196 protein-coding genes, 2 tRNA genes and 1 pseudogene (1 of these 199 cut by a window edge) are annotated in these 230,686 nt (G+C 45.8%); 74 read left to right on the top strand and 125 right to left on the bottom strand.

Features of this window, described 5'->3' with window-relative positions; translation table 11 throughout:
- Window positions 1-100 carry the final stretch of a hypothetical protein gene (locus C1N53_RS21800; RefSeq protein ID WP_137761309.1) on the top strand. It extends 638 nt beyond the left edge of the window, so 100 of the gene's 738 nt are visible here — the last part of the coding sequence; its start codon lies beyond the left edge, outside the window; it ends in the stop codon at window positions 98-100.
- A gap of 220 nt (window positions 101-320) precedes the next feature.
- A complete protein-coding gene (locus C1N53_RS21795; RefSeq protein WP_137761308.1) occupies window positions 321-1,472 on the top strand; it encodes a PD40 domain-containing protein in 1,152 nt (383 codons plus the stop codon).
- A gap of 84 nt (window positions 1,473-1,556) precedes the next feature.
- Here C1N53_RS21795 and C1N53_RS21790 read toward each other — a convergent pair whose 3' ends face one another.
- Window positions 1,557-2,954 (bottom strand): DUF5723 family protein, encoded by a 1,398-nt coding sequence (locus C1N53_RS21790; protein WP_137761307.1) that lies wholly within the window; start codon window positions 2,952-2,954, stop codon window positions 1,557-1,559.
- 210 nt (window positions 2,955-3,164) lie between these two features.
- Between C1N53_RS21790 and meaB the strand changes: the two genes are divergently transcribed.
- Window positions 3,165-4,145, top strand: a complete 981-nt coding sequence (gene meaB / locus C1N53_RS21785; RefSeq protein WP_137761306.1) for a methylmalonyl Co-A mutase-associated GTPase MeaB — start codon at window positions 3,165-3,167, stop codon at window positions 4,143-4,145.
- Window positions 4,146-4,156: 11 nt separating this feature from the next.
- On the opposite strand, the gene C1N53_RS21780 is transcribed toward meaB, so the two are convergent.
- The 10 genes from C1N53_RS21780 to C1N53_RS21735 all read right to left on the bottom strand — a co-directional run bounded on the left by C1N53_RS21780 (window position 4,157) and on the right by C1N53_RS21735 (window position 15,577).
- Window positions 4,157-5,005 carry a ChaN family lipoprotein gene (locus tag C1N53_RS21780; protein ID WP_240773488.1) on the bottom strand — a complete coding sequence of 283 codons (849 nt, stop codon included), beginning with the start codon at window positions 5,003-5,005 and terminating at the stop codon, window positions 4,157-4,159.
- A gap of 159 nt (window positions 5,006-5,164) precedes the next feature.
- Window positions 5,165-6,505: an ABC transporter permease gene (locus C1N53_RS21775; protein WP_137761304.1), complete on the bottom strand. Its 1,341-nt coding sequence runs from the start codon at window positions 6,503-6,505 to the stop codon at window positions 5,165-5,167.
- Window positions 6,498-7,412 (bottom strand): ABC transporter ATP-binding protein, encoded by a 915-nt coding sequence (locus C1N53_RS21770; protein ID WP_137761303.1) that lies wholly within the window; start codon window positions 7,410-7,412, stop codon window positions 6,498-6,500. Before C1N53_RS21770 ends, C1N53_RS21775 begins: the two co-directional genes overlap by 8 nt.
- Window positions 7,413-7,599: 187 nt before the next feature.
- Window positions 7,600-8,754, bottom strand: coding sequence for a molecular chaperone DnaJ (gene dnaJ / locus C1N53_RS21765; protein ID WP_137761302.1), 1,155 nt, complete (start codon window positions 8,752-8,754; stop codon window positions 7,600-7,602).
- A gap of 3 nt (window positions 8,755-8,757) precedes the next feature.
- On the bottom strand, window positions 8,758-9,333 hold the full coding sequence (locus C1N53_RS21760) for a nucleotide exchange factor GrpE (RefSeq protein WP_137761301.1): 576 nt from the start codon (window positions 9,331-9,333) through the stop codon (window positions 8,758-8,760).
- A 189-nt stretch (window positions 9,334-9,522) separates the two neighbouring features.
- The gene (gene obgE, locus C1N53_RS21755; protein WP_137761300.1) at window positions 9,523-10,515 is read right to left on the bottom strand and encodes a GTPase ObgE; all 993 of its coding nucleotides are present in this window, start codon (window positions 10,513-10,515) and stop codon (window positions 9,523-9,525) included.
- A gap of 131 nt (window positions 10,516-10,646) precedes the next feature.
- On the bottom strand, window positions 10,647-11,237 hold the full coding sequence (locus C1N53_RS21750; RefSeq protein ID WP_137761299.1) for an adenylate kinase: 591 nt from the start codon (window positions 11,235-11,237) through the stop codon (window positions 10,647-10,649).
- Between the two features lie 203 nt (window positions 11,238-11,440).
- The gene (gene hpt, locus C1N53_RS21745; protein ID WP_137761298.1) at window positions 11,441-11,983 is read right to left on the bottom strand and encodes a hypoxanthine phosphoribosyltransferase; all 543 of its coding nucleotides are present in this window, start codon (window positions 11,981-11,983) and stop codon (window positions 11,441-11,443) included.
- Window positions 11,984-12,089: 106 nt separating this feature from the next.
- Window positions 12,090-14,345: a sodium-translocating pyrophosphatase gene (locus C1N53_RS21740; RefSeq protein ID WP_137761297.1), complete on the bottom strand. Its 2,256-nt coding sequence runs from the start codon at window positions 14,343-14,345 to the stop codon at window positions 12,090-12,092.
- A gap of 317 nt (window positions 14,346-14,662) precedes the next feature.
- Window positions 14,663-15,577: a M20/M25/M40 family metallo-hydrolase gene (locus tag C1N53_RS21735; protein ID WP_137761618.1), complete on the bottom strand. Its 915-nt coding sequence runs from the start codon at window positions 15,575-15,577 to the stop codon at window positions 14,663-14,665.
- A 112-nt stretch (window positions 15,578-15,689) separates the two neighbouring features.
- On the opposite strand from C1N53_RS21735, the gene C1N53_RS21730 reads away from it, so the two are divergent.
- Complete coding sequence (locus C1N53_RS21730) at window positions 15,690-16,937, top strand: M48 family metallopeptidase (protein ID WP_137761296.1); 1,248 nt, start codon at window positions 15,690-15,692, stop codon at window positions 16,935-16,937.
- 22 nt (window positions 16,938-16,959) lie between these two features.
- Here C1N53_RS21730 and C1N53_RS21725 read toward each other — a convergent pair whose 3' ends face one another.
- From C1N53_RS21725 to C1N53_RS21715, 3 genes are read right to left on the bottom strand one after another with little or no spacing between them, the layout of a single operon-like run.
- Complete coding sequence (locus tag C1N53_RS21725; RefSeq protein WP_137761295.1) at window positions 16,960-18,027, bottom strand: glycosyltransferase; 1,068 nt, start codon at window positions 18,025-18,027, stop codon at window positions 16,960-16,962.
- Window positions 18,024-19,226 (bottom strand): glycosyltransferase family 4 protein, encoded by a 1,203-nt coding sequence (locus C1N53_RS21720; RefSeq protein ID WP_137761294.1) that lies wholly within the window; start codon window positions 19,224-19,226, stop codon window positions 18,024-18,026. Before C1N53_RS21720 ends, C1N53_RS21725 begins: the two co-directional genes overlap by 4 nt.
- Before the next feature lie 6 nt (window positions 19,227-19,232).
- Window positions 19,233-20,402 carry a glycosyltransferase family 4 protein gene (locus tag C1N53_RS21715; RefSeq protein WP_137761293.1) on the bottom strand — a complete coding sequence of 390 codons (1,170 nt, stop codon included), beginning with the start codon at window positions 20,400-20,402 and terminating at the stop codon, window positions 19,233-19,235.
- A gap of 38 nt (window positions 20,403-20,440) precedes the next feature.
- Here C1N53_RS21715 and C1N53_RS21710 point away from each other — a divergent pair, with 38 nt between their 5' ends.
- Together C1N53_RS21710 and C1N53_RS21705 are read left to right on the top strand one after the other, a co-directional pair.
- Window positions 20,441-21,697, top strand: a complete 1,257-nt coding sequence (locus tag C1N53_RS21710) for a polysialyltransferase family glycosyltransferase (protein ID WP_137761292.1) — start codon at window positions 20,441-20,443, stop codon at window positions 21,695-21,697.
- A 3-nt stretch (window positions 21,698-21,700) separates the two neighbouring features.
- Complete coding sequence (locus C1N53_RS21705; protein ID WP_137761291.1) at window positions 21,701-22,906, top strand: polysialyltransferase family glycosyltransferase; 1,206 nt, start codon at window positions 21,701-21,703, stop codon at window positions 22,904-22,906.
- Between the two features lie 70 nt (window positions 22,907-22,976).
- On the opposite strand, the gene C1N53_RS21700 is transcribed toward C1N53_RS21705, so the two are convergent.
- The 3 genes from C1N53_RS21700 to asnB form a co-directional block, all read right to left on the bottom strand.
- A complete protein-coding gene (locus tag C1N53_RS21700) occupies window positions 22,977-23,933 on the bottom strand; it encodes a UDP-glucuronic acid decarboxylase family protein (RefSeq protein WP_137761290.1) in 957 nt (318 codons plus the stop codon).
- Window positions 23,934-23,939: 6 nt separating this feature from the next.
- Complete coding sequence (locus tag C1N53_RS21695) at window positions 23,940-25,286, bottom strand: UDP-glucose/GDP-mannose dehydrogenase family protein (protein ID WP_137761289.1); 1,347 nt, start codon at window positions 25,284-25,286, stop codon at window positions 23,940-23,942.
- A 129-nt stretch (window positions 25,287-25,415) separates the two neighbouring features.
- Window positions 25,416-27,320 carry an asparagine synthase (glutamine-hydrolyzing) gene (gene asnB / locus C1N53_RS21690; protein ID WP_137761288.1) on the bottom strand — a complete coding sequence of 635 codons (1,905 nt, stop codon included), beginning with the start codon at window positions 27,318-27,320 and terminating at the stop codon, window positions 25,416-25,418.
- Between the two features lie 261 nt (window positions 27,321-27,581).
- Here asnB and C1N53_RS21685 point away from each other — a divergent pair, with 261 nt between their 5' ends.
- From C1N53_RS21685 to C1N53_RS21675, 3 genes are all read left to right on the top strand, one after another.
- Window positions 27,582-28,247, top strand: a complete 666-nt coding sequence (locus C1N53_RS21685; protein ID WP_240773330.1) for a C40 family peptidase — start codon at window positions 27,582-27,584, stop codon at window positions 28,245-28,247.
- A 554-nt stretch (window positions 28,248-28,801) separates the two neighbouring features.
- Window positions 28,802-32,257 (top strand): carboxypeptidase regulatory-like domain-containing protein, encoded by a 3,456-nt coding sequence (locus C1N53_RS21680; protein ID WP_371415943.1) that lies wholly within the window; start codon window positions 28,802-28,804, stop codon window positions 32,255-32,257.
- Window positions 32,258-32,375: 118 nt separating this feature from the next.
- A tRNA-Ala gene (locus tag C1N53_RS21675) sits at window positions 32,376-32,449 on the top strand.
- 143 nt (window positions 32,450-32,592) lie between these two features.
- On the opposite strand, the gene C1N53_RS21670 is transcribed toward C1N53_RS21675, so the two are convergent.
- Genes C1N53_RS21670 through C1N53_RS21655 form a run of 4 tightly spaced genes read right to left on the bottom strand, consistent with a single transcriptional unit; the run spans window position 32,593 to window position 33,897 of the window.
- Window positions 32,593-32,868, bottom strand: coding sequence for a helix-turn-helix domain-containing protein (locus C1N53_RS21670; RefSeq protein WP_137761287.1), 276 nt, complete (start codon window positions 32,866-32,868; stop codon window positions 32,593-32,595).
- A 15-nt stretch (window positions 32,869-32,883) separates the two neighbouring features.
- The gene (locus C1N53_RS21665; RefSeq protein WP_137761286.1) at window positions 32,884-33,282 is read right to left on the bottom strand and encodes a hypothetical protein; all 399 of its coding nucleotides are present in this window, start codon (window positions 33,280-33,282) and stop codon (window positions 32,884-32,886) included.
- A 15-nt stretch (window positions 33,283-33,297) separates the two neighbouring features.
- Complete coding sequence (locus tag C1N53_RS21660; protein WP_137761285.1) at window positions 33,298-33,579, bottom strand: helix-turn-helix domain-containing protein; 282 nt, start codon at window positions 33,577-33,579, stop codon at window positions 33,298-33,300.
- A 39-nt stretch (window positions 33,580-33,618) separates the two neighbouring features.
- Window positions 33,619-33,897, bottom strand: a complete 279-nt coding sequence (locus C1N53_RS21655; RefSeq protein WP_137761284.1) for a hypothetical protein — start codon at window positions 33,895-33,897, stop codon at window positions 33,619-33,621.
- Window positions 33,898-34,083: 186 nt separating this feature from the next.
- On the opposite strand from C1N53_RS21655, the gene C1N53_RS22645 reads away from it, so the two are divergent.
- Complete coding sequence (locus tag C1N53_RS22645; protein ID WP_168194082.1) at window positions 34,084-34,242, top strand: hypothetical protein; 159 nt, start codon at window positions 34,084-34,086, stop codon at window positions 34,240-34,242.
- A 33-nt stretch (window positions 34,243-34,275) separates the two neighbouring features.
- Here C1N53_RS22645 and C1N53_RS21650 read toward each other — a convergent pair whose 3' ends face one another.
- The 17 genes from C1N53_RS21650 to C1N53_RS21570 form a co-directional block, all read right to left on the bottom strand.
- A complete protein-coding gene (locus tag C1N53_RS21650; protein ID WP_137761283.1) occupies window positions 34,276-36,255 on the bottom strand; it encodes a hypothetical protein in 1,980 nt (659 codons plus the stop codon).
- 24 nt (window positions 36,256-36,279) lie between these two features.
- Window positions 36,280-38,877, bottom strand: a complete 2,598-nt coding sequence (locus tag C1N53_RS21645) for a hypothetical protein (protein WP_137761282.1) — start codon at window positions 38,875-38,877, stop codon at window positions 36,280-36,282.
- A 45-nt stretch (window positions 38,878-38,922) separates the two neighbouring features.
- Window positions 38,923-39,603, bottom strand: a complete 681-nt coding sequence (locus tag C1N53_RS21640) for a hypothetical protein (RefSeq protein WP_137761281.1) — start codon at window positions 39,601-39,603, stop codon at window positions 38,923-38,925.
- A 36-nt stretch (window positions 39,604-39,639) separates the two neighbouring features.
- Complete coding sequence (locus C1N53_RS21635; RefSeq protein WP_137761280.1) at window positions 39,640-39,882, bottom strand: hypothetical protein; 243 nt, start codon at window positions 39,880-39,882, stop codon at window positions 39,640-39,642.
- Window positions 39,883-39,913: 31 nt separating this feature from the next.
- Window positions 39,914-40,873 carry a hypothetical protein gene (locus C1N53_RS21630; protein WP_137761279.1) on the bottom strand — a complete coding sequence of 320 codons (960 nt, stop codon included), beginning with the start codon at window positions 40,871-40,873 and terminating at the stop codon, window positions 39,914-39,916.
- Complete coding sequence (locus C1N53_RS21625; protein ID WP_137761278.1) at window positions 40,860-41,165, bottom strand: hypothetical protein; 306 nt, start codon at window positions 41,163-41,165, stop codon at window positions 40,860-40,862. Before C1N53_RS21625 ends, C1N53_RS21630 begins: the two co-directional genes overlap by 14 nt.
- Window positions 41,162-41,359, bottom strand: a complete 198-nt coding sequence (locus C1N53_RS21620) for a hypothetical protein (protein WP_137761277.1) — start codon at window positions 41,357-41,359, stop codon at window positions 41,162-41,164. The genes C1N53_RS21625 and C1N53_RS21620 overlap by 4 nt, the downstream gene beginning before the upstream one ends.
- Entirely contained in the window at window positions 41,356-41,865 is a 510-nt protein-coding gene (locus tag C1N53_RS21615; RefSeq protein WP_137761276.1) for a terminase small subunit, read from the bottom strand. Before C1N53_RS21615 ends, C1N53_RS21620 begins: the two co-directional genes overlap by 4 nt.
- 361 nt (window positions 41,866-42,226) lie before the next feature.
- Complete coding sequence (locus C1N53_RS21610; RefSeq protein ID WP_137761275.1) at window positions 42,227-42,427, bottom strand: hypothetical protein; 201 nt, start codon at window positions 42,425-42,427, stop codon at window positions 42,227-42,229.
- 32 nt (window positions 42,428-42,459) lie between these two features.
- On the bottom strand, window positions 42,460-43,797 hold the full coding sequence (dnaB, locus tag C1N53_RS21605; RefSeq protein ID WP_137761274.1) for a replicative DNA helicase: 1,338 nt from the start codon (window positions 43,795-43,797) through the stop codon (window positions 42,460-42,462).
- Entirely contained in the window at window positions 43,794-44,609 is an 816-nt protein-coding gene (locus C1N53_RS21600; protein ID WP_137761273.1) for a hypothetical protein, read from the bottom strand. Before C1N53_RS21600 ends, dnaB begins: the two co-directional genes overlap by 4 nt.
- A gap of 243 nt (window positions 44,610-44,852) precedes the next feature.
- Complete coding sequence (locus tag C1N53_RS21595; RefSeq protein ID WP_137761272.1) at window positions 44,853-45,215, bottom strand: helix-turn-helix domain-containing protein; 363 nt, start codon at window positions 45,213-45,215, stop codon at window positions 44,853-44,855.
- A gap of 55 nt (window positions 45,216-45,270) precedes the next feature.
- A complete protein-coding gene (locus C1N53_RS21590) occupies window positions 45,271-46,332 on the bottom strand; it encodes a hypothetical protein (protein WP_137761271.1) in 1,062 nt (353 codons plus the stop codon).
- Between the two features lie 5 nt (window positions 46,333-46,337).
- Window positions 46,338-47,627, bottom strand: a complete 1,290-nt coding sequence (locus tag C1N53_RS21585; protein ID WP_137761270.1) for a phage integrase SAM-like domain-containing protein — start codon at window positions 47,625-47,627, stop codon at window positions 46,338-46,340.
- A gap of 380 nt (window positions 47,628-48,007) precedes the next feature.
- The gene (gene cysK / locus C1N53_RS21580) at window positions 48,008-48,925 is read right to left on the bottom strand and encodes a cysteine synthase A (RefSeq protein ID WP_137761269.1); all 918 of its coding nucleotides are present in this window, start codon (window positions 48,923-48,925) and stop codon (window positions 48,008-48,010) included.
- 109 nt (window positions 48,926-49,034) lie between these two features.
- Window positions 49,035-49,868, bottom strand: a complete 834-nt coding sequence (epsC, locus tag C1N53_RS21575) for a serine O-acetyltransferase EpsC (RefSeq protein WP_137761268.1) — start codon at window positions 49,866-49,868, stop codon at window positions 49,035-49,037.
- A gap of 239 nt (window positions 49,869-50,107) precedes the next feature.
- Window positions 50,108-50,602, bottom strand: coding sequence for a hypothetical protein (locus tag C1N53_RS21570; protein ID WP_137761267.1), 495 nt, complete (start codon window positions 50,600-50,602; stop codon window positions 50,108-50,110).
- A 342-nt stretch (window positions 50,603-50,944) separates the two neighbouring features.
- On the opposite strand from C1N53_RS21570, the gene C1N53_RS21565 reads away from it, so the two are divergent.
- The 6 genes from C1N53_RS21565 to C1N53_RS21540 all read left to right on the top strand — a co-directional run bounded on the left by C1N53_RS21565 (window position 50,945) and on the right by C1N53_RS21540 (window position 57,005).
- Complete coding sequence (locus C1N53_RS21565) at window positions 50,945-52,888, top strand: peptidylprolyl isomerase (protein WP_137761266.1); 1,944 nt, start codon at window positions 50,945-50,947, stop codon at window positions 52,886-52,888.
- A 100-nt stretch (window positions 52,889-52,988) separates the two neighbouring features.
- Window positions 52,989-53,426 (top strand): Rrf2 family transcriptional regulator, encoded by a 438-nt coding sequence (locus C1N53_RS21560; RefSeq protein ID WP_137761265.1) that lies wholly within the window; start codon window positions 52,989-52,991, stop codon window positions 53,424-53,426.
- A 221-nt stretch (window positions 53,427-53,647) separates the two neighbouring features.
- The gene (locus tag C1N53_RS21555) at window positions 53,648-54,757 is read left to right on the top strand and encodes a S9 family peptidase (protein ID WP_137761264.1); all 1,110 of its coding nucleotides are present in this window, start codon (window positions 53,648-53,650) and stop codon (window positions 54,755-54,757) included.
- A gap of 108 nt (window positions 54,758-54,865) precedes the next feature.
- Window positions 54,866-55,585, top strand: a complete 720-nt coding sequence (locus tag C1N53_RS21550; protein ID WP_137761263.1) for a trans-aconitate 2-methyltransferase — start codon at window positions 54,866-54,868, stop codon at window positions 55,583-55,585.
- A 56-nt stretch (window positions 55,586-55,641) separates the two neighbouring features.
- Window positions 55,642-56,139, top strand: coding sequence for an NUDIX hydrolase (locus tag C1N53_RS21545; RefSeq protein ID WP_240773328.1), 498 nt, complete (start codon window positions 55,642-55,644; stop codon window positions 56,137-56,139).
- Window positions 56,136-57,005: an NAD(P)-dependent oxidoreductase gene (locus C1N53_RS21540; protein ID WP_137761262.1), complete on the top strand. Its 870-nt coding sequence runs from the start codon at window positions 56,136-56,138 to the stop codon at window positions 57,003-57,005. The genes C1N53_RS21545 and C1N53_RS21540 overlap by 4 nt, the downstream gene beginning before the upstream one ends.
- Window positions 57,006-57,040: 35 nt before the next feature.
- Here the strand turns inward: C1N53_RS21540 and C1N53_RS21535 are convergent, their stop codons facing one another.
- The 9 genes from C1N53_RS21535 to C1N53_RS21500 form a co-directional block, all read right to left on the bottom strand.
- On the bottom strand, window positions 57,041-57,985 hold the full coding sequence (locus C1N53_RS21535) for a helix-hairpin-helix domain-containing protein (protein ID WP_137761261.1): 945 nt from the start codon (window positions 57,983-57,985) through the stop codon (window positions 57,041-57,043).
- A 14-nt stretch (window positions 57,986-57,999) separates the two neighbouring features.
- Complete coding sequence (locus tag C1N53_RS22640) at window positions 58,000-58,155, bottom strand: hypothetical protein (RefSeq protein WP_168194081.1); 156 nt, start codon at window positions 58,153-58,155, stop codon at window positions 58,000-58,002.
- A 6-nt stretch (window positions 58,156-58,161) separates the two neighbouring features.
- Window positions 58,162-59,814, bottom strand: a complete 1,653-nt coding sequence (locus C1N53_RS21530; RefSeq protein WP_137761260.1) for a sodium-dependent transporter — start codon at window positions 59,812-59,814, stop codon at window positions 58,162-58,164.
- 159 nt (window positions 59,815-59,973) lie between these two features.
- Window positions 59,974-60,882 carry an SDR family oxidoreductase gene (locus C1N53_RS21525; protein ID WP_137761259.1) on the bottom strand — a complete coding sequence of 303 codons (909 nt, stop codon included), beginning with the start codon at window positions 60,880-60,882 and terminating at the stop codon, window positions 59,974-59,976.
- A gap of 73 nt (window positions 60,883-60,955) precedes the next feature.
- Window positions 60,956-61,597: a peptidylprolyl isomerase gene (locus C1N53_RS21520; protein ID WP_137761258.1), complete on the bottom strand. Its 642-nt coding sequence runs from the start codon at window positions 61,595-61,597 to the stop codon at window positions 60,956-60,958.
- A 166-nt stretch (window positions 61,598-61,763) separates the two neighbouring features.
- Window positions 61,764-62,705, bottom strand: a complete 942-nt coding sequence (gene hemC, locus C1N53_RS21515) for a hydroxymethylbilane synthase (RefSeq protein WP_137761257.1) — start codon at window positions 62,703-62,705, stop codon at window positions 61,764-61,766.
- 220 nt (window positions 62,706-62,925) lie between these two features.
- Window positions 62,926-64,053 (bottom strand): DNA polymerase III subunit delta, encoded by a 1,128-nt coding sequence (locus C1N53_RS21510; RefSeq protein ID WP_137761256.1) that lies wholly within the window; start codon window positions 64,051-64,053, stop codon window positions 62,926-62,928.
- A gap of 84 nt (window positions 64,054-64,137) precedes the next feature.
- Window positions 64,138-65,346 carry a GlmU family protein gene (locus tag C1N53_RS21505; RefSeq protein ID WP_137761255.1) on the bottom strand — a complete coding sequence of 403 codons (1,209 nt, stop codon included), beginning with the start codon at window positions 65,344-65,346 and terminating at the stop codon, window positions 64,138-64,140.
- A gap of 78 nt (window positions 65,347-65,424) precedes the next feature.
- Window positions 65,425-65,670, bottom strand: a complete 246-nt coding sequence (locus C1N53_RS21500; RefSeq protein WP_137761254.1) for a type B 50S ribosomal protein L31 — start codon at window positions 65,668-65,670, stop codon at window positions 65,425-65,427.
- Between the two features lie 188 nt (window positions 65,671-65,858).
- Here C1N53_RS21500 and C1N53_RS21495 point away from each other — a divergent pair, with 188 nt between their 5' ends.
- From C1N53_RS21495 to secDF (C1N53_RS21470), 6 genes are all read left to right on the top strand, one after another.
- On the top strand, window positions 65,859-66,368 hold the full coding sequence (locus tag C1N53_RS21495) for a phosphoribosyltransferase family protein (RefSeq protein WP_137761253.1): 510 nt from the start codon (window positions 65,859-65,861) through the stop codon (window positions 66,366-66,368).
- A gap of 378 nt (window positions 66,369-66,746) precedes the next feature.
- Window positions 66,747-67,328 carry a non-canonical purine NTP diphosphatase gene (locus C1N53_RS21490; RefSeq protein ID WP_137761252.1) on the top strand — a complete coding sequence of 194 codons (582 nt, stop codon included), beginning with the start codon at window positions 66,747-66,749 and terminating at the stop codon, window positions 67,326-67,328.
- Window positions 67,329-67,404: 76 nt separating this feature from the next.
- The gene (udk, locus tag C1N53_RS21485) at window positions 67,405-68,028 is read left to right on the top strand and encodes a uridine kinase (protein ID WP_137761251.1); all 624 of its coding nucleotides are present in this window, start codon (window positions 67,405-67,407) and stop codon (window positions 68,026-68,028) included.
- On the top strand, window positions 68,025-68,717 hold the full coding sequence (locus tag C1N53_RS21480) for a TrkA family potassium uptake protein (RefSeq protein ID WP_137761250.1): 693 nt from the start codon (window positions 68,025-68,027) through the stop codon (window positions 68,715-68,717). Before udk ends, C1N53_RS21480 begins: the two co-directional genes overlap by 4 nt.
- A gap of 43 nt (window positions 68,718-68,760) precedes the next feature.
- Window positions 68,761-69,132 (top strand): RNA methyltransferase, encoded by a 372-nt coding sequence (locus C1N53_RS21475; RefSeq protein WP_240773327.1) that lies wholly within the window; start codon window positions 68,761-68,763, stop codon window positions 69,130-69,132.
- Between the two features lie 226 nt (window positions 69,133-69,358).
- Window positions 69,359-72,376, top strand: coding sequence for a protein translocase subunit SecDF (secDF, locus tag C1N53_RS21470; protein ID WP_137761249.1), 3,018 nt, complete (start codon window positions 69,359-69,361; stop codon window positions 72,374-72,376).
- A 167-nt stretch (window positions 72,377-72,543) separates the two neighbouring features.
- On the opposite strand, the gene C1N53_RS21465 is transcribed toward secDF (C1N53_RS21470), so the two are convergent.
- Complete coding sequence (locus C1N53_RS21465) at window positions 72,544-73,164, bottom strand: NifU family protein (protein WP_137761248.1); 621 nt, start codon at window positions 73,162-73,164, stop codon at window positions 72,544-72,546.
- Between the two features lie 313 nt (window positions 73,165-73,477).
- Between C1N53_RS21465 and C1N53_RS21460 the strand changes: the two genes are divergently transcribed.
- Window positions 73,478-74,872 carry a sodium:proton antiporter gene (locus C1N53_RS21460; RefSeq protein WP_137761247.1) on the top strand — a complete coding sequence of 465 codons (1,395 nt, stop codon included), beginning with the start codon at window positions 73,478-73,480 and terminating at the stop codon, window positions 74,870-74,872.
- Window positions 74,873-75,039: 167 nt separating this feature from the next.
- Here the strand turns inward: C1N53_RS21460 and aroC are convergent, their stop codons facing one another.
- The 3 genes from aroC to C1N53_RS21445 form a co-directional block, all read right to left on the bottom strand.
- Window positions 75,040-76,122, bottom strand: a complete 1,083-nt coding sequence (gene aroC, locus C1N53_RS21455) for a chorismate synthase (RefSeq protein ID WP_137761246.1) — start codon at window positions 76,120-76,122, stop codon at window positions 75,040-75,042.
- Window positions 76,119-77,567: a BatD family protein gene (locus C1N53_RS21450; RefSeq protein WP_137761245.1), complete on the bottom strand. Its 1,449-nt coding sequence runs from the start codon at window positions 77,565-77,567 to the stop codon at window positions 76,119-76,121. Before C1N53_RS21450 ends, aroC begins: the two co-directional genes overlap by 4 nt.
- A 177-nt stretch (window positions 77,568-77,744) precedes the next feature.
- Window positions 77,745-78,359: a deoxynucleoside kinase gene (locus tag C1N53_RS21445; RefSeq protein WP_137761244.1), complete on the bottom strand. Its 615-nt coding sequence runs from the start codon at window positions 78,357-78,359 to the stop codon at window positions 77,745-77,747.
- Window positions 78,360-78,521: 162 nt separating this feature from the next.
- On the opposite strand from C1N53_RS21445, the gene C1N53_RS22635 reads away from it, so the two are divergent.
- On the top strand, window positions 78,522-78,698 hold the full coding sequence (locus C1N53_RS22635) for a hypothetical protein (RefSeq protein ID WP_168194080.1): 177 nt from the start codon (window positions 78,522-78,524) through the stop codon (window positions 78,696-78,698).
- Between the two features lie 70 nt (window positions 78,699-78,768).
- On the opposite strand, the gene C1N53_RS21440 is transcribed toward C1N53_RS22635, so the two are convergent.
- Window positions 78,769-79,395, bottom strand: a complete 627-nt coding sequence (locus C1N53_RS21440) for a DUF6565 domain-containing protein (RefSeq protein ID WP_137761243.1) — start codon at window positions 79,393-79,395, stop codon at window positions 78,769-78,771.
- A 333-nt stretch (window positions 79,396-79,728) separates the two neighbouring features.
- Here C1N53_RS21440 and C1N53_RS21435 point away from each other — a divergent pair, with 333 nt between their 5' ends.
- From C1N53_RS21435 to C1N53_RS21420, 4 genes are all read left to right on the top strand, one after another.
- Window positions 79,729-82,161, top strand: a complete 2,433-nt coding sequence (locus C1N53_RS21435) for a GAF domain-containing protein (RefSeq protein WP_137761242.1) — start codon at window positions 79,729-79,731, stop codon at window positions 82,159-82,161.
- Between the two features lie 277 nt (window positions 82,162-82,438).
- Entirely contained in the window at window positions 82,439-83,248 is an 810-nt protein-coding gene (locus tag C1N53_RS21430) for a hypothetical protein (protein WP_137761241.1), read from the top strand.
- A 138-nt stretch (window positions 83,249-83,386) separates the two neighbouring features.
- Entirely contained in the window at window positions 83,387-83,611 is a 225-nt protein-coding gene (locus tag C1N53_RS21425; RefSeq protein ID WP_137761240.1) for a CDGSH iron-sulfur domain-containing protein, read from the top strand.
- A gap of 22 nt (window positions 83,612-83,633) precedes the next feature.
- Window positions 83,634-84,080 carry a DUF2007 domain-containing protein gene (locus tag C1N53_RS21420; RefSeq protein WP_137761239.1) on the top strand — a complete coding sequence of 149 codons (447 nt, stop codon included), beginning with the start codon at window positions 83,634-83,636 and terminating at the stop codon, window positions 84,078-84,080.
- 101 nt (window positions 84,081-84,181) lie between these two features.
- On the opposite strand, the gene C1N53_RS21415 is transcribed toward C1N53_RS21420, so the two are convergent.
- The gene (locus tag C1N53_RS21415) at window positions 84,182-84,439 is read right to left on the bottom strand and encodes an acyl-CoA-binding protein (RefSeq protein ID WP_137761238.1); all 258 of its coding nucleotides are present in this window, start codon (window positions 84,437-84,439) and stop codon (window positions 84,182-84,184) included.
- A gap of 165 nt (window positions 84,440-84,604) precedes the next feature.
- On the opposite strand from C1N53_RS21415, the gene C1N53_RS21410 reads away from it, so the two are divergent.
- Complete coding sequence (locus tag C1N53_RS21410) at window positions 84,605-86,806, top strand: S9 family peptidase (RefSeq protein WP_137761237.1); 2,202 nt, start codon at window positions 84,605-84,607, stop codon at window positions 86,804-86,806.
- A 156-nt stretch (window positions 86,807-86,962) separates the two neighbouring features.
- Here C1N53_RS21410 and C1N53_RS21405 read toward each other — a convergent pair whose 3' ends face one another.
- Entirely contained in the window at window positions 86,963-87,958 is a 996-nt protein-coding gene (locus C1N53_RS21405) for a zinc-binding dehydrogenase (RefSeq protein WP_137761236.1), read from the bottom strand.
- A 125-nt stretch (window positions 87,959-88,083) separates the two neighbouring features.
- Between C1N53_RS21405 and C1N53_RS21400 the strand changes: the two genes are divergently transcribed.
- The gene (locus C1N53_RS21400) at window positions 88,084-88,587 is read left to right on the top strand and encodes a GNAT family N-acetyltransferase (protein ID WP_137761235.1); all 504 of its coding nucleotides are present in this window, start codon (window positions 88,084-88,086) and stop codon (window positions 88,585-88,587) included.
- A 116-nt stretch (window positions 88,588-88,703) separates the two neighbouring features.
- Window positions 88,704-89,468, top strand: coding sequence for a peptidylprolyl isomerase (locus tag C1N53_RS21395; protein WP_137761234.1), 765 nt, complete (start codon window positions 88,704-88,706; stop codon window positions 89,466-89,468).
- A 33-nt stretch (window positions 89,469-89,501) separates the two neighbouring features.
- On the opposite strand, the gene C1N53_RS21390 is transcribed toward C1N53_RS21395, so the two are convergent.
- Entirely contained in the window at window positions 89,502-90,197 is a 696-nt protein-coding gene (locus tag C1N53_RS21390; RefSeq protein WP_137761233.1) for a TIGR04283 family arsenosugar biosynthesis glycosyltransferase, read from the bottom strand.
- A gap of 212 nt (window positions 90,198-90,409) precedes the next feature.
- Window positions 90,410-92,872: a prolyl oligopeptidase family serine peptidase gene (locus tag C1N53_RS21385; RefSeq protein WP_137761232.1), complete on the bottom strand. Its 2,463-nt coding sequence runs from the start codon at window positions 92,870-92,872 to the stop codon at window positions 90,410-90,412.
- A gap of 244 nt (window positions 92,873-93,116) precedes the next feature.
- On the opposite strand from C1N53_RS21385, the gene C1N53_RS21380 reads away from it, so the two are divergent.
- Together C1N53_RS21380 and C1N53_RS21375 are read left to right on the top strand one after the other, a co-directional pair.
- Window positions 93,117-94,679, top strand: coding sequence for a M20/M25/M40 family metallo-hydrolase (locus C1N53_RS21380; RefSeq protein WP_137761231.1), 1,563 nt, complete (start codon window positions 93,117-93,119; stop codon window positions 94,677-94,679).
- Window positions 94,680-94,881: 202 nt separating this feature from the next.
- Complete coding sequence (locus C1N53_RS21375; RefSeq protein ID WP_137761230.1) at window positions 94,882-95,163, top strand: (2Fe-2S) ferredoxin domain-containing protein; 282 nt, start codon at window positions 94,882-94,884, stop codon at window positions 95,161-95,163.
- A gap of 63 nt (window positions 95,164-95,226) precedes the next feature.
- Here C1N53_RS21375 and C1N53_RS21370 read toward each other — a convergent pair whose 3' ends face one another.
- From C1N53_RS21370 to C1N53_RS21355, 4 genes are all read right to left on the bottom strand, one after another.
- The gene (locus C1N53_RS21370; protein ID WP_137761229.1) at window positions 95,227-95,763 is read right to left on the bottom strand and encodes a ferritin; all 537 of its coding nucleotides are present in this window, start codon (window positions 95,761-95,763) and stop codon (window positions 95,227-95,229) included.
- 263 nt (window positions 95,764-96,026) lie between these two features.
- The gene (locus tag C1N53_RS21365) at window positions 96,027-96,386 is read right to left on the bottom strand and encodes a hypothetical protein (RefSeq protein WP_240773326.1); all 360 of its coding nucleotides are present in this window, start codon (window positions 96,384-96,386) and stop codon (window positions 96,027-96,029) included.
- Window positions 96,387-96,481: 95 nt separating this feature from the next.
- On the bottom strand, window positions 96,482-97,225 hold the full coding sequence (locus C1N53_RS21360) for a LytTR family DNA-binding domain-containing protein (protein WP_137761227.1): 744 nt from the start codon (window positions 97,223-97,225) through the stop codon (window positions 96,482-96,484).
- A gap of 14 nt (window positions 97,226-97,239) precedes the next feature.
- Window positions 97,240-98,349 (bottom strand): sensor histidine kinase, encoded by a 1,110-nt coding sequence (locus C1N53_RS21355; protein ID WP_137761226.1) that lies wholly within the window; start codon window positions 98,347-98,349, stop codon window positions 97,240-97,242.
- A gap of 262 nt (window positions 98,350-98,611) precedes the next feature.
- On the opposite strand from C1N53_RS21355, the gene C1N53_RS21350 reads away from it, so the two are divergent.
- Window positions 98,612-99,190, top strand: coding sequence for a DUF1579 family protein (locus C1N53_RS21350; RefSeq protein WP_137761225.1), 579 nt, complete (start codon window positions 98,612-98,614; stop codon window positions 99,188-99,190).
- Window positions 99,191-99,269: 79 nt separating this feature from the next.
- On the opposite strand, the gene C1N53_RS21345 is transcribed toward C1N53_RS21350, so the two are convergent.
- The gene (locus tag C1N53_RS21345; RefSeq protein WP_137761224.1) at window positions 99,270-99,605 is read right to left on the bottom strand and encodes an MGMT family protein; all 336 of its coding nucleotides are present in this window, start codon (window positions 99,603-99,605) and stop codon (window positions 99,270-99,272) included.
- Window positions 99,606-99,845: 240 nt separating this feature from the next.
- On the opposite strand from C1N53_RS21345, the gene C1N53_RS21340 reads away from it, so the two are divergent.
- From C1N53_RS21340 to C1N53_RS21280, 13 genes are all read left to right on the top strand, one after another.
- The gene (locus C1N53_RS21340; protein ID WP_137761223.1) at window positions 99,846-100,922 is read left to right on the top strand and encodes an efflux RND transporter periplasmic adaptor subunit; all 1,077 of its coding nucleotides are present in this window, start codon (window positions 99,846-99,848) and stop codon (window positions 100,920-100,922) included.
- A 249-nt stretch (window positions 100,923-101,171) separates the two neighbouring features.
- Entirely contained in the window at window positions 101,172-104,267 is a 3,096-nt protein-coding gene (locus C1N53_RS21335; RefSeq protein WP_137761222.1) for an efflux RND transporter permease subunit, read from the top strand.
- A 51-nt stretch (window positions 104,268-104,318) separates the two neighbouring features.
- Window positions 104,319-105,665: a TolC family protein gene (locus C1N53_RS21330; protein WP_137761221.1), complete on the top strand. Its 1,347-nt coding sequence runs from the start codon at window positions 104,319-104,321 to the stop codon at window positions 105,663-105,665.
- A gap of 231 nt (window positions 105,666-105,896) precedes the next feature.
- A complete protein-coding gene (locus C1N53_RS21325; RefSeq protein ID WP_240773325.1) occupies window positions 105,897-106,610 on the top strand; it encodes a ferritin-like domain-containing protein in 714 nt (237 codons plus the stop codon).
- Between the two features lie 12 nt (window positions 106,611-106,622).
- The gene (locus C1N53_RS21320) at window positions 106,623-107,423 is read left to right on the top strand and encodes a ferritin-like domain-containing protein (protein WP_137761220.1); all 801 of its coding nucleotides are present in this window, start codon (window positions 106,623-106,625) and stop codon (window positions 107,421-107,423) included.
- Between the two features lie 267 nt (window positions 107,424-107,690).
- The gene (locus C1N53_RS21315; RefSeq protein ID WP_240773324.1) at window positions 107,691-108,245 is read left to right on the top strand and encodes a sigma-70 family RNA polymerase sigma factor; all 555 of its coding nucleotides are present in this window, start codon (window positions 107,691-107,693) and stop codon (window positions 108,243-108,245) included.
- Window positions 108,238-109,080, top strand: coding sequence for an anti-sigma factor domain-containing protein (locus C1N53_RS21310; protein WP_137761219.1), 843 nt, complete (start codon window positions 108,238-108,240; stop codon window positions 109,078-109,080). Before C1N53_RS21315 ends, C1N53_RS21310 begins: the two co-directional genes overlap by 8 nt.
- 21 nt (window positions 109,081-109,101) lie before the next feature.
- Window positions 109,102-111,534, top strand: coding sequence for an alpha-L-rhamnosidase C-terminal domain-containing protein (locus C1N53_RS21305; RefSeq protein ID WP_137761218.1), 2,433 nt, complete (start codon window positions 109,102-109,104; stop codon window positions 111,532-111,534).
- A gap of 124 nt (window positions 111,535-111,658) precedes the next feature.
- Complete coding sequence (locus tag C1N53_RS21300) at window positions 111,659-112,198, top strand: sigma-70 family RNA polymerase sigma factor (protein ID WP_137761217.1); 540 nt, start codon at window positions 111,659-111,661, stop codon at window positions 112,196-112,198.
- 102 nt (window positions 112,199-112,300) lie between these two features.
- Window positions 112,301-113,332 (top strand): FecR family protein, encoded by a 1,032-nt coding sequence (locus tag C1N53_RS21295; RefSeq protein ID WP_137761216.1) that lies wholly within the window; start codon window positions 112,301-112,303, stop codon window positions 113,330-113,332.
- Window positions 113,333-113,492: 160 nt separating this feature from the next.
- Window positions 113,493-116,933, top strand: coding sequence for a SusC/RagA family TonB-linked outer membrane protein (locus C1N53_RS21290; protein ID WP_206077594.1), 3,441 nt, complete (start codon window positions 113,493-113,495; stop codon window positions 116,931-116,933).
- Window positions 116,934-117,009: 76 nt separating this feature from the next.
- Window positions 117,010-118,452 carry a SusD/RagB family nutrient-binding outer membrane lipoprotein gene (locus tag C1N53_RS21285; RefSeq protein WP_137761215.1) on the top strand — a complete coding sequence of 481 codons (1,443 nt, stop codon included), beginning with the start codon at window positions 117,010-117,012 and terminating at the stop codon, window positions 118,450-118,452.
- 108 nt (window positions 118,453-118,560) lie between these two features.
- Window positions 118,561-120,063, top strand: coding sequence for a calcineurin-like phosphoesterase family protein (locus C1N53_RS21280; RefSeq protein WP_137761214.1), 1,503 nt, complete (start codon window positions 118,561-118,563; stop codon window positions 120,061-120,063).
- A 64-nt stretch (window positions 120,064-120,127) separates the two neighbouring features.
- Here C1N53_RS21280 and C1N53_RS21275 read toward each other — a convergent pair whose 3' ends face one another.
- Both C1N53_RS21275 and queC read right to left on the bottom strand, forming a co-directional pair.
- Window positions 120,128-120,853, bottom strand: a complete 726-nt coding sequence (locus C1N53_RS21275) for a 7-carboxy-7-deazaguanine synthase QueE (protein ID WP_240773323.1) — start codon at window positions 120,851-120,853, stop codon at window positions 120,128-120,130.
- Between the two features lie 22 nt (window positions 120,854-120,875).
- Complete coding sequence (gene queC, locus C1N53_RS21270) at window positions 120,876-121,559, bottom strand: 7-cyano-7-deazaguanine synthase QueC (protein ID WP_137761213.1); 684 nt, start codon at window positions 121,557-121,559, stop codon at window positions 120,876-120,878.
- A 13-nt stretch (window positions 121,560-121,572) separates the two neighbouring features.
- On the opposite strand from queC, the gene C1N53_RS21265 reads away from it, so the two are divergent.
- A complete protein-coding gene (locus C1N53_RS21265; protein ID WP_137761212.1) occupies window positions 121,573-121,758 on the top strand; it encodes a hypothetical protein in 186 nt (61 codons plus the stop codon).
- Window positions 121,759-121,797: 39 nt separating this feature from the next.
- Window positions 121,798-122,298, top strand: a complete 501-nt coding sequence (queF, locus tag C1N53_RS21260) for a preQ(1) synthase (RefSeq protein WP_137761211.1) — start codon at window positions 121,798-121,800, stop codon at window positions 122,296-122,298.
- A gap of 83 nt (window positions 122,299-122,381) precedes the next feature.
- Here queF and C1N53_RS21255 read toward each other — a convergent pair whose 3' ends face one another.
- The 6 genes from C1N53_RS21255 to C1N53_RS21230 all read right to left on the bottom strand — a co-directional run bounded on the left by C1N53_RS21255 (window position 122,382) and on the right by C1N53_RS21230 (window position 133,409).
- Complete coding sequence (locus C1N53_RS21255; protein ID WP_137761210.1) at window positions 122,382-124,580, bottom strand: GH92 family glycosyl hydrolase; 2,199 nt, start codon at window positions 124,578-124,580, stop codon at window positions 122,382-122,384.
- 83 nt (window positions 124,581-124,663) lie between these two features.
- Window positions 124,664-125,824 (bottom strand): glycoside hydrolase family 76 protein, encoded by a 1,161-nt coding sequence (locus C1N53_RS21250; protein WP_168194079.1) that lies wholly within the window; start codon window positions 125,822-125,824, stop codon window positions 124,664-124,666.
- Window positions 125,825-125,887: 63 nt separating this feature from the next.
- Entirely contained in the window at window positions 125,888-127,027 is a 1,140-nt protein-coding gene (locus C1N53_RS21245) for a SusE domain-containing protein (RefSeq protein WP_137761208.1), read from the bottom strand.
- Window positions 127,028-127,064: 37 nt separating this feature from the next.
- The gene (locus C1N53_RS21240) at window positions 127,065-128,696 is read right to left on the bottom strand and encodes a RagB/SusD family nutrient uptake outer membrane protein (protein ID WP_137761207.1); all 1,632 of its coding nucleotides are present in this window, start codon (window positions 128,694-128,696) and stop codon (window positions 127,065-127,067) included.
- Between the two features lie 12 nt (window positions 128,697-128,708).
- Window positions 128,709-131,891, bottom strand: a complete 3,183-nt coding sequence (locus C1N53_RS21235; protein ID WP_137761206.1) for a TonB-dependent receptor — start codon at window positions 131,889-131,891, stop codon at window positions 128,709-128,711.
- Window positions 131,892-131,993: 102 nt separating this feature from the next.
- Window positions 131,994-133,409: a glycoside hydrolase family 125 protein gene (locus C1N53_RS21230; RefSeq protein WP_137761205.1), complete on the bottom strand. Its 1,416-nt coding sequence runs from the start codon at window positions 133,407-133,409 to the stop codon at window positions 131,994-131,996.
- An 826-nt stretch (window positions 133,410-134,235) separates the two neighbouring features.
- Between C1N53_RS21230 and C1N53_RS21225 the strand changes: the two genes are divergently transcribed.
- From C1N53_RS21225 to C1N53_RS21215, 3 genes are read left to right on the top strand one after another with little or no spacing between them, the layout of a single operon-like run.
- Window positions 134,236-134,643: a two-component system response regulator gene (locus C1N53_RS21225; RefSeq protein WP_137761204.1), complete on the top strand. Its 408-nt coding sequence runs from the start codon at window positions 134,236-134,238 to the stop codon at window positions 134,641-134,643.
- A gap of 27 nt (window positions 134,644-134,670) precedes the next feature.
- Window positions 134,671-135,063, top strand: a complete 393-nt coding sequence (locus C1N53_RS21220) for a hypothetical protein (RefSeq protein ID WP_206077593.1) — start codon at window positions 134,671-134,673, stop codon at window positions 135,061-135,063.
- Window positions 135,063-136,076: a histidine kinase dimerization/phospho-acceptor domain-containing protein gene (locus C1N53_RS21215; RefSeq protein WP_137761203.1), complete on the top strand. Its 1,014-nt coding sequence runs from the start codon at window positions 135,063-135,065 to the stop codon at window positions 136,074-136,076. The genes C1N53_RS21220 and C1N53_RS21215 overlap by 1 nt, the downstream gene beginning before the upstream one ends.
- An 854-nt stretch (window positions 136,077-136,930) precedes the next feature.
- Here the strand turns inward: C1N53_RS21215 and C1N53_RS22835 are convergent.
- Window positions 136,931-137,111: pseudogene (locus C1N53_RS22835) on the bottom strand (transposase); the annotation flags it as partial.
- A 57-nt stretch (window positions 137,112-137,168) separates the two neighbouring features.
- Window positions 137,169-138,326 (bottom strand): AAA family ATPase, encoded by a 1,158-nt coding sequence (locus tag C1N53_RS21205; RefSeq protein WP_137761202.1) that lies wholly within the window; start codon window positions 138,324-138,326, stop codon window positions 137,169-137,171.
- Window positions 138,327-138,840: 514 nt separating this feature from the next.
- On the opposite strand from C1N53_RS21205, the gene C1N53_RS21200 reads away from it, so the two are divergent.
- Window positions 138,841-140,166 carry an ATP-binding protein gene (locus C1N53_RS21200; RefSeq protein ID WP_137761201.1) on the top strand — a complete coding sequence of 442 codons (1,326 nt, stop codon included), beginning with the start codon at window positions 138,841-138,843 and terminating at the stop codon, window positions 140,164-140,166.
- Window positions 140,167-140,493: 327 nt separating this feature from the next.
- On the opposite strand, the gene C1N53_RS21195 is transcribed toward C1N53_RS21200, so the two are convergent.
- The 4 genes from C1N53_RS21195 to C1N53_RS22630 form a co-directional block, all read right to left on the bottom strand.
- Window positions 140,494-140,856: a type II toxin-antitoxin system HigA family antitoxin gene (locus tag C1N53_RS21195; protein ID WP_137761200.1), complete on the bottom strand. Its 363-nt coding sequence runs from the start codon at window positions 140,854-140,856 to the stop codon at window positions 140,494-140,496.
- Between the two features lie 94 nt (window positions 140,857-140,950).
- Window positions 140,951-141,244, bottom strand: a complete 294-nt coding sequence (locus tag C1N53_RS21190) for a type II toxin-antitoxin system HigB family toxin (protein WP_137761199.1) — start codon at window positions 141,242-141,244, stop codon at window positions 140,951-140,953.
- Window positions 141,245-141,565: 321 nt separating this feature from the next.
- Window positions 141,566-141,964, bottom strand: coding sequence for a hypothetical protein (locus tag C1N53_RS21185; protein ID WP_137761198.1), 399 nt, complete (start codon window positions 141,962-141,964; stop codon window positions 141,566-141,568).
- 51 nt (window positions 141,965-142,015) lie between these two features.
- Entirely contained in the window at window positions 142,016-142,177 is a 162-nt protein-coding gene (locus C1N53_RS22630; protein WP_168194078.1) for a hypothetical protein, read from the bottom strand.
- Window positions 142,178-143,507: 1,330 nt separating this feature from the next.
- Here C1N53_RS22630 and C1N53_RS21180 point away from each other — a divergent pair.
- Both C1N53_RS21180 and C1N53_RS21175 read left to right on the top strand, forming a co-directional pair.
- A complete protein-coding gene (locus C1N53_RS21180; RefSeq protein ID WP_137761197.1) occupies window positions 143,508-144,641 on the top strand; it encodes a hypothetical protein in 1,134 nt (377 codons plus the stop codon).
- Window positions 144,642-144,772: 131 nt separating this feature from the next.
- Window positions 144,773-146,011, top strand: coding sequence for a sodium:proton antiporter (locus tag C1N53_RS21175; RefSeq protein ID WP_137761196.1), 1,239 nt, complete (start codon window positions 144,773-144,775; stop codon window positions 146,009-146,011).
- 265 nt (window positions 146,012-146,276) lie between these two features.
- Here C1N53_RS21175 and C1N53_RS21170 read toward each other — a convergent pair whose 3' ends face one another.
- The 13 genes from C1N53_RS21170 to C1N53_RS21110 all read right to left on the bottom strand — a co-directional run bounded on the left by C1N53_RS21170 (window position 146,277) and on the right by C1N53_RS21110 (window position 159,335).
- On the bottom strand, window positions 146,277-146,591 hold the full coding sequence (locus C1N53_RS21170; RefSeq protein WP_137761195.1) for an IS1 family transposase: 315 nt from the start codon (window positions 146,589-146,591) through the stop codon (window positions 146,277-146,279).
- Complete coding sequence (locus C1N53_RS21165) at window positions 146,491-146,910, bottom strand: hypothetical protein (protein ID WP_206077679.1); 420 nt, start codon at window positions 146,908-146,910, stop codon at window positions 146,491-146,493. Before C1N53_RS21165 ends, C1N53_RS21170 begins: the two co-directional genes overlap by 101 nt.
- Window positions 146,911-147,016: 106 nt before the next feature.
- Window positions 147,017-147,376, bottom strand: coding sequence for a hypothetical protein (locus tag C1N53_RS21160; RefSeq protein ID WP_137758894.1), 360 nt, complete (start codon window positions 147,374-147,376; stop codon window positions 147,017-147,019).
- A 286-nt stretch (window positions 147,377-147,662) separates the two neighbouring features.
- Window positions 147,663-147,908 carry a hypothetical protein gene (locus C1N53_RS21155; protein WP_137761194.1) on the bottom strand — a complete coding sequence of 82 codons (246 nt, stop codon included), beginning with the start codon at window positions 147,906-147,908 and terminating at the stop codon, window positions 147,663-147,665.
- Window positions 147,909-148,061: 153 nt separating this feature from the next.
- On the bottom strand, window positions 148,062-149,597 hold the full coding sequence (locus tag C1N53_RS21150; protein ID WP_240773322.1) for a dicarboxylate/amino acid:cation symporter: 1,536 nt from the start codon (window positions 149,595-149,597) through the stop codon (window positions 148,062-148,064).
- Window positions 149,572-150,309, bottom strand: coding sequence for a hypothetical protein (locus C1N53_RS21145; protein WP_137761193.1), 738 nt, complete (start codon window positions 150,307-150,309; stop codon window positions 149,572-149,574). The genes C1N53_RS21150 and C1N53_RS21145 overlap by 26 nt, the downstream gene beginning before the upstream one ends.
- A gap of 302 nt (window positions 150,310-150,611) precedes the next feature.
- Window positions 150,612-150,827 (bottom strand): twin-arginine translocase TatA/TatE family subunit, encoded by a 216-nt coding sequence (locus tag C1N53_RS21140; protein ID WP_137761192.1) that lies wholly within the window; start codon window positions 150,825-150,827, stop codon window positions 150,612-150,614.
- A gap of 134 nt (window positions 150,828-150,961) precedes the next feature.
- A complete protein-coding gene (secDF, locus tag C1N53_RS21135; RefSeq protein ID WP_137761191.1) occupies window positions 150,962-154,003 on the bottom strand; it encodes a protein translocase subunit SecDF in 3,042 nt (1,013 codons plus the stop codon).
- Between the two features lie 292 nt (window positions 154,004-154,295).
- Entirely contained in the window at window positions 154,296-154,655 is a 360-nt protein-coding gene (locus C1N53_RS21130) for a hypothetical protein (protein WP_137761190.1), read from the bottom strand.
- 182 nt (window positions 154,656-154,837) lie between these two features.
- Window positions 154,838-155,098 carry a hypothetical protein gene (locus C1N53_RS23030; protein ID WP_371415942.1) on the bottom strand — a complete coding sequence of 87 codons (261 nt, stop codon included), beginning with the start codon at window positions 155,096-155,098 and terminating at the stop codon, window positions 154,838-154,840.
- The gene (locus tag C1N53_RS21120) at window positions 155,062-155,589 is read right to left on the bottom strand and encodes a DUF4184 family protein (RefSeq protein ID WP_137761188.1); all 528 of its coding nucleotides are present in this window, start codon (window positions 155,587-155,589) and stop codon (window positions 155,062-155,064) included. Before C1N53_RS21120 ends, C1N53_RS23030 begins: the two co-directional genes overlap by 37 nt.
- 461 nt (window positions 155,590-156,050) lie before the next feature.
- Window positions 156,051-157,094, bottom strand: coding sequence for an AI-2E family transporter (locus tag C1N53_RS21115; RefSeq protein WP_137761187.1), 1,044 nt, complete (start codon window positions 157,092-157,094; stop codon window positions 156,051-156,053).
- Window positions 157,095-157,139: 45 nt separating this feature from the next.
- A complete protein-coding gene (locus C1N53_RS21110; RefSeq protein ID WP_137761186.1) occupies window positions 157,140-159,335 on the bottom strand; it encodes a PAS domain S-box protein in 2,196 nt (731 codons plus the stop codon).
- Window positions 159,336-159,594: 259 nt separating this feature from the next.
- Here C1N53_RS21110 and C1N53_RS21105 point away from each other — a divergent pair, with 259 nt between their 5' ends.
- Complete coding sequence (locus tag C1N53_RS21105) at window positions 159,595-159,900, top strand: hypothetical protein (protein ID WP_137761185.1); 306 nt, start codon at window positions 159,595-159,597, stop codon at window positions 159,898-159,900.
- Window positions 159,901-160,131: 231 nt separating this feature from the next.
- On the top strand, window positions 160,132-161,427 hold the full coding sequence (locus tag C1N53_RS21100; protein WP_137761184.1) for a hemolysin family protein: 1,296 nt from the start codon (window positions 160,132-160,134) through the stop codon (window positions 161,425-161,427).
- Window positions 161,428-161,540: 113 nt separating this feature from the next.
- Here C1N53_RS21100 and C1N53_RS21095 read toward each other — a convergent pair whose 3' ends face one another.
- The 24 genes from C1N53_RS21095 to C1N53_RS20985 form a co-directional block, all read right to left on the bottom strand.
- On the bottom strand, window positions 161,541-162,497 hold the full coding sequence (locus tag C1N53_RS21095) for a calcium/sodium antiporter (RefSeq protein WP_137761183.1): 957 nt from the start codon (window positions 162,495-162,497) through the stop codon (window positions 161,541-161,543).
- Window positions 162,498-163,270: 773 nt separating this feature from the next.
- On the bottom strand, window positions 163,271-163,540 hold the full coding sequence (locus tag C1N53_RS21090) for a hypothetical protein (protein WP_137761182.1): 270 nt from the start codon (window positions 163,538-163,540) through the stop codon (window positions 163,271-163,273).
- A gap of 698 nt (window positions 163,541-164,238) precedes the next feature.
- Complete coding sequence (locus C1N53_RS21085; RefSeq protein ID WP_137761181.1) at window positions 164,239-164,616, bottom strand: CZB domain-containing protein; 378 nt, start codon at window positions 164,614-164,616, stop codon at window positions 164,239-164,241.
- A gap of 44 nt (window positions 164,617-164,660) precedes the next feature.
- Window positions 164,661-165,914, bottom strand: a complete 1,254-nt coding sequence (locus C1N53_RS21080) for a PAS domain-containing protein (protein WP_137761180.1) — start codon at window positions 165,912-165,914, stop codon at window positions 164,661-164,663.
- A gap of 242 nt (window positions 165,915-166,156) precedes the next feature.
- Entirely contained in the window at window positions 166,157-168,952 is a 2,796-nt protein-coding gene (locus tag C1N53_RS21075; RefSeq protein WP_137761179.1) for an outer membrane beta-barrel protein, read from the bottom strand.
- A 660-nt stretch (window positions 168,953-169,612) separates the two neighbouring features.
- Window positions 169,613-170,044, bottom strand: coding sequence for a hypothetical protein (locus C1N53_RS21070; protein WP_137761178.1), 432 nt, complete (start codon window positions 170,042-170,044; stop codon window positions 169,613-169,615).
- A 250-nt stretch (window positions 170,045-170,294) separates the two neighbouring features.
- Window positions 170,295-170,420: a hypothetical protein gene (locus C1N53_RS22890; protein WP_256377482.1), complete on the bottom strand. Its 126-nt coding sequence runs from the start codon at window positions 170,418-170,420 to the stop codon at window positions 170,295-170,297.
- Window positions 170,421-170,627: 207 nt separating this feature from the next.
- A complete protein-coding gene (locus C1N53_RS21065; RefSeq protein WP_137761177.1) occupies window positions 170,628-170,822 on the bottom strand; it encodes a hypothetical protein in 195 nt (64 codons plus the stop codon).
- A gap of 131 nt (window positions 170,823-170,953) precedes the next feature.
- Window positions 170,954-172,273, bottom strand: coding sequence for a sulfatase-like hydrolase/transferase (locus tag C1N53_RS21060; RefSeq protein ID WP_240773321.1), 1,320 nt, complete (start codon window positions 172,271-172,273; stop codon window positions 170,954-170,956).
- Between the two features lie 384 nt (window positions 172,274-172,657).
- A complete protein-coding gene (locus C1N53_RS21055) occupies window positions 172,658-174,373 on the bottom strand; it encodes an arylsulfatase (RefSeq protein ID WP_137761175.1) in 1,716 nt (571 codons plus the stop codon).
- A 109-nt stretch (window positions 174,374-174,482) separates the two neighbouring features.
- Window positions 174,483-175,820: a sulfatase gene (locus C1N53_RS21050; protein ID WP_240773319.1), complete on the bottom strand. Its 1,338-nt coding sequence runs from the start codon at window positions 175,818-175,820 to the stop codon at window positions 174,483-174,485.
- A gap of 405 nt (window positions 175,821-176,225) precedes the next feature.
- On the bottom strand, window positions 176,226-177,365 hold the full coding sequence (locus tag C1N53_RS21045; RefSeq protein WP_371415941.1) for a formylglycine-generating enzyme family protein: 1,140 nt from the start codon (window positions 177,363-177,365) through the stop codon (window positions 176,226-176,228).
- 276 nt (window positions 177,366-177,641) lie between these two features.
- The gene (locus C1N53_RS21040; protein ID WP_137761173.1) at window positions 177,642-179,198 is read right to left on the bottom strand and encodes a sulfatase; all 1,557 of its coding nucleotides are present in this window, start codon (window positions 179,196-179,198) and stop codon (window positions 177,642-177,644) included.
- Between the two features lie 146 nt (window positions 179,199-179,344).
- Window positions 179,345-181,528 (bottom strand): alpha-glucuronidase family glycosyl hydrolase, encoded by a 2,184-nt coding sequence (locus tag C1N53_RS21035; protein WP_137761172.1) that lies wholly within the window; start codon window positions 181,526-181,528, stop codon window positions 179,345-179,347.
- Window positions 181,529-181,689: 161 nt separating this feature from the next.
- Window positions 181,690-183,276 (bottom strand): arylsulfatase, encoded by a 1,587-nt coding sequence (locus C1N53_RS21030; RefSeq protein WP_168194076.1) that lies wholly within the window; start codon window positions 183,274-183,276, stop codon window positions 181,690-181,692.
- 29 nt (window positions 183,277-183,305) lie between these two features.
- Window positions 183,306-185,375, bottom strand: a complete 2,070-nt coding sequence (locus tag C1N53_RS21025) for a glycosyl hydrolase 115 family protein (protein ID WP_137761170.1) — start codon at window positions 185,373-185,375, stop codon at window positions 183,306-183,308.
- Window positions 185,376-185,624: 249 nt separating this feature from the next.
- Complete coding sequence (locus C1N53_RS21020; protein WP_137761169.1) at window positions 185,625-187,304, bottom strand: RagB/SusD family nutrient uptake outer membrane protein; 1,680 nt, start codon at window positions 187,302-187,304, stop codon at window positions 185,625-185,627.
- Window positions 187,305-187,318: 14 nt separating this feature from the next.
- Window positions 187,319-190,672, bottom strand: a complete 3,354-nt coding sequence (locus tag C1N53_RS21015; protein WP_206077591.1) for a SusC/RagA family TonB-linked outer membrane protein — start codon at window positions 190,670-190,672, stop codon at window positions 187,319-187,321.
- 281 nt (window positions 190,673-190,953) lie between these two features.
- Window positions 190,954-191,982: a FecR family protein gene (locus C1N53_RS21010; RefSeq protein ID WP_137761168.1), complete on the bottom strand. Its 1,029-nt coding sequence runs from the start codon at window positions 191,980-191,982 to the stop codon at window positions 190,954-190,956.
- Between the two features lie 244 nt (window positions 191,983-192,226).
- Window positions 192,227-192,871, bottom strand: coding sequence for an RNA polymerase sigma-70 factor (locus tag C1N53_RS21005; protein WP_168194075.1), 645 nt, complete (start codon window positions 192,869-192,871; stop codon window positions 192,227-192,229).
- 831 nt (window positions 192,872-193,702) lie between these two features.
- Window positions 193,703-194,836: an ATP-binding protein gene (locus tag C1N53_RS21000; RefSeq protein ID WP_137761166.1), complete on the bottom strand. Its 1,134-nt coding sequence runs from the start codon at window positions 194,834-194,836 to the stop codon at window positions 193,703-193,705.
- A 361-nt stretch (window positions 194,837-195,197) separates the two neighbouring features.
- The gene (locus C1N53_RS20995) at window positions 195,198-195,440 is read right to left on the bottom strand and encodes a hypothetical protein (protein WP_137761165.1); all 243 of its coding nucleotides are present in this window, start codon (window positions 195,438-195,440) and stop codon (window positions 195,198-195,200) included.
- 236 nt (window positions 195,441-195,676) lie between these two features.
- Window positions 195,677-195,892 (bottom strand): hypothetical protein, encoded by a 216-nt coding sequence (locus C1N53_RS20990; RefSeq protein ID WP_137761164.1) that lies wholly within the window; start codon window positions 195,890-195,892, stop codon window positions 195,677-195,679.
- 606 nt (window positions 195,893-196,498) lie between these two features.
- Window positions 196,499-197,374, bottom strand: a complete 876-nt coding sequence (locus C1N53_RS20985; protein WP_137761163.1) for a diacylglycerol kinase family protein — start codon at window positions 197,372-197,374, stop codon at window positions 196,499-196,501.
- 99 nt (window positions 197,375-197,473) lie between these two features.
- Between C1N53_RS20985 and surE the strand changes: the two genes are divergently transcribed.
- On the top strand, window positions 197,474-198,214 hold the full coding sequence (gene surE / locus C1N53_RS20980; RefSeq protein WP_137761162.1) for a 5'/3'-nucleotidase SurE: 741 nt from the start codon (window positions 197,474-197,476) through the stop codon (window positions 198,212-198,214).
- 170 nt (window positions 198,215-198,384) lie between these two features.
- Complete coding sequence (locus C1N53_RS20975; RefSeq protein ID WP_240773318.1) at window positions 198,385-199,527, top strand: alpha/beta hydrolase; 1,143 nt, start codon at window positions 198,385-198,387, stop codon at window positions 199,525-199,527.
- A 396-nt stretch (window positions 199,528-199,923) separates the two neighbouring features.
- Here the strand turns inward: C1N53_RS20975 and C1N53_RS20970 are convergent, their stop codons facing one another.
- Complete coding sequence (locus C1N53_RS20970) at window positions 199,924-200,259, bottom strand: hypothetical protein (RefSeq protein ID WP_137761161.1); 336 nt, start codon at window positions 200,257-200,259, stop codon at window positions 199,924-199,926.
- Between the two features lie 720 nt (window positions 200,260-200,979).
- Here C1N53_RS20970 and C1N53_RS22710 point away from each other — a divergent pair.
- Window positions 200,980-201,390, top strand: a complete 411-nt coding sequence (locus C1N53_RS22710) for a JAB domain-containing protein (protein WP_371415969.1) — start codon at window positions 200,980-200,982, stop codon at window positions 201,388-201,390.
- A 76-nt stretch (window positions 201,391-201,466) separates the two neighbouring features.
- On the opposite strand, the gene C1N53_RS20960 is transcribed toward C1N53_RS22710, so the two are convergent.
- The 6 genes from C1N53_RS20960 to mltG all read right to left on the bottom strand — a co-directional run bounded on the left by C1N53_RS20960 (window position 201,467) and on the right by mltG (window position 207,614).
- Window positions 201,467-202,681 carry a site-specific integrase gene (locus tag C1N53_RS20960; RefSeq protein ID WP_137761160.1) on the bottom strand — a complete coding sequence of 405 codons (1,215 nt, stop codon included), beginning with the start codon at window positions 202,679-202,681 and terminating at the stop codon, window positions 201,467-201,469.
- A gap of 252 nt (window positions 202,682-202,933) precedes the next feature.
- Window positions 202,934-203,018: transfer RNA gene (locus tag C1N53_RS20955), tRNA-Ser, on the bottom strand.
- A 116-nt stretch (window positions 203,019-203,134) separates the two neighbouring features.
- Entirely contained in the window at window positions 203,135-204,988 is a 1,854-nt protein-coding gene (locus C1N53_RS20950; protein ID WP_137761159.1) for a DUF4153 domain-containing protein, read from the bottom strand.
- A 102-nt stretch (window positions 204,989-205,090) separates the two neighbouring features.
- Window positions 205,091-206,047, bottom strand: coding sequence for a YihY/virulence factor BrkB family protein (locus tag C1N53_RS20945; protein ID WP_137761158.1), 957 nt, complete (start codon window positions 206,045-206,047; stop codon window positions 205,091-205,093).
- Complete coding sequence (locus C1N53_RS20940; protein WP_137761157.1) at window positions 206,044-206,457, bottom strand: thioesterase family protein; 414 nt, start codon at window positions 206,455-206,457, stop codon at window positions 206,044-206,046. Before C1N53_RS20940 ends, C1N53_RS20945 begins: the two co-directional genes overlap by 4 nt.
- Window positions 206,458-206,549: 92 nt before the next feature.
- Window positions 206,550-207,614, bottom strand: coding sequence for an endolytic transglycosylase MltG (gene mltG, locus C1N53_RS20935; protein ID WP_137761156.1), 1,065 nt, complete (start codon window positions 207,612-207,614; stop codon window positions 206,550-206,552).
- A 238-nt stretch (window positions 207,615-207,852) separates the two neighbouring features.
- Here mltG and C1N53_RS20930 point away from each other — a divergent pair, with 238 nt between their 5' ends.
- The gene (locus C1N53_RS20930) at window positions 207,853-208,479 is read left to right on the top strand and encodes an L-threonylcarbamoyladenylate synthase (RefSeq protein ID WP_137761155.1); all 627 of its coding nucleotides are present in this window, start codon (window positions 207,853-207,855) and stop codon (window positions 208,477-208,479) included.
- A 36-nt stretch (window positions 208,480-208,515) separates the two neighbouring features.
- On the opposite strand, the gene C1N53_RS20925 is transcribed toward C1N53_RS20930, so the two are convergent.
- Window positions 208,516-209,361, bottom strand: a complete 846-nt coding sequence (locus C1N53_RS20925; RefSeq protein ID WP_240773317.1) for a lysophospholipid acyltransferase family protein — start codon at window positions 209,359-209,361, stop codon at window positions 208,516-208,518.
- 344 nt (window positions 209,362-209,705) lie between these two features.
- Here C1N53_RS20925 and C1N53_RS20920 point away from each other — a divergent pair, with 344 nt between their 5' ends.
- The 5 genes from C1N53_RS20920 to C1N53_RS20900 all read left to right on the top strand — a co-directional run bounded on the left by C1N53_RS20920 (window position 209,706) and on the right by C1N53_RS20900 (window position 216,822).
- A complete protein-coding gene (locus tag C1N53_RS20920; RefSeq protein WP_240773316.1) occupies window positions 209,706-210,311 on the top strand; it encodes a WbqC family protein in 606 nt (201 codons plus the stop codon).
- A 124-nt stretch (window positions 210,312-210,435) separates the two neighbouring features.
- Entirely contained in the window at window positions 210,436-213,042 is a 2,607-nt protein-coding gene (locus C1N53_RS20915; RefSeq protein WP_137761153.1) for an ATP-dependent Clp protease ATP-binding subunit, read from the top strand.
- Between the two features lie 164 nt (window positions 213,043-213,206).
- A complete protein-coding gene (locus C1N53_RS20910) occupies window positions 213,207-214,766 on the top strand; it encodes an acyl-CoA carboxylase subunit beta (RefSeq protein ID WP_137761152.1) in 1,560 nt (519 codons plus the stop codon).
- A gap of 96 nt (window positions 214,767-214,862) precedes the next feature.
- Entirely contained in the window at window positions 214,863-215,933 is a 1,071-nt protein-coding gene (locus C1N53_RS20905) for a M42 family metallopeptidase (RefSeq protein WP_137761151.1), read from the top strand.
- Between the two features lie 109 nt (window positions 215,934-216,042).
- The gene (locus C1N53_RS20900) at window positions 216,043-216,822 is read left to right on the top strand and encodes a helical backbone metal receptor (RefSeq protein WP_137761602.1); all 780 of its coding nucleotides are present in this window, start codon (window positions 216,043-216,045) and stop codon (window positions 216,820-216,822) included.
- Between the two features lie 68 nt (window positions 216,823-216,890).
- Here the strand turns inward: C1N53_RS20900 and C1N53_RS20895 are convergent, their stop codons facing one another.
- Both C1N53_RS20895 and aroB read right to left on the bottom strand, forming a co-directional pair.
- Window positions 216,891-218,120 carry a 3-phosphoshikimate 1-carboxyvinyltransferase gene (locus tag C1N53_RS20895; protein WP_137761150.1) on the bottom strand — a complete coding sequence of 410 codons (1,230 nt, stop codon included), beginning with the start codon at window positions 218,118-218,120 and terminating at the stop codon, window positions 216,891-216,893.
- Window positions 218,117-219,154 carry a 3-dehydroquinate synthase gene (gene aroB / locus C1N53_RS20890; RefSeq protein WP_137761149.1) on the bottom strand — a complete coding sequence of 346 codons (1,038 nt, stop codon included), beginning with the start codon at window positions 219,152-219,154 and terminating at the stop codon, window positions 218,117-218,119. The genes C1N53_RS20895 and aroB overlap by 4 nt, the downstream gene beginning before the upstream one ends.
- Before the next feature lie 223 nt (window positions 219,155-219,377).
- On the opposite strand from aroB, the gene C1N53_RS20885 reads away from it, so the two are divergent.
- Window positions 219,378-220,595, top strand: coding sequence for a proline dehydrogenase family protein (locus C1N53_RS20885; protein ID WP_137761148.1), 1,218 nt, complete (start codon window positions 219,378-219,380; stop codon window positions 220,593-220,595).
- Window positions 220,596-220,825: 230 nt separating this feature from the next.
- Here the strand turns inward: C1N53_RS20885 and C1N53_RS20880 are convergent, their stop codons facing one another.
- Window positions 220,826-221,026 carry a hypothetical protein gene (locus tag C1N53_RS20880; RefSeq protein ID WP_137761147.1) on the bottom strand — a complete coding sequence of 67 codons (201 nt, stop codon included), beginning with the start codon at window positions 221,024-221,026 and terminating at the stop codon, window positions 220,826-220,828.
- A gap of 144 nt (window positions 221,027-221,170) precedes the next feature.
- Between C1N53_RS20880 and C1N53_RS20875 the strand changes: the two genes are divergently transcribed.
- From C1N53_RS20875 to C1N53_RS20855, 5 genes are all read left to right on the top strand, one after another.
- On the top strand, window positions 221,171-221,743 hold the full coding sequence (locus C1N53_RS20875; protein ID WP_137761146.1) for an RNA polymerase sigma factor: 573 nt from the start codon (window positions 221,171-221,173) through the stop codon (window positions 221,741-221,743).
- 49 nt (window positions 221,744-221,792) lie between these two features.
- Window positions 221,793-222,902: a S1C family serine protease gene (locus tag C1N53_RS20870; RefSeq protein WP_137761145.1), complete on the top strand. Its 1,110-nt coding sequence runs from the start codon at window positions 221,793-221,795 to the stop codon at window positions 222,900-222,902.
- 163 nt (window positions 222,903-223,065) lie between these two features.
- Window positions 223,066-223,839, top strand: a complete 774-nt coding sequence (locus tag C1N53_RS20865; RefSeq protein WP_240773315.1) for a fasciclin domain-containing protein — start codon at window positions 223,066-223,068, stop codon at window positions 223,837-223,839.
- Window positions 223,840-224,009: 170 nt separating this feature from the next.
- Entirely contained in the window at window positions 224,010-224,546 is a 537-nt protein-coding gene (locus tag C1N53_RS20860; RefSeq protein WP_137761144.1) for a hypothetical protein, read from the top strand.
- A gap of 181 nt (window positions 224,547-224,727) precedes the next feature.
- On the top strand, window positions 224,728-225,312 hold the full coding sequence (locus C1N53_RS20855) for a DUF4142 domain-containing protein (protein ID WP_137761143.1): 585 nt from the start codon (window positions 224,728-224,730) through the stop codon (window positions 225,310-225,312).
- A gap of 45 nt (window positions 225,313-225,357) precedes the next feature.
- On the opposite strand, the gene C1N53_RS20850 is transcribed toward C1N53_RS20855, so the two are convergent.
- On the bottom strand, window positions 225,358-225,909 hold the full coding sequence (locus C1N53_RS20850; RefSeq protein WP_137761142.1) for an arylesterase: 552 nt from the start codon (window positions 225,907-225,909) through the stop codon (window positions 225,358-225,360).
- Window positions 225,910-226,207: 298 nt separating this feature from the next.
- On the opposite strand from C1N53_RS20850, the gene C1N53_RS20845 reads away from it, so the two are divergent.
- Complete coding sequence (locus C1N53_RS20845) at window positions 226,208-228,319, top strand: carboxy terminal-processing peptidase (protein WP_137761141.1); 2,112 nt, start codon at window positions 226,208-226,210, stop codon at window positions 228,317-228,319.
- Between the two features lie 83 nt (window positions 228,320-228,402).
- Window positions 228,403-230,133: a gamma-glutamyltransferase gene (gene ggt, locus C1N53_RS20840; RefSeq protein WP_371415940.1), complete on the top strand. Its 1,731-nt coding sequence runs from the start codon at window positions 228,403-228,405 to the stop codon at window positions 230,131-230,133.
- Window positions 230,134-230,253: 120 nt separating this feature from the next.
- Here ggt and C1N53_RS20835 read toward each other — a convergent pair whose 3' ends face one another.
- Window positions 230,254-230,664 (bottom strand): hypothetical protein, encoded by a 411-nt coding sequence (locus C1N53_RS20835; RefSeq protein WP_137761140.1) that lies wholly within the window; start codon window positions 230,662-230,664, stop codon window positions 230,254-230,256.
- Between the last annotated feature and the right edge of the window lie 22 nt (window positions 230,665-230,686).

Below are 230,686 nucleotides of genomic sequence, written 5' to 3'. Positions count from 1 at the left end.
CGATGGTATTGCAGGTGGAACAAAAAATGACACCTATTTTCATCATATGCTAGGTCTCAGCCTTAATCTGGGTAAAAAAGATGAACTCCCTTGCCCATAATAGATCTTAGGTAACTTACGTTTGGTATAGCAAGAGCCTCTAAAGCAGAATTCTGCTTTAGAGGCTCTTGCTATGCTATAATAAAGCAGCTAATAATAATCAGTATTTTTTATTTACCTGTTCACCCTTAACACAACAGCTTTTGCCTGCATCCGGAAGCGGCATTTTGTAACCTGGCACTCTGTTTGTAATCAGTCATGCAACGTAAAGGCTATTTCATATGATAAATTTAAAACACATCATAGTCGCTCTTTCATTGAGTTTATCCGGCTTTTCGGCGGCTGCCCAGGGAGAAACCACTAACTGGTATTTTGGAAAAAATGCTGGTATAGCTTTTAAACCCGATACAGCTATTGTTCAGACGAATGGGAGACTAATAACTGAGGAAGGCAGCGCCAGTATATCTGATAAAGATGGCAACCTCTTGTTTTATACAAACGGCATTACCGTCTGGAACCGGAACCACCGTGTAATGCCAAACGGGAATGGCCTGATGGGCATGAAATCGTCTACACAGTCGGCTCTGATCCTTCCAAAGCCCGGCAACGACAGCATCTATTATATTTTCACTACTGATATACAAGCACAGTCGAATGGCATGCGCTACAGTATTATTAATATGAAAAAAGATGGCGGAAACGGCGACCTGGTTTATAAAAACTCATTTATGATCGCTCCTGCTACTGAAAAACTAACTGCCGTAAAGCACAGCAATAACCGCGACTGGTGGGTAATCGGGCACAGGTGGAATAGCAACGCCTATATGGCTTACCTTGTTTCTGCTGAAGGTGTAAGCGTACAGCCTGTCGTGAGTAATGTAGGAACCGTACACGGCGGTAATAACCGCAAAGCTATCGGGTATTTAACGCCTTCTCCGGATGGCACCCGTTTAGCATCCGCACTCTGGGATGATGAAAGTAATTTTGAAGTGCTGAGCTTTAACAAAAGCACAGGCGTAATTTCTGGCCCTATTCTTTTAAAGGGATTTGAAGAAGCGTACGGTGTTGTTTTCTCGCCTGATGGTACTAAACTGTATGGCACAGCTAATGGCATTGGAGGGGGCAAGGCACAGGTAATTCAGTTTGACCTGAAAGCAGGTTCAGCCGCAGCTATTTCGAAATCGGCGGTTGTAGTTGGTACATCTGCAAGCCCCCGTATTGGAGCCATACAACTTGCTCCCGATGGTAAAATTTATATTGCCCGTAAAGACAGCAATTACTTAGGCGTCATCAGCAAACCTAATGCAGCAGGTACGGCCTGTACTTATACCGATAACGGGTTTCATTTGGCAGGTAAAAAAAGTGATATGGGCTTACCTAACTTTCCACAGGGGATAACCAAAACCAAGCAATCCGGACAAGCCTCTAAATAATCTGAATTAACTATAACGCTAGAGCCACATAACCGGCCTTACGAAATGTCGGTTATGTGGCTCTAGAACCTTAATCTTATGATATTAACGCCTGATCCTGAATTTTAAGAAACCGACAGCTAACGATCCTCTAAGTTGTTCGCCGGAGGAAAAGGGTACTGTCACATCACGTGTGCTTATACCAAATTCATAGGCAGAAGTAACAAACGCTATCCCTAAAGGAAGATTCAGCTTTTCGCCGGCTCCCGTACTCACACCTGAACTGATGCGTAGTTTTGAAAGCGGCATCAGATCAATACCAATACCAATGAAATCGTCAGGAATATTGCCGACTGCTTTATTCAGTGGTTTCACATAATCTACCCCAAGTTCTACCTTTTCGCTTAGCTTAATGCCAATACCTGTTCGCAGGCGCGTCGGCAGATCAGTAGTAAGTCTATCTACCGGTGAATAAGCAATAGAACTGTCGAGCACCTGCTCCGCTACATCCAGTGCAAAGGCTTTTATATCGCCGCTTTTAGCAAACTCTGCCTCTGTAGGTAAGGTAAAGCCGATATCTTTTCCTTCTTTAAAATTTTCAGTCCAGGTCATTTTCCCGATGTCGGTAAGCGCAAGACTAACTTTTACCACCTTATCTGAAAGCCCCAAATCAGCAGACAGGCCCAGATCAATTCCATGGCCTGCACCTACAGGTGACCGGTTCCCACCTTCCACAAACCTGATACTGGAAGTATTTAAGCTGGCTTCATAATCGATCCCCAGCAAGCTGGTGCTTCTGCCATAGGTTTGCAATTCGCCGTTTTGAGCGCTGAATGCATACATGTTCATACCTTGTATGTACTTATAGCCAACGCCACCATACAGCTGCAGGTTCGGCAAGGAGAGAAGCTTCTTGCTATAGGCCAGATTCCACTCATTCAGCCACAATGTCTGAATGTTGGTACCATTAAAAATTTCTGACAGAAATATTCTCTCTGCCGGTTGAAGGGCAGCTATAAAAGGAGCATTTTCACCCAGGAAAATCAGGTCAGAAAAGTTCTTATTTAAAAATGCCTGCCCCACCACTCGTTGCCGGTTACTAAAGGCAAAGCTTCCGAAACGGGGGAAGTTAACAGACAAGGCTAGGGTATTGATGTCTCCTGAGCCATTCAGCAGGTTGCTATTACTAAAGGTGTTGGAAAGCTCTGCCCGTTCTGCCATCGTTGCCTCAGCGCTTTTCAGATAGTTCCTGAAAACAGGCAAATTGGCACGGGTAAATGCGTTTGAATTAGCCCTTAAACCTCCTTCCAGAATAGAAAAAGAGATAAAGGACTCACTCTTTCCAATATTTGCGGGGTTTATACCTATTGCCTGATAGTCGCGCACAAATGTAGTCGCAACCCCTCCCCTTCCTGTAGCTGAAATATTATTCATTTCAGTTTGTGCTTCAGCAGCAACATTTACCGCTAACAAAGCGGCAAAAAGCATCCAAATTTGTTTCATTAAATTCAATAAGCGCTATTAAAGCCCTGAAGTTGAAAACATGCCTGTTCACCAGCTTCTATATAACTGGCCTTCAGACACTACTAACCATTTCGCCTCAGAATAAATTCAATGTTTAACCTTCCTTTGTGATTTGCTTTACCTTGTAAGCAATAAAGCATGTGGTGAAAAAGCAGAGAAATAGTAAATTTGCGGGAAGAGTAAGAAGCATTGGCAAAACGGTTTCATAAAGAGAAGTATATTGAAGGCATCATGGCCGGCGACCGTGTCATGTTAAGCCGTGCCATTACATTGGTAGAGAGCAGATTGGCCAGCGACCAGGAGTTGGCACAGCAAGTAATTGACCAGCTGCTACCTTACACAGGCAACTCGTTGCGCATTGGTATTACAGGTGTTCCGGGTGTGGGCAAAAGTACTTTTATTGAGACATTCGGTAATTACCTGATCAATCATCAAGGTAAGAAAATTGCTGTTTTAGCGATAGATCCAACGAGCCAGCGCTCCGGAGGCAGTATATTAGGCGATAAAACCCGCATGGATTCTCTGGCAACCAATCCGCAGGCCTTTATAAGACCTTCGCCAGCCGGTAAGTCTCTGGGTGGCGTTGCACGCAATACCCGCGAAACAATTCTGTTGTGCGAGGCTGCAGGCTTTGATGCCATTATTGTAGAAACAGTAGGTGTTGGCCAGTCAGAAACGGCAGTGCATGCCATGGTCGACTTTTTCCTGTTGCTGATGTTGGCTGGTGCCGGCGATGAGCTACAGGGCATCAAGCGCGGTATCATGGAAATGGCAGATGCGATTGCCATTACCAAGGCCGATGGTGCTAACGTACATAAAGCCAAAGCCGCACGAGCAGAGTACCAGAATGCACTGCACCTCTATCCTCCTACTGCTTCTGGCTGGATTCCCAAAGTATCAGTTTGTTCAGCTATACAAGATGCCGGCCTCGATACCATTTGGCAAACCATTGCTGCTTACCTGGACCAAACGCAGCACAATGGCTTTTTTGAGAAAAAAAGAAAACAGCAGAACTTACTCTGGTTACATGAGGCCATCCGGCAAGGGCTGGAAGAGAAGTTTTATACCCACCCGCAGGTAAAGAGCCTGTTGCCTGACTTTACAGAGCAGGTAAAAGAAGGGCAGAAGTCGGCATTTGCCGCCGCTTCGGAATTGCTGAGGCTAATTTAACACCTACCCATTTAGTAGGTCCTGGTCATGCCTGCTGGTACCACCAGTATAAAATCTGCTTTATTTTTATGCTCATCCGACAGCTTTTCCAGGTCCTCCTGTAGAATGGTGGTGATGGTCGTGATTTTAGCCTTCGGGTTCTTTTTTTGCAGATACCAGCCAATGCCTTCGAAGTTATCGGAATGATACGCTCCGTTCAGGTGTAACACCTTCTTCTGCCGGTTCAGCTGCTCCTGGATAAAATGTGCCATGGTTGCGTCTTTCAGCGCCTGGGCCTGCACCACATTTTCTGCCTTGGTAGTGCCATGTGTGTTGCTCCCAAACATTGAGAGCATATTCTTATAGCCCGGCAGGCTCATGTCTACTTCTATTGGCAGGGGTACTATATATCTCTTTGCATCGGCAGAAGTGCTTTCCAAAGCTTTGAGACCACCGGCAGAAACCATCGCAGCATAGCGGCGTGGTACATTGGTAGCCACAAATGGAACTTTGGCTTCTTTGGCAAAACGAACAATTGGTTTATAATCCGTTTTATAGTTATTCCACGGCCTGGATTCCTGCTCAAAATTTGTTTCTGCCACCTGTCCTGCCAAATACTCATCCAGAACCAGCTGCACATCGGCTTCGAACATTTCGGCACCTATTATAAACTGCTGCTGGTGTGCTTTGTGCAGGTCCCGGCTTACTTCCAGCTGCAGCCAGTGTGCAATCGGGTCGTTATGCTGCTCTCCAAACAGCACCACATCTGCCTTCTGAAGCTCCTGCAACATTTTGCCATAGCCAATGCTCTTTCCTGCCTTTGTAAAAAGCTTATAAGCAGGTTTGTCTTTTTCCTGAGCAACAACAAGGGTAGAGATCATTATCAAACAGAGCAGGCTTAAAAGATGCTTCATCATGCAAGTAAATTTTATGGGAAGGACCAGTTTCTTATCAGTACAATATAATAAAAAAAGTAGCCGTTCCTGCCAGACCAGCTACTCTCTCTACTTCTATAGTTTACTTTGTACTAACAGCCAAAACTAAACTCTGTAAAATAACCACTTCGAAAGTTCTTTGTAATTCACTTTCTTTCCATACATCAGAATGCCTACACGATAAATACGACCTGCAAGCCAAGTAGTTATGATAAAGCCAGCAATAAGTAGCCCCATGGATAGCAGCAGTTGCCAGCCAGGTACTCCAAAAGGCACACGCACCATCATAACAATGGGCGAGGTAAGCGGAATAATAGACATCCAGAAAGCCACAGGCCCATCAGGGTTTTTCAGGACTATGGTATAAGACATGATAAAGGAAATAATAAGCGGTATGGTAATCGGCATCATAAACTGCTGTGTGTCTGTTTCGTTATCTACAGCAGCTCCTATGGCCCCAAACAGGGAGCCGTACAGCAAATATCCTCCTAAAAAGTAAAACAGGAAACAGCCGACAATCAGGGGGATGTTCAGGTTTGATAAAGCACTTAAGCCTTCTGTGAGCATTTTATTACCCTTTACTTCCTGCGCCTGCTCCAACTCGTCCTGGTCATCGCCGGTGGCAGCGGCCTGCCCTGCAGCTAACTGCTCCATGGGAGTAGGTGCCGGTTTTATGCCGAAAGCGGCCTGCACACCGGTTACCACAATAAACGACAGTATTACCCATAGCAGAAACTGTGTTAAACCAACGGCTGCAATACCCACTATTTTCCCCATCATCAGCTGAAAAGGCTTAACAGAAGAAATTACCACCTCTACAATACGGTTTACTTTCTCCTCTATCACCCCCCTCATGATCTGAACGCCATACAGGAAAATGAAAAAATAAATAACTACGGCTCCGGCAACACCGGCAATGGAAGTTACAATGGCATTGTTGTCTTTTTCGCTGCCATCGCTCAGGTTAATGGCGGCAATAGAAATATTGGCTTTCATTTTATCCAGGGTAGCTCTGTCCATACCAGAAGCTACAAATCGCTGGTTTTCAATTTCTGCTTCCAGTACATTCTCCAGGCGAAGTTGAGTCTGCAGGCTGGTGTTTTTCTTGGAGTAAAGCCGGATACCTCCGGGATTATTAATATCCAGTTGCGGAATGTATAACAAGGCAGTATAGTCGGTTTCGCTGTAAATAACTTTAGCGCGCTCCAATTCCTCATTCACCTTAACAAACTGCAGGTCCTTTTTATTTTCCAGTTTATCTGCAAAAAGCCCGCTCTCATCCAGCACCATAACAGTTTCCGCACCGGTTTCCATGGTTGCCAGCCAGGCCGGAATTACCATAAAGGCTGCCAAAAGCAGCGGCGTGATAAAAGTCATGATAATAAAACTCTTCTTGCGCACTCGTGTCAGGTACTCTCGCTGGATGATCAGCCAAATTTTATTCATGATGATGTGTCTCCTTTACTTTTCGGATAAAAATATCGTTTATACTTGGCACCAGCTCTACAAAGGAATGCACCTCCACACGCTCCACCAGGTAGCGTAGCAGATCATTAGGAGAAGCACCGTTCAGCAACTTAATGGAAGCCCTGAAAACGCCATGGTTCTCATGCTGCTCCAGCACTTCATAATCCGGCGATAAAACCAGTAGGTTGCCTTTGCCTATTACCTGGTAGGTATCGGTTTTATAAGCATCTTTTACTTCTTTTACCGGCCCGTCCAGCACCTTGCGGGATCTGTTAATCAAGGCTATGTTATCACACAACTCTTCCACCGACTCCATACGGTGCGTAGAGAAGATAATGGTGGCACCCTTTTCACGAAGTCGCAGAATTTCATCTTTGATAAGATTGGCATTGATCGGGTCGAAACCAGAGAAAGGCTCATCCAATATGATGAGTGAAGGCTCGTGCAGCACCGTTACGATAAACTGCACCTTCTGCTGCATGCCTTTCGACAGGTCTTCTATGTTCTTATCGAGCCATTCTTTTATCTCAAAGCGGTCTATCCATGCTTTAATGCGGAGTTTTGCTTCTGCTTTACTCAGGCCTTTAAGCTGCGCCAGGTATAACAATTGCTCTCCTACTTTCATTTTTTTGTAAAGGCCGCGTTCTTCCGGTAAATAGCCTATGTCCATGATATGATCTGGCTTCAGACGTTCTCCTTTAAAAAAAACTTCTCCTGTATCGGCACCTGTAATCTGGGTGATAATACGAATAAGAGAGGTTTTTCCAGCACCGTTAGGACCTAAAAGCCCGAAAATGGAACCTGTCGGAATTTCGAAGCTTACATGATCCAGGGCAGTATGATTGGCATAGCGTTTCGAAACGCCATCAATTTTTAAGATGCTCAATTTGTTCTCCTTATTATTTAATCAAAAATAGTTCTATTGTGCGAAAGAGCAAATTTTATCGGTGAGGTTAGCCCTACAAATCGACTAATGAAAACAATATTCAGATGAAGCTTAGGCAGAACCGGATAAACAAAAAGCCAGTCGCACGCTAAGGCACAACTGGCTTTTCTATATCATCTACTTCTTTTTACTGGAAGTAATCTTTTACTTTCTCAAAGAAGCCTTTGTCGTTTTTACCGGGATGTGGCGCAAAGTTGGACGAATCGCGCAGGCGCTCTAACGTAGCACGTTCTTCGCTGCTCAAAGATTTAGGCGTCCAGACGTTGATATGGATCAGCTGATCGCCTTTGCCATACCCGTTGATATCTTTTATACCTTTACCGCGCAGCCTGAAGATCTCGCCACTTTGAGTTCCTGGCTTTATGGTAATCTTTACTCTTCCGCCTATGGTAGGTACTTCTACATCGGCACCAAGGGCAGCATCTACAAAGCTGATATACTGGTCGAAGATAACATTGTTCCCATCTCGTTTCAGTACGGGATGCAGTTCTTCTTCGATCTGGATGAGCAGGTCTCCCGGCACGCCACCTCTCTCCGGATAGTTACCTTTGCCGCTCATAGAGAGCTGCATGCCATCCATTACACCAGCCGGCACATTGATTGAAATAACTTCTTCCTGCAACTCACGTCCTGTTCCATGGCAGGTTTCGCAGCCTTTTGTTACAATACGTCCTTCACCGTTACAGGTAGGGCATGTTGCAGTGGAGACCATCTGGCCCAGCATAGTATTTACAACCTTGCGTACCTGACCGGAACCCTGGCAGGAATTACAGGTTTGCATATCGGCACTGCTTTTGGCTCCGTTGCCACCGCAGGTACCACAGGCTACATAGCGCTTCACCTTAATCTTCTTTTCAACGCCATTGGCTATTTCTTCCAGATCAAGTTTCAGCTTAATGCGCAGGTTACTGCCTTTTCGTGTACGACGGCCACCACCCGAACGGCCACCTCCGCCACCAAAGAAGCTTTCAAACGGACTGCCACCTCCGCCAAAGATGTCGCCGAACTGGGAGAAAATATCTTCCATGTTCATGCCACCTCCGCCGAAGCCGCCTCCGTTCATACCCTGATGGCCAAACTGATCATAACGCTGGCGCTTCTGCTGATCACTCAGCACCTCGTAGGCCTCTGCTGCCTCTTTAAATTTATCTTCGGCAGTCGGGTCGTCCGGGTTCTTATCAGGGTGGTATTTAATTGCGATTTTGCGGTAAGCCTTTTTAATCTCCTCCTGAGAGGCATCTTTGCTTACACCCAAAACTTCGTAATAATCTCTCTTGGCCATTACTTAAGCTCCTATAATAACTTTTGCGAAACGGATTACCTTATCATTTAAAGTATATCCTTTCTCAATAACATCAATAATCTTCCCTTTCAGTTCGTCAGAAGGAGCCGGTGCCTGCGTAATTGCCTCGTGTAAATCGCTGTTAAAGTCATCGCCCTGGCTAATCTCCATTACCTGAAGGCCCTTTTGCTGGGTAACGTTTTTCAGCTTATGGAACACCAGGTCAAGTCCTTCTAAAATGGCGCTTACTTCCTGAGCCGATTCCATTGACTGACGCGCTCTTTCCATATCATCTAAAACAGGCAATAAGTTCCCCATCAGGTCTTGCGTAGCTGTTTTAGAAAGTTCTATGCGTTCTTTAGCTGTTCTGCGACGAAAGTTTTCGAACTCTGCCATCAGACGCACATATTTATCTTTCATTTCTGCGAGCTCGGCCTCGGCTGCATTTTCGGTTGCACCCTCAGCTTCGGCAGTAACTTCTTCATTCTGAGTTTCCTCCTGCCCGTTTTCTTCTACACTGGCAGTATTTTCCTGCAGTTCTTCGTTCTCCTGCTCTTTCTTAATATCTTTATCTGACATAATGCCTTTAAAAGTTATATTGATAAGTCTTTTTTATCTTTTCAATTGTCTTGCCAAAACTCCAGAAGTGACAGAGTGGCACGTTATTTATAATTTGGAGATGCAAAATGTGGAAATTTAAAACCAACTATAACGCTATCAACTCACACTTTATTCTTAATTTTCCAAATCCTCAAATTCACGGATAGCTCAATTATTCAACGCCTCCCAGATCAGGTCTTTCAGCTGCGTGATGTTCTTCTGTGTAATGCTGGATATAAACACGGTTGGCAGATCCTGAGGTAATGTGGCACGCATTTCCGCCTCCAGTTCATCGTCGATCATATCTGTTTTAGTGATGGCCAGGATACGCTTTTTATCGAGCAGCTCAGGATTAAACGTCTCCAGCTCGTTGAGCAGTATCTTGTACTCTTCTGCTATATCGGGGCTTTCGCAGGAAATCATGAACAAAAGAATGGAGTTTCTTTCTATGTGGCGCAGGAAGCGGAGCCCTAAGCCTTTTCCTTCAGAAGCCCCCTCTATAATACCTGGTATATCGGCCATTACAAAGGACCTATAGTCGCGGTAAGCAACTACTCCCAGGTTTGGCTCTAGGGTAGTAAAGGCATAGTTTGCAATTTTAGGCTTGGCGGCAGAAACAACCGAAAGCAAGGTAGATTTTCCGGCATTCGGGAATCCTACCAAACCCACATCGGCCAAGAGTTTCAGTTCCAGTACCACCCATTCTTCAATTCCCTCTTCACCTGGCTGTGCATAGCGCGGCGTCTGGTTAGTAGGCGATTTAAAGTGAGCGTTTCCTAAGCCACCTCTTCCACCTGCAGTTAGTATAATTTCCTGTCCGTGCTCGGTAATCTCACATTTCACCTCACCTGTTTCGGCATCTCTTGCTACCGTACCCAATGGCACCTCCAGTATCTCATCTTTCCCTTGCGCTCCCGATGAGTGGGCTGGTCCTCCGTTATGCCCGTTTTCAGCCATAACGTGCTTGCGGAACTGCAAATGCAAAAGCGTCCAGAGCTGGGAGTTTCCCCTCAGGATAATATGGCCTCCACGCCCGCCATCGCCTCCGTCAGGCCCGCCCTTAGCTGTTTTCTTGTCGCGGTGCAAATGTGCAGACCCACCTCCTCCCCGGCCGGAGCGGGAGCAGATTTTAACGTAATCTATAAAGTTGGATGAAGCCAAACCCTGTCATTAAATAAGTAAATGATAATTAAACACTAATGAGATATAATACACTTTTAAATGAAAAAGTGTTTATATCTCATTAGCCGTACTAGGTATAAATTCAGTAATGCCAAAAAGGTGACAGGATGCTATTTTTCCTGCTTCTCTTTAAGAGCATCAATGTAGTGGCAAAGTTGCTTAAAAATAGCATCGATTTCACCGATCCCATCTACAGCAAAAAACTTACTCTGGCCTGCATAATAGTCAGCCACAGGTGCAGTTTTGGTATTGTACTCCTGCACACGCTTGCGGATAAGCTCCTCATTCTGGTCGTCAGGACGGCCGGATGTTTCACCGCGAAGCAACAGGCGCTTCGTTAATTCTTCATCATCTACCTCCAGTGCCAGCATGCCTGAAATTTCGGTATCATGCTCCAGCAGGAGTTTATCCAAGCCCTGTGCCTGCGGAACAGTACGCGGAAAACCATCAAAAATAAAGCCTTCGGCATCGTTGTGCTCTTTCAGCTTGTTTGCTATCATGCCAATCACCACTTCGTCTGGCACCAAGATTCCATTGTCCATCAAAGACTTTGCTTTCATACCTAACTCTGTACCAGCAGCAATCTCTGAACGGAGCAAATCACCTGTAGAAAGGTGAACCAGGTTATATTTGTCAATCAGTTTCTGACTTTGTGTTCCTTTACCAGCGCCTGGAGGGCCAAACAAAACAATGTTGAGCATATTTTTAATGTTGATAGAAGGCAAAAATAACTATAAATGTTGTATTACCTATTATTTATAAACGAAACAGATTTATGTTATTAGCGGTATTGCTACTTTTATAAGTATTTCAGCAGATTCAGTTTATCTTATTTGCAGACGTAATAAACCAAGTGGCCGGCCTGCCTGACGTTCGGGTATGGCCCTGCAGCAATAGGCTGGTTTCAGGATACGATTTTGTATATATCTCTGAGGTTACGACCTAAGCCATTGTAATCCAAACCATATCCCACCACAAAATCATTCGGAATGGATTTAGCCACATATCTGATCTTAAGGTCGTGCTGCAGGCAGTCCGGCTTAAGCAATAAGGTGGCTACTTCTAAAGAAGCGGGTTCTTTTGCCTCAAGCTGCTGCAACAGGCCATGTACAGTATGTCCGGTATCTACGATGTCTTCCAGCACAACAACATGCCGCCCTTTCACTTCTTCCGATAAACCAAGAATCTCTTTTACAGTGCCTGTACTCTGCATGTCTTTGTAAGAGGAAAGCCTTATAAAAGAAATTTCAGAAGCTATGCTAATACGCTTCATCAGATCGGCAGCAAACATAAAAGAGCCGTTCAGAACCGCCAGAAAAAGAGGATTTTTATCTGCGTAATCTTTATCCAGCTGTTCCCCCATCATTGTAATATGGGCAATTATTTCCTCTTCACAGATATAAGTATCAAAGTCACAGTCGTGCAGCGTTACAGTACGAGGCTCCATGTTTATTTGTATTGGTGTCTTTGGCAAAGATACTATAATTAAAAAATAAGCCCAACACAATGTGCCGGGCTTATCGAAACTATACTAACTAACCTAATCAATTACTTTATCTTTCAGCGGCAACTACCTCCAGAGCCACTGTATTTTCTGAGTTAACAGCTGCACTGGCCTGTTCAGGTGTTAAACTTTTGGTATCCATATTTATTTCGATCGGCGCTTCCGGCAGTGGAGGCTCCTGCTCCAAGGCAATATGAGGTGCTATAACCAACGATACGATAGACATCAGCTTTATCAGGATGTTCATAGATGGACCCGAGGTATCTTTGAAAGGATCTCCTACTGTGTCGCCTGTTACAGAGGCTTTATGGGCATCAGAGCCTTTATATTCTACTTTCCCGTTGATCTCAACCCCTTTTTCAAAAGATTTCTTTGCGTTATCCCAGGCCCCTCCTGCGTTTGACTGAAACATGGCCATCAATACACCAGATACCGTTACTCCGGCCAAGAGGCCACCCAGTATCTCGGCAGAGGAAGTATCGGGAAATACATTCCGGAAGCCAAAGCCAACCACTATAGGTACAATCAGCGCTATAGCCCCTGGCAGCATCATTTCCCGAATGGCAGCCTTTGTAGAGATAGCGACACACTTTTCATACTCCGGTTTACCTGTACCCTCCATAATACCCGGAATCTCGCGGAACTGGCGCCGCACTTCCTGCACCATCGACATGGCTGCTCTACCCACTGCCGATATAGCTAATGCCGAGAAGATAAAAGGAATCATGGCACCTATAAACAAGCCTGCCAGTACAGGCGCTTTGTAAAGATCAATACTTGGAATACCGGCTATACCCACAAACGCTGCAAAAAGCGCCAAAGATGTAAGCGCAGCAGAGGCTATAGCAAATCCTTTACCTGTAGCTGCAGTGGTATTGCCTACAGCATCCAGTATGTCGGTGCGCTCTCGTACTTCTTTTGGCAGTTCGCTCATTTCAGCTATACCGCCGGCATTATCTGCTATGGGTCCAAAAGCATCAATGGCAAGTTGCATGGCTGTTGTAGCCATCATACCTGCCGCCGCAATGGCTACTCCATACAAGCCTGCTGCTGCATAAGATAGCACTATGCCCGCTGCCAGCACTATAATGGGCAACACAGTGGAATGCATGCCTACAGCCAGACCTGCAATAATATTGGTGGCATGGCCTGTAGAAGACTGCTGCACAATTGAGCTGACAGGTTTTTTACCCATCGCCGTATAATACTCAGTGATGATGCTCATGAGGGCGCCTACCACTAAACCTACGATTACCGCCAGAAACACTCCGGAAGAAGTGAAATCGAAATTGCGCAGGGTCAGATTTTCCGGCAGCAGCCACTCAATAGCAAAATAAGCACCTACAGCGGTTAAGGCTACAGAAATCCAGTTGCCCAGGTTCAGCGCCCCCTGCACATTGCCTCCCTCTTTTACCCGAACAAAGAGCATCCCGATCAGCGAGAAAACTATACCTAAGCCGGCAATCAGCATCGGCAGTATGACCGGCGACAAGCCTCCGAAATTATCTTCCACCACCACCTCACGCCCCAGCACCATGGTAGCTAAAATAGTAGCCACATAAGAGCCAAATAAGTCTGCTCCCATGCCTGCCACATCGCCTACATTATCTCCTACGTTATCGGCAATAGTAGCAGGGTTACGCGGATCGTCCTCCGGAATACCGGCCTCTACCTTACCCACCAGGTCGGCACCCACATCGGCTGCTTTCGTATAAATGCCGCCACCTACACGCGCAAACAAGGCTATACTTTCCGCACCGAGCGAGAAACCGGTGAGCACCTCCAGGGCCCGCTCCATTTCCAGCCCGTTTACATCGGCTCCGGTTTGCTGCACAAAGTAGTAGTACAGTACTATGAAGAGAGAGCCTAAACCTAAAACGGCCAAACCTGCTACCCCCATTCCCATTACTGAGCCTCCCACAAAGGAAACATTTAGCGCTTTTGAAAGGCTGGTACGGGCTGCCTCAGCAGTACGCACATTGGCTTTGGTAGCAATGCGCATTCCGATAAAACCGGCTAAGGCAGAGAAAAATGCGCCTATAACGAAGGCTATTACAATTGTCCAGTGAGACCGCTCACCAGTATAGCCGAGGTAACCTAAAAAGATACAGGCAATTATAACAAAGTAGAATAACACCTTATACTCCGCCTTCAGAAATGCCATAGCGCCATCAGCAATATATTTCGCTATAGTACTCATGCGGGCATCACCGGTAGGTTGCTTTGTTACCCAAGCCGACCTTACAAAAGTGTACAGGAGAGCAGCTACTCCAAAAGCAGGAATCGCATAGAGAATTGTTTCCATTAAAGAAGGTTAAAGTTGAGTAATATTAGTATATTGCTATTAAAGAAAGAGCATTCAAATGAGAATTCCAAGTGTTTTAGCAAATAGTTAAGTGAGCCACCACTTATAAGTTAAAACACTGACTCTTTACCTGTTTCAAAGGTATCTATTGCAAACAGAGATTGTACAATAAAAAAGGCCAGCATACATTGCCAGCCTCTTTTTTATCAATAAAGTAATATATACTTCTTTAAAACATGTTGTGTTATCTGAGATATTCAAAAGAGAACACAGGCAGAAACAAAGGGTTAAAATATCAGATTTACCTTAACATATAACTAGAGCTTCTCCATCAGCACTTTATACAAGGCTACCATGCTCTCTATATCCTTCTTATGCACAATCTCATTGGGGCTATGCACATGATCTTCGGGGGCACCTACAAAGCACCAATCCCAGGGGTAGGCACTGTGTTGCAGTTCTTTGGCATCGCTGCCACCCGAACCTTCCACCTCCAGCTGATAAGCAATACCAGCTTCTTTTGCTAGTTGCACAATCTTCTGCACATACGACCGTCGTGGAATAAGGCTGTCGCGCAAAGAAATAACAACGCCCTGCCCGGCATGCACCCCCTCTGTTACCCAGGTGATATCAGAAATCAAAGCCTGCTTTACACCATACTGTTCATAAATATATTTAGCCAGATAAGCCACAGAGCCACCGCCATGCTCTTCCCAACAGCCAAAAGCGATAATACCATTTTCCAGCGTTTCAGCAACCTGCAAAGCACTCCAAACACCCAGCCGGTTATCGAGGTAGCACGACTGCACGGTTTCTTCCGTTTCCCTGAAATCGCATTTAAAAACCAGCTCTGTTCCGCGCTCTATTTCACGATCGAACTCATACGTCAGTTCGTGCTCTTCTTCATTGTAGTGCAACGTGCACTCTATTTCACCCTGCGCATCTGCACCTACTAATTTATAGCCTGTTTCCATTTCAGGGCCGCCTATCCTTACCAGTTGCTTTCCATAGCGCACCGTAAAGCCAATTGAATCTATATGGGCAAAAACAGCAGTGCGAGGTTTACCAAATATTAAAAGAATACAATCCTGGAATTCATCCCCGTAAACAACGGTGGGCATTGTCTTCCACTGAACTTTATGAGACTCGATATAGTTAAGCAGGTATTCGGAAAGTTTCTTTTCGTTACCGGATGGCGCATGAATTTTGCAGAGTTGCTCCAGAAGCTCCATAAGTTTATTTTCCATTGGTGGAATTCAAATTTAGTAAAATTGTTGTACTTTTATCGCCCCTGATGCAGCCACAGGCAGCGATTTAATCAGAACATCGAACTTGAAAATATCCATGAAAAAGTTTTTATTTATGGCAGTTTTAGCTGCTTTACCATTCTTATCAATGGCACAGCAGCAAAACGCACAAATAGATACAACTGCCATGCGCCACATCACACTGGATTCTATTGATGTGATGCCCAGCGCAGGCAATATCAAGGGGATGCTTCTGCTCGATGTGGACCTGCAGTATGAGTTGGAGGGGGCACTGGACAACCTCTACAATTTTAAGTATGCCACTGCCGAGAAGCAGTTTAAGTCCATCAAACGCCGGTACCCGGAGCATCCGCTACCATACTTCCTGCTTGGCTTGAGCAACTGGTGGAAAATTGTACCCACCAATATCCAGACCTTACAATACGATGATCTTTTCTTTGCTTACATGGACTCTACAATCCAGAAAGCAGAGAAACTTTATAAAAAAGATAGTAAGAATTTTGAAGCTGCCTTCTTTTTATCGGCTGCCTATGGTTTTACAGGCAGGCTGCACTCAGAAAGAAGCAACTGGCGCAAAGCAACTGTAGCCAGTAAGCGTGCCCTGGAATACCTCGAAAAAGCGAAAGCCGGGAATGGCTTAAGTCCTGAATTTTTATTCGGTGAAGCACTTTTCAATTACTACGCCGTCTGGATTCATGAAAACTACAAGTTTCTGCGCCCGGTGCTGATGTTCTTCCCCGACGGAGATAAAAGATTAGGTTTAAAACAATTGCGTTTTGTTGCCGACAATGGCTTTTATACCGGCCCGGAATCTAAATTTTTTCTGATGAAGATCTTGGCCAATGAAGAAAACAATTTAGGAGAGGCTCTTGTGCTATCGAGAGATTTAGCAACCAAATACCCCGATAATGCTTATTTTCAGCGCTTTTATGCCCGCCTGCTATTTGTGCAGGGGCATTTTACTGCGGCAGAACAGGTATCTATGGACATCCTGAACAAATTACAGAAGCAGATGCCCGGCTATGAGCCTATTAGCGGACGGTACGCTTCTTATATTTTAGCTTATATAAACCAGCACAAATACCGGGATTTAGCACAAGCAAAAGAATACTACCAAAGATCCATTATGTTTGCTGAGATGACCGGAGAACGTGATTCCGGTTATTTTCTCAATTCATACTTAAACCTGGCCCGCATCTCCAGCCAGGAAAAAGATACGGCCAAGGCGAAGCATTACTACACTATTGTGATGAACGCCATGGATAAAAAGTCTGCAGGCTATAAAGAAGCGAAGGAGTACCTGAAGAAAAACAAAAGAAGCTGATTAAACTTTTTCCTCCGCCTGTTCAACAAAAAAACAGGCGGAGGAAATGATTCAGGTAAACTTGTTTCGAATAGTTTTCCTGTACCCACTCCCGGCCCGCTTTTCCTAACCGGGCACGTAGAGTTTCCTGCAGCAGGAGCTTCTCTAATGCCCTATACCATTCTTCCAAGGTAGCACAGGTATAACCTGCTACTCCGTTTGGCACAGCAATTTGGTTCTCTCCCACCGCCGATACCACTGCCGGTATACCCAACGCCATGTATTGCAGTGCTTTGAAAGCACACTTCCCCTTAGCCCACTCTGTGTCAGGCAAAGGCATTACACCTATATCAAACCTCGAAAGATCCTGAATTTCGGTGTCTTTTTGCCATACCAGGTAAACCAGCGATTTTAAATCAAGTACAGGTGCTTTGTCAGCAATTACAACAAAGTCGAACTTATAATTTTGCTCTAAGCGCTGAAGCACCGGCTCCAGCATATTTAAATACGGAAGGGTAGAGTGTGAGCCTGTCCAGCCGATAACCGTTCTAGCATTCTTCTGCCGCTCTGGTTTACGGTGGTAATTCATATCGATGGTAGTTGGCAAGACCACCGATCGCCTGTTAACCTGAAGCGCATAAGCCTGCAAATAACTGTTCCCGCAACTGACTTTGTAGCTCCACTTGCATAGCTGATTAGTTTTGGAAGACCATTTTAACCTAGAGGCAACTTTATTTTCTGCTGAGGTATAAGGTAACCAGATAGCATCATCAAAATCGAAAATAACTTTTTTCCTGAATAGTTTAGCTGCTACCCACTCAAACCATGGCGGCCCAACAGGAGTGGCTTCACGATGAATAAGCACATAATAAAAACCAGGCAACTGAGTTAGCAGCCATAGCCTTTTCGTAAAACCTAGCAGCAAAAAAAACAATTTCTGCCCCAGATACCCTTTCCGGTAGAGCATAAGCCAGGCCTTCCTGCTCCAGAACGGCTGAAACTTATAAGCCAGTCCAGCAGCCTCCATATCAGGCAAATACTGCTCGAAACGAAAGCGTTGCGAGGGAGCACAACCAAGAGGATAGGGAGCTACAATCAGAACCTTCTTCATTGCTTTTTATGCTCTTGCGCCTCCAGAAAATACTGCAAAGCCTTTGTCACTTTGTCGAAAGAACGGTACTGCTTCGCCAACAAGGGTATTCGTTCACGATGGGTGGCATCCCCTACCATTTGCTGTATCTCCTGAAGCGCCCGATCCAGGCTATCTTCCTCAGCTAAATTATATACAGCTCCACCACCCTCCCGTTTTATGATATTACTATCGTCGCCGACACCTTCTGTTAGCAGCACAGGTAAACCATTTGCCCAGTATTCGCCAATTTTTACAGGCGACAGATATATTTTGGAAAGTCCCGGTTTAAAGGTTGCAAATGCAACATCAGAGGCTGAGAGATATGCAGGAATTTCTTTATGAGGCACATAGGCAGTGTATATCCTCTCTGCTGGCAGGCGATTCTTGTTAATTAACTGAGCAATAGCCGTCGGCTCCTGCGGCGATAGAATGATTAAATAAAAAGCCGGAAAAAACTGAAAACACTTTTGGTAGATGTGAAAAGCTTCCTGCTCGTAGTAGAGCCCCCCATACTTACCCACATAAATGCCAACTATTGCTTCAGGAGCTATACCTAAGCGTTCTCGTACAGCAATTCTCGCAGTTTTATCAAACTGAAAAAGCATCAGATCAACAGCACATGGTACTGTCATAATTTTTTCACGGGGAACCTCTTCCTGCCACAGCTTATATTTGTAGCTTTCAGCAACCGGCATTAGTCCGGAGGCCGAGAGCTTCTGCTTCTGCTCCCACCGCTTCTGGAACAGATACTTTAAGCCATACTTACTCCAAACACCTGATTCTACCATATAATCAGCATGCGGTTCGAAAGAGCCAACAAGGTAAGGAATATGGGTTTGCATGCACACTTTATGCGCCAAAGCGCCTGCCGGAGAGCTATAGGCAATTATAAGATCTATTGTATGGTCTTTTGCGATCTTTATTAACTGTGAAGGTAAATCTATAAAATCGCTTATTTTTGATAATAGAGGACTGCCAAGTAACTTTGGGTAAAGCGGCACATGCTTTGTTTTATCAGAGGTAAGTACATTGCACGAGCCCTCACGCTCCATGGTAGTTAATACAATCTGATGAATAGCCGGCAATTGCTCCAGTTTTCTTACCCACGGCAAAACAGTAGAAGCTGTTAATACATCTTCTATTCCCCAGTAGCAAATAAACAGCACCTGTCGCACCATATACATTTACGGCTTAGTAACTACCAAGGCTATAAGTTGCTGTATATGGTGTTCAAATGAAAGCCTGGTTTGAAATTCCTCGTCTATTTTCGCTTTATCGACCAATTCTTTTGTTCTGTTCTTATAGATATAATTCAATTTTTGCAGGCAATCGCTTTTGTTTCTCTTCCTAAAAAGAAAGCCTGTGACACCATTTGCTATTACTTCATTAATGCCGCCAATATCAGACGCCAACACAACAGATTTTACCCGCAGCGCCTCTAACACCACCATTGGCATCCCCTCCAACTCCGAAGGCACCACCACCACATCGGCTTTATGCATCAGGCAGCCAACGTCTTGATAAGGCAAAGCACCAGACAGCACTATGTATTTGTCTAGGTTAAGCTGCTTTATGCTATCGTATAGCTCTTGCTGTATCAGCCCCTCTCCCACAACCAATAACTCAACCTGATCCGCTTGTAAATTCTCTGCGCCCACAAACTCCTTAAAAACTTCCAGAAAAAAGAGCTGCCCCTTGTTGTAATCCAGTCGGCCTGGAAGTAAAACTTTAAAGCTATCAGCATTCTTCCACCACTCTCTTAGCTGCTCCCGGGCTACAATAGTTTCATTTTTATCTGGAGGAAGTGTATTATAGAGTACATGATGCTCCTTTAGCTTTATCAGATTTTCCTCAATATCAGACTTTACTTGCTTCGAAACCGAAATGTGCACATCATCCAGCTTTAGTGCCAGCCGCCCCATAAAAGCATGAAACAATTTCCTGCGCATCGTATTATTGGGAAATTGCAGAAATTGTGGAAAATGAAAGTATTGTACAAGTTTAAGTGTTAAGGGCGGTTTCACTGTAAGCTTTACTAGTCTTGCCAGGAAGTGCGCATAAGGTGTATGTGCAATAACCACACTGATGTGCTCTTTCTTTACGATAGTTCCAAGACTTTTTGCAAGAAGAGCAGCGGTTAGTACGGCTTTAGCTGAAAGGTAACTTTCTGAACTTTTAAGCTCATACACCTTAACTCTTGTCAGACTTGATGCATTATTTTCTAATTTTATACGCGAAAGAACAGCAAGTGTCACAGAAAAACCTCTTTTAGCCAGTTCGTTGATCTGTGGAATAACTAATGAAGTGACACCTTCACGGGCAATAACCGGAACAACAACAAGAATATTAGTCATTGGCTTTCTTTGTGTGAGCAGCTTATTACAAATATAGCATGTCTATTTCTAAGCCTAAGGCACCCACTGTATTATTTGTAGGAGATTACAACAGAGAAGACTATGTTGCTCTTTTAAAGTTGTGCAAAGGCGATATACATTTTAAATTCCTGCACTTTTCCTCCGGAACCGAAGAAAAGAGCAACTATTACAGAACATTTGGCAATAGTATCTACTGGAAAGACTACACGCATGCGCATGATCTGCTCTTGAAAGAAAGGCCGGCTAAAGTAGTTTTCCTTTATATCGACACTTATTTTCAGGTAGCCTTAAACCTCGCCTGCCAGGAACTTACAATACCCACCTTCCACCTGGAACATGGTATGTTGGCTGATTATGGTATAGCCTTTAATCCTGCAGTTTCTTACCATCCACCTGTCCCCGCTTTGCAGAGAATAGCCTCTATGGCAAAGAAAATTACACAGCTTTACTCCAGGATAAAAAGCAAGCTGTTTCTGCATAAAACGATCCGAGCGCTTTCTCCTGAAAACGCAGCCTATCTGAAAGATTTTATCACAACAAAAAGAAAGACACTTCCCCTTGCTGCTTTCAGAAGCTTAAACTCACGCAGGCGGTTAGCAGAATCGTACATTTCGTTCAGTGCAAACGTTTTTAAAGTACGCCAAAAATTCGACGCGCTTCCTCCTGACCAGAAGGTTACTTTTATAGGTGTACCCTATTTCGACCATTTAGCAGGAGTATTATCTGCTGAAACAGAGAAAGCTATTTTACTGGTAGATCAGCCTTTAGCAGAACAAGGCTTGTTTAGGTGGAACAAGGGCTATAAGCAACAGTTTATGCAGCATCTTATTACTATATGTGAGCAGCAACAGCTTAAACTTTACGTGAAGCCTCACCCGTTACAACAGGTTAAGCCCTGGTTAGCGGCCGAGAAAAAAGGACAATGTATTCTTCTGCGTGATGATGATGTAGCTGCGAAGGCTGCCTCCATACCCGTTGTGCTTGGGTTTTACTCTACTTACTTAATGCCGTTTGCCGCATTCGAACACACAACAATTCTAACTTTTGAAAATCATCCGGCAGGAGATTTCCTGGTTTCCAGACCTTTTGTAGATGCAGGAGTGGCTCATCCTGTTTATAAACCAGAAGATCTTGAAGCGGCTCTTGCAAATATTAAAGAGCTACACCAGGCACAGCTGCCGAACAAAAAGAAATTCGAAGAAGATTGGCTGTACAAGTTTGACGGTAGATCCGGAGAAAGGCTCCGAAACATTTTATTAGCTAAGCACATTTGATCAATGGCGCAGGAAAAAGCAAATATTTTAATTGTATACAACTACAACAGGCATGACTTCTTAACTTATTTCGAGGCCTGTAAAAATGACTTCAACTTCTTTTTTGCCGAATTTGTCTCTCCTCAGGAAGAAACCAATCAACATTACCTATCCTATGGAAAAGCCGTTTACTGGGGAGACTATAGAGATGTGTTTGATTTACTGGACAAGGTAAAACCTACAAAAGTTTTATTTCATTATATAGCCTCTAAATTTCATATACTTTTAAATACTGCTTGTAAAATAGCTGGTATCAGGAGTTATATTATCGATCATGGCATCCGTGATATTAACATTAATGTCAGGCTACAGCAGTACCTTACTCCTGCACACAAAGATTCTAGCTTAAGGAGAAATATGAAAAAGTTAATACAATTCCTTCCCAGAGCCAAAGCCCGACTATTTTTAATAAAAAGCATCAAAAAGTTACAAAAGCAGTGTAATTCTTCTATTTCTGCCAAAGCCTTGCAGGTAAGCTCATTTATGTACAAAAATCCTACTGCTTATATTGCTATTAGTAAAAAAACGTTCGAGTACCATCAATTTGCCAATAACATTTCAGAAGAAACAACTGTGGATTTCATCGGCATACCAACCTTTGACTACCTCCACGGATTAAAGTATAAGAGCACAGACCAGAAAAGGAATATGATCTTTATAGACCAGGGGTTGGCTACTGTGGGAATATATGGCTGGAATGAAGAGAACTATAAAGATTTTCAATATCGGTTTATAAGCATCTGCCAAAAGTATGGGTATAAGCTTTATATAAAGCCACACCCCAGGCAACCAACAGATACCTGGCAGTATTGGAACCACAAAGGTATAGCTCAAATTATTTCTGATTCTGAATTGCAGCACATCCTGCCCAATACACAACTGATTATAGGTTTTACCTCCACTTACCTGCTTCCTTTAGCCTCTCTCCCTTTTACCACAGTCCTTACATTAGAAAACCATCCGGCAGGCAGGTTACTTGTGTCTAAATCTTTTGTGGATTATGGTGTTGCTTATCCGGTTTACCACCTGGACGAACTGCATCATGTACTGCCAAAAATAGATCAACTTCACCAAGAGCAGCTGCCTAACAAGAAAAAGTTTGAAGAAGACTGGCTGTATAAGTTTGATGGGAAAGCCGGACAGCGGCTCCGATCCGTCTTACTTAACTGATGCAAATAAAAACGGCGGCTAAAGACTTTACCTCCAACCGCCGTTTCTGAATTATTTTGTATATACTGGCTTAAACCTCTTCTGGCATAGCCACTTTCTCTTTGAAATATTCCAATGTTTTTCGCAAGCCTTCAGCTCTGTCAACTTTGGGCTCCCAACCTAATATCTCTTTTGCTTTTGTAATGTTTGGTTGGCGTTTCTGCGGATCGTCCTTAGGCAGCGGCTGATATTCCACCTTCAGCTCCACACCTGTAAGCTTGCAAATTTCTTCAGCAAACTCTTTAATTGTTATTTCTGAAGGATTACCAATATTAACAGGCATGGCATAATCGCTTAACAAGAGGCGATAAATACCTTCTATCAGATCATCTACATAGCAGAATGAGCGGGTCTGGCTGCCATCGCCGAATATGCTTAGCGGTTCACCTCTAAGTGCCTGGCTCAGGAAAGCCGGCAACACGCGGCCATCATCCAGACGCATACGAGGACCATAGGTATTGAAAATACGCACAATTCTGGTTTCCAGGCCATGGTGCATATGGTAAGCCATTGTCATGGCCTCCTGAAAACGCTTGGCTTCATCGTAGCAGCCTCTTGGACCTACCGGGTTTACATTTCCCCAATAATCTTCCTGCTGCGGATGCACCTCTGGATCGCCGTAAACTTCCGAAGTAGAAGCGATCAGCATGCGGGCTCCTTTGGCTTTAGCTAATCCCAGCAAGTTATGCGTACCTAAAGAGCCTACTTTTAGTGTCTGGATAGGAATCTTCAGGTAATCGATAGGGCTTGCCGGAGAAGCAAAATGCAAAATATAGTCTAGTTCACCAGGCACATGCACAAATTTGGATACATCATGGTGATAGAACTCAAACTGAGGCAGCTTAAACAGATGCTCAATGTTTTCTATATTCCCGGTTATAAGGTTATCCATGGCAATAACATGGTAGCCTTCTTTTATGAATCTATCACACAGGTGAGAGCCTAAAAAGCCTGCACCGCCTGTAATCAATACACGTTTCTTCGCCATAATACTTTATACTGCTGCGTTTTCTTGTTGTACACCTTGCTTAATGCCTATGCCGTAGTAGCTAAAGCCCTTCTCGCGCAACTCCGCTGCGTCGTAGATGTTGCGGCCGTCGAAGATCACCTGGCCCTTCATCAGTTTGCCCACCACGTTGAAGTTGGGAGACCGGAACTCCGGCCACTCGGTCACCAGCAGCAGGGCATCGGCGTCTATGAGCGCCTCATACTCGTCCTTGCCGTAGTAGATGCTGTCTTTCAGGGTGTGCTCTGCCTCCTTCATGGCCACCGGGTCGTAGGCTCGCACCTTGGCTCCCTGCTCCAGCAGCTTCTGAATGATCACCAGCGAAGGAGCCTCCCGCATGTCGTCCGTCTTGGGTTTGAACGAAAGCCCCCACACGGCGAAGGTTTTGCCGGCCAGTTCGCCGTCGAAGTGCTTGTATATCTTGTTGTAGAGCACCGACTTCTGGTTCTCGTTCACGCTCTCCACCGCCTTGAGCACCTGCATCTCGTAGCCGTTCTCGGAGGCCGTCCTGATGAGCGCCTTCACGTCTTTGGGAAAGCACGAGCCGCCGTAGCCGATGCCCGGGTAGATGAACTTGTTGCCGATGCGGGCGTCGGAGCCGATGCCCTTGCGCACCATGTTCACGTCGGCGCCCATCACCTCGCAGAGGTTGGCGATGTCGTTCATGAAGCTGATCTTGGTGGCCAGCATGGCGTTGGCTGCGTACTTGGTCATCTCAGCCGAAGGCACGTCCATGAAAATGAGCGGGTGGCCGTTCATCAGGAAGGGCTTGTAGAGCTTAGTCATCACCTCTTCGGCCCGCTCGGAGGATACCCCCACCACGATGCGGTCAGGCTTGAGGAAGTCGTCGATGGCTGCCCCCTCTTTGAGGAACTCCGGGTTGGAGGCCACGTCGAAGGGGATGTTCACCCCGCGCAGTTCCAGTTCCTCTTCGATCGCCTGCTGCACCTTCCTGGCCGTGCCCACGGGCACGGTGCTCTTGGTCACCACCACCGTGTAGTCGTTGATGTTCTGGCCGATGCTGCGGGCAACGGCCAGCACGTACTTCAGGTCGGCGCTGCCGTCTTCGCCGGGAGGGGTGCCCACGGCGATAAAGGCCACATCGCAGCCCTGCACGCTCGTGGCTATGTCGGTGGAGAAAGAGAGGCGCTCTTTCTGCGTGTTGCGCAGCACCATCTCTTCCAGGCCCGGCTCGTAGATCGGAAGGATGCCTTGCTTTAAATTCTCGATCTTGCGCTTATCAATGTCGATGCAGGTTACATCTATACCCACCTCGGCAAAACAGGTGCCTGTTACCAAGCCTACATAACCCGTGCCTACTACAGCTATTTTCATAAAATGACTGGTTGTTATTTAATTAAAATACTTATTTCTAGTGTGTTATACTACTTTACCAGATATCAAATATAGAGTTAATATTTGAATTATCAAGATATATATAAAAAAAGTTATTTAATAATATTTTTACTGCATCCACCTGCTCCACCACGACTGAAAAACCAACAAACTCCATAGCTTGGAAGGTGCGTCATGCGGGCTACGAATTGAAAGCGATTCTACCAGCTTTCTCACCTCTTTGGCATCGAATATGCCTTGCCAGCGGAGGTACTCATCTGAAAGCAAATAGCTGATCTCATTTCCGGCTTCCTGTTTCAGCAATGCAAGTAACGGCACTTCGAACCCTTTTTTAGAACGGTTCTGCAGCTCCGCAGGTATCAGGTCCTTAAAAGTATCTCTAAGAATTTTTTTCTGATATGTCGCGTCAATTTTAGCAGAAACTGGTAGTGAAAAGGCAAATTTAACTACCCGATGATCCAAGAATGGGCTCCTGATCTCTACTCCGTTTGCCATACCCATTAAATCGATTTTGGGTAGCATATCATTTCCTAAAACAAGCTGCCAGTCTGCACATAAAACATTGTTCAGATCAAATCTTTCGGCATGCAGGCAATTCAGCAATCTACTTTTTCTGGCGCTATACAACCTTCTGTTGATATTTTCTCTTGTCTGCGCACTGCATACATGCAAGGCTTCCGTTTCATTCTGCCAGCTTGCCCATAACCAGTAACGATCTTTTTCTGACAATTGAGCTCCAGCTGCAAATCGTTGGAACTGTCTTACTTTGTTTGCCCAAAAAGAGTTGCGCGATTGCGGCAACATCTTCCAAAGAGGCGCTAAACCTTTTACAGTTATTTCTGCTAAACCCCTGTGTAACAGCTTGTATTCTGCTCTGTGCTTATTATAGCCGGCAAAAAGTTCATCCGCTCCGTCTCCTGACAAAATAACTTTTACATCAGTTGCAGCATGCTTACTTAAAGCATACACAGCCAAAGCCGAGGAATCGGCAAAAGGTTCACTAAAGCGCTGCAATACCTCCTTAAAGCAGCCATACAAGTCCTGCAATGACAAATGCAATTCTGTGTGGTTTGTCCTGAATTTCTTGGCAACTAACCTGGCATACTTCGTTTCATCAAAAAATGAGTTATCCTTAAACCCCAGCGAGAAAGTTTTTATGCCTGGTGATATTCCGGATGCCAGGCCTACCATAACAGATGAATCTATTCCGCCACTTAAAAAAGCTCCGACTGGCACATCAGCAGTTAGTCTTTCTCTTACTGCCCTTTCTAATACATCTCTTAGTTTTGCCTGCCCCTGCTTATAAGTAAGTTTATTTTGGCTGATCTTTTCCTGATCGAACGGCAATCGATACCAGGCATGTTCAGTTACTTTGTTTCCTCTTACATAAAGAGAGTGCCCTGGCAGCAGCTTTTTTACTCCTTTTATTATACTGGCAGGTGCAGGTATATAAGTTAGCTGCAGATACTGGTACAAAGATGTATAGTCAAGTTCACGTGGAACATCAAACATAAGCAGTGCTCCTAGCTCCGAACCAAAAATAAACTTATCGGTATCTTTATAGTACAGCAGCGGCTTTTCCCCAAAACGATCACGGGCTATAAATAAACTTTCTTCTAAAGCATCGTAAATGGCAAAAGAAAAAAAGCCGCTGAGCTTTTTTAAGCACTCCTGCCCCTCATCCATATAAAGACGCAATACAACCTCTGTGTCGGAGTCTGATGTAAAAACTACTCCCTTCTCTCGAAGCTTCTCTCTGATTTGCTTATAATTGAAGACTTCTCCATTGTAAATGATCCAGTAGCGTCTTTTTTCATCCGTTAGGGGCTGATTTGCCTCTTTGCCTGGAGCTATAACAGATAACCTGTTAACTCCAAAGCTAATTTTGTCCATCACAAAAGCGTTACTGGCATCAGGCCCCCGGTGCCTTAATTGCACAGTAGACTTCTCCAGGTCAGCAAAGGCTTCTTTACCTTTTTCAGTAAATGCATAAACACCAGTTATTCCGCACATATCGCCGGGTTAGTTACCATAGCTACTCATATACTAAGCTGCTTGTTCCAATTTATTTTTGAATGTCCAGCCCATTACCTGTTCCAGAACAAGTTATAGGCTTAAATAAAAGCTTCTCAAAAGCAGTACAGTATGCACATATATAGATAGTTATATAAACCAACCCATTAACAATATTTTCTTAAAATTCAATTTTTTTAATATATATCTAATCTATACTTTAGTTCACTATATGTTCTACCATATTATTTAGCGACTACTGTGAAAACTTTTGCTTCTACTGCCAGCCTTTTCATTTTTCTGATTTTATTGATGGCCTCCTGCCAATCTTCTCAACCTATATTCAGCAAGAAAGGCGAGCCTTACAGGTCTGCCCGCGAAATTGCTGAACAAAAGCGCCAGGATAGAAAAGCGCGCAGGATAGGTGGCAAAGGAGGAAGCAAAGAAAGTAAAATTGCATCAAAAGACAGAAAAAGTCGCCGTCGGTCCACTACTCCACGCAACGTTGACAAAGATATTGCTACAGTGATTAAAACTGCACGATCTTATACAGGAACTCCCTACAAATGGGGCGGTACAACCAGGGTGGGCATGGACTGCTCCGGCTTGTTATGTACTTCATTTCAGAGTATAGACGTGCAATTACCACGTACCTCTGAAGAACAAAGTACGTTTGGCAAAAACATAAGAGTAAAAGATTTACAAGAAGGTGACCTTGTATTTTTTGGAGCATCGGCTAACAGCAGGCAAGTAACCCATGTGGGTATGATAACCGAGGTTATTAGTGACGAGGAAATTAAATTCATACATGCCTCTACTACATTAGGCGTTATTGAGAATAATTTCTTTTCAAATCACTATCAGAAGATTTTTATAAAGGCTGTGCGCCCTCATTATTTTAAAAATATACTTTCTAAATCAGAATAATCAGCAAAAGCCTTGAAAGCGGAGGAGCCTGATCGACATTTATCCGTTTCCTTCAGGCTTATTTCATGAAATAATACTATAGTTATAGCATTCCTTAAAACAATTAACACTTGCTATATGCTTCTATATTAGGTATGCTTTTGGTTTTGTAAGCCGAATGCATACCTATTATAGAAGCACCCAAAGCACCTGGTTAACCAACTAGTGTTGTTCAGTAAAAGAGCCTTTAATTTTCACAACACAATAAAAAATCCACCTTAAACAACCCAAAACCACTAAACAAGATATTATTATATATTGGTAATCTTATAAACATAACTATAAAGGTCATTTCACAATTCACAGTGACAACACCTAATATTTTGTTATTTTAATAATAAACAATATACACAATTATCACCCCTACACAATTATACGGGCATATTTTCGATTTTTGATTTATTCAACAAATACAGTATATTCAGGCAAAAGATTTTTTTTAATATTTTTTTAACATTGGAATTAGGAGAATGTGCTTAGGGTGAATTACTTTTGCACAAAAATCAATCATACCCATGATGAAAAACTTTACTAGTACTGTGCGTGTTACCCCAGCCGCAGTACTTCCAGTTCTTTACAGTTCGGGGCAAAAAATCACACCTAACCTATCTAAAAATTTTATGAAGAATTATTTACTGACAACACTTCTCATGTTGTTTTGCTTGGCAGGAGTAAATGCACAAGTAACAACGAGTAGTTTGAGCGGGTCTGTAAGAAGTACTAATGGAGAAGCTCTAATTGGGGCAACAGTTAGGGCTACTCATCAACCTTCTGGAACTACGTATGGCACTGCTACTAATTCAGAAGGCCGATTTAACATTCAAAATATGCGAGTGGGTGGTCCTTACTTAGTAGAAGTAAGCTATATAGGCTTCCAATCTCAAAGATATACTGATATTAATTTACAGTTAGGTAGGCCATATAACCTTGATGCTGTTATATCAGATGCAGGCAGTCAGCTACAGGAAGTAGTAGTTACAGCAGATCAGAGTGCAGTATTTAATGCTCAAAGAACAGGAGCTGCAACTAACGTATCAACAGAACAAATTAACACATTACCTACTATAACAAGAAGCCTTACAGACTTTACACGCCTTACACCACAAGCGAATGGCAATGGCTTTGCTGGTCGTGACGGTCGTTTTAACAACGTGCAAATTGATGGAGCAAACTTCAATAATGGGTTTGGCTTAAATACCAACCCACTTCCGGGTGGAAACTCTCAGCCAATTTCGCTTGATGCAATTGAACAAGTACAAGTAAATATTGCTCCATATGATGTTCGTCAGAGTGGATTTACTGGCGCTGGCATTAATGCTGTAACTCGTAGTGGTAGCAATTCATTTTCAGGCTCAGCTTACACTTTTTACAGAAACCAAAAGTACAATGGCTTAAAAATAAATGATCTTGAGCTTGAAAGAGGAGATGCAACATCAAGCAACACCTATGGATTCCGCCTAGGTGGCCCAATCATTAAAAATAAGTTATTTTTCTTTGTTAATGCTGAGCATGTTAACGAAAAGGGCACCAACCCAAATGCAGTTAACCTTTGGAGGGCTTCAGATAATGGTGTTGCTAATCCAGAACAAAATATTGCAAGAACATCAAGAGCGGATCTGGAGGCAGTTCGTAACCATTTAATAAATGTTTGGGGATATGATCCTGGAGCATATGAGAATTATGCAAATGACAACGGTAGAACGAGTACAAACTTATTAGCTAGAATTGACTGGAATATAAATGATAGACATAAGTTAGCAGTTCGTTATAATCAAGTTAAAGGTGAGTCAGGATCGTTAGTAAACGGTAGTTCCGGCCCAAGCCCTCGCTCTACTGTAAACCGTGTTAGCGATCAATCTATCGCATTTGAAAACACAATGTATTTTACTGAAAACATTGTTCGTTCAGCGTCTGCAGAATTAAATAGCACGTTTTCTTCTCGCCTATCAAATCAGTTCTTAGCAACATATAGCCGTATCCAAGACACAAGGACATCACCAAGTGAGATTTTTCCTATGGTGGATATTTGGGATGGCAGTGCAACAGGCACAAACTATATGACATTTGGTTATGAACTCTTTACTTATGGCAATGATGTTCTTAATAACAACTATAGCTTTATTAACAACCTTACTTACTTAGCTGGTAAGCATACACTTACTGCAGGAGCTAGTTACGAATCACAAAAGTTTGGCAACCAATATATTCGTTTAGGTACCTCTTATTACCGCTATGCTTCTGTTGCGGATTTCTTGACTACTGGAACAGCTAATGAAGTAGCTCCAATTATGTTTGGTCTTACTTACCCTTATGAAGGCCAAGACCCTTACGCTCCAATTGTCTTGGGAACAGCAGGATTATATGTTCAAGACAAATATGCTGTATCAAATAGATTAGACCTTACATTAGGTTTACGAGCTGATATGCCGGTTTATATCAACGATCTGACAGCTAACACCTCTATAGACAATCTAGTATTATCTGATGTTTATGGCAACCCTAAACAATATACTACAGGGTCATGGCCAAAAACAAGAGTAATGTTATCTCCAAGAATTGGTTTCAATTTTGATGCTCTTGGCGATGGATCTCTACAACTTCGTGGTGGTACTGGTTTATTTGCTGGCCGTGTGCCTTTTGTATGGTTGACTAACATGCCATCTAACTCTGGTGTAATTCAAAACAATGTTGAACCGAATAGCTATGCTTCAGTAGCGGGCTGGATAGGCGATATTCGGTTTAATCCAGATCCTTACTACTGGTTAAACAACACTCCAGCGAGTGCATCCAATGTGTTTATCAAAAACCCTAATGCCGGAGTGCCAACGAGCTTTGCTTTAGTAGACCGTGAGTTTAAAATGCCTAAAGTATGGAGAACAAGTTTGGGAGCAGACTATACTATTCCTGGCACACCTTTAGTTGCTACAACTGATCTATTATATACAGCAGACATTAATGCAGCATATCAGTTTGGCGCTAATAGGTTACAAACAAATACCCTTATGAATTATGGAGGTGATGAAGAAAATGATCATCGTCAATTCTATCCTGGAGGATCTAATACAACAAGATACAATACTGCAGTTGCAGCAAATACAGCTGTTGTGTTAACTAACACAAACGAGAAAGGATATTCTTTCAGCGGTACAGTAGGTTTGTCTCTCCCTGCACGTAGAGGTTTGTATGGATCATTGTACTATACATATACAGCGGCTAAAGAGGTTTCTGGTAATCCAGGTTCTAACGCTTCGTCTGCTTGGCTTGGTAGCCCTGCTGTGAATGGTCCTAATGAGCAAAACCTTTACCCTTCACAGTATGCCATTCCTCATAACATTGTGGCAAGCCTCTCTTACCGCAAAACATACTTTAATCACCTAGCCACAACTGTTTCAGTATTCTATAATGGCTCTCATCAAGGACGCTTCTCATATACTTATCAGAACGACTTTAACAATGATGGTATAAATGCTGACCTTCTGTATATCCCAAATAATTCTGCTAATCTTAATTTTGTTGATATTGTTAGCAACGGCAATGTAATTTTTACAGCTGAGCAACAACGCCAAGCTTTTGATAACTTTATAAACAATGACTCATATCTAAGCACTAGACGTGGCCAATATGCAGAACGTAATGGAGCTTTAATGCCTTGGTTAAATCGCTTTGATGTTAGAGTGCTTCAAGATTTATTTATGAATGTTGGAGGTAAGCGCAATACAATACAGTTAAGTGCAGACATTATGAACATTGGAAACTTAATTAATTCAGGATGGGGTATTCGTCAAACATTCAACAACGGACAAACCTTATTGAACAGTTCTTATAACGCTACTACAGGTGTAAGAAGCTTTACAATGCGAACTATTACAGAAAATGGAGAAACTGTATTACCTACCTCTCCATTCAGAGATGTAACTACTACTGCTACTACTTGGTATGCACAGTTAGGCCTTCGTTATATCTTCAACTAATAAGAAGTACAACTATCTTACAAAAAGGCGGGGCTTAAGTCCCGCCTTTTTTATTTACAGAATCTGTAGTTCAGATTTGGTTAAACAGAAAAATGTTTTAATTTTGTGCCACTCAAACGGGGGATTAGCTCAGCTGGCTAGAGCGCTTGCATGGCATGCAAGAGGTCATCGGTTCGACTCCGATATTCTCCACTGATAATGAAGCACTTATAGGGTAAAACTTGTAAGTGCTTTTTTTATTGCAAACAATTTACAAACAAGTAGCAGGTAACCTGTTGCTGGAATAGCTCCTTTAACTGGAGAAACTCCTTCATATCTGGTACCTCTGCCATAGACTAATTTCCTTTCCTGGGACGCTTAGATTCATTGTAGGCTAGTAGTGATGAGCGTAAATAACAGACTTTACGCCCTTCATATTTGCACTCGATTTTATTTTCTATCCTAGCATTATAAAGTGCGTTTCTACCTATTCCAGTAATTCGACAAGCTTCATTTGTACCAACATATTCTGTAAGACCGTTTTCAAGCAGCTGCAGCCTCTTCTCTAAATCGATCAGCTTCTGCTGGTACTGCTCCCACTCTACTTCTGGAATGATTACTACCTTCTGCATATAAATAAATGTTGCTTATGCTGCGTTTCCGGCAAACTCACCTTCTTTATTTTTAAACTCTTCGAAGTAAGGATCAAGGCTGAAGTAACCCATCCCTGTCATAAGGGCATCACGCAAATTTTTTAAGACCAATGCTGTATGAGATGCGCTGGCCGGTACACTTTCATCATTTAAATAATACATTGATAAATCTGAAAGAGCAATTTCGAGTTGCTTAATTATTACACCTGGCTCATGCATCTCCAGAACCTTCAGAATAGGATGAACATTGAAAATATGATCTCTTTCCTGAAGAGCTATATAATATTGCATTGAACCTGGTTCAACAGGCTTGAAAAGGTTAGCTCTTCGGGCCTCGTAACTTTGCTGCCACTCTTGATTTCCACCATATGGAGTTTGTGTTGAGTTTTTCATAAAGGTATAGTTATTTTAAGCTTTTACTTTTCTTGGTCGTTTCGTATCATTATACTCCTGCAGGCTGCTTCTCAGGTAAAGCACTGTCTTCCCCTCGAACTTGTAAGCCACCTTATCCGCTGCTCTTAGGTTGTAGAGTGTATCTCTGTGCAATCCTGTTAACTTGCAGGCCTCACCTGTCTTTACCCATTCGCTGAGGCCTTTCTCTAAGCGATTCACTCGTTTGACAAGTTCTTTAATCAGCTCTTCCTGATGCTGAATTTGTTGCTGCATTTGTTCAATTATACCTAGTTGCATACAATGAATTTAAGTTCTCAAAAGATTAACTTTTACTTATTATTGTTTAATTTCTAAAAAGCCTCCACCGGTGAGAAGGGCATTTCTTAAAATTCTTAGAGTATATAGCAGTGAACTGGCTTTAGTATAGCCTGGCTCAAGATCCATATACAAATGGGTCAGGTCCTGCATGATATCGTCTATCTCTATGGCCATGCCTTCAGCTCCAGCGTTATCAAGCGTTTTAAGAAACGGTTCTACATCAAATGTGCCGTTAGCTCCCTGGGAGGTAATAAATACAGTTGGCTTATCAACTGAAACAGGTAAAAACTTTTCCATGATTTAAACTATATATGATTTAACAATTTATCTCACCAAACATTTATTTTGATTGTGTTTTAATTGTATAACGCAAGCAATATGCAATTAGTTTTTAATTAGTACAATTATTTTGCAATATTTTTAATTGTGGTTTGATTGTTGCTTTTATATTTGTGCCGTATAACACATAAAAACACCACTAAAATGGCAGAGGAGCAAAAGAAAATTACTGTAAACTTTCAGATGGAACAGGATCTACACGAGAAGTTAAAAGCACTTGCAAAGAAGAAAGGTGTAAGCTTTGCCGGTTATATCAGAATGATATGTAATGATGCTGTTGAGGCAGAAGAAACGAAAAAATAGGTAATTCATTATCAACAGGTTGTTGATAATGAATTACAACCTCCATAACTGGCACTCTGTTGGGCCCTCTCCAGTGTACTCATTAATAGAGTTCAGGTAGAAGTAAGACTGATACTGATCTAACCAGATTGGAACAGAGCAATCGTAGTTCTGCACTTCATGGGCTGCCAGTAAGAAGTAGGGCGTTAGTCCTTTGCAACGATAAAGGATATCCTTCAGGATGCCATAATACGTCTTTAACAATGAGGTAAAGTCTAAGCCTTCAAAGGTACTCACTGCCATAGCGATGCTTCTGCCGGGTGTTTCATTTTTTTCTCTTAAGGTTACACCCTGGTACACGTTCGGCTGGTGCAGCGTGAGGCGGGGCTCTGTCTTTACGGGTTTATAGGTTATCTCTTGATCTATATAATACCAATTCCCCAGGGACTGTCGATATACTGCTCCTCCCTTCAAGATGTACTGCGATTCGTTGCGGGTATAGTTGTTTCCAGAAGCAGCATCCTGCACATAAGCTACGTCTCCTGTCTGGGATTGCAGGCCGCTTAACCCTTGCACGTTCGCTACGACATGCTTGTACCCACTTAACACCTTTCGTTCTTCTTCCAGAGTGGTAATATCCACGTACCCCTGCTGTTGCCCTGAGGCGGCAACGGGTAACTCTAGGACAGTTACTTCATAATCTAATGTGTTGTTATCTACTGGCAAAAAAGAATCCGCATCGCTGCCGCTTTTGTATCTAAACCAGTTCTTCTGAGCAAATTTCCCAAACCTATAACTAATTCCAGGCTGCTTGCCAGCAGGATACACTAGCTTCTTACTCCAATCCAATGCATTAGCTTTATTGGTCTCCAGTTGGGTCATGGGCACGAGCATCATCATATCACTAAATACATCATAGTTGGGCATCAATCCAAACAACGAGTTCACCATCTTAAAGAAGTCCTTTTGCTTAATATCCGGTAAGTTATCGGCAATACTCCAGTCGGACTTGTAGTAGGCTTCGTCTTTGTAGCTGGCCTTAATTTCAGCAGAGGAGAACCAAGCAGCATCTGAAAAGCCATTCTGTGCTACCAGGTTCTCGCGCTGCACCACAAAAGAGATGCTATTCAAATTATAGATAGAACTTACTTTAATAGTTCCTTTTGCTTCCTGCTGGCCTACTGCGGAGATATCTAAACGTACAGGCGGCTGTAAGTTAAAGTTATCACTGTCTCTCAACGCCACCAGAAGAAAAGCAGGCGCACTGACTTTGGATGATTTCAGCTTCGTTACATTTACGGTGAGAGTAATCTCCACTTCTCCGTAATGCTTCGGAATACTGGGCGTGAGGGTGCCTGTTAGAAAGTAGTTATACTGCCTTTCTTCTACCCACTGCTGGTTATGAACAGGGATGCCATTGGTGAAAGGAAGTAACAGCCGGTTAAAGGTATCGTTCTCAAAGCTCCACTTCACCCCCGCTTCTTCCATCATCTGAGCGTATATAGCACGGACAAACACCGAAGGGTACAGGTGCATCGGGTTTAAGTTCCCTCTATTGAAAGAGAACCCCCTATAATGCAGATCATAGATATAGCCGTGAGTATGGTTTCGGTATGGGTTCCCTCTAGTTGCTACATTATCCAGGTCGCGGACGTGGTTGAATCGTGCTAAGTTCAGATCTCGTATTGACTTATCCCCTAACTTTTCGAAGAAGTTTACCGCCCCTGAGAATACCTGCAGATTATAGTCCTCTTCGAAAGAGTCAAGAAGGCCTATAGCAGAGGGCAGTAGTTCTATTCCATCATGTAACACCTCAACTTTTAACAACCTATAGGGTGACTCTGCAATACTTGTTACCAAATTAGAATTCTCTAAAATTGAATTGTTCCTATTGGTACCTGGTAGTCGCAGCATATTAGTATAGCTACTCTGGACCATATCAGGCTTCGTTAAATCATTAGATTGAACAGTAACAGCAACTTTACTATCAGAGACTGTATCAACTTGTTTATTATTAACAAATACTTTTATCATTGCTTAAGCTTATAATTTTAGAAACTACCTTTCTTTAAAAACATTAGCCTTTCCTTGAAAATCTTCCATCCTTTTAAAATCTACCCATCTTGTTACTGGCGCAGGAAGTTTTGCTATAGCTTGAGCAAGCTTATCATAGTCGAATCCCCCCATACTGCTACTCGGCACATAAGCAGGTGGCATAAGGTACTTAGGGTTAGGTGTTACCAATCCCCCTGAAGCGTAGCCTTTTAAGCGCATCTTTTCCAGAGAAGCCACAAGCCCCGGGTTCGCTTTTACCATAGATTGGTTCATCACATATTCTCCCTTATGTACTATGCCTGCCGGCTCATGCACCGCACCATCACCAGTATATCCACCAGTGTAGAACTGTGGGGCTTCCGGAGCATTCGCTGTAAGCAGTTGTTTAGCTTTAGCTATGTTAGCCAGCACAGTAGCAACAGTAGTAGCCATCGCCACCATATTACCTGGGAAAGGTAAAGACTGAGAAGAAGCGATACCTTTACTGATCGCCTCAGCAGTAGACAGGCTTATCTGGAATAGGGTAATTGCCTTCTGGAATTCAGCAGCCTCGGCAGACTGGCCAGCCACAATGTTAGCCAGATCTCCCAATGCCTGGGTAACTGTAACAGCCGTTTGATATTCCGCTTCTACGATGGCGGCTTTCTCATCTGCCTCTCTTTTCCTGGTAGCAACTTTGTTATCTGCTATCTGCTGTTCGGTGGCTGTGGAATCAGTACCATAGTCAATCTGGTTTTGCAGCCTGTTCTGAAGCTCAAGAACTTGGAGCTGATTTAATCTGGCTTGATATTGCTGCTCAGTTACTTCGCCATTGGCATATTGTTCCGTAATAACTAACCTTTGCTCCGCATAATACTTGTCAGTAAGAGTTTGAGCTTCATTATATTCCTTTTCTTTGGCATTCTTTATTGCTTCAACCTCCTGTTTAGCAAGCTCTATAAGTTTGAGAGAATGATCCTTCCGGGCCTGTAGTTCCTGTTGGTCATACTGAGCCTGAATGAGCGCTATTTGATTCGCAGTTAAATCTTTTGCCGATAGGGCAATCTCCCGCTCTTTGTCGTAAAGATCAATAGTAGCCTTTAGTCGTTCCTCTGAGTTATCCTTTGTATTTAGTACGGCCAGCTCAAGTGCGGATTTCTCGTCAGCCAATCGCTTTTGTAACGCCTGATACTGCTTATCCTCCATCTCCTTTGACCTGTTAGCGGCTTCTTCGGCTTTTTTCTTGCGAAGATCAGCCTCCTCTTTTATGAGGGAGACACGGTTAGTTATAAACTCATTCTGCTTACCGTTTGAGTCTTCCTGTATATCGAACAGCTCGTTTTGTGCATTGATGATATTTTGCAACTCATCATCGGTTACTTTAAGAAGTGCAGCTTGCTCTTTGGTAAGTGTGTTATTGTGAGAGTAGGTTGCCAACTGTTCCGTTTGAACCTTGTTAAGGCCTGCCGTAGCAGCTGCCTTCTTGATAAGTATATCTAATTCCTGCTGCGCCAGATCAGACAGCACCTTATTACGCTCCATCTCTTTGGCATAGGCATCCGCATTAGCTTTTTGTCTTATCTGCAAGGATTTGGTTTCATCATCCCGAACGTTTTTCAAGGCTTCAATGTCGCGTAATAGACGTTTGGAGGTGGAGGAATTTAATATTTTCTCTCTGGTTAGCTGTTGCTCCAAATCAATCAACCGGTACATTTCAGCTCCTGCCTTCGCAGCCGCTTTGCCAATATCCCCTAGATTAACAGTTAAGTCTTTCACCACTCCATTGAAGTCTGTAAATATCCGCTTAGGATCCTGCATTAACTTTACAAGGCCCTGCCCAACAGAGGCAAATGAGTTTACGAACACGTCGAAGGCAGCAGTTAAGGAGCCAACGACCCGCTCTAAAAAGTTCATGCCGGCTTGTGTTTTGGTAAGTAGCGCCAGAAGACCTGTAAACATGATCAGTATCGGAGTCATAGCAAGCAGCATCAGGGCTTTACGGCCTAAGAAAGATGCTTTTTGTACGCCATCCATTCCATCTTTAAAGTTGCTTAAGCCTTCTTTAGCAGAGGAAACGGCCTGTTTTGCTTTGTCCATCCCATCTCCAACAAAGCTGATAGCTGCTGCCAGAAGGCCTGAGCTATCTGCCGCCTCAATAATGCTACGGCTGTAAGAGCCAACGGACCGGGTGTAAACCTGTATACCTTCCTCAGCACCTTTGAGCTCATCCGTAATCTCATTGATGTGGTTCTTCATCTCTTTGCCCTCGGCACTTTCTCTCTGTGCCTTTGACATAGCATAATATTCTCCTTTAAGGACAACTAGCTTTGTGCGAAGTTGCTCCACTGAACCTGCAGCAGCCTCATCCATTTTAGCTTGCGCTTCCAGCATCTTAAGCTGGTGGGCTTGCTGTTTTGAAAGATAAGCATACTCTGACTTCAAAGCCTGCTGACGTTCAATCATATCATCCGTCACCACATTGCCGGCTTTCATCTCTTTAGCCAGCTCAGCCTGTTGGCGCTTATTGTTCTCTATCTGCTTGCCAAGGTTTACCAGCTCCTTTTTGGTGGCAGCATCGTCTAATCTAAACCTAAGTAATATTTCTTTCTTTTGCTCTGACATGGTGTGTGATGGTTATGCAGGGGCCAGATGAGCCCCTGCTATTTGTTAGTACCTGTTCCTGCCCTCAATTTCATCCATGCGCCTTTTGAGTGGGCTTACTTCGATGACAGCTTTATAACCACCATCTGACCTTATCTGACGCAAAATGTTATGGGAAGTATCGTTATGGATGACACTCACCCCGTATTGATCATGCAGTTCCTGTATCAGATCTTTAGCACACTCCACTTTTAAGTATATTTCCTTCTCCCGATCCGTTACCGCATAAACCGATACTGAATCTATATAAGAGCTCAGGACATCCTCAGAAAGCACAGCTTCATCATCCACTATTGCTACATCACTAAGGTGAGCTGTTCTATAGTAGACGGTATGGTCTCTTTTAATCCTTCCCTTCAGCATATTTATGGCACTCTCTACATCAGACAAATCAGGCAACTTCACCATCTGCTTTACCTGTTCGATATCAAGAGATAGTCCTGCCACCTCTACAGGTTTACCGTCAACTATCCGATCACGCACAATGTTAGCTATTACTACCTTACCTGTAGTCAGCTTTGAAATATCTTGCATAGACAGCTCTCCAAGACCTAACCTCCTGAAAGAAGTTATTACTTTATTCACCTGATCCACTAAGCTTTCAACCCGGCGCTTAAACTCTTCAATCTTATCCTGATCGCGAGACATGACTATTTTTTCTTCTGGTATTTGCACTTCCTTTTTCATTGGTCTAAAAGTTGAATTATAAAATTGATTTTTGTTTTAGTCTTTACTATTGATTACATCTACTACATCTAATATCCATACTCCAGAGCCGCTCTGTTGCTTATTAAGCTCGATATTAATACCAAGCCTTTTAAGCAAGTTGTCGAGTATAACATCTTCCTCTTCAGTTGTCACGGTCAGATGCTCCCAACCTGCGTATCTTCTAGAGGTAATTGCCTTGATGAGCTCTAACCGCTCCTGAGGCGTCAGAACTAGCGGGTAATTCTTTCTTCCTGCCATAATCTATCTGGTTATATGGTTGATGATATATTTAATTCAGTTTGAATTTTCGCTTGATGTTTTTGGTGACCTTCGCCCAAGGATCCTGTTTGCCGTTAATTTTTGAGGCCACACCATCCAGAGGATGTCCGTTCCGCGATACCTTCACCCGGCCGCTAATTCGATCGGCTGCGTAATCCAGTGGGTGGCGTTTCGCCAGTGGCCTGTTTGGTTTTGGCTTTGGCCTGGCCACCGCCTGTGCAGAAGGGCCGCCTCCAGGTACATCATTTTCAGCTAGGATCATGTTGGAGACAATGCCACCCGCCACTTCTATTTCAATACCATTATCCAGCTCGTAAACTCCGTCACCTAAGGCTTCTGTTAATTCCGGATTTTCATATACTTTAGAGCCCTCATCTAACTCTCCTTCATAATAGATCTTGCCCTCGCCGTTTGCCAGTTCTGTGCTTTCTGCCAATGCTCTTGGCTTTGGCACAGGCTTACTCACCCTCTTCGCTTTTGGCTTCGGCTTGGCCTTCGTTGAGTTGTTCGGCTTCTGCCTGGAAATTGGTTTGCCAGTAATAAGATCCTTGCTATCCAACATGAAGCGGCCTGGGCCATGGGGAGTGGCTTTGGCAAGCAAGAGGGCATAAGTACTTACATCATCATCAGAGAATGTCTCTAATCCATTCTTGTGTGTATAGGTGTTATCATACTTCTGGAGCCTGGCCCTTTCGATCGATGAAAGAGGAGTATTGTCCCTGGCAATGGTTCGTAAAGTTTGAACAGCTGCAGCATCGGTAACGCTACCGTTCATGATGCCGGTGATTACATCAAGCTTCTTCTTTCCATCCAGCATAAACTGCGACGCTGGGAGATTTTGAACCCGCTCCATGTATTTCGCCTGGTATGGGTTAGGTGCGCTTATTCTCTGTGCACCAGGTAAAGGCCTGCCGTGTACCATCCGGCTAAAGCCTGTGAAGATTCCTCTGATTAAATTAGACTGTCTCATTTTTCACATTATTAAATATTGGTTCTACATCAAGCCATTTTTCAGCCTCCTTCTCATCTTGGAATATTGGTATGTTCCCTCTGATTATCTTTAGAAAAAATGGCTTCTTCGGATATATAGCTGCTTTCATCTGTGCTTCAGTTTTATAAACTACATCCTCAACCCTATATCCATCCTCCTCTATCCAAACTGCTGCACATCCGTTTACCCCGTTGTCAGCTAACAGGGATTTTAATTCTTCTTTTGAAACCTGCCCAAGCAGGATCTGCTTTAATATGTCTCTTTGCGTCATGGCTGTATCGGATATCTGTCAGGGAAAAAGCTTCTCATTATGTCGGGGTCTCCCTCGCAAAACTCAAACAGAGCGGCGTGTAGATCAAATGGCTTTTCTCTCTCCAGCCTTTCAGCCGCCTGTTCTTTCGTTATCCGGCCAGAAAGTATCTGCTTCAGGACCTTCCGGCTGTTTTCTTTTGATTTAGATTTCATCTGTTCAATTTTTGCATCAACTCATCTACCAGATTATTCAGCCGTTCCGGAGGTAGCTTGTCTATAATGTCGGAACTGGTTATGTAACCTCCTATGGCCTTCAAGATCAGGTCAGATGCATGGATCTTGTTATAAAGCTTAATCTCCAAACCGAAACGGCCTTGCTTGATGCTTTCCACAGCCGCCAGCTTTTCTCTGCTGAGTGTATTGAAATCTTTGAATTTCAAGCTAGTGCCGTCAAAGTCTACAAAGTCTGAGATAACCGCCCCGGCAATGTTAGCCAGGTTAGCTACAACAGCATCCGTATCCAGTTGGAGCCTGTCAGAACGTTCAGCCTGCAGGCGCTTAATCTCTTCAGAAACTAAAGTTTTCTTAAGTAGTTGGTGCCCTTGGACCATTGCCGTTTTCTCGCTATACCCAGCACGCATAGCTGCTTGAGTTGCGTTCATATCTTTAAGGTATTCTTCTATAAAGAGTGACTGTTTCTTATTAAGATTTCCTTTCATACTTTATAATGATATAGCGTTTAAGCTAAATACAGGGCACGAGTGATTAAAATATTTATATTTCCACCTACACTAAATTAACCTTTTTAAGTGGGTTATCATTGGCTTAAATCCCTTGCGTTTAAAACCTAAGTGCCTTGATAATACAGTAATCAAAATATATTCTGTACATTGATGCTCTTCTAGTAATGCATATAGGATTGTTTGATTACATCTACAGCAGTTGCCTCTGGTGTGGATATTTGGGGTTGTTGGCTTTATTGCCGGCAGCCCCTTTTGCTTTAGTATGAATCTATATTCAAAGCTCTACACGCGCGCGTTATGATTCCCGAAAAACCTTCAGCATGCTCAAATCGCTCTTTTACCTCCCCTTCTTCAATTCGGGGTTCCGCTGCACAAAAAGCCTGAAGCTGTCGTAACTGTGCCCTAACAGCTTAGCCATTTCTTTACCTGGTAACTTGCCATTGGTGTACAACTCCCGGGTAAGCTTTATATCTGCTGTGGTAAAGTCTTTTCGCTTCTGTTTATCCTTTGATGGCTCAGGGAATAATTCTAACTGCATGAGTGCCTACATTTGACAGTCATCTTTATATTCTAATACTGATCGGCGTAATCTGTAATGGAGCTATGAGCTAAGTCGCACCTGGTAATAATAGTGTCTAAAGGTCCATTCCTATGTTTAGCGAAGATGTGCTGCAATGTGCCTACCGTTGAATTACCAATCTCATCTTGTGTTATACCGTAGTACTCCGGGCGGTATAAGAAAACTACCATGTCTGCATCCTGCTCAATTGACCCTGATTCTCTAAGATCAGATAATTGTGGCTTTTTATCCGGCCTACTCTCCACAGCGCGACTCAATTGAGAAAATGCTATAATAGGTATGCTTAGCTCCTTAGCTGTGAGCTTCAACCCCCTGGAAATCGAGCTGATTTCTTGCTCCCTGTTACCATCTCTCTCACCTCTCATCAATTGTAGGTAATCAACTATGATTAAATCTATATCATAGTCAGTTTTAAGCTTAAGGCATTTTGTTTTAAAATCTGTTATAGTGAGACCTGCAGTATCATCCAGAAACATATTATTATTCCGAAGCTTTTGGCTCATAATAACAACCTCTTCCAGATCATCCGTCGTGAGTAGCCCTTTTATGAATTGGGAATTAGTAAACTCTGATTCAGAAGCAATAAGCCTACCTATAAGCTGCTCGTTACTCATTTCTAATGAGAAGAATACAACACGCTTCCCATACTGTAATACTGCATTCTTTGCACATTGTAACCCTAAAGCTGTTTTACCCATGCCAGGACGTGCTGCTATGATAATTAAATTTCCTTTGTGCCAGCCTCCGGTTAACCTATCTATACTGCTTATACCACTCGGCACGCCGACAAGCCCTAACTTTTCTATATTAGCTTGGGTTGTAGCTATAAAATCATCGTAAACTTGAGCTGCTGTTACAGCGCTGTTGGCGGTTATGCCACCTAAAAGGGCTGAAAGATTACTTACGTTTTTTGAGATTAACTCTAGAATATCATTACTCTGATCACCAGCGCCCTGGTAACCCTGCAAAAATAAATTCATCACCTCACGCCTGGCATAGTATTCTAATAATATGTGGATATGATGTAGAAGATTAGCATCTGAATATGCATTCTGCGTCAAGCTAACAACATAATTAGGGCCTCCTACAAAATCTATTTTACCTATTTCCCGTAATTCCTGCGTCACAGTAAGTATATCAACTGACTCACCTTTTCTGTACAGAGATAGGATCGCCCTGTAAATTTGTTGGTGAGCAGGTTTATAAAACACTTCAATTCTTTTTAGATAAGGCAGAGCTGTAACTAATCCAGGCCTACTCTGTATTAATGTACCCAAAACCATAACTTCAATTCTTAATTCATTTGGATGTGGTAAAGCCTTCATCATTTGTATACCTTTTTCTGTTGTTCTTTTACTGACTTCTGAATATTAAACCCTGGCACCGCATTCATGATGGGAACTTGAGAGCTATAAGAGCTTATAGGTATGATTTCATCACTCCAGCACTCACCATGTAGGTAGGTGCTTGGATTCTTGCGGTGCTTCTTATCTGGAGTGGAAGCAACGTATCTGGGCACATGAGCTACCGCAGCATCTCTTTTAATTTGAGAAAGGTTCTTCCAAGCAACAAGTGCTTTTTTTCGATCAACCTTCTTATCATATAAATTCCAGAATACCTCAAATGAAATTTCATAATCTGGCAAAGCATTGCTTTGCAGTTCTGTTTGAGGTTTTTGGTTTAAGGTTTTAGGTTTATTAGTTTCAGGGTTTATATATGACTGTAATGCTTCTGCAATAGCTTCTACAGTTGCTCTGGGGTGTGCTTCTACAATTGCTTCTACAATTGCTTTTACATCTGCTTCTACATTTTGTGCAGAAGCAAGTTTGTAAGAATCAGTTTCAGAAAGCCATTTCCCTGTTAATGAAACTTTATTACAGGTATATTGATTTCTACTTTTCTCCACCCATACTATCAACCCACAGTCGTGCAGAAATTGAAGAGCGTTCTTATAGGTCCTCCAGTCTGTAATTCCTAAAGTCTCCATAGACAACTCTGTTTGTATGTCTACCACTTTTTTCCATCCGCTTTTATTGGCACGATGAACAATCCAGTGATAGATTGCAACATGAGGCGCCTTAATCCTTGGTTCTTCGAAAGCGTAAGGCCAAAATGCTTTTTCCAACTCATATCCATTCATCTACTCCTCCTTTTATGATTTAATGCAAGATTCTTTGAAGCTGGCCAGGAGTAGGCAATTATGCACGATAAAGCTTTCACATGCCTCAAACTGCTTTGACAGCTGTTCATACATCTGCACCTTATCAAAAGCATATAGCTCTCCCTTCTCAAGACATAGCTCCTGATAGCTCCAATTATACCATTCTGATTCTTTAATATTGGATGTTGCCTCTGGTGTGGATATCGTTGACATGGATACCTCCTATGCTCTTTTGCGCCTGGCTGATCTGGCAAGGGTAAGTGTTGCCTCCTCTGCAGAGTTAGTTGGCTCTACCAGCTGTAATTTGGACCAAGCAAGCAGATCCCCACGTGAGAAAATAAGCTTTCTCCCGAACTTCTTGAAAGGAATCTGTTTGGTGCTGGTTAGTTTATAAAGCTGTGATTCACTAATAGGGTAACCTTGGTTATTAAGAAACTTTACTGCTTCCTCAAAAGGAAGAGTATCGGCTTGCCGGCCAACTTCTCCTTTGTTTGGAGAATGATGTTTAATATCTAGCAACAATGTTTCAATGTTGCTAAGTCGTGCTTCAATTACATCAAATGGATTAGTCATTGTCTCATTCATTTAGTTAATGAGACAAATATCATGACTTGCAAAAGTGGTAAGGGGTGGTAAGGGGTTACGTAAGGGGGTTACTTAATTCAGCTATCTTAAGTTCATCTTTAGCTAGGGCCAATGCAGCATTAACATCTGACAGTTCATGTGGGTTTTTAAATAATAACTCAATAGCAGCTTTAATGTGGTTTTTCATATTAGAAGCTGTTCTTATCCTTTTACCACCTGTCATCGATATAGAGTTATATTTTGTTTGAAGTGCCTTCCAAGACACATTCCATCTTTCCGCTTCTGTCTTTATTCCATTTATTTTACCACCTTCCATTTCATCAAATATTAAAGACTCCCCAGTCCTGTGAAGGTAATAATAGTATAAAGCTATAGCCATTTGTTTAGGCTTACCATCTGGTTGTTTTTTGTGCCGTGCGATTGCACAGTTTATAGAATCACTAACTGCAGGACCTGTTGGCGATATTACCTTATCAGCAGTTGGCGCTATCTGGATTGTAAGCAATGGCTTATTCATCATACTCTCATCAACTGTAATGATTTGCCTGTTTCCTAAATATTGAAATTGATTTGAAACTTGCTTTTCTACTTCAGAAGTAAAAGCATTCTCAAATAAGGATATGTTTTCCAACAATATTCCCCAAGCTTTATAACTTATCCCTACCTCAACACCATAACTATAAAACTCATTTAAAGAATATTTGTGTTCAAACCTACTCCCTGGCTGGGCAAGTCCATTAGGAATAAATCCATAATCTTTTTGGAGCACTATTTGAATTACTGCATCCCTTCTATTATCAGGCGTATCTATAAATGGAATAAGTGAAGAGCCGTAGCCCTTAAAGAAGCCTTCCTGATATCTGAGCATATATGCAATAGGAATTGTATCATTATCCTTTAGCAGTTTATCTATCGATGCACTAAAAGCAGGAAGAAAATAGAGATTGTATTTTTGAAGAGTGATATATTTAAAGATTGGACTTTCATCAATAAAGTACTTCCTTGCTAAACTTTGAGGCAGCAATCCTGCCTTATATAAGGCTAGAGGATGGGGCTTATAGTTTAATACTGCTTGAGATGCGCTATTAATATTACTTACATAAAAGTTCATATCCATAACTCTTAAAAATTAGTCAATAAAGCTGCATTCTTTTGTCTCTCCTCTTGCTCAAAAGATGCCAGGTAGTTCTCTGTAGTTTTAAGATCATTATGCCCTAAGCTCTCCGATATAAAGGCAATATTAGCCCCTGATCGTTTAAGTACACTGGCGTAGCTGTGCCTAGCCGTATAGGTACTTATATTACCGATCCCAAGCTCGTCACCTATGATCTTCATTTTATCATTCATCAGCTTTGTGATGTTCTTAATGATGCGCCTTTCATCGGTTGGAGACTCCCCGCCTTTTAAGAATGGAAAGATGTAGATATCCTGGCTTTCAGGAGGATTCCCCCACCGCTCCATAATTGCTTTCATCTCTGGTGTAATGATGGCATGAATGAGCTTTTTCTTTTTCGCCTTGGCTACTGTCTTCTGCCGGTAAAAACAGATCTCACCATTCCGGATATTGGAGTACTTGAACTTGCAAATGTCTGTGATGTTGGCCCCATTACATAAGTAAGAGTAAAACCAAAGATCCCGGCACATGGTAGTGGTATCAGTTTTACAGTCGTGCTTCACAATTTTGCCAATATCCGCTATGGTTAGGGCAATATTCCTCCCTTCATGCTGCGGTATTTCATACTTGCCTTTGCCAAAGGGGTGCTGTGAGGCTTTAATAACTCCAGCTTCTTTAGCATCATTCACAATAGACTGCAGCGCCCTCATATACATTGAAATCGTTGTATAGCTCTTACCTTCATCCAGTAGATATTTTTCATACTTTTGAAGCCAGGCAACAGTGATCTGGGAGATGTTAATTTTATTGGCTGGCAACAATGCCGCACTTATGAATTTACCACCTTTAAGTTCTTTGGGGTCCTGATCTCTGTTTGTAAACAGGATTATACTTCTTAGGGTGTACTTATACCAGTCAGATGTGTTCACCTTTTCATCTTCTATCGTTACTTCCATTTTGGAGATGAAAGCCACGTTCACGGATGAGCCTATACCTTTTCCAAGTCTACCATTGAGTGCCTCAAAAGAAAAGAGATCATTCCTCACAAGGTCCTTTACCTGCTCCTTTACTTTATCAGCCTCATATTGAATAGCTTTTTTAATATCCAGCATAGCCCTGCTTTTAGAGTCTGGCAAAAGTTCCCAATCATCCAATGAGATGTACTTTCCGGTACCGTAATACTTAGGAACTCTCTTATGGGTAACTCTAATTTTAATTGGGTATAAGCCTGCTTTTGTAGGAGTCCTTTTATCTAATACAGCCTCCAGAGTTACACCGCCTTCTGAATAGTCAAACATGTTTGCAAATATTTTACTTACAAACAATTTACAAACAAAAAGCGAAAAAACATGAAACCAACAGAAAATAAAAGCAAACTAAAAAGCCACTCACAATATCGTAAAGCAGCTTTTTAGAATGTTTGAATAAAGAAGAAAATACAGGAAAATAGCATTCTTTTGCATGGCATGCAAGAGGTCATCGGTTCGACTCCGATATTCTCCACACTTATAAAAAAGCACTTGCTCCATCTCAGAGCAAGTGCTTTTTTGTTTCAGCCAATTTGTAACTAACTAAACAACTCAAGCCAGAAAACCGGCGGAGAAAGTATCAGGCATACAAAAAGGAAGAGCTTCGCCGTTTGCTGCGAAGCCCTTCCTTTTATTTGAATTTGTAGCTGCTATACAAACAGACCTTCTACAGAAAGATAGCGTTCGCCTGTGTCGTAGCAGAAGGTAAGCACTCTGGAACCTTCCGGAATTTCTTCCAGCTTTTGCGAAACTGCAGCCAGGGAAGAACCAGACGATACACCTAAGAAGATCCCTTCTTCAAAAGCAGCTCTTCTGGCATACTCAAAAGCATCTTCATGCTTCACCTGTACTGTACCATCTAATAAACTTGTATCTAAAATGCTCGGTATGAAACCCGCTCCGATTCCCTGGATCGGGTGTGGGCCCGGTTGTCCACCACTGATCACCGGTGAAGCGGCTGGCTCAACAGCAAAAACCTGCAGGTTCGGGAATTTCTCCTTCAGCACTTTAGCAACACCTGTAATGTGCCCCCCTGTACCAACACCTGTAATCAGATAGTCAAAGCCATCCGGGAAGTCCTGCAAAATTTCCTGTGCTGTGGTATCAACATGCACCTGCGTATTAGCCTGGTTGTCAAACTGCATGGGCATCCAGGCCTTGTCGTGCTCACCCAGCATTTCTTTGGCACGCTCAATAGCACCCTTCATACCTTTCTCACGCGGTGTGAGCTCCAGCTTAGCACCATAGGCAGCCATCAGGCGCCTGCGTTCAATCGACATTGATTCCGGCATCACCAGCACTAACTGATATCCTTTTACGGCTGCCACCATAGCAAGACCTACACCTGTGTTACCAGAGGTAGGCTCAATAATAACAGAGTCTTTCTCCAGCATTCCTTTCTGCTCTGCATCTTCTATCATGGCCAGGGCAATACGGTCTTTAATACTGCCACCCGGATTGCTTCTTTCAAGCTTCATCCATACCTCAGCATTTTTGCCCGCGAACAAATTATTTATCCTGACTGTTGGGGTATTCCCGATAGTCTCTAAAATTGAGTTAACTTTCATAAGTTTATATTTTGATCTGGATTAATGATGAATAGATAATAATACCACAAAACCGGTTTATAAGAAGAGCTTTAGTAGCAACAAATACCTGCAGCCGAAACTGCTAATCTTAAATAGAAAAGTCAATGGCATCTGCCGGACCAGCCGACTGGTTTACTTTAATCTGCGGACGATGGTATACCCTCGAGTAGGCCGGTACACTTTCTGTCAGCCACACATTTCCTCCGATAACACTACGTGTTCCTACTACGGTATTGCCGCCTAATATAGTTGCACCTGCATAAATTACCACATGGTCTTCTATTGTAGGATGCCGCTTAATTTTTGCCATGGCCTTATCCACACTCAATGCTCCTAAGGTAACCCCCTGGTATACCTTTACATGATTACCTATAACCGTCGTCTCTCCTATTACCACGCCCGTACCATGGTCGATACAGAAATGAGTGCCGATTTTGGCTCCGGGATGAATATCAATACCAGTCTTGGCGTGGGCATATTCAGAAAGGACGCGCGGCAGTAATGGTACCTGCAAGTTATACAGGGTATGAGCGACTCTATGCACGGCCACAGCTTTAAACCCGGGGTAAGTCCGAATTACCTCTTCCAGGCTCTGAGCTGCCGGATCACCTTCGGCAATGGCATAAGCATCCTGCAGCAGTAACTGATGAATAAAAGGCATTTCCTGCATTACCTTGGTAGCCAGCTCCTGCGCAGGGGCTGGCAAAGCTTTTTCCATGCCCATCATGATCTGTGAAAGCTTGTTCTGCAAACCCTCCACATATAAATGAAGTGCCTCCTCCGACTCGAACCGCTGCTCAGCCAGAGTTGGAAATAAAAGCTGCATAACTCCCTCCATAAGCTGGCAGATTGCAGATGCCTGTACACGATGCTGCGCCTTCTCATGATTCTGGAAAAGTGTATGTATAAATTCTTTATTCATTTTAATAGTATTTGCTTATGCGGCACTACCCTTTATGGGGTTTACGATTATGCCGGCACTTCAGTACAACTAAGCACAAATGTAAAAAAACTGTACATACAATTGTTCATCGTTGGTTACAGCACCATTTCTTCATAATGGACTGTAAAGCAAAAAAGGGACTTAAAAAGCCCCTTTTGAAGTAAATACCCTACCCAGAAATTTGTAATCAGGTTCAGCTGTTTGCCATTCCTGGTTCTTTAGGAATTAATAGTATGCTCATGCATTTTAACACCATTAACAGCTATCTGATGGTCCAGAGCTGCCAACCGTAGAGAAGAAGTTACTTGTCGGGCAACATCATCACTTTGTATGGCACCAAGCTTAAGCTCTACCTGCTCCTGGTTATTAAGTTCAAACAAAACAAAATGTTTGGAAATACGCACCTGCTGTATCTGGCTCCAACGCAGCATATGTTCTTTGCTGAAGAAAGACAGGCGGAACTTAATGTAATCGGGTTGCATCGAGAAATAGGCATCTTTTAACCATATTCTGTCAGTGGCCATAAAAATGGATAAAATGCCAGCTATAAAAATAACCACGGCACCTATAACCCAGTTTACACGAATGGTATCCTGTAGCACAGTCTCACGAAAAAAAGCGTAAGCACCACCTGCAAAGAAGAAGAACCCCAGTAGAAGCAGATTTTTTTTGGTCTTGCTTTTTTCTTTATTTGGGTAGAGATTTATATACATATAAAATCAATAATTTAGAAAGTTTGTTTTTATGCTACTGAACAGAAATGTTATACTACTAAGCTGAATGTAAAGCAGGATTTAATTTGTTAAATTTTGAATTATTCTAACAAATGATTTTATCAAATATTAAACTCTTATTCTTACATTCAGCCTCAAAAGGGGCTCCTATGTGTTTTCAACCAACTCCTATACCATAGATGTACAAAAGCCGAATACTCCATTAAATGTAAATAAATTAATGTCAATAGCAAAATTAAAGTTAATTTTATAGCGAAAGTAAAAACATACCAATATATAATTATAGTTTTAACTATATTCATTGCTGAATACCACCATAATATGAAGAAAATCGTGCTGCCTTTTGTTTTATTCCTGCTATTTGCTGCCTGCCAAAGGCAGCCACAGCAATCTGGTACGGTTCAGATTCAGGCAGTAAACAAGTTCTCAGATATTACACTCCAACAAATATATACCCTGCAGGATGAACGGAATACCAAGGCACTTCTGCCCTACCTGCAGCATAATAATCCTGCTTACAGAAAAGAGGCTGCCTTAGCATTTGCTTCGGTACAAGATTCCCTGGCAATACCGCAGTTACTGGGTATGCTTTCAGACACAAGTGCATCGTTAAAGATTGCCGCAGCCTATGCACTAGGCCAAATCGGACACAGCAAAATACAGAACCCGATTATACTGCACCTGAACCGTGAGCAAAACCCGCAGGTACAGGCAGCACTGCTAGAATCGCTTGGTAAAGTAGCCACAGGAGCAGGGCTGAATTATTTATCTGCTTACAAGGCTCAGAATCCGGTTGCGCTTGGTGGCCAGGCGTGGGGTCTGTACCGCGCCGGGCTCAGGCAGCAATACAGTGCACAGGGCACACAACAAGCTATAAAGCTGATTGCTGACCAAAACCCTTATGAAGCACGCCTTGGTGCTGCCCAGTATCTGGCCCGCACAACCAAGCTGGACCTGACGCCATACAAGATGCAGCTCCTGAACGCTGCCACTTCAGATAAAGCCCTGGAAGTCAGGATGGCTGCTGCACAAGCCTTTGCTAAAGTTGGCGTTGAAGACAAAGCAGCCATATTATCAGGCATTGCACAAAGCGATCCGGACTACCGTGTCCGCCTTAGTGCCATACGCGCTATGTCCGGGCTGGAATTTGCCACCATTTCAGAGGCCATTGTTGCTGGCTTAACTGATAAAAACATGAATACGGCTGTAGCCACCTCTGAATTCCTGATGGCAAATTATCATACAGCCGATGCGGCCTTACTTTACAGGCTACTTAGCCAGGTACAGGATGGGCGGGTAAGAGCGAACCTCGTATGGGCGATTTTGCGCAAAAGCCCTAACAAAGACTATTTCAGTGCCCAGTTCAGAAGGTTATATCAAACAGCGAACGATCCGTATGACAAGGCACACTTTTTAAAAGCGCTATCGGGCCACTTTGGCAACTTTAGGTTTATAGAAGAGCAAATATTTCTCGCGAAACAGCCGATTATTGCAACAAGTGGTCTGGAAGGATTAATTTCAATGCGCCAGCAACCCGATTTTCCGAGGGCGATGGAGCAGCAGTTGGCAGCAGCATTTAAAAAGGCGGTTGAGTCTGGCGATGTGGCTTTGGTTGGCCTTGCAGCAGGTGTAATGCGCGAGCCCAAATTTGCCTACCGTTTAATCTACAAAGACCTGTCTTTCCTACGCGAAGCACAGCAGAAGCTGGAGCTGCCCCGCGATATGGAAACGAATATAGAGTTACAAAAAACAATAGACTTCTTAAGTGGTAAAAGAGAATCTGATACGCCTCAGAATCCTTTTACACATCCTATTAACTGGCATTTAGTTCAGGAAATTCCTGCCGACCAGCAGGTTCAGATCAGAACTGCAAAAGGTGATATTACTTTACAATTGTTTGTAGAAGATGCACCTGGCACAGTGGCCAACTTTGTGGAGCTGGTAAAACAGCACTTCTTCAACGACTTATACTTCCATAGAGTAGTTCCTAACTTTGTGGCACAGGGCGGCGATAAGCGCGGCGATGGCTGGGGCAGTTCAGATTATTCCATCCGGTCAGAGTTTGCTCCGCTTAACTACCGCGAAGGCTATGTAGGCATGGCATCAGCCGGCAAAGACACAGAAAGCAACCAGTGGTTTATTACCCACTCTCCTACTCCGCACCTGGACGGACGCTATACAATTTTTGCCAGGGTGATCGAAGGCATGGATATTGTGCATCAACTGGAGGTAGGCGATAAAATTCTTACCGTAGAACTAAAGTAGGCACCTGCTTGAACAGCTGTAGAAGCAGGTGCTTATATCCACTTTATTTCTTATTTTTGTACAATCAAATACAGCAATAACTAGTTTATTTATATATTTCATGCTTTCAAAAAAAGCAAAATACGCGCTTAAAGCCCTTATTGTGCTGGCGCAGAAAACAGATAATACAGCAGCCACAAACGAAGAGATAGCTCAGCTAGCCGGAATACCTAAAAAGTTTTGCGAAGCTATTCTGTTGGATCTTAAAAAGAACGGGATGCTACACAGCCGTAGAGGAAGAAGCGGAGGTTATGTGCTACGGGAGCATCCAAGCAAATTAACTGTTGCCGATGTTATTCGCATCATGGACGGCCCCCTTGCCCTTACCACCTGTACCCGCAGGGTAGGTTACGTGCCATGCGAAGAATGTCATAATCCTGAAACATGTGAGGTTAGAATGATCATGAAAAGGGTAAGAGATGCCACGGTAGAAATTCTGGAAGGTATTTCTATACAGGATGCCGTTGACCAGCCTAAAGTATGGTTCCCCCTGATCTGATCACCAGCTCTAAAACACTTTGACTATGTTTGCACCAAAAAAACTGAATTCAAAAGGTGTTAAATTTTGAAATTTATCATCTTTTAAATTCAATTCGCGTAGTTACCCTGCTGAACCTTCGTAAAATTTTCTGGCAATTATTTATACAAATTGCCGTATTAACTGTTATGGATATACCTAAGGCGCCAGCAACTCTTCTTACAGAGCATAAGAGTTCAGCAATGAAAACAGTCCAAGTAAATATTTTAAAAAACCTGTCTTACCTTTTAATCCTGTGCGGGCTGCTTTCAGCGTGTCAGCAACGGGAAAAGCCGGGTAACTCCCAGGTAATTCCAGAGATAGCACGCATGGAAGAATATACAACTTCCAAAGCTTATCCATCTAAGTTTGCAGATGAGAACATTAAGAATTGGGAAAAAGTAGTTCCGGAGATACAAGAAGTTAAGATCAAATCTACTGCCGACGGCAAAAAAGAGCCTGCTCTTTATTATGCTTCCAACAGTTCCCGTAAAAAGCCCCTGCTGGTTGTTTTACATAGCTGGAGCAGCGAATACCTGCAAGAGGTAAGCATTCCCTTTGCTTTGTGGTGCAAAAAATACGACTGGGCCTTTATTCAACCTAATTACCGGGGTGCATTCAAACAACCTGAAGCCATGGCATCTGAACTTGCCATACAGGATATTATAGATGCCGTTAACTTCGCCAAAGGATACGATGATATTGACCCGGATCGCATTTATATGGTGGGTTCGTCAGGTGGCGCCATGACTGCCCTTGTTACAGCAAGCCTGCATCCGGATATTTGGGCGGGTGTTGTGGCGTGGGTACCTGTATTTGATATAGCGGACTGGTATAGGTTTAATTTAAACTATCCTCACAGAGTATATAACGAGCAAATATCCTGTGCCTTGGGAGGAGAACCCATGCCCGGCACATACGCAGAGGGAGTTGCTAAAAAACGCAGTCCCAGCACCTATATCAGTAGAGCCAAAGATGTGCCTATTTTTCTGGCACATGGCACTAAAGATGAATTAGTCCCTCCCAGCCATTCGATCAGAGCCTTTAATATACTTGCTAACCAACAGGACACTATTTCGCAGGCACATGTAAATTACCTGCTGCGCGAAAAAGCAGTTCCACCTGACCTGCAAAGCTCCAACGAAGAATCTTACTTCGGAGGGGCAGACCCTGAAGTTGTTTTTGTAAGATCATCTAATAATGTAAAGTTGGTGCTCTATGTTGGGGTACACGATATGGGCTATAATCCCAGCCTGCTCTGGCTAAACCAGCAGCGCAGGAAAAGACCGGCAGAAGCACAGGCTTACAGGTAAACTACAATTTCATCACGTTTAGCTTTCGTATAAGCGCGGTATTTTAATTTAACATCACTCCTGCAATTCTTTAGCCTTGCCTTATGATAAAGCTAAAGCAGAATTGTTATGGAAGACTTCTCTAAAAAATCAACTGTAGAAGAAATCAGAACCCGTTTCGATCAAGATGTAGAACGCTTCTCGAATCTCGATACCGGCCAGCAATCTACAATTGATGCCCCGCTTACACTGGAACTGATTACTTCGGCTGCACAAAGTACAAACCCTGACGCTAAAACACTGCTCGACCTTGGCTGTGGCGCCGGCAACTATACCCTGAAAATGCTCAGCAAATTACCTGATTTAGACTGCACACTGGTTGACCTGAGCCTGCCTATGTTACTCAAGGCGCAGGAGCGTGTAGGAGCAGCAACTACAGGTAAAACCAATATTGTACAAGCCGACATACGTGACCTGGAGCTAAATAACGAGCAGTACGATATTATACTGGCCGGAGCAGTTTTGCACCACCTGCGCGATAACCAGGAGTGGGAGCAGGTATTTACGAAGCTCTGCCGTTGCTTAAAGAAGGGCGGCAGCTTTTGGATATCGGATCTGGTAAGCCATGAGCAAGAGCCTGTAAGCAGGATGTTCTGGCACAAGTATGGCGACTACCTGCAAGCAATAGGTGGAGCATCTTACAAAGAGCATGTGTTGGCGTACATCGACAAGGAAGATTCGCCTCGTTCTGTTAGCTACCAGCTGTCGCTCATGCAGCAGGTGGGATTTTCAAAAGTAGAAATCCTACACAAGAACCTTTGTTTTGCGGCATTCGGCGGAGTAAAGTAATCTGAACTATTCTTTAAAACGTAAGAAAGGCGCTACTATGATGAACAACAATCGCCATGCCTCAGAAACCTGCAAAGCAACTCAGCCTTTTTCCGGATAGTCCCAGGCTCCCTGTAGAGGAACAGGTTTCGGCGGGAGGAGTTGCTTTTCGTCATTCTGACAGTGGTCTAGCAATAGCGCTTATCTCTGTTGGAGAAAACAGGCGCTGGCAGCTACCTAAAGGCATTGTAGATTCTAGTGAAACTCCCGAAGTAACAGCAGTACGCGAAGTAAAAGAAGAGGCAGGCATCGAAACTGAGCTGCTGGAAAAGCTGGAGACCATAGAGTACTGGTATGTTGGCAGCAAGGGAAACAAAAAGGTGCGATTTCATAAGCTGGTTCATTTTTACCTGCTACGGTACAAAACAGGAGATACTCATAACCACGATTGGGAAGTAAACGAGGCGCGCTGGGTATCGATAAACGAAGCCAAGAAATTGCTATCTTTCAAAAGTGAACGACAAGTGGTAGCAGCGGCAGAAGCACTGCTGGCACATTATGAAAGAAAAATATGAAAGTAGGATTTATAGGATTAGGAATTATGGGTAGCCGCATGGCGGCAAATTTACAGCAGGCTGGTCATGAACTGGTTGTTTATAACCGCACGCAGCAAAAAGCAGATAAGCTGGTTGAGCAGGGAGCTACCAAAGCCGGAACACCGGAAGAAGTAGCAAAAGCCTGCCGCTTGGTAATTACCATGCTTTCTACGCCGGATGCTGTAGAGGAAGTAGCTTTCGGGAACGATGGCTTTATGAAAGCACTACCCGGCAATTCGCTTTGGGTAAACTGCAGCACAGTAAACCCTTCTTTTACAATAAAGATGGCGCACCAGGCCAAAAAGATGGGGCAACGCTATTTAGACGCACCTGTATCGGGCTCGCTGGTTCCGGCAGAGAAAGGCGAACTTATTTTTCTGATAGGTGGCGATGCGGCAGACCTGGAGCAGGTGCAGGAGCTGTTTAATGTAATGGGAAAGGAAACGGTTCATGTTGGAGCTCACGGGCAAGGTGCCAGTATGAAAATGGTTAATAACATGATGCTGGCACAAGCCATGGCTTCGTTTGCCGAAGCCCTTAAACTAGGCACGGCTTTAGGTATATCAGAAGAAAAGCTTTGCGAAACACTGCTGGGAGGGCCTGCAGCAGCTCCTTTCCTGAACTTGAAGAAAGACAAGATCCTAAAGCGCGAATTTTCTCCGCAGTTCCCATTGGAGTGGGCCCATAAAGACCTGCACCTGGCCAGCGTTACTGCTTATGAGCAGAATGTAGCGCTACCTTCTTTGCAGGCTACCAAAGAGCTGTATGCCCAGGCAAAAGAAAAAGGTTTTGGAGAAGAAGATCTGGCTGCTATTTACCGGCTATTTCTTTCTGAGGAAAAATAAAAGCCTGAACTTCAGATAACAGTTCAATACACGTTTTATAGTGCCAGGTAAGGCTTTAGCTTTTCGAATACTTCGGCTGTTACCAGCTTTACCTGGCGCACATCCTCTACCTTTTTATAAGCTCCGTGCTGTTCGCGGTAAGCAACTATAGCCCTGGCAACATTAGAAGTAATGTATGGGTGCGCCTTCAGCTCATCCGCAGTGGCTGAGTTTACAGAAAACTGCTTTGGAGCGTAAACATCAGGTACGAACGTGTATTTCTGCAGGCTGTCCACCACCTCCGGCTGGAGCCCGTACACTTCCTGCAACTGAGCCAGGGTGTGAAAGCCGCCGAGGCCATCGCGGTACTTAACTATACGTGCCGAAAGCTTGCTGCCAATCCCTCTGATTTGTTTCAGCTGAGTTGTATCGGCAGTGTTGATGTTGAAAGGAGCCAGTACAAATTTCTCCCGCTTCGCGTACCTGCTCTCCGGCCTGTCCGGAGAAGGTGTTGCAGCAGCCAGGCTTTGTCGCGGCTCAGAACGACCAGGCCTGGTTTCCGGCAACGTAATAAAAGGATAGAGCTGTTGAAATACAGAATCCGGCAAACCGTAAATTTTACCCAGTTCTGCCTTATAAGTAAAGTCGCTTACCTTGTTTCTATAGTTGATAATGCGCTGGGCCATGTATTTAGGCAGCCCCAGTTCCTGCCACTGCTCCACCGTAAGTTCATTAGGGTTAAAGGGCCGAAGTTCCCGCTTTTGCAGCACATACTGTCTCTGCCCTGTGGCAGGCTGTTTCGCCTCTAGCTGCGCAACCAAGCTGTCCAGCAGCTGCCTGTCTGCCTCATTTTGCTGAAACGAGTCAGGTTGCTGAAAGGCTTTAAATAGAAATGGTGCTGCCATAAGCAGCACCATAATAATGATCAGACCTAAAAACCCGTTTACCTCACGCTGTGAAAAACCAAAGTATCTGCGAATCCAAAGTCTTACTTTCTTCATTCAAAAAATTAAAGTTACTGAGGCTGCCTCAAGTCCTCATCATCATTATCGAGGTATGAGTCAGGCTCGGGTTTCGGAGGTGTAGTCAGCACCTTCGCGAAAAAATATATCATGAGTCCTGTTACCAGCAACAGCGTGGTAAGCATAACAACAAGTGCAGATGTATTCATAGTTTCCTAAATTCTTCCTTCTCTAACTCTTTTTTTATACGCTGTATATACAAGAGCTGCCAGGATTATCCAAACAGCCAACAATAAGATACGCGAGGCATTCACAAAAAACAAGGTATCCTGCAATAACTCAATATCCACAGCCGAAGTAGCTGCAGCCAGCTTTTCCTTTAAGTCTGCATTTGTGATTTTCTTAATGATAGAGCTGTTATCCAGTTCCCAGTTCCCGCTTAGCGCAGCACCCCAGTCACCGCCTTTTGGTGTAAACAGAGAGCCCAGGAACACCCACAGCAGCAACAGTGGTGTAACGAACTTGATGATATAACGGTAAATAAGCGGCACGTCAATATCAGAGCCGGAGGTAATTTCTCGCCAGCCTTTGTTCATGCCGAATACCCAGGCAAACAGTATAGATTCCAGCAAAGCAAACACGACCAGCGAAACTGTACCTGCCCAGTAATCATACTCGTCGAACACGCCATACTTAAAGAAAAGTACGGTTGGCATCCCCAATACTAATACAATAATACCAAAAGACCAGGCAGCTGATTTCCTTCTCCAGTTAAACTCATCCTGCAGGAAACCTATCCAGGGTGTACCCATGGCCAGGGAAGAAGTAATGCCCGCAAAGAACAGCAAACCAAACCACATAAAGCCAGACAAGGCCCCCAGAAAATCACCCCACTGGTAAAACAGGTATGGCAACGTTCTGAAACCTAAACCAAGGCCACCGCTCTGTACCATTTCTGTTACGCGGTCTATACCTAAATAACCGATAGAGATCGGAATAAGAATGGCGCCTCCTAACACAACCTCCACAAACTCGTTCATCCAACCAGCCGACATCGCATTTAGTGCTATATCATCTTTAGAGCGAACATAGGAGGCATAGCAATGCACCGTACCCATCCCTACCGATAGAGTAAAGAAAATCTGTCCGGCAGCAGCCAGCCATACGGTAGGCGACCATAATTTATCGAACTGAGGAGTCCACAAAAAGTTAAGGCCTACAGAACTGTCGTTGATAGCTCCATTTTCACCAGCTGAAATTGTAAAACCCTTAAAGGCCAGAAATGCACCAAAGATGATAAGCATCGGCATACCGATTTTAGCAACGCGCTCTACCCCTTTAGCCAAGCCCTGCGAAAGAATCCAGGTATTCAGCAGCAGGCAAATAACAAAGAAGACAATTGGCTCATACGGAATGCCAAAAGTAGATCTGCCAAGGCTTACATATTCCCCAAAAAAAGCAGCCACTCCATCCTGGTCGAGTCCGCTGAAAGTGCCGCCTATAGAATGGAACATGTATGAAAGTGTCCAGGATTCTAAATAGCAGTAATAAGCTGCCACAGCAATATTTGTCCAGATACCAAATACGCCAATATATTTCCAGAGGCGGTTTTTGCCCATGGTATCAACAATAAAAGGAGTAGAGTGGTGTCCGAACTTTCCACCGAAACGCCCCATCGACCATTCAATCCAAAGCAGGGGAATTCCCATTACTAAGAAGCAAACCAGGTAGGGAATAATGAAGGCGCCACCTCCGTTCTGCACAGCCTGCACCGGAAACCTAAGGAAGTTTCCAAGGCCTACTGCATTACCAGCCATGGCTAAGATGAGACCCACACGTGAACCCCAAGACTCTTTGTTAGCACTCATAAATCAGGTAGAAGTAGTTTAGTTTAGATTAGTTTGTATAGTTTATAAAATTTTAAGCTTCCAATTTAAAAAATGCATCTGACTAAGCCATATTAAATTCTATATTTTTAATGTTTCGGCTTATGTAGCTTCAATTTAGCTGGGTATAGCAGCAGAAATTTACAAAGCCTCTGCCTGCTCTGCTACTATTCGGATGCCCTCCATAAAGCTTCGCGGCGCATACCCCAGCTGAGTTTCGGCTTTCGTAATAATAAAACCTGTTTTAGGAGGTCTCCGGGCAGGCTGCGAAAACGTAGTTTCGTCGGCTTTATCGATCAGACCTTTGTCCAGGTTAAAATAATCGGCCACCTGCATCGCCATTTGGTATGGCGTAAGCATTTCTTTTCCGGATATATTAAATATTCCTTCTGCATCGTGCTTAGCCGCCAGCCAGCAGCCCATCGCCAGATCTTCAGCAAGGGTAGGTGTTCTGAACTGGTCTTCAACTACTTTAATCACTTTTCCGGCCCTTAAGCTATCACGTACCCAAAGCACGATATTGGTGCGGCCGTAGTCGTGGGCAACGCCATATACCAGCACCGTTCTCAGAATGGCCCATCTGCAGGATGCGCTTTTTACTACTTCTTCGGCTAAACGCTTTGTTTCCCCATAGTAGTTAACAGGACTGGCCGCTGCCTCTTCGGTATAAGGGCCGTCTTCCCCATCAAAGATAAAATCAGTAGACACATGAATAAGGTGCACATGGTACTTTTCACAGGCATCCACCAGGTACTGCACTGCGTCCCGGTTTAATTTCAGAGCCCCCTCCCGATCAGACTCACACTGATCTACATTGGTCATGGCAGCGGTATGGATAAGATGTGTCGGCTGAAACCGGCTTACCACCTGCTCTACCTGTGCCTGATCGGTTACATCCATAGAGGCGAAAGGCAAGGTTGGGAATAAGGCAGCCAGTTTGTTTTCGCCCCTGCTGGTAGCCAGCAGCTCGATCTCCGGGTTAGGCAAAAGCAGTTCTGCCAGCTTTTGGCCCAGCAGGCCATTAGATCCTGTAATTAGAATTTTTTTCATGTATGTTTAGGTGGTGCTCTGGTAAAATATAAAGCTGATTTTCCCCTTTCAGGTAGACGTTTTTCTTAAAAAATCAGCTGTTGTAGGTATAGTCAAACTTCCTGGCTATTTTCTTTTTCCTGATTCGCTCCACCTTTACCGTCATTTTGATATCCTCCAGCGGCCTGTTTCTTCCGTCTTTTGGCTGTTCTGCAATTTTATCAATTACATCTAGCCCGTCTACTACCTGCCCAAATACGGTATAAGCTTGATCCAGGTGCGGTGTGCCGCTATGATTTTCTACAATATAAAACTGGCTGCCACTCGAAGCCTTCTGCGGGTTTACATTATCTCCCATACGGGCTGCTGCCACGGCCCCTCGCTGGTGTTTGTATTTCGGCAGGATTTCGGCAGGTACAGTATAGCCCGGAGAACCGCTGCCATCATTCGCCGGATCACCGTCTTTCGAGTTAGGGTCTCCTCCCTGTATCATAAATCCATCAATAACACGATGAAACGTGGTGCCATTGTAAAAGCCTTCTTTGGCAAGTTTCAGGAAATTCGCTTTATGAAGTGGTGTGTCATCAAATAAGATAAGCCTTATTTCGCCTTGTGAAGTAGTGATAGTTACTAATTGGTCTCTGCCTTTAAGCTTTTGCGCATAGCCTGCCAGCGTTGATAGTAGCAGGAGAAGAAAAGTAATGCTAAAGGGTTTAAAAGTATGTTTTCTCAACATATTGTCTGGTGAATCTGAAATGAAACTTTAAGTTTTGCCTTTTTTTGCTGTATTCCAAATTTAGAGCATGTTTAAACAGCAAGTTAAAAGAATAATCCCTATGCCTTAGCTGTTTAAACCAGGACATAGGGATTATTTGTGAAATACGGATGCTCTTTCAGCAGGCTTAGCTGCGTTGCTCCCTGATCTCCTTCAAAATTTTATCGCCACCACGCTCTAAAATCGTATTGGCTAATCGCACGCCCATGGCTTCTGCATCCTGTAAAGGGGCCTCAAATGCTTCTGACAAAAACTGCTGCCCGTCCAGGCTCACAATGCCGCCTTGTATACTTACTGTATTTTCGTTTTTAAGCGTAGCAAGCGCAAAAGAAGGAATGCTGCAACCACCTTCCATTGTTCTTAGAAAGGCCCTTTCTGCCACCAGGCATACGTGCGTTTGCGGATGATCAAGCGCCTCTTTAATGCCCTGCTTCAGGATCACATCCAGGTTTTTTGCACATTCCACGGCCACACTACCCTGCCCTGTTGCCGGTATAAATTCATCAGCCGGGAACGTATGCACAATCAGATTATCATATCCCATCCGGATAACACCTGCATAAGCCAGCATAAGCGCATCGAACTGCTTATTCTCCAGCTTTTGCAACCGTGTTTGCAGGTTCCCTCTAGATTCTGCAGTTGTAACGTTCGGATAGTATTTCTTTAACAACGCCTTTCTGCGGGTAGAGGAAGTGCCAATTACTACTTTGCTGTCCCGCTCCAGTTTAAAGTTTTTATCAAAAGAAAGGATAACATCGTTTACCTCCTCCCGCTCCATAAAAGCAATCAGTTCCAGATCGTCCGGTATGCTAGACTGCACATCTTTGGCGCTGTGCACCGCTATATCAATGCTGCCATCGCGCAGGCTGACTTCCAGCTCTTCTGTGAAAACACCTTTTGAACCGATCTTATCCAGCGATTTATCCAGCACCAGGTCGCCTTTGGTACTGATAATCACGATTTCGGTGGCAAATCCTGCTGTCTGCAACTTATCTGCTACAGCATTTGCCTGCCACAGGGCCAGTTTACTACCCCTTGTTCCTATATGTATTGTTTTCGCCGATGTCATGTAGTTAATGTACTAATTTAATAATGTGCTGATGTGCTACTAATTCATCTATAATAAGCTATCTCAGGCTGTCAGATGTAAGGTACCAATGCCTTCTTAATTTGAGAGGAGTACCTAGTCACTTTTATTTAAAAATGCCAAACTATGTTAAAGTGGAGGTAAAATGATCCATAGAAATAATTTCTACTTCATAATTTTTAATTTATAATTCAACTAATTCCTAGCGACTGTTTCTCAAATAGCCGGCTATCTGTATAGAGCTGTCGACAAAAACCATCTTTGGATTTGCATTCCGTTCAATATGATAATGCGCCTCGTTCAGTTCCTCCGCCAGTTGTCCGGCATTGGCATGGGTAATTACTTTGGAAAACTTTTGTACGAAATCGAGTTCGTTCGGCGGCAGATAGGTAATCATAGAGGCATCTATACCAAAGAGCATCACTTTACGGAAGAGATTAAGTGCATATAGCAGGAAGTTCTTTTGGTTCTCCCGTCCTAGCGTCTGAAACTTCTCACTCATATCTACCACATCTGCAAATTTATACGAATAGCAATGCCGCATCCAGTCGGTGAAGAAGGTAAAATAATCGCTGCTGACTTCTGACGTAAGTTTAACTGCTGCATTCAGGCTGCCTTCTGCCAGTTGCGCCACCTGATAGGCTGCCGCCTCGTCCAGTTTATAGCTTTCCTGCAGGTACGCTATCACCTCCTGCTCTGTAAAGGCACGCACCTGCACAATTTGGGTGCGGGAAGTAATTGTGGCCAGCAGCTTCTCTGCCGACTGCGAAACCAGTAAAAACAATGTTTTGGCTGGCGGCTCTTCCAGTAGTTTCAGGAGAGCATTGGCTGCCGCAGAATGCATCAGCTCCGGTAGCCAGATAACTACAATTTTATAGTCTCCCTCAAAGGCCTTTAGCGAAACCAGCTTTACCAGTTGCCTGCTTTCTTCCTTCGAAATCATTCCCTGCTTGTTCTCAGCTCCTATGTGTTGCATCCACTCGTTCAGCCCCTGGTACGGATTTGCCAGCACAAACTCCCGCCACTCATTTAAAAATTTCTGGCTGAGCACATCTTTTGTAACGGACTTGGTGCTGGTAACAGGCATTACAAAGTTAAAGTCGGGGTGTACCAGCTTGTTCATCTTCACACAGCTGTTACATGCACCACACGAATCGTCAGGTTGTTTATTCTCGCAGTTGATATACGTTGCATAAGCCAGCGCCAAAGCCAGGTTAGCGCTTCCCTCCTGCCCCAGAAACAGTTGCGCATGCGCCACATGGTTGTGTTGCACCGATTTTAACAAAAGCTGCTTCGTTTCCTGATGACCTGTTATTTGTGAGAAAAACAATGCTGAAATAATTAGAAATTAGAAATGTATGAATTAAAAACGGGTCATGTATAACTTTCCCTCAGAGCTTAACTTCACTACCTATTATACCAAACCTTTCTCCCATACCCGGTACTGCTGCGTCTGGTTAAATACCTCGGTTAAGATAGCTCTTTCCACTTCGTCTAGATCTTTGCTGCGGCGACCAAACACTTTTTCGGCTACTTCAAAAGCCTTGCGTATCTGGAAGGTTTCAAAGCCTGCTGCTCCGCCCCACGAAAAAGAAGGCACAAAGTTGCGCGGGAATCCTGCCCCGAAAATGTTGGCACTTACACCTACCACTGTTCCCGTGTTAAACATGGTATTGATGCCACATTTGCTGTGGTCGCCCATCATCAGGCCGCAGAATTGCTGTCCTGTATTTCTGAAACTGCCTTTGGCGTGGCTCCATATCTTTACCTCTGCATAGTTGTTCTTCAGGTTAGAGGTATTGGTATCTGCTCCCAGGTTACACCACTCTCCCAGCACTGAATTACCTAAATACCCCTCGTGCCCCTTGTTGGTGTATCCGAAAATAACAGAAGCACTTACCTCGCCGCCTACTTTCGAAAATGGCCCTACCGTAACATCTCCCCTGATTTTAGCTCCCATACTTACCTGGCTGCTTTCGCCCAGGGCAAAAGGACCGCGAATAACGGCTCCTTCCATTACCTGGGCATCTTTGCCAATGTAGATGGGGCCATTTTCGGCATTTAGAACTGCAGCCCGTATGGTTACACCTTCTTCAATAAAAATATCAGCTTCGTTATAAACAATGGTATGCTTATCTGCAATTGGCTCGCTTTTCCGGCCAGCGGTAACAAGTTTAAAGTCGTGGCGGATCTGCTGTCCGTTAAACAGGAAAATTTCCCACAACTCCCGCACTATAGTTACTCCACTAATTTCATGCCTCCGCTTTACCGGAAGCTGTGGCAACTCTTCCAGCGAAATTGGCTCCGGTTGCGCTGCATGATAGGCAAGCAGTGTATCGTTCTGGTAGATAGCCTCTCCTGCACTCAGTTCTCTTATACTTCTTACCAGGTTTACATCAGGGCAAACAGCTCCGTTAATGTAAATAGTATGTGCCCCGGTATGGGCCTGGTATTTCTTCTGAAGATAGGCTTGTGTTAAGAAAGAAACAGGCGCACCCATGTAAGCCTGCCATTTCTCTGTGATGGTTTTTATACCTACCCGTATCTCAGCTACCGGCCTTGTAAAGGTAAAAGGGAGCAGCAACGGGCGGATTTCAGGATCATCAAATAAAATAATGTTCATGAAGGCAAAAATAAAAAAGTCTTCCCGAAAATTACGAGAAGACTTTGATGTTGGGGTACTTTAACCAAAAAGCTTTGGTTATTTTTTCTGATAACGCTTGTTGAATTTCTCCACACGACCAGCAGTATCAACGAAGATGTTTTTACCAGTATAGAATGGGTGAGAAGCAGAAGAAACCTCCACTTTGATTACAGGATACTCTTTACCGTCTTCCATAGTGATAGTTTCGTTAGAAGTCATGGTAGAACGTGTGATAAATTTGTAATCACTCGTCATATCCTGGAAAACCACCTCTCTGTATTCTGGGTGAATGCCTTTTTTCATTATTATAAACGTTAATTAACCTTAATTCTCAATCGGACTGCAAATTTAAGGATTTATTTTAAATTAAAAGCCTATCAACCAAATAATTTTACATCAAAGCCAAAATCTGCATCTCCTATAAATAATCTGCTAAATTTGCTTCGGCCTTCGAGCTGCAGTTTACACCATTATACGTTCGCCTTAAAAGCATGACACATCCACATCAAACGCTGATCCTCGACAAAACACAGATTCAGCAGAAAGTTACTCGTATGGCTTATGAAATATATGAGCAAAACTTTGAAGAACAGGCTCTGGTATTAGCAGGTATTCAGGAAAATGGGTATATACTGGCCGAAATGCTGCTGCAACAGCTGCAAACCATCTCAGATAAAGAAGTAAGCCTGCTAAGCGTAACGCTCGATAAAAGCTCTCCACTCGAAAAGCCGGTTGAAGTGCTGCCCTCGTCAGACAACCTGGAAAACAAAACCATCATTATAGTGGACGACGTACTTAATACGGGCAAAACCCTGGCCTATACATTAAATACATTTCTGCCTTACAACCCTAAAAAAGTAGAAATTGCCACTTTAGTAAACCGCCACCACACCTTATTTCCTGTATCAGCTACCTATACAGGCTATTCGCTGGCCACTACCTTAGGCGAGCATGTGGCGGTTGTGCTGAAAGAAAACGAGGTGGCAGCATATTTACATTAAATCAACACGCCAGCTTATGCACATTCACGATCAGAAATTTTTAAAGGCCTGGGCTAAGACACAACAAAAAGGAAGAACGGTTTACATTCTGAAAGGAATAGCATGCGGCTTTATTTTCGCATTTATATCCGAGGCATTTAATTTATTTGAATCAGGCTTTACCAGTACCTACTTCACTTATAAGTTTCTACTCAGGGCTTGCGTATACATTACAGGCAGTGCCTTTTGGTGGCACTATACCTGGAACCAAAACTGCAAAAGGTATAATACCCTTACAAACAATCCTTCATCGGCATAAAAATTCTACTTTTTTAATCATAGCACATTAACCCATTAGCAAATTACCACATTAGCACATCAGCACATTAACATTCTCCTATGACAGAACTCTGCTTTGCTACCAATAACCGAAAAAAACTGAACGAAGTAAGCCAGATGCTGGAAGGCAAGTACAAACTCCTGACGCTGGAAGATATTGGCTGCCACGAAGAATTAGCCGAAGAACAGGATACACTGGAAGGAAATTCCCGGCAAAAGGCACAGTATGTGTGGGAGAAATATGGGGTTAACTGCTTCGCCGACGATACAGGCTTAGAAGTTGCCGCTTTGCATCATGAGCCTGGCGTATACTCTGCCCGGTATGCCGGCCCGCAACGCAGCGACACCGATAATATGGAACTGTTACTAAAGAACCTGGAAGAGAAGAAAGACCGCAGCGCCCGCTTCCGCACGTTTATCACGCTTTTCCTGAACGGGGAAGAACATCAGTTTGAAGGTATTGTAAACGGGCAGATTACTAAATTCTGGAACGGCAACCAGAGTTTTGGCTATGATCCTATTTTTATACCCGAAGGTTTCGACCGGACATTTTCCGAAATGAGCACCGAAGAAAAGAATATCATCAGCCACAGAGGGAAAGCCATCAGAAAACTGGTTGCCTTTCTGAAAAGAAACAGCTGAGGCTAAAATTATTCTTGCACTGCTGGATAGTTTACTTGAAAAAGTATAATTTTGTAGCCTGAAACCATAGCTTCCAATGCAAAAGCCATATATCGTCGGAATAACAGGAGGTAGTGCTTCAGGAAAAACCACTTTTTTGAATAAGCTACTCGCATCGTTTGCCCCTGAGAACATTTGCCTGATCTCGCAGGATAACTACTATAAATCACGCGAATTACAAACACGCGACGCGAACGGAGTCGTAAATTTTGACCTTCCTTCCTGCATTGATGATGATGCTTATGCCGAAGATCTGAGAAGATTAGGCGAAGGAGAAACCATTTACCGCACCGAATATACGTTTAACAACCCTAATGTAGTACCAAAGCAACTGGAGTTTAAGCCGGCACCAATTGTAGTGGTAGAGGGTATCTTTGTATTTTATTTCGAAGAGATTGCCAAACAATTGGACCTGAAAGTATACATTGATGCCAAAGAGTATATTAAATTGCAGCGCCGGATCGTGCGCGATAAAATAGAACGCGGTTACGACCTCGACGATGTGCTTTACCGCTACACACACCATGTAGCCCCTACATACGAAAAATACATTAAGCCATATAAAAACGATGCAGACATCATCATCCCGAACAACAATCATTTTGAGCGCGGGCTGGAGGTGCTTACGACGTTCTTGAATTCTAAGATTAAAGCATCATGAGGCATAAATTTGCTGTAATTGGTCTGGGTATATTCGGCAACTCTATTGCACGTACACTTGCGGAACGAGGTGCGGAGGTACTGGCTATCGACAATAGCGAAGACCATGTAGAAGCTATCAAAGATGAGGTTGCTTATGCCGTAGCACTGGACGCTACCGACATCAGGGCACTGGAAGCACAGAACATCCAGGACATGGATGCTGTAATTGTGGCTATAGGCGAAGATTTTGAGGCACTGCTGATCACAACCGCCAACTTACAGGAACTTAATATAAAGCGTGTGATTACCAGGGCTTCTAACAAGCAGCAGCGCCGCATCCTGGAAAAAATGGGCGTACACGAAATCCTTTCTCCTGAGGGCGAGGTAGGCAGAACCGTGGCAGAACGCCTGCTGCAGCCTAGCATACGTACGTTCCTGCCCCTGCCAGACAATTATGAAATTGTAGAGATTAATACCCCGCGCGGTATTGCCAACAAAAACCTGGCAAAGATTTCGCTTAGAGAAAAGTATAACCTGAACATGATCACAATCAAGCGTTTCTTTGAGGAGATACAGGACGGGAAACCAACACAGGTAGAGCATATCATTGGCGTACCCAAAGCGGATACTGTTATCTATCCTTCTGACATCCTGATCCTGATCGGTAAGAAGCACGACATCAAACGCTTTATTGATATAAATCGCTAAAGATTTTATTTTTAGGAGAAAGACTTTACATTTGCAGTTAAACATGCCAAAAACGAAGAACATATTCAACCATTTCAGGCATTTGATGATGTCTGTTACCCTGCTTTGGGCGCTGATGCTCAATGGCCAGGAGGTGGTTGCCTATAGTTCTCCGGCTAAAGGATCTCCGCAAAAAGAGGCTTCCAAACTGGCTACTGCGCCAGCAGAGAAGAAAGCTGTAGTTAAACAAAAGGTATCTTTAGAAGCTACTACTTCTTTTGTAGCTTTAAACCTGCACCAGGCGGTACTGCCAACGCCATTACCGCCCTTTGCGCCTGTTAAAGACGAAGCGCTGCCTGCCTATAGTGCCAGGGCTCCCGGCGCAGGTTTTATTGCACAGCTTTTCCCGATTACCATACAGCCCAACGCCCCCTAGGCTGTATCTCCTTCCATAGGTTAACTATTTCTTCTATCCGGCTTTATAACCGGATCAACCTTTTCTGGCTTGCCGGCAGGCAGGCCAGAAGTTAACCAGCCCCAAAATTTATCTAAGAAATTTTACCCGTCACGGAACAACAACACCGTGATTAACAGTTGCACAGTATGCAGCTGGTTTACTGTTGAAAATCAACCTTTTTAATTAATACATTTTAAAATCAACAATGCGTAACAAAACAGCCATTATTGTTCTGACAGCGCTGGTAGGGGCACTTTGCCTCTTCTTCCTGTCATTTTCCTTTGTTGCCAGTCGTGTAGAAAAGGATGCTGAAGCCTATGCAACAGATGCACAAGGCAATGTAGACCGCGCTAAACGACAAGCGTACCTCGACTCTGTTCGCCAGGAACCTGTGTTCGTAGGTTTTACTTACCAGGAAATCAAAGAAAAAGAATTAGGCCTTGGCCTTGACCTGAAAGGCGGAATGCACGTGGTGCTGGAAGTTTCTCCTGTAGAGATTATCCGTTCTATGTCAGGCAACAGCAAAGACCCTAACTTTGTAAAGGCCCTTGCCCGTGCGCAGGAGCTACAGAAAAACAGCCAGGAAAAATTTACCACCCTGTTTGCTGAGGCCTACCGCGAGGTGGAGCCAAACGGTCGCTTAAGCCGTATTTTCTCAAACTCTGCCAACAGAGGCAGAATCAGCTACGAGTCAAGCAACGCTGAAGTAATCGATGTGATCGATCAGGAAGTTAACGATGCTGTAGACCGCTCTTTCAACATCCTGCGCACCCGTATCGATAAATTCGGTGTTACGAACCCGAACATCCAGCGCCTATCGGGTAACGGTGGCGATGGCCGTATCCAGATCGAGCTGCCGGGCGTAGACGACCCGGAGCGTGTGCGCCGCCTGCTGCAGGGCATGGCCAACCTGGAGTTCTGGGAAGTATGGACGCCGGACGAGTTCACCCCTTACTTTTTACAACTAAACGAGTACCTGGCACAGCAGGAGAAAGCCGGCAAGCTGAACCTGGGCACTGCAGACCAGAAAGATCCCTTAACGCAGGGTGCTACTCCTAACGCAACAGTTAAAACAGACGGCGCCGATGATGTGCTGGCGCAGGCTGCCGCTACCGATTCCACGGGTCTTGCGCAGGCGGGCCAAACGGCAGCTTCTACTGATTCCGCTGCCAATGGCCTGGACTCTCTTGCCAACGCACAAAGCAGCGCTCTGGCCCGCCTGTTCGTTCCGCTGCCAGGTGGCTTCGGCACAAACGTGCGCGACACGGCCAAGGTAAACGAGATTTTAGGAAGAGCAGAGGTTCGTGCCATCTTCCCTCCCAACATGAAGTTTTTGTGGAGCGTGAAGCCCGTGCAGGGCGGCAACCGCCAAGAGTTCGCAGAGCTGTACGCCATCAAAAAAGGGCGTGACGGGAAGGCCCCACTGTCCGGTGACGCTATCAACGATGCCCGCCAGGACTTCGACCAGAACGGACGCCCTGAAATCAGCATGGCCATGAACCCGAACGGCTCCAAGAAGTGGGCCCGTTTGACAGGCGACAACATCAACCGCCAGATCGCCATCGTGCTGGACAACTACGTGTACTCTGCTCCGGTGGTGCAGGGCGAGATCACAGGCGGCAACTCCTCCATCTCCGGCAACTTCACCGTGGAAGAGGCGAAAGACCTTGCCAACATCCTGAAGGCGGGTAAGATGCCGGCCCCTACCCGTATCATCGAAGAGGCCATCGTAGGTCCTTCGCTGGGCCAGGAGGCCATTAACCAGGGCTTGCTTTCTACCATTGCCGGTCTGGTAATTGTAGTTATCTTCATGATTGCTTACTACTCTCGTGGTGGTTTCATTGCCGACTTAGCGTTGGTGTTCAACGTGTTCTTTATCCTGGGTATCTTAGCACAGTTTGGCGCAGCGCTTACCCTGCCTGGCATTGCGGGTATCGTGCTTACGTTAGGTATGGCCGTGGATGCGAACGTACTGATCTTCGAACGTATGCGTGAGGAATCATTGAAAGGCTTCAGCATGCGCGAGGTCATCAACAAAGGCTACGAAAAGGCTTTCTCTACTATCTTGGATGCGAACGTAACTACTTTCATTGTTGGCTTTATCCTGTACTACTTCGGCTCAGGCCCGGTAAAAGGCTTCGCCATTACCCTGATGATTGGTATTGTTACCTCCTTCTTTACGTCTGTTTATATTTCAAGGCTTTTTGTAGAGAATGCTTTCAGAAAGAGCGGCAAACTTTCATTTGGTACAGCTTTATCAGGCAAGATGTTCCGTAACATTAAATTTGATGTTATGAAGTACAGAAAACCTGCTTATGCTTTCTCGTTAGCTATACTGGTATTCGGTTTTGTAGCGATGTATATTAACGGTGGCCCGAACCTGGGTGTAGACTTTGCGGGTGGTCGCTCTTATGTAATTGACTTCGATCAGGCTGTTCCGGCTTCAGACCTTCGCTCTGCCCTGGTAGATGATTTCCAGTCTGCGGGTACTGAAGTAAAAACTTTTGGCGGCACAAACCGATTAAAGGTAATTACCAGCTACCTGGCAGATGATGAAAGCATTCAGGCGGATGAGAAGGTAAGAACTGCCCTGGAGCAAGGCCTGGCGCAATACAGCAACCTGAACCCGAATGTAGTAAGTTCTTCTAAAGTAGGTGCAACAATGGCCGATGACATTCAGAACACTTCCCTGGTGGCTATGGCATTAGCACTGATCGGAATCTTCCTGTATGTGATGATCCGTTTCAGAAAGTGGCAGTTTAGCTTAGGCGGCGTGGTAGCCTTGCTGCACGATGCGCTTATGATCATCGCTGTGTTCTCTATCCTGGATCTGGTTGGTGTTTCTTACGAGATCGATCAGGTGTTTGTAGCTGCGGTGCTTACTATCATTGGTTTCTCTATTAACGATACCGTGGTAATTTTCGACCGTGTACGCGAGTACATGAGCGATAATCCAAAATCTGCTATTAAAGATGTAGTGAACCCAGCTCTTATTAGCACATTCAGCCGTACCATCATCACATCCTTAACCTTATTCCTAGTGGTAGTGGTGCTGTTTATATTTGGCGGTGAAGTGTTAAGAGGTTTCTCTCTGGCTATGATTATTGGTGTAGTATTTGGTACTTACTCTTCCCTGTTTATCGCTACTCCGATTGTAGTTGATACTGTTAAAGAAGACAAAGCGCCAGTAGCTTCAGCCAAAGTAGTGCAGCAGGCACGATAAGCTATACCACTCAGGTGGATCCAACACAAAGAGGCTATCTGATGCAGGCAGCCTCTTTGTGTTGGATCAGATTTTTCTAAACCTCAGGCACCACACCCTGCTAACAGGTACAAAAAAGGGGCTGCTCCGGATCCGGAGCAGCCCCTTTTTTATGAAAAACGATTCAATTAGATCGTAACGCCATCTGCAACTACTTCTGTTACTTCTGGCACCATGCGCTTCAGCAGGTTTTCGATACCGGATTTCAGAGTTACAGTAGCAGAAGGGCAACCACTGCAAGAACCTTGTAAAAATACAGTTACCACACCTTCTTTATAAGACTTGAATGTAATGTTGCCCCCATCCTGCTCAACAGCCGGACGAACATAGTTCTCCAGGAGATCAATTACTTTCTTTGTGATAACGGCATCTTCTTCAGAAACTTCACCAGAAGCCTCTGCTGCATTGCCTGCACTTAATTTGCTGGCATCAAAGCCTTCGTTAAATGCCGGACCACCAGCCTCAATGTAAGACTTCAGGAAGGTACGGAGTTCCGGGATTAGTTTTACCCACTCAATGTCGGCACTCTTCGTAACTGTTACAAAGTTGCTGGCAATAAAAACTCTGGAAACATAATCAAAGTTGAAAAGCTCCTGCGCCAGTGGCGACTCTAAAGCACTTTCAAGGTTCGGATAATCTACACTTTGCCCTTCCGGTAAAAGGGAAACGTTCATCACAAACTTCATTGATTCAGGATTCGGGTTTGCTTCTGCGTATACCGAAACTGTCTTTTCTTTATTTTCTATCATGACGATATCTCGTTTAAAATTAAAACTTATGACTATGTCTTAAAGTCTACAAAATTAGGCAATTATTCTGACATGTTGTAACGCATGCACCTACAGTACTCTAACAAATAAGTACCGGAATCAATTCAAGTTGTTTTAAATCAAAGGGTAAAATGTTTTTCTACAGCTGTCCCACCATATGGTAAATACGTAGCCATTTGCAATTCACCTGTACTAAGCTGTATATACAGAACTTATAGTAGCTTTTTAGGCCAGAAAATGTAACTTTGCGCTGCAGTTAAATTTTTGTACTGACTAACACCGCACGTTTAACATGCTTTACAACTACATTATGTTGGCGCAAGCCCAGCATCCAGCTGTACCTGGCTTTCTGATTATACCATTTCTTATCCTGATCGGGATGATTGCCAGTGGCCCGGTTTTATTCGGTCATTTCTGGGAGCACAACTACAAAAAAGTAGCTATCACACTTGGGCTAACCGTATTGGCGTACTACCTGTTTATCCTGCACGATGTGCATATGCCAATTCACACCTTCTTTGAGTATGCTTCCTTTGCTGTTTTGCTGAGTTCGCTTTACATAGCAGCAGGTGGTATTTACTTAAACGTAAATGCCAGAGCCACGCCGCTGATGAATGTGGCTTTAGTGGCTGTAGGTGCCGTGCTGGCCAACCTGATTGGTACTACAGGTGCCTCTCTTTTGCTGATCCGGCCATTTATACGACTAAACAACCATCGTATTAAGCCCTACCAGATCATCTTCTTCATTTTTATTGTAAGTAATGCCGGTGGGCTTTTAACTCCTCTGGGTGACCCGCCACTGTTCATAGGCTTCTTAAAAGGGGTGCCCTTCTTCTGGACTTTACAACACCTTTTCATTCCCTGGATACTATCCATCGGCCTGCTTTGCCTGTTATTCTTCCTGGTAGACAGCCGAAACAAAGAAACTGCTTTTACTCCACGCCCTGAAGTAGTGGAAAAGAACGATGCTAAAACAGAATTCCACTTTACAGGCAAGCGTAACTTGTTCTGGCTGGCAGTTATTATTGCCGCTATTTTCCTGGACCCGAATGTAATTGATGGCCTGCCGCATATCTTCTACGATGGCAATAAGTTTTCTTATCTGCGTGAAGTAATACAACTCACAGCTGCTTTCTTCTGTTTCCGCTTTTCGAGCAAAACAGCTTTGGCAGGTAATCACTTTAATTTTCACCCGATTCTGGAAGTGGTTTTCCTCTTCTTTGGGATATTCTTTACCATGATGCCTGCTTTACAGTTATCAGCTGAAATCGCTTCTTCTCCGGCTTATGCCCAATACATAACACCAAACTTCCTGTACTGGGCTACTGGTTCTTTATCAGGCTTCCTGGATAATGCCCCTACTTATGCCAACTTCCTGTCGTTGGGTATGGCCAAGTTTGAATTATCTCAGAACAGTGTGGTAGATGTAAGGCATTTTGCAGAAGGCACCTCCGTGGCAGGGTTAGACACCCTGGTTCAGCTGGAAGCCATTTCTCTGGCTGCCGTACTGTTTGGCGCCTTTACTTATATTGGTAACGGACCTAACTTTATGGTGAAGGCCATTGCTGAAAGTGCAGGTATTAAAATGCCATCTTTCTTCGCTTATATTCTGCGTTACTCTATACCATTCCTGCTGCCAATCCTGGTAATGGTATGGTTCCTGGTGGTGCATCTGAGATTATTTTAACTCAAATGTCGTACGTGTATGCTGGTAGTACTAGGATACACGTACGACATTCAGATACGATATCAGTAAAAAGCTTATACAATACAAAAAGAAGCCCCTGCAAATTTAATTGCAGGGGCTTCTTTTTGTATAAGGGAGACAGGCTCCGGTGGAAATCCTTTATGCTTTTACTGTACTTTATTGGCCTGCTGCCTTAACAGGAAATCCGCCAGTACCAATGCCGCCATAGCATCTACGATAGGTACAGCGCGTGGCAATACACAGGGATCGTGACGGCCTTTGCCTTGTAAAGTAATATCTTCGCCGGAAGCATTTATCGTCTGCTGTGGCTGCAGAATAGTGGCTACAGGTTTAAAGGCTACATTAAAGTAAATATCCTGACCATTGGAAATGCCACCTTGTATGCCTCCCGAATGGTTCGTACGCGTACGAACAGTGCCTGCTTCATCCGTATAAAACTGATCGTTATGAGCCGATCCGCGCATTCGCACACCCTCAAAGCCACTGCCATACTCAAAACCTTTCACCGCATTAATACTTAACATAGCTTTACCGAGCTCGGCATGCATCTTGTCAAAAACAGGTTCGCCTAAGCCTACGGGAACACCCTGTATCACACAGCTTACAACCCCTCCGATAGTATCCAAACTATCGCGCACTTCCTCCACCAGCCCGATCATACGGGAAGCAGTCTGGCCATCGGGGCAACGAATGATATTCGAGTCTATCTGGCTCAGGTCTAGTTCTGTATAAGGCTTCTGCAGTTTAATGTTTCCTACCTGTGATACATAAGCCCTGATGCTGATCCCCTGCTGCTCCAGAAGTTTAGCAGCCAGGGCTCCCGCAGCCACACGGGCTACCGTTTCACGGGCAGAACTACGTCCTCCGCCTCTGTGGTCACGATGCCCGTATTTGGCAGTATAGGTAAAATCTGCATGAGAAGGCCTGAAAGCCTGCTCTATATGGTTATAATCTTTACTTGCCTGGTCTTTGTTGTTCACCACCATGGCAATAGGAGTCCCTAATGTTTTCCCTTCAAAAATGCCTGAAAGTATCGTTACTTTATCTTCTTCTTTTCGGGGTGTGGTAATCTTAGATTGTCCTGGCCTGCGGCGGTCCAGGGCATGCTGAATCTCTTCAGTAGTAATTTCCAGACCTGCCGGACAACCATCTATGATCACGCCTACAGCTGCCCCATGGGATTCGCCAAAAGAAGTAATGCGGAATATTTTTCCGTATGAATTGCTCATGCTTTTTTATTTCTGATAAACACAACAGTAGAAACAGCCAGCAATATAGCCAAGATAATATTGGTATATCGCCTAATTTCATCGAAAGTATGCAAACTTACCAAAGAAGCATCTTCGTTTTCGATAATATTATAAAAAGAGCCTAAGTCTCTTGATAAAATCAATGCATCTGTATCGCTTTCGCCGGTTACTGTAATTATTCCGGTGGCCCGCAATGTGTCGTAGGTGGCCCGCTCGGGGTCGAAGTAAACCCACTCCAACACCTCATTCAGGTTATACTCACCTGGTTCTCTGGCCAGGGCCGTATAAACAAAGCTTTTTGCGCCTCTTACATGCCCGGAACGCCTTGTGACATCCTGCCGCAAATCGGGTGGGTAGAGCTCCAGCATAGGCGGTGGTGTTGGGTTAGGATACATAATAGCCGAAAGATTCCCCTCTCCTTCGATCTGGAAAAGATAAGTAAAGCTTCTATTTACCTTCACCCTCTTCTTCGGAAGACTTTCCTTTAGCGTGTAACTCCCAACTGGTACTATATCCCGAAGCGGATGAGGCGGCAGTTCTTTTACCTTTATCACCCGCTCTCGCGCATAGAATGTTTTAAACCCCTCCTGCCTGTCCTCGGTCAGGAGGTTCGGATTCTTTGCTACCTTATACTTGATCATGCGAAGCGATAGCTGCGGAAACCTGATATCCTCGGTGTTAATCGGATACAGCACCGACTCATACAGCTTAAATCGCAGGTAAGGCTTCTGCTCGATGGTAACATTTTCAGGTATTATTTCGGGCATTTCGAACGCTTCTTCCCATACATTCTGCTGTTTCAGCTGCCTGATGATACCTGCTATCTGATTCTGAAAATCATAAAAATCCAGCAGACGCTGATCCTCGTTTGCCAGGTAAAAGTAAAGTGCGATACCCACACCTTCTCCCACAAACACCTCATTTTTAGAAGTTGATAAAGTCAGAAAAGCATTGTCGTCTTCATCCACAAACTCCATAGGCCCTTTTGCCAGTTCACTTTCCTCCTGCTGCGCTATCAGATCTGGTGTATCGGCACCTGGAGTACCACCGTTTGTCATCGGTAGTATTTTAATATCAGCTCCCTGCGATTGTACTGTTTGCCCGTTTACTTTCATACTGAAAGGCTTCAACTCAAAAGTCCCTTCATCTAATGCGGCATAGTTCTGCGTAACAGTAAGAATGGTTGTGGTTTTTCCGCCTGTAATAATAGTTTGCGTTTCAGAGTATTTATTGCTTTTCTTAAACCCCTCAATCTCAGGGAAAGGACTATACTCCTTAAGCTGCTGATCCTGGAGGCGCACCGATATTTTATAGTATTGATTGATCGGCAACGAACTTTTTCCTAACACAATGCTGATCTGCTGGGCCCAGGCAGGCACACTCATAGCAAAGAGCAAAAATAAGGTTAAGGCAAAGTGACGCATAAAATTTAATCGCAAAGGCGAAAATTGTTATAATAACACAAATTTAACAATTTCTGGTGGACTGGCTTCCTTTGATGCTTAGAATAGGATTCATTCATTAAAAGCGCTATAACAAAAAACCGCTGCCAAACCTTTGCAGGTGTGTGGCAGCGGCTAATAAATGAAGCAGGTAAAAGGCTAAAATAAGCCAAAAAGCTCGCCCTGTATCTTTTCGATTATAGAGCCTAAATCTTCCGGATTGGCTACAAAATCCATGTTGTTTACATCAATTACCAGCTTCTTGCCCTGGTCGTAACTTCCCATCCAACTGTTGTAATGCTCGTTCAGGTTGCGCAGGTAGTTTATACTGATGCTGCTCTCATAATCACGGTTGCGCTTTTCAATCTGCCCGATCAGCTTAGGGAGATCCGCCTTCAGGTAAATCATCAGGTCAGGAGCCTTTACCATACTGATCATCGACTGAAACAGATCGAAGTAATTCTCATAATCGCGGGTGCTCATCAGACCTGACTGATGCAGGTTTTTCGCAAATATATGAGCATCTTCATAAATGGTGCGGTCCTGTATTACACTGCGGTTATTGCTTTGTATCTGCCTTACCTGCGAAAATCGGCTGTTCAGAAAGAAAACCTGCAGGTGAAAAGCCCAGCGCTCCATATCCTCATAAAAATCCTTCAGGTAAGGGTTATTATCAACAGCCTCCAGGTATAAATCCCATTTAAAGTGTTGCGCCAGCTTAGACGCAAGTGTGGTTTTGCCAGCCCCAATGTTGCCAACGATTGCAATATGCATTGTAAAGAGTATTTGGTAATTCGCTACAAAAGTAAGTCTTTTTTAATTGATGAAAACTGACACTCGTCATCCATTTACCCACCACTTATCCACACCCGCTTATTAACGCCCCTTCTTGTTTACCGTAAACCTAAAACATGTACTAATTAAAATAAGAAAGCTATGACGAAGGGACACAACCAGGACAGGAACGAGCAAAGAAATCCTCAGCCGGAAAACAGGCATGACAGCGGGCAGAACCGTAGCTTAAGTGATCAACAAAAAGACAAAAGCCCAAACCAGGGGCGTAACAGCAACCCGGAGCAATCTGGAGGCACAAAAGGCCAGAATGCTATTTAAGGTATAAAAAACTTAGCCCCAGCTAATAGTTTAGCTGGGGCTAAGTTTTTTATACCTTACTAAACAATTATTACCTGTTCTCGCGCATTTGCTGAAACTTATCCTTGGCATCGCGGCTTTTGCGGAGTGTGTTAAACTCAACTTGCAGGGCAGCCACTTTTATCTTATCACCACTAGACATGTTATCCAGCACTTCCTGCTTTCGATCGCTTAATTCTCTGTAAACATGTTCGGCATAGTCCCAGTCGCGCAGGCTCCAGTTTGTACGTTTAGCCCTTACTTCATCCATAAATTTTACCCACACATCCCGCATCTGGTTCGCTTTTAACTGCTTCAGATCTGTTCTTCCTGCCAGCTCAAGCTCCCACTTTGTTGCCTCCTCCCGGTTCAGCGGTTGCCCATAGCTGCCCTCCCGCTCTTCTTCCCAAGCCCGGTACTGCGCCTTCAGCTCCTTGTATTCTTCTTTCGATTTTTCAGAAAACTGATTTACACGTCGGTCCAGGTTTTCTGTCCTGACGTTGTACTCGCGCTTAATGGCAGGCCATTCGGCACGCGTTAAACTGTCACCCTGGTTAGCTTTGCGATTTAACCAGGATCGCAGATCGGCTAAATCCTGTTCCAGTTGCGATTGTGCCTGTACTCCAAACGAAACTGTTGCCAGGCACAGCACCATGATCCATTTTGTTAGTTTGTTCATCCTTATACTGATTTCAAATTCAACAATCTCTACGTTACAACATCATAAATATTATGCCAAAGGTATATTTAACAGACATATATTTTATGTACCGCCCGCATACTGTATACCTGTCAGATTAGGTTTCATAAAACTTAAAGATAAATTAATCTGTCTTAAAATCCCTTTAGCAGCAAAATTTAAAGCGTTTCTGACAATTCCTTTTTAAAGGACAATAAGGTTTCTGTTAAGTACAGTACTTATCTCTATAAACTACGTAAACGCTCCTAAGAATACATAACAGCACCCCTATTATAACCAACTGGTTTTATCTCCAACTTAACTTCTATACTTATGAGCAAAGGCAGCTTTCATGAAGCTATTGTTTCTCTCACTACACAGGATAATGTGAAGCTGAGTGTGGGTAAACTGCCTTTTAAAACCACCCTTAGCCTGTCGCCGCTTATCTCTTACTGGGAACATAAAGCAGATACCGATCCTAACTGCAACGTAGCACGGGTAAAAGAACTGACTAGTCTGCTACGCCAGACACCTGAATTAACAGGACCTATAGAAGACTTTACAGTTATTGAAAAGCATATTAACACAGTAGATATTCTGATGGAAGACATCTTTCCGAATGCGCTGTGGGAAAATGATTTAATGGCGGCCGTACTGCCTTTTCACTTTGAAAGCTTTTACGCCACCCCTAAACTGGAGGAACTCAGGCTTCTTGGCGGCAGCAACTACTCAGAAAAGCTTAATCTTGATGCTAAAACCCTGCTGTTCAGACAAACCCTATCGGCTTATACCCTGATACTGGAAAAATTTTACAATGCCAACTTTACCGTAGATGAGCCTTTTATTTTTACTTTAAAAGACAAATTTACAGGGCTGCACCGCCATTACAAGCTAAAAGTAGACCTGAAATTTATGGAGGTTAAAGCAAAAGGAGAATTAAAGCCGCTTACACCTCAGGAAATAAACTTCCTGATAAACAGGTATAACGACCTTGATCTTTGGATGGAGAAGCTTCCGCCAGAAGATTTTGAATTTACAGGCTTTGCCATTTATGACTTTACCGATGTTACCAACGAAGAAACTATTTCTTCGCTGCGTTTCGACCTGCTCGATAAGCACTCTGTAAGCTCTGATGAAGGCTATCAAAACCTGCAACAGAAACTGAGGGTGCTGTTTCAACTGCCTGACCTAAGACTCGGACTGGCCTCCTGCCCTGCCCTGCATGAGTTCGACACTAACTTCGCACGCAAAATCTGGCACGGGCTCGTGCTTACCAATACCTGTGCTATAAAACTGGAAGATCTTCGCGGTTCTATTTATGAACCTGTGTTCAGAAACAACCATACCATTGTGGTAGAAGACCTGGCTACTTTTCAGAACCCGACCGTTATAGAAAAGCAGTTGCTCGAGACGGGTGTAAGAAATCTGATTGTGGCTCCCCTGGAATACGAAGGTTCTTTTATGGGTATACTGGAACTGGCAACACCCATACCAGGTGAACTGAATGCACTGGCAACAATACGGCTAAAAGAAATCCTGCCGCTGTTTGCCCTGGCCATGAAGCGAAGCCTGGAAGAATTGCGCAGCCGCATCCAGAGCATCATCAAAGAAAAGTATACGGCCATTCACCCGATTGTGGAGTGGCGCTTTACACAGGCAGCTATTAACCTGCTGGAGAAACTGGAGCGAAATGTAAAATCTGAAATAGAGCCCATTGTCTTCAACGATGTATATCCTTTGTATGGAGTTTCTGACATCAGGAGTTCTGCCACAGAGCGCAATAAGGCCATTCAAGGCGATTTGCTGGAGCAATTGGTTTTAGCAAAAGAAGTAGTTCTGGCAGCCAAAGACAACCTGCCACTTTCTATCCTCGACGAACTCATTTTTAAGCTGGACAAGTTCTCTCAGAGCATCATGCACGAACTGACATCAGGAGACGAGGGGGCTATCATTGACTTTCTTAGAACCGAAGTCGAGCCCCTGTTCAGGCATTTTATATCGAAGAACCCGGCAGCAGAGGCACCCATACGGGCTTACCAGCAAGAAATAAACAACTCCCACAAGTGTGTTTATACTAGAAGGCGTGCATACGAAGAAAGCATCTACCGTATAAACGAAACTATATCCAGCTTTCTGGAGCAGGAAGAAGACAAGGTACAAAAGATATTTCCGCATTATTTCGAAAAATACAGAACCGACGGTCTCGAATACAATATCTATATAGGATCCTCGCTTCTGAATAACAAAGAGTTTGAACCGATCTACCTGAAGAACATGCGCCTGTGGCAGCTTATGCTTACCTGCGAAATTGCCCTGCGCATACAGAAGCTTCGCGTTAACCTGAAGCTGCCACTGGAAATTACCCAGCTGATTTTAGTGCACAGCAACCTGATTGCCATCCGCTTTAGGTTAGACGAAAAAAAATTCGATGTGGATGGCGCAGACAACATCCGGTACGAAATCATTAAAAAGCGCCTCGACAAGGCTACTATTCTAGGTTCAGAAGAACGCCTGACACAGCCAGGAAAGGTGGCAATTGTATATACCCAGGAAAAAGAAGCACAGGAGTATATGCGCTACATTGAGTTTTTACAGGCCGAAGGATATATAAAACCAGAAGTAGAAAGGCTACAACTGGAAGAGATGCAGGGGGTACAGGGGCTACAGGCACTACGTATAGCTGTAAATTTCGAGGAAAAGCTGCGCCATAACATAGATGCAGGCGATGAGCTTTTAGCTATAGCCCAGAATGCAACCCTAAATTAATACCCATTATCACTCCCATAATTAATTTTACATAATTTGCATTTTTCTAATTTTACGAAATTAATTAATAAAAATTACTATGTCTATATATCATTAAATATCAATGCCTTACATTTAAAAGTATGATATTAAGAATTTAAGACATCCTTACCAATAATTTAATTTTATTTACAACTAGTGCAATTTTTCAAAAATCATTCCCGTTATTTGTAAAATCAATCAGGAACAACAGGTGCCTGTTTAAGATGAATTATTAATTTTTTCAACTTTTTGCCAAATGAAATTGAAAAACAAACTTTCTGCCATGCTAATATTCGGTGTGGTAGCACTTTCTTCTTGTGAGAAGGTAGAAAGAGATGCTGTAAACCCAGTGGTAGAGCAAAGTACAATCTCCCATATTATGGCAGACTCCACAGAAATTACCGCCTACAGGTTTGCTGGTGAGCAACTTATTCAGGTTAGCCACTACAACAAAAAAAGCGGTGAGGTAGAACGCTTTCAGAAGTATGAGTATGACTCTAAAAACAAGGTAACTAAGGTAAATACACACTCCAGCAACAACCATAGCGTACTTTCCGAAGCACTTTTTTCTTATAACACCAGTGGTGGTTTAACAAAAGCGGCTACGGCGTATTTCTCTAACAATGCGGTGGCCTATAACACTTACTCTACTTTTGAGTACGACAGCAACAAAAATCTTCAGAAAATAAATGTTTTTGAAGGTGAAGAGAAAGCAGACGGTAGCGCAGGCAAACTGAAATCCTATACTGTTTTTGAAGTACTTCCTAATGGAAATTATACACAAGAAAAGCAGTACATCATAGATGACAAGGGTAATGCCCAGCTATATGCAACTACTACCTATTCCTACGACTCAAACAACAACCCGTTCTACAAAACAGCAGAACCAGGTACAGCTGTTAGTCCGAATAACATCATCAGTGCTACAACTTTGATCAACAGCAGCAAAAAAGAGTATACTTACTCTTATGCCTATACCTACGATGAGCGTGGTTATCCGCAAACCCAAACGGTTACAAACCCGGACGGTAAGCGTGAAACATTCACCTACTTATACAGCAACTAATACTTCGTTTGCTAAAGAAGCAGAAGCGGCCCCCGGACAAGATCCGGGGGCCGCTTCTGCTTTTATACTTTACAAGCTGTTTTTCGTAAGATAAAGACCCATGAAAACTGTATATTTGTTTGAACTCAACATTTAACAATGGCTACAACAAAAATAACAGTTAACAGCAACGGCTCTTTGCGGGTAGAAGGCGACTTTGAAGTGGTAGATAAAAATGGCAACGTATACAACCTCGGCGGCAGAGAACTTGTTTCCATCTGCAGATGCGGATTATCAAAGAATAAGCCTTTCTGCGATGGCTCCCATAAAGGGCATTTCGAACACGAGGCAGTTGCTTTCGACCTGCCTCCCAAAAAACAATAATACTTACTAACCAGACTTAACTATGGCACGACGCTTGGTAACAATAGCAAACTTAAACGAGCCTACCGAGGCCCATATTCTGAAAGGAAGACTGGAGGCGGAGGGTATTCAGTGCTTTATAGGAGATGAGCATATTGTTGCAGCACAGCCATTTTATTCGGTGGCTGTGGGTGGCGTTAAGTTAAAAGTGGCAGAAGAAGATGTAGAGGAGGCCCGTGCTATACTGGCCGACATACAGGAAGGCACCAATGAATATGATCTGGAAGATGTAGAGCTTGCTCCGCCTATGCAGGAACACCTGGCAGAGGCAGTTACATGCCCCAGCTGTGGTTCAGACCATGTAAAAGAAGAACGGTATTCTAAAACTGTATTCTCGCTATCTTACCTCCTGTTTGGTTTTCCTTTGCCGTTTGTCAACAAAAAGTATAAATGCTACAACTGTAGCTTCGTCTGGAAATCTGAGAAATAAAGCCAACTGTTTTTCAGTCAAAAAGGGCAAAAGAAGTACAATACTTCTTTTGCCCTTTTTGTTTTAAAGCAAACAAGCTATTCCTGCTTTTAAGGCTGGTGCTACTGCCCCGCTAACTCATTTACCAGTTGCACATATTCTGCACGGGCATCTCCCTGGGTTTTTCCCTGCAAGGCTTTCCAGGCATCCCACTTTGCGATGTTCTTAAAATCGAAACCACCCGGTCTCTCTGTATTTACATCTCCTTCGGTAGCTTGTTTGTACAAGCCGTAAAGTTGCAGCAGCACATTGTTGGAGGGACGCTCTGTTAAGGTTTTAGATCTTTCTACTGCGCTTTCAAATTCCTGTTGAGTAGCCATAGTTTTACTTTCTGTTTAATTGACTTTGGTTATCGCACTAAATTTAGTAATTATATTCGGCATGCATAACGTTTGCCTTGTTTTGTTTGATACAGATTTTAATTACTTTTATTTTTTGGGTTAAGCGCGATAAGCGACATCAGCAACAATTTAAAATCAAACAAAATGAAACTCAGGAATAAAGCGGCAAGCACCGCTACCTTGTTATCAGCTTGCCTGGTACTGGGTACAGGCTGCTCCAGCAGCAATCCGTCACAGAGCACCTCTGCCACCGCTACGGCAGAACAAACTACCACACAACCTATGGCACAACAGCAACCACAGGCGCCAGGAGCTAAAAAGCAACCAAAAGAGCTTACAGCTCATGGCCATACCCGCATAGATAATTATTATTGGCTTAATGAGCGCGAAAACCCCGAGGTGATTGCCTATCTGAATGCCGAAAATGAGTACACCAAGCAGATGATGGCACACACCGAAGATCTGCAGAAAAAGTTGTTTGATGAAATTGTAGGAAGAATCAAACAGACAGATGAATCGGTGCCGTATAAAAAGAACGGCTACTTTTACATTACCCGTTACGAAGCGGGCAAAGAATACCCGATTTATGCCCGCAAGAAAGGCAGCCTGAATGCAGCAGAAGAAATCATGCTCAACGCTAATGAGCGAGCCAAAGGCAACAGCTATTATGCTGCCGCAGGTTTGAATGTGAGCCCGAACAACCAACTGATGGCTTTTGGAGAAGACACAGTGAGCCGCCGCAAATATACTATCCGCTTTAAAAACCTGGCTACGGGTGAAATCCTGCCAGACAAGATACCTAACACCACAGGCGGAGCAGTGTGGGCAAACGACAATAAAACTATCTTTTATACCATGAAAGATGCAGCGTTGCGTTCTTTTAAAATTTTCCGCCACACCTTAGGTACGCCAACTTCACAGGATAAAGAAGTATACCATGAGGCTGATGAAACATTCAGCACTTTTGTATTCAAAACCAAGTCCGACAAATATGTTATTATCGGCAGCAGCAGTACTGTTTCTCAGGAATACCGCTTTCTGGATGCCAGCAATCCTAACGCCAGCTTTAAAGTTGTTCAGCCTCGTGAGCGCGGCCTGGAGTATAGCGTAGACCACTTCGGCGATAATTTTTACATTATTACCAACAAGGATGGAGCTACTAATTTTAAGCTGATGCAAACGCCTGTAAACAAAACAGGAAAAGCAAACTGGAAAGAAGTAATTCCGCACAGGCCGGATGTGCTGCTAGAAGGCATCGAGATCTTTAAGGATTACCTGGTACTGGACGAACGCAAAAATGGGCTGACACAACTTCGTGTAAAAAAATGGAAAGACCCTAAAACCGACTATTACATCGATTTTGGCGAAGAAACCTATACGGCCGGTGTAAGTATAAACCCTGATTTTGACAGCCAGGTGCTGCGCTACGGTTACAGCTCCCTAACAACCCCTAGCTCTACCTACGACTTTAACATGCAAACCAAAGCAAAAACGCTTTTAAAAGAGCAGGAAGTGGTAGGCGACTTTAACAAAGAGAATTACGAGGCGAAGCGCATTTATGCCACAGCAAAAGACGGCACCAAAATTCCGATCTCACTTGTTTATAAAAAAGGATTGAAGCTTGACGGCAATAATCCGACTTTGCTGTATGCGTATGGCTCTTATGGCATTAGCATGAATGCAGGCTTTAGCTCTGTCCGCCTGAGCTTACTCGACCGGGGCTTTGTTTATGCCATAGCTCACATTCGTGGTGGCCAGGAAATGGGCCGCCAGTGGTATGAAGACGGCAAAATGCTGAAAAAGAAAAACACTTTTACAGATTATATTGCTGCCTCTGAACACCTGATCCAGCAGAAGTACACCAACTCAAACAAATTGTTTGCCCAGGGCGGTAGTGCCGGTGGTCTGTTAATGGGTGCTGTTGTAAACATGCGTCCTGACCTTTACAAAGGCGTACATGCTGCTGTTCCGTTTGTAGATGTTGTTACCACAATGCTCGACACAAGCATTCCGTTAACAACAGGAGAGTTTGATGAGTGGGGCAACCCTGCTGACAAGCAGTATTATGACTATATGCTGTCTTACTCTCCTTACGACAATGTTGAAGCCAAAAACTACCCGAACATGCTGGTTACAACCGGCCTTCACGATTCGCAGGTACAGTATTGGGAGCCGGCAAAATGGGTAGCCAAGCTTCGTGAGCTTAAAACCGATAACAACATGCTCCTGCTGCAAACAAATATGGATGCAGGGCACGGTGGTGCTTCCGGTCGTTTTCAGCCTTACAAAGAAACAGCCTTACAATACGCTTTCTTCCTGACGCTGGCAGGTATAGAAGAGCTATAAGCTCTTTATAATGATGCATTATGAATTAGAAATTATGAATGGGCGATAAGCATAAGCACTATGCCAGAGCAACTTAATTACCAGCATAGGGCTCGCTCAAGCCGAGCATGAAATAAAGGCAGCTTTCATAATTTCTAATTCATAACTTCTAATTTATCAAGGCTTTACCACAATCTTTCCAAACTGCTTACCAGCTTCCATGTAACGCATGGCCTGCTCGGTTTCTTCTAACGGAAAAATCCGGTCTACGACAGGTTTGATTTTCTTCTCTTTTACAAAGTTCACCATCGCTGCAAAATCTTCGTTGGTGCCCATGGTGCTACCATAAATTGCCAGCTGCTTCCAGAATATCTCCGCCGGGTTTAATTGGCCTATCTTACCAGTAGTGCCGCCATACATACCAATACGTCCTCCAGGGTTGGCCAGCTTTACCAGCTGCACAAAGCCTTCTCCTGCAGCACCGTCTATCATCACATCAAAGCCACCGGCTCTCGCCTTTAACTCTTTGCCCCAGTTCTCGCTCTTGTAGTTGATACCATCTGTTGCCCCCAGCGCTTTTGCCTTTTCAATTTTTTCGTCAGAACCGGACGTTACCCATACTTCGGCACCAGCTGCTACGGCAAACTGTACTACAAACAAGGCAACCCCGCCTCCTGCACCAGTTACCAGCACCTTTTCCCCCTGCCTCAGTCCGCATTTTGTAAACATGGCCCGATATCCAGTAACGCCTGCCAGTGGCAGAGAAGCCGCTTCCTCGAAGCTCAGGTGTTCCGGTTTTACATGTATATTAGATGCTTTTACCCGCACATATTCTGCAAAGGCCCCATCTTCGGGCATGCCTAATACCTTATAGTCTTTCCCGTGGGCCCGTTCATTATTCCCCCAGTCAGACGAGGGGTCTAGTATCACCTCCTGCCCTATCCACTGCGCATCTACACCTGCTCCCACCTCTGTTATAATACCTGCTCCGTCAGAACCAAGTATAGCCGGATACTCTTTTGTAAAATAGCGGCCATGCTGTATCCACACATCCCGATGATTGAGTGCAGCTGCTTTTACCTGCACTATAACCTCGCCGGAACCGGGCAAAGGCTTTTCTTTATCAATAAGTACAAACGGCGTGTTGATGTTTTCAAGGTAAATGGCTCTCATGTTTTTGCTTTGGTTGTAGTCCCCCATACGTACAAATATATCATTTTGCTGAAATTGCAGCCAGCCACTTTCGTATTTGCTTTTTGAGCGGCAGGCTCTATCTTGCACCCTTTGCCTGAAAAACCATGGAAAATAACTATACTATAAGAGAAGCCTCTACAGCCGATGTTCCCACTATTAACGCACTAGCCGAAGCAATCTGGGAGCCTACCTACAGCAGCATTCTAAGCAAAGAGCAGATAGACTATATGTTCGAAGTAATTTATACGGCTGAGGCATTGCAGCAACAGATGCAGGAAGGGCAAACGTTTCTGCTTATGTACCTACAGGAACAACCGATTGGCTTTGCGGCATTTTCAGAGAAATATCCGGACGAAAAGGTGTATAAACTGAATAAAATCTACCTGCTGCCCTCCTGCCAGGGCAAAGGACTTGGCTTTGAGCTTATTTCAGAAGTAGAGCAGGTAATACAGAGGCGAGGTGGCCGTATACTGGATTTAAATGTAAACCGCTACAACAAAGCGAAGGATTTTTATGAACGGTGTGGCTATCAGGTACACCAGGAAGAGGATATACCGATCGGCCCTTATTGGATGAATGATTATATCATGCGGAAACAGCTGGTTTAGTTGCGCGATAGCGCTAAAATAGGCCTTAAACAGCTCCCTTACTGCCGCCAAAAGCAAATAAAGTGGAGAATATAGAGAAGTTTACTTAAATTCGGGATAAGGTAAATGATAGATCTATGATTAAAACAAAACATCTGCTTTCAAAAATTTACTATATCCCGCTGGCCTTCTGTTCGGTTGTTATTATCTCCTGTAACCAAAACACATCTGATAACAAAGGCGAGGCGGCAACAACCAAAGAGCCTGTACTTCACGAATTAACCTCTGAAACAGCCATAGACACCTTAACTGCATTTGGAGCACAAAACAACGACAGTATTGCGGTCATCAGCACGAGGCTCGGAGACATGAAGGTACGCTTATTTAAAGATACGCCACTTCATAGGGCAAATTTTGTGAGACTTACCAAATCCGGCTATTATAACCAGGGAGAATTTTTCCGGGTAGTGGAGGGCTTTGCCATTCAAGGAGGCGACTCTGATAACAGAACAATGAAACAGGGCTCCTACCGCATTCCTCAGGAAGTAACGCCTGCTCATATTCACAAAAAAGGTGCGTTGGCCATGGCCAGGTATGGCGACGAAAGAAATCCGGAAAAAGAATCTTCGTCCAACAATTTTTACCTGGTACAGGGCAAGGTGCGCACACTCGACGAAATCCGGGCTTATGAAGCACAGAAGAATATCAAATATACGCCTGAACAAATAGAAGCTTATACAACCATTGGTGGAGAGCCAAGCCTGGACCAGGAATACACTGTGTTCGGAGAGGTAATAGAAGGCATTGAGGTGATTGATAAAATTGCCGCAGAGCCTGTTACCTCACAGAACTGGCCGCAAGAAATTGTGAAGCACCAGATCAGAATTACCAATAAATATTAATTACATTTTTGCAAAAGCTGTTAGGCCGGCCAGTTAGCTGCTTCTACCTAACAGCTTTTTGTATAAACGTACCAACCCTGGCTGCGACCAACCCAGGCGGTAAAGCGTGTAAATGAGGTAGTAAATAGCCTGCAACCGGATAACCCCCTGTTGCCGGTATTTTCTGGCAGAGGTTACAACAGCAGCCTTTAGTACAGTAAATTTGCCGAGCTTCTTGAGTCGCTTTATGATTTCCTGATCTTCGAGCAACAGGTGCTTTTCATCAAAGCCACCTGCTACACTAAATGCCACTCTTTCCACAAAAAGGCTCTGATCCCCGAAGCGAATCGCATCTACATCAAACCGGGTAAACCAGGCATTGAGCCGCAGAAACCAATGCCTGTCGTCGAACTTTAACCGGAAGCAGCCACTTTTATAGCCCTTGCCTATGCTTTCTGTTATCAGCTTGTAAAAATCAGGAGAAGGATAAGTATCAGCATGCAGAAAATAAAGTACGTCTCCGGTGGCAGCACGAGCACCGGCATTCATCTGCACGGCTCGTCCTTTTGCCCCGCAGCTCACAACACGGGCACCGGCTGCCTCTGCCTGAGCTACGGTCTGATCCAGGCTTCCACCATCTGCCACAATAATTTCGGCGGATTGCGCGCTAAGGCACTGCCTCAGGTAATGCAATACTTCACCTATAGAGGCCTCTTCGTTAAGTGTAGGAATGATGATGCTAAGTTTCAAAGCGGTTTGTTAGAAGTTATTATCAGATTTAGCTTTTGGAGTACGCAAACACACCTGAATCTAGCTTAGTTACCTGTATCTTTTTGAGCCATGATTCAGGTTCTAAGTTATAGCAAACCAGGTGAAACGCAAGGAGGCAGGTTTACCTAAAAAATCAGCCCGGATTCTTGGCAGAACCCGGGCTGATAGCGAATATCTCAATCGGATAACGATTACTGTACCGGCTTATTCTTTACATAGGTGTCCAGCCAGGTATCCATCTCCCAGAGCATGTGCATAATTGATTCTTTGGCAGCATAACCATGGCTTTCGTGTGGCAGGAACACCAGTCTGGCCGTGGCGCCATGTCCTTTTAAAGCATTATAAAAACGCTCGCTCTGAATCGGGAAAGTACCGGAGTTATTATCGGCCTCCCCGTGCAGCATCAGAATAGGTGTTTTCACTTTATCGGCATAAGAAAATGGCGACATACGGAAATACACCTCCGGCGCCTCCCAGTAAGACCGCTCTTCCTGCTGGAATCCAAAAGGCGTAAGCGTGCGGTTATAAGCGCCACTACGGGCTATACCGGCAGCAAACAGGTCAGAATGAGCCAACAGGTTTGCCGTCATAAAGGCTCCGTAAGAATGGCCACCTACCGCAATACGCTTCGGATCGGCTACTCCCATACTTACAACTTTATCGATTGCTGCCTTGGCACTGGCTACTAACTGCTCTACATAGGTATCGTTAGGTTGCGCATTGCCTTCACCCACTATAGGCATATCGGTTCTGTCTAAAACTGCATAGCCTTGCAGTACCCAGAATAAAGGAGAACCCGAACTGATGCGCGTAAACTCGTAAGGTGAACTTTTTACCTGGCCTGCAGCAGCTGCATTCTTAAATTCGCGCGGGTAAGCCCACATCAGCATCGGAAGCGGCTTATCTCCTTTCTTGAAGTCTTTTGGCAAGTATAAAACGGCTGTGAGTTTTACCCCGTCGTTACGCTCATACTGCAGCATCTCTTTCTGTACCCCCTGCAGCTGCGGTGTAGGGTGCGGGAAATTCGTGACCTGTGTCAGCTGCTTTTTGTTCAGGTCGCGCACAAAGTAGTTCGGTACATCATTTTCAGATTCTCTCCTGGTAATAATGCGCCTGCTGCTCAAGTCAATAATATCAACAGGCCGTTCATAATAAGGTGCTTCTGAACGGAAGAGTATCTTCGCTTTTTTAGACTTCAGATTAAACTCGCTCAGGAACGGACGGTTGCCTTCCGGAGACCCTCCTTCGCTGATCATGTAAATGTTTTCACCTTTCTTATCCGTTAAAAGCACACTGCGCCCGAACTGGTTTTTGGTATACACAGGGCTGCCCGGATCGTTATAGCCATCTTCGTAAGAGCGCTCAATAAGCACAACCGGTGCTTTGGCAGGAGTGGCAGGGTTTATCATAGACACGCGCTCTGTGCGGTCTTTCCACCAGCGCTCGTTTAGCAGAGCTACATTATTGCCCCACTGCATGCCTCTGTAGCGGAATTTTGTAGCGGCAAGCCTTGCAGGCTTAGAGGTAAAAGGTGCATCCAGGGTGAAAACTATATCACGTTCTGCCACCTCCTTGCTTGGATCGCCTCCGTCCTGCGCTTCTGCCCAGTACAGGCTGGCAGGTTTGTCAGGCCGCCAGTTATAGTTACGGGGTCCTTTTGCCACGGCATCAAAGGCAATAGGAATATCTTCTGCAAGCGGTAGCTGTGCCAGCTGCTTCACCACTTTACCATCCCGGCTCCATACTTCCACGTTGTAAGGGAAGTAGTAGGAAGGCACAAGGTAAGAATAAGGTTTCCGGATAGTTTCCACAAGTAGGTACTGCCCGTCCGGCGATACATCTGCACTTCTGATCACAGCTGCGGTGCCGACGTTCTGCTGCTTGCCATCTAAGGAAACCAGTTTTAGCTGCGTCTGCATAAAATAATCGAACAGCTGCTCATCGTAGCGGTTCTTCAGCAGGTCCTGGTAAGTACGAGAAGGGTTTGCTTTGCCTATGTTCTGCTGAATATTAGGGCCAGCAGGCACCAGATTTGGCTTAGGCATTTCGCCCCTGTTCTCATCCACACACTTTACCAGCAAAGCTTTGCTATCCGACATCCAGGAAAAAGGGCGGCCACTATAAGCATCATTTACAGTAGCTTCTGTTAATTTTTTTGCTTGCCTGTTGGCAACGTCAGCCATCCAGAGCTCTATTCCGTTTGCTTTGGTTACCGTAAAGGCAATCTGCTTTTCGTCAGGCGACCAGGTAACATAGGAGATCTGGGCATTCTGCGGCAGGCCGTTTACCTGAAACTCCTGCCCACCGTTTACCTGCTTTACTTTAATGTTGTTGATAAAAGAGGCACGGCTTTGGCCATTTGTGGCCGGGTTGATACGCAAACCTGCCAGGCGGCTTTCCGGCTGCGCCAGTTCCTCCAGGCTGGGATAACCGGCTCTTTCCAGCAGGAGTATCAGATCACCTTTCGCATTCATACTAACAGAAGGCGTAGACGGTGCATCGATGATAGCTGCCATGGCTTCCGGTGGGCGTTGATAACCAATGTCGGTGCCCTGCTTCGTTTGTGCCTGCAGTACAGAGGGTCCACTACCCAGCAGTAACAGGCACAGCAACGATGAAGTCAGTCGTTTTGAGGCTGCAAGTTTAAGAGGCATAATTGTTTATAGGTTTAGTTAGATAAGGTAAGTACTTCTTAGATGAGACTCCAGCAGTTTGGTTTAACCGGATGCCCATTTTTTATGAAAGTATAAAAAAACACCCGGTTTAGATAAAAATACCTTTATATATTTAGCCTCTCCATTAAACTTTACAATATTTGCACTGTCTATACTATAAAAGTAAGGGGTACCCTCGAATAAAATTGCTAAACTATCTATTCTCTACCTTAACCAAATCATTATGACGAGAAAACCATTGTTTCTCCTTTTACTCCTTCTTCAGTTTGCGCTGGCTACCCAGGCACAGCAGGAAACTGTCGATATGGAAGTAGTTAACCGCATTAAGAAAGAAGGCTTTGAAAATTCCAAAGTAATGGAAACGGCCTTTTACCTGACAGATGTAAACGGCTCCCGCCTGTCAGGCTCCAGCGGCCTGATGCGTGCCAACAACTGGACTAAGAATAAGCTGGCTGAATGGGGGCTGAAGAACGCTCACCTGGATGAATGGGGCGAATTTGGCCGTGGCTGGGAATTTGAGAAATCATATGTTGCCATGACAGCGCCTTACTACCAGCACTTAGTGGCTACGCCGAAAGCATGGACACCTGGCACCAATGGTTTACTGAAAGGTGAAGCTGTGCTGGTGAAAGTGGAAAAAGAAGAAGACTTTGCTCAGTATAAAGGTAAGCTGCAAGGTAAAGTTGTGTTAATGCCGCTGCCACGCGAAGCAAAGACTACTTTCGAAGCAGACGCCCAGCGTTATACAGATGAAGAATTAGCAAAAATGGCTGCTGCTACCCTGGAACAAGGAGGCCGGCCAGGAGGCGACAACAGCCGTTACGAAGCTTACCGTGCCATGATGCAACTGCGTGCCAAGGTAAGTGAACTGATTAAAGCAGAAGGTGCTGCGGCTGTGCTAAGTACCCGCGGTGGAACGCACGGTACCCATTTCACCAGCAATGGCGCCCCTTATGCTGTAGATGCTGCACCAGCGCTACCCGAACTTGAGATGGGCCTCGAAGATTATGGCCGTATGGTACGCTTACTGGAAGCAGGCCAGAAAGTAGCGGTTGAGCTGGAAACCAAAACGAAATTTCTGGAGAGCGACCTGAAAGGCTATAATGTAATTGCTGAGATTCCGGGCACCGACAAGAAACTGAAGGATGAAGTAGTAATGCTTGGCGCTCACCTGGACTCCTGGCATGCTTCTACCGGTGCTACCGATAATGCGGCAGGTGTTGCCGTGGTAATGGAAGCCATTAGAATATTACAGGAACTAGGCCTTAAACCAAAGCGTACCATCCGAATTGCACTTTGGGGCTCGGAGGAGCAAGGGTTGTTTGGCTCAAGAGGCTACGTAAAGAAAACTTTTGGCGATCCGGCCACTATGAAGCTGACAAAAGCACATGAGAAATTTGCCGGCTACTATAACTTAGATAACGGCACCGGTAAGATTCGCGGCATCTATACCCAGAGCAACGAGGCTGTTATTCCGATCTTTGAAGCTTTGCTGGCGCCATTCCACGAAATGGAAGCTAAAACTGTAACAGTACGCAACACAGGTGGCACTGACCATCAGTCTTTCGACGCCCTGGGTTTGCCGGGCTTCCAGTTTATACAGGACCCGATAGACTATAATACGCGCACGCACCACACCAATATGGATAGCTTTGAGCGCCTGCAGGCAGACGATCTGAAACAAGCGTCTGTTATTATGGCTACATTTGTTTACCACACTGCCATGCGCGATAAAAAGTTGCCACGCAAAGAACTCCCTAAGCCAAGAACAGCTTTAAACAATTAATTTCCCTCACATTAAAATGCCTGGTTATCGTCCGATAGCCAGGCATTTTATTTTTAACGGGCATAGAGAGGCAGTGGAACAGATTGCTTAGCCAAAGAACATTTCATCAAATTCAGCTAAAACAGCTAACTTGCCAGCCACTATTGTAACTATTTCTCCTATTTTATACTTTATAGAGGTATAGCAAAGTACAAACTATTTCATGAGCAAAGCTTTTAAGACACCCGAGAAGGTAATATATGTGTGCACCGGCAGCAAATGCAAAAAGAAAGGCGGGAAAGACATTGGCAAAGCGCTTCGATCGATGATTAAAGACATGGGATTAAAAGACCAGGTAGAAATTATAAAAACCGAATGCACCGACCGCTGCGATTATGCCCCTGTTATGAGTTTTCAGCCTGACAATGTATGGCTGAAACAGACGACAGAGTTCGAGGCCAAACAGGCGTTCCAGAACCATATTTTAAACAAACCTAACCCATAAAAACAGGAATCCCCGGCTGCTGATGCAGCCGGGGATTCCTGTTTAACAAAGCTATACTTTCGCTTAATCTTCGTACGTATCTTCGTATTTGATTTTGGGTACACGCTTATCAATCTCATACTGCCCTGTACCTTCTTCACCGATTATTTCGAATAACTCCAGGGCACGACGTGCTACATACTCTTCTTCGATCTGCTCTTTCAGGAACCACTGCAGGAACGAGAATGTAACATAATCTTTTGCTTTCATGCACGTATCAGCTATTCTGTTGAAAGACTGCGTAACAGCTATCTCCTGCTGTAGAGCCTGCTCAAACACGCTTCTGAAAGTATCAAACTCAACCTGCACACCAGTAACATCTGGCGACACCGCGCGTCCGCCCATATCTGAAACAAACTTAAACAGGCGCAGCATGTGTTCCCGCTCTTCGTCCGACTGCTTTTTAAAGTAGCCGGCGCTAAAATCGAATCCGTTACGATCGCACCAGCTCGACATGGCCAAGTACATTGCAGAAGCATCCGCTTCCATCTTGATCTGGTCGTTTAATATTTTCTCTATTTCCTCTGTAAGGGAGGTTCTAAGTCTTAATAAATCTTTCATAACAATATAGATAAGAAGGTTGGTTTGGGTCAAATTTATAAACCGAAAATGGCAGTGGCTTACTACCATAGCTAGTCATTTATACTTACTACCAATTTACCTAATTGTTTTGAAAAACCGCGAAAGCAGCAAAATTTGGAAGAAATCTAAATAAAAAGAAGCTGTTAGGACAGCTTCCGAGAGAGGATAAAACAGTACCTGCAGCTACTGTTTTTACTAAGAAAAATTTCCAGTTAAAAGAGCCGTAACTACTACAAGAACGCTTAGGCCATAACCGGGTTTAAGAGTTCGTGCAGCATGCTGTTAATCTCCAGCATCGCCTTGGCTCCTGCTAAAAGTTCTTTCAGAGCAATAATATCTGCCAGGGCTAAAATATACACACGCTCACATCCGACAGGATAAATAATTTCAAAATCTGAGAAACGGTCTGTACTGCTGGCCATGGCAACCAGGTCGATACGATCTACTATCTTCTTCAGGCGCAGAAAAGCTTCAACTTTGAAAGGAGTAACCGTTCCATCGAACTGCAGCAGAAGGCGGTTTTTATAATCGCATTGAAGAACAGCACCTGATGCTGTACTAAACACTTCCGAAAAGGCAACTTTGTTTTCTGTAGCTATCATGTCTCTCATCAACTGACACAAATGTATAGCTTGTTTAGAATTAGTCCAAATTAAACAAGTGTTTTTTTAGATTAATTCTAATTAAGAACAAAGCCCTAAGCTTCCAGCAGGTTATTTTGGTTCAGTACCTGCAGCACCTCATTTTTATAGAAGCGGCCAATAGGTATTTCGCTTTTGCCAACCTCTACCACGGAGGCCGAAAAGGCTTGTATCTTCTCGATAGACACAATAAAAGAGCGGTGAATGCGCAGGAATTTATCGGCAGGTAATCGTTCTTCCAGAAAGCTGATTTTCTGGTAAGAAATGATTTCTTTTGTTTCTGTCTTCACCCTGATATAGTCTTTCAGGCTTTCAATATAAAGGATATCTGCCAGCTTTACTTTCACCATTTTCTTATCTGCTTTTAGATAAATGAACGCATCGCTGCCACTTAAGCCGGCCTCAGTACTGACACCTGCAACGGCTGCAAGACTGGCAACAGGCTGCGCCTGTTCTGTTACTTTATTTATTGCTTTCAGAAAACGATCGAAAGCAATTGGTTTAAGCAGGTAATCAACGGCATTTAGCTCATAGCCTTCTACGGCATAATCGCGGTAGGCGGTAGTAAAAATAACTTTAGGAGTGTAAGACAATGATTTCAGAAATTCGATGCCCGTCATTTTAGGCATCTGAATATCCAGGAAAAGTAAATCTACCTGCTGGTTCTGCAAAAAATTATAGGCTTCGATGGCATTGCTGCATCGGCCCACCAGTTCTAAATTATCCAGGCGCAGAATAAATGTTTCCAGCACATCCAGCGCCAGGGGCTCATCATCTATAATCAGGCAACGAATTTTCATGGCTTTTCCCTTATCTATTCATTTTCTAACGTTAATTCCAATCGAACCGCATAGCTTTCCGGCTCGTCTTCCACTTCTAAACTATACTGCCCTTCGTAAAGCAGGTCCAGGCGTCGCCTTACATTTTTTAAACCGATACCGGAAGCAATATCCTGCTTTTGCTGCTTTACAGCATTTTCATACTTACTGTTTTCTACCAGAAGCACCAGTTCCCCGTCCTGCACCTTCAGATCAATTCTGATCCAGGCATTGGCTGTTTCAGTGCTTACACCATGTTTAAAGGCATTCTCAATAAAAGGCAGCAACAGCATCGGGGCTATTTTCAAACCCGCCATACGGCCTGTTTCTGTATAACTTATATCCACCCTATCCGCATAACGGATCCGTTCGAGCGAAAGATAGTTTTGTATATAGTTCAGCTCCTTTTCCAGCGCTACTTTCGCCGCGGCTGCATCATAGAGCATATAGTCCATCAGGCCCGAAAGCTTTAGCACTACCTCCGGTGCAGTATCCGATTTCTTTAAGGTGAGAGAGTAAAGGCTGTTCAGGGTATTAAACAGGAAGTGCGGGTGTATCTGGCCTTTGAGGAACTGCAGTTCTGCTTCCAGCTTTCCTTTTGCCAGGTTTTGGGAAGCCTGCTGGTGGCGATACCAGTTCTTGAGCAGGTAGATAACAGCTGTAATGGCCACCACATAGTTAATATTCACAATATTCCGCACAAACCGATAGAGCGACATATTATCTTCTGTACAGGTGGTGGGGCAGATCAGCGGGTGGATAAGCAGGGGCATGAGCACATACTGCATGAGAGCCCCAATAGCTCCCATGAGCAAAAGCAGGTATACAAAGAACTCGAGGTGCTTTTTGCGGAGCAGGTAAACCGGCATCAGGTAGTACATATTAAAGTATACCAGCGCCATTTTAAACGGCAGTTCCACCAACTCCACCATAAAGGCATTGTAGTAGTCGTCTATATAGCTGCCATACAAAAGCCCGAAAAACGACACATACACAAACCAGAACAGCAAGTGCTGCAACAGCCTGTTTTGCGACAGTCCTTTTACCTGTGGCAAGGCCAAATCTCTGGCTTCCAACACCCTTACCGAACTCAGCTTTATCTCCATAAGCACAAAAATACAGATTCTCTTACTTAGCCCCTATTTCTGAAATATATTTTAGATAATAAGCAACCTCCTGCTGCTCATCGACATCTTTAGGTTGGTAAACAACAGTTAGTCTAGGAATATCCGGCATCCGGCTTTGTCTCTTCAGGGTTTGTCTAAAAGGCCAATCTGCTGTTAAATAAAGCCTTACTTTAGTATCGTTATCAGAGCAAATAACTGAATATCAGATAACAGCGCGACCAATACCTAAATACATAAAACCATGAAAAAAACAATTCTTTTCCTGCTGGCAGCGGTGCTGCTGGTATGGGCAGCTCCTCTGGCTCAGGCGCAATCAAGAAAAAGCCTCTCTGCTGACGAAGCCAACCAGCTTCTCCAAAAAATTACAGGTGCCTGGAATGTTGAGCTTTCTACCTGGAGCCCTAAGCACAGGCTAATGCTTAAAACAAAAGGCGATGCTAAATTTAATACGCCTTACCTGGGCAGTTATGTGCATGAGCAATTCAGCTACGGCATGCCGGATGGCAATACATTAGAAGGCGAATGCTTTATCAGCTACTCTACAAAACAGAAAAGATTTGAAATTGCCCAGGTAGATAATGCAGGAAAGAACATCATTTTAATGACAGGTGAATGGTTTCCGGAGTATAGAAGCATTGTTTTCAAACCTGTGGAAGGCTTAAATCATCAGGCCTACCATACAGAACCGGGCATGCAGTTCCGCTATATTTTCCTGGAAGACGGCTCCTTCTCTAAAATGATTCACAAAAGAAATGCCGATGGTGCCTATACACTGGCATCTTTATATCACTACGAATCAGCTACTGCGGCCAAGAAATAAGTTTTGACGACATGCAAAGCGTAGTGCCGGCTCCTGAGGCAGGAGCCGGCACTACGCTTTGCATGTATAGGCCTCCGGGCTACAGCAGCTCTTTGGCCGGATCCCAGAACAGGCGTTCAAAATCTACCACCTTTTCATTTTCTACCTGTACCCCCTCCTGCTCTAGGCGCTCCTGCATGGCGTTGGGTGCATCGAAGTGCTGCTTGCCGGTAAGCATTCCGTTGCGGTTTACCACACGATGCGCCGGAATCTTTGTAAAGGAGTGCGAAGCAATCAGAGCCCAACCCACCATTCTGGCCGATCCCTTCGAGCCAAGATAGCTCGCTATAGCTCCGTAAGAGGTTACCCGGCCCTTCGGAATCAGCTTTACCACCTCATATACATCTTCAAAAAAGTTCTTCTTATTTTCGCTCATAAATTATTTCAGAAAATCTTGTGAGGGCTTTTAAACTTCTTAGCCTGTCGTTTGTCTTACAATAGCACCTGTTTATAGCATAAGGCTTTGCTCAGCTTTAATATACCATAATAACGGTGTAACTTTAAACGGCATACGCTCCCATAACTACTCCTTGCCAACGGGGAATGTTTGGGGGCTTGATTTGGTTATAAAACTACAAACTAATTAGCGGTACCATACCTGTATTCAAACCTTTAAATGAACAAAACTGTTAAAATTTCCCTCATAGTGGTAGCTCTGGCTGCTCTTACCTACTTAATTGTTACCAAAGCGTTTCCCGGCAACGAACAACAACAAGCTGGTCCTGCAAATGGGCCGATGGCGCAGAAGGTAGCTGTAGATGTTTATGTGGTATCTCCTACTGCTTATCAGAATAAGATCACATCTACAGGTACTGTGCTTGCAAACGAGGAAGTGGAGCTTTTCAGTGAAGTAGCAGGCCGGGTAACGGGTATCAGTTTTGAAGAAGGAACCCGCGTACAGAAAGGCAAGCTTCTTTTAACAGTAAATGACCTGGAGATGCGGGCACAGCTCCAGAAGCTGGAATCGAACCAGAAGCTGTACCGCGATATGGAGGAAAGACAGCGCGTGCTGCTCGAAAAAGAATATATCAGCAGACAAGAGTATGACCAGGTAAGCAACCAGCTGGCTACAGCAACAGCCGACATCCGGGCGTTGAAAGCCACCTTAGACAAAGCCTATATACGCGCTCCGTTTGATGGCGTAATTGGCTTGCGCCAGGTAAGTGAAGGCAGCTACGTTACAGCTAATACACCTATTGCCCGCATTGTTGACATCAGCCCTGTAAAAATCGAATTTTCTGTTCCGGGCCGTTATGCACAGCAGGTAACAGAGGGCCAGAAGATAACCTTTACAACAGAAGGCGCATCGGAAGTTTACGAAGCTAATATATATGCCATAGATCCTAATATAGATCCGGCTACCCGTACTTTACGGGTACGGGCGCGCTACGAAAACAAGAAAGAAGAAGTAAAACCAGGTGCCTTTGTACGGGTTGAGCTCTCTTTAAAAGATGTGGACGATGCTATCCTGATTCCAACAGAATCGATTATACCGGAGGCTACAGGTCATAAAGTATTTTTAGCAAAAGGCGGCAAAGCTCAGCCTAAAATGGTAAAAATCGGGCAACGTTCCGAAACCATGATCCAGATTATGGAAGGTATTGAGCCTGGCGATACGATCATTAGCTCTGGAATTCTGCAGGCACGCCCCGGCTCCGACCTGAATATACGCAACGTGAGAACAGCAGAGTAAGCCCAACTTCCTGCAGGTAGTTTTTTATAGCTACTACAGGAGTAAATCAAAGTATATCACCCTGGGTAGTCGCTTGAAGGTTTTAGCAGTACTACCCACTCCACAGGACCAGGCTTGCAGATAATAGCCTGGGTTGATGATTGAAAAACAGATGAGAGGAGCCGCAGCCAGATATAATAAACTGGCATTAAGGCCTCTGTGACAGAAAGAGTAAAACCAGGTAAAAAAGCTGGTTCCGAGAAAGAAAATATGGCAAGTTTATCATCCATTAGTATAAGGCGCCCTGTACTGGCTATCGTAATGAGCATTACGATTATTGTATTTGGTTTGATCGGTATCACCTTCCTGGGTGTGCGTGAATATCCAAGCGTTGACCCGCCTATTGTAAACGTATCTACCTCGTATGCAGGAGCCAATGCAGAAACAATAGAATCAGAAATTACTGAACCGCTGGAGGAATCGATCAACGGTATAGCCGGTATCAGAACCCTAACCTCCTCCAGCAGCGAAGGCAACAGCAATATAACCGTTGAGTTTAACCTGGGTGTGGACCTGGAAGCAGCGGCCAACGATGTGCGTGACCGGGTTTCAAGGGCGCAGCGCCGTTTACCGGAAGATGCCGAGCCTCCTACCATTGCCAAAGCCGATGCGGATGCCAACCCCATTATCATGCTGGGTATCAGAAGCGAAACCCGCTCCCTGCTTGACCTTTCTGATATTGGAGCCAATGTTTTTAAAGAGCAGCTTCAGACCATACCTGGCGTAAGTGAGATCGCCATCTGGGGTGATAAGCGGTATGCAATGCGCCTTTGGATGGACCCGGACAAGCTTTCTTCGCTGCGGGTAACACCACTGGATGTACAGAACGCACTTGCACGCCAGAATGTGGAGCTGCCATCAGGTAGTATAGAAGGTGCTACGACAGAGCTTTCTGTTAGAACAATGGGCCGTATTTCTACGCCAGAAGAATTCAACAACCTTGTGATCAGGGAAGATGCTAACCGCCTGATCCGTTTCCGTGACATCGGGTATGCACAACTGGCCCCTGAAAACGAAAAAACGGTGCTACGCTACAATGGTGTGCCTATGATTGGAGTGGTTATTATTCCGCAGCCGGGCTCAAACCAGATCGAAATTGCAGATCAGTTTTACAAACGCTTGGAGCACATCAAAAAAGACATTCCGGAAGATCTGGACCTGATTATTGGCTTTGATAACTCCGAATATATTAAGGCTTCCATTGCAGAAGTAGAAGAAACGATCTACGTTGCGCTTGGACTGGTAATCATTATCATCTTCCTGTTCCTCCGCGACTGGCGCTCCACCCTTATTCCGGTTGTGGCGATACCGGTGTCGCTGGTCGGTTCTTTCTTTATCATGTACGTAATGGATTTCTCTATAAACGTACTAACATTGCTGGGTATCGTACTGGCCATTGGTCTGGTAGTAGACGATGCAATTGTAATGCTGGAGAACATTTATGCCCGCATCGAAGGTGGCGAAGAACCAATGAAAGCAGCTAAAAAAGGATCTGCTGAAATATACTTTGCCATTATATCCACTACCGTTGCCCTGGCTGCCGTGTTTATGCCGGTAGCGTTTCTCGAAGACACCACCGGCCGTTTGTTCCGGGAATTCGGTATTGTGGTAGCAGGCTCTGTTATTATTTCCTCTTTTGTATCGCTTACGCTTACGCCTATGATGTCGTCGCGTATGCTCAAGCGCAGGGAAAGACCCAACTGGTTCTACCGCAAAACAGAACCTTTCTTTAACACCTTAACCGATGGCTACCGCAGTAGCCTCGAAAGCTTTATGCAGGTGCGCTGGGTAGCATTTATCCTGATCGTGCTTTCGGCCGGTGCTATCTGGTGGCAGATCTCAACGCTGCAGTCTGAACTTACGCCTGAAGAAGACAGAGGAGGATTGCGTATTCAGGCAACCGGACCGGAAGGCGCATCTTTCGAGTTTATGGATCAGTATATGAATGAACTGTCGGCGTTGGTAAACGACTCTGTAAGCGGCATTGCCAGCATGACCACCATGACCAGGAACTCCAACTCCGGGTTTGTGCGCCTGCGCCTGGTAGATGCCAAAGACCGTACTAAAACGCAACAGCAGATAGTAGAGGAAGTGCCGGCCCTTATCAACCAGATACCCGGTGCAAGAGCTTTTGCCTCTGGCGACAAAGGCCTCGGCGGTGGCCGTGGCGCCGGCCAGCCGGTACAGTTTGTGGTGCAGTCGCAGAGCAGTGCTAAGCTTCGGGAAATAATTCCAGCTTTTCTGGATGCAGCACGTCAGGACCCCACCTTTAACTTCGTAGATGTAAACCTTAAATTTAACAAGCCGGAACTACGGGTAGAGATCGATCGTGAGAAAGCCATTTCGATGGGTGTAAGCGTACGGGATGTGGCCCAGACGATGCAGCTAGGCCTGAGCGGCCAGCGTTTCGGCTACTTTGTAAGAGGCGGTAAGCAGTATCAGATCCTGGGCCAGGTTGCCAGGGAAAACCGCAGCGAACCACTTGATCTAAGAAGCCTGTATGTCAGAAACAGCAACAATGAACTGATACAGTTGGATAACCTGATCGAGCTTACCGAAGAAAGTGCTTCTCCCCAAATTTATCGCTTTAACCGATTTGCAGCAGCTACTTTCAGTGCATCACTGGCCAAAGGTAAAACCATCAGCGATGGTGTGGAAGCCATGGATGCCATTGCTGATAAAGTACTGGATGAGACGTTCCAGACTTCTTTAACCGGGCAGTCAAGAGATTTCTCAGAGAGTTCGAACAGCTTATTATTTGCTTTCCTGTTAGCCTTAGGCTTAATTTACCTGGCACTGGCAGCACAGTTCGAAAGCTTCAGAGACCCAATCATTATTATGTTTACCGTACCGCTTGCGCTGGCCGGGGCGTTAATAAGCCTTTGGTATTTTGGGCAAACAATGAATATTTTCAGCCAGATTGGTATGATTATGCTGGTTGGTCTTGTTACGAAAAACGGTATCTTGCTGGTAGAATTTGCCAATCAGCGAAAAGAAGAAGGCCTTACCAAACTTGATGCAGCTGTTGACTCTGCTGTTTCACGTTTCCGGCCAATCCTGATGACGTCTCTTTCTACGATATTAGGTACACTGCCTATTGCATTAGCCTTGGGAGCAGGTTCCGAAAGCCGTGTTTCGATGGGTATTTCCGTAGTAGGCGGGCTTATTTTTGCCACGGGCCTTACGCTTTACATTATACCGGCCATTTACTCTTATTTCTCGTCGGCTAAGGCAAATATTATTGAGCAGGACGAAAAAGAAGCAAAAGAGGAAAAAAGAAAACCAGAACCAGCACTACAACACTAAGCTGCTGCAAAAAATAGCCTAAAATTAACTCGCGTTAGAAATAACCATTTGATGTCACCAATAAAAACAATAACGCTGCTCCTTATCGGAGCAGCATTACTTCTTCCAGGCAGCTTACTTGCACAAGAACACCTTACATTAGAACAGGCTATACGCATAGGCCTGGAAAGCAATTATGACATTCGCATTGTAAACAAGGAACAGGAAATTGCCGAAAACAATATCACACTTGGCAATGCAGGTTTCCTTCCTTCTGTCGACGGTCGGGTTACACAGGACTTTTCCAAAAACGACCTTCGCAACCAGTTCGAAAACAATGAACCCCGTATTGTGAACAACTCCACCACCAATGCCAGGAATGCCAGCATCTTATTAAACTGGACTGTTTTTGATGGTGGCCGTATGTTCATCAACTACGACCGCCTCAAAATGCTTGAAAGATCAGGAACCCTGTTCACAAGGGCAACTGTAGAAACTACGTTGGCTTCTATTACAAACGCATATTATGAAGTTGTACGACAGGCCCGAAAGATTAATTCTATTGAAGACGCCATAACTATTTCTGAGCAGCGCGTTAAAATAACTGAAGAACAGTATAATGTAGGCGTTAGTGCTAAGGTTGAAATACTAAGGGCGCAGGTAGATTATAACGCCGACAGATCGGAACTACTTACCCAACTGGAGCTCCTGCAAAATGCCAAAATCAATTTAAACCAGCTGCTGGGCCGTGATCCGAATACAGACTTCACAGTAGATGATTCCATTACAGTAAGCACAGACATGCAAATGGCAGCACTTAGCAGCCAGTCTGCAATTCATAACTCAAACCTGCAGCGCCTCCAGATAGAACGGAACATAGCGCTACAGGACGTACGCCTTGCAAGAGCGTTACGACTACCTACAATAGGTGTATCGGGCTCTTATGGTTATAACCGCTCCTTACAGGAACCTGCCACTTTTGGTAATACAGTAGGTACTAACGAAAGCCGAAGAATTGGTTTTAACTATGGTGCTGTACTCAGCTTCCCAATCTTTAACGGCTTTGAAATAAACAGGCAGGTACAAAATGCAGAGGTCCTACTACAATCTACTAATCTGGCATTTCAACAGGAACAAAACAGGTTGCAATCCGATATTGCAAGAGCCTATACCCGTTACACAAATAGGCTTGAGCTGCTGGCCCTGGAAGAGTCTAATTTAACACTTGCTCAGGAAAATGCCGACATTGCCTTAGAACGCTACAAATTGGGTTTACTTACAGCTATAGAGCTTCGCGAGGCACAACGAAACCAGCTTGTTGCCGAAAACCGCCTGATAGACATACAGTATGAAGCGAAGGCCGCTGAAACAGAATTGAAACGCATCAGCGGAATTCTGATACAGGAGACAAACAGGTAAAACAAAGAAATTTTCATCAAAAGCAGAAAAGGCACAACTGTATGTTGTGCCTTTTCTGCTTTTGATAGAGTATACAAAGCTTCTTTTACAGGCACGCTATTCCCGGTAATTTATTTTCTCGGCTCTAAATCCAGTTGTACATGACTGGTCGTAGGTCTTGTCAATCTACACAACGTTTCGGTTCGAGCAGCAGGTAGAGAAAAAAGAATATTCACATTCATCAACCAAACTATGGATAAACTTGATAAAATTCCGGAGCAAAATGAAAGCAGCTTCAAAGGTGTATTAACTGCCCCGATGCAGCGACGCAACTTCTTCCGGCTTGCAGGGGCCAGTGCTGCGACCGCAGCACTCCTGCTTGCCACCACCTCGTGCAACGACGACGATGCCATGCTACCCATCGATCCCGATACAGTAGATTTAGGTTCTGGCGACACTGGTATTCTTAATTATGCTTATGCGCTTGAACAATTAGAAGCGGCATTTTATACAGAGGTAGTTGCCCGGTCTCTGGGGCTGTTTAGCCAAACGGAGCAGCAGATCATGCAGGACCTTAAAGGCCATGAAACCATACACCGCGATTTCCTGAAAGCGGCTCTTGGAAGTGATGCCATAGCAGACCTGGAAGTAAACTTCAGCACCATCAACTTTAGCGACAAAAATGCTGTTCTGGCCACTGCCAAAACATTTGAAGACCTGGGAGTAGCTGCCTACAACGGAGCAGGCAAGCTTTTGAATAATGCTGGATTCCTCACCTTAGCAGGCAAGATTGTTTCTGTTGAAGCAAGACATGCAGCCGTTATCCGCGATCTCACATCCAACGGTACATTCTCTGATTCAGCTGACAACATGGGCTTTGACCCAGCACTGGCACCAGATGCTGTACTACAGGCTGCAGGTCCGTTTATCAAAACAAAAATTTCTGCTAACAACTTACCTAAATAAGGAGGACTTAAGATGAACATTTTCAAGATAATAGAAGATATAGAGAAAGTAGACGCAGAAGTATATACCCGTTTAGATTCTCGCAGAACAGTATTTAAGCACATGGGCAGCATGGGCAAAAAAGCAGCACTGGCAGCTATACCGTTAGCCCTTGGATCTGTTTTTCAGAAAGCTTACGGGCAGTCGAGCAATACGGTAGTGGATGTGTTAAACTTTGCCCTGAAACTGGAGTACCTCGAGCGTAACTTCTATACCCAGGGGCTTAATGCGAACGGCCTCATACCTGCAGGCCCGGGCAGGCAGGCTATCCAGACCATCCGCGACCACGAAGCTGCCCACGTAGACGCACTTATAGCTACCATCCGCCAGTTAAACGGCACACCTATTGCCGAACCTACCTTTAACTTTGGCAAGAACTTTTCGAACTGGAATACTGATTATGCCACTTTTCTTACACTGGCACAGGCATTTGAAGATACAGGTGTCAGGGCATATAAAGGTCAGGCCGATAAGCTCATCAGTAATGATGCAGTACTTACAGCTGCCCTTCAGATACATTCGGTAGAAGCACGACATGCTGCCCATATCAGGAGAATGCGCGAAAATAAAGGATGGATAGAAGGTGCAGCAGGCAATAGCAATGTACCTCAGAGTGCTGCTGCTGTTTATGCAGGAGAAGATAATGTTGCCCAAGGTGGAATTAACGATATTAAAACGCTTGGAAGCGGGTATACGGCAGCCATTGCAACAGGTGCTTTTGATGAGCCGCTTACAAAAGAACAGGTTGCAACCATTGTTTCGTTGTTTGAATAAACTACGCCACCTGTACATGGGAAGAGAGAAACTTTACAGTTTCTCTCTTTTTTATTATGTGCACCTTAGCCGCAAAATATCATAAAACTATCTGTAAATGAGGTAATTTAGCGCGACAGCTATGAGTAAACAGAATTTAATGGGTGTCAAGTTGCAGGTAGGTATCAGGTAAATAAAACATTTTAGACAAATAATAGTTAGAGGATTACTTCATACATTTCTTAATTTATAGTACTTTTCAGCATTACATTTGTAATAGTTTATACTTTGTTGAACGAACCTATTCAAAAAGCCAGCGAAGAAGAGCTGATCTCCCGCTTACATGCACGGGATGCTTCTGCTATGACAGTGTTGTACGACATGTACAGCGCTACTTTATATGGTGTAGTTTTGCAAATAGTAAAAGTAGAAGAAGTAGCAGAGGATGTGCTGCAGGAGGCCTTTGTTAAAATCTGGAATTCATTTCCGAGTTATGATCCTACAAAAGGAAGACTCTTTACCTGGATGATCAATATCTGCAGAAACCAGGCAATAGATAAGGTTCGATCCAAAGAATATCGTGTCAGAGGCTTATCGGACGAGCTACCCGAAAGAAGTAAACCTGGTTTTGTTACCGAAGCAATTAAGCCGGAGCACATTGATGTTCGGGCAATTGTAGAAAGCCTTAGCCCTGAGCAAAAACAAGTGATCGACCTTATGTACTTCGAAGGATTTACACAAAGTGAGATTGCCGAAAATTTCAACATCCCTTTAGGTACTGTTAAAACAAGGGCACGTAGTGCTATAAAAGTGTTATCAAGATTATTCAAAGGCCGTGCATAACGACGAAGACTACATAGCATCTGGCGTTTTAGAGGTTTATGCAGCAGGAGGACTCACCCCAGCTGAACAGGAGGAGGTAGAGAAACGCGCCGCCACATCACCAGCCATCCGGGCTGCGCTTGATGAGGCATGCACTGCTATGGCCGCCTATGCACAACAGCATGCGGTACAGCCAAGGCCAGCACTACGGCAAAAAGTTCTCGCCCAGTTCGAAACCGGCTTCCAAGCAATAAATACACCTGTAAGCCAGGCAGAAGATACTCCTTCCAGGCCTTTTGTTTATTCCGAAGAAAAAGAAGCTTCTCCTTATAAATGGATGCTGGCAGCCAGTATAACGCTTTTTTTATTATCAGGCTTCCTGAGCTATCATTTCTATACAAAATGGCAGCAGGCAGAGGAAAAATTAGCACTTGCAGTTGCCTCAGAGCAGCGCCTTGCGTCTAACTTCGAAGCGGTATCGCTGCAGGTTCAGGAGCAACAAGAAGCGCTTGCCGTTCTTCGGAATCCGGAATTTAAGCAGGTACAGTTACAGGGGCTTGAGTCGAATCCCACTGCACATATGCTTGTATACTGGAACCAGGCAAGCCAGCAAGTATACATCGATTTAGTAAACTTGCCTGCGCCACCGCCTGATAAGCAGTACCAACTATGGGCCTTACACAACGGGACTCCCATCGATGCAGGCATGATCAGCCATATGGGCAAAGAAGCTCAGATTCAGCAGATGAAGAACATAGGCGCTGCTCAGGCCTTTGCCGTTACCTTAGAGCCAGTTGGCGGCAGCCCAAGCCCTACACTGGAAAACCTAACGGTAATGGGAGAAATAAAGTCTTAATATGTAAGATGAGCAGCAGGCATGGATACGCAAAACAGGAAAAATGCTGCCTCACTTGCTGCCCCGCTTCAAAGGTTCTATGTGCTGTTCGCCCTATGCTTGCACTTGGTTGTTTATGTGCAGGCACAGCCTCAGCTGGTCATTAACCCGGTATTAAATACGAAGCAATGGGAGGCCAGTTGGATTGCACATCCAGCTGCTGCACCTGATACTTATGGCGTATACCACTTCCGCCGGTCCTTTAACCTGCCAAGTACACCAGATTCTTTTATTGTTCATGTTACCGCAGATAACCGCTACCGTTTGTTTGTAAACGGTAAGGCAGTTGGTTCAGGACCAGCCCGCGGTGACAAAATGCACTGGTCCTACGACACCTATAACCTGGCCCCATACCTGAAAGTTGGAGACAATGTGCTGGCGGCACAGGTCTGGCATATGGGCAGGTACAGGCCAATGGCGCAGATGACCATGGGACCTGCCAGCCTGCTGGTACAGGGAAATTCGGAGCGGGAGGCTATTGCCAACACTAACAGTAAAAACTGGAAAGTAATACAGAATACCGGATTCCGCCCCTACCCTGTCACTTCACAAATGGTATTGAACCAATACTATGCAACCGGCGCATGCGACAGCCTGCTTGCTACCCATTATCCCTGGAGCTGGGAAACTGCTGCGTACAACGACCAGGCTTGGCTTCGCCCACAGCAGATACGTGGGGCCATACCTGCCCATTTTGCGGCTGGTTACGGAGAGGCCGAAGGCAGCCTTGTACCACGCTCCATTCCGATGATAGAAGAAAAGCTGCAACGAATTCCCAAGCTCATCCGGTCGGAAGGCATAAAAGCAGATGATGGTTTCCTGAAAGGGAAGCGCCCACTGGTTATTCCGCCTCATGCCAGGGCCACCATTCTCCTGGACCAATCGCACCTGACCACAGCTTACCCGGAACTATGGGTAAGTGGCGGCAAAGGCAGCTCCATCGATATAGCGTATGCCGAGAGTCTGTATGACGGGAACATGAAGAAAGGAAATCGCAACGAGACGGCAGGCAAGCGGTTGTATGGTTATCATGATGCCTTTCAGCCCGATGGTGGTCATAACCGCTCCTTTCGCCCCCTCTGGTACCGCACCTACCGCTATATTGAACTTACAATTACAACACAGGCCGCGCCTCTCAGTCTTAATGACTTTTACGGGATGTTTACAGCCTATCCTTTCACTGAAAATGCTGCTTTCGCCAGTAATGATCCGCTGCATCAGAAAATATGGGAGGTTGGCTGGCGCACAGCCAGGCTATGCGCAAACGAAACTTATTACGATACGCCCTATTATGAGCAGTTGCAATATATAGGTGATACCCGCATACAAGCCTTGATCTCCCTGCACGTAGCAGGTGATGACCGCCTGATGCGCAATGCACTGGTGCAGTTCCATTATTCCAGGCTACCCGAAGGCCTCACGCAGAGTCGCTACCCTACCGACCAGGTGCAGATAATCACCCCTTTCTCGTTGTACTGGGTAGATATGGTACACGATTACCACACCTTCAGAAAGGATGATGCTTTTGTACAACAGTTTTTACCAGGAATACAGACCGTACTTAGCTGGTTTGAGAACAGGCTGAATCAAAACAAGATGCTAAGCAACCTGAGCTGGTGGAATTTTGTAGACTGGGCTCCGCAATTTGACAGAGGCGTGCCCAAAGGCGCTGAAGATGCGCAGGGTACTTCTATTATTACCCTGCAATATGTGTATGCCCTCGACCGTGCAGCTGAATTATTTCAATATCATAAAGCACAGGCACAGCATTATAAAGCCTTAGCTGGCACTATTCGGGCTGCCGTTTACCAGCAATGCTTTGATTTACAAAAGCAATTATTGGCCGACACACCGGCAAAGCAGCAATTCAGCCAGCACGCAAACGTAATGGCTATTTTAACAGATGCAGTACCTGCAGCACAACAGGCAGCCCTGATGCAACAGCTTTTATCTGATAAAAGCTTAACCCAGTGCACGATCTACTACAAATTTTACCTGATGCGGGCTTTAAAGAAAACGGGAATGGGAAACCTGTATACAGACAACCTCGGCACCTGGAAAGCTATGCTAGCGCAAGGGCTTACTACTTTTCCGGAAGAAGATAGTCCTGGCACGCGTTCCGATTGCCATGCCTGGAGCGCCAGTCCTTTAATCGATTTTCTGGCTATCGTCTGTGGCATTGAGCCGGCCTCACCCGGATTTGCAACTGTAAGAATTGCCCCGCACCCAGGACCTCTTAAAGAAATAAAAGGCAAAATGCCACACCCACTCGGTATAATTGAAGTAACGCTCAAACGAAAAGGCAGCAGCGGCATTGCAGTAGAAGTTATTTTACCAGAAGGCCTGACGGGCGAATTTATCTGGAATAATGAGAAAGTAAACCTGCTCAGTGGAAGGCAAACCATAAACAGATAAAGGTAAACACCACCTCCGTTTACTCATACACCACGCCTTTAGCCTCAACTTAATAATTTGATAACCCTGCTTTATAGGCTATTTACACCCAGGCTGCCTAGTTTTGTTGCTACTTATTACAACTATGGCACCTGCATACACTACTTGGCTACTTGACCAGATACGTGCTGGAGAGCGCAATGCGTTAGAAAAGCTTTACACCATTTTTTATAAGAGGCTTTGTGACTTCGCCTGCCAGATAGTAAAAAGCTCCGATCTGGCAGAAGAAGTAGTTTCAGATGTTTTCCTGGCTGTATGGCAGAAGCGGGAAACGCTGGAAATAAAAACTGATATGAAAGCCTACCTTTATGTAGCCGTTCGGAACCAGGCACTGGCATACCTGAAAAAAGAGAAACTTTGGGAAGAGCTAGATGAAGAAGCACAAAGCAAAGCCATAGAACATTATAACCCCCTCGATATGCTGCTGTTCCGTGAACTGAACTATAGTTTGAGCAGTATTATCAGCACTTTGCCCGAACCCGATAACCTGATGCTACGCCTGAAGCTTTCCGGCATGACCTACTCTGAAATAGCACAGGCGCTGGACACCACCGAGAAAACAGTAGAATATCGCCTGTCAAAGTCGATCAGTTTCCTGAAAAGGGCCTATCAGAAAAGCAGGTAGTGCTTTGCGGGGCGCCACATAACAATTCGCTAACAGTTCCTTAATAATTTGTTTCAGGGGAAGCCCCTTCTTTTTTACTCTTAAGGATGAAAACACACCCTTATGTGGAAAGAAGAACATTTTGATCTTTTACTGCGCTACCTGCAAAAGAATGCCTCAGAGCAGGAAACAGAAGAGGTAGAGATCTGGCTGAAGCGGAACCCGGAGAACCTGGAAATATTAGAGGAACTGGAAGCACACTACCAAAGTGTGCTGCTAGACCAGGAAACCTACGATGTGCAGGAGAAAGGATTAGGCCTGCTGCAAAAGAAACTGGATTTGCTGGAAGGACAGCATCAGGAGCACCAGTCACGGCAAACTCCCATACAATCCGTTTTTTCCTGGCGCATGGCCGCTGTTGCTGCTTTCATGCTGCTTCTCATAAGCGTTGGTATCTTCTTTTATGTCTACACATCCGTTGAGAAGCAAACCGCTTCCTTCGCTTCTATCACAAAGCAAACAGGAAAAGGACAACGTTCGCGACTGATTTTACCGGATGGAAGCACTGTTTATCTGAATTCAGAAAGCTCCCTGACCTACAGTAGTAACTATTATGAAACAGAGCGCACTGTGTATTTACAGGGCGAAGCTTTTTTTGAAGTTATTCCTGATAGCGAAAAACCATTCAGAGTAGAAACAGCCAGCTTTACAACTCAGGTTTTGGGCACTTCTTTTAATGTACAGGCCTATCCTCACTACACAACTACGTCGGTAGCAGTAGCAACCGGCAAGGTAAAGGTGCTGGATAACACTGAACAGGAGTTGGTAAAGCTTGTGCCAGGGCAACAGCTAAGCTATGACCATGCCACCCACGCTTACGCCACCGAAACTATAACCCCTGAAGAGGTAATCAGCTGGACCAAAGGCCAGCTGATCTTTAAGAATACTCCCCTGGACGAGCTTATCTCGGAACTGGAACGCTGGTACGATATCTCCATTGAGCTACAAAATCAGGAATTGTCTAACTGCCGCTTTACAGCCACCTTCGATAACCTGACCTTAAATGAATCGCTGTACCTACTGAGCATTACTACTAATTTAAACTATACACAGCATGGAAGAACCATAACCATAAGCGGAAAAAGCTGTCAATAAAAACACCAGGCCCGCTGCCACAGGCCTGGTGCAATGTTGCCCCACCAATTACTGCCATAACCAGGTAGGGACTCAGAAAACATTTTCAACAACTCATCAACAGTCATCAAAAACAATTAAAAGTATGATTTTTTTCCCAAAAGTGTACAAAAGAAGACGGATGTCCAAAGCACTTCGGCCATTCTTTTTAGCTACATTACTAAGTGTAAGCCAAGTATTTTCAGCTAGTGCCAGACCAGATGATTCACTTTCTGTATCAGTTTCTGTGCAATTAAAAAATACATCATTAAAAGAAGCTTTAAGCATCATTGAACAGAAAACAAAATTTAAGTTTGTTTATAATGATCAGCAACTAAGTAAAGTGGGGCAGATTAGCTTTAGTGGCGATAGTATGAAGCTTTCAGAAGTACTAGCAGCAATCCTGCAGCACAGTAATTTATCTTACCGGGTAGTTGGCAATTCAATTGTTCTCTCTGCCAAAGAAAACAAGCTACAAACCAATACTACTATTAAAGGTAAAATTACTGATGAACAAGGCATGCCTCTGCCGGGTGCCAGTATTTCGGTTAAAGGAACATCTAACGGAACAATAACAGACGTTAATGGAAACTTCTCAATTACAATACAGCAGAATACAGATGTACTTGTTGTAAGCTTTTTAGGCTATCTCAACCAGGAAGTACAAATTGGTTCTCAAACTATCCTAAACATAAGCCTGCTACCTAATACAAATCAGTTAAATGAAGTGGTTGTAACTGCTTTAGGTATTGAGCGTGAGCAGAAAGCATTAGGTTATGCTACCCAAACAGTTTCCAGCGAAAGTATCAACAACGCACGCCCTAATAATTTTGCACAAGCCTTATCAGGTAAGGTAGCCGGCCTTAGCCTTACCTCTCCTGGCTCAGGACCAGTAAACTCTACCAGAATATCCCTGCGTGGAGATAACTCGCTCAACCCAAATGGCAATAACGCCCTTATTGTTCTCGATGGTGTACCTATGAGCAGCGATATGACTAGCTCAGGCGTAGACAATGCATATGGAGCTGGCTCTGGAAATGATATTCCGATTGACTTTGGTAACGGTATTGCTGATATAAACCCTGACGATATAGAAAGTATAACTGTTTTGAAAGGGCCAAGTGCCGCCGCTCTTTATGGTAGCCGGGCAGCTAACGGAGCTTTAATTATTACAACCAAATCTGGAGCACGAAAAAATAAAGGTATAGGCATTACTGTAAACACTAACGTAAGCTTCAACAATGTACTAAAATGGCCTGATTTTCAGTATGAATATGGGCAGGGAACAGGAAAATCCTTTAATGCTGGAAAACCCTACTATTCTTACGGAGCATCTGACGATGGTGCAAATACAGGTGGTACTAGCAGTGCATTTGGGCCTAAGTTCAATAACCAATATTTTTATCAATACGACCCTATACTCCAGGGGCAATCAGCAGAGAGGCAATTGTGGAGGCCATACGAAGACAATGTAAAGGGTTTCTTTAGAACCGGCTATACCGTTACAAACAATATATCGATTGAGGGCGGAAATGAAAAAAGCTCAGCACGCGCTTCAATTACTCATTCAAAAAATGAGTGGATCATGCCCAATACAGGTTATGAACGCCTTACTGCGGCTATCAGTCTGAACTACAAAGCCTCTGAAAAGCTTAGATTGAACTCGAAAGTAAATTTCACTAATAAAAAAAGTGACAATCTGCCTGGAACAGGTTATAGCAACCAGTCTATTTCCTATTTTATGATCTTCCAGAACCCAAATGTTGATCTGGCATGGTATGAACCAAGGTGGAAACCGGGACAAGAACAAATAGCCCAGATACACCCATTCAGCTCTTATATTGATAACCCTTATATTATCGCTTATGAGATGACCAATGCGCTGAATAACTATTCTACAGTCGGCAATATGTCTGCTACATATGAATTTTCTCCCAAATTCGATTTGATGTTGCGTTCAGGAATAGATCTGACTAGCGAAGACCGTGAGATGCGCAGACCTTTCAACACAGCGAATTTCCAATATGGATACTATAAAGAACAGAGCATATTTGACTATGAGACAAATACAGATGCTTTACTTACCTTCAGGGATAAACTGGGTAGCAAAATAGATGTAAGAGCATCTGTAGGAGGTAATATGATGCTTCGCAGATACCGCGGTACTAATGGCGTTGTAGATGGATTAATCATTCCTAGTGTTTATAAACTCTCTAACGGCATCAGCAGCCCAATGATGACAACCCTGCACAGTAATAAAAAGGTAAATAGCCTATACGCCTTTACATCATTCTCATTCGAAGATAAAATTTTTTTAGACTTAACAGGTCGTAACGATTGGTCAAGCACGTTGCCTGTACAGAATAACTCTTTCTTTTACCCTTCCATCAGTTCAAGCTTTATTCTAAGCGACCTATTGATGTTACCACGTCAGGTTTCTTTTGCGAAGTTAAGGTTATCAGCAGCTCAGGTTGGGAACGATACAGATCCTTATAAAACCAGGAAATACTATGGTCAAAGTGAATTTGCTGGTTCTGGTTCTGTACCAACTACTTTACACAATATAAATTTTAAACCTGAAATTACAACCAGTTATGAGGCGGGCTTAGAATACATGCTCTTTAATGGCCGCATCGGTATGGATGTAACCTTGTACAGAAGCTTTACAAGAAATCAGATTCTGGATGTGCCGATTGACCCTACAACAGGCTACAGCAGAGCTGTTTTAAATGCAGGAAAAGTACGAAACCAAGGTATCGAGGTAGTGCTCAATACTAAACCTATAGACAATCCAAATTTTAAGTGGAACTCTACAGTTACATGGTCTAAAAATAAAAATACGGTTTTGGAATTAGCAGGAGGCATAGAAGACCAACAAGTAATTGGCACCGGAGGACAGGCCACTATTATTGCTAAGGTAGGCGGTACAACCGGTGATATCTACGGTTATGGTTTTGTCAGAAGCCCTGATGGACAAATTGTCTACGATGGAAGTGGCTTACCTGCTTACCCGGATGAAGTACAATACATTGGTAACGCATATGCAGACTGGAAAGGCGGATTTCTTAACCAATTCTCTTTTAAAAATTTCAACTTTAGCTTTTTATTGGATGGCCAGTATGGGGGTATTGTATATTCGCAGACACACCACAAAATGTCGGAGCAGGGCAAGCTAAAGCATACTTTAAGAGGTCGTGAAGCAGGTTATATCATAGGTGAAGGTGTAGTAGACAATGGGGATGGCACCTACTCTCCTAACACCAAACAAGTAAATCCGGCTGACTATTATACAAGGTACTATCGCCGTGCTAATGTGGAGTCTAATTCATTTGATGCTTCTTACCTGAAATTAAGAGAAATGCGCCTGGAGTACAACCTTTCTTCTGCGCTTTTAGCAAGAACGAAAGCCTTTAGTGCTGCAAGTATTGCATTGTTTGGCCGTGACCTAGCAATGCTGACCAATTTTCCTATGTTCGATCCTGAAACAGCTGCTCTAAATGGAAGTACTATCATGCCTGGTGTTGAGATGGGGCAGATGCCTTCTACCAGGACATATGGTGTAAACGTTACGCTTAAATTCTAGAAGCAGAAGACAGTCATTATTTACTATTGACCGCCAGGCAAAATAGCTCAAGCAGTATTCTAAAAGATTGAAAACCATGACAACTACTATAAAAAAATTATTTGTTTTACTTGTAGCTTTAAGCTGCATGGGTGTTTCCTGCACCGACGATTTTGAAGAAATCAACACAGACCCTAATAGGATAGAAAAGATTAGCCCGGGTACCTTACTAAACCCAATCATTTATGAGATGGCTAGCTTCAATACATCCAGGAGCGATGCCTATACTTTCGAAGTAATGCAAGTAGCTCTTCCATTTCCAAGTGCCTCAGGTGGCGAGCACCGATATGATGTTGGCGACAATGCCGGTAGCTCTACCTGGAATACTTACTATAGATGGTTGACCAATATAAAAGAGATGCAAGAAGCAGCTGTCACAGCTGAAGACCGTAACTATCAGGCTATTGCATTAACATTAAATGCTTGGGTATATTCACTCCTTACTGACAGCTTTGGAGATGTGCCTATGATCGAAGCCTCTCGTGGAGATGAAGGAATTTTTTATCCAACTTTCAATACTCAACAAGAGATTTATACTAAAATTTTAAGCGACCTTGATATCGCCAGCCAGTTGTTTGACCCATCTAAAAGCATGATATACGGAACGGATATACTTTATGGAAATAAAGTAGAGAACTGGCAACGCTTCTGTAATTCATTATACTTAAGGTTACTATTAAGAATATCAAAGAAACAGGAGTCAGCATCGTTTACGAAAATGGCAGAAATCATTAATAACCCAACGCAATATCCTGTTTTTACAAGTAATGCTGAAGCAGCAATCCTTAAAATATCTGGCGTACCTCCACTAGTGTCACCTTGGGGGCGTGCAGTAGACTTTAGAACTGGTAAAGCTGCTTCAGCATTCTTTATTGATAATTTAAATACACTAAACGATCCTCGCCAGGAGAAATTCTTTACAAAAGCCACTTTAAAAGATGGCAAAACCCAAATTGGGTATAAAGGGATTCCAAGCGGATACGAGGGTAGTGATGCTCAGTTTGATTACATTCCGTCTACCATGAACATTGCTCTAGTAACAGCTCCTATGATTTCAGTTATTATGAGCTACGCTGAGGTAGAGTTTATAAAAGCAGAGCTTGCTCAAAAAGGTATTATCAATTCTAATGCACAAACTCACTATGAAAGTGGCGTAAAAGCAGCTATAGAGCAATGGGGAGCTACTATACCGACAAATTATTTTAATAACTCAGCAGCTACATATGATGGTACTTTCGAAAAAATTATGCTGCAGAAGTACCTAGCTCTATATTTTAATGATTACCAGCAGTGGTTTGAGTACCGTCGAACCGGGTTTCCTGAATTGCCTAAAACAAACGCCATGGTAAATAATAAAATGGTACCTGTTCGATTCAAATATCCATCTACTGTCCAGATAAGCAACGGCAACAACTACAGAAAAGCTGTAGAACAAATGGGGGGAGATAACATCAATACTAAGGTTTGGTGGGAGAAATAGTGCCCGACTTAAAGCTTGAATACTTTCTTTACAATTAAGTCCATACATAATAAAGGACTTATGCATGATTTAAAATCTCTTTAGAAACACTTGTCAAACTAAAACATCATGTCACAACAAAGAAGAACCTTTCTTAAATCGCTTGGCCTGGCTGGCGTAGGACTTACGCTTTCACCGGCTGTTCTGCAGGCAAAGCCTAAGAAATCAGCAAATGGTAAAGACCTTTCGGCTGTTGCCCTAAGCGGCAAAGTAGCATCGGCAGGGAAAGGTATTGCAGGAGTAGCCGTAACAGATGGTATAAACATTGTACTTACCGATTCCAAAGGAAATTACGAATTGGAAAGTAATGCAACAGCAGAATTTGTGTATATCTCTATCCCTCGGGGCTATGCTTTCACCAATGAAAAAGGAATTACCAGGTTCTTTAAAAAGATAGAAGCAGCAAAAGGTCGTTTTAAGGCTGATTTTGAACTGCAAAAATTAACCCAGAACGATACCAAACACAATTTTATTGTTTGGGCAGATCCGCAGATGATCTCCAAGGCAGATGCCAAGCTACTTAAAGCGGAATCGGCACCGGACACCAGAAAGCTGATAGAAAGCTATGGTCCTGATGCCCTTTTCCACGGCATCGGCTGCGGTGACCTGGTATGGGACAAGTTCGAGCTGTTCGAAGATTACAAAGAAGCTGTTGCGACCACTGGTATTCCTTATTTCCAGGTAATCGGTAACCACGACATGGACCTTACTGCCAGAACCGACGATTATTCCGGTGAAACATTCAAAGGGTTGTTCGGCCCCACCTATTACTCTTTTAACAGGGGCGAAATCCACTATGTGGTATTGGATGACGTTTTCTTTATTGGTACAGCAAAAAAGTATATCGGCTATTTAACCGAGAAACAGCTGGCCTGGCTGGAGCAGGATCTGGCACAGGTAAAAAAAGGAACTACGGTGGTAGTTAGCCTGCACATTCCGGCTTATAACAAGCAGCATGTGCGCAATAAAGATAAAGAAGAACCTCTGGGTGGAGTAGTATCGAACAGAAAAGAGCTGTACCGCCTGCTGGAGCCATTTAAGGCGCACATCATGTCGGGCCATACGCACTTTAACGAGAAGGTATTTGAAGGGAACACAATTGAACACGTACATGGTACTGTGTGTGGCGCCTGGTGGACCGGCCCTATCTGCACAGATGGAACACCAAGTGGCTACGGCGTATACGAAGTAGATGGCAACGACATTAAGTGGTACTACAAATCGGTAGGACATGGAAAAAACCACCAGTTAAAAATATACCCGAAAGGCAGCCTGACCGACAGACCTGATGAAATTGTGGTAAATGTATGGAACTGGGACCCTGAATGGAAAGTAGAATGGTTTGAAGATGGCAAGAAAATGGGTGCCATGAAACAAGAGACCGCACTTGATCCCCTTTCTATAGAGCTACATGCAGGTGCTCAGCTTCCGGCTAAACACAAATGGGTAGATCCTGTTCTAACTGATCATTTGTTCTTTGCAAAACCCTCTAAAGGCTCAGGCACCATACAGGTGCAGGCGACAGACAGGTTTAACAATGTTTACAAAGCGGAACTCAGCCTGAAAGCATAGTTCTAATCTTTCCTTAAAACAAGAGCGGCTCCTTAACCAGGAGCCGCTCTTGTTTTTAAAGCTGTTACTCTACATTCAGAATCTTGTGTGTTTGCACCGAAACCCGCCAGGCCGGGTTATCTAAAGCTAGGTCGATTGCCATTTTAGTTGCTTCCTGAAGTCGGGTGCCATCTTCCGGTTGCAACCACAGCAGCGGCAGCTGGCTGTTCTGCACATAATTTTGCCTCTGGCGCTGCGCAAATGTGGCATACTCCATGGGTGTATAGCTGGGCAGCACCAGCTTCAACTCATCAAAATATTCAATTGTAAGCTGCTCTTCCGGTAGCTTAGGGCTGCAAACAATCCAGTCTGGCGCTATAATGCTTCCTGCCTCCTCATCCCAGCAGGCATCCTGTAGCTGCACAGTACCGTTGGTTTCTATTGCCACAAAAAAACCTTTCTGGTGGAGCGCCTGCATCAGTTTTGCATCCAACTGCAGTAAAGGTTCACCCCCTGTTACCACACAAAACTTTATATCGCCTCCAATAAGACTCATTTCTTCAGCCAGACTGGCAGCAGTATATACCGCGCTTCCTTCTTTTGTAAAATCTGTATCGCACCAACGGGGGCAACTGGCTCCGGTACGTGCGGCATCTCTTTCGCGGGTTTCATCGTAGCCCGACCACAAATTGCAGCCAACCATACGTACAAACACAGCTGGTCTTCCTGCAAAAACTCCTTCACCCTGTAAAGTTTTCCAGACTGACTTCACTCTGTAAGTTGTTTCCTTCAATTCTATTCCTTCTGCCACTATACTGTTACTCCTTTTTGATTTAATCTAACCACCCTTTTGCTTTAGCCTCTTCGTAACCCTTTGCCCGTAAAACAGATGCAGGATTATCCAGTTTTCCATATCCCCACTCGTTGTAGGTGGTCCGGTCGCCGTTGTAGTCGGTATGTGATAAATCCCGAACAATATCCAGCACCTTAAGTTCCTTTGCCAGCTTCCAGGCCTCAGCTTTGCTCTTATACATCAGCGGTGTATGAATTCTGATGTCTTTATCCAAAGCAAGCGACATAGATGTTTGAAGTGAATCAATAAAGACCCGGCGGCAATCCGGATACCCGGAATAATCGGCCTGGCACATTCCTCCTACTATATCAGTTATGTTCCTGGTGAACGCGTGGCTGATCGCTATGGAAAGGAAAACGGCATTTCTGCCGGGTACAAAAGCAGCCGGTAAATTTGCATTTAACTCATGCTGCGCCGATACGTCCTTGTCATGCTCTGTGAGCGCAGAGCCCTGCAGCATTCCACTGATATCAATAACCCGGAAGGATACCTGGGCTTTCTCAGCAATTATCTGCGCCTGCTTTAGTTCTACTTCATGTTTCTGGCCGTACTTAAAGCCAAGCGCTTCCACATGCTTAAACTGTTCTTTCGCCCAAAACAGGCAGGTGGTAGAATCCTGTCCACCTGAAAAAAGAACCAAGGCCGACTCTGAAAAATTAGACATTTTTACTTCAATTTTGAATGATGCATTAGAGGTGATCGACTTTTTACCAGAATACCCAAAGCAGCATCAGGCTGTTATGGTTTCTTTTTGTAAAAAACGAAACGCCTCAAAAACCTTGCAAGGTAGTCATATTTTAAGTTTCTATAAAAATTTCTATTCTGCCGCAGCTGAGGCTATACAAATAGCACTAATTATGTAATACCTTTGTTGCTAACAAAAATCATTCTAGTATAACCTGATGAACAGCACAGAACAGATAGATATTAAAGAGCAGCTAAAAGATTCATACAGACAAGCATTAGAGCACACCAGCAGCGCTCTTGATTATATGGCCGAGTATGGCATTAAGCCGGATGGTAAATTTGGATTATTTTTTGCACCAAGTACCCGCCAGCAGGAAATCCATATTATGCCTTATAAGCATACAGCCAAGCAAGTGGTGGTATACGAAACAGAAACAGGAGAATTTTCTGCCCTTTGTCCTTTTTCAGGTCTGCCTGATTTCGGAACGCTACGGGTTGAATATATACCAGGCTCACACATTCTGGAGTTAAAAAGCCTGAAGTATTATATTTTATCCTGGAGAAACATTGGATCGGCACAGGAGGATATTACAGCCTATATTTACGAAGACCTGAAAAAGGCGCTCAAAGATCCCGCATATCTTATTGTAACAACAGTTTATAATGTTCGCGGAGGTATAAACACCACCTGCAGCGTAGATAGCAGGGCGCAGTAAAACCTGCTCCAAAAAGCACGAATCCCGGCCTATATTCCTATAGGCCGGGATTCGTGCTTTTTGTTGATTGGCTCTTTCTCTAACTACTCCCCCGTTAGAATACTAACCTCTCCCCCATTCCTGAAAAGGTCGTGAGATACGAAATAGGTATTTTGAGACTTGCCGTTTACCAGGATGTTCTTCATGGCTCTACCGGGAGCAGGCTTTTTGATTACCAGTTCTTTCCCGTTTTCCTGCTTCCAGCGCACCTCGTCAAAAATAGGAACTGTTACTATGTACTCTGTATCTGCCGGAGAGAAAGGATATAATCCTAAAGCAGTAAACACGTACCAGGAAGACATTTCACCGGCATCGTCCATGCCGCAAAGAGCAAGGCCATGCTCTCCAATGCCGTAAAGCTCCTCTAATATTTTATCGATCATCTGCTGAGATTTTTCTGGCTTACCAATAAAATGATAGGAGAACGGCGCCTCGTGGTCTGGCTGGTTACCATGGCAGTACTGCCCAATCATACTTTCCACATTTCTGGCAACATATGTAGGGTTCCATGGCAGCGTGAACAAAGAGTCCAGTTTGGTTTCAAAGCCCTTAGCACCGCCGTAAAGTTTTACCAGGCCCTGCATATCATGTGGTGCAAAGAAAGAAAGCTGCCAGGCGTTTGCCTCTCGGTACATGTACTCGTAGTAAGGATACTGCGGGTTAAAGTTCTTCACCCACTCCCCATTCTCCAGCCTGCCTCGCATAAACCTGGTTTTAGGATCGAACATATTCTTGTAGTTGCCCGACCGCTGCATTAAGACTTTATAGTTATCCGAATCGCCTAATGCCTTCGCCAGCTGGGCCAGCGAGTAATCGTCGTAGGCATATTCCAGTGTTTTAGAAACACCTGCCTTTGCCTTTGTTTCCACATGTGGATTGGCCACATCGGGGTCAGAAATAAAGCCTTTCTCTATGTATTCCTTGATATGCGGACGAGTACCGCCTTCCTCGTTGGCATTGCGGAGCAGCAGTTCATAGGATTTCTTTACATCGAAACCATCTATGCCACGCAGGTAAGTACCTGTAATAAAGGGTGCCGCATGATCTCCATGAAAGAATGTAGGCATAAAGCCACGTTTATCTCCTATGTCGTTCATGGATTTGATAACATCGGTGGTTACCTGTGGAGAGAAGATACCAAGCAGTACCAGTTTATTGCGGTATGTATCCCATAAAGAAGGAACAGTGTAGTAATTGAAATCCGCTTTAACCGTGTTGTTCTTTACATCACTGTACTCTCCGTTCACATCGCTACGAAGCGCCGGCCATAAAAATGCTCTGTACAAGGAAGTATAAAAAAGCTCTTTCTGTTTTTCTGTACCACCTTTCACCTCTATTTTAGAGAGCTGTTTCTCCCATACGCCATCTGCCTCTTTTCTAACCTGTGCAAATGATTTATTCCCGATTTCTACCTCCAGGTTTTCTTTTGCATTGGCGGCACTTACAAACGATAAGCCAATCTTCATCTCTACTATATTGTCACTGCCGTTTTTCAGGCGCAGCAGTGCATACCCGTCTCTTTCTCCTTTTCGCTGCACATCCAGGTTAGTTATTTCCTGATTCATGGAAGCATAAAAATATATCTTATCCTCTCCCACATCCTGAAAACCTTGCACGGCGTTAGTTCCTACCTGTTCAATAGTCCACTCCCGCACCCTATTGTTTGCCTTCGATAAGTTAAATAGAATCTGTTTTTCATTTCCGTTCTGATAAACATACTGGTGATAACCAGTTCGGAGTGTAGAGGTGAGATTTACCTGAACGTCATAATCCTGAAGCAATACACTGTAAAAGCCTGGTGCTACTTCTTCTTTATCATGTGAAAATCGTGAACCAAAGCCATCTTTTGCTACGCCAGATATTGGGAGCACAGGAATGTTACAAAGGTTCCAGTGCCCTTTATTCGTATGTGTAAACGCATAAATTACGGTATCTTCGTATTCATATCCCGCACCCGAGCCAAATTCGGTAATCGGGCTTAACTGTACCATGGCATTGGGCAACGAACTGCCAGGGTATACCAGTCCTGCCCATACACGCCAGTTTTCGGGCGGAATATAACCTACAATTTTAGGATCTTGCAGCGGTGCAGTGCCTATCAGGGTATTTACATATTTGGTGTATCCTTTGCTCAGGCTTGCTTCATCATAGCCTGCAACGGTGTTCCCTTGCTGGCCTGTTCTTACACAAGCTCCAAGAGATAAGAGAATTAAAAAAAGAAGAATATTTTTCTGTAAAGTCATACTGTATAATGCCTTTGTTCGATTATATAAGTGCATTTAAACTGTAAAAGCCTTAGCTTTAAAATAAAAGCTAAGGCTTTCTACTAACCCAGTAGGTTGAGCTCTTCTAACCTGGCCATTGCCTCTATGAGCATCAGCCCGGATAACTGTGTAGAAGAATCTGTTTCGTTACCCGGCATTGTTTTCCAGTCGGGGCTAATCATGAGGGACGGCCTGTGTATGCCTTTGCTGTAAAGCGTTTCCGCATTATACTTCAGGAAGTTGATAATCTTGCTCCGATCTGCTGCAGCCAGATTAGGCTGTTCTACCAAACGCACCAGGTAGCGCACCAAAATACCTTTGAATAAACCTCCGTCACCCTGGTTTTCGCTTCTCAGAATTCCTCCCGGCGAGAGTTCCGGGTTATTCATGGTAGTGTTTGCTGTACGCACTGCATCCGATAGATAAGCCTGTTCTCCTGTTATTTTGTATAGCTCCTCTGCAGCTCCGATAAACACTCCCTGGTTATAGGTAAACAACCAATTTTTGTCGATTTCGCCATTTCCGGTTCTGTTAATGCCGTCCCATACAATTCCTGTGGCAGGATCTACTAAGGTAGACTTTAGCCAGGTGTAAAGGGTTTTTGCCAGCTCCAGATCTTCTTCTTTCTCTTGCAGCTGGTAAAGCCTTGCTGCCAGAATAATAGCAGGGGCATTAGCCGGTGTGTTTTTGTAAGCCAACTGCGACTTTCGCCAGGCTATACCTCCCCCTTGGTTATCGTTCAAGCCAGTTTTTATATCTGTCCAGAGGATAGTGGTCGCATCCAGAAAAGCAGCATCTCCGGTGGCATCGTAAGCACGCAGACTCGAAAGCGCAAGCCACTCCATGTCATCATAATACTCGTTCGGAAACTGGCCGTTGTTCTTATCTTTGATACCATTCAGCAGAGCCTTCATCCGCTGTACATAGGCGGCATCGTCTGTTCTTTCGTAAGCATCTACCAGTACATCCAGCGCATGCGCGTTCCACCAATAATTAAAGAAGGTATTACCTGTGTTATTTTGCACAAAGTATTTGCCGTCTGTTGACAAAAACACATCGTAAGTTTTGTCTTGCAAAGAGTCGGCTGTAGCAGCCCAGTTGATAGTTACGACAGGTGTTTGCCGGTCATACAGTGGAATTGGCTCCTCATCGCATGAACTAAAAATCAGCATGGATGAGAGGAGTCCTATAGATAATAAAAATCGTGTTGCCTTTCTTTTCATAAAAATCATACATTAACTATCAGCTCCTTGCCAGTGCGCTGCACTGGCAAGGAACTGAATCGTTTATTTGACAGTTACTGAGTGGGTATAATTGTTAGCCGTAGCACTGAAGTCTACTTTAATATCAGCATTACGACGATCTGCATCTCCATTAAACTTGAAAGAGAAGTCGTAGCGGGAACCATCCACCGGGTACATAAACCAATAAGATGGAGCTGAACTACTTGTAGGACGGCTGTTATCCCTGTTCTGGCTTCCAAACCATTCCATAGACTCCTCACCTGCTGCGTTTACAACTGTAAAGCGGAACTTATAGCGTTCATCTCTTCCCCATGACTCCTGGAAGAATTCGACCTGAGCATTTTTAATTTCCCAGGTACTGTTACCTACATAAGGCAGATTATACCAGATCTTATCTTCGGCCGAGAACCACAAGCCTACGGATTTTATTTCTGTGAATGTGGCAGAAGCATTGTTCATGTTAAGGGAAATGCGGTATACTTTTTCATCACCAGAAACTATTGTAGTTCCACCTTCTACCATTTTACCTTCGCTGATAGAATAAGTCGTTGGTGAACCACTATTACTAGCTGCAAAGTTGTAAGTACCTGGCTTAAGGGAAGTATAAAGTTCAAAAACACCTGACCTTAATTGCTTGAACGGTATGGCATTGCCTAAGTCTTCACCAGCTTCTGTAGCAGAACCAATCAGGTATAAGGCAGAAGGAATCTCACTAAATCCTTCAGGGCGTTCCAATTCTAATACATGATGTACACTTGATTTCTTTACATTGATTCCCTTTGAAGAGAAGACAGTCCATTTAACCTTACCAACGCTCTGAGCAGGTATACCTGCCCTGTCAGCGATCTGGTTTAGATCAGAATAGCTCATCGTCAGCGTATTACCTGTGCCATTATTATCTGCTTCTATGGTATAAAGTGGATCCGAGAAATCCCCGTTTTCTTCATCGAAAGCTACCTCATAAAATACAAGGCCATTGTCTTCTGCCCTGGCTTTGCCCCACTCAAATACAGCGCTTCCTGAAGCAGGCTCCAGTTTTATAAACTTGTTATTTTCCGGAGTAAAAAGATTGGTTACCTCGGTAACCTGTGTGTGGTCCAGTTCTTTATCTTTCCCGCAACCAACTAAGGCCAACAAGGCTGCAATACAGGTAAAGTAAAATAGGTTATAATGTTTTTTCATATCTAAATAAGTTTAAATCTTAAGATTGATTGTTGAACTACCAGTTAGGATTTTGAGTGAGGTTAGGGTTAAGCGCTCTTTCATCACGTGGGATCGGCCACAGGTAATGCCTGTTTTCATCAAAAGTTCTTTGGTTTACCCTGATGTAACCATTATCAACCGAAGCCGATCCGAATTTCGCCCCATGCACCCAGCCATTTAGTACTTCATCTCCGATTCTCCACCTGCGGATATCAAAGATGCGGAGTCCTTCCATAGCCAACTCTGTACGACGCTCATTCCGGATCACATCTCGCAACCCTGACTGCCCTAAACTTCCATCATAGTTCAGTGCCTCCGGATTGGTAAAGCCTGCACGTTCACGCAATGCTCTTACGCTCTGGTTCCACACGGCCTCATTCATCTGCCCAAGCTCATTTTTAGCCTCTGCATGCATGAGCAGCACATCCGCATAGCGAATCAGAATCAGGTTCAGACCGGATAAAAAGTTCGTAGATGAGGTTGGGTCGTAATACTTGCGGATGTAATACCCAGTAGGCGAACTTACAGCACCCGGTCTGTATTCATCTAAAGCTGAGCTATTAGGATCTGAGCCGGGTTTGGTATAAATAGTTGTGGTTGTACCATTTGGTCTGCTCCACTGGTAGCCATGATACACTATAGTATAAGTTAGCCGTGGATCCCTATTGGTATATGGATTTTCTTCACTATAACCTGAGCCTTCCTGATTAATCCTTTTACCATTGGCCATGATGTAGCTATCTACCAGTTCCTGCGTCGGTGCCAGGGCATTGAGCCTGGCACCAACTGCCAGTGGAGCAATATCAAAAAAGTGATTATATGCCCTATCCAGAGGCACGAACTGCAGGTCAAGTATTACTTCACTATTATTTTCGTTCTGAGGCAGGAACAGTCCTTCATAAGATGGAAACAGGCTGTATGTACCATACTCATTTCCATTTATCAATTGTTCTGTGGTTGTCACCACCTCCTGCCAGCGCCCTTCATACAACAACGCGCGCGCTTTCAGCGCAACAGCAGCGCCTTTAGTTACTCTTCCTCGGTTCTGATCCGCATAAGCTGTATTAACAGGTAAAATAGCCGCTACTTCATCCAGTTCTCTCAAGACAAAAGAAAGCACTTCTTCTCGAGAACTTCTCGAAATTGATTTTGCCTCATCTATGGTTAGGTCACGCTCAAACAAAGGCACACCGCCAAACCAGGTCATTAGCTGGAAATAGTGATAGGCGCGTATAAACCGGGCTTCTGCCTTCATTCTGTTCATCAGGGCAGGATCCATGGTTGTAACGTTATCTATATTCTCCAGTATTATATGGCAGGTTTTGATGCCCTGGTAATGATAATTCCATTCTTCTTTAATTCTACCAAGCGAAGGATCATAGGTACCTGCAGCCAGAGAAGCTACGCCATTGGCGTCTCCTCTTCCATTATAGGCATTGTCCGACATACCTTCGTTATAGAAAAAATAATCACTACGGAACATCTGTGAATAAGCTGTATTTAAAACTGCATCTGCCTTTTCGGTAGTTGTCCAGTAATTAGCGTCTGTAAAGCTACCTATCGGCGCCAGATCAAGATCTTTACAAGCCGATGCAACGGTAAACAGCGCAACTAGTAAAGTCGCTTTTATGATTGATAATTTGTTCATGAGGTAGTTCAATTAAAATGTCACATCCAGACCAAACCCATAATAAACCGGAGTCGGATAAGCTCTTCCGCTGTTCGCACCAGAGTTGGAAAGATTGCTATTAAACTCTGTAACTTCTGGATCTAAAAAATTTAATTCGGAAAAGGTAAGTAGATTTTGTCCAGACAGGTAAGCTCTCATGCGCCTGATCCCAACTTTCTCAGTTAGAGTTGTTGGCAGTGTATAACCTAGTTGCAGGTTCTTTAAGCGAATATAAGCGGCATCGTACAAGTACATATCGGAGCCTCGTCTAAAGTTATTTTCTATAGACTGACTTCCGCTGGCTGATAATCTTGGATAACGGGCATCAGGATTTTGTGGTGTCCAGAAATCCAGTTGGTGCTGGTACATCACCTGTGAATAGTTAAAATGAAATGGTTCTACCAATTCACCTCTCACAAAGGCACTTCTTTTTCCAACCCCTTGAGCAAACAAGGTAAAATCAAACCCCTTTACAGCTACATTGTAAGTAAAGCCAAATGTATACCTTGGGAAAGGGTTGCCTAGCACAAACCTGTCATTCCCATCAATTACATTATCGCCGTTTACGTCTACATAGCGATTATCGCCAGGAGCAACATTTAAGCCTGCTGGTTTTGGTCCGCTCTCAACTTCATCCCAATTTTGAAAATATCCGTTGCGCATCAGCCCCACATAAGATTGGAATGGCAGCCCCACCCTTATGATTTTTTGCATTTCATCAGCACTTGTTATTAGCTCTTCTCCTTCGTAGTATAGCACCTTGTTTTTAGAGTCTGCCACATTAAATGCAAAAGAATGCTGAAACAGAGGGCCGTTGATTCGGTAGTTGACATTAACTTCCCATCCTTGATTCCTCATTTTTCCTGCGTTGTAGTCCCTTAATGCAGCTCCAAATACACCAGGTACGACAGGCGGAATAAGAATATCACTTGTTACCTTGTTAAAATAGTCTAAAGAAACGGTCAGGGCATTGTTAAAAAAACCAGCATCTACACCCGCATTAAAGGTTGCCGATGTCTCCCATCTTAAATCAGTGTTCGCAAATGTAAAACCTGTTCCTCCTACGGCCACATTGTTAAAGCCATAAGCATTTTGAAAAGTTGAATAGGTAGTTAAAAATTGGTAATCATCCACATTTTGGTTACCTAGTATTCCGTATGATCCTCTTAGCTTCAAATCGCCTAATCTTTCTCTATAGCCAGACATAAAGCTCTCTTCACTTATTCTATATCCTGCGGAAAAAGAGGGAAAGAACCCCCAGCGATTTTTGGGATGAAACTTGGAAGAGCCATCGTAACGGAAACTAAACTCACCAAAATATTTATCTCTGAATGAATATGAAGCTCGGCCGAAAAGAGAATTTAAGCTAGATTCTCTTGTTTCCTGATTTGTATTGCGAGAGCCTGTCAACTCTTCTGTTTCGCTTACTGGTGTGCCTAACTCCGGATCAGTAAATCTTCGATGAAGCCTGTTAGTCTGGCTTGTATTAGACTCATTCGAAACCCCTACCAGCACATTTACAAAGTGACTTTCATTGAAAGTTTTATCAAACTCTGCTAGAAACTGTGTATTCAAGAACAGAATCTTATCATTCTCATCATTTGTATTGCGTTCTGCACCAGAAGTACCGTTTGGAAAATAATCTACCTTCATGGTTCTTGCGAACTGGTGGTTTGAGGTAAGGCTACCGCCAAATACTCCTCTAAGCTTCAAGAAATCTGTAACAGCAAACTCAGCATTTACATTACCTAAGATATTGTCGTTATCGTACTTCCTGAAACCACCCTGCTCTAAAACACCCAACGGATTAAATTCTGATAATACATCATTGGTCAGATAGCGGCCTTGCTCATCTTTCAATCTATAATTATAATAGGTAGGTACCCTGCCGGCATCCACAATTAACGTTTGGGTAGAAGAAGAATGATCTTTTATTTCGGTACGGGCATAAGAAAGAATTGTAGTAAGCTTTAATCTACCTATATCATTGGTAAGATTCATACGGTAATTATACCGGGTTAAGCCATAATCAGGGCCAACCAGGTTACTGCGCTGGTCTGCTACGCCTGCTGAAATTAAAAACGTAGAGTTTTCGCTACCTCCCGAAACACTCAGGTTATGGTTTTGCTGCACGGCATTCTGAAGGATAGTATTTAAAAACCACTCATTATCTCCTTGTTCCTGGAAGTTCCTGATCTCCTCTGGCCCATAAATAGGAGACAGTCCGGCATTAACGGTAGCCTGGCTTCTAAGCAAGGCATTCTCGTAACCTTTTACAGGCTTATATAATACCCGAGGCTCCTGTATGCCTACCAAGCCATTGTAAGTGACTGTTGGGCGTGTATTTTTTTTCCCTTTTTTAGTGGTAACTAAAATCACACCATTGTTTGCCCTCGAACCATAAATAGCGGCAGTACCGGCATCTTTTAACACCGACACGCTTTCTATATCCGAAGGGTTAAGTAAATTAATATCACCACCAATAATACCGTCAATTACTACCAGCGGGCCATTATTATTCATGGTGCTGATTCCCCGGATGTTAAGATTAGCACTTTGCCCCGGCTCATAGCTTCGCTGCTGAATAATCAGGTTGGGGGATGTACCTTGCAGGGCCTGTACTGCATTCATGGCTGGCTTCCCTTCTATTACAGCCGAAGTAACCTGATCTACAGCTCCTGTTACACTTACACGCCTCTGGGTGCCATACCCTACCACAACTACTTCTTCCAATGCTTTGGCATCAGTTTTCATAGTGATATTGATCTCGGTTCGATTACTGATCGGTACTTCCTGTGTTACATAGCCTATGTATGAAAACACCAGGGTGCCATTCTCCTGGCCGTCTGGTACATTAACACTGAACCTGCCGTTTACATCGGTAGTAGCACCAACACCAGAAGCTCCTTTTAGCACGACAGTAACACCAGGCAGCCCCATACCATCTTCATCTTTCACCTCACCTGTTACGGCAACTGCTGCATTGGTGGAGGCAACAGTCTTTGTCTGCTGCTTTACATCAGCATGTTTGCTTGCATCGGCAAGTAGTTCTACTCCAGTACTTCCGACAGGAGTTCCTATAGCTGCCACTGCCTGTGGCACTGCGGCTACCTGTATGCCGGCAAGCAGTAAGGCAGGTAACAGTATAGGAATTTTGTAAAAAACTTTCTTCATAAAGAAATTTTAAAACGTTTTAGCATTCTAATTTTAATACCAACATTTATATTATCCCTGTCTGAAGGTTTCTCCAGACAAGGATGCACAGCACATGTTATTCTAGCTCAACAGCTTTGGATTTTCAGAATAAGTTTTCCACAGCAACTCGCCAAAAAGGGTATTTGCCCAGGCGAACCAGGAGCGGGTGAAGTTTTTAGGATCGTCTTTATGAAAAGATTCGTGCATAAAGCCGGTGCCTGCATGGGTTCTTTTCAGCACTTCAATGCATTCTCTCACCTCCTGTTGGTCCTGGCTAGTTAGCGCTCTCATGGTAATAGCCATGGGCCAGATCATATCCTGCCCCACGTGCGGACCGCCAATTCCTGCTGCCGCACTTCCTTTAAAGTAAAAAGGGTTGCTCTCCGAAAGCACAAATTTTCTTGTGTTTTTATAAATAGGATCAGATGCATCTACTGCGCCCAGGTAAGGCAGAGACAAGAGGCTTGGCACATTCGCATCATCCATAAAATAATGATTACCGAAGCCATCTGTTTCGAATGCGTATATTTTTCCATGGGTAGGATGCTCGGCCACCGCATGCTCTTTCAGTGCCTTCTCCACTTCCGCAGCTAAGCCTTTAAGATCATTGGCAGTTTGGTTATCTTTAACAATTTTTTCCATCATTTCGGCAGCCTGTCGAAGACTAACTACTGCAAAGAAATTGGACGGAATCAGGAATGAATATATAGTAGCATCATCGCTAGGCCTGAAAGCAGAACAAATCAGGCCTACGGGTTTAACCGGAAAACCATAGCCCTTCATAGGGAGAGTATCTGTTGCAAAAGGTGTTTCGCGCTGGAAGTGGTATGGCCCTAAATTTTCTTTGCGTTGTTGCTCCCTAAAAGTCTGGTATATCTTACGGATAGCCTGTTGCCATTGCGCATCAAAAGGTTTGGTATCACCTGTAGTCTTCCAATACTGGTAAGCAAGCCTGATCGGGTAGCACAGCGAATCGATTTCCCATTTACGCTCGTGCACCCCTGGCTTCATATCCGTTTTGTCGGTACTCCACTCTCCTTTCTTTTCAGGATCATCGTAGAAAGCATTGGCATACGGATCTTTCAGAACATAACTGGTTTGCCTGTTAATAACACCGGCAATTAACTGCTTTAGCGGCTCATCTTTCTTTACAAGCAAGAGGTATGGCCACACTTGAGCTGAACTGTCACGCAGCCACATAGCATCTATATCACCTGTAATTACATAGGTATCGGGCCGGCTGTTTTTTACCTGGTGCGTAACAGTGGTATCCAACGTGCTTGGGAAGCAGTTGTTAAATAACCAGGTAAGCTCTTTATCTTTTACATTTTTGCTAAATTCCTTAATAGCGGCTTCTACAGCCTTGCTTTGAAAATTTCGTTTCGAAGCCGCAACACGCACCACCGGAAAATCTTGTGAAGCAGCAAAAGCAAGCGGACTGACCATAGCCCCGGCTCCTAAAAGCAATGAACCCTGAAGGAATTTTCTCCTATCCATGTAATTATGTTTTTAATTAAGTTTAAGTATGTATAAATGTGCATTTGCACGCTTAGAAAGTCTCATTTCTGCAAAACCAAACTAAAAGGATTTAGCTAAATCAGTGTAAATTTATTCCTTCACATAGTATCCAGAAATAGGCTGATTTAGTCCGTAGCGTATTGGTAAAACGAACTTAGAACTTTAAAACAGAAAAAGCAAGCACTCACTAGCGAAGTTTTAAATAGTTTCAATTATTGAGTATCATCTCACTTCATGTAAGACTTCGAAATTAACGACTTAAAAAGATAAATAGCTGCAGGAAAACCTTTGAAGCCTCATTCCAAGAACAAAGCTCTACTGCGGTCGTTCAATAAAGGTTACGCCTGCATCGCCCTTTTCACTTATTCATTATCCAACGAAAACTCAAGAGGTTCTCCTGAAACACCAAAAGCCATTCAAAACAAATTATCGGCATCCGTGTTAACTCTGTATACTGCAGGAGCAGCTAAACAGAATTAGCAGCCTTGTTTTATATTTAATAGTGATATGCTAATGTTGACATAAAAGTTATAACTTGCATTAAGGAATTGTTCCCCATACCGGTTGTAAGTATTAATTTTTGATTTTTTTGTTCATTTTATAGAAGATTCCATAAAATGACAACTGACCTTGCACCTAACTCTAGTTACAGCTATAAAGAAGCACTGAATTCTCTAGAATTTAAACTTGTCCTGTTTCGCTACAGCCTGCTGTTTTGCAGACAGCGAAACACGCCTATTCAGTGACGAGCCGGAACAGGTGCAAGGGCAGAGGAGTATCTTCTTAATTATATATAGGTTGCAACATGTTCTTGTATGAAACAGTTTGGTTGATTGATGATGATCCGGTATCGAATTTCCTAACTGAATTCGTTCTCGAGGAAAATCAATTCAGCCGCCAGCTAGTAACTTTCACGGCTGTGAAAGATGCCCTATTGTCTTTAGATAAAGCCATTGCCGGAAACGCCACAGCTTTTCCTGATGTCATATTTCTTGACATCAACATGCCTGAGATGAATGGCTGGGACTTTTTGGATGCCTTTGGCTTGCTGCCAAAGCAATGTGTGGTATATGTGCTTTCCACCTCTACCTATGAAGATGATATAAGGCGGGCCAGAGAATCCAAACAAGTTGCCGCTTACATTCATAAACCCCTCTCCCATGAGGAACTCGACCGGATCAGAAAGCCATACCATATTCAACTCAACAGGTAATTACTTGTAAAATATTTTAACCTTTTCATGAAACCAACGCCCGCCCCTGACCCTAAAACAAACGATCCGATTGATGTGACCAGCACGAGCATCAAGTACTCTATTAGCCTGAGCTTTGAGGAAATAAGACTCCCCCCCTTTCAGGATATCCTTATCCTGGGCAAGAACTCTCCACAAGGTCAGTTTGGCCTGAATAAATCTTTTGAGTTACTGGCTCCTAACGGCTTTGAATTCTATGAGGTGGCAGACGAAAAGGTGGAGGCCGTGTTCATCAATAAAAGGCTGCTAAACAAGATTCCGGCAGCAAAGCTTCTACAGATTTTAAAGTCTAAAGTTTTCCAGTATGTTTCGGAAGGAGAACTGACTAAGGTAGACCTGAAGATATCGATGTCATACAGCAACATAGAGTATGAAGTCTGATGATACCTATTACTAACTTTATCAGGAGCGATTTTAAAGCCATACACCCTTATACCGGAATCCAGCTTATCAAAGGGGAACTGGCCGACAAGGGCGCCATGGTAGTACTGGAAGAAGATACACAGGCTTTTATAGGGCTTCTAACGCCCCTCGACCTAGTCCGTAAGCCGCACCTCCTGGTAGTAGACTGTCTTTCCTCTAAGCCATTACTAAAACCGGATAGCCGATTAGGAGAAGCACTGGGGCTGATGCAGGAAACCCGGCAAGAGGTGTTAGCTGTGGTTAACAACGAAGAAATGAAAGGGCTTGTCTTTAAAAATGATCTGGTACAATACCTTTCTACCCAAAAGGCCTGGCTGGAACGAAAGCGCCTGGAAGAGCTAAACATCATTGCACACCAGCAGGTAGAGATAGAAAAAGCTCTAAAAATAGAGAAGGCACTTTATCACAGCACCAAGTCTGCCCGGATTTTGCTGTCAACAGACGGGACAATCCTGTTTTTAAATAAGATAGCTTTTGAGAGTTGTACCGACGCGCACCGGAAATTGCTAGCGCCAGGAGCCAACTTAAGGGATGTAGCCAGAGAGATTCCTCATTTGGTTGGCAACGACTTTGAAGGAGACTTTAACAGGGCTCTGCAAGGAAAACATATGCGTATGGAGCACGAAGCGGCTGCAGGAGACACAAAGAGATGGTTTAAGATTGAGTACAATCCTGTTACGGTGGAGCAGGGCCTGTTAGGCGTTTCTATTGTGGCAACGGACATTCATGAGCGGAAACAGAATGAGCTTCTACTGGACAGGCATAGCCAGCTATTGCAAGAACTGATCTACACCCAATCTCACGTATTGCGGCGCCCTGTCGCTAATATCCTGGGATTAGTGAACCTCATTTCCAGAAAAGCACTCCTTCTTGAGGAGAACAAGGTCTTTTTAGACTTACTGGAGGCTTCCACCAGGGAACTGGATGAGATCATCAAAGACATTGTGAACAAGGCTTCCCAGTTGGAGTAGTTAATGAGCAGCTAATGATCAAGGGCTTTTAATAAACAGCTAAACTTGATAGTGTGCCTTTATCATATTCACAAGAGGCTACGTGATACAGAGCTAAATACCTCCTTTTCAATTGTTAAAACCTTCGTACCTGAAAGCGAACGACCATCAGCCTACTAAATTACCCCACAACTATTCCGCTTGTTCCCTACTTCACTCCTCCTTTTGCACTCAAAATTAACGATTCAACCAAGGCTCCACAAAATATATATTTTACTGAAAATCAAAATAATATAGCAGATTCGGATACCAAAAGCCAAAAGTACTTTTGGCTTTTGGTATCCGAATTGTACTCCTTAGGATAGAAAAAAACTGAATGATTTAGCAAGGGTGCAGAAACGAAAAAGCCCATAAATCATTGATTTACGGGCTTTTTGCTGATTTTAGTATTCCTACCAGCAGAGAGTGAGGGATTTGCAACCCCGCCGTATATTATTGATTTACAATTATATAAACATCATAAAAAGCCAAGGTATCCGAATTTGCCCCCTCGGCTAACTTCAGTATTTTCTCATTACGAATATAAGTTTTTTAATTTACATATTCAACTAGTATGAGAGATTACAACTAACATCAACTGCATAACGATAGAATTCCCTTTGGGATACACAAAAAGCATCCAGAGTTATCTAGTTTCGTTTTTTATAACTTCTGACACTATTAGGCCACTGAAATAAATTTCCACTCCCCCATGTGTTATAAGGTGCCCGTCAGTAGGGGCCAAAACTTCCGCTTTCGCGCTCTATCTCTAAGGTCTTCTTCCCTATTCTACAGCATCAGTTTAGTTTGTCCAGGCACAGGTTGACCATCAGTTACTTTAACAGCTGGATCTCTTCCTTTAGTTGCCGCAGCTTCCGTAGTTTAGATACCCCTAATCCACTTATTTTTTCTTCCAGTTATAGAAGGTGGCTTCAGAAATACTATTTTGCGACAGACTTCTCCTACTTTAATACCTGTCTCAGCTTGCTTGAGGGCGAAGATAATCTGCGTCTTTATAAATCTAGTTTTTTACATGTCAATTCACATTTGGTTCTGTGCGCTTATTGACCATTTCTATATTTTAAAGGTGTTCATTTTTGGGGAGGAGGTCAAAGCTATTTGTGAACAATATTCTTGGAACTGAGCGGGGGGTTCCTCAATATCCGTTTTAATGTGCTCTAAAACTTCGCTCAACTTGTCTTCAAACTCACCTAAAATTTTTGTTGCCATTTCTATCTTGTTTTCTTTCTTCATATAAGTCAACTCAATGGCTCTGTCAATTCTACCCGGCCTCGAAGACACAAACACCTGAGTACCATCTACCAGAGTCTTCGGAACCCCAATAGCAGAATCAATTTTAGTTATGTCATTTGTTGTTATAATCGTAAATATTCCATCTGATTTATCAACACCATCTATACAATTCAGAAGTGTATCAAAGGTGAGAGGCGTCTTCATGGCTCCGCTGTTGTTGTCGTTATCGTCATGGTCGCCACTAAGCGTTCTTGAAAATGTTAAAGGGTTTTGACAGATGTTTTTCCTTTTATCAAACACATTGTCAATATCTTCAATTAAGGCGATGCATGGTATATTTAGTTGCATACTCTGCCAAGAGCTAATCAGATCATTGTTCGACATTTGGGCCAAAGAAAAAAAGTAGATAGGCATATCCAGATCTTCGGCAAAAGGCTTGGCCAAAGCAGTTTTACCTGTCCCGGGTGGGCCATACAGCAACCACCCCCGTTTCCATGGTATATTTTTCTCCTTATACCATTCCTTGCTCTTCACCCATAACATAAGTTCCTTCACCTCATTGGGGAAAAACAAATTTTCAAGTGCATTTCCGTTACTTTTCCTTTCTCTACCTAATTCATCTTGCTTAACCCCTAGTATCCTGTATTGGCTTTGTTTATACCAGGCATAACCGACATTCCGTAACCCTCTTTCATTTCCTCCATACTCCCTCTCAGGAAAGTAGAAAATGTCAAATCTATTCGAATTCGCTTCGTCTTCATCAATATTCCAGTTCATGTTATTTCTAGCCACCACAGAGTTCTCCACAATTTCATCCGTGTCTAATGTTCCTCTTAAGCTCAAAATATAGGAATAGGTCTTCTCTGTATCATCCGCTCCTCCATGTGGGTGTTCAGAATTACCCATATTGATGTTGGTCTGGCTAAAGAAGAAGGAGAGTCGAACACCAAGAAATTTCTTATTGGTTAAGAATATCATGATGAGGTACCGAATTTCTCATAGGGGACCAGCCCGTATTTGCCATTTCTGAACGATTCGTATTTTGTACCATATGCTTTGTTGTAGCCTGCCAGTTTTTTATGGTGAGTTACCAAATAAGCAATGACGGTATCATGTGCCTCTTCAGATTTAATTTCAACTTTTCAGAGAAAGGTGGATAGCATCATCCAAATGAAAGCCTTAATCTTATCCCAAAATCCACCAATGCACTGCTTTTAAGAAAATCTATAGTCATAGATCAAAATAAATTTTTAATAATCGTGAGTAATTTTTTTGAATGAAAAACAAGCTTAAAACTCTGACTTCTCTACTTTATAAAGATACCATTACTGAAGCATTAAATTGATTATTAACTTCTGTTAGCCATTAAAAATTTTCCTATCGCTATTTAGAAACCAAGTGGTTGCTTTAAAAGATCATCAACTGCTTATTTGTATCTTTGAGGAAGCTTTTGCAACTATCGCTGTGGCGACACCAGATACAAATCACCATCATGTCCGAACAACATAATATTGAGTACAAGCAGAGTTGGCACGACGATTATCTCAAAGGGATATGTGGCTTTGCCAATGCACAAGGAGGCACCATTTTCATCGGTAGGGACGATAATGGCAGTGTGGTGCACCTACAGGAATCAAAGTCCCTGATGGAAAGCATCCCACAAAAGGTGAGAAATCAACTGGGTATCTTGGTGGAGGTCAACCTTCACCAAGAAAACGGGAGCCACTACATAGAAATCATCACACTGCCCTACTCTGTCGCTGTCTCCCTGCGCGGCAGGTATTACTACCGTAGCGGCAGCACTACAACAGAACTCACGGGTCACTCCCTGACGGAGTTCCTGCTGAGGAGGGCTGGCAAAACCTGGGATGATGTGACAGAGCCCGCTGCCACCCTAGAGGATATAGACACTGCAAGCGTTGATAAGTTCTTGGGTGATGCTCTGAAAGCCGGGCGTCTGCCGGACGTATCCGGCCTGAGCGTGGGAGATCTGCTTGAAAAACTCCGGCTCTCCGAGAAAGGGCAGCTCAAGCGAGCAGCCGTCATCCTATTCGGTAAAGACCCCGGGCGGTTCTATCCCAATATGGTGGTGAAGATGGGTCGGTTTGGCAAGGACGACGCGGACCTTAAGTTTCAGGAGGTGGTTGAAGGCAATCTTATTTCGTTGATGACAGAGGTAACCGCCAACTTGAACCACAAGTTCTTCACCAAGTCTGTTGATTTTGAAGGCCTGCAGCGTGTTGAGCGGGATGAGTACCCGGTCGCGGCCATTCGTGAGATGCTTCTCAACGCTTTGGTGCATCGGAACTACATGGGCAGCAGCGTACAGATCAGGATGTATGATGACAGTTTCAGTATCTGGAACGAAGGCTCCCTCCCTGAAGGCTTATCTCTTGATGCTCTCAAAAGGCAGCATCCTTCCCGGCCGCGAAATCCTGTCATTGCGGACGTCTGCTTCAAAGGAGGCTATATCGATTCCTGGGGCAGGGGCACCATTAAAATTCTGGAGGCCTGCAAAGAAGCCGGCTTACCCGAGCCGGATATGCAGGAGCTGGACGGTGGCTTTCTGATCATACTCTACAAGAACCGACTCGCTGAGGAACAGCTTGCAAAGGCTGGGCTCAACGACAGGCAACTGAAGGCAGTGGCTTATGTAAAGGAACACGGCAGCATCAATAACTCCATTTATCAAACTATTAACAGTGTTGGTAAGACCACGGCCACCGAGGAGCTGCAGCAGCTTGTTGATATGGCCATTTTCAGCCACACGGGCATGGGTCGTGGCTCAAAATATGAGTGGGCCGGAATTGGCCGCTAATTGGCCGAATTGGCCACCTATTGGCCGTTGATCGGCCAGTAGGTAACTAAGAAACAGTAGAGCAAACATCAAAGAAAAGGATATAATCTGAAAAAGCGGTAAAAAGTGGTTATCAGTAGAATAATAATGCGGTCCTAACAAGAATTGCGTCACTCAAAGTAAACCTTTTGGCTGATGTAACTAAGCGAGCAGCGGACGAACCCCGCTTTACCTGCCAATGGCTTATCTAAAGGTATCGGCGGTGACTTTCTGGTTAGACATTTGAAAAGAGAAAGCCCTGGCACCACTTAAAGTATCAAGGCTTTTATGTTACAGGTTAAACTGATTTTATAGCGCTGGTTCTGCTATCAGTACTTCGAGCGGGAATCTTAACCCCTTGTGCAGCTTGCGAATCATATCGAGTGACAGGCTTCGCTTTCTGTTCAGCACTTTGGATACGTTTCCCTTGTCTCCCATATAAGGCACCAGGTCCTCCTGGTTCAAACCAAGTTCTTCCATGCGGATTTTAATGTACTCAATTGGATCCGGCTCCTCGATAGGATAGTGCTCCTCCTCATACTTTTTAACTACAAGAGACAGCATCTCCAGCGTCTCATTCTCCGGGGTTCCTTCAGGAGCATCCCACAGCGCTCTGATTTGTTTGAGGGCTGCCTGATACTCGGCTTCGTTATGTATTAAGTGAATATTCATTTTATTACGGTCTTTATCATTTAGACCTAACGGCCTTACAGGCAGTTAGTAATTTCCACTACTTTGCACAGGGCGATTTGTGCTTTATCCTTTGCTAAAGGTCTTCTATTTTAATCTTGTCGTATTCCGCATGGCTTCCAAACCAGAGCAGGAACACTTTCTTGCTTCTAAACCCGACCAATGCTACCAGCCTGAAGTCATTGGCCTTGATGTTAAACACCACTTTCCCATCGACTATTAGCTCCGCGCTTGGAAAGTCAGCGTGCATGTCGTTTACGGAGTTCCATTGGGCCGCCTCGGTGGTCTTGTACCACGATAATAGATACTGTTTCGCGGCAGCGTGCGATTGACAGTATTCCTTGAGTTTCTTATGACTTAGAACATGCATTTCCCTTTAAATTATACGATAAATATATGCCATTGTTGTCAATACGACAACTCAAGCGAGTAATATTTTCCAAACACTGATATTTTGAGCAAGAAGGGATCTTGTACAGCCTTGCTTTTGCCGGAGTGCAGTCCGGCCGAGGGCACGGACGAACCCCGCTTTACCGTGGTTAGGCATGTCAAGCGGCAATGACTTTGTTCTCTGGATAAGCTAGCAGCGGAAAAGCAAAAGCCCGATACTGATTAGAAAGGGCCTCTGCTATGATATTGAATTGTAAGCATCGTTTACAGGTCCAAACCCATGCCATTGGGGAAAATATTATTAATATATTCTGCCTAGTTTATCAAAAGTAATTGTAAAACCATCAAAATTGAACAGTATTCTTTTTCTAGCTATTCTTCCATCTGATTGTTTCTCTCTACCAAAATCTGTAAAAATAAGATCCTCCTCAAAAAGCAAAGGCAAAAAACAATTTTCATTTACTCTCAGCCTTCTATTGGTCCTCTTCATAATTTTCTCATTTATTAAATTGTCTGCATCCAAGGGCTCAGAATTATCTATTATTGACAGCACATAATTCATATCAGCGTTTACAGACAGTTTAGCCACAAACCGAGAACAATTTTTATTTTCTTTAATATATTCCTTCACTTTATCAGTAACTCCTTCGGGTAGATCATAAATGATATATTTAGATTGAGCACTTACTGATAAGTTCAAAAGTGCAGCAAGAGCAAGTTTAGAAAATACATTTTTTTCATATGCATAAAGTTATTTTTTTGCTGTATGCAAAAAAGTTTTTTTACCAATTTCGTTAGTGTTCTGAGTTGTACCTACAGGATTTAAACCTGATTTCCCTCCAGGTAAAGCTTGATGAAATGTTGCAGCTCCTCCAACAGTTGACGAATAAGAATCAATAGAATAGGTTGCCATTGTCGTGTTACTTGCTGTTTGTGAGTCTCCATCAGAATATCCTGGTCCATTATGGAGTTGCTACCTTTGACTGGAGACCTTTATTAGGCAGATTTAATTTGATAACTTTAAATTTGACTATTATGGATAGACGTATATTTGACGCTCCTTTAAACAGATGGCCATTGACCTCTCCTATGCGAGGGGATCGGTAAAAGAGGTAGCCAATGAGCGGGCATCGATCCCAGGCGGTTGATTTTCTACAACAGGGAGAGGAGGCATTCGGCTCTGGTCTATCTGACACCTTGCCAGTAAGAAAACCTTTATCTGAATAATAAAGTAGCTGCCTAACAAAAACCCTCCAGTAAACTGTTGCAATTCCAAACTGCCCGACTAACAAGCAGACGCCTTCTGTAAAAAAGATCCTCCAGGTTCCGTTGCCTATTCAGCCGGCGAGGCCCTGCCCGCAATATTTCAAACGATAGACTAGTTATTGCCCTTTTATTGCCTTACTTTTACTCCGACTCATGGAGTGTATACGAACCAAATCTGCTGTTGCACGGTGTTTTTTCCTATCCTTGATACTGTTTGCGGCTGTCCTGCTCCAGGCACAGTGTGTGCGTGCTTCCGTTTCGTTTTCCCAAACAGCTCCATCCTCTGACTCCACGTCAGGGCATTTCAAAGAGGTACTTCAACAGGTGGTGCCTCAGCAACTAGCGTCCAAGGCCGCCCTAGCTCCTGCGATGGTGGTATACCAACCACAAGTTCCGGCGGCGGCCTTTCTCCGTTGTCACACCCTTTATCTGCCCGTACATGGGCCGAGGCCTGTCTCCGCAGCAAGCGTGGCAAGCACCTGTGCCTTATGCCGAATGTTCTTAATCACCATTCAACCGCAGGCTCCTTAACTACCCTCTTCTTTTCTTGGAATTACTGATTCTTTTGTGCAGGCAACAACGCTATCTGGCAGCTTGTAATGCACTTTTCCTATGTTTAGTTCAAGTTACCGGAAGGTGTATATGGAGTACGATACTGCAGTTCCCAACAGTCGCTATGGCCAGACGCCGCTAACGGAGTGAGTCACCTGCAGGGGGGATGCCCTACCTGTACCTTTCGATGCCCAGCCCGCAACTGGCGAATACCTAGCTGTTGGTAAAGGCGCAGGAACTGTCCCCAGAGGATTGACTTGAAAGGGAAAAGCTCTCGGACGGAGCAGGAAGCCAGCACCAACCAAACCACAGGTTCCGGTTCTAAAACAACTAATTCCAAGCCGGGCTTACTCCCATACCCGTGCAGGTAGTGGTAGTAAGCCAAATCATATTCTTACTTCACTCCTATTTAAAATTTCACTCCCATGATCAAAAAGAAAGGTGCCAAACCACTTGTGCCTGCCCAACCCTATAAATTTAGAAAACGTTACAACCAACTTGACCTTATTTTCCGGAAGGAGAAAAAATTCCTGTACTTTATCGCTTTTTCCCTTATTGCAGCGGGTATCGTGTACCCATACCCTTCGCTCGCCATGTGGGTCGGATTTGCTTTTGCAGGCTATTCGGCCATAGCCAACGACAGCATCCAGACAATTGGCACCTTCATTGTATCGAACGAGGATAAGAAATGGTATTGGCAGTGGCTGTTTATGGGGCTTATCTTTCTTGTCACCGTCACCTACAGCTGGGTTACCTTAGCAGGTGACGTGAGTTTCCAAAGGCTTGCCACTCCCGGCCTCGACCAGGCACCACAGCAGTTTGTTTACCTGCAACTGGCCTCCCCTATCATACTGCTGCTATTGACCAGGTTCCGTGTTCCTGTCTCCACTACTTTTATGCTGCTGAGTATTTTTACGGCTACCTCCGGCACCATCGTCAGTATGGTCAATAAAAGCCTGGCTGGCTATGCAGTAGCCTTTGGTTCGGCCTTTGTACTTTACCTGCTGCTCTCCAGGGTTATTAAACGCTTTATAAAAGGTGAGGCTCATATTGCCTGGACGGTGGCTCAATGGGTCATCAGCGGGTTCCTGTGGTATATCTGGCTGGTGCAGGACTTAGCCAACATTGCCGTTTACCTGCCGCGCCAGTTGCAAGCAACCGAGTTTATAGCTTTCTCCGGTTTCATCTTCCTGGGGCTTGGTGCCCTTTTCTACATGAAAGGCGACAAAATACAGCACATCATCAACGAAAAATCGGAAGTACACGATGTACGGAGTGCCACGATTATAGACTTGGTATACGCCCTTATTCTTTACTATTTTAAAGAGGTAAACAACCTGCCCATGAGTACTACCTGGGTGTTTGTGGGCCTGCTGGCAGGGCGGGAGCTTGCCATGCGCATCCGAGCGCAGGATTCCGCAGTCCATATAGGTAAGACGTTTAAACTGATAGGAAAAGATGTCGTTTCGGTTACTATTGGCCTGATCATTTCTATCATTCTCGCAGTTGCCATTAACCCCGTCATGCAGGAGGAGCTGAAGAGTTACCTGCTCAAATGAAACTACTTATTGGTTTCCGCCATAGCTATCACGGCACAGGCCTATGCCGCCCTTTATGTTTCAAGTTAAATAATTGCCCTCTCCAAACAGGGCAACCACGTTAAACCCGCACAAAGGCTCATTTCTTAATTATGGAGTTATATTATTCATTTTCTGTACTGATCGTTCTTGCCTCCCTGTTTGCTTACGTCAACCACAGGTTTATCAGGCTACCATCTACTATTGGCATCATGCTGATGGCCATTATTGTCTCTATCCTCATCCGGTTTGCCGGCAAGAGTATTTTTCCGGAAACTGCCGACAGGTTGTTTACCCTTATATCGTCCCTGGACTTCACAGAGGTGCTCATGGGGGCCATGCTGAACTTCCTGCTCTTTGCCGGTGCTATTCATGTTAACGTTGCCGATCTCCGGGAGCAACGCCTGCCGGTGCTGACCTTTTCTACGATTAGTGTTATTCTGTCAACTTTCGCTATTGGAGGTATTTTATATGGGATAACGCCTTTGTTTGGGATTGCGATGCCCTTTCTGTATTGTTTGCTGTTCGGTGCCTTAATTTCTCCAACCGACCCGATTGCAGTATTGGGCATTCTTAAAAAAGCCAACGTGGGTAAGTCTCTGGAGACAAAGATTACCGGTGAGTCGCTCTTTAACGATGGTGTCGCTGTAGTGCTTTTTGCCGTGCTCCTGCAACTGACGCAAACCCCGGATACACAAATTTCGCTTGGCTCCATTTCGTGGCTTCTGGCAAAAGAGGCCCTGGGAGGCTTGTTGCTGGGTGTGCTTTTAGGTTATACGGCATCAAAGGCAATGAAAGGCATAGACGATTACATCGTCTCCGTTCTTATTACCCTGTCGGTTGTGATGGGCGGCTACCTTATTGCACATGCCATGCACATATCAGGCCCCCTGACCATGGTGGCTGCAGGGCTCATTATTGGTAATTATGGAAAGAAAGTGGCCATGTCGACGCTCACCAAAGACTATATAACCAAGTTTTGGGAACTGCTGGACGAGGTGCTGAATGCTATCCTGTTCCTGTTTATTGGTTTCGAGCTGCTGTTAATACCTGATTTTGAGACTTACTGGATTCTCTCGGTAGTGGCCATCGCCGTGGTACTCGCTGCCCGCTTTATCTCCATCTGGATTCCTTCGCTGCTGGTGCCCTTCAATCCCAAATTAAGCAGAGGTACCCTTACGGTGCTGGTATGGGGAGGTTTGCGCGGCGGTGTCTCTATTGCCTTGGTGCTATCTGTTACAGACCCTACCTACAAAGAGCTGCTCCTGGAGATGACTTACTTTGTGGTGGTATTTTCTATTGTAGTGCAGGGGTTAACCGTCGGGAAAGTATCGAACAGGGTTTTAAGCTGAAATTAACTGCCGTCTAACCTTTACTACCAATACTTTTCGTAACAGCTACAGCACTTGTCGGCAAACCTTTGGGCGGCCTTCTTTGCAGCAACCTTATCCCCAGGTATGCCTAGCACAAATTCAAATAAGCTCCTGATTCTATGAAGTTTACAAATTTATATTTTTCTGATAGCATCTTTTCGAATGCTGAATTTATAATTTTTGATTTGAAGGTGAACTAATCCGGCATACTTTTGCTGCTGCCCTAATTAAATCTTTGGTAGTCCTATAAAAGTAATGATAAGTTGTAGTTAGCGACAAAGCACCTGATCGCCATCAGGTGCCTGTCGAGGCTCTTTGAAAAAGACATAGCCTTCCTTACCAGCCTGGAGCACCTCTGTCTGATGGTGCTGAAGAACCTTTCGGCGTGGTTAGTGTCTTTCTTCATTTTAGATGGCTTATGCTGCTGCTCGGGTACTACCTGCTTATAGGCATCCCAATCATCTGTGAAGAAAATGGCTTGCTGCCTGTAGTTCTCGGGGAAGTTGTCCCACAAGCTCCTGGCACCTGCTGCGCCCCTGCCTCCCAGGTGCAGGGCCACAATTTGCCTCACGCAGGTAGAACCGGCTGCCTAGCCTGGTACCCAGATAGTAATTGACGGAGTCGCCCAGAATGGCGGCAATACACAGCAGCAACAGTAGCAAAGCCAGGTGTAGGCCCGAGGCAGGATTTGCGGCCAGTGCCCCAACCGCAAAGAGTAAGGAATCACCGGGCAGAAAGGGCGTCACCACCAAACCTGTTTCGCAGAAAATGATTAGAAATAGCACCAGGTAAAGCCAACCCTGGTAGGCTCCGGCAATTTCTACCAGATGCCGGTCTATGTGCAGGATAAGATCCAGCACGTATTGAATAGATTCCATACGGGACACTATTAAGCAAGAAAAAGAGACAAAGGCCAGTATTGGCCTGTAACACCCGCAGACCAGCGATGAGCATCAGGCCGGGCATCGGGAGGGGGAAAAGAGGCTATGGGCCTTTTGAGAGGATAGGGTCAGATGGGGAGAAGCGGTAATGAACAGGCGCCGCAGGGAGCGGAGCACTTTCCGGGCAAAGCGGGGCGAAGAGCTGCCTCAGCATAAAAACCATCAACCTGGCTTTAAACGCCTTGTCCGCCTGGCAGCCTTTCGGAGCTCCCACCTGGTTCATTTCCTGCACAACCATCCGTTGCGGAACAGGATCTGCCTCGCTAACAGAAGCTGCTGCAGAAGAAACAGGTGGCACATCGGCGGCGGCCATACCAGGTGTCATCACCTGCAAAAGCAAGCAGATAACAAGGGCCAAAAGCCCCCATGGATGTATACCCTTACCTTTACACTTTGCAGCCATATAGCAAAGGTGACAGGTAAATGGAAATAAAACAACTGATACCGCCATATTAATTTTTATAACCCAATCTTTTTGGGAAAAGCCACTCTATAGGGCAGTTTCCTACTAGGCAAGGCGGCTCCCAGCTAAGCCTGCTACCACCGTTACCTCTCCCGCTGCCCCGCTGTGGCGTCTTTAGAAAAAACCGACCTTGCCTGCAGTTCCAACACACCAGTGATTCTAAGAGCTACAGCACAAGGACAGAGGAGGTTTAACGTCCCAGAAAAGACCTGCGCAAGCGCCTGCCCTATTCTTGCTCTTTCATGTACGTTAGCATAACCTCCCGGATATTCTCTGTAACTTCGTTGGTGGCAAACAACCTGCCTATCTCTACAACAAAGGAATACTTTTTCGAAAGAGCCACATCAACGCCTTCTATCCCTTGTATGCTCTCAATCTGGTCAATCAATCCCTTTTGCTTGGGAATGATGAAATTTGCGTGTACTATAAACTTATTGGTCCCTCGTTGTTTCTCAATTTCAATTTTCATCATGAACAAATTAGTAATTAACGTCGGATTGTAAGATTGTATCGTAGGCCTTTCGATTGCCTGGCCTGTAGCATGTCAGCCACCCAACCGCCATGAAGTCCTCTCCTGGCTTTTCTGCAGCAAAACGTGGCCTTTCGGCTAACTGTCCCGGACCCTCTAGAAGCGAACTTTTCCGCCCCGCTTCCCCGTTGTCGGCCGAGAAGTTTTCCATGCAGGCTGCTCTTCCGTTGGTTCCGGATTTGTTGTCTCTACCAGGCCGGCTTCAGGCTGGGGATTAAACTCTCCTTCCCAGCGGGCCACCACAGCTGTAGCCAGGCAATTTCCTGTTACGTTCACAGAGGTACGCGCCATGTCCATCAGCTCGTCTATACCAAGTATGGCGAATACAGGCCACACGGGCAGGTTGAAAGAGGCTACTGTGCCCAAGAGGATCACCAGCGAGGCTCTGGGCACCCCGGCAACACCTTTGCTGGTGAGCATGAGTGTGAACACCATCAGCAGCTGCTGTTCCAGCGTCAGGTCTATGCCTGCTGCCTGCGCCACAAACACCGATGCCAACGATAAGTAAAGGGTGGTTCCGTCGAGGTTAAAGCTATACCCTGTGGGCATGACAAAGGCTACAATCTTCCGCGGCACGCCCAGTTTCTCCATCTCTTCCATGGCGCGTGGCAGGGCAGCCTCCGAGCTGGTGGTGGCAAAGGCAATAGACACAGGGCCGGAAACCGCCTTCAGGAAGCGCTTAACCGGTACGCCTGCAATAAGGGCGACCGGCAGCAGAACCAGCACGACAAAAGCAATAAGGGCTATGTAAAGGGTGGCCAGCAGCTGGAACAGGTTCACCAGAATGCCGAAGCCCATGTGCCCCACCGTATAGGCAATAGCCGCACCAACCCCCACAGGCGCAAAGTACATGATCACGTTTGTGAACTTGAACATGGTTTCTGAAAGGCTCTCGCAGAAGTCGAGCATAGGCTTGCGCTTGCGCTCTGTTACCATAGCCAGGCCAATGGCAAAGAGCACGCTGAAGATAACGATCTGCAGTACCTGGCCCTCCGCAATAGATTTGGCAATATTCTCGGGGAAGACGTGCAGGATAATATCGGCGGCCGACTGTTTGGCCGGGGCCTGGATTTCCTCTGTCTGAGCAATGCCTCGCATGTCGATGCCCTCACCGGCCTTCGTCAGGTTGATGGCCGCTAAACCTATAAACAGGGCAATGGTGGTAACAATCTCAAAGTAAACAATCGCCTTCCAGCCCATGCTCCCCACCTGCTTCAGGTTAGAGTGCCCGGCTATCCCCACTACCAGGGTCGCGAAGATAAGAGGCGCTATAATGGTTTTTATCAGTTTCAGGAAAACCTTGCTGAGCACGTTCAGGTTCTGGGCCAGTTGCGGAAAGTCATACCCGATCTCGGCGCCTACCACCATGCTTATGAGTATCCAACTGGTGAGAGAACGCTTCTGCAGGCCGTATAGCAGGAGCACCCCAATACCGATCCATCGGGCGGTCAGCAGCACACCGGCAGGTAAAGTTAGTAGCTGGTATTGGTTTAAAAGTGTGAGAATGGCCGCAACCGTGATGCAAAGCAGGGTGGCAAGCGGAATAAAGGATTTCTTCATGATATAAGCCATGTCAAACTGGAAAGGAAGCCATACGGCACGGTCCTCAGGTAAGGGAAATTTCCTGGACATCCAAAATGTCCTGAGCCAGGACAGGCGTGTGGATGGCCACTTCCATCCTTGCTGTGTAAGGTAAGCCTGTTGAGCCCTGAAAAACGAGGCGGTCTGTCATATAGTCTGTCAGCCCCCTAATCTGGTTGACCTCCCCGTCTGTAAGCTTCACCCTGCATGCCACCAGGCAGGGGATGCCGACTTTGCGAAGCAAAGGGTAGTATTTATATCTCTTTGCCTCCAGGGCCTCCCGGGCCAAGCTCCCTCCGAAGTAGTCGAAATAGGTCCGACAGTCGTACCGGGTGGTCTGTTCGAAGGTTGTGTAAAAGCAAAGGGGGCGTCCCCTTTCCATAGAGGCTCCACGCCTAGCGGATAAATCGTACAGTCGCTCGATTTCCTGCTCCTCACCCGGGCCGAGATATTGGGACAAGGCGCTGATGACCCTTGCCTTTGCCTCCTCTATTTCGGCGGGACACAGTCCAGTGTTCCACACCGCCTTCGGATCAGTGACCCTTGTGCAGTGATAGACCTTGATGGAGTGCTCTTTTAAACGCTCCGGCAGAGTTTCCAGGAGCGCATCGTATCTGGAGCAATCCATGCCGGCAAGCCAGCTTTTTCCCTCCAGCGTATAGCAGCGTTGCAACTCCTTCTCCGTCCTTATCTGGTCGGCATATTGCAGGACAGGTGCGAAAGCCTCTATGGGCCAGGTTTCCATATCTTCCAGTACAATCATTGTTTTAGCTTTTCCATAAATGCCTGCATTTAACCACGCCCCCGATGTCCCTGCCCGGCCGGCAACCAGGCCTTCCTGCCGGTTCCGGGGCACGTAGCTTTTAAATGATCAGGAGGGGTTCCCTGCGGTACTTCTCTCCTGCCTTCCATTGTCGCCTTTGCCTTTCTGCGCCCTTGTGTCCCAGGCGCTGGCACACAAGGGCGCAGAAAGGCAAAGGCGGGTTACTTCCCAACGGGCGGCAGAGGCTGCCGGGAAGTAGTCAGCCTTAAGGTGACTAACGCCTGCCTTACAGGCAGCGGTGGCTATTGCCCCTCTTTGTCTTTGTCCTTGACCGCATCCTTTATTTCAGTTTCAATCTCCTTGGTGGCGTCCTTGAACTCGCGGATGCCCCGTCCGAGCCCGCGGGCCAGTTCAGGGATGCGCTTAGCACCGAATAGCAGCAGGACAGCAAAAAGAATTACTAGTATTTCGGAGCCGCCTAACCCTCCTATGAAGGCAAACAGTTGTATGATCATCATGATATCAATAAATGTTAGTGTAAAAAAATTATATTACCGAACTCGAGGAAATTACTTCCTTTGCCTTTCCTTCCACCTGTAGTATATCACCAGCAGGGTCAACAATAGAAGGAATGTGAGCAGGTACAGCATTTTCATTTGCTAACCTTCTGTCTTTTCCCGGAGACGTCCGCAGGCTTTCCAAGCACAGGAGCACTATCGGCACTACCCCGGGATGTGTCCACCACCAAAGGAGCAGCTATGAACAGGGAGGAGTAGGTACCTGCCACCACTCCGATGATCATGGCAAGAGAAAAGCCTCTCAACACCTCTCCTCCAAAGATAAACAGCACCAGTACCACCAGCAGCACCGTAGAGGAGGTGATGATGGTACGACTGAAGGTGCTGATCAGGGCCGGGTTAATCACATCCCTCACCTGCAGACCTGCCCTCAACCCCATGTTCTCCCGGATCCGATCGAAGATAACCACCGTATCGTTAATGGAAAATCCGATCACCGTTAACAGCGCCGCGATGAATACCTGGTCCATTTCATAGGAGATGCCAAACAGGTCGAGGATAGAGAACACAGCGATGATCATCAACGCATCGTGCAACAGGGCTACCACCCCTCCTAAACTGAACTGCCATTTGCTGAAGCGGATCATGACGTACAGGAAAATACCAGCCAGGGAAAGCAGGACCGACACCAGGGATGTCCGTTGTATATCATCAGCCATGGTAGCGCCAACTTTAGACGAACTCAATATCTCTGGATTTAACTTCTTATACCGACTCAGCCCTTGTTCCAGGGCTGCTTTTACAGTTTCATCGGCCTGCACAGATTCGTCGTCGGCCAGGTAACTGGTAATCACTTTCAGGCGGTTTGCCCCGCCAAACGTTTTCACTTCCGTACCCGCTTCCTCAAAAGCTTCCAGCAGAGTAGTCCGGACTTCGGATGCCGGCACCGCTTCCTCCAGGTGTACTACATAGGAGCGTCCCCCTTTGAAATCCACGCCTAAGTTCGGGCCACCGCTCAAGAACATCGCTACAAAGCCGAAGCATATAACGGCCAAAGAGAAAGGATAGGCGAACTTCCGGACTCTCATGGCATCAAACCGGATGTTCCGGAAAAGGCTATCGGCGAACGAAGAGGAGAACCGCAGTGTTCCTTTGCTTTTAAAGGTTCTCTCGACCAGGATTCGCGAAATATAAACAGACGTAAAGAAGGAGGTAACAATACCCATCATCAGGGTGATGGCGAAGCCTTTTACCGGGCCTGAGCCGAAGTAGTACAGGATAAAGCCAACTAAAAAAGTGGTGACGTTCGCATCCAAGATAGTAGAGAAAGCCTTTTCATACCCTTTGTTGATGACCTCCCGCATAGGTAGCCCTTTGGTCATCTCTTCCCGCATCCGCTCAAATATCAGCACGTTGGAATCCACGGCCATACCTAACGTAAGCACGATACCCGCAATGCCAGGCAGGGTAAGCGCTGCGCCAAACTGCGCTAAGATACCCAGGATAAAGAACACGTTGAACACCAACGCTAAGTCGGCAATAAAGCCGCCTCTACGGTAATAGCCTATCATGAATAGCACGACTGCGCCCAGACCGGCAATGGTGGAAAGCAAGCCCTGGTTAATGGCCTCCTGGCCCAGCGAAGGACCTACGATGGCCTCTTCGATGATACGGGTAGGGGCCGGCATCTTACCCGCCTTCAGGATGTTGGCAAGGTCTTTCGCCTCTTCCACGGTGAAGTTGCCGGAGATGGAGGAGTTGCCGCCTGTGATCTCGCCCTGCACCACCGGAGCAGAGTACACGTAGTTGTCCAGCACGATGGCGATCTGGCGGTTGATGTTGTCGCCTGTCAAACGGGCCCACTTCTTGGAGCCGTTCGGGTTCATGGCCATGCTGATCTCAGGGCGTCCGTTCTGGTCGAAGTCCTGGCGGGCGTCGTTGATAGCGTCACCGGACAGCGGGGCCTTCCCGTCACGCCCTTTTTTGATGGCGTACAGCTCTGCGAACTCCTGCCGGTTGCCGCCCTGCACGGGCTTCACGCTCCACAAAAACTTCATGTTGGGAGGGAAGATGGCACGAACCTCTGCTCTTCCTAAAATCTCGTTCACCTTGGCCGTGTCGCGCACGTTTGTGCCGAAGCCACCTGGCAGCGGAACGAACAGGCGGGCCAGAGCACTGCTTTGTGCGTTGGCAAGAGAGTCCAGGCCACTGGCAGCGGAATCAGTAGAAGCTGCCGTTTGGCCCGCCTGCGCAAGACCCGTGGAATCGGTAGCGGCAGCCTGCGCCAGCACATCATCAGCGCCGTCTGTTTTAACTGTTGCGTTAGGAGTAGCACCCTGCGTTAAGGGATCTTTCTGGTCTGCAGTGCCCAGGTTCAGCTTGCCGGCTTTCTCCTGCTGTGCCAGGTACTCGTTGAGTTGTAAAAAGTAAGGGGTGAACTCGTCCGGCGTCCACACTTCCCAGAACTCCAGGTTGGCCATGCCCTGCAGCAGGCGGCGCACACGCTCCGGGTCGTCTACGCCCGGCAGCTCGATCTGGATGCGGCCATCGCCACCGTTACCCGATAGGCGCTGGATGTTCGGGTTCGTTACACCGAATTTATCAATACGGGTGCGCAGGATGTTGAAAGAGCGGTCTACGGCATCCTCCACCTCCCGGTCCAGAACACGTATAACTTCGTCGTTTGAAGTATTGAAATTGATCTTTTCCCGGTTAGCGGAATTTGAGAATACCTGGCTGAGCTTTCCTTGAGGAACAATCTCCAGGTAGGCCTCGGCGAAAAGAGTGGTAAATTTTTCCTGGCTGTTTTTCTGTAGTTCCTGCGCACGGGCAAGGGCCTTTACAAAGTTAGGGTCTTTGCTGTTGCCCGAAAGAGCACGCAGAATCTCAACAGGGGAAACCTCCAGCACCACGTGCATACCGCCTTTCAGGTCAAGGCCAAGGCCCAGTTCTTTTTCTTTGATTTCCTGGTAAGTGAGCCCCAGGAAAACGGGCTCCCTCCAGACAGAATCCAGGTAAGCCTGTCTCCTGCTCGGGTTTACCTGCCCCTGCGAATCCGTTGCGAAGGCTTCTGCCTTCCGCTCCACGCTCCGGGAAACAAAGGAAAACGACAGAAAAAGCAGGCACAGTCCCGTGATGACGACTGTCATGATAATGATAAAGTTCTTATGGCGCATTATAATCGTTCGTGTAATGTAAAAGATATTAGTGGGCACCCGGGCCTTTGACAGGTGCCTGGTTTGGCATGGAAACATGCTAGCGCCTACCCTGCATGCAACGGCAGCAAGGCAGCATCGAAAGAAATATCAGACGGGGCTTCTTCCAACCAAAAGGCTTGGGATCGTTAACTCCTTCAGAAAAAAGATTTGCACGGGTGGCATCAGCTGACAGCTTCACGCCCTCAGAAACGCTTCATTACTTCGATGAAGCTTATTATGGAGAAAAGTGGAAATGCCCGGCCAGAGCTGCCTATGGGGCGTTGGGCTGGATGATGACCGGAAACAGGCGGGCTGACAACCTGACCGCCTCCAATAGAGCCCCGCAAGCAGGAACATCCTGATCGGTTGGAAACGCAAAGGAAAGCAGTAATTGCTCAACCACTGCCTGTGGCAGGTTGACCGATACCTTATCGGCCAGGGCCTTGTCAAAATGCTTGTACTCGTCCTGGCGGAAGGTTGCCTCTTTGTGGGACTTGGCAATCCCCTGCAGGAGCGGTACCGGTTCATTGCCAAATGCCAATGCCTGCTGCCCGTAGAGTAACAGTATCCAAACAAAAGATACTGAAAGGAGCAGAAATCTGCAGCAGGATATGGTTTTTGCTCTTGACATAGCTTGGAATTGCCAAATGTACGTCATTTTGCCTTAAAAAAAAAATTATTCCGGCCACAGGGCAAATTACCAGCGGCCCTCCCATTCCAGTATTCCACTGATACAGTGTGCTACAAGCAGGTTCGGGAGCACAGGAAGGTGGACGATAGCACCTTATTACCTGTCGGCAGATGTTCTGTCGGCTATACCACGGGTGTCGTTTTTCTCCTCGTGAACAGGAAGGAAGTTACGAGGAGGCTGAAAAGCCCTGCAGCTATAAGCAAAATAGCCAGGTTCGACAGGGTGTGCAGCGGGTATCCGCTGCACACCCTGAGGGACGCAGCGAGCGCTGCGACGAACGTGAACATGCTCCAGTACAGGATGCTGCCATTCTTTACCCCCTTCCTCCCCTCCGCTTTGGGAAGCCTCACCAAGGCCAGGAACACAAGCAGCAAGCCCGCCACAGAAGAGCCGAGCTGCAATAGGTTAAACAACTCCCAGCCGTGCCCCCGATCGTAACTTTTCTTAAGAGGACAGGAAAAAGCTTCGTCCCTCTTCCGTCCAGGTGTGTAAAAGCGTCCCAGGCGATATGGGTGGCGCTACCTACGAGTACTGATCCCATTACAATAGCATAGCGTTGCCGAAAGTAGGTATGCCAGCTTCCTGGTCCAAGCCCTCTCAGCCTGACCCGCAGGAAAGCAGGCAGGTTTTCGACCAGCACATCCCGCACCACCCCGTGAAACAAAAAGGCAAGCAACAGCCCCAGTGGCAGGTTAAAGTAAAAGATGCTCTGCCAGGTATGGCTATAGGCGTCAAAGGGGAAAGCCCGCAGCCAAAGGAACTTTTCAAAGTCGGGAGCTATGCTTCCCATAACCAGTCCAGTCATAGACCGCCACCTTGCCGGGAAGACCTTCAAAGGCAAGATGGCGGCGGGGTGGGCGAAGGTGAACGGCATTTCGTTTAGTTTGAGGTTGATATTTGCCCTGCTGGGCGACTAGTCGGGCCCCACAGGATCAAAACAGCGAAAAACGCGTTGTGACCGGATACAGACCTACAGGAAGATCCTCCGAATAGCCACCAGAATACGGCAGGAGCAAATATAAGCTCCCCAGCATGGGCTCCAGGACAGATCTTAGGGCTTGGGCAGAGCGCTTGTCATTAGTCCAATCCTCCAAATATACTGCAGGAATGGTATAAAGCAATAGCTGTCTCAGCTTTAGTCCTGTAGCGCCGACGCTCCCTTTCGCACATAACACTACATTCCCCATACATGGTGCCAAACGATGTGCCGACCTGCAGAAAACGCGGCGACATTTATTTGTTCTTTCAGAGCCTTGCTGCTAGGTACAACCGTTTGTCTATTCCTCTGCTGGTAACCGGAAGCCGACAACGCTTTTGCAGCATTTGAGAACTTGCCTACACCTCCCCCGGCGCTTCCTCCAGCACATCCTTCACGTACAGCTCCTGCACGAGCACCATGGCAACGGCCAAGATCGGGGCTGCCAATAGCAGGCCCAACCCGCCCTGCAGGATGCCGAGCAACACCTGGAAAAAGAGCAGGAGCGCGGGCGGCAGGTCCACGGTCCGTTTGAAGATGATGGGGGTAATAAGGTAGCTCTCGATCATCTGGATCCCCCCGTAGATCAAGAGCACGTAGAGCGCCATTTGCCCGCCCGCCGTCAGCCCGATCAGCACTGCCGGAACACCAGCCACCCAGGGGCCGATGTTCGGCACGAAAGCGAACAGGAAGGCGATGAGCGCAAGGGCAAAGGCCATGGGCAGCCCGATCAAGCTATAGCCGATGGCTGAGCTGACGCCGATGATGGCCATGGAGAGGAACATGCCGACCAACCATTTGCGCAGCGTGCTGTAGCATTTGGCAAGCACCTCCAGCAGGCGCTGCCGCTTTCTGACAGGGAAAAGCCTCACCAGGCCTTGGGTGTAGAGGGTGGGACTGGAGGCCAGGAAAAGGGAGGTGATAACGACGATCAGCAGGTCGGCCAGAAAACCCAGCGTAGAGGAGAAGGCCCCTGTCAGCCCTGTCACCAGCTTCTCCTGCTCCGGCAGCGCTTTCTCCATGTCCTGCGGGAGCTGGTCGACCAGCCGTTCTCCCCAGCTGCGCCCTTTCAGCCACTCCTGCACCTGCGAGAGGGACGCAGGAATCGTCTCCCGAAGCTCCTGCACCTGCTCTCCCACGGTGGGAGCCACCAGCCAGAACGCGCCCGCCAGCGTCCCGAAGAAGAAGACCACCGAAAGCAGCAGCGCCAGCCACCGCCTCAGCTTTGCCTTCGCGGCCAGCCAGTCGGCCATGCCGCTGAACATCACGGCCGCCAGAATGCCCGCCATCACCAGCAGGAAGAAGTAGGCGTGGTGCAGCAACAGGTAGAAAAGGGAAGCGAAAAGCAGCAGAATCAGTCCGGCGACGGCGAGGCGGCGGGCGAAGGTGTAAGTGTCTTTCATGAGTGTGTCGGTATCGTCCTCTACCTATGGCTTACTCCTGTCGCGTCAATCTTGTTTCGGCGCCTGCTGCCTCGCCGTCGCCGGCGGTATCAGGAGCTGGAAAGTCGTTCCCTTGCCTACCCTGCTGCTCACACTAACCTGCCACCCCATTGCCTCTGCATGAGCTTTGACCAGAAACAGCCCGACCCCCCTGCCTTTGGTGCCCCGGTGAAAACGCTTGTAAAGCTTGAATACCTCCTCACCCGCCCTCTCAGCGTCGAAACCGGTCCCGTTGTCGGACAGGCTTAGAGCCAGGCTTCCATCCTCCCCGGCCTCGCTGGCAAGCCTGATCCGGAGCTGACGCTCCCCGGACCGGAACCTGATGGCGTTGGAAAGCAGGTTATAGAAGATGCTGAACAGGTAGGGTTTGCTGGCCTCCAGGCGCAGCCCCTCCTCCACCGCTACGGTAATTTCGCCCCCGCATTGGTGTAGCGGTTCCTGCAGCAATGCCCATGCCTGCCGGAAAACCTCCACCGCCCTTACCCGCTCCAGTTCCAGGACCCCCTGCTTCTCCCGGACAGTGAGCACCGCTGTCACATCCTTTAGCACGGTGTCCATCTGCAGCACGGATGTTTTAAGGTTTGCCAGGGAAAGCACAAACATGGGGGAGCTTTGGTCCATTTTAGCCATCAGGTTGGCCAGGCCCAGGGCGTTGGCTACGGGAGCCCGCAGGTTATGGGACACGATGTAGGTAAACTCCTGCAGAAGTTTGTTCTGCGTATAAAGGTCCCGGGAGAGGCTAAGCAGGTTCTCCTCGCTCTCCTTTCGGTAGGTGATGTCCCGGAGGATGGCGATGAACTGCCGGCCAGTACCGGTTCCGCTGTGGACCGGAGTGATGTCCATCGACACCCAGCACCTCTCCCCGCTCTTCCGGTAATTCAGCAGAACGGCGTTAAAGGGTACGTCTCCCCGAAGTTTCTTCCTGATCCTAACCAACGCGTCTTTGTCTATCTCGGGCCCCCGCAGGAGCAGCCCGGGCTTTTTCCCCTTTACCTCCTCCAGGCGATAGCCTGTTATGCGGGAAAAGCCCTCGTTCACCCACTCGGTTCGCCCCGTTGCGTCCGTGATGATAACACCGTTGTCCGTGCTCCTGGCCACCAGCGACAGCTTCTCCACCTCCTGGCGGGACCGCTTCACCTCCGTGATGTCCCCGAAGTAAATGCCCAGCCCCTCCTCAGAGGGGTACACCTTCACCTGCAGCCATATCCCCATGCTTCCGTAATAACTCTCAAACTGCACCGTTTCCCCGGAGGCCATTGCCTGTCGGTAGCCGTTGTGGAAAGCCCCGTCCTCCCCCTCGGGAAAGACGTCCCATACCTTTCTGCCCAGCAGTTCTCCGCGGCTTAGGTGGAAGAGTCTTTCAGCCTCGCTGTTGATGTAGGTCAGCTTCCAGTCTCTGTCGACGGCGGCAAAGGCATCGGTAATGCTCTCCAGGATGGCGTGCAGCTTTTTGGTCTGGTTTGCCAGGGTTTCGAAGGAACGGACGATGGGGGTAATGTCCTTTGCGATGGTATGCGCTCCGATCGCCTCACCGGCCACCATCACCGGAAACTTCACGGCATCGTATACGCTTCCCCTGTTGCCGACAGCAGGCAGGTGCAGGTCAAACCGCATGGTACTGCCCAGCAGCGCCTCCTGTAGAGACCGCGCATTGACGGCGGCCATTCCAGGGGGAAGAAAAGAGGTGGCTGCCTGGCCGGCTGCCGTGAGCGCGCCTTCCCCAAAAGCCGCTCTGAAGGCTTTGTTACCTTCAGTCACCTTCCCCTCCCTGCTTTCAAAGAAGACGATGTCCGGGTTATGCTCAAAAAGGGACCTGTACTTTTGTGCGCCCTCCTCCAGTTCCAAACGGCCTCTTCTCGGTTCGGAGGCATCCCGTCCGGTGCAGAAAAAAAGCGCGTCTGCCTCCGACCAGGCAACGAGCCAGCACAAGGGCACCTGCCTGCCGTCACGATGCAGGTACCGGTTTTCCACTATAATCCTTGCGTCACCGGAAACAATTCTCTCCACTGCCCGCGCCGTCTGGTCTCTGTCCAAGGGAACAAGAAACTCTTGGTAATGCCTGCCCTCCATTTCCTCGCCACAGTAGCCAAGCAGGTGCTGGCAAGCGCCGCTGACCTTCTGGAAATAGCCGTCTTTGCCGACGACGCAGAGTATATCGGGCGAGTGTTGGAGCATCTGCTCACTAAGGTAGCTGTTTTTCATAGCGGTTTGGTGTTGGGGTATCCTCCTCGCCTCAGCCTGCCCATGTCTCCTGAAAGCAGCTAACGGATAGCCTAGGGTTTAGTACCTGAAACTCCACCGACGAGAATGGTCCCCTAAAATACAAATCCGAATGCCATTTCCAAAGCAGCAGGCTGTTTAAGCTGTTTCCCGCTCTGGCATTCCCCGCCACAGTAGTTGGCCGTGATGTCACCAAAGCAGGAAGGCGCGGACCGGTAACCTTGAAAAGGCTATCCTCAAGATGGGGTGGCACAACGACACTGGCCACTTTCACACCCAGTTGGCTGGAGGGTTACAGGCCCTGGCAAAAACCCGCGAAAGACGTATGGCTCCGTCGTTCTCCCGCATGTTAGCCCAGGCTGACTACCCTTGGGATGAGCCATGTACCCGGTTCTCTGATCCCGAGAAGGAAATTGGCCGAACGCTTCTTTCCCACGGTCGCCCAGGCAGCGGATCTGGACTAGAGGCACCGGCAAGTTACAAATTAATGGGCGATGCAACAGGCAGTCAGGGCACCGTAGCGGGACTACAGCTGCTGGTATTGTGAGGGGCAGAGCGCAGTAGCGGCTTCCCCGCTCCAGGGTATGAAATCAACTGCAGTATGCATCTCGGCCATTCTTGTTTGCCACCGCTTTTCAGCGGGACCCTGCCAGCGGTAGCTCTTCTCCCCGACTGACGCCTTTACCAAATTTTTTAGTTATATTGGCAGCTTTGGCTATACCAGCTGCTTTGAAAAAGTAAAGATGAATAAATTCATTTTCACCTACGTCGAATTTAAATGGAAATAATCATTTTGATTCTCCTGACCCTACTCAACGGCTTCTTCGCCCTGTCAGAGTTATCTATCATCTCGGTCAACAAAAACAGGATGGCTCAGAAGGCAAAACTGGGAAGCAAAAGCGCCAGCGCTATCCTGAAGCTGCTGGAGTCGCCCGAGAACTTCCTGTCTGCAATTCAAGTAGGGATTACCCTCATCGGCATTGTGTCCGGCGCCTACGGGGGCGCGGCCCTTTCCGACGATATGAGAGAGTGGCTTTCCGGTTTTGGCTTCTTAGCCCCCTATGCCGATACCCTCTCCATCGTGTTAGTGGTTGGCCTGATCACCTATTTCTCCATTGTGATCGGGGAACTGATACCCAAAACGATTGCACTTGGAAATGCGGACCGCATCGCACTCGTGGTTGCCCCTGTCATCCAAGTATTCACCATTGCCACCATGCCCCTGGTGAAGCTGCTCTCCGGCTCCACCAACCTCGTGATCAAAGTAACGGGAATAAAAGAGCCCACAGAGGAGAAGATGTCGGAGGAGGAACTCAGGCAGATCATCAAGACCGCTGGCAGGCAAGGGATACTGGCAAAAGAGGACATTCAACTGCACCAGAACATCTTCACCTATGCAGGGCAACGGGCAAGGAACCTTAAGACACACCGCATGGATGTAGAGTACCTCGACATCAACCAACCTGTCGAGGAAATAAGCGACATCGTGCAGCGTAGCGCGCACTCCAAGTTTCCCGTGGCAGACGGTACCTTCGACAGCATCATCGGGGTGCTGACAGCAAAGCGGTTCTACGAGTACCTGGCGGGGAGCAGAGCGGAGCCGCTCAAGCACTTCCTGGAGCAGCCGATTTACATCCCCGAGACAATGATGGCGAGCGCCGTGCTGAACATCTTCAAGAAACAAAAGCAGTACCTGGGGATCGTCATAGACGAGTACGGCTCCATAGAAGGCATCATCACGCTGCACGACCTGCTCGAGGCCATTGTCGGTGACCTGCCGGATGTGGACGAGCATGATGAACCGGGCTTTGTCGTACGAGAGGATGGCAGCCTCCTGGTGGACGGCCCCATGGAGATTTACGATCTTAATTGGGAGCTCAAGCGGGAAGTACTCCCCCAGGATACCGACAACTATGTGACAGTCGCGGGCTTCATTTCCTACACGTTGGGTAAATTCCCGGTTGCCGGGGATAGGCTTCGGGTTGGCGACTGGGAATTGGAGGTAGTCGGCTTGAACGGTTTCAGGATTGACAAGGTCATCATGAGGCAAATAGCCGGCCCTCCTTCAGCATAGGCCAGGCTGCTGGCAGCTAAACCGCAGGCTTACAGGTGCAGCGATTGCAGTGCCGCGAATGGATTGGTACAGCCTGCAGCCAGCATACAACCTGTCCCGCACAATGCGCTGCCCTAGCCTTGGGTGATCAGCAGCGCCAGGTAAGTGAGATAGAGCGCCAGCAGCACCGCACCTTCCCACCTGGCCAGCTGCCTTCCCTTGCCTGTGAAGACAAAGGCAAACAGCAACAGACTGGCGGCGATGTTCACGACGATGTCCACGAATGAGCCGGAGTTGACCTGCAAGGGGGTAACCACGGTCGAGACACCCAGAATCAGGAAAATATTGAAGATGTTGGAGCCCACCACATTGCCGATGGCGATGTCCACTTTCCTTTTCCTAACCGCAACCACGGAGGTAGCCAGCTCGGGCAAAGAGGTTCCGATGGATACCACGGTCAGCCCGATGACCCTCTCCGAGAGTCCGAAAGCCTGGGCAATGCCTACGGCGCTTGTCACGATCAGCCTGCCGCCCAGTACCAGTCCCGCCAGCCCGAGCCCAATGTACAACGCGGCCTGCAGGTAGGGATAGTCCTTTGTCTCCGTCCCCTCGTCGGTTGGGTTGCCCCGGGCTATCTTCAGGTTGTACACGAGGAAAATGGCGAAGAACAGCAGCAACAGCAGTCCCTCTGCCCTGGAGATGTAGCCTGCCTCCGAACTGTCCAAATACACATCACCTGCTGTAACCAGCACGGCGACAGCAGCAAGCAGGCTCAGCGGGATCTCCAGCCAGGTTGTATTGGTTTTCACCGTTAGCGGGTATATGAGGGAAGATATTCCCAGGATGGCCAGCACATTGAAGATATTGCTCCCCAAAACATTGCCCAGCACCATCTCGGTATTGTTCTCAACGGCTGCGAAGAGGTTTACCACCAGCTCGGGGGCCGATGTGCCGAAGGCAACGATCGTTAGCCCTATAACAATGTTGGGAATGCCCAGCCTGGCGGCCAGGCTGGAGGAGGCATCGACAAGCTTGTCTGCACCAAGTATAAGGCAGATAAACCCTGCCGCAAGGATTGCTATGTCTAACATTTCTTCTGTTGTCTTGTCCGGTTATAAAACCAGTGGTGAATGATCATGGAGCAGTATCAGGCATGAATTTGCAAATATACTTCTTTCGCGGATAATCGGAAGAAAGAGGCACTACCGGTGAATTACCAGGCTGACGCCGCAACCGCTTGTAGCTCCTTTGGCTGCAAAAGCTTGCTGTAGAGTACGTGAAAGGTGAAACCTGCACGAGGGAAAACGGCCCCCGGAGCTTTCCAACCTAATCCAGCTCTAACCGTTTCAGGAAGTTACTGCCGGAAATTGTTAGAGGCGCCATCTTTCAAAGGCGCCAAGAGGCTTGAGAGCTGCTACAGGGAAAATGGTAGTAGGGGTGCGTGCAAAGGAATAGAAGTTGCCCGGTACGGAAAGCCAGGGCAACTTCCGGGTGAGAAGCAATGGGCCTATTACGCCCGGCAACAGGCAGCCAACCTAAATGCCACAGAGTGGATATCCCCGCTCCATGCGAAGGTAAAAAAGCCTGCCGCTTCCACAGGTTCAAACCCTTTCTGGCTCTTCTACTCCTGCCTATGCTCCGCCTCCAGGTAATTGTTTAAACCTTATCCTTGCTCTCCAGACTTTGATCCCTTACCTTCGCTCACCTTTATTAAGGTGAGTAATTTCCCCATTAAGGGCCGGTTCCTGGACCGGCCCTTTCTTACCTTTGCCTTTTGACTGAAAACCACACCTTTTTTAGCGACAGGGAAATGAAACGGGTTTCCCTTCGTTAGAAGTCGTACCCCACAACCTAACTTATGCGATCAAAGCTCCTCCTCCACCTCGGCATCGGGGTCCTTTGCTTCTGGCTTACGATCCTCCTGACCTGGCACAGGCCCGGTGGGGACATCGCGGCCATGCTGCTTGCCGCTTTCCTGTTCCTGCTCCACCTCCTGGTGGTGCTCCTGCTGCTGTCCATACACGGGAACCGGGAAGAGCAGGTCATCCCCCTTTGCGGGCTGGCGGCTGCGCTCCTCCTCAACCTGATCGCCTTCCATCTGCTGGCAACAGGCAGGGAACGCGCTCCTGCCCAAGCTGTCTGTATCTCCCTTGGTCTCTATGGAGCGGCAAGGGTTGACGAATTAAAATGTTAAGACCTTCGGTGACATGCCCGGTCCGTTATGCCAGGACTGTCCCCTCCCTTTCGTTGTTCGTCAAGACGATGGAATCCAACCTCCCTTGCCGCTCGGCGGCAAGGGAGGTTGCAGCACATGCGTACAGACGCTGCCGACGCCATAGCAACTGGCAAGCAGTACGTGAGGCTCCAGCATCGCAAAAGTTTCTCCAGGATTTGGGTAGCCCTCCAGGCGGAAAGCAGAAGGGGCCCTTTGTGGGAACAGAGAACAGAGTCCTGACGCTTTTTCATACCTGCGGCTGCGCTAGCGCAGCGGGGGTACGTTAAATTATCCAGCAGAACTAAATAAAAGCAATCTCAAAAGGGCTCCCGCTGTTTTCCTTGTATTGAAGAACGCATAGGGTGTCTAAATCATTCTAAAGGAAGCGGTGACACATTGGGGCAAACAGGGCAAAGAGACAGCCGGGGATGAGAAGGAACTGCACCTCACACCTTCCCGAAGCCTTATCTCCAGTCCCAAGAGTGTCTCCACAAGGTAATTAATATCCTCCAGGTCTGCCGTGACCATGTACTGGATCACCAACAGGGCAATGGTCATGAGCAGGATGTCAACCACTACGGCGCAACAGGATACTCCAAGGCTTATGCGCTGCTCGTCTACCTCGCATCCGCGCCGGCGATAGTATTACCCAAGACTTCCTGCTCTACCTTGGAAAGAAGCACCAGAAACCGCTCAGACTGCTGGTCCATGTCTTTCAGCATCTCGTGCGCCTGCTCGATATTCCCGCTGCAGTACTGGCGATAGAGTGACTGTGCCAATATGATCAGGCCCTGATGCAGGCTTGCCAGTTCACTTGTTTCAGGGTAATGCGCGTACCGTTGCTTGCCTGTTGTGTTGAGCCAGGCAGTGACGGGGCTTTTGTCTGAGAACAGAGCCTCGTCATAAGTGCCTCCGTACAGCAGTGCACGCACCTTGGTCTTGAAGAAAATATGCTTCACCCGAAGCTGCTGCAAATCAATCTGGCTTACGTCCATCCTTCAGAACCTTCTCCTCTGTTAAATTTATGTACAATAACAGCTTAAGCCAAGCTGATCCCTAAATTTCCAGCTTTCTGCACGAGCTTCGCCTGCTCGGTCACGTCTTGCCCGAAGACCAGGATGCCTGCTGGCTTCCCGTGTTCATCCCGCACCGCCTGGTAGATGAAGGTAAGGTAAACGTCTTCCATCTCCCCTGTGGCGTAGCGGTCAAGCTTCACAGGGATGCCTTCGGCTATAAACTCCTTTCCTGTGCTGTAAACACTGTCCAGGATCGCGGTGAAGCCCTGCTCCACTACCTCTGGCAGCGCCTCTGCCACTGTTCTGCCGAGCAGTTGCTTGCCGGGGACCAGCTTCTGGTAATTGTCGTTGACCAGCTCATACCGATGCTCCGCACCTTTTAGAATACAGCAGAAGAAGGGAGCCTTCTGGATCAGCTGCTCCAGCACCTTGCGCTCTGCCTCGGCTTTCCGGTAGGCGTGTTGCACCTGGTCAGCCATCTCCACCATCTGCTCGTTGGCCGCCAACAGCTCCTGCACCAACAGGCGCGTCTCGTGGACGTCCGTGGAACTGCCGACCCACATCAGGACCCGGCCCAACTCGTCCAGCATGGGAGTCATGCGTGTCAGGTGCCAGCGGTAGCTGCCTTTTGCATCTCTGAAGCGTGCCTCCACCTGCAACTGAGCCAAGTCCCTTAAAGCCTGCTCCCACTTGACTTTCACGTTTGGTAAGTCGTCAGGGTGAACAGACTTCTCCCAAGCCATATCCCCCGTCTCGTTCCCGGTATAGTCGTACCACCGCCTGCTGTAGTAGGTGATGGTGCCGCGCTGGTCAGCCATGTAGACCAGTTGCGGCAGGGTGTCGGCCATGAACCTGAACTTGCTCTCCTGCACGGCAAGGGCCTGCTTTTGCTGCTCCCGCTCGGTGACATCCGAGGTTTTCTGAATGATGAAGCTGACGTTGCCGCCTCCGTCCAGCACAGGGGTATGGACAGCCTCCCAATACCGCACATCGAAGCCGCCACCCGGCCTGGGGATATCGTAGCGCAGCACGTCCAGGTAGTCCGTTTGCTTTGTCCGCAGCACGGTCTCCAGCGAGTTGCGCAGCAGTTTCTCGTTTTTAGACGCAGGTACGTCCGGATTGTCCGGGAACTCCTTCAGAAAGTCCTTGCCAATCAGGTGTTCCCGTGTCCTCATGGTCACCCGGAGGTACTCATCCGTAGCTTCCAAGACCTTCAGTTCAGGCGATAACAGCACGACCGTGTCTGGCAGGTGCACTAAAAATTTATATAAGTCCATGTAATACGAAGCGAATCACTATGCATAGAAAGGTCGCAAGTTAGCCGATTTTTAGTGATCTGTGGCAATAAACTTGAGTGAAAGCAATTCTGTTCTTACCATTTTCTGGCAGCTCTGTTTAGCTCAACGGGTAGAATCAATGCAGGTGAGACCTTTAGCGACTTTACGCATGGGCTCACACCGCCTTAGCAGGTGCTTACAAAGACGTTGCTGCTGAGAATTTTCCATCAAAGGAAGCCCTCCTAATATAAATCCTCCACTTCCCGTATGTCGCCTTGACCGCTGTAATGGCGGATGTTGTAGGTGAAGGTGAGCATAAAGTACCGCTCCAGCACATTGGTTTCCACATCCTCTACATACAGCTCCGTCACATTACGCCAGATGTTGTTGTTTTGCTGCAGCAGGTCGTACACCATCACACTGACTTCCCCCAAATCCCTTGGAAACAGCTTTTTACCAATGCTCATATTCCAGAGGAAGGTGTTGGTGTCATACCCTTCTGCAAGGCCTGCATTATACTGGTGGTTGATGTTGGTGCGGTACACAAAACCGTCTCCCAGTAGCCAGTTGTACCAAAAGCGGGTGCGCTGGTTAAAGTAATTGTTGTTCAGCTCAGGGCGCAGCGAGTTATCCACAATATTATAGCTGGAGTGGGTGGAGATGTTAAAATCGATGCGCTCGCTGATGTTGCTGCTGAGGGAAGCACCGATCCTGAAGTTACTGGAGTTAACGTAGCTCACCTCCTCATTGACCACACCGGGCCTCCTGCTGTGTCCGATACCGCCTCTCAGGTTCAGGTTCGATTGGATAAGCTGCAGTGGTCGGCCGTAGCTGAAGTAGGCACGGGCATCCCAGTAACCATCCACGTTTACCGGCCGAATGAGCTGTGCCCCTTCCGGCAGCACAATCCCGTCGCTGAGCGTTACTACCTCGTCGGCTATCAAAGTGCTGTTGGCTATCTGGTTGCTTTCAAATGAGCTTTCCAAGGAAGCATAGAAATTATGGTTCGTATCGGGGTTATGAGACCTGTAGCGCACCCGCCACCAGTTGCGAAAAGACTGCTCCAGGTCAGGATTACCGGTTCTAAGCTGCAGCGGATTGGAATTATCGATTACATCCTGCAACTGCCCCACCGATGGGGCGTTGGTACGGGTATCGTAATTAAACTCCAGGTTGTTAGACTCCGTAAATTTATACCGCAAGCGGGCTGATGGAAGCATGCTGGTAAAGGTACGTTCCAGGTCATACAGCCTTGGCAGCTGTTGATCGTTCAGCAGCTGCGCATGCTGGTATTCTGCCTCTACCTGAAAGTAGAGCTTTTCGGTGTTGTACCTATAGCCCAGTTCCGTCTCCTGGGTCAGGTAGTTGGTTTGGGAGGTATTGCTCAAGAGCCTGTTTAAGTCGCTGTAGCTTTGCTCCTGCTCTGTAAAGTCGTAGGTTCTGCGGTCAGCCTCGTTGTTCCTGTTGCCGATTTCATACTCCAACTCTACCTGCCCATGCTGCCCCACCGGTTCGGTATAAGATAGGTTGGTTTCCCAGGAATAGCCACTCCCCTTTGAATCGGTATGCTGCCGCAGCGCTTCCTCCCCATCCTCCACCGTATAAAAAGTGTTAAGAGCAAGGCGATAGCGTTCCCCGTCGCTGTTGTTAAAGCTATTATGCAGCCTAAAGCTAAGGCTTCGCCCCTCCTTCGGGAAACGGTGACTGTAAACCATGTTGTTGCTAAAGTCCAGACTGGCGTTGCGATTGTCTGACTTATTCTCAGTTTGGTTCAAGGGCCCCTCCACGTTCACGGTGCGCCCCCGGAAGGAGGCATCCGCCTCATTCTGGTACATGTTGCCCCGCGTCCTGACCCGAATCCTGTTATTTTCGTCTATCTCATAGTCCAGGCGCATGTTAAACCTGTGGTTGCCACTCACACGCTCGTCTTGGCTATCCTCGGAATATACCTGCCCTTCTTGCGTTGCCTGTACATAATCGCGCAGCAGCAGGCGGGTGTTGTAATTGTTTCTATGGTGATAGGAGTAGCTTGCCGCCAACTCTACTTTCTCCAGCCAGGCGTTGGTATAGTTTAACCCAAGCGCATGCGACGTAATCAGGCCGTCCTGGGTACGGCTGTCGCCGCTGTTGTCAGGGTCTGCCGAGAAGCTGACGGTATTGATGTTGTTACTGAGCCCCGTTACCGTTAGCCGCCTGTCATTCTTAAAGAAGTTCACACTGGCCCCAGCCATATAGGCATCCTCTGTTCCATAGCCGGCGGTTACCTTCCCGAACTCGCCTTTCCTCGCTTCGGGCCTGGTAACAATGTTAATGGTTCTGATTCTTTCGCCGTCGTCGAAACCGCTTAGCTCCGCCTGATCGCTTTTCTGATCGAATACCTGTATGCTGGCGATAACCTCGGCCGGCAGGTTTTGCAGTGCCGCCTCCACATCCTCGCCGAAAAAAGGCTTTCCGTCTATCAGGATGCGCTGCACGGCCTCGCCCTGTGCCTCCACCCGGCCGTTCTCCACGGTGATGCCAGGCATCTTCTGCACCAGGTCCTGGGCACTGGCATCGGGTGCGGCCTTGAAGGCACTGGCGTTGAACTGGGTGGTATCCCCTTTCTGCTCACCGGGCGGGGTATGCCCCACTATCACCACCTCCTCTATCGTGGTAGCTGATTCCTGCAAAGGCAGCACCTGTAGATCGACAGGCAACAGTTCTATCTGAACAGGCTTTGAGAATGGCTGAAAGCCGAGGTACTCAATTTGAAGGGTATAGTTGCCGGGCGCAACACGCTCAAACCTGAAATGCCCCTTGGCATCGGTTACGGCAACCCGGGTGGTATTGGCATCGCTGCCTTTTTTCAGCAGCACGGCAGCGCCAGGCAAACCTGTGCCATCTGCCCCACTTTGGACAATGCCTTTCAACATTACCCCTTGCGGTAGATTAGAGCCGATTGTTTTGGCTGTATCTGGCACAGCTTGTCGCTCGTTGCGCTGAGCGAAGATTTGGGTGATGGTAAGCAGTATCAATAAGATGGGGAAAAAATATTTCATACTTTTAAATGTGGGGCTAATACAGCTTCTTAACCAAAGAGACTGGTTACTCACCCAATAGTTTAATATTATGCAGGAAAAACAGGAAGCTTCCGGATCTAGTCACTCAAACGTATTTCTGCCGCTGACAGATTAGCGAAAAAGGAATTACCCAGGTAAAAGCTGTAAGGGACAGCATAGCTGCCGGGTAAATCATAATCACAAGGTGACGTTTCAGGCAGTGTTGCAAACCTTGGCGCCTGGTTTAAAAACGGAAGGTCGTTTTAGTTCAGTCGCCCTCTATCCGGATCAAAGTAGATCGGAGGACAAGGTCAAACAAGGGATAGACAACTCCTGATGCAGTTAAGAGCAAATGCCCGGTGCTGCCATCAGGGAGCAATGTTGCCTTACCTTTGCGCAAAAACATAGAAGTGGCCCGGCACGGAAAAACCTGGGCAACTTCCGGGAGAGAAGCAACGGGCTTGTTACGCCCGGCAACAGATAAACGGCTTCATCTCCACGACATGAAAGTCCTCCCCTCCGGGCGTAGGTAGCAAAAGCCTTCCGGTCCTACCAGCTCCAAGTCCTTTTCTTCTCTCAGGCTTCTGCCTAGGCTTCTCCTAACAAACTAAATGCTTGAACATTTGGCTCGTTCCCAGCCTCCAGCTCGTTGAACTCTGCTTACAGTGTTTTCAGGTTCACCTCGTCGGTGGCGGCGACCCTTTCCAGGGCAAGCCTAAGGTCCTCCTTCAGGTAATTCTGGAAGAGGGAGTTCTGCTTGGTGGCAGGCATTTCGAGCTGGCGCTGCTGCATGCCGCTTATTTTTCCAGGCACTAGGCTTTGTCTTCCCTCATGATAGTTTAGCCTGTAGGCGAAATAGTAAAAACGGGCCTCTGGTGAAAGAGCAGCTCCCATGCCAGGCTTTGTGCACAAGGTCCAGGCAAAGAAAACGTTGAATCGCAGGCTGGCCGGCATCATGAGACGCCACAGAAACCCCTCATAAGAGGGAAAGGCAGCTTCGCTTCTACCGCATACACTTAGAGAGATAGGAATATGGCTCCTGTCTCTTCTGCTATGCGTTATCCAATCGCTGACGTGTTCGCCTGGCAGCATCCCCAAGCGCTAGAGTACCCTGCCTTCCTGTTTTCAGGCTCCTGCTCCAAGCTACATACCGGACCGCAGTTTCATCAGAAGTAATGTCAATTTCAACCTGCTTAACCGGCCGTTGCCTGCTGAAAAGGGTATATGCGCAAAAAAGAATCTGCCAACAAGGCGCACTTGACAAATGCGTGCGTTGATTGACCGATTGGGTACCATTCCACCAGCCCCGCATGGCATCCCGTTCGCCCCCCTGCCGCAATCGTTAGGAACATGCTTTGGTTTGTTTCCTCGGGTTGCTAGCCTCCACCGCATTGCTGTGCTCCAGATAACTTTCCGCATGCCACTCGTTTCTCTTGCCGTTCCTCCTCAGGATTATGTGAAGAGCCATGAAGCTGTTTCCGAACAGGTTTATGGGCTGCTAACATTCTTAGCTCAAATCCGGTGGCTCCCAATACCCCACGACCTGCCTTTGAGTTCGGTAATGTCCATATTCTATAGCAGGACTTCGGATTCCTTGTCGCTGCCTATTTAGCCTACCTCCCTGTCGAGGCTTTCCCGTTCCCTAGAATGTCAAAGACGTTGAGCCCTGCCCGTGCTATCTAGGGTAGATCAGGAGGCGTCCATCCTGTCCATCTGGCTTATCAGGTTGCCCGGCCTGATGCACGCCGAGGTCCAGGCCAGCAGGGCTATTGTCGGCGGTTCCAATTTTCCAGATTACTTGCTGCTGGGCATTATAGGACAAGTATACAAAGTATAAAAAGACAGTTACTATTGAATAATGCTTTTTCATTTCTCATCTCGGTTGAGTAGAAAATTTAAATTAGAGTGTCATAGCGGCGGTTGGCCTTCTAGCAGCAGGTAATGCAGGACAAGAGCTTTAGCACCAAAGTCTATAAACAAACTTTCATCTACTGGCTTAAATCAGTTTTCTTCTTTTTCCAAAACAGGCATTGACTTATACCAGGAGGTTACCTTTTTGGCCATTGTAGCAGCTTTCTTGGCATGAACATCTGCGAGGTTATGGTGCTCTCCCGGATCATTTACAATATTGTACAGCTCCTTTCTGCCGCCGTCGTAATCGCATAAAAGCTTCCAATCTCCTTCACGCACGGCCAAATCAGGAAGGTTCTCAAATCCGTAATAGTTTTTTCTGTCGGGTGGGCGGCTGTAGAAGATGGGAGCACGACGGGAAGCGCCCGATTCGCCCAGCATTGTTTTTAGGACGTTTTCCCCATCAGAGATAGAATTTTGCGCTGCTTTCGTTCCTGTGAACAAAAGCAGTGAAGGCATGAAATCGATGGCAGAAAAAACCGATTCCTTGTTTCGGGTACCCTTTACTTTTGCTTTCATGAATCCTGGTCCCCAAACAATCAAGGAAGAGCGAATGCCTCCTTCATACAGATGTGTTTTGAAGCCTTTTAGCTCTCCTGCTCTCCCTGCTCCCTTTTCCGGGCCATTGTCGGAACAGAAAACAATCAAGGTATTGTTGCGCAACTTCTCGTTAGATTGAACATAGTCGAAAAGCTTGCCAAACTGTTGGTCCATGGCTTCCAGAACCGCAAGGTACAATCCTCTTTTACCGGCTTCTTTTGCCAGGCCGTATTCTTCAAATGGCGGCCAATAAGGGCTATGCACATCATCAGGCCAGATGTTCACATAGAAAGGCTTTTCATCTTGACCTGCTTTGTCTATGAATGCTATTGCTGCATCGATATATCCTGTGGTTATCGCAGACCTTTGCATCCAGGTAAAGGGTTGCCCAAGTATTTCTGCCTCTTCCCATACCCGTCCGACTTTTCCAGTTTCTTCTTTTGTCAGCGGGAGTAATTTGGGCCCCATTCCTTCGAAATTGGTCAGAGAGGCGTCAAAGCCATATGCCGCAATTTGCGGTGCATCTGTAACGTCGCGTTGCCCGCCCATGTGCCATTTCCCGAAATGGCCGGTAGCGTAACCTGCCTGATGAAGGCCCCGTGCCAGCGTCGGAGCAGATGGGTTGAGCCAATTGGCAATGCCCCTGTTACGGTTGTCTTCCCGGTATGAGAGGTAAGAGGTAATATTCCAACGCTGTGGGTAAGTCCCGGTTAGCAGGGCTACGCGTGAGGGGGAACATATGGGCGAGTTGACGTAAAACTGATCAAAACAAATACCTTCCGCAGCCAGTTTGTCAATGTTTGGGGTTTGAGCATCTGTATTCCCAAAACAGGATAAATCTGCCCATCCCATATCATCAATAAAAATCATTATGATGTTTGGCTTGTTGTCTTTTTTAGGGGTTGCGGACCCAGATTGATAGCACAAACTCAAGATAAAGAACAGATAAAGTGTTTTTTTCATTGGATAGGATGATTGATGAAGTGGGATAGGGATAAATTACAATGCTTTGCTTCCAATAAGGAAGCTTTTCTACCACTTTGCCACTCCTGTAGCTGAACAGGAAATACGGTAAAGCGAACCGGTTACATCACTATGAATCGGAAAGAGCCGTTCCCTGTTGTAGCTTTTGCTGAATGCTCAGCCACAGCCGCAACAGGGAACTTTTATCCTTTCTAGGTGAATACGCTTGGTCAATACGGCAGCACAGGCTTATACATGTAGCATGTCGATTTTTGCCTTCTTGCCAGCTTGTTACTTGGCATCCTTCCGCTTCGGCAGTACATGGTTACTTGTTGCCCAGTTTTGCCACATTATTTCCAACTCCTGTACTTTAGCTGGGTATTGGCCGGCTAAATCATTTAATTCGGTCTCATCTTCGTTAATTCTATACAGATTCCACTCTTCATTATTCCGTGCAACCAGTTTCCAGCCTTGATGCCGCACATAACGCGCACCAAAGTGTTCGTTAAATAAAGCCCGATGCACTTCCCCCTGCTTCCCCTCCAAGGCTGGCACTAAACTTATTCCCTGCATGGTTTTAATCTCTTTTCCATTATAAGTAGTAGGATAGGTAACATTGGCAAGCTCCGCAAAGGTGGCCATAAAGTCCATCACATGTCCTTGCTGCGCTACAACTCCACCTTTTTTCGCTTTGATCCCTTTAGGCCAGTAAGCTACCATAGGCGTTAAAATACCACCTTCGTACGACTGAGATTTGGCATAACGGTAAGGCGTGTTCGAAACATTTGCCCACCTGTGTCCAATAGAGGTGAAGGTGGTTTGCGGCCCGGGAAGAACACTTTTATCCACTGGGTAGACTATTTCCCGCCCGTCTCGTGTCTTGCTCGGTCTGTCAAAGCCAGGGCCATACCGCATAGCATCTTCCGGACTAGCCCCATTGTCGCTTAAGAACACGATGAGCGTGTTGTCCAACTCGCCTGCCTGACGCAAAGCCTCTATCATTCTTCCTATGCCCTGGTCCATCCGGTCGATCATAGCCGCATGCACCGCCATAGCCCTTGCATCCCACTCTTTGTGTGGATTTTCCTCCCAGCTCAATTCACTGTCAATGCGGGGCGAAAGCGGTGTGGTAGCAGGATCTATCAGACCCGTCTCCACAAGTTTTTGATACCGTTTTTCACGAATGGCATCCCAGCCAACCTTGTAGGTGTCCTGGTATTTCTCAATATCCTCAGGCAGGGCATGCAGTGGCCAGTGCGGCGCTGTTTCAGCCACATATAGGAAGAAAGGCTTCCTTGATTTGCTGAACTCTTGGATGTAGGCGATCGCTGTGTCGCTGATGGCATCGGTATGGTAATAGTCCTTCGGAACAGATGTAACAGGAGTAGTGCCACTTACCAGGCTAAAGGGGTCGAAGAAATCGACCACCCCCCAAATGTTGCCAAAGTATTTCTCAAACCCTCGGTTAGTAGGATACTGCTCTACAGGTGAAAAATAAGGATGCTCTTCCTGATGGTTCAGCCACGCCAGCTGTGCTTGCGGGTTATCCTGAACCACTGTATTGGAAACGTGCCACTTACCTACCATTCCTGTACGGTACCCGCCATCTTTCAACAGCTCAGCCATGGTCACCACATTGTCTGTCAGGTGCCCCCGGTAGCCCGGCAGGGAACGATCTTCGGTCATCTCCCCTATGCCAGCCTGATGGTTATACACACCCGTCAGCAAAGCAGCCCTTGTCGGGCAGCAGCGTGAGGTATTATAGAAGTTGGAAAATCGTACTCCGTTCGAGGCCAGATAGTCAATGTTTGGTGTATGGATCTCGCTGCCATAACAGCCTATGTCAGAAAAGCCCAGGTCATCGGCCATAATTAAGATTATGTTCGGCCGTTTATCTTCTTGAGCAGCTGTTTGTGCACCGGTTTCAGCCTTCGGGGGGGAGCATCTAGAAATTCCACCAAGGCACAACAGGCCTAGGAGGATCTTAACATGAAGTGTCTTTATCATAAGAATGAATAGTATGTAAAATGTTCGATTTTATTTCTCTTAACTGTTAGGTGCTGCTAGGTAAACGCTGCCTGTCGCCACAGGTGGCGTTTGGACCCTCCGGATGGCTTCACTTCCTTTTTCGCTGTTCATTTTGTTGGGTATAAACCTTATCCATGGCGGCTCCCTCATCTCCTTGCTGCTGCATCCATTTCTGTAACTCAGCAGTGAACATTTTAATCGTTCCTGCATAGGCAGGATCTTGAGCCAAGTTGTTTAACTCCCAGGGGTCTTTCCGGGTATCATAGAACTCCACGGCTGGTCTGTCAGTAACCCGTTCAATTAAAAACTTTGCCCTTTCTGAGTGTCTGGCTTCTTTTTGCCAGGTATCCCAAATAACGGTGTTCCTGCCTGGCGTCATCATATACTTGATATGGTATTTGGCCTCTGGTGTAAGATTCAGAATCAGCTTGTATTGGCTATCGCGAATGCTCCTCATCGGATAAGAAGGCCCCTCCGGTATATTGTTGTGCAGGCTATAGGCGTACTGCCGATGCTTGTCGGATTGGCCTTCTATGACATTTAAAAAGCTGCTACCATCCAGCCCTTGTATGGCTTTGCCTCCTGCCAGTGCTACCAAAGTAGGCGTAATGTCTTCATATTGCACCAGCGCATCAGTTTGGCTGCCGGCCTTCACTTTACCTGAATGCTTTACAATCATAGCGCTTTTCTGTCCATGGTCCCAGAGTGTCCATTTTCCACCGGGGAACTGGGGGCCCTGCTCTCCAAGAAAAACAACCATGGTGTTTTTATCCTGTCCAGTGTCTTTCAGCATGCGCCTCACATCCCCCACTTCATTGTCTAGTTGTCTTATTTCAGCCAAGTACTTGGTGTACTGCTGTCTGGTTTCTTTGGTATCAATCCAATTAGGTGGCAGTATCAGTTTTTCGGAGTCGAATTCAGAAGGATCGCCCACCGTCCAGGGAATATGTGGATTAATACTCATCACAAAAAGGCAGAATGGCTTTTGGCTCGTGCTAACGAAGCGCCTGAGGCTATCTAAAGTATAATCTGCCGAATTGGCCACGCAATTAGTTTCGAAACCTTGGATAATTTCAAATGGAAAAACTGTTCGGGGCCGGGTACTATGGTCTTTTCCAGTTAAAGCGACGCGGTAGCCGAGGTCGCCAAGGTAATGTCCTATGCTTTTTAAGTTGCTGAGAACAGGCTTATGATTTTGAAAAGAGCCGTGCCTGGCAGGGTATAAGCCCGTAAAGAGTGATGCCCTGAGAGGCACACACATGGCCTCAGAAGCATATACCTGCTTAAACTTCAATCCTTCTTCTGCCAGAGCATCAATATGAGGGGTCTTTAAATTTTTCCCGCCGTAACAGCTTAACTCATTGCTGGCCAAGTCATCGGCCATGATGATGACAATGTTTGGTTTGCCCCGTTCTTGTGCGTGCAAACTTCCACAGCAAAGAATTGCCAATGTGCACAGTAGGAATTTCTTTAAACGATGGTGGCTCTTCACGTTCATAAGCAGTACACTAACACACGAAATGATCCAAAGGCATAAACACCCAAGGCATTGTTCTCCTCTCTATTTCTCGAGGCAGAACCATAAAACAAACAACTGAAAAGTAAATTTCGAATCAGGTCGAACGCATTAAAATTTGCTGTTCTGTATCGTTTTTAACAGATAGTCATCTTTCAAGGCAACTGTTCCATAAAATATTCCCAGCATTCCATCGAAGCGTAACAGCACCTAAGAGGGCTTTGCTCTAATACCTATAAGTATAACGCGTTTAACCTGGCCGCCTGCTGACAAATGTATACATGAGGTATTCTAATCAGCTTCGATTCCACATTTTTAAAGCATCTGGGGTTTACTTGGGTGAGTATTGCCATAGGCCCCATCATGCCCTCTTCCAATCTTTCTTTCTTCGGAACTTGCATCTCTGACGCACCTGAAACCAAGGTTGCTGGAGGCGCTGGAAACTTCGCCCTTGCCCCTACTCCCTGCTTTGTATCGGACGCAGTACTGGTCGCTGCACAGAAAGGAACCTCCACGCTGTACACGCTTTATCACATACGGCTCTTCAGGATCAAAACTGCTGACAGGCCCCCTTGGGTTGTCCTTCGGGCTGTTTCGGTAATAATCCGGACGGTAAAAATCGCTACACCATTCCCATACGTTTCCCTCCATATCGTGTAGTCCAAAGGAATTGGCAGGGAATGACTTGACAGGGGCAGTTCCTTTGAAACCGTCTTCTGCCGTGTTGCCGCTTGGAAATTGACCTTGATAAATGTTAGCAACCCATTTTCCCTCTGGCTTTAGCTCATTCCCCCAGTAAAATGTCTTGCTACCTGATCTACCACGGGCCGCATATTCCCACTCTGCCTCGGTAGGCAGACGCTTTCCGGCCCACACGGCATATGCAGCAGCATCCTCGTAGCTAACGTGCACCGCAGGGTAATTTTCGAGTCCTACAACCGAGCTGCCGGGTCCTTCCGGATGTGCCCAGTTTGCCCCCGGTACATACTGCCACCACTGCAATGAGTTATGGAGCGACACTTCCTGTGCAGGAGGTGTGAACACAGCTGAACCCGGCACCAGTTTATCAGCTGGCACTCCCGGAAAATCGGCAGGATCAAGCGGTCGCTCTGCCACTGTTACATATCCTGTGGCTGCCACAAACTTGGCGAACTCGGCATTCGTCACTTCATGCTCATCCATCCAGAAGCCATCTACCCTGACCTCATGCACAGGCTGCGCATCCGCAAAGGCTGGGTCATCAGACCCCATCTTAAAGGAACCACCTTCAATCCAAACCATTTTAGGCGGCACAGTATCCTGCACCGCCTCTGCTTTTACATCTGCGTTCGCATCACCAGCGTTCGTGAGCGATTCTCTTTGCGCTTTCTGTTGGCAGCCTGCAAGGCAGGCAAAGCCTAGTATTGGCAGCCAGCAAGAAGGCTTTTTAAAAAAACATGTACCTATTAAATTCACCTTCAGTTACTTATATTAAAAAATCTAAAAATTTACAAAAAGATGGTTTCTTTCCTACTTTTAAACCTGAATTCCCTAACGCTAAGTTTATTAATTTTTAAATAATGATACCCCATTTTAAAATTACAAATGATATTAGGGGTTTGCTACAGATTACGGGAAGCTTATGCAAATTTAACTTCAAATAAGCAGCTATTTACCTTCTATTGATAACCTCCTTCAGCGTAGGGCTGTTTGCTCCATTCCCTGTCTTAAAAAGTATTTGAGCCTACCTATTTACCTATTTGGTTTTGGAAAGGCTCTTATAGCACCATCTAAACGAGGGTAACTTTCAAAAACATCACCGTTCCCTAAGAGCCTTGGATCTGCTGTTTCCGCTAAATGACGTTCCAGCTTGTTTTTGAGATCCGACTTAACTTTCAGAAAAGCTTTATCGCCGGCCAGGTTATGGAGGCAGGCTGGGTCGGTTTTGATGTTATACAATTCCTCCGGCGGCCTTTTAGCAGTTGCCAGATCTAAGAAGTTTGCTACTTTCTTATCGTTTCTGTTTTCAACTAGATAAGTTAAACTAGGGCCGGAATCAATATCATAGAAAACGCCATAATCACTTAAGTCCATTTTGCCGGTTTGTCTGTTTTTAACCAGTCCGTATGGATCACCGGCAGGCCATCGGTCAGGTCTGTAGTTCCTGATATACAGGTAGTCGCCATTGCGTAAAGAGCGTTGCGGATAACCAAGGTTTTTATAGCGGGCAGAGGAGTGCCTTTCTCTTGCCGCAAAGGCAGCATGCTCCTTTGCCACGTCCGCCGGTTTCAGCCATTCGTTTAGTACGCTATGGCCAGTCATAGGAAAAGGGAGCTGTAAATTGGTAATCTGAGCCGCCTCAAGGAGGGTGGGTGCCATATGTACCATGCTGAAAATAGTATTGTCTACTAGCCCTTGCTGTATCCGGGAGGGCCAGCTAATAGCCAAAGGAACATGCAGGCCATACTCGTAGCCATTTGCCTTGGCCCTTGGGAAGGGCATGCCATTGTCTGAGGTGACGATCACGAGTGTGTTGTCTAATTCACCACTGTCCTCTAACTGCTTCAGAATTTTTCCTAACTGTTGATCGAACCATTCAATCTCAAAGCAGTAGTCCAAAATATCGCTCCTGATTTCAGGGGTATCCGGTAAAAAAGCAGGCACCACCACATCCTCCAGCTTTTTCCCGTTTTTTAATCCAATACCTTTTGAATACGGACGGTGAGGTTCCTGTGCGCCGAACCAAAAGCAAAAAGGCTCCCCCTCTGCTTTTTCTGCATAGAATTCCCGGAAATTCTCTGCATAGTCAATTTTCGAAACTCCCTCCGGCTGGTTAGTGAACGTTACTGCATTGTATGCTTTACCAGCCGGATTTCTTTTTCTTCCGGACACTTTCCAATCGCCGGGTCCCCAACCTTTACCGGTGTAGCCTGTTTTATAGCCGGCTTCTTCTAAAATATCCGGGTACACCTTGTACTTAGCAGGAAAGCTGCTGCCATGCGTACCAGCTTCCTCTATCTGCCAGTCGTTTCTGCCTGTTAAAATAGATGCCCTGCTCGGGCTGCAACCCGGCGAGGCGACGTAGGCATTGGTGAATAGTATTCCCGTCCTTGCTATCCTGTCGAAATTAGGTGTGCTAACGGCCTTGTAACCGTAGGCCGAAGCGTGCGGGTACGACTGGTCATCGGTTATCACGAATAGGATATTAGGCCTGCTTTGGCTATTATCAACCTTGTTGTTTTCCAGTTGAAACGAATATCCTAAACATGCGGCTCCCGTTACGATTAGTATAATTAAGTATCTTCTCATGTTGAGGTTTACTTATAGCGTACAGATAAAAAATTGCATTCCGCGGTTCGCATGACCTCCTAAGCGGATACCGCATAGCAGCAGGTATTGCTTCTAAATTTTATCAATGACATCATGGTACACCAACCTTGTTGATGTGTAGTTTTTCAGGGCAATTCGTTCGGTTTTAAACGCTTGTAAAATTCCAAGGAATGGACTGGTCTTTCAAGCCCATGGGGAATCGGCATTTTTGAGAACGTTTGAAAGTACAGCACATTGGCATCCCGCCAAATCACCGCTTCTTTTTCCTGTTCGGCCAAAAGGCTTTGTACCTTGTGGAATCGCTCTGGATCCACAAAGCTTTTCACGCTATCCCAGTCTTTTTGCATAGCCCGCACCGAATCAACTCCTGCATAATAGCGGTAGCACAGTTCTTCCCAAAGTATTCTGCCGGAATTCATTTTATGTGTCCATGGCACATGGTGGAACCAAAGCAACAGCTCTTCCGGCGTGGCGTTTACATTATCAAATGCTGCTTTCACTTCCGGAAGATACTGGCTTACGGCGTCACTTCCCGATGTTGTCCGGTCAAAACCAATCCCCGCACGATCGGCTCTGTGAAAACTCTCTTTCGTCCCTACGGGTGCCGGTTTATCCCGTCGCCAGGGAGCAGGCCGGTAGTGACTGATGTCCATTAACATGGTTAAACCAAGTGGCGTCTTGTAGTTAACCGCTGTTTCCCTGGAGGCCATCATCAGCCTTTTGACAGGCGCGACAAAATCTTCATCTGAAGTAAAGGTAAGGCGTAGCCATTCGTCGGCGATTTTTTCGGCGGAGAGCTCTGGGTTCCAGGCAAAACGTCCATAGGCATACCAGTTAGCCTGTCCGAAAGGATGCCCGGTCCAGTTGCTGTCCATGCCAATATTAGCTACACCGGCCATGCCTGTTAAACGCTGGCTGTGCAATTCCCCCTTGATGTTTTTTGCAATGGTGGATCCTTTTCCTTTGGCGTAGGTATCGGCTTGAAGCGTTTCTTCATACAGGGTTCCCAGGTAAACCAAATGGGTAGAAAAGCCCAGGTACTCCTGCGTAATTTGAAACTCCAGCATCAGCGGCGTTTGCGGCATGGCCCCAAACAGGGCATTGAAAGGCTCCCGGGGCTGAAAATCGATAGGGCCATTTTTTACCTGCACAAAAACGTTTGATGCAAACTGGCCATCCAATGGCTTAAATTCTTTATAAGCCTCTTTTGTCCTGTCCTCAGTCGCTTTGTTGTTGTACACAAATGCCCGCCACATGACAATGCCACCGTGCGGCGCCACCGCGCTGGCCAGCATATTGGCGCCATCGGCATGCGTGCGGCCATAATCCTGTGGCCCGGGCTGCCCTTCGGAATTGGCTTTAACGCAAAAGCCGCCAAAATCAGGAATGTACTGATAGATTTCCGCCACTTTTGCATTCCACCAGGCAATAATGGAGGGATCAGAAGGGTCGGCTGTTTTCAATCCCCCAACCTTGATGGGTGCACTGAACACAGGCGTCAGATAAACTTTAATGCCATAGGGCCGGAACGCGTTGGCAAGGGCTTGTACTTTCAGCAAATACTCCTGTGTCAGGATTTTTGGGTCGGCATTTACGTTGTTTAGCACCGTACCGTTGATGCCGATCGATGCATTGGCCCGGGCATAATCTATATAGCGCTGGTCGCTGGTACCGGGCAGAGTTTCCCAGTTCCAAATAGAAGGCCCGGCATATCCCCGCTCCACGGTACGGTCCAGATTATCCCAATGGTTGAGCATGCGGTGCTGCAGTTTAGGAGCATTTTCGATGGACAGATTGGTGATGGATTCACCCGACTGCATCAGCCTTAAAAAGTGGAACACGCCATAGAGCAACCCAATGTCTTCATTGGCAGTAATAACCGTGGTTTTCTTTTTATGGACGGTAGTAGTCAAAATCAAAAAACCCTCTTTGCCTAATTTGTTAAGCCGCTCATCCAGTTTTAACGAAGCGACCAAGGTAGAGCTTTTGGGTGTGCCAACTACAATAGTCCCCTCTTTTGTTACTCTTTTCACGGATGTTGGCGTTTTGCCAAGAAGACCGCTTAAGCCATTTATTAACTCTTCTTTTGCCACGGCAATGGTGGGAGAATCTCCGCTAAACATAACTGCCTTGCATGCTGCCTGGTATCGGGCTAAAGCGGAAGGATCTTTAACCTGGTCGTACCGGAGCCAGAGACGGTAACCGCTTTCTGCATAAAGGTTCTTACCAGGCAAGAACGCTGCTATAACAAAAAGAAAAACGAACAGCAGTCGTCGCTTTGAAACATGCTTTAGTCTGAATCTAAACATTCTGTACTCTTTAAACATGCGGCTACCTGAACCTGAGAAGATATGTATTGGCTTATCTTTCATCCAGCGTTCACTAACCTTCCAATTTTAAATCAATTTTTATACTCCTAACTTGAATCACGATTCTACGGCAGCTTATTCCAAGACTGATATAGCTGTTGCTACTCCCCTGTGTTTTGGGGCTGTTCCTTAAAAACCTCCACTCTCTCAGCCCAGACTTTCCATAATGCAGCCATTTCCGCTACCTTATCGGGTTGACTGGCCGCAAGGTCGTATTGTTCGACGCGGTCCTGATCCAGGTTGTATAACTCCCAGGGAGCACTGTTGCTTGCCGCAACCAGCTTGTAATTGTCCAGCTGCATGGCTTTGCGCTCCTGCAACGCCCAGTACAGAGGCTTGCGTGCTACTGTTTTTCCATGCAGCATCTGGGGCACCAGGCTTTGCCCTTCCATGGGATGAATTCTTTTACCGTTGTAGGTTAACGGATAGGTGGCACCAGCCAACTCGCAAAGCGTGGGCATCACATCTACCAGGTGCGCTACCTGATTTGTAATCTGCCCCTGCCGCTCTTTTTGAATACCGGCTGGCCAGCGAATGAGCAGCGGCGTCAGTATCCCGCCCTCCAGCAGCGACTTTTTATAATACCGGAAGGGCGTATTGCTGGCATTGGCCCACGACTGCCCATAGCTCATGTACGAATCCACCCCGCCCGGCGGAAGCCCGTTGTCTCGCCGGTCAAATCCCCAGATATCACCTTCAGCACAACCGCCATTATCCGATAAAAAAATAACGATGGTGTTTTCTTTTTTTTCGATGGCGTCCAGTTTCTCCAGTATTTGGCCAATTCCCTGGTCCATACGGTCGATTTGTGCTGCATAAATAGCCATCTTTTCTGCCATTTCTTCTTTCTGCTTTTGCGTAAGCTTATCCCATGCTTCCACTTCTTCATCCCTGAGCGATAGTTCTGTTTCAGCTCCGAACAGGTTCATGCTTTTTTGACGGTTGTAACGCTGCACCCGCAACGAATCCCATCCTCCAAGGTACTTATCTTTATACTTCGCTATATCTTCCGGTAAGGCATGGAGTGGCCAGTGTGGCGCCGTATAGGCCACATATAGAAAAAAGGGCTTTTGTTCATTTTTCTGCTCCTCCAGTGTTTTTACCGCATCGGCTGTAATGGCATCCGTCATGTAGAATCCTTCTGTAGGAGGCGTGTAAGGCTGATCATTCAAGGCCATTTTACGGGTTGTAATCGGGCTTTTAGTTTTGGTGATATCAAAATAGTTGGAAGCACCGCTGATCAGTCCGAAATAATGCTCAAAGCCTCTGTTGGTGGGCCAGTAAGGCTGACTGTCGCCCAGGTGCCATTTCCCTGAAAGTGCTGTGGTATAACCAGCACTTTTCAGCACCTCGGCCAGCGTGACACAATATTCATTCAGGTAACCCTGGTAAGGTCCGGCAGGCCCTGGTTTTGGTTCGGCCAGTACACCCATGCCTGCCTGCTGCGGATACAAACCCGTCAGCAGCGATGCGCGGGAAGGCGAGCACCAGGCATTGTTATACATCCGGGTAAAACGGATACCTTCTTTTGCCAACCGGTCAATGCTGGGAGTTCCAATTTCACCGCCATAAGAACCAAGATCAGAGAAGCCCATGTCATCGGCCAGGATGAGCACAATATTTGGCTGCTCCGCATCCTTGTTTGCAGCGGTGTTCTTTGCACTGCCACAACTGAGAATAAGAGCCATCAAAAGAAAATAACAGCGCCTCCTCATCACTACTTCCTTGCAACTAAATTTTCGAATACCCTATACACGCTTTTGAAACCGAAAATCCTGTCTCCGGCATACCAGTTTTGGAAGTTACCCTGTTCGGTTGTCCGCAATGTTTTTTCGGCATTTTTCAGGGCCGCATAGGACTGATTGAGCAGTTGCTGCCGCAGCGTTGTATCATCCGACATATAGGCTTTGCTCAAACTCAACAGGCTTTCATTCAGATAATACATGTACCAGGCAGGTGCACGCAGGTTGTCGTTGAAGAAGGTCTTCTGCGACTCATCCAACCTTGCGTACAGATCGTCAGCCTTTTTTGCCACACTTAAAAAATCTGCTGCCGACTGTGTGGTGCCATTGATGACGGCCTCAATCTGATTGGTGGCGTTGATATCCTCCGGTATAATACGGTAGGTGCGGCCCTTTAACTGTTCGGCAGGAATGTCTGTGAACGGGTTCGGATTGTAACCCTCATCAAAGGCTTTGCCGATTTCCTGAATAGCTCTTTTGTAGCGTAAGTCCTGGAATACGAACTGGCGGTCAAAATCCTTTAAATCTGGTTTTCGCTGTTGCCAATAGGCATTGTAATAATCGGTATAGAGATTGGCTGCTTCCGTTGCATGGTGGCTACCATAATACTGGGCGCAAAAATCCTTCAGGAAAGAATCTGTTTCATATGATTCAAAATCCCACATCATGGCGGCGTTGGCCGATAACTCCATTACAAATTCCCGGATATTGCCGGCATTCACCACCGAAAACGCAATGGGCTGGTTCGTTTTTGAAGCCACATACCGGTAGTTAGCCTCCATCTTCCAAGGACCTTCCCCCGCAGCCAGGTGACTGCCGGTGGAGGTGAACTGGTAATTGAAGTAATACCCCAGTCGGAGGTTCTTACTATTATCCAGTTGCTGCATGTCCTCATTGGGGTAATGGTCTCTTCTGGCCGCTACATAAGTCCAGATAAAGGTGCTGTCGGCAGGAGGCTGGATGTACCCCTGCGCCAGTAAATCGGAAAGTTCATCATAAAAAATAGTCCGGAACTGGGGGTTTGGGTTGCCGGTGACATCCATAACTATCTGCCGCTGTTTTGCCAGCATCCGGCTGATTACTTCTCCTCTCTCTTTCATGGATTCGGGCGCATCGTTAAAGGTAAACCAGAACGGGCGGTCGCCTCTGCCCCGGAGACCCAGCACCCAGAGCATGTTAATGTCGTTACGCACAATGCTTTCGATGTTGTAGCGCCAGAACTCTTCCAGGTACTTTTCATTGGCCAGCGATAGTTCGGGCGGTGTGGTATTGCGTGTTTTATTCCAGTAATCCTCCCAACCCTCAAAGGAGGCGTTCAGCGGGCTGTGGTGGTGGGTGGTGTTGATGAAGCCATAATCCTGGATTAATTTCGTGGTGGGTGAAACGCTGTATTTGTCAGCATAACTTCTTTCATCGTCAAACCACTCGATGGTGTTCAGTTTTAAACGCATAGCCGTTTCCAGCCACAGTTTGTAGTTGCTTTCAGATGATTTTCGCCAAGGGGCAAACAGGTCGGTGTCATTGGGAAACCAGGCGCGGTATTTAACATCCGGTGAGGGGAAGTTGAGGTCGAGTGACGCGGAAACATTTATTTGGTTTTGCTTCTGTGGTGTCCATCCGCTGTAATACCACAAGGGCGGCACACCCAGCACTTTTTCGGAGAAGGTGTAGATAGCGAAAATGGTCCCTCTTACATCGGCTCCCTGCAGTATAACGTGCCGCTGCTGGTTAACGGTGCTAGTATACACGCGGTGCGCCTCCCAGCCTGTAGCCGGTTTTACCAGTTTAATCTCCGCTGCGTTTACAATCACGATACCGGGTTCACGGATCTCAGTCAAAGGTTTGATTCCACTTTTTTGCCCCAGCACTTTTTCCATATCTCTTTGTAAAGCAGATACGGCTACGTACAAAGGTTCTCCTGGCTTTGCCGACGTATAAATTACGGTGTTGCCGTTTAATACCACGTTTCGGGACGACTGCGTTTTTACAAGGCAGGAAGAGAGTAAAACAGAAAAAAGCAGTAAGAAGAAAAAGTTTATACGCATGATTAATTTTTTAGTGATTCGTTTGTTGATTAGATGTGACAGCCCTAGCTACGAGCCTTGTATCAACTTCTAACTAAATAGCTCTTTATGATTTATAGGTTAAAAAACAGGATAGTGATGGTATAGGCCAATTGTAGTGTAGTTACCCGGGCTTCGAAGACCTTCGCTATCTGGTTGGATTATAAGCGTTTTTAACCCCTTAAAATCATAAAGAGCCAAATTCATAAAACAGAGTTTACTAGGTATTCATTAAAAATATCCAGGGTTTTGCTCTAATACCGCATCTTTGTTCCGTTCAATCTCAATATCTGGAATAGGCCAAAGGTTGTAATGGGGCAAAGCATCGCTGTAATACGGGTTAAAGCGGCTCACACGATCATACCACTTGCCTAACCGCATTAATGTAAGTCTTCTTTTTTCCTCCAGACCTAATTCCCGCATCCTCTCATCCAGGATGTAATCGATTGTCACATCACCGGGTGCAACCGGATTTGCTTCGGCCCTGGCGCGAACCACATTGATGTCTTCAGCGGCTTTCGTCAGATCACCCAGCCCCAGGTAGGCTTCAGCCCGCAGCAGGTAGGTTTCAGCAAGGCGGAACATGTACTGATCGGCGTAAGTACCGCCAGCTGTGGCTTTCAGCAGGAGCTGGGATCTATCCTGGAACAGGTTTTCCGGGTGATCGCCGGGTGTGGTAATCTTGGATGGAAAGGCATACAAGAACCGGTGAGGAACAGTAACGCCAGCAGGCGGATTCTGGGTAGAAATTACCTGGCCAAAAAGCGGGTGAGCCGGATTGGTGGCCATAAATTCCCGAACAAAGTTGTGGTTGGCATTCCGGATGTCGTTATTAAAATCACTTTCCCAGATAACATCAGAGAAATACTTTGTTGAAATTCCCCAGCCAATGCCTCTGCCGCCGGAAAGATCGCTCCTGGGGTAAAGGATGGGTGAACTACCACCTCTTCCAGGTATTCTTAAATTGTTGAACTGTGGTGCAAAGTGCCTTTCCGCCTGGTAAGAGCCTCCGGTACCTGTTGAAACGGAACCGCCACCTATCACATCGGTTTCGAATTGTATCACCCAAATGCCTTCTCTGTTTCCGGCTGATGTCCGGTTCTGATTCCCTTGTTGGAACAAATCCCAGTAAACATCGCCGGGAGTTACCGTAGATTTGGAGCCGAACCGGTTTTGCATCAGGTTTACATCTCCGCTGCCGATAACTGCCGTTGCCGCATCTGCCGCATTTTGAAACTGCCCGGCAGCAAGGTAAACTTCGGAAAGCAAATGGTTGGCAGCAAGGTTGCTGATCTCCCCATCCCGAACATCACTAATACTTGGCAGATTAGCAGCTGAAAATACCAGGTCGCTGATCACCTGTTTCAACACTTCTTCTTTTGTTGCTCTCGTGAAATTAAATCTTGGTGTTGTTATTTCTTCCACTACTAACGGAACCCCGCCAAATAGGTAAGCCAGTGTACGATAGGCAAGCGCCCTGAAAAATTTTGCCTGTGCTTCTACCAGTGTTTTTTGGCTATCCGTCATTTCTGAAGCAGGGATTCTGTTCAGAACAGTATTGGCTTCTGAAACAGTTTTGTAAAGCGAAGACCAGTGATTTAAGGGTATTTCGAGGCCACCCCTTGGTGCATAGGCCGCCACCATGTTAGAATGGCGCTCAACATTACGCTGACCATCGTACACCAGGTCGGTGCCGTAAATATAGTCGAACGGCCGTCGTTCACCACTGTTGTAAAATTCTGCTCGCACCCGGTTATACAAATTGTAAATAGAGGCATTGAAATCACTATACGTAACAAAGGCGTTACTGGAACTTAAAAACCCAGGCGTCTTTTCGTCCAGAAAGTCCTCTTTACAGGAAGCTAAGAAGCTAAGCATCAGCACCATTGCGAGTCCTACTATTTTTTTCATAACAAACTGCTTTTTTAAAGAGTTAAATTAAAACCAACAGAATATCCTTTTAAAACCGGTCTTGCACTATTTTGCAGCCCTTGGTTGGTTTCCGGATCCCAGCCTTCCCAATTGGTCCAGGTGGCCAGGTTCTTAGCACTTACAAAAACGTTCAGGTTTTGGATGTTCATGCTTTTAATGAAATCGCCGGTAAATCGGTAAGACAGGGAAATATCCTGCAGCCTTACAAAGCTCCTGTTCTGAAGCTGGTTTGAGTTAATAGTGGGTTCATTAAGAGCCAATGGATACTTTCCATCAGGGTTAAGGGGTGACCAGAAATCAATACCCTCCAGGAAGTTATATCTTATGTTGTTGTCATTCCTGAATATAGAGGGTCTGTTGCCAGCCAGGTAACTGTTTGGGCCACCCTGGATGGTGTTAAGAAACACCGTTAGCCTAAAGCCCTTGTATTCGAGGGCATTTAACAAGCTCGCCCGGTAGGAGGGCTCACTTCTACCATGGATGACACGGTCGGCGCCGTTGATAACGCCGTCTTCATTTGTATCCACGATACGGTAGGTGCCCGGATAGTACCCTGCCGGAATCTCGTCCCCGATCTGGTAAATTCCATCGGTCACATAAGTAAACTGTGTTCCAAGAGAACGGCCAATCCATAAGCCGCTGGCGATCAGGTCATCCTCTACGCCATCACCGTCAGCATCCGTGCCGAGCAGGGTAATGATCTTATTGGTATTCCTGGAAAAATTAAAAGTGGTGCTCCATTTAAAGTTTCTGTGATCGATGTTCTGTGAAGTAAGGGCAAACTCCACTCCTCTGGTTTGCAGTTTGCCGATGTTAGTAGGAATGGCACCAAAACCAGTAATATCAGGCAAAGTTACATCGTACAATAAATCAGTTGTGATGTTGTTGAAATGATCTAACGAACCGGTAAGCCTGTTTCCGAGCAACCTGAAATCTACGCCCATATTAAGGCCTGCCGTTTTTTCCCATCTAAGGTTCGGGTTTGCAATCGAATTTACCTGTTGACCAAACAAGGTACCGCCCCCATCGCCAAACACGTAAGAAGCCCCGCTACCGACCCTTGATAAAGATTGGTACCGATGGGTTTGGTTACCGGCAATACCATAGCCAGCCCTAACCTTTAGAAAATCAACCCAGGTAGATAAAGGCCGGAAGAAAGATTCTTCGGAAAGCACCCAGCCCAGGGCCACCGAAGGAAAAGTAGCCCATTTGTAGTTGGACGCGAATCCAGAGTAGCCGTCACGGCGTACGGTAGCCGTGAGGAGGTACCTGTCGGCAAATTTATAGTTTAAACGGGCCATCTGGTAATTCAATACTTCGTGCCATGCATCGGAATTCACAAACTGGTTTTCTCCCTGCTGTAAACTGTGGTAACCCAACGTTAGTCTCGGATAGGCCGTTGCAAAGGCCCTGGAATTGTCTTCCTGGCGCTCAATAGCACCATAAAGCAAGGTTGCCGTTACATCATGTTTCCCGAAATGGGTATTGTACGTCACGATATTGTCCAGTGTATAATCATAGTAATTGTTATAGAACTTAGACGCGCTTCCGGTATGCCCGCCACCATAAATACTGGCATCGTATCGTTGATTCGTGCGGTAATTGTTTCCAAAGTTCAGACGATAAGACAGACCCTTTATGAACGGAAAGTTGATCTCAGAATAGATGTTGGCAAATAAATAGTTATTCCGTTCATAATCGTCTGTGTAATAGGTAAGGAAGGGGTTGCCGAAATTAGTGTCAAAGGGAAAGGGTTTCAAATTTCCCTCGGCATCAAACGGCTCTATCAGTGGAGACTGTTGTATGATGGTGGAGATATTGGGTTCAGCACCATCTTTATTTACAAATGAGCCGGATGATTGAATACCAATTGTCCACCAGTCGGTGACATGGCTATCCAGGTTTATCCGTAAGCTTTTCCGCTTGAACTTGTCGTTGATGATAAATCCGGACTGATTGGTGTAGCCACCGGAAAAAAGATACGTAAACCTATCGCTTCCGCCGGAAATGCTTAGCTGGTTATCCTGCACAAAGCCCATGTCGGTAGCAGCATCCCACCAGTCGAAATCAGTGGCGACAAGATTCCCGTCAGCATCTTTCATGGGAGGATCGATTATGACATCGGCAAAATTAAAATCGGGATTTGGCTGCGTATAATCCGGTGCCAAAAAAGCTTTATCGTAATTTAACATCCTGATTTTTTCCAGATACTCTTCCCGCCTCATCGGCCGCAGGCTCACAGTAGGCGTTTGAGTGGCATAAGAGCTGGAGAACGAGACTCTTGGTTTTTGCCCTTTCGTTCCTTTGCGGGTGGTAATCAATAACACGCCGTTGGAAGCCTGCGCCCCATAAACAGCCGTGGCACTGGCATCTTTCAAAACATCAATGGAAGCAATGTCATCCGGGTTGATAGACTCCAGGGAATTATTGTACTGAATGCCGTCTACAACAATAAGCACACCACTTCTACCACTAATAGTATTGGCACCGCGGATGTTGATGCTCGGTGTTGAACCTGCGCTGGTGACCTGGCCAATGTTCAAACCAGGCACAGTTCCCTGGAGGGATTGCGCTATGTTGGTGTTAGGTGCATTCTGGAAATCCTCCAGGTTGGCACTTGCTACAGCACCGGTGACATCGGCCTTTTTCTGCGTACCGTACCCTACCACCACCACTTCACTCAAAGCTTTTGCGTCTGTCGCCATCTGGACGTTGATGGTAGTTCTGCTATTCATAGCAATCTCCTGCGACTGATAGCCGATAAAGGAGAAAACGAGTGTACCGCTCCCCTCAGGCACAATTAGGGTATAGTCGCCTGCTGCATTGGTCGGCACTGCTGTGGTGGTTCCTTTTAGCAGCACCGTCACGCCCGGAAGTACATCTCCGTTCTCATCGGTTACCTTACCGGATACTGTTTGGTTGTCCTGCCTTTTTATAGCTCCTGAATCAGTAGTGCTAGCTGCAGTTTTAGGCGGCAATTTCTTCTCTTTATCTGCGGCAGGTGTTATCAGATAAGAGCCATCAACTGTTTTTTTATAACGTAGCCCCACGGGTTTCAGCAAAGCCTCCAGGTTCTGCTCCAGAGACTGGTTCAAGCGAATAATACTGGAAGAGACAGTGCGTTCCGCCACTAACTGGTCCGCAAAAAGAATATCCGCCTGATAATATTCCCTTAATTGATGCAGGACGTCTTTTACTTTAACAGCGCTTGCGGCAGACTCTATACCCGATGTAGTCTGAGAGAGCCCCTTTAACGCCAGCCCTTGTGCTTGGCTCTGTGGTTGCCAGGCTGCAAGCAGTGCCAAAAGCATGCCGCATGAGTGTAACTTGTAGATTTTCTTCTTCATATGCAGTGGGTAAAAAAGTGATGAATGTGCATCTTGGTTTCATGAAGCCTTTTTATAATCGTTCACGCCATCAGAGCTTTACCCGCAAAGGCCGGTAAAGTAAATCATGTATCAGTTATGCCGATTCCAAGCTAGCTAATACCATTTAGCTAAGCTTGCTTATACTTGGCACCCGTTTATCATTCTCTAATTCCAATAGGAGTCAAGGCTTGGAGCGCCTCCACTGCTGCAACCACCCCTGGCGCTTGCATGCCGGCTCCTGCCTCCCATTCCTTGATCATTCACCTCTTACCCACCAGTAGCACCTGATCATCCTGCCGTATGATATGGATGTTCAGGATTTCAGAAAGCGCCTGCAGTAACTCATTGGCACTTCTTGCCTGAAATGAACCTGACACGGACATTGTGGGCACGTCTGTGCCGTCAAGTACAACCGTCAGCCCATAGTTGTCATGGAGCAGGTCTTTGATTTCATTTAATGAAGTATTCTCAAATACAAACCGGCCATCCCGCCAGGCAGAGTAATTCTCAGGGTTCTGTACCCGTTTTACCCTTAGCTTCTTTTGCCTCTTATCCACTTTAATCAAATCGCCAGGTGCCATAATCAGGGTTGTGGCTGGCTGCGATGGTTTCCCTTTATAAAGCACTTTCACTCTTCCCTCTTGCAGCACCACCTTCGTACCGCTTTTGCGCGCCGAGAGATTAAACGCTGTTCCGAGCACCTCTACCTGAAAGACAGAGTCAGTCATCACAACAAACCGCTTGTCATCAGGCGTGTGCACTACCGAGAATTTCGCTTCGCCTCTTAAACGCACGTTGCGGCTTCTCCCCCCAAACCCAAAGCGCGGCACCTGTAAAACAGAGTTGGCATTCAACACAACTTGGCTGCCATCTCTCAGCCTTATCTGGCTTATTTCTCCGTAGCTGGTTTTATAACTTTTATATAAAACCTCTTCACGTACATGCCATGCCCCAAACAGGAATAAGAACAAAACAGAAGCGGCAACCAATACAATTTTCCATCCTGCGGTTTTCTTATCCTTCCTAGCAGGTATCTGCGCTGCTTGAGACTCTCCCAAAAAGGTAGCTTGGTCGGTGAACCTGTCATGAAATTGAGTAATCGCTGACTCAACATCTGCCTTGAATAACAGGTTCTGCGTCTCCCATTCGTGTAAGCACGTATAAAAGTATTCTTCGTGCAGGGGACTTTCCGCCACCCATTTTTCGATCAGCTGCTTTTGCAAAACAGTCGCCTGTCCGGTGAAATAGGAGAATAAAAGTTCCCGCGTTACCAATGGGTTTGCAGACATTTCCTAGCGTTATATTATGTAGACAATTAAGTTTGAAAAAACCCTTACTTAAAATAAAAAAAATCGATTTTTTTTTCAGCGCACCGGAAGCCATGCCCTGAAAACGCGTTTGCTGGCAAAGCTGGACCCGGACGCGTGCATACTGTAGAGAACGTGGTATGAGGCAAGCAACCCTTCGTGTCAGTCTAGGCAGGGAAGCTGTGAATGGGACGGCTAAGCACAAATTCAGAAGTTGTGCCTGCGTTCATAAAGCGCTTAGAAGCAGCAGAAGCCCAAAAATCAGGCTCTGGGATAGCACCTTCTTGAGATAGTGGCTTGCTTTTCGGATTTGCACCTCCACTGTTCGGCAAGAGAGCTGAAGCTCTTCGGCAATTTCGGCATACTTCTTGTCCTCGAAACGGTGCATCAGGTAAATTTTTTGGCACTGAGCCGGAAGGGAGCCGATCGCAGCCTCCACTTTATGGCACAATTCCTCGTATTGAAGAACGGAATCCGGCTGCAAATTTACTGCATCAGGCCTATCCTCATATTTCTGATCTAACGCTACTGAGCGCTTGGCCTCCAATCGAAGATAGTTATAAGCACTGTTTCTGACGCTCTTGTACAAAAAAGCACGATAAGACGAGGTTATCTCCTTGAATGTACCCTTTATGTAAAACTGGCAGAATACGTCTGCAACAATGTCCTCGGCCACTGATTTAGAATAAAGAAAGCGTGTGGCGTGGTTGCACAGGGCTTGATAGTAATATCGATAAAGCAATTCGCAACCTAATACAGGGTCATTCACAAAGGCCTGTCTGATAAACAGCTCGTTGTCAGCAAACTTAGGATCTACAACAGGCAAAGCCGGCGCAGGTATTTCATCCTCCTCCCCGGCTTTAGAAAACATGTGGTCACTCTTTACCATATTGATCCTTTTAGTTAAACAATCTGCCACCATCGGGCTAGCACACAAAGACAAGCCTGTCACAGCACTAGTTCCTCTCTTGAATAATGCCGGTAGAGAATCGTTTCGTTAATTCTCCTACCATCCATACCCTGTTACTCCTCTTCGATACTCACAGCATTGGCAACAAATTATCAACAACAGTGACTAATCACTAACATAGACGAGTGAATGTAACAAATAAATTTTCGATAACAAATAATTTACCCTGATCACTCGTCAAATTGCCCTGACATCCGCTGGCTCTATGCGTAAACCTGGACGAGTACTGAATAGGATAGCACACGCAGCCTTACCAGCATGATCATCCTTGGAAGAGGGCCGCAACATTCGGTTCCAGCACTTGATGGTTGAACCTACAGGGTCTAAACTGCTTTGAAACAGGAAAATCAGGATGGTTATAAGAATAAGCTGCAGCAACTGCCAAAGGCCTGCCGGTCAGCTGTATGGTAAAGCGGGGTATGCATTATTAACAATGAGCAAGGGATGTGAAGCCTATGAGGTGAAATCGGTTTGGTCAAAACCTTTGTTGGCTCTTTAGCCGCTTCTAACCAGCTGGATTACCGCGTATGCTCTGCTCCGAATACATTAATTACTTTCTACTCCGGCCATCCGAAAGGATTTACAATCCCATGAATAGAAGGACAGGATCTGGAGGAAGGGAAAAGCAAAACAGGCGCTTCATTTTTTAAATTCCAAAGCGCCCGAAGCAGGCCTTAAGTAAACGGTCCAGGAATTGAATCAGCCTGTAGGGCAGGACCACTGGACTAATGCTTACAGCGCAGCAGGAAAGTATACCTTGAACTCGGAGCCGACGCCAGCTTCACTCTTCGCCTCAATCCTGCCTCCGGCATTCTCTACAATCCGTTTCACCATAAAAAGTCCAATGCCTGTGCCTTCCACATGGTCGTGGAAACGTTGGAACATGGTGAATAGCTTTCCAAGGTGATCTTTCTCCATGCCCAAGCCGTTGTCCTTCACCTTCAGCACGACAAAGCCCTTCTCCAGGTAAGTCTCCACATCTATAAGGCAATCCCGTTCGGTAGACCTGTACTTGACCGCGTTGCTGAGCAGGTTAGACAGGACGCTTCTGAAGTTCTTCCTCGAGAACTTCAGCTGGTGCACCTGGAAATCGGTTTTGACAAAGAACTCTCTCCGGCCGGACGGGTAAACCAAATCTTCTTTGATATTCTGGAAAACTTCCTGGATATCGATAACTTCCTCAGACAGCCTCTCCGTCGCATCTTTCTGCAGCTTGCTTACTTCCGTCAGGTCCTCAATGGTGCGCTTAAACCTGTTCACGGAATTTATCACCAGCTCCAGCAAATGTTCTGTTTCAGCACTGAGGCAGCCTGTCTCCAGTAAATCCTCCTTCATAAACTGTATGAGTCCTTCTATGTTGGTGATCGGCGAGCGCAGGTCATGGGAGGCCGTGTAGACGAAGTTGTCCAAGTCCAGGTTAATCCGTTGCAGCTCCGAGTTTTTGTCTTTTAAGGCATTGTGCCGTTGCGCCAGCTCATCCTGTATTTCCTTTTGTTTGGTGATGTCTCCGGTGACTTTTGTAAAGCCGATGTGCTGCCCGTCGCTCCCGTATATAGGAGTGAGGGTAACATCAGCCCAAAAATATGCCCCGTCCTTACGTCTGCGCCAGTCATGTGCTTCATATGAGCCGTTCTGCAGGGCAAGCGCTATCTCTTCCTCCGGCTTTCCGCCTTGCTGATACGTTTCCGGAAAAAGCACCCCGTAAAACTGGCCAATTATTTCTTCTTCACCGTACCCCTTCAGCCGCTCGGCTCCTATGTTCCAGGTTACAATAACGCCTTTGGTATCCATCGCAAAAATGGCGTAATCCTTTACCTGATCGATAAAATTAGTTTGCAGCCGTTCGGCCAGTTCTTGTTTGTCCATAACCCAAAATGCAGGATTTTCTTACTCTACGTGGCTATACAGTTTTAAGCTGTTCGACGACCAAAAAAAGCATTTTAATCACGTGCCTGTAGCCAAGGTACTCCGTAGCATTCCCAAGATAGTGAACGGTGGTTGTATCCAAGAGAATAACAAGCCCTTTCGCCCTGGAACATAAACGCAACGGTTTACCATAATGTAAACCCTTTTTCAGGCTACGTGGTAAAATTCACGTGCTGTGTCAGCAGGTTGGTCCATCTCAAAAAGAAAGGATATGGCACAAGAACCCATTGTTAAAAGAAAGGTAATTGCGGTTTTAATCGTTAGCGTCATTTTAGGGTAGTAAAATTCAGAACAAGCAAGCTCACAGTTGTGGCAGCCGAATCAGCTCCAGGTAAGGCTCCAGCAGCTTGCCGCTGCCAAAACCGTGCACCAGCACAATCTCATTGGCCTCGGGTGCAAACCACACTTCGGCAAAGAACCCGCCCATGTGGTAGAGCACGGCACTGTATCTGAAGTCGATGCGGATAGCCATGAAGGTCCTCCGCTCCCATACGGCCTCGGCTCTTTCGTTAAGGGAACCGGAAAGGAAAGTCTGCAAGTCCATGTTTCCCTATACGAGCAGAGCGTCACATCCGATATGCAGCCTTTGCATGAAAAATTCATATAACGTAATAGCCATTTCAGGGCAAGCGGATATTAAGCTTAAACCATTCGTTACAAAGGAAGTAAACAGAAGCAATGCAGCCTGTACCGAACTGTACCGGCTGCATTACAAGTCTTTGCCAGCGGTTGACACGCATGAGAAGGCCCATGCAAAGAGATACACGTGCCGGTTAGAAGCTAATCTACCTCCTCCCCAGCCTCCAGTTCATCAAGCTCTGCATACAGGATCTTCAGGTTCACCTCATCGGTTTCGGCAATCCTCTCCAGGTCCAGCGTTCCGTCTTCCTGCAGGTAGTCCTGGAATAGGGAGTTCTCCTTGGTGGTAAGCTTTTCCAGCTGGCGCTGCTTCATGCCGCTGATTTTGTCCAAGTAATAGGCTTTGTCTTTTGTCATGGTTTGTTTTAAGTTTTCACTAGATGCGGCCAGGCAATGGTCCGTGCGATCCCTGGCCTTGAAAGTAACGTAGTGGCATAGGAAACGTTTCCCGGCCTGGCTACTAAATATGGGTCTCCCCCTTCTATCCCAGCCTATCCTCCGATTGCTAGACAGCGCGTGTTGAAGCTTACCCCGCTTTTGGTTATAAAAGCACGCTTTCTTCCCTCGGTGGTACCTATCCCAAGAGGTGCTTTACGGCTAATGGAAAATCCGCTTGCTGTGGTTCATCCACGAAGGGAACAAGCGTACCTGCCCTAGCCAGACCCATGGAAAGACGTCGCCCCGCCCACTGACACTCTTCTGCCACCACAGTCCGGCAATTGCAGCTTGGTTCTGGAAAACCCTGGGCTAGCTGCGCAGCCTCATGACGCCTCCTTGTCACCACCCGAACTTGAGCAGGCTGCCGGTTGAGAAAGATAAACGTCATGGACCACTGCAGGTACCGGTCTTCGGCCGGATATGGTGCTAACGGCGGAAGTAGCTGGAGACCCTAAGCCTCGCTCCGCCTTAGAAGCCGGCAAGCCCCCATGGCATGCCCCACATCAGGCAAGACGCTGATCAGGTTCACAAAAACAGAAGGCCTTGCGGTAGCAGTTGCACTTCCAGATGGACAGGTCCCTCTGCCTCATGCGCCGTGTCGTCGATGTGGTAATGCTTCCCCTGCCACTCCACCTCCACTTTCCGAACCTGTCTTACCTGCGGTAACCAGCTATTCTCATGCCCGTTCAGGCACCTGGTCAGGAAAGTTGAGAACTGTTCCCGCTCATCTTCCCGAATCAGCACGACATCCAGCAGGCCATCGCTGGGAGTTGCCTCCGGTGCCAGCTCCATATTAGGGCCGGCATATTTAATGTTCATCACCTCCACCATCAGGTAGTCCCCGGAAAGCACTTCTCCGTCTAATCTTATAGTGCAGGCATGCGACCGGTAGCTGTTTACGATCTCCTTTTGATGCAGCAGTGCGTCTTCCAGTTCTTCTTCGCGGCTCGCTTTTTCTTTCTTTTCATCCTCGCGCTTCCGGATCAGCCTGGGAAACAGCCCTGCGCCCACCGACTCAAAGAAGTAAGAGGCACCCTCCGGCCCGATCACCTGTCCAACATTGAATGCGTGAAGGTTGGCTAGATCCCAACCGGAGATGATCTCTGCGGGTTCTCCGGCAATGCCTAATGTTGCCGCAATGTTGTTGGCTGTGCCAAGGGGCAGCAAACCTATCGGTACATCATGCCCTATCAGGTGCTTTGCGATCTTCTGTACCGTGCCGTCCCCGCCGGCTACCACCACTGCATCTCCCGGTGTTTTTAAAGCATCTTCATAATCTTCTTTTGCCGAAGTATAGGATACTTCATATCCCTTCTGATGCAGCAGCCGGAGCAGTTCCTCTGCTGAATAACGCTCAAACCCAGCTCCTGGATTGTGCAGTAAGGTAACTCGTGTAGCCATAAACCAGTATGAGAAACGTAAATGTTGGCTGTTTGATAACGGCAATGCCTACCGGCGGGTTATCTCTGGCCGAAGTCTTAAATTTTAAACTTGTTGTAAATGCGGATTCTGATAGCAAACGATGACGGAATTTATAGCCCGGGCATTCTGGCCCTGGCCCAGGTAGCTTCTGAGTTTGGGGAGGTACTTATTGTGGCACCTGATGTAGAGCAGTCTTCCATGGGGCATGCCATTACGGCAACTCGGCCGCTGATGTACAAACGCACGCCCATAGAAGGTTTCGAGGCTTATCGGGTCAACGGAACGCCAGCCGATTGCGTGGCGCTGGGGCTCTTTCATCTGGAGCACAAGGCCGACGTCGTGCTATCAGGAATCAACCTGGGGACGAACCTGGGCAATTCGGCCTGGCACTCAGGCACACTGGCTGCAGCCAAACAGGCGGCCTTGTTCGGCTGCAGAGGCATCGCCTTCAGTACTCCTGTTACCCGCGACGAACCGGATTTTACATCTATCAAGCCTTTCGTCAGGCAATCGCTGGAGCTTCTGTTGCCGCAAACGGATCTCTCGCTGGTTAACATAAACATTCCAGTCAACGCAAAGGGCCTCTGCTGGGCCAGGCAGTCCTTGCGCCATTATGACGGCAAGGTGGTGCCTGGGAAAGATCCGATGGGGCGCGAGCACTTCTGGTTTACGGTGATCCCGGTAGAAGAAACCGAAGAAGGCACAGACCGCTGGGCCGTAGACCACGGCTATGTATCCCTCACGCCGCTACGCCTTGACCTAACCAACAACGAAGAGCTGCAAAAGGCGCAAGAACGCTCTCCGCTGGATAAAAGGTAAAGCCCTTATGTTGCTGAACATGTTCCTTATTCCCTTGTACCGTTAGCTTACCCTACGGGGAGTTTCACCAGGATTTTCTGCCACAATTGTACTTTTTTCAAGTCGCTTAAAGCTATGGATTGCAACAGCGCCGTATGTTGTAGAGAATAACTTGAACAAATTGCACATTTATGAAAGTAGAATCTATGAAAACAGCTATCGCTTTGATACAGGAATCAATCCGTACGGGCACGTGGAAACAAAGGTGGTGCCAGTTCGCGCTGGTCGGCATGGTGGCTTTTATGGCCTCCTGTAACGATGATGACATACATACCGGTATAGAGCCCGATGGGCCCAGACCTGAGTGGGGACCTACGATCGGTGATGAGATGCTGGCGGTGATAGAAGCGCTCGACAGCCTGCAGACTGGCCCGCCGCTGCATGAACTGTCCGCCCAGGAGGCACGCCAGGCCCCTACCGCTGCCGATGCCGTTATGGCCGTGATGGAAAACAATCATATTCCGATGCCGCCTTCGCAGGTAGACACCGCAGGAATGGAAATTCCTGTGGATGGGGGAAGCATTCACATCCGGACCTACACCCCGCGCAATGCAACAGAACCTTTGCCCGGGATAGTGTACTACCATGGAGGTGGCTGGGTGATTGCCGGCATTGACACCTACGATGCATCAGCCAGGGCGCTGGCAGAGAAGGCGGGTGCGGTGGTTGTATCGGTGGCCTACCGTCAGGCCCCGGAGCATAAGTTCCCCACGGCGCACGAAGACTCTTATGCCGCTTATGCATGGGTCGTAAACAATGCCGCCACTATCCATATTGATCCTGCACGTATAGCCGTGGCCGGTGAGAGTGCCGGTGGTAACCTGGCCGCTGCCGTGAGCATGATGGCCCGCGACAGAAACATGCAAATCCCGGTGCATCAGTTGCTGGTGTACCCCATAGCAGGCTATAATTTTGACACGCCTTCTTACCAGATGTATGAAGATGCGAAGCCTTTAAATGAGCCTTTGATGAGGTGGTTTTTCGACAAGTACCTCAGCTCGCCCGAAGATGCACAAAAGCCCTGGATTTCGTTGGTGGATGCCCCTGATCTGCAGGGATTGCCTGCTGCCACGGTCATCAACGCTGAAATAGACCCGTTGCAGAGCGAGGGCCAGATGTATGCCGACAGACTGGAGGAAGCAGGTGTGGCCGTGACTTCAGAGGTTTTTGAAGGTGTTACGCATGAGTTCTTCGGTATGGCTACAGTAGTGCCTGCCGCCGCAGAGGCGCAGGAACTGGCTGTAGGGGAACTAAAGAAAGCGTTTGATAAATAGTAAAGATCAACTACTATAGTTACTTAAATTCAGAGGGAGAACCTGTAACAGGTTCTCCCTCTGAATTTTAAAGGCTTTTACCAAAGGTTATCATTTGCTCTTATACAAGTGGCTGTCCTGCCAAACCGATTCAGACCAAAGCCGGACGCCATCTCTCTTAAAGCTTATATGCCCCGGTGCTAAATAAATCACCAGTTGATAAACTGGCAATCTCTTCACAGGACCTTCTGCCGCTATAGACAGGGTTCTGAATAAGCCTTTTTAAAAGGATTAGGCAATTTTTTTGTTGCAGAAGGATGAAACAACCTTTGGAAGACGATGAAATAAGTGTAACAGTTCCTATATCATCTTACAGAGCAACAGATGAAGCTACCATCACAACTGACAGTTGATGCTTTATTTAGGTAAGACGATGTAAATGTCTCCCAAGTTAAATGGGGGAGTATCGTTTTTCACTGCACCCACATCTATGCATAGGTTATGGTAGAGGTGGCGAAAAATATAGCAGTTAACGCTCAGTTCCTGGAAGTACAGGCACAGCTCATCGAGCTTTACCAAACAATCGACTTCCTCGCCTACCTCTGTATAAGTGCTATCCAAAAATACCTCAATGGCAGCCAACTGAGGGAAAATCGCCTTATAGGTGGCTGCTGTGTTTAGCAGTCTGGCGATAATGGTGTCGTACCGCTTCTTGGTGGCCCTCACCTCTGTTAGTCGCTCCTCTTTGTGCATTACGCAATCAAAATTGCATCAATTCGAAGAGCACAAATACAAGCTACGATACAGGCAGGCTTAAAATCAACAGGTTAATGCACCACGCCCGTTGTAAAGGCAAACTAGCTATAGGCAAAGCGCATGCACTAAAGGTACAAAAACCTGTTGGCAATCGTTCACAATCCAACAAATACTTGGTAAACTCTACTCTCTTGCCTGTGAGATGATGTAATTACTGTACAAACCAGTATTTAAGACTAAGTTGTAGCTATTACACATAGGGCTATCGTTATCCAATAAATCTTCCTACAAAACATCTATTCTTAAACTAATAATTAAGGCTGCCCAAATGTTGAGAAGGTACAGGTTGTTAGTTACCTGAATGTACCTTCTAGCAAATCATGTACAACATCTCAACAGCTTAGCAGTAAGGGTGATGGTCAAAGAACAGCGACTGTAAGCAGCATCTTGCAAGACAATTGAAGTATAAATCTGACGCCATTCATATTATGGCAAAGGTAGCCATCCGCGCCTGACAAGGGACAAGGTCGTCCAAACAAAATGGGTATCCACCTGCGGTGGAGTCTCCGCATTTTTTCCATCTCCGCCTGACCCATAGTCCGTCCCGAAGGCAGGTGGGGCACCATAATCAATTCCTGACGCTACAAAGACAAAAATTATGGTAAAGCTTCTTAAAAACTCCTCCTTTTCCAAAGTAGCAGTGATAAAGCTCTCCTACTGCCCCAAAGTAAACCCTCTGCAAGACAACTAATCACCTGCTCAGCCGACTGTAACCAGGCGCTCAAGCAAAGCCGGGATTCCGGCAAAATTGAGTTTGTCGAGCAGTTTAAGGTGATGCTACTCAACAGGGCCAACCGGGTGCTGGGCATCTACGAAACTTCCACGGGAGGCGTGGCTGGCACGGTGGCCGATCCTAAGCTCATCTTCGTGACGGCCCTGAAAGCCTGCTCCTCCTCCATCTTACTCTGCCACAACCACCCCTCGGGCAACCTCACCCCCAGCGCGGCAGACCTACAGCTGACAAAGAAGATGAAGCAGGGTGGAGAACTGCTCGACATTGTCGTTCTGGACCACATCATCCTCACCAGTGAGGGTTACTACTCTATGGCAGATAAAGGGGTTTTGTAGCCCCTTTTTTCAACTTCCCCGAGTCAGTTGACATCAGATAAAGATTCTTAACCTCAACCATCTTTTCAACCTAATACTACAATTTGAGCTTCTCCTTCAGTTGCTGCATGTCCTGGCTCACCTTCTGGTCCAGTATCTTGGCGTAATGCTGCGTGGTTTTAATATTGGTGTGGCCCAGCATCCTGCTCACCGACTCAATGGGCACCCCGTTGGAGAGCGTGACGGTGGTGGCGAAGGTATGGCGGGCGATGTGGAAGGTCAAGGGTTTGCCGATACCGCACAGGTCTGCTATCTCCTTGAGGTAGGCGTTCATCTTCTGGTTACTCAACACGGGGAGCACCCTGTCCTGGTTCAGGCACTGCGGGTGCTTTTCATATTTCTCCAGAATGGTCAGGGCCATAGGCAGCAGGGGGATCCTGGAGATCGTGTCGGTCTTCTGACGGCTGGTGTAGACCCACTTCCCTCCATCCGGGCCGGTGACGATCTCCGAACGCCTGAGTTTCTGCACGTCGGCGTAGGCCAGGCCGGTGAAGCAGCTGAACAGGAAGATGTCCCGCACCTGGCTGAGCCGCTCCATACCGAACTCCCTTGCCGCCATCCGCTGCAGCTCTTCTTTGGAGAGGAAAGCCCGCACCACCTCCTTTTTGCTCATCTTGAAGCCCAGGAAGGGGTCGAGCTGCAGCCAGCCGTTCCTCAGGCAGATGTGGATCACCTTCTTAAAGTTGCCCAAGTACTTCATGGTGGTATTGTGGGCGCAGCCCCTGACGCTCTTGAGCCAGAACTCGTAGTCGGAGATAAACCCGAAATCGAGCTTCCTCACGTCGATATCCGCTGCCTTGTACTTCCACTCTATGAAACTGCTGGTATGCAACAGGGAAGTTCTGTAACGTTCCAAGGTTCCAGGAGCGTAATCTTTCCCCACCATTTTCTCCATACGCTCGTTGTGCTGCTGGAAAACCTCCAGTAGCATGACGGGCTTCTCCTCCACCCCCAGCCACTTGTCCCGGACTGTCCCTGTTGTGACCGGTTTCCCTTCCTGCAGAAGCTCCTGCTGGTATGCGTACACCTTGGACCTGAGCATGTCCAGGTAGGCGTTAACCCTCCTGGCTTCCTCTGTGTTACCCTTCACGCGCCCTGCTTCCACGGACCATTTTCCGGGGGCGACGTGACTGTGTGTGCAGGTTTCGAACCTCTTCCCGTTGATGGTGACGCGCAGGTAGATGGGCAGCAGGTTGTCGCTGGTGGTCCTGGATTTTTTGCCGTAGAACAGGATGCTGATTTTAGTGTCCATTTCGTTTCCTCCTTTTACTGTTTAAGTTAACATTCATTTACAGGCTCCACAAGATGTACACAACATGTACATCTTTCTGAAAATCAGAAGGATACAACAAATTCGGATACCAAAATTATTTTTGGCTTTTGGTATCCGAATTGTACTCCTTAGGATAGAGAAAAACTGAATGATTTAGCAAGGGTGCAGAAACGAAAAAGCCCGTAAATCAATGATTTACGGGCTTTTTGCTGATTTTGGTATTCCTACCAGCAGAGAGTGAGGGATTCGAACCCCCGGACCTGTTACAGTCAACGGTTTTCAAGACCGCCGCATTCGACCACTCTGCCAACTCTCTGTATTAATCGTGCACAAAAGTATATCACTGTTTCGAATTATCAAAACTATACGACAATATTTTTTCGCAGGTTTAGCACATTAAGCGATAAACAACTGATTATAAACAACAAAATTTTATTCCTTCTGCTTTACAAAAACAGCACATTCTACCTGCATTAACTCCTTGCCTTTCTCGCTATAGTTTATCCATATGTTTTGCAACAGTACCTTTACCTCTACCCGCTTTCCTTGTAAGTAATGCGTCATTTCTGCTTCAGGCAAATTTTCAACACCAGATTCATTTGTCTGCTGCAGGTATGGCTGCAGGTTCAACACCAGTGTATCATCATAATATCTAAACTCCAGAGCACCTTTATCCGGCTCTAATTCGCCCATGAACGGATTGCCGCCAAGTGAAAAGCTTTTGTGCCTGTATTCGGTTTGCACATTCGAACTCAATAAAAATGCAGGAATAAAATAATCGTATCCTTGTACTTTATAAGAAGCCTCTTTATCAAGCTTAAAAGAATGATAGCTAATAACACTCTCAGCATACCCCTCGTATTGGTTTCGATAGTTTAAGCCCATCATGGCTACCAGCTCTTTCGCCTGCGCTTCCTGCCGGGCCCACCGGCTCCAACTCATTGTATCAGCCTGTGCGGTAAGCAAGGAATCAAGGTCTTGCCTGAACCATGGCTGCAGTACCCTTGGGTCATGCATTTCCACCAGGTATCGTACAATAGCGCTGATCTCAGCTTCTGTTTTAGCCTTTGGTTTGTTATTGCTGATGCTACTTACATGATCACCCACAAGCAAATTGTTTTGCTTTAACAGGTACTCCAACCGCTTTACCTGGCTCCATTCTGAAATATGAAAAGCATTTACAGCGGGCCCGAAGGCACCTGTAAGGATTACAATACTAAGTGTAACAGGTATAAATTTGATATTCTTTTGCTTGCTGAAAAGAAAGTACAAGGCCGTACAGAATAACCATAAAGCCAGCACAAGTACCACATAGCGAGGTTCTGTAATGCCATACTCAGAAACTCTCCGCCAGATCGCCAGCAGTAGCAGGATAATCAGAGGAAAAAGTGCTCTGTAAAACCACTTTATAAATGTGCGCATCCAGGTATTCCCTTCGTGCTGCCTGACAGGATGTATCAACAGCAGCGATAAGATACCTGCTACAGAAAAACAAAGGACTAATACCGAAACCCACCCATTCGGCCACTGCCATTGTATTATAATTTTGCCAAAGTATAAGTACAGAATTACCAGATACAGACTTACCAAGGGCAAAAGCACGAACTGCGTGAACACCTTCAGCCCTTTCGGGTACTGGTGTTCCTGCTCCAACTCCTGCACGTTCGTAGGCACGCCTGCCAGGAAAAACCAGGTATTGAACACGCCCACCATAAACAGCCACAGCTGAAAATAGAAATTTTGCGACACATCCACAGAGAACAGTTTCTCTAAAGCCAGAACAGCTATTGCAACGCCTATATAAAGTACAGCTGAATACAGCACAGTAGTAAGCAGCCGCAAGAAAAGGGCTTTATTAAACTGCCAGAACGCATTTTCTTCTTTGCTGTTTAGGAACATGACATAAGAAGCCGCTAAGTGCAATACCAGTGACAACATCAGAAAACGGAGCCATTGCGGCCCCTCTACCTGCTTAGGAAGAAGCCCATAGTATACTGCCAGAAAAAGGATTCCCAGGAAAAGGAACAGCCATCGCTTTGCACCTCCAAACTTGTAGCGCTGCACAACCAACTCTATTACAAAAAAGAGCACCAGGCCTAGCGCACCAAGCAGCATCAGCTTGTCCAGGTAAGGATACAGGTGCAGTTTATCATAACTGATTTCGGCGCGCCAGATAGCAGCAGCCGTACCTCCTATAGCAGATAACAAGGCAAAAGGATATGTGAGAAAGGTATCAACAGCACCCCGATACAGTTGCTGCAGGGAAATTAATTTACGGAAGGCCATCTCTTTAAACTATGAACGACTAAACCTCAAGCAGAAGTTTTCTTTCAGAAAGATAGCACTTTTGATATATGATTGAAACAGTAATTGTTTGCAAGCAGCTTCCTATCTATTCACCAGCTTAGGGCCTCTGCTGATCAGCCTTTTGGTAACCGAATCGATACTCACGTTTATTTCAAAGCCCAGGATCAGGATCATTGAAATAAAGTCCAACCAGATCATCAGACCGATTAAAGCACCAATAGAACCATAAAATTTATTGTAGGAATCGAAAGCACTGATGTATAATGAGAAGATCATCGACACCAGGAAAATCAGACAGGTGGCCACCACGGCACCAGCTGAAAAAAAAGGCCATTTATCTTCTATAGCAGGCACATAATAATAAATAAGGGCAGTAGCCAGCAGGAAAAGCAGAATAATAGCTACATATTTAAGCATAACCAATAAAGTATAGGTATAGCTTTCAGTTACAATTTCATAGAAAACCAGGATATCCAGAATCCATTGCCCAAAGAAGATTGCCGAAACTGCCAGCAAAAGAATAAAAGCAAGTGTAAAGGTGAGCACAGTAGCTATAATCCGTTTCCTGATGTAACTGCGCTTATAAAAGGTCTTATACTTCTTATCAAAGGCATCCATCAGCGACATAATGCCATTTGTAGACAAGATCAGTGCAAAAAGAAACCCGAAGGATAACAACCCTCCTCTTGGCGTACTTACAATGTCGTTAATGGTGCCATAAGCGACTGAGTACATTTCTTCGGGCATAAAATCTGCCAGGAAGTTTAAGATACTTGCACCTAAATCCAGAGAAAGAATACTCGGAATATAAGGGATAAGCGTGAACAGGAAAATGATGGTTGGGAAAATAGCCAATGTAAAATTAAAGGCCATATAAGAAGCACGCTTTGTAACAGAATCGCCCCGCAGTTCTCCTACCAGCACATCGGCCACATCGTATACCGAAGACTGTCCGTTATTGAAACGCCACTTCTTCAGAAAAACGATAAACTTCCGGTACGCCCTGCGGCGCTTTAAATATTGTTGGTTCAGCCTCATTCGCTAAAATAAGCATCTAACTTCTGGTGTATAAGATCCGGCACCGCTGTCGGCCGCCCCGATTTCATATCGACAAACACCATGGTTGTTTCGCCTACATTCAGGAGTGTCTGCGATTCGTTATATACCTCGTACTCAAAAAGTATACGAGAACCTGTCGGTTTATTTTTCAGAAGCAGCTTAATGGTAAGCAGGTCGTCGTATTTAGCTGGCCGTATGTATTTACACTTCAGCTCCAGTACCGGCATCATGGTACCTGTCGCCTCCATCTCCTTGTAATGTATACCCAACCTGCGAAACACCTCGGTACGGGCTACCTCGTAGTAGGCGGCATAATTGCCATAGTATACATAGCCCATCTGATCTGTTTCGGCATATCGCACCCGTATCTGTACTTCTGATTCAAACATATTTTCCTTGATAAGGGAGTTTATTCACAAGATGCAAAAGATTCTAAAACATTAGATTTTAGCCTTTGCCTAGCAGTTTTTGTCCAGTGTAATTATTTCATAATATTACGCTCGTTCATAGCTTTATGAAAGCGACGGGCGTTGGCTAAATGCTCAGACTCTGTGGTAGCAAAGGCATGGTATCCTGAGAAGTCATCCTTTGCGCAGAAATAAAGGTAATTATGCTGCTCCGGGTTTAGCACGGCATCTATAGCAGAGATGGTAGGCACATTAATAGGCCCTGGCGGCAAACCTTTGTACTTATAAGTGTTGTAAGGCGAGTCGTGCTGCAAGTGCACGTTTAATACGCGCCTGATGCTAAAATCGCCTACACTAAATACAACAGTAGGATCGGCCTGCAGCAACATCCCGCGCTTCAGGCGGTTGAGGTATACACCAGCAACCCGCGGTCTTTCATCAGCATGCCTGGCCTGCTCCGCCTGCACTATAGAAGCCAGTGTAGAAACTTCTTTCTGAGATAAACCTAATTTGTCTGCCTTTGCTTTGCGCTCGGCTGTCCAGAATTTATCATACTCTGCCTTCATTCGCTCCATTAAACCGGTAGCTGTGGTTGTCCAGTATACCTCATATGTGTTCGGTATAAACATTGCCACCACCGTTGTAGTATCAAAGCCCAGCGTTTCCAGGTAAGCCTGGTCGTTCAGCAGACTGTCAATTTCCGCCACACCCGGCTCCAGTTCAGAAGCTAGCCTCTCGGCCAGCTGGCTCCTTAGGCGGATATTGTTAAATGTCAGGTTAAGAGGGGTTTGCTCACCCAGGCGCAGCACACCAATAAGCTGGCGGTTGCTCCAGCCATTTTCTACTTTGTAACGGCCGGGCTTTACCAGCTTATCGTAATCCATAAGTTTAGCCATAAAATGGAAAGACAAAGGATCGATAATGGATTTAGTTGCCTCCACCGCAGCCATTGCTTGCTCGTAGGTGGCCCCTGTCGGTATATAAACATAGGTTTCTTTGCCTTTTGTGTCTACATTGGGCGTATACACAATTTGGTAGGCATAATAAGAAAAGGAAACAAACAGGAACAGGAATAAGACAACCAGGCCTGGGATCAGGTTACTTTTCTTTTTTCTGGGATATGCGACTTTTTTAGTCATAATTTGTAAAGGAGCCTTTGGAGGGCTAACCAACAGCACCTCCATTTTCAGGGTCAAATTTAACAGATATTATCTAATTCAGTACAAAGTGAATTAGATAGGAGGTGGTTAAACCTAACTTTATACTGCCTGGTCAGCTTTAAATCTAAAGGCTGTAGCAAAAACGCTTAAGCCTTTCTTTCAGTATAGTAAACTGAATCATCAGGACAGAAATTCATTTAACCTATAACTTACCAGTATGGCAAATGCAGTTTTCACACAGATACACCCCGACAACCCGCAGCAGAAGAAGATTCTGGAGGCTGTAGACATTCTGCGCAATGGCGGTATTATTATTTACCCAACTGATACCATCTATGGCATTGGCTGCGATATTCATAATACAAGAGCTGTAGAACGTGTGTGCCAGATAAAAGGAGTTAAACCTGATAAAGTAAACCTTTCCTTCATTTGCTCCGACCTTACCCATATCTCAGATTATGCCAAGGTAGATACGCCTTCCTATAAAATTATGAAGAAGGCGCTGCCCGGGCCCTTTACTTTTGTACTGGATGCCAGCAGCAAAGTTCCGCGCTATGCCGGCAGCAAAAAGAAAACAGTAGGTATTCGTGTGCCAGACAATAATATTGCCTTGAGCCTGGTTCGGGAACTTGGCAATCCTATTTTGTCTACCTCTGTACACGACGACGATGAAGTGCTGGAGTATACTACAGACCCTGAGCTAATTTATGAGAAGTTTAAAAACCTGGTGGATATGGTGATTGATGGCGGCTATGGAAACAACATTGCCTCTACAGTAGTGGATGCCACCAATAATTTTGAGGTACTCCGCGAAGGTGCCGGAGATATAGAACAATATCTATGATGTGAAGCTAAAATACTTTCAATCACATCTTCGGATCTATTCCTTTACTGCATCAGGCCGCTTGTGCTTCCAGCGTTTATGCGTCCAGAGGTAGTTGGCGGGAGCTCGTTGTATAGACTTTTCAAGCCTGCGGGCGAAAGCTTCTGTAACAGGGAACTCGCCTTCTGCAGGTTTATCGACGCCATCAGACAATACATCAAACGTAAGGGTATAATAGCCCCGCTTCGTGCGGTACACGTCCAGAAAAAGAACGGGGTAGCCAAATGTATTCGCCAGCTTTTCAGCACCTACATAAAAAGCCGTATCCTGGTTAAGGAAATCAGTCCAGTACTGTATCTCCCCTAAAGGAGGTGTCTGGTCCGATAGCATGGCAATAACGCGTGGAATCCTTTTGTTCTTAACAAAATCACGCATTGTATCTTTCATCTTTATTAACCTGGCCCCCAGGCGAGAACGAAGGTAAAGCATGAATTCCTCAAAAAACGGATTATGGAGCGGTTTGTAAATACCTTCTGCCGGAAATTCGAATTGTACTGCCCCGGCCGAGAGTATCCACTCCCAGTTGCCAGAGTGGGAGCCCATGGTAATGGCAGGCTTTCCCTGCTTCACAAACCGGTCCAGCACCTCCTGGTTTGCAAAGGTTATTCTATTACGCATTTCAGCTGCTTTCATTGAGGCCAGCTTCAAAATCTCCACAACCAGATCTGCAAACTGCCTGTAAAAATCTTTGGCTATTTCATGTATCTCCTGCTTGCTCTTTTCGGGAAAAGAATTACTTAAATTCTGTATTACCACCTTTTTCCGGTAGCCAACCACATGGTATACCAGCAGAAATAAAACATTTGCGAAGATATACAAGACAGGTAGCGGCAGTAAGGACAAACCTTTAAGGAGCCACCATAAAGGATAATAGAGTATTGGTATATGAGGTAGTTTCTTCACAAAGTCTAAACGAACCACAAAGGTACAACCCTGCATCGGATTATGAAATCCCAGAATTCGTGCTTATTTAGCAGCATCAGGTATCAGCATCAAATTAGAAATTAGAAATTAAAAATTATGAATTAGAAATGAATGACCCAATGATCATTTTCCTCCAGTTAATCTTAAATTTTTATTCGGAAGCTAGGTTGACTGTGTACTAGATGCCAGACAAAAGATTCTGTGGCAAAGGATAAAAAAAAATCACTCTCCAACTTTCTAACTCTTTAACTATCTAACTCACCTTGGTTCTTCTTTCAGAAATACAATATAATCCTCCTGTAAGCTACTTCTGGCACGCTATTCGCTCTGAAAGTATACAGATTGAGGCGCATGAAAATTATATAAAGCAAAGTTACCGCAACCGCTGTCATGTGCTCACAACGCAAGGCGTTGTGCCGCTAAGCATACCAATCCGCCGCGGAAACAGCAAAGACAAAACCATTATTACATCCATTGAGATAGATTACAGCCAGAAGTGGTTTAATGTGCATTGGCGTACAATACAATCGGCTTACGGACGTGCTCCTTTTTTTGAGTACTACAGCGATTATATCCGGGAAGTGTACGAACGCCAGCCTAAATATTTATTCGACCTGAATGTTGATTTATTACGGCTTTATTTTAAATTTATGAAACTGGAGAAACCGCTTCAGTTTACAGATAAATACCTGGTAGAGGTACCGGAAAACGTGCTGGATGTTAGAAATAAAATACATCCCAAAATCTATCATGACAATTTGCACGTAAAACCCTATACACAAGTATTTGGCAAACAATTTGTACAAGAACTGAGTATAATTGACTTGTTGTTTACACAGGGACCAAAGTCACTTTCCTTTTTACTATAAAAGCCTGTAAGGCTGCCGATTTGGTGAACATTTACACCCTACGGCTTGTTAGAATTTAGGGCTTTTCCTGTTGGCCTCAATCAATTAATTACATTCTGACTTTTTATTTTTTATAGGAGTATACATGGAAGCTAAATTCTCAAACCGAGTGAAAGAGGTTATCTCACTCAGCCGTGAGGAAGCTATTCGTCTTGGGCATGACTACATTGGTACTGAACATCTAGTACTGGGCATGATCCGGGAAGGAGAAGGTACTGCCATTGCTCTGCTCAAAAAGCTGGGTGTTTCGATAGATGAACTAAAGTACGCTTTAGAGCAGGCTACACGAAACACGGCTTCACAAGGCAGCAATATTACGGGTAGTATTCCGCTTACAAAACAGACTGAGAAGGTGCTTAAAATAACATACCTGGAGGCCAAAATCTTCAAGAGTGACATTATTGGCACAGAGCACCTCTTATTATCCATCCTGCGGGATGAAGACAATATATCTTCTCAAATTCTAGCGAAATTTAATGTGAATTACGAAGCAATAAGAGACTCATTGGATTATCACAGCAATAATCCCCTGGCATCATCAGATACCGACGATTCTGATGATTCAGACAAATTGTTTGGAAGTTCTTCTTCCTCACGCTCTGGCAGTTCTAGCAAGAAAGCCGGCGAGAAGTCTCGCACTCCTGTGCTGGATAACTTCGGACGTGACCTGACCAAACTTGCTGAAGAAGACAAACTGGACCCGATTGTAGGTCGCGAAAAAGAAATTGAGCGTGTGGCCCAGGTACTTAGCCGCCGCAAAAAGAACAACCCTATTTTGATTGGGGAGCCTGGTGTAGGTAAAACAGCTATTGCTGAAGGCCTTGCCCTGCGTATTATTCAGAAGAAGGTAAGCCGTGTGCTTTTCAACAAACGCGTTGTTACCCTCGATCTTGCTTCTCTGGTAGCTGGCACAAAATACCGTGGTCAGTTCGAGGAGCGCATGAAAGCAGTGATGAACGAACTGGAAAAATCTCCGGACGTGATCCTGTTTATTGACGAGCTGCACACCATCGTAGGTGCTGGCGGCGCTTCAGGTTCGCTGGATGCCTCTAACATGTTCAAGCCTGCACTTGCCCGTGGCGAGATTCAATGCATCGGTGCTACTACGCTGGATGAATACCGCCAGTACATCGAGAAAGATGGTGCCTTAGCCCGTCGTTTCCAGATTGTTATGGTTGATCCTACTTCTCCGGAAGAAACAATCGAGATCTTAAATAACATCAAAGACAAGTACCAGGACCACCACCACGTTAACTACACCGATAAAGCCATTGAGGCCTGCGTGAAGTTGAGTGACCGCTATATGAGCGACCGTTTCTTACCAGATAAAGCAATTGATATTCTGGATGAAGCCGGTGCCCGTGTACACATTAACAATATTGTTGTACCAGAGGATATCCTGAAGCTGGAAGAGCAGATTGAGAATATCAAGGTAGAGAAAAACCGCGTTGTGAAGAGCCAGAAATATGAAGAGGCTGCCCAACTCCGCGATAAAGAGAAAAAACTGATCGATCAGCTCGAAACTGCGAAACGCAACTGGGAAGAAGAAACCAAGAAGAAGCGCTATACAGTAAAAGAGGAAAATGTGGCAGAAGTTATTGCCATGATGACAGGTATTCCTGTTAAACGTATCGCTCAGAAAGAAGGCCAGAAATTACTGAACATGGGCGAAGAGCTTAAAGGGAAAGTAATTGGCCAGGATAAGGCTATCCAGCAATTGGTTAAAGCCATTCAGCGTACACGCGTTGGTTTAAAAGATCCGAAAAAGCCAATTGGTTCGTTCGTGTTCTTGGGCCCGACAGGTGTAGGTAAAACAGAGCTTGCCAAAGTGTTGGCTACGTACCTGTTCGATAAAGATGATGCCCTGGTTCGCATCGACATGAGTGAGTACATGGAGAAATTCAGTGTATCCCGCTTGGTTGGAGCGCCTCCAGGATACGTAGGCTACGAAGAAGGTGGCCAGCTGACTGAGAAAATCCGTCGTAAGCCATATTCTGTGGTATTGCTCGACGAGATTGAGAAAGCTCACCCGGATGTATATAATCTGTTGCTACAGGTGTTAGACGATGGTATTCTGACAGACGGATTAGGCCGTAAGGTTGACTTCCGTAACACGATCATCATTATGACATCTAACATCGGTGCCCGCGACTTACAGGACTTTGGTGCCGGTATAGGTTTCATGTCTAAAACACGTTCTGAGAATGTGGATGATATCATGAAAGGTACTATTGCCAGTGCATTGAGAAAAACATTCTCTCCTGAGTTCCTGAACCGTTTGGATGATGTAATTGTGTTTAACTCACTTAACCGTGAAGACATGCACAAAATCATTGAGCTGTCGCTTGGCAAACTGTTCACCAGAATCGAAACGCTTGGCTACAGCATCGAGCTAACAGACAAGGCAAAAGATTTTGTGGCAGACAAAGGATATGATCCGAAGTATGGTGCTCGTCCGTTAAACCGTGCTATTCAGAAATATATCGAAGATCCGATTGCGGAGGAGATACTGAAAGCAGAGGTAGCGCAGGGTGATGTTCTGCTGGTGGATCATGAAGAAGGCAAAGAGCAGTTAACTTTTAAATCGAAGAAAAGCAGTGGCAAAAAAGCCAGTAGCGCTTCCGACGATGACGAAGAAACAACTGAACCAAGCAAATCTTCCGGATCAGGCAACGACAAGTCGAACGACTAATTCAGCATAAGTATATCAATAAGGGTCGCCCTATAAGGCGGCCCTTATTTTTTTATATTTTGCACTTTAATAATTCAGAAGAAGTCTAAATATATAATATTGTATTTTTACTAAATTTGGATTCTATTCACACCAAATTAGGTTATCAAGCAATTAAGATTTAAATGGCAGGAGAAATCAGGCAGAGTCAAATAGAAACGCTGGAACGCAAAAATGCTGAAGCACTTTTAGGAGGAGGACAAGACAGAATAGACGCACAGCATGCAAAAGGAAAATTAACTGCACGAGATCGCATTCATTTACTGCTCGACGAAAATTCTTTTGAAGAAATCGGCAAATTTGTAATGCACCGCTCAAAAGACTTTGGTTTAGATAAACAATATTATCTGGGAGACGGAGTAGTCACAGGTTATGGCACCATCAACGGCCGTGCAGTATATATATTCTCTCAGGATTTTACAGTATTAGGAGGCTCCCTCTCCGAAACACATGCCGAAAAAATTGTGAAAATTATGGAGCTGGCCATGAAAAATGGTGCTCCGGTAATTGGACTGAACGATTCGGGCGGAGCGCGTATTCAGGAGGGCGTTGTTTCTTTGGGTGGCTATGCCGATATCTTTTACCGCAACACACTGGCATCAGGAGTTATTCCCCAGATTTCTGCTATCATGGGACCGTGTGCCGGCGGCGCAGTATACTCACCGGCCATCACCGATTTTATTATGATGGTGGAAAACACCTCCTACATGTTTGTAACTGGCCCTAACGTTGTAAAAACCGTTACACATGAAAATGTTACCTCTGAAGAGCTGGGAGGTGCCAGTACACATAGCACCAAAAGCGGTGTTACGCACTTTTCCTGTGCCAACGAGGTAGAGTGTATCAACTATATTAAGAAACTTCTGAGCTATATACCTCAGAATTGCGAAGACCTCCCTCCTTCTCTGCCTTACACTACATCCGGCAACGAAGAGCGAGAGGTGCTAAACACTATTGTACCCGAAAACCCAAACCAGCCTTACGATATGCGTGAGGTAATTGAAGGGATCATAGACGCTGACTCATTCTTTGAAGTACATAAGAACTTTGGAGAAAATATTGTTGTTGGTTTTGCCCGTTTAGGTGGCCGCAGCATTGGCATCGTAGGAAACCAGCCTGCTGTACTGGCGGGTGTGTTGGATATTAATGCCAGCACCAAGGCAGCCCGCTTTGTGCGTTTCTGCGACAGCTTTAACATTCCTCTACTAGTGCTGGAAGATGTGCCTGGCTTCCTGCCAGGCACCGACCAGGAATGGCGCGGCATCATTACCAACGGAGCCAAACTACTTTATGCTTTCTGCGAAGCTACAGTGCCACGTATCACTGTTATTACACGCAAGGCTTATGGCGGTGCCTACGATGTGATGAACTCCAAACATATTGGTGCAGATATGAACTATGCCTGGCCAAGTGCTGAAATTGCCGTGATGGGCGCACAAGGCGCTGCCGAAATCATATTTAAGCGTGAAATTGCTACTGCCGCAGATCCGGCTGCTAAACTGGCGGAGAAGGTAGAGGAGTATAAAGAAAAATTTGCCACTCCATACCGTGCCGCTCACCGGGGCTTTATAGACGAGGTTATCATGCCTTCCGAAACTAGAGCCAAGCTGATCAAGGCATTTAAGATGCTGGAGAACAAAGCGGTGCAGCTTCCTCGTAAGAAGCATGGGAACATACCCCTTTAGTAGAATTATAAATTAGAAATTATGAATGTTTCTCTGAGTATACAATCATAATTTCTGTTCTCATAATTCATAACTCATAATTTATAATTAAAATCTATGCGTCCAGAATCTTTTGATTTTTTACAAACTTACCTGAATAACTCCTCGCCCACAGGCTTCGAGGCAGAAGGCCAGAAGCTTTGGCTGGAGTACCTTAAACCATATATAGACAGCTACTTTGTAGATACCTACGGCACTGTAGTAGGTGTTATCAACCCTGAAGCGGAATACAAAGTAGTAATTGAGGCGCATGCCGATGAAATCTCCTGGTTCGTGAACTATATCACACCAGAAGGATATATTTACCTGAGACGCAACGGCGGCTCAGATGCTCTTATAGCCCCTTCCAAGCGTGTAAACATCTATACCAGCAAAGGCATTGTGAAAGCAGTTTTTGGCTGGCCAGCCATTCACGTGCGTAAAGTTGAAAACGACAAGGCCCCTACCATCGAAACTGTGTTTCTGGACTGTGGCGCCAGCAGCCGCGACGAAGTAGAACAGATGGGTATTCATGTAGGTTGTGTCGCCACTTTTGAAGACGAATTTACTGTACTAAACGATAAGTTCTATGTAGGCCGTGCCCTAGATAATCGTATCGGAGGTTTCATGATTGCTGAGGTTGCCCGCCTGGTAAAAGAGAATAAAAAAGAACTTCCTTTTGGCCTTTACATTGTAAATGCGGTTCAGGAAGAAATTGGCTTGCGTGGTGCCGAAATGATTGCACACCGCATTAAGCCGGATGTAGCCATTATTACAGATGTAACGCATGATACACAGTCGCCCATGTATGATAAAAAGACAAGCGGCGATATTCATTGCGGAAAAGGACCTGTTGTTTCTTATGGTCCGGCTGTTCAGAATAATGTGCGTGATCTCATTATCAATACAGCACAGGAAAAAGAGATACCGTTCCAGCGTGCAGCCGTTTCACGTGCAACTGGTACCGATACAGATGCTTTTGCTTACTCCAATGCAGGTGTAGCCTCAGCGCTTATCTCTCTGCCACTAAAGTACATGCACACTACGGTGGAGACAGTACACAAGGACGACGTGCAAAACGTAATCAACCTGATCTACGAAACGATCCTGAAAATAGAAAACAATCAGGATTTCCGTTACCTGAAATAAGCCCTGTATGTTCGGGCAAACCCGGCAGGTTTTGGACAACCTGCCGGGTTTTTCTTTTCTACTACTGCTACTTTTCTCAATGGCTCTTCCACGCATCTTAACAGACCAGATGGGGCACCAGCTTACGTTGCCACACCCTCCACAGCGCATTATCTCTCTGGTACCCTCGCAAACAGAATTGCTCTTCGACTTAGGTTTAGGAGAAAGATTAGTGGGTGTTACCAAGTTCTGCCTACACCCTAAAGAACAGGTAAAGCAAAAGACCGTTATTGGCGGCACAAAGAATTTCAGGTTTGATGTGATTGCACAGCTGCAGCCCGATCTCATTATCGGCAACAAGGAGGAAAACTATAAGGAAGGGATAGAACAGCTACAACGGCACTACCCTGTCTGGATGAGCGATATTTATACCTTAGATGATGCCCTGCAGATGATGCAGCAGTTAGGGGACATAACAGCCACTACAACCCAAGCATTCCATTTAATGCAGCAGGTCCGTTCAGGCTTCGAAAGCCTGAAGCCGTTGGCATACCCGGTCAGCACTGCTTACTTTATCTGGCGTGGCCCTTATATGGCAGTGGGCAACTATAATATAATCGACCACATGCTACAGCGTTGTGGCTTTCGGAATGCCTTTGCCGCATTGGCAAGGTATCCGGTAGTAGAGCCAGAACAACTGCAACAGGCAAATCCACAACTGATCCTGCTTTCCTCAGAACCTTATCCTTTTAAGGAAAAGCACATCTTGGAATTCCAGCAGCTATGCCCTCAGGCTTTCATTAAAGTAGTTGACGGTGAAATGTTCAGCTGGTACGGCAGCAGGCTTTTAAACGCCCCAGCTTATCTGCAAACTATCATAGAGGAAGTAGCCGAAAGCCTAAAAAGATAACTGCCGTTTCGTCTGTTAAGCGAAACGGCAGCTTAGTTAAAGATCGAATGCTGCTTAATTAGCAGGCACTACCCCTCAAACTTTACTTCAAAACCCACCTTTTCCAGGTCTTCCCAGAACCTTGGGTAAGATTTGCGCACCACGCGCGGCTCCTGAATTTTTATCGGCTCCAACAAAGCAATAGGTGCAAAGGCCATAGCCATGCGATGATCTTCGTAAGTCCGGAATTCAAGCTCTTTCTTTTCAATTACACCTGGTGCCATCTGAAACACCCCGGGCGTTACTTCCTGTAAAGATGAGTTTAAGCTAAGCGATTCTATTTGCAAAGCCTGAATGCGGTCAGTTTCTTTTATGCGCAGACTCTCTACACCGGTCATACTTAACTTTACACCCAGGCCGGCACATAAAGCAACAATAGTCTGTGCCAGATCGGGGCAGTCGGAGAAGTCGATGGAAACAGACATCTCATGCTCTTTCTTCGTGAGCTTTACCCCCTCCTCTGTAAAGGTAGAGTGTACACCTAAACGATACATAATGTCAGCTATAGCACTATCACCCTGGTAAGAGTCCTCCCTTAAACCTAATAACGTGATATCGGCCTCCTGTGCAAGCGCCACAAAACTATACCAGTAACTGGCTGCCGACCAATCCGACTCTACGCTAAAGCTTGCTGCCTTGTAAGCCTGGTGCGCTACCTTGATAGTATTTCCTGAAAAAACAGCATCTACGCCAAAGTGCTTCATCAGCGAAAGTGTCATCTCAATATAAGGGCGTGAACCGATCTTTCCCTCCAGCTCCAGTTCCAACCCTTCCGGGAGCAAAGGCCCTACCATCAGCAGAGCAGAAATATACTGGCTACTGATATCGCTGCGCACTTTCAGTTTATTGTTGCCACTGCCGCTAAAGCCTTTAATTTTTAGGGGCGGATAGCCTTCTTCTCCTGAGTACTCGATGTTGGCACCTAACTCACGCAATGCATCTACCAGCACCTTAATGGGGCGCTGGCACATACGCTCAGTGCCTGTTAAGGTCTTTTCTTGTCCGGTGATGGCATAGTAAGCTGTTAAAAAACGCATTACTGTTCCGGCATCTTCTGCATTTATCGTTTCAGCATCACTCTTCAGCAAGCGCTGTAACAACTGCGTATCATTTGCCTCCGACAGATTGTGCAACTGCGATTCCTGCCCGGATAATGCCGCGATAATTAAAGCGCGGTTAGCCTCACTTTTAGAGGCAGGTAATTTTATTTTCCCTTGAATAGTATTGGTTGGGTGGCTTAGCGTAAGGGCTTTGGTCATAAAAGTTGGTAATAACGTAATGATTCCTGGATGTCCTGCAAGGTAATGGCCTGATCGTATACAGCTTTGCCAATGCTTTGTAGCAGGGTACAATTTATAGTAGAGCGGGTATTCTTCTTATCCTGAAGTGCCAGCTGCGCAATCTTTTCAATATCGTCTTCGCCAATGCTTACTTTTTCATAAACAGACACCAGGAAAGTTTCAATCTTATCTAGTTCTTCTTTTGAAAGCAGTTCTTTTTTTACGGAAAGGTAGGCTTCACAAAACATCCCGACCGCAATGGCTTCTCCGTGGAGCAGCTCTCTGCCTGGCTGCTGCATCAGATACGTTTCCACAGCATGGCCAACTGTATGGCCGAAGTTAAGCACCTTTCTGTAGCCTCCTTCCAGCGGGTCAGCCGTTACGACTTCAGATTTTATATGTACCGAGTGCCGTATAAGTGCTTCCCAGTCTTCGGTAAAAAGACCTATATTGCGTTGGGTCTGAAAAGCCTCAGCATCAGCAATGAGCCAGTGCTTAATTATTTCGGCATAGCCCGATTTCACCTGCCTTTGCGGAAGCGTCTGCAAAAAAGTGGGATCTATAAACACCGCCTGTGGCTCCTGGTATACGCCAATGTGGTTTTTCAGGCCATGAAAATCAATGCCTGTTTTTCCTCCCACGCTGGCATCTACCTGAGCAAGTAAGGTAGTAGGCACCTGCACAAAATAGATTCCGCGTTTAAAAACTGAGGCACAAAAACCACCCATATCTCCTATTACGCCTCCTCCCAAATTAACCAGTACTGCCCAACGGTCCAGGTTCAGTTCCGTCATGCGTTGCCATATCAGCTCGCAGGTCTGCAATGTCTTATGCTCCTCGCCACTTGGAATCTGTATCAGGCTGTGCTCCGGCAGGTAATCCTTCAGGCGCGGATAGCAATGGGCCAGGGTATTGTCATCAACCAGCACCACTACTTTAGAAAAAGCGCGGTTCCGAAGAAGCTCGTCTATCTCTTGTAAAGCACTGTTACCTATATGTATTGTCTCCGTCACGGAAATAGAATTTATTTGTTTAGCAATAAATACAGGGCCAAAGTATAAAATTATACTTTAATCCACTATACATTTTAGCAGTATTGCGCAGATCAAGGCTATTTAGGAATAACTTAAGCAAGTTAAAGCGCCAGCAGAAAACAATATCTTTTATGGCAGCACATCAGAAAGCATCATTATATGTTGTTGTTGCACTATCTTTGCCGTATTAAAACAAAAGTAAATGAACCCCAAAAATACTGTTTCATTTGACGATACCGCTGTTGCGTTCTCATCGAAGTCAGATACTGAGTTATATAAAATGTATTTGCTGTTTAAGTCTATGAACAGCAACCTTTTTGTAAAGGTAGGTGGTAGCCTTTTAAACACGGCCATAAACCTGCATCTTCCGGTTAAATTTATTGTAAAGCCAACTATCTTCAGCCACTTTTGTGGCGGAGAGACAATCAAAGAATCTGAAAGAGCTATACAAGAGCTGGGAAGCTACCATATAGGCACCATACTGGATTATTCTGTAGAGGGCGAAGGAAACGAGAAAAGCTTTGACGCTACTCGTGATGAACTGCTTCGGACAGTAGAGAAGGCCAGGGGAAATAAGCATATCCCGTTTTCAGTGTTCAAGGTTACCGGGTTGGTTGCTATTAAACTGCTGGAAAAGGTACAGGCAAAGCAACCCCTCACTCCTGATGAGCAGGCAGCGTTTAACCGCGGCCGTGATCGGGTGCAAGCTATCTGCCAGCGCTGTTACGAAGCAGGTGTACGTGTTTTTGTAGATGCAGAAGAAAGCTGGATTCAGGATACTATTGACAACCTGACCTACGAGATGATGGCACTTTACAACAGGGAGAAAGCCATTGTATACAACACTTATCAGCTATACCGCCACGACCGGCTCGAAGTGCTAAAGCGGGATGTGCAGCAGGCTGAACAAGTGGGATATTACATAGGGGGCAAACTGGTAAGAGGTGCCTATATGGAAAAAGAACGCAAGCGTGCCCGGGAAGCAGGTTACACCAGCCCTATAAATCCAAGCAAATCCGCGTCTGATAATCTTTTTGATGAGGCTCTCCGCTTCTGCATAAACCACCTGGATCGTATTTCTATTTGTGCAGGCACACACAATGAGGCAAGCTCTTATTTGTTAATGCAACTGATGCAGGAGCACCACATTGCCCCACAGGACGAAAGAATATTCTTTGCACAGCTTTATGGAATGAGTGATAATCTATCGTACAACCTGGCCAACGCAGGGTACAATGTAGCAAAGTATGTACCTTATGGCCCTGTAGAAGCTGTTATGCCTTATCTGCTGCGCCGCGCCAACGAGAATACTGCCATAGCAGGCCAAAGCAGCCGCGAATTCACGCTTATTAAAAATGAAATGGATCGCAGAAAGAACAAAAAAAGGGGAATAACAGATAACGTTTTTTCCCATTTTTAGCAAAAAACGGCTTGGCTTAAAGTACTATGGGGGTACAAAAACAGCCGAATTTGATTCTATAGGGCATATTCAGCTCTTATAACATTGCATAAACGAATTTGGCATGGAATCTGCAAACAGCTAATTACTTTGGCAAAAGTTTGAAAAATAAAAGGCCCCCAAGCATAAAGCAAGGGGGCCTTTTGTGTGTTTATAGAACTATAATTTAAATTCTTTAGTTCTGAAACAGATTACTGAACAGTAATAGTAGTGTCAGTAGTAGTAGCTGCTGAATCAACTTCAACTGGAGCAGTTTCTTCAACTGGAGCAGTTTCTTCAGTAGTAACTTCAGTACCTTCAGTAGCTTCAGTTTCAGTAGTAGCAGTTTCGCTGCAAGCAGTGAAAGAAACGAATGCAAGAGCAACTACAGCGATTTTAAATAAATTTTTCATTTTTTTGTTTGTGATTAAGTGTTTTGGTTTCGATTTTGAACTTCATACCAGAACTTGCGATAGGTAACCCGACTTTTTAAAAAAAATAAAAAAAAAATTTTGTGGGTTACAAAAAGGAGCTAATCGTATTAAAACTTGAACGGAATGAAGAACAGTTTGTATGAGACGGATGAGGCGATAATAAGGGGAATCCGTAACGACGATAATAGAGCCCTTGCCCATTTGTACAAACTCTATTTTCCTATGATTTCTCATTTAATTTTGAGCAACAGCGGAACTGACGACGAAGCAAAAGACATTTATCAGGAAGGCATTATTGTTTTCTTCGAGAAAATAAAAGACAATAGCCTGGAGCTGAGTTGCCAGATAAAAACGTACCTCTACTCGGTTTGCAGAAGGTTGTGGCTAAAAAGACTTGCCGAAAAGGGGCGATATGCAAACCGGATAGACGATGCAGAGGATTTTCTTTTACTAGAGGAAGATATACCACAGCATGAGGAAAATGAACGTCAGTTCGAGTTAATGGGCGAAGCGTTGGGACAATTAGGGGAACCTTGCCGAACGCTACTGGAAGATTATTATATACGCATGCAGAACATGCAGGACATTACCGACAAGTTTGGCTATACCAATACCGATACAGCCAAGAACCAGAAGTACAAATGCCTGCAACGTTTAAAGAAATTATTTTTTGCTACCTATAAACCACAGGTATAGCACCATAGTACATTTTAGGCTTTTTAAGCCTATTTAGAGAAACAGAGCAATGGGTTACAGCATTTACGAGCAAATAGAACGTTATCTGGAAGGAGCAATGCTATCAGAAGAGAAAATCTCTTTTGAAGCACTCCTGCATACCGACCATAGGTTAGCTGAGAAGGTTCAGGAGCATAAGCAATTGCTACATGCTATGAAGCACTATGGCCAACGCCAGTCTCTGAAGCAAAAGTTAAATGCGATACATACTGCCATGGAAGCTGAAACAGCTGAACAGGCACCCGCTCAGCTTACCCCTTCTCCATCTACCTGGAATGTTTTCTGGAAGCGCCACCGCCAGACTATGGCTGTGGCAGCCAGCGTGTCTTTGTTATCTGTTTTTGGCACTTTGTGGAGTGTGCAGCAGCTAAAGGCTCCTGTTCAACAGCAAACAGCCCGTTATGTAGAGCTACGCCGTGAGGTTGAAAAAATCAAGAAAGAGCAGAAGGCTATTATCAGCGGAATTCTTACAACGGAAGAAGCTAAACCTGCCCCACGCACTGCACGCTTTAGTGGTACTGGCTTTGCCATCAGTTCAGATGGTTACCTGATTACCAGTTCGCATGTTGTGGCTGGCGCAGATTCTCTTATAATTGAGAACAAGGCAGGAGATAAATATAAAGTAAGTACAGTATATCGCGACCAGACACACGATCTGGCTATTCTTAAAATCGAAGATCCAGCCTTTGAAGGCTTTGGAAAGCTGCCATATACCTTTAAAACTTCTGAAAGTGAACTGGGTGAAAAAGTTTTCACACTGGGCTATCCACGTGAGGACATAGTATTTGGAGAAGGATCACTAAGTTCTTCTTCTGGTTTCGAAGGCGACACTACTTCTTACCAGGTATCTATTCCGCTAAACCCCGGTAATAGCGGTGGGCCATTACTTGACGACAGAGGCAATCTGATTGGTATTATTAGTGGGAAACAAGCAGGCCAGGAAGGCGCAGCTTTTGCTGTAAAATCTGCTTACTTGCTTCAGACGCTGTCAGAGCTACCAGAAACCTCTAACTTAAATCCTATCTCATTACCGAAATATAACAATTTATCAGGCCATTCCCGAACCCAGCAACTGAAAAAGCTAAAAGACTATGTATTTGTAGTAAAGGTCTACAATTAATAAGTTAGTGGTTTATTCTATTTAGTTTAAGGTACCTGTAAGGCTGTTCAAACAGGAAATTTCTAACCCGAAATCCTAACATTTTTAACTCTTTGGCAGTTTAAGTTTATACAATGTTGTTATAAACCAACAACTTATATTGTTAATAAACTTAAATAAAGCTATGAAAAAAATAATGTTAAAACCCTTAGCTGCGATAGCGGTGGTATCTTTTACCATGTTTAGCTGCGCTAGCTCTAATGATGCAATGGATACAACTGCCATGAACGATGATACCAGCATGAGTGAAACTCAGACAATGGCTGGCGACGATCAGGTAAGTTCAAATGATACACAAAGTGCCCAAACAGAGTCCTACAGTAGCACAGATGTTTCCGGAGGCGATCTAAGTATTTCGGAAATGACGCTTACCAACGATGAAGACATTGATGAGATGTTTGGTGACATTGAAGAAACAGAACAATATGATATTCTGGAACTGGTAGACAAAAGCAGCAACCTTTCTACTTTCTCAAAATTAATTAAAGCTGCTGAGTTAGAGCCAGCCCTTCAGACTGGTGGTCCATTTACAGTATTTGCCCCAACTAACGAAGCATTTGCCAACCTGCCTGCAGGCGAGTTGGAGAACCTTCTTAAACCAGAAAATAAAATGGAGTTAAGACAGGTACTAGCTTCACACTTTCTAGCTGCCAAAGTATCTTCAGCACAATTCAACAATAACCAGCGCATTGGTTTATCCGATGACCAGGAAATTGTAATTGGCGTTGCGAATGCCGGAACTGGTGCTGGTACAGCTGCCGCTGCTAATAATATCACAATAGGTGGAGCTACTATTGTTAAACCAAACGTAGAAGCATCTAATGGTATGGTACACGTAGTGGATGCCATTATCCAACCTACCGCTACTTCTACAGGTGCAGGCGGTGGTATGCGCTAAGATAAATCATAATTTCAGCTACTAAAACAGAAAGGCCTGCCGGAGTAGCAGGCCTTTCTGTTTTAGTAGCTGGCTTTTGTACTTTTCGTAACTATACCTATTTAATACCGTTATTAGAAATAGGCTGATTAATGAATTAGCTCATATTGACCTAAATTAAAAATAAAACTATGGACAACAGAACGAATAATGCAGGTATGATGACCGCAATGTTCCGTGACAGGGACAGCGCAGAGCGTGCATTCAACGAATTACGTGCTCGCGGGTATGATAAAGATGATATCAATGTAGTAATGTCGGACGAAGGTCGTAAGCGCCATTTCGGTGATGACGACAAAGAACATACGACAGAATTAGGCAACAAATCTCTTGAAGGTGCCGGAGCTGGTTCAGCCATTGGTGGTACACTTGGAGCTATTGTTGGTGCTGTAGCTGCTATAGGTACATCTGTAGCAATTCCGGGGCTAGGCTTAATAGTTGCAGGTCCGTTAGCTGCTGGTTTGGCCGGTGCAGGTGCCGGTGGTTTAACTGGTGGTCTTATTGGTGCTCTTATTGGCGCCGGTATACCGGAAGAACGTGCCAAAGTTTATGAGAGTGGCATCAAAGAAGGTAACATTGTATTAGGGTTCAGCCCACGCACCCCGGAAGATGCCCGCTATTTTGAGCAGCATTTCCAGAGCAACAGAGGAGAACATATCTATTACTAAGCTTCTCAGGCAGTAATAGTTTAATATAACAAAGGCTTAGCTTGTCTGTACCAGATAAGTTAAGCCTTTATTTTTTATAGGCACTCGGCAACTGAAGCTACACAGAAAAGGCCTGTTGCAAACAATTTGCCGCAGTTTCGTATGCAACAGGAAAACATAAGCATCTAAAAAATAAAATACTATGAAAAACTATATGATGGCCGTTTACCTGATGGCCGGGGCTCTTGCCTTTGCATCCTGCAATTCCGGAAATAATAACGAAGAACAGGCAACAAGCGCCAATGCATCTGGCGAACCTGCCGTAGCGCTGGAAGCTGATTCTACTTTAACAGATGAAAAGAAAGAGCTTTTATCTTATCTGAATGAGAAGATTCTTCTGCAACAAGAACTTGGCCGGATAGCTGTAGAGCGAGGCCAGTCAGACGCTGTAAAGCAGTATGGGCAGCAAATGGTAACGCAATACGAGCCTAAACAAGCCAGCCTGCAGGACCTTGCCCAGGATTTTAATGTTTCGCTTACACAATCTGATGATAACCAATCGAAAGTACAGGATTTAAGAGATGTAAAAGCTGAAAATTTCGATAAAAAGTACCTCGATGAAGTAGCCAGCGCACATAAAGATGCGATCAGTGAAATAGACAATGTCCTGAATGATCCGGGAGAAACGAATAATTCACTCGTTAATGTTTGGGCAAGAACAACTAAAAAAGAAATGCAGGCCCAAAGAGAAGAGGCTTTACGCTTGCAGCAGGAGATGAAACGATAATAAGCCTGCTCCTACAGCAGAGGCGGATTTCTTCCGCCTCTGCTGTTACTCTAATACCCGCTCCAGCACAGCCCAGGTATGATTTGCCAGTAGCTTCTGGCCCTCCGCATTCGGATGAACCCCGTCCGGCAGGTTCAGGTGCCGCATTCCTACAACCCCTTCCAACAGAAAAGGAATAAAGGATACATTGTTTTTGAGGGCCAGTTCCCGAAACAGAGCTCTGAATTCTGCTGCATAGCGGCCCGGTAAAATATCAGGAATTTCCATTCCACTTATAATGATCTTTGCCTCCGGGTATTTGTGCCTGACTTTATTAATGATTGTCTGCAGGTTCTGGCTGGTTTCTCTGGCCGGTATACCTCTTAAGCCATCATTGGCGCCAAGAGCCAGTACAAATATGTCAATTTTATCATGCAGCCATCTTTCCACCCTATGCACACCGCCCGCACTTGTATCACCACTAAGTCCGGCATTTATTACTTTATAGGATAATTCCTTTGCATCTATGCGCTGCTGTATTAAAGAAGGATAAGCCTGCGAAGCCACCAACCCGTAACCAGCCGTTAGGCTATCACCAAAAAAGAGTATATTTTTCATAGAAACCGCTGCCCTTCCAAAACTAGATACATGGTTGTAAGCACGAAATATTACCATGCCCACACCCTAAACAATTCTTTGTCAGAACGAAAAATAAAGTCCTATAGTTATATTATTAGGAGGTGTGGTTCCGTAAACCACAGTATAGAACTACATATTAAAGAGCCTTATACCTTGCAGATTGTGATTCATAACTTTTTGCGTTACATTACGGTTCTAAAGCTTTATATAAGGGTGCATGCAATCTGCGGCACTACTTTTGCGTACTTATTCTAAGAAGTTCAATTAAATAAAATAGATGCTATCCTTGACAACCCGATTCAAAATAATAATATCCGTTTTAGCAGTTGTCCTGCTAACAGGATCTTTTATACTGTACAACAAGACCAAAGCACCGGAAGGTAAAAACGAGGTTCTTATCAAGACGCTTATGCAGGGCATCAGTTCTCTGCATTACCAGCCAAGCGAGCTAAACGACGACTTTTCTAAAAAAGCGTTCAGCCTGTACCTGGAGCGCCTCGATTACAATAAGAAATTCCTGCTGGAGTCTGACGTTGCTGCTCTTCGCAAGTTCGAAACAGCCATAGACGATCAGCTGCGGGCCGGTTCATTTGAATTTTTTGATGCCTCGGCTCAATTGATCAATACAAGAATCAAAGAATCTGAAGCTTTCTACAAGGAAATACTGGCAAAGCCTTTCGATTTCAATAAAGACGAAACGATTGAGCTGGATGGTAAGAAACTGGCATTTGCAAAAGACGCCGCGGCTTTAAAAGAGGCATGGCGTAAGCAACTTAAGTACCAGACGCTGGTGCAGCTGTCTAACATGCAGGAGCAACAGCAGAAAGCCGCTGAAAAAGACAAGAAGAAAGAAACGAAGCCTTTCGAACAGTTGGAGAAAGAGGCACGCGAGCGTGTTACTAAAACGTATAACGACCTTTACCAGCACCTACTGAAACGTAACGATGAAGACTGGCGCTCGATTTACATCAATGCTGTAACAAACGTATATGACCCGCATACCGGGTATTTCCCTCCTAAAGACAAGGCTAATTTTGATATTGGTTTTACCGGCCGCTTAGAAGGTATAGGTGCCACTCTGCAGGAAAAAGATGGCCAGATTAAGGTATTGGAAATTGTTCCTGGCAGCCCGTCTTACCGTCAAGGCGATCTGAAGCCTGGTGATGCCATTCAAAAAGTAGGTCAGGGCGATCAGGAGCCGGTAGTGGTGGAAGGCATGCGTTTGGACGATGCTATTCAGCTGATACGTGGTAAAAAAGGAACAGAAGTGCGTTTAACGGTTAGAAAACCGGATGGTAGCACCAGGTTAATTCCAATTGTTCGTGATGTTATTGTAATTGAAGAAACTTATGCTCAGTCTGCCGTTATCAATGGCAACCAGAAAATTGGTTATATTAAGCTTCCCAGCTTTTATGCCGATTTCGAGCGTCGCGAAGATGGCCGCAACAGTGGCGAAGATGTAAAGCGTGAGATTGAAAAATTAAAAGGCGAAGGTATAAATGGCCTGGTACTGGACCTGCGTAATAACGGGGGCGGTTCTTTAGGAGATGCTATAGAAATGGCTGGTTTATTTATCGAAAGAGGCCCTGTGGTACAGGTAAAGTCATCAGCAGGTAAAACCGTTGCTTACGACGACAGAGACCCTCAGGTGCAGTACAGTGGTCCGCTGGTTGTGCTGGTAAATGCCAACAGTGCCTCCGCTTCTGAAATTCTGGCAGCTGCTATGCAGGATTATAAACGTGCTGTAATTGTAGGTAGCCAGACCTTTGGCAAAGGTACAGTGCAGCAGTTTATCGAGTTGGATGAAGCCTTGCCTGCACAGTTTAACCCGTATAAACCGCTGGGTTCTTTAAAGCTTACAACACAGAAATTCTATCGCATTAACGGTGGTACTACACAGCTACGCGGTGTTAAACCAGACGTTGAACTGCCTGATGCTTATAGCTTCCTGGAGTTTGGTGAAAAGGAGCAGGATTATCCATTGGCTTTTGATGAGATTAGCCCTGCCAGGTACAGCCAATGGCCTAACGGCAAAATAAATATTTCGCAAATTCAGGCGAACAGCAAAAAAAGAATAGCGAGCAACAAGAGCTTCAACTTAATAAAAGAAAGCGGAACACGCATGAAGCAGCAGGCAGATAATACCGTTCGCTCTCTCAACTTCAAAAAGTATGTAGAAGAAGAGAAAAAAGCGGAGGCAGAATCTAAACGTTTCGATGAAGCTCAGAAAGAAGTACCGGTGCTGGATGTTTACAGGCTGAAGCAAGACCTGCAGGCTGCGGCCACCGATACGGCAACAGCTGCCAAAAACAAAGACTTCCTGAAATCTTTGCAAAAAGATATCTATGTAGAAGAGGCTGTAGCCATTATTAAAAACGATTTGAAATAATTTTCAGATAAGCATTTTAAAAAGCCAGTTACGCTTGTAGCTGGCTTTTTTTGTATCTTCCTGCTTCACTCCATTTCTGTACTATGCAAAAACTGGCAAGGATTGCTTTTCTCCCGAAGACATACCAGGTCTTTTACCTGCTTATAGTATTGGCTTTGCTCAACAGCTGCACAACAACCTCTAGACCAGGTAAAGAGGCACCGGGGCTTGTTGCAGAAAGAGCCATGGTTGTATCTGCTCATCCTGATGCCTCTGCCATTGGTCTGGCAATATTAAAGCGGGGTGGCAATGCTTACGATGCTGCTATTGCCACACAATTTGCTTTAGCCGTTTGCCATCCGGCAGCAGGCAACATAGGCGGCGGAGGCTTTCTGGTATACAGGCACCATACCGGCGAGGCGGGGGCGCTCGATTACCGGGAAACGGCCCCGGCGGCAGCTACTCCTACCATGTACCAGGACAGTGCGGGCCAGGTAATAGCAGGCTTAAGCATTAACGGACATCTGGCAGCCGGAATCCCTGGCACTGTAGATGGTATGGTACAGCTACACCAAAAGCTCGGGTCTCTTCCTTTTTCCGAACTTGTACAACCGGCCATAGACCTGGCAAAACGCGGCGTGGTATTAACCGAAAAAGAAGCCACCGGTTTAAACGGTGCAAAAGAGAAATTTATCTCACACAACAAGCATCTGCCTTATCTGGTAAGCAATACGCGTTGGGAACAAGGCGACACCCTTTTTCTTCCTGAGCTGGCCAAAACGCTGGAGCAGATCAGAGACAATGGCCGTGAAGGCTTTTATGCAGGTCCTACTGCTGATCTTATAGTGCGGGAAATGCGTGTAGGAGGCGGTATGATTTCTTTCGACGACCTGAAAAACTACCACGCTGTCTGGCGAAAACCCATCAGCGGAAACTATAAAAACTATACCGTAATATCTATGCCTCCTCCGTCAAGTGGTGGTGTGGCTTTGCTCCAGCTCCTGCAAATGGTAGAGCCTTATAACCTGAAAAAGCTGGGCTGGCAAAGCACTGCTGCTGTTCAGGTCATGACGGAAGCTGAAAGGCGAGTATATGCAGACCGCGCAACCTATATGGGCGATCCTGATTTTGTACAGGTGCCCGTAGCATCTCTACTAAACCAGCATTACTTAGCTTCCCGTATGCAAGACTTTACATTGGAAAAAGCTACGCCATCCTCTCAGATAAAAGCTGGAGAGTTACAGGTGCAGGAATCGGAACAAACCACCCACTACAGCATAGTAGATCCGTTTGGGAATGCAGTATCTGTTACAACCACCCTTAATGGCAGCTATGGTTCTAAAGTGGTAGTGCAGGGTGCCGGCTTTCTGTTGAATAATGAAATGGATGATTTCAGTGCGAAGCCTGGTGTACCTAATATGTTCGGTTTAGTGGGAGGACAGGCAAATGCTATTGCACCAGGTAAACGAATGCTCAGCTCCATGACTCCAACTATCCTGGAGAAAGATGGTGCGCTTTACATGGTAGTAGGCACCCCTGGCGGCTCCACCATTATCACATCTGTATTTCAAACTGTTATCAATGTAATGGACCATGATATGGGCATGCAGGCCGCTGTTACAGCACCACGCTTCCACCACCAGTGGTTGCCGGATGATATACAGCATGAGCCAGAAGCCCTGTCAGAAAAAGTAAGGGCTGCGCTACAGCAGAAGGGCTATCGGTTTACAGATAGAGGCCCTATAGGTCGTGTAGATGCTATATTAATCAGACCGGATAAAACGCTTGAAGCAGGCGCAGATCCTCGGGGCGATGATACGGCTGCAGGTTACTAATTATGAGAGGAGAAGCTCTTCATCTTTAAACACAGCTACTCCTCTCTTACAATTATCACATATGGTTGCTTAGCCCGCTACAGCTCCGCAACATCAGCGCCTGAGGTATATCTGAAGCAGCTAGAGTATAGCTGATTTCATTTTCTTTCGCTTGGCAATAAAACCTGCAACATATACTCCTACAGCTGCCAGACCTGTTAATGTCATGGTACCAAACACAGCTGCTCTGCGGTTATGAACCTCTTTCGGGAAAGTAGCGCCTGCCTCTTTTTTAGGCCACAGTTCTTTTGTCAGCATTTGCCCTGTGGTAACGGCTAACACGGAAGTAAGGCCTACAGCAGCATGTGCTATATTCCTGTTTCCTGCTTTCAGGGCCGGGCTCATCAACAGCAAAGCACTGCCCACTGCCGGCGCAATTAAAGCCGTTTTGGGGCGCTTTTCGTTAAAGAAGAAGCTGGTTAGCCCGCACCCAATCAGTACGGAAGCATGTATATTATTGGCAATATGAGGTGTTTCTACCATGTTTTTCATAGTTAAGTTATTAAATTGTATT

Origin of the sequence: Pontibacter sp. SGAir0037 (assembly GCF_005491705.1) — a bacterium.
Lineage (GTDB): Bacteria > Bacteroidota > Bacteroidia > Cytophagales > Hymenobacteraceae > Pontibacter.
This window is presented reverse-complemented; position numbering and strand designations above follow the sequence as displayed.

What these genes read in the sequence shown, in the direction of transcription:
- C1N53_RS21795 (WP_137761308.1), top strand. Translation starts at nt 321, where the DNA reads ATGATAAATTTAAAACACATCATAGTCGCTCTTTCATTGAGTTTATCC.
- C1N53_RS21790 (WP_137761307.1), bottom strand. Translation starts at nt 2,954, where the DNA reads ATGAAACAAATTTGGATGCTTTTTGCCGCTTTGTTAGCGGTAAATGTT.
- C1N53_RS21780 (WP_240773488.1), bottom strand. Translation starts at nt 5,005, where the DNA reads ATGATCTCTACCCTTGTTGTTGCTCAGGAAAAAGACAAACCTGCTTAT.
- C1N53_RS21775 (WP_137761304.1), bottom strand. Translation starts at nt 6,505, where the DNA reads ATGAATAAAATTTGGCTGATCATCCAGCGAGAGTACCTGACACGAGTG.
- dnaJ (WP_137761302.1), bottom strand. Translation starts at nt 8,754, where the DNA reads ATGGCCAAGAGAGATTATTACGAAGTTTTGGGTGTAAGCAAAGATGCC.
- C1N53_RS21760 (WP_137761301.1), bottom strand. Translation starts at nt 9,333, where the DNA reads ATGTCAGATAAAGATATTAAGAAAGAGCAGGAGAACGAAGAACTGCAG.
- C1N53_RS21750 (WP_137761299.1), bottom strand. Translation starts at nt 11,237, where the DNA reads ATGCTCAACATTGTTTTGTTTGGCCCTCCAGGCGCTGGTAAAGGAACA.
- hpt (WP_137761298.1), bottom strand. Translation starts at nt 11,983, where the DNA reads ATGGAGCCTCGTACTGTAACGCTGCACGACTGTGACTTTGATACTTAT.
- C1N53_RS21740 (WP_137761297.1), bottom strand. Translation starts at nt 14,345, where the DNA reads ATGGAAACAATTCTCTATGCGATTCCTGCTTTTGGAGTAGCTGCTCTC.
- C1N53_RS21735 (WP_137761618.1), bottom strand. Translation starts at nt 15,577, where the DNA reads ATGGAGCTTCTGGAGCAACTCTGCAAAATTCATGCGCCATCCGGTAAC.
- C1N53_RS21730 (WP_137761296.1), top strand. Translation starts at nt 15,690, where the DNA reads ATGAAAAAGTTTTTATTTATGGCAGTTTTAGCTGCTTTACCATTCTTA.
- C1N53_RS21725 (WP_137761295.1), bottom strand. Translation starts at nt 18,027, where the DNA reads ATGAAGAAGGTTCTGATTGTAGCTCCCTATCCTCTTGGTTGTGCTCCC.
- C1N53_RS21720 (WP_137761294.1), bottom strand. Translation starts at nt 19,226, where the DNA reads ATGGTGCGACAGGTGCTGTTTATTTGCTACTGGGGAATAGAAGATGTA.
- C1N53_RS21715 (WP_137761293.1), bottom strand. Translation starts at nt 20,402, where the DNA reads ATGACTAATATTCTTGTTGTTGTTCCGGTTATTGCCCGTGAAGGTGTC.
- C1N53_RS21710 (WP_137761292.1), top strand. Translation starts at nt 20,441, where the DNA reads ATGTCTATTTCTAAGCCTAAGGCACCCACTGTATTATTTGTAGGAGAT.
- C1N53_RS21705 (WP_137761291.1), top strand. Translation starts at nt 21,701, where the DNA reads ATGGCGCAGGAAAAAGCAAATATTTTAATTGTATACAACTACAACAGG.
- C1N53_RS21700 (WP_137761290.1), bottom strand. Translation starts at nt 23,933, where the DNA reads ATGGCGAAGAAACGTGTATTGATTACAGGCGGTGCAGGCTTTTTAGGC.
- C1N53_RS21695 (WP_137761289.1), bottom strand. Translation starts at nt 25,286, where the DNA reads ATGAAAATAGCTGTAGTAGGCACGGGTTATGTAGGCTTGGTAACAGGC.
- asnB (WP_137761288.1), bottom strand. Translation starts at nt 27,320, where the DNA reads ATGTGCGGAATAACTGGTGTTTATGCATTTACTGAAAAAGGTAAAGAA.
- C1N53_RS21680 (WP_371415943.1), top strand. Translation starts at nt 28,802, where the DNA reads ATGATGAAAAACTTTACTAGTACTGTGCGTGTTACCCCAGCCGCAGTA.
- C1N53_RS21670 (WP_137761287.1), bottom strand. Translation starts at nt 32,868, where the DNA reads ATGCAGAAGGTAGTAATCATTCCAGAAGTAGAGTGGGAGCAGTACCAG.
- C1N53_RS21665 (WP_137761286.1), bottom strand. Translation starts at nt 33,282, where the DNA reads ATGAAAAACTCAACACAAACTCCATATGGTGGAAATCAAGAGTGGCAG.
- C1N53_RS21660 (WP_137761285.1), bottom strand. Translation starts at nt 33,579, where the DNA reads ATGCAACTAGGTATAATTGAACAAATGCAGCAACAAATTCAGCATCAG.
- C1N53_RS21655 (WP_137761284.1), bottom strand. Translation starts at nt 33,897, where the DNA reads ATGGAAAAGTTTTTACCTGTTTCAGTTGATAAGCCAACTGTATTTATT.
- C1N53_RS22645 (WP_168194082.1), top strand. Translation starts at nt 34,084, where the DNA reads ATGGCAGAGGAGCAAAAGAAAATTACTGTAAACTTTCAGATGGAACAG.
- C1N53_RS21650 (WP_137761283.1), bottom strand. Translation starts at nt 36,255, where the DNA reads ATGATAAAAGTATTTGTTAATAATAAACAAGTTGATACAGTCTCTGAT.
- C1N53_RS21645 (WP_137761282.1), bottom strand. Translation starts at nt 38,877, where the DNA reads ATGTCAGAGCAAAAGAAAGAAATATTACTTAGGTTTAGATTAGACGAT.
- C1N53_RS21640 (WP_137761281.1), bottom strand. Translation starts at nt 39,603, where the DNA reads ATGAAAAAGGAAGTGCAAATACCAGAAGAAAAAATAGTCATGTCTCGC.
- C1N53_RS21635 (WP_137761280.1), bottom strand. Translation starts at nt 39,882, where the DNA reads ATGGCAGGAAGAAAGAATTACCCGCTAGTTCTGACGCCTCAGGAGCGG.
- C1N53_RS21630 (WP_137761279.1), bottom strand. Translation starts at nt 40,873, where the DNA reads ATGAGACAGTCTAATTTAATCAGAGGAATCTTCACAGGCTTTAGCCGG.
- C1N53_RS21625 (WP_137761278.1), bottom strand. Translation starts at nt 41,165, where the DNA reads ATGACGCAAAGAGACATATTAAAGCAGATCCTGCTTGGGCAGGTTTCA.
- C1N53_RS21620 (WP_137761277.1), bottom strand. Translation starts at nt 41,359, where the DNA reads ATGAAATCTAAATCAAAAGAAAACAGCCGGAAGGTCCTGAAGCAGATA.
- C1N53_RS21615 (WP_137761276.1), bottom strand. Translation starts at nt 41,865, where the DNA reads ATGAAAGGAAATCTTAATAAGAAACAGTCACTCTTTATAGAAGAATAC.
- C1N53_RS21610 (WP_137761275.1), bottom strand. Translation starts at nt 42,427, where the DNA reads ATGCAGTTAGAATTATTCCCTGAGCCATCAAAGGATAAACAGAAGCGA.
- dnaB (WP_137761274.1), bottom strand. Translation starts at nt 43,797, where the DNA reads ATGATGAAGGCTTTACCACATCCAAATGAATTAAGAATTGAAGTTATG.
- C1N53_RS21600 (WP_137761273.1), bottom strand. Translation starts at nt 44,609, where the DNA reads ATGAATGGATATGAGTTGGAAAAAGCATTTTGGCCTTACGCTTTCGAA.
- C1N53_RS21595 (WP_137761272.1), bottom strand. Translation starts at nt 45,215, where the DNA reads ATGAATGAGACAATGACTAATCCATTTGATGTAATTGAAGCACGACTT.
- C1N53_RS21590 (WP_137761271.1), bottom strand. Translation starts at nt 46,332, where the DNA reads ATGGATATGAACTTTTATGTAAGTAATATTAATAGCGCATCTCAAGCA.
- C1N53_RS21585 (WP_137761270.1), bottom strand. Translation starts at nt 47,627, where the DNA reads ATGTTTGACTATTCAGAAGGCGGTGTAACTCTGGAGGCTGTATTAGAT.
- cysK (WP_137761269.1), bottom strand. Translation starts at nt 48,925, where the DNA reads ATGAAAGTTAACTCAATTTTAGAGACTATCGGGAATACCCCAACAGTC.
- epsC (WP_137761268.1), bottom strand. Translation starts at nt 49,868, where the DNA reads ATGAATAAAGAATTTATACATACACTTTTCCAGAATCATGAGAAGGCG.
- C1N53_RS21570 (WP_137761267.1), bottom strand. Translation starts at nt 50,602, where the DNA reads ATGTATATAAATCTCTACCCAAATAAAGAAAAAAGCAAGACCAAAAAA.
- C1N53_RS21565 (WP_137761266.1), top strand. Translation starts at nt 50,945, where the DNA reads ATGAAGAAAATCGTGCTGCCTTTTGTTTTATTCCTGCTATTTGCTGCC.
- C1N53_RS21560 (WP_137761265.1), top strand. Translation starts at nt 52,989, where the DNA reads ATGCTTTCAAAAAAAGCAAAATACGCGCTTAAAGCCCTTATTGTGCTG.
- C1N53_RS21555 (WP_137761264.1), top strand. Translation starts at nt 53,648, where the DNA reads ATGAAAACAGTCCAAGTAAATATTTTAAAAAACCTGTCTTACCTTTTA.
- C1N53_RS21550 (WP_137761263.1), top strand. Translation starts at nt 54,866, where the DNA reads ATGGAAGACTTCTCTAAAAAATCAACTGTAGAAGAAATCAGAACCCGT.
- C1N53_RS21545 (WP_240773328.1), top strand. Translation starts at nt 55,642, where the DNA reads ATGCCTCAGAAACCTGCAAAGCAACTCAGCCTTTTTCCGGATAGTCCC.
- C1N53_RS21540 (WP_137761262.1), top strand. Translation starts at nt 56,136, where the DNA reads ATGAAAGTAGGATTTATAGGATTAGGAATTATGGGTAGCCGCATGGCG.
- C1N53_RS21535 (WP_137761261.1), bottom strand. Translation starts at nt 57,985, where the DNA reads ATGAAGAAAGTAAGACTTTGGATTCGCAGATACTTTGGTTTTTCACAG.
- C1N53_RS22640 (WP_168194081.1), bottom strand. Translation starts at nt 58,155, where the DNA reads ATGAATACATCTGCACTTGTTGTTATGCTTACCACGCTGTTGCTGGTA.
- C1N53_RS21530 (WP_137761260.1), bottom strand. Translation starts at nt 59,814, where the DNA reads ATGAGTGCTAACAAAGAGTCTTGGGGTTCACGTGTGGGTCTCATCTTA.
- C1N53_RS21525 (WP_137761259.1), bottom strand. Translation starts at nt 60,882, where the DNA reads ATGAAAAAAATTCTAATTACAGGATCTAATGGCCTGCTGGGCCAAAAG.
- C1N53_RS21520 (WP_137761258.1), bottom strand. Translation starts at nt 61,597, where the DNA reads ATGTTGAGAAAACATACTTTTAAACCCTTTAGCATTACTTTTCTTCTC.
- hemC (WP_137761257.1), bottom strand. Translation starts at nt 62,705, where the DNA reads ATGACATCGGCGAAAACAATACATATAGGAACAAGGGGTAGTAAACTG.
- C1N53_RS21505 (WP_137761255.1), bottom strand. Translation starts at nt 65,346, where the DNA reads ATGAACATTATTTTATTTGATGATCCTGAAATCCGCCCGTTGCTGCTC.
- C1N53_RS21500 (WP_137761254.1), bottom strand. Translation starts at nt 65,670, where the DNA reads ATGAAAAAAGGCATTCACCCAGAATACAGAGAGGTGGTTTTCCAGGAT.
- C1N53_RS21495 (WP_137761253.1), top strand. Translation starts at nt 65,859, where the DNA reads ATGACACATCCACATCAAACGCTGATCCTCGACAAAACACAGATTCAG.
- C1N53_RS21490 (WP_137761252.1), top strand. Translation starts at nt 66,747, where the DNA reads ATGACAGAACTCTGCTTTGCTACCAATAACCGAAAAAAACTGAACGAA.
- udk (WP_137761251.1), top strand. Translation starts at nt 67,405, where the DNA reads ATGCAAAAGCCATATATCGTCGGAATAACAGGAGGTAGTGCTTCAGGA.
- C1N53_RS21480 (WP_137761250.1), top strand. Translation starts at nt 68,025, where the DNA reads ATGAGGCATAAATTTGCTGTAATTGGTCTGGGTATATTCGGCAACTCT.
- C1N53_RS21475 (WP_240773327.1), top strand. Translation starts at nt 68,761, where the DNA reads ATGCCAAAAACGAAGAACATATTCAACCATTTCAGGCATTTGATGATG.
- secDF (WP_137761249.1), top strand. Translation starts at nt 69,359, where the DNA reads ATGCGTAACAAAACAGCCATTATTGTTCTGACAGCGCTGGTAGGGGCA.
- C1N53_RS21465 (WP_137761248.1), bottom strand. Translation starts at nt 73,164, where the DNA reads ATGATAGAAAATAAAGAAAAGACAGTTTCGGTATACGCAGAAGCAAAC.
- C1N53_RS21460 (WP_137761247.1), top strand. Translation starts at nt 73,478, where the DNA reads ATGCTTTACAACTACATTATGTTGGCGCAAGCCCAGCATCCAGCTGTA.
- aroC (WP_137761246.1), bottom strand. Translation starts at nt 76,122, where the DNA reads ATGAGCAATTCATACGGAAAAATATTCCGCATTACTTCTTTTGGCGAA.
- C1N53_RS21450 (WP_137761245.1), bottom strand. Translation starts at nt 77,567, where the DNA reads ATGCGTCACTTTGCCTTAACCTTATTTTTGCTCTTTGCTATGAGTGTG.
- C1N53_RS21445 (WP_137761244.1), bottom strand. Translation starts at nt 78,359, where the DNA reads ATGCATATTGCAATCGTTGGCAACATTGGGGCTGGCAAAACCACACTT.
- C1N53_RS22635 (WP_168194080.1), top strand. Translation starts at nt 78,522, where the DNA reads ATGACGAAGGGACACAACCAGGACAGGAACGAGCAAAGAAATCCTCAG.
- C1N53_RS21440 (WP_137761243.1), bottom strand. Translation starts at nt 79,395, where the DNA reads ATGAACAAACTAACAAAATGGATCATGGTGCTGTGCCTGGCAACAGTT.
- C1N53_RS21435 (WP_137761242.1), top strand. Translation starts at nt 79,729, where the DNA reads ATGAGCAAAGGCAGCTTTCATGAAGCTATTGTTTCTCTCACTACACAG.
- C1N53_RS21430 (WP_137761241.1), top strand. Translation starts at nt 82,439, where the DNA reads ATGAAATTGAAAAACAAACTTTCTGCCATGCTAATATTCGGTGTGGTA.
- C1N53_RS21425 (WP_137761240.1), top strand. Translation starts at nt 83,387, where the DNA reads ATGGCTACAACAAAAATAACAGTTAACAGCAACGGCTCTTTGCGGGTA.
- C1N53_RS21420 (WP_137761239.1), top strand. Translation starts at nt 83,634, where the DNA reads ATGGCACGACGCTTGGTAACAATAGCAAACTTAAACGAGCCTACCGAG.
- C1N53_RS21415 (WP_137761238.1), bottom strand. Translation starts at nt 84,439, where the DNA reads ATGGCTACTCAACAGGAATTTGAAAGCGCAGTAGAAAGATCTAAAACC.
- C1N53_RS21410 (WP_137761237.1), top strand. Translation starts at nt 84,605, where the DNA reads ATGAAACTCAGGAATAAAGCGGCAAGCACCGCTACCTTGTTATCAGCT.
- C1N53_RS21405 (WP_137761236.1), bottom strand. Translation starts at nt 87,958, where the DNA reads ATGAGAGCCATTTACCTTGAAAACATCAACACGCCGTTTGTACTTATT.
- C1N53_RS21400 (WP_137761235.1), top strand. Translation starts at nt 88,084, where the DNA reads ATGGAAAATAACTATACTATAAGAGAAGCCTCTACAGCCGATGTTCCC.
- C1N53_RS21395 (WP_137761234.1), top strand. Translation starts at nt 88,704, where the DNA reads ATGATTAAAACAAAACATCTGCTTTCAAAAATTTACTATATCCCGCTG.
- C1N53_RS21385 (WP_137761232.1), bottom strand. Translation starts at nt 92,872, where the DNA reads ATGCCTCTTAAACTTGCAGCCTCAAAACGACTGACTTCATCGTTGCTG.
- C1N53_RS21380 (WP_137761231.1), top strand. Translation starts at nt 93,117, where the DNA reads ATGACGAGAAAACCATTGTTTCTCCTTTTACTCCTTCTTCAGTTTGCG.
- C1N53_RS21375 (WP_137761230.1), top strand. Translation starts at nt 94,882, where the DNA reads ATGAGCAAAGCTTTTAAGACACCCGAGAAGGTAATATATGTGTGCACC.
- C1N53_RS21370 (WP_137761229.1), bottom strand. Translation starts at nt 95,763, where the DNA reads ATGAAAGATTTATTAAGACTTAGAACCTCCCTTACAGAGGAAATAGAG.
- C1N53_RS21365 (WP_240773326.1), bottom strand. Translation starts at nt 96,386, where the DNA reads ATGATAGCTACAGAAAACAAAGTTGCCTTTTCGGAAGTGTTTAGTACA.
- C1N53_RS21360 (WP_137761227.1), bottom strand. Translation starts at nt 97,225, where the DNA reads ATGAAAATTCGTTGCCTGATTATAGATGATGAGCCCCTGGCGCTGGAT.
- C1N53_RS21355 (WP_137761226.1), bottom strand. Translation starts at nt 98,349, where the DNA reads ATGGAGATAAAGCTGAGTTCGGTAAGGGTGTTGGAAGCCAGAGATTTG.
- C1N53_RS21350 (WP_137761225.1), top strand. Translation starts at nt 98,612, where the DNA reads ATGAAAAAAACAATTCTTTTCCTGCTGGCAGCGGTGCTGCTGGTATGG.
- C1N53_RS21345 (WP_137761224.1), bottom strand. Translation starts at nt 99,605, where the DNA reads ATGAGCGAAAATAAGAAGAACTTTTTTGAAGATGTATATGAGGTGGTA.
- C1N53_RS21340 (WP_137761223.1), top strand. Translation starts at nt 99,846, where the DNA reads ATGAACAAAACTGTTAAAATTTCCCTCATAGTGGTAGCTCTGGCTGCT.
- C1N53_RS21335 (WP_137761222.1), top strand. Translation starts at nt 101,172, where the DNA reads ATGGCAAGTTTATCATCCATTAGTATAAGGCGCCCTGTACTGGCTATC.
- C1N53_RS21330 (WP_137761221.1), top strand. Translation starts at nt 104,319, where the DNA reads ATGTCACCAATAAAAACAATAACGCTGCTCCTTATCGGAGCAGCATTA.
- C1N53_RS21325 (WP_240773325.1), top strand. Translation starts at nt 105,897, where the DNA reads ATGGATAAACTTGATAAAATTCCGGAGCAAAATGAAAGCAGCTTCAAA.
- C1N53_RS21320 (WP_137761220.1), top strand. Translation starts at nt 106,623, where the DNA reads ATGAACATTTTCAAGATAATAGAAGATATAGAGAAAGTAGACGCAGAA.
- C1N53_RS21305 (WP_137761218.1), top strand. Translation starts at nt 109,102, where the DNA reads ATGGATACGCAAAACAGGAAAAATGCTGCCTCACTTGCTGCCCCGCTT.
- C1N53_RS21300 (WP_137761217.1), top strand. Translation starts at nt 111,659, where the DNA reads ATGGCACCTGCATACACTACTTGGCTACTTGACCAGATACGTGCTGGA.
- C1N53_RS21295 (WP_137761216.1), top strand. Translation starts at nt 112,301, where the DNA reads ATGTGGAAAGAAGAACATTTTGATCTTTTACTGCGCTACCTGCAAAAG.
- C1N53_RS21290 (WP_206077594.1), top strand. Translation starts at nt 113,493, where the DNA reads ATGTCCAAAGCACTTCGGCCATTCTTTTTAGCTACATTACTAAGTGTA.
- C1N53_RS21285 (WP_137761215.1), top strand. Translation starts at nt 117,010, where the DNA reads ATGACAACTACTATAAAAAAATTATTTGTTTTACTTGTAGCTTTAAGC.
- C1N53_RS21280 (WP_137761214.1), top strand. Translation starts at nt 118,561, where the DNA reads ATGTCACAACAAAGAAGAACCTTTCTTAAATCGCTTGGCCTGGCTGGC.
- queC (WP_137761213.1), bottom strand. Translation starts at nt 121,559, where the DNA reads ATGTCTAATTTTTCAGAGTCGGCCTTGGTTCTTTTTTCAGGTGGACAG.
- queF (WP_137761211.1), top strand. Translation starts at nt 121,798, where the DNA reads ATGAACAGCACAGAACAGATAGATATTAAAGAGCAGCTAAAAGATTCA.
- C1N53_RS21255 (WP_137761210.1), bottom strand. Translation starts at nt 124,580, where the DNA reads ATGACTTTACAGAAAAATATTCTTCTTTTTTTAATTCTCTTATCTCTT.
- C1N53_RS21250 (WP_168194079.1), bottom strand. Translation starts at nt 125,824, where the DNA reads ATGAAAAGAAAGGCAACACGATTTTTATTATCTATAGGACTCCTCTCA.
- C1N53_RS21245 (WP_137761208.1), bottom strand. Translation starts at nt 127,027, where the DNA reads ATGAAAAAACATTATAACCTATTTTACTTTACCTGTATTGCAGCCTTG.
- C1N53_RS21240 (WP_137761207.1), bottom strand. Translation starts at nt 128,696, where the DNA reads ATGAACAAATTATCAATCATAAAAGCGACTTTACTAGTTGCGCTGTTT.
- C1N53_RS21235 (WP_137761206.1), bottom strand. Translation starts at nt 131,891, where the DNA reads ATGAAGAAAGTTTTTTACAAAATTCCTATACTGTTACCTGCCTTACTG.
- C1N53_RS21230 (WP_137761205.1), bottom strand. Translation starts at nt 133,409, where the DNA reads ATGGATAGGAGAAAATTCCTTCAGGGTTCATTGCTTTTAGGAGCCGGG.
- C1N53_RS21225 (WP_137761204.1), top strand. Translation starts at nt 134,236, where the DNA reads ATGTTCTTGTATGAAACAGTTTGGTTGATTGATGATGATCCGGTATCG.
- C1N53_RS21220 (WP_206077593.1), top strand. Translation starts at nt 134,671, where the DNA reads ATGAAACCAACGCCCGCCCCTGACCCTAAAACAAACGATCCGATTGAT.
- C1N53_RS21215 (WP_137761203.1), top strand. Translation starts at nt 135,063, where the DNA reads ATGATACCTATTACTAACTTTATCAGGAGCGATTTTAAAGCCATACAC.
- C1N53_RS21205 (WP_137761202.1), bottom strand. Translation starts at nt 138,326, where the DNA reads ATGATATTCTTAACCAATAAGAAATTTCTTGGTGTTCGACTCTCCTTC.
- C1N53_RS21200 (WP_137761201.1), top strand. Translation starts at nt 138,841, where the DNA reads ATGTCCGAACAACATAATATTGAGTACAAGCAGAGTTGGCACGACGAT.
- C1N53_RS21195 (WP_137761200.1), bottom strand. Translation starts at nt 140,856, where the DNA reads ATGAATATTCACTTAATACATAACGAAGCCGAGTATCAGGCAGCCCTC.
- C1N53_RS21190 (WP_137761199.1), bottom strand. Translation starts at nt 141,244, where the DNA reads ATGCATGTTCTAAGTCATAAGAAACTCAAGGAATACTGTCAATCGCAC.
- C1N53_RS22630 (WP_168194078.1), bottom strand. Translation starts at nt 142,177, where the DNA reads ATGGCAACCTATTCTATTGATTCTTATTCGTCAACTGTTGGAGGAGCT.
- C1N53_RS21180 (WP_137761197.1), top strand. Translation starts at nt 143,508, where the DNA reads ATGATCAAAAAGAAAGGTGCCAAACCACTTGTGCCTGCCCAACCCTAT.
- C1N53_RS21175 (WP_137761196.1), top strand. Translation starts at nt 144,773, where the DNA reads ATGGAGTTATATTATTCATTTTCTGTACTGATCGTTCTTGCCTCCCTG.
- C1N53_RS21165 (WP_206077679.1), bottom strand. Translation starts at nt 146,910, where the DNA reads ATGGAATCTATTCAATACGTGCTGGATCTTATCCTGCACATAGACCGG.
- C1N53_RS21160 (WP_137758894.1), bottom strand. Translation starts at nt 147,376, where the DNA reads ATGGCTGCAAAGTGTAAAGGTAAGGGTATACATCCATGGGGGCTTTTG.
- C1N53_RS21155 (WP_137761194.1), bottom strand. Translation starts at nt 147,908, where the DNA reads ATGATGAAAATTGAAATTGAGAAACAACGAGGGACCAATAAGTTTATA.
- C1N53_RS21150 (WP_240773322.1), bottom strand. Translation starts at nt 149,597, where the DNA reads ATGTCCAGGAAATTTCCCTTACCTGAGGACCGTGCCGTATGGCTTCCT.
- C1N53_RS21145 (WP_137761193.1), bottom strand. Translation starts at nt 150,309, where the DNA reads ATGATTGTACTGGAAGATATGGAAACCTGGCCCATAGAGGCTTTCGCA.
- C1N53_RS21140 (WP_137761192.1), bottom strand. Translation starts at nt 150,827, where the DNA reads ATGATGATCATACAACTGTTTGCCTTCATAGGAGGGTTAGGCGGCTCC.
- secDF (WP_137761191.1), bottom strand. Translation starts at nt 154,003, where the DNA reads ATGCGCCATAAGAACTTTATCATTATCATGACAGTCGTCATCACGGGA.
- C1N53_RS21130 (WP_137761190.1), bottom strand. Translation starts at nt 154,655, where the DNA reads ATGTCAAGAGCAAAAACCATATCCTGCTGCAGATTTCTGCTCCTTTCA.
- C1N53_RS21120 (WP_137761188.1), bottom strand. Translation starts at nt 155,589, where the DNA reads ATGCCGTTCACCTTCGCCCACCCCGCCGCCATCTTGCCTTTGAAGGTC.
- C1N53_RS21115 (WP_137761187.1), bottom strand. Translation starts at nt 157,094, where the DNA reads ATGAAAGACACTTACACCTTCGCCCGCCGCCTCGCCGTCGCCGGACTG.
- C1N53_RS21110 (WP_137761186.1), bottom strand. Translation starts at nt 159,335, where the DNA reads ATGAAAAACAGCTACCTTAGTGAGCAGATGCTCCAACACTCGCCCGAT.
- C1N53_RS21105 (WP_137761185.1), top strand. Translation starts at nt 159,595, where the DNA reads ATGGGGTGGCACAACGACACTGGCCACTTTCACACCCAGTTGGCTGGA.
- C1N53_RS21100 (WP_137761184.1), top strand. Translation starts at nt 160,132, where the DNA reads ATGGAAATAATCATTTTGATTCTCCTGACCCTACTCAACGGCTTCTTC.
- C1N53_RS21095 (WP_137761183.1), bottom strand. Translation starts at nt 162,497, where the DNA reads ATGTTAGACATAGCAATCCTTGCGGCAGGGTTTATCTGCCTTATACTT.
- C1N53_RS21085 (WP_137761181.1), bottom strand. Translation starts at nt 164,616, where the DNA reads ATGGACGTAAGCCAGATTGATTTGCAGCAGCTTCGGGTGAAGCATATT.
- C1N53_RS21080 (WP_137761180.1), bottom strand. Translation starts at nt 165,914, where the DNA reads ATGGACTTATATAAATTTTTAGTGCACCTGCCAGACACGGTCGTGCTG.
- C1N53_RS21075 (WP_137761179.1), bottom strand. Translation starts at nt 168,952, where the DNA reads ATGAAATATTTTTTCCCCATCTTATTGATACTGCTTACCATCACCCAA.
- C1N53_RS21070 (WP_137761178.1), bottom strand. Translation starts at nt 170,044, where the DNA reads ATGCTGCCAGGCGAACACGTCAGCGATTGGATAACGCATAGCAGAAGA.
- C1N53_RS22890 (WP_256377482.1), bottom strand. Translation starts at nt 170,420, where the DNA reads ATGGCTCTTCACATAATCCTGAGGAGGAACGGCAAGAGAAACGAGTGG.
- C1N53_RS21065 (WP_137761177.1), bottom strand. Translation starts at nt 170,822, where the DNA reads ATGAAAAAGCATTATTCAATAGTAACTGTCTTTTTATACTTTGTATAC.
- C1N53_RS21060 (WP_240773321.1), bottom strand. Translation starts at nt 172,273, where the DNA reads ATGATTTTTATTGATGATATGGGATGGGCAGATTTATCCTGTTTTGGG.
- C1N53_RS21055 (WP_137761175.1), bottom strand. Translation starts at nt 174,373, where the DNA reads ATGATAAAGACACTTCATGTTAAGATCCTCCTAGGCCTGTTGTGCCTT.
- C1N53_RS21040 (WP_137761173.1), bottom strand. Translation starts at nt 179,198, where the DNA reads ATGAGAAGATACTTAATTATACTAATCGTAACGGGAGCCGCATGTTTA.
- C1N53_RS21035 (WP_137761172.1), bottom strand. Translation starts at nt 181,528, where the DNA reads ATGTTTAGATTCAGACTAAAGCATGTTTCAAAGCGACGACTGCTGTTC.
- C1N53_RS21030 (WP_168194076.1), bottom strand. Translation starts at nt 183,276, where the DNA reads ATGGCTCTTATTCTCAGTTGTGGCAGTGCAAAGAACACCGCTGCAAAC.
- C1N53_RS21025 (WP_137761170.1), bottom strand. Translation starts at nt 185,375, where the DNA reads ATGCGTATAAACTTTTTCTTCTTACTGCTTTTTTCTGTTTTACTCTCT.
- C1N53_RS21020 (WP_137761169.1), bottom strand. Translation starts at nt 187,304, where the DNA reads ATGAAAAAAATAGTAGGACTCGCAATGGTGCTGATGCTTAGCTTCTTA.
- C1N53_RS21015 (WP_206077591.1), bottom strand. Translation starts at nt 190,672, where the DNA reads ATGAAGAAGAAAATCTACAAGTTACACTCATGCGGCATGCTTTTGGCA.
- C1N53_RS21010 (WP_137761168.1), bottom strand. Translation starts at nt 191,982, where the DNA reads ATGTCTGCAAACCCATTGGTAACGCGGGAACTTTTATTCTCCTATTTC.
- C1N53_RS21005 (WP_168194075.1), bottom strand. Translation starts at nt 192,871, where the DNA reads ATGTTTTCTAAAGCCGGGGAGGAGGATGAAATACCTGCGCCGGCTTTG.
- C1N53_RS21000 (WP_137761166.1), bottom strand. Translation starts at nt 194,836, where the DNA reads ATGGACAAACAAGAACTGGCCGAACGGCTGCAAACTAATTTTATCGAT.
- C1N53_RS20995 (WP_137761165.1), bottom strand. Translation starts at nt 195,440, where the DNA reads ATGGACTTGCAGACTTTCCTTTCCGGTTCCCTTAACGAAAGAGCCGAG.
- C1N53_RS20990 (WP_137761164.1), bottom strand. Translation starts at nt 195,892, where the DNA reads ATGACAAAAGACAAAGCCTATTACTTGGACAAAATCAGCGGCATGAAG.
- C1N53_RS20985 (WP_137761163.1), bottom strand. Translation starts at nt 197,374, where the DNA reads ATGGCTACACGAGTTACCTTACTGCACAATCCAGGAGCTGGGTTTGAG.
- surE (WP_137761162.1), top strand. Translation starts at nt 197,474, where the DNA reads ATGCGGATTCTGATAGCAAACGATGACGGAATTTATAGCCCGGGCATT.
- C1N53_RS20975 (WP_240773318.1), top strand. Translation starts at nt 198,385, where the DNA reads ATGAAAGTAGAATCTATGAAAACAGCTATCGCTTTGATACAGGAATCA.
- C1N53_RS20970 (WP_137761161.1), bottom strand. Translation starts at nt 200,259, where the DNA reads ATGCACAAAGAGGAGCGACTAACAGAGGTGAGGGCCACCAAGAAGCGG.
- C1N53_RS20960 (WP_137761160.1), bottom strand. Translation starts at nt 202,681, where the DNA reads ATGGACACTAAAATCAGCATCCTGTTCTACGGCAAAAAATCCAGGACC.
- C1N53_RS20950 (WP_137761159.1), bottom strand. Translation starts at nt 204,988, where the DNA reads ATGGCCTTCCGTAAATTAATTTCCCTGCAGCAACTGTATCGGGGTGCT.
- C1N53_RS20945 (WP_137761158.1), bottom strand. Translation starts at nt 206,047, where the DNA reads ATGAGGCTGAACCAACAATATTTAAAGCGCCGCAGGGCGTACCGGAAG.
- C1N53_RS20940 (WP_137761157.1), bottom strand. Translation starts at nt 206,457, where the DNA reads ATGTTTGAATCAGAAGTACAGATACGGGTGCGATATGCCGAAACAGAT.
- mltG (WP_137761156.1), bottom strand. Translation starts at nt 207,614, where the DNA reads ATGACTAAAAAAGTCGCATATCCCAGAAAAAAGAAAAGTAACCTGATC.
- C1N53_RS20930 (WP_137761155.1), top strand. Translation starts at nt 207,853, where the DNA reads ATGGCAAATGCAGTTTTCACACAGATACACCCCGACAACCCGCAGCAG.
- C1N53_RS20915 (WP_137761153.1), top strand. Translation starts at nt 210,436, where the DNA reads ATGGAAGCTAAATTCTCAAACCGAGTGAAAGAGGTTATCTCACTCAGC.
- C1N53_RS20910 (WP_137761152.1), top strand. Translation starts at nt 213,207, where the DNA reads ATGGCAGGAGAAATCAGGCAGAGTCAAATAGAAACGCTGGAACGCAAA.
- C1N53_RS20905 (WP_137761151.1), top strand. Translation starts at nt 214,863, where the DNA reads ATGCGTCCAGAATCTTTTGATTTTTTACAAACTTACCTGAATAACTCC.
- C1N53_RS20900 (WP_137761602.1), top strand. Translation starts at nt 216,043, where the DNA reads ATGGGGCACCAGCTTACGTTGCCACACCCTCCACAGCGCATTATCTCT.
- C1N53_RS20895 (WP_137761150.1), bottom strand. Translation starts at nt 218,120, where the DNA reads ATGACCAAAGCCCTTACGCTAAGCCACCCAACCAATACTATTCAAGGG.
- C1N53_RS20885 (WP_137761148.1), top strand. Translation starts at nt 219,378, where the DNA reads ATGAACCCCAAAAATACTGTTTCATTTGACGATACCGCTGTTGCGTTC.
- C1N53_RS20880 (WP_137761147.1), bottom strand. Translation starts at nt 221,026, where the DNA reads ATGAAAAATTTATTTAAAATCGCTGTAGTTGCTCTTGCATTCGTTTCT.
- C1N53_RS20875 (WP_137761146.1), top strand. Translation starts at nt 221,171, where the DNA reads ATGAAGAACAGTTTGTATGAGACGGATGAGGCGATAATAAGGGGAATC.
- C1N53_RS20870 (WP_137761145.1), top strand. Translation starts at nt 221,793, where the DNA reads ATGGGTTACAGCATTTACGAGCAAATAGAACGTTATCTGGAAGGAGCA.
- C1N53_RS20865 (WP_240773315.1), top strand. Translation starts at nt 223,066, where the DNA reads ATGAAAAAAATAATGTTAAAACCCTTAGCTGCGATAGCGGTGGTATCT.
- C1N53_RS20860 (WP_137761144.1), top strand. Translation starts at nt 224,010, where the DNA reads ATGGACAACAGAACGAATAATGCAGGTATGATGACCGCAATGTTCCGT.
- C1N53_RS20855 (WP_137761143.1), top strand. Translation starts at nt 224,728, where the DNA reads ATGAAAAACTATATGATGGCCGTTTACCTGATGGCCGGGGCTCTTGCC.
- C1N53_RS20850 (WP_137761142.1), bottom strand. Translation starts at nt 225,909, where the DNA reads ATGAAAAATATACTCTTTTTTGGTGATAGCCTAACGGCTGGTTACGGG.
- C1N53_RS20845 (WP_137761141.1), top strand. Translation starts at nt 226,208, where the DNA reads ATGCTATCCTTGACAACCCGATTCAAAATAATAATATCCGTTTTAGCA.
- ggt (WP_371415940.1), top strand. Translation starts at nt 228,403, where the DNA reads ATGCAAAAACTGGCAAGGATTGCTTTTCTCCCGAAGACATACCAGGTC.
- C1N53_RS20835 (WP_137761140.1), bottom strand. Translation starts at nt 230,664, where the DNA reads ATGAAAAACATGGTAGAAACACCTCATATTGCCAATAATATACATGCT.